The following is a 225008-nucleotide window of genomic DNA, read 5'->3' as shown; positions in this document are numbered from 1 at the left end:
CCTCGATGACGGGGCTGATGCCGGGGGTGTACAGGTACATCCAGATCAGGGCGGCGATGATGCCGGGCACCGCGTGCGGCAGGAACAGCGCGAGCTGGAAGAAGCGGCGGGCGCGGGCCAGCGTGGAGTCCAGCAGCAGCGCGAGGGCCAGGGAGAGGCCGACCATCAGCGGGATGTACAGCAGGCAGTACAGGGCCGTGGTCCGGAAGCCGTCGCGGAAGGCCGGGTCACCGAGCGCACGGGTGTAGTTGCCGAGGCCGGTGAAGACCGTCTCGACGCCGCCGAAGCCGAGGCCGGAGCGGTGCTCGGTGTAGAGGCTGAGGTAGACGGCGTACCCGATCGGGACGAGCGTGCAGGCGGTGAAGAGGATCAGGAACGGCGCGAGGAGCACGGCGGGCGCGCCGTACCGCCCGTGCCGGCGCCGCCTGCCGGTGGAGCGGGCGGGCGCGGTACGGACGGCGCGGCCGGTTGGAGCGGTGGTCACTGGGCGACCTTGATTCCGCGGTTCTTCAGCTCGGCGACGGTGGCCTGCTGGGCGGCGTCCACGGCGGACTGGATGGTGCCGCCCTGGGTGAGCTTGCCGAAGGCGTCCTTGAGGGAGGTGTTGGTGGCGCCCATGGCCGGGCCCCACTGCCAGCCGGGCTTGATGGACTTGGCGGCGTCGGCGTAGATCGCGTAGACGTCCTGGCCGCCGTAGAAGTCCGTCTTGAAGGCACCCTGGGCGACGGGCACCAGGGCCGGCGCGGCCGGGTAGGCCGAGGAGGTTCCGGAGGCGATGCGGGCGCTGAAGCCCTCGGGCGTGGTGGTGGCCCAGGTGGCGAACTCCACCGCGGCCTTGGCCTTCTTGCTGTTCTTGGAGACCGCGAAGGTGGTGCCGCCGACCATGCCGCTGGCGGGGTTGCCGTCCCAGGTGGGGACGGGGGCGACGGCCCACTTGCCGGAGGCGTCGGGGACGGTGCCCTTGAGCACGCCGCCGCCCCAGGAGGCGCCGAGGTAGCCGGCCGTCTCGCCCTTCTGCAAGGAGGCCGTCCACTGCTGGCTGAAGGACGGCATGACCCGGACGAGGTCGTCGTTGATCAGCTGCTGCCAGTAGTCGCCGGCCTTCTTGGTCTCCGGGCCGGTGGCGTCGACCTTCCAGGCGTCGCCCGAGCTCTTGAACCAGTGGGCGTCGGCCTGCCACGCCATGGCCTCGAAGGTGGTCGGGTCGTCGGGGAAGAAGGTGGCGATCCGGGCGTCCGGCTGGGCCTCCTTCAGCTTCTGGGCGGCGGTGCGGAACTCGTCCCAGGTCTTCGGCGCGGTGATGCCGGCCTTGTCGAAGAGGTCCTTGCGGTAGTAGAAGGCCTGCGGCGAGGCGTCCAGCGGCAGGGCCCAGGTGCTGCCGCCGAGGGTGGTCAGTTCCAGGGCCTGGTTCAGGTACTTGGACTTGACGTCGTCCGTGACGAGCTTGCCGATGTCCTGCACGGCGCCCTGGCTGACGAAGTCCGGCAGCTGCGAGTACTCGACGTTGAACACGTCGGGCGCGTTGCCCGCCTTGACGGCGTTGGAGATCTTCGCGTAGCCGCCGGCGACACCGGAGGGGATCTCCTCGTAGGTCACCTGGATGCCCGGGTGGGAGGCGTTGAAGGCGGCCACGACCTCCTTGGTGCCCTTGGCCCAGCCCCAGAAGGTGAGGGCGACGGGCTTGCCGTCGTCGGAGCCGCCGCTCGACGAAGCGCTGCCGCAGGCCGCGAGGGACGTCACGCCGAGGGCGGACGCGACGAGGGCGGCGGCCAGACGGGGGGCTCTGCGGACACGGGTGGGGGTGGTGGGCATGGCTCGTCTCCCGTTGGAGGGGGTGTGAGGGGTGTGGCCATCCTGGGACCGCACTTCGATCGAAGTCAAGGGTTGCAGATCAAATGATCCGTTTCGATCTGATACACCCCGCAGCGTTCGGGCTTCTTTACGGGAAAGCGCCCTTTCCGTGATGTTTGCCCCCGCCCGCTTAGATCATTTGATCAATATCATTGGCAATCGATCTGGGTTGTTCCCGGATCCGATCCGCCGTCCCGACCGAGGAGCCCCCGGTATGCCCCCGATCGAGCTACCGCCCGAAGACCGCTCGCTCAGCCCCGTCACCGGCTGGACCAGGGCCCACTGGGAGGCCGCCGCGGACGGCCTGCTGGCCGCCGTCCGCCGCCACGCGGGCCCCGAGCACGCGCTGATCGGGCTGCCGGGCGACCGCCCCAGCTGGTCGGGCCCCCGCTCGGACGGGTTGGAGGGGTACGCCCGGACCTTCCTGCTGGCCGCCTTCCGCATCGCGGGCGCCGGCGGCGACGACCCCCACGGCCTGCTCCCGGCCTACGCCGAGGGGCTCGCCGCCGGCACCCGCCGCCCGACCACCGAACGCGCCCTCACCGACGCCGACCCCGTCTCCTGGCCGGTGATCACCGACCGGGGCCAGGCCATGGTCGAGGCCGCCTCGATCGCCCTGGCCCTGCGGATCACCCGCCCCTGGCTCTGGGACCGCCTGGACGAAGACGTGCGCGAACGGGCCGGTGCCTGGCTGGCCCGCGCCCTCCACCAGGCACCGGTGGACAACAACTGGTGGCTCTTCCCGCTCACCGTCGGCGGCTTCCTCGCCGAGTCGGGCATCGACGGCGCGGCCGCGGAGCAGGCCGTGGAACGCGGCCTGGCGAAGATCGAGTCCTGGTACCGGGGCGACGGCTGGTACACCGACGGACGCCCACGCGCCTTCGACCACTACAACGGCTGGGCCTTCCACCTCTACCCCGTCCTCCACGCCCACCTGGGCGGCGACCGGCACCTGCTCGACGTGTACGGCGGCCGGCTCGCCGCCCACCTCGACGCCTGCACGCGCACCTTCGGTGCCGACGGCGCCCCCGTCCACCAGGGCCGCTCGCTCACCTACCGCTTCGCCGCCGCGGCCCCGCTGTGGGCCGGAGCGCTCTGCGGGAACACCCCGCTGTCCCCGGGCAGCACCCGCCGCCTCGCCTCCGGCGCCCTGCGGTACTTCCTCGACCGCGGCGCACTCGACGCCGAGGGCCTGCTCACCTCCGGCTGGCACGGGCCGTACCCGCCGATGGTCCAGCCGTACTCCGGCCCCGCCTCCCCGTACTGGGCGAGCAAGGGCTTCCTCGGGCTGCTGCTGCCACCGGACCACCCGGTGTGGACGGCCGTCGAGCAGCCCGGGCCCGCGGAACTCGGCGACGCCGTCCGGCCGCTCCCCCGGCCCGGCTGGCTGATCCAGTCCACCGCCTGCGACGGCCTCGTGCGGCTGCACAATCACGGCAGCGACGACCAGCCGGCGCACGAGGTGCTGCCCGACGACCCGCTCTACGCACGCCTCGCCCACTCCACCGCGACCGGACCGGTGCTGGACGGACCGCCGGACAACCACCTCGGCCTGATGGTCGGCGGCACACTCACCGAGCGCGGCCGGATCCGGCCGCTCGGCACCGGCGACGGCTGGGCCGCCTCCGCGCACCGGCCCAGGGCAGGCGGCGCGGAGCTCCCCGGGATCGTCGTGACCTCGCTCGTCCTCGCGGCCGGGGCCGAGGAGGTGCACGCCCACCTGGTCGCCGGGGCCGAACCGGGCACCGAGGTCCGGCACAGCGGCTGGGCCGTGGCGGGCGACTCCGTCGAGACCGCCGTGGACGGGCCGTGCGCCACCGCCACCGCCATCGGGCCGGACGGCCTGCGGCTCGTCTCGCTGCTGCGCTGCGCGGACGGCTTCACCACGGCCGGCACCGACCCGCTGCCCTCGGGCACCGCCTTCGGCGCCATCGGCGCGGTGCCCCGCGTCGCCGGGCGGATCGCCGACGCGGTCACGCTGTTCGTCAGCACCGCACGGCTCGGCCGGGGCCCGGTTCGGCCGCCCCGCGCGTCCGTCGAGGTCCGCACCGAGCGGGCCCCGGACGGCCACCTGCTCCACGTCCGCTGGCCGGACGGCGGGCGGCACACCGCCCTGCTCGCCACCGGCTCCGTCACCGTCCGCCGGGAGGACTGACCACCATGCGACCCGCCCTCTCCACCCTGGGCCTGCCCGGCCGCCCGCTCACCGAGGTCCTCCGCCTGGCGGCCGCGCACCACTGGCAGGGACTCGAACTGCGGTGCGCGCCCGGCGAACCGGTGCACCCTGCCATGACGGCCGAGGAACTGCGAAGCGCCCGGCGGGAGTTCACCGCCCACGGGATCACCCCGCTCGCCGTCGCCTCCTACCTCGGCGTCGCCGCACCGGGCGACGACGACCGGCTGGTCTCCGCCCTGACCGACCACCTGCGCCTGGCCGCCGAGCTCGGGGCGCGCCATCTGCGCGTCTTCCCGCACGGCGCGCAGTCCGCGACGGACGCGGCCGACCGGCGGGCCGTCCGGCGGCTGGCCGCCGCTGCCGACACCGCCCGCTCCCTCGGCGTCCGCATCCTGCTGGAGACCCACGACTCGCACCGCTCCGGGCACGACGTGGCGCGCGTGCTCGACCTCGTCGGGCATCCGGCCGTCGGCGCGCTGTGGGACCTGATGCACACCCATCTGGCCGGCGAGAGCCCGGCGGAGAGCCTGGCCGCGCTCGCGCCCCACCTCGGCTACGTCCAGGTCAAGGACATCGCGAGCGACGACGACCTCACGCCGATCGCGCTCGGGGCGGGCGTGCTGCCGATCGCCGAGTGCGTGCAGGCGCTGCCCGCGGACTGCTGGGTGTCCTGGGAGTACGAGGCGCCCTGGCACCCGGCCGCCGCCCCGCTGCCCGGACTGCTGGGCCCCGGAGCGGCCTACCTCGCCCGGCTCGCGGGACAGAGCGTCTAGGGGTGGGCCGGGCGGCGCGGCCGGAACGATCCCGGAGCCCGGCCCGGCCGCGCCTCAGCGGGCCTCGCCCGCGCCCCCGCAGGAGGTGCGGACCTCCAGCGAGGGCAGCAGTTCGAGGTGGTGGACGGGCAGCGAGCCGCCGAGCTCCAGGCGGCGCAGCAGCAGCTCCACGGCGGCCGCGCCGACGGCCCGCTTCGGCGGCGCGACGGCGGTCAGCGGCGGCGCGGCGAGGGCCGCGAACACGTCGTCGTACGCGATCAGCGCCACATCGTCCGGCACCTGGAGGCCCCGGGCCCGCAGCAGCGGCGGCAGTTGGATGGCGTCCTGGTCGTTGTGGACCAGGACGGCCCGCACGCCCCGGGCGGCGGCCTCGACGATCCGCTCGGCGACGGCCTCGGAGTCGACGCCGGGGCGGCGGATGTCGATCACCGGTTGCGGTTCCAGCCCCAGCAGTGCCGCCCCCTCGGCGTAGCCGGCCCGGACCTGGTGCGCCGTCCAGGTGTCCTCGCGGGCGACCAGCAGCACCGAGCCGTGCCCGAGCGAGACCAGGTGGCGCAGGGCGAGCAGGACGCCGTGCCGGTGGTCCGAGCCGACGGAGTCCAGCAGCGCGCCCTCGCCGTCGGCGGGGGCGCGGCGCTCGACGAGCACGGCGGGCACCGGGAGCCCGCCGGTCCACAGGCCGTCCTCGCCGCCGGCCGGACGCCAGTTGGGGGTCAGGAGCAGGCCGTCCACCCCGGAGTCGAGCAGCTGCCCGACCTGGGCGCGGTCGTCGGCCGACTCGTACGGAGCGATGGCGAGCACCAGTCGCGCGCCGGCGTCCGCGGCGGCCGCGCGGGCGCCGCCGACCACCTCGTCGAAGTACGAGCCGACGGTGGGGACGAGCATGCCCAGGACCCGGTCGGCGCCCTCGGCCGCGGCGGACTTGACGCGTGGCAGCGAGACGGCGCCGTGCGAGCGACTCAGCAGCCCGTCGTCGGCGAGCACCGCCACGTCGCGGCGGACGGTGACGGCCGAGAGGCCCATCCGGACGGCGAGGTCCACCACACGTACCGTCCCGAGGTCGCGTACGACCTCCAGGATCTGCGACCGGCGCTCCTCGGCCGTGATGGTCATGGCTTCCCTCCTGTGGGCCCCGGTGCCGCGCGGCAACTGATCAATCCGCATCATTCAATCGAAATCCGATCGAACGAACACAGATCTGCCGAGTCGATCAGAACCACCGTACCGGTCACCCGAGCGTCCGGTCAGGTCCTCCCGCGTTCCCGGCCTGCGAAAACCTCGCCCGGGCCGCCCGCTCGCCGGGCGGCCGGCACCCCGCCGCGCATCCGGCCGTTCCCCCGCTCACCGTTCCCCCGCTCACCGGGCCCGCGCGGGCGGCGCGCCGGTGCTCCCCCGCAACACGACCTGGGTCGGCAGGGCCAGCCGGACGGGCCGCCGCCCGCCTCCGGACTCGAGCGCCAGGGTGACGGCACCCGCACCGAGCCGTTCCAGCGGCATCCGCACCGTCGAGAGCGCCGGGGCCACGTCCGCGGCGAACGGGATGTCGTCGAAACCCGCCACGGACATCCGGCCGGGCACGTCGACTCCGCGCGCGCGGAGTTCGCCGAGCACGCCGATCGCGCAGACGTCGGACAGCGCCAGCACGGCGGTGGGCCACTCGGCCCGCGGGCGGTCGAGCAGCCGCCGCACCGCCTCGCGGCCCCCGGCGCGGGTGAACTCCACGTGCTGGACGGCCCCTTCGGCCGGCTCGACGCCCTCCTCGGCGAGGGCCTCGCGCACCCCGGCGAGCCGGTCCATCGAGACCTGTAGCCGCTCCGGCCCCGTGATCACCGCGAACTCCCGGTGCCCCAGGCCCAGGAGGGCCCGGGTCAGGTCGGCCGCACCCCCGCGGTTGTCCGGCAGGACGGCGTCGTAGCCGGGGCCGTGGTCGGTGACGGTCGCGATCCGCCCGCCGTCCGCCCGGTAGTCGGCGAGCGCCGCGTCGACGGCCCGGACGGCGGCCGGGTCGGTGTGGGCGGAGCCGGCCAGGACGATGGCCCGCACGCGCTGGCCGTGCAGCATGCGGATGCCCCGCACCTGCGTCTCCGGCTCCCCGTCCGTGTTGATCACCAGCGGGAGCAGCCCGGCCTGCCCGGCAGCGTCGGAGACCCCGCGGGCGATGGCCGCGAAGTACGGGTCGGCCACGTCGTGCAACAGCACCCCGACGTTGGCCGTGGCGGCACGGGCGAGCGCCTGGGCGGGAGCGTTCGGCAGGTATCCGAGGGCGTCGGCACTGGCCCGGACCTTCGCCGCCAGCTCCTCGCCGACCGTCCGGGCCGAGCCGTTGAGCGCGCGGGAGGCCGTCGCGAGTGAGACTCCGGCGTGACGGGCGACCTCACTGAGGGTGACACCCATCTGCCGTTCCCCCACTTCCGTCTGGCACCTGCGTTGACGCGCAAAGCATATCTCCATAACCTCTCGGAAAGCGCTTTCCCACTGACCGCACAGGACCGCACAGGACCGCGGAGGACCACGCATGACTCAGAGAGTGATCGGCGTCGTGATGAACGGCGTCACCGGCCGGATGGGCTACCGCCAGCACCTGGTGCGCTCGATCCTGGCCATCCGCGAGCAGGGCGGGCTCGCCCTGGAGGGCGGCGACACGCTGTGGCCCGAGCCGATCCTGGTCGGCCGCAGCGCGCAGAAGGTCAAGGAGCTGGCGGACCGCCACGGCCTGACGCACTGGACGACCTCGCTGGACGAGGCGCTGGCCCACCCGCTCGCCGAGATCTACTTCGACGCCCAGGTCACCCAGGCCCGCGAGCAGGCCCTGCGCACCGCCATCGCGGCCGGCAAGCACGTCTACACCGAGAAGCCGACTGCCGAGTCCCTCGACGCCGCCCTGGAGCTGGCACGACTGGCCCGGGAGGCCGGGGTGTGCAACGGTGCGGTGCAGGACAAGCTCTTCCTGCCCGGCCTGCTCAAGCTCAAGCGGCTGGTGGACGGCGGCTTCTTCGGCCGCATCCTGTCGGTGCGCGGCGAGTTCGGCTACTGGGTGTTCGAGGGCGACTGGCAGGACGCGCAGCGCCCCTCCTGGAACTACCGCGCCCAGGACGGCGGCGGCATGATCCTGGACATGTTCCCGCACTGGCGCTACGTGCTGGACCAGATCATCGCGCCCGTCCGCTCGGTGTACGCGCACACCGCCACCCACATCCCCGAGCGGGTCGACGAACAGGGCCGCGCCTACCCGGCGACGGCGGATGACGCCGCCTACGGCATCTTCGAGCTGGAGGGCGGGATCACCGCCCAGATCAACTCCTCCTGGGCCGTCCGGGTCGACCGCGACGAGCTGGTGGAGTTCCAGGTCGACGGCACCGAGGGCAGCGCGGTCGCCGGGCTGCGCAACTGCCGGATCCAGCACCGGGCCACCACCCCGAAGCCGGTGTGGAACCCGGACCTGCCCGCCACCGAGCGGTTCCGCGAGCAGTGGCAGCAGGTCCCGGACAACGGCGAGTTCGACAACGGCTTCAAGGCGCAGTGGGAACTCTTCCTGCGACACGTCGTCACCGGATCCCCGTACACCTGGGACCTGCTGGAGGGCGCCAAGGGCGTCCAGCTGGCCGAACTCGGCCTGCGCTCCGCCCGCGAGGGCCGCCGTCTGGACGTCCCCGGGCTGGAGGTCCGGTGACCGAGCTGAACCTTCCCGGCCTCGGCCGCTACCGGCTGAGCACCCCCGAGCCGCTGGAGATCCCGGCGCACCCGCCGAAGAACCGCACGGCCTTCGCCGCCGCGCACGTCGTCGCCGACCCGCTCGGCGGCAACGCCCCCGGTGCCCCGGCGGCCGTCGACTGGGACGCCACCCTCGCCTTCCGTCGCCACCTGTGGTCCCTCGGCCTCGGCATCGCCGACGCCATGGACACCGCCCAGCGCGGCATGGGCCTGGACTGGGCCGCCACGCGGGAGCTGATCGTCCGTTCCGGCGCGGAGGCCCGCGCCTTCAGGGAGGCAGCGCGAAGCGCTTCGGACAAGGGTGGTGGCGGGCGACAGGAAGGAGGCCGCCTCGCCTGCGGCGTCGGCACGGACCAGCTCACCGGCCCGGCCGCGGGCCTCGCCGGGATCACGGCCGCCTACGAGGAGCAGCTCGCGGTGGTCGAGGAGGCCGGCGCGCAGCCCGTCCTGATGGCCAGCCGCGCACTGGCCGCGCAGGCCCGCGGGCCGGAGGACTACCTCCGGGTCTACGGCCGGCTGATCGCCCAGGCCGGTCGGCCGGTGATCCTGCACTGGCTCGGCGAGATGTTCGACCCGGCGCTGGCCGGCTACTGGGGCTCCACCGACCTGGACGCGGCCACCGAGACGGTGCTCGCGCTGGTCCGGGAGCACCGCGCCGGCATCGACGGCATCAAGGTCTCCCTGCTCGACGCCGACCGGGAGATCGCCCTGCGCCGCGCCCTGCCCGAGGGCGTCCGGCTCTACACCGGCGACGACTTCAACTACCCGCAGCTCATCCGCGGCGACGGACTCGGCCACAGCCACGCACTGCTGGGCGTCTTCGACCCGATCGCCACCCGCGCCGCGGCCGCGCTGCACGCCCTGGACGCCGGGGACCTCGACCGGTACGACGCCCTGCTCGCCCCCACCCTCCCGCTGGCCCGCCACCTGTTCGCGGCGCCGACCTACCACTACAAGACGGGCGTCGTCTTCCTCGCCTGGCTGGCCGGCCACCAGAGCCACTTCACCATGGTCGGCGGGGCGCAGAGCGGCCGTTCCGTCGTCCACCTGGTGGAGCTGTTCCGGCTGGCGGACGCCGCCGGGGTCCTGCCCGACCCGGAGCTGGCGGCGCACCGGATGCGGCAGTTCCTCGCGGTGGCGGGGGTGGAGGCGTGAACCGGCTCTCGCTGAACCAGATCACGACCAAGGGCTGGAGCCTGCCGGAGGCGGTGCGCGGCTGCGTGGAGGCCGGAGTCCCGGCGATCGGGCTCTGGCGCGACAAGGTCGAGGAGATCGGTGTCGCGCGCGCGGCCGAGCTGGTCCGCGAGGCGGGACTGGCCGTCAGCAGCCTGTGCCGGGGCGGCTTCCTCACCGCCGAGGGGCCGGAGGCCCACCGGGCGGCGCTCGCCGACAACCTCCGTGCCCTGGAGGAGGCGGCCGAACTCGGCACCGACACCCTGGTGATGGTCGTCGGCGGGGTTCCCGAGGGCAGTCGCGACCTGGCCGGGGCGCGGGAGCGGGTCGCCGACCGGCTGGCCGAACTCGCTCCGTACGCCGGTGACCTGGGTGTGCGGCTGGCGATCGAGCCGCTGCACCCGATGTTCTGCGCCGACCGGGCCGTGGTCTCCACCCTCGGCCAGGCCCTCGACCTGGCCGAGCGCCACCCCGTCGGGCAGGTCGGCGTCGTCGTCGACAGCTACCACGTGTGGTGGGACCCGGACCTCGCCGCGCAGGTCGCCCGTGCGGGCGCCCGGATCGCCTCGTACCAGGTCTGCGACTGGACGCTGCCGCTGCCCGCCGACGTCCTGCTCGGCCGGGGCCACGTGGGCGACGGCCACATCGACTTCGGCGCGCTGACGGACATGGTCACGGCCGCCGGCTACACCGGCTGGATCGAGACCGAGATCTTCAACCAGGAGATCTGGGACACCCCCGGGGAACAGACCCTCGCGACGGTGGTCGAGCGCCACCGCGCCCACGTGGTGGGCGCATGAGAGTCGTCCTCGCGCCGGACTCCTTCAAGGGGACGGTCACGGCGACGGACGCCGCCCGGGCGCTGGCCGACGGCTGGCGCTCGGTGCGGCCGGACGACGAGCTGATCGCGCGTCCGATGGCCGACGGCGGCGAGGGCACCCTCGCCGCCGTCGCGGCCGCCCTGCCCGGCACCACCGAGCACGACGTCCCCGGCTGCACCGGCCCCGACGGGCGGCCGGTCACCGGGCGGTACGCCCTCCTCCCCGACGGCACCGCGCTGGTGGAACTCGCCGTCGCCAGCGGGCTGCCCCTGATGTCCCTCCCCGCACCGCTCACCGCGACCACGCGGGGCACCGGCGAGACCGTCGCGGCGGCCCTCGACGCGGGCGCACCCCGGCTGACGGTTGCCCTCGGCGGCTCCGCCTCCACGGACGGCGGCACCGGCCTGCTCGCGGCGCTCGGCCTGCGGCTGACCGACCCGGAGGGCCGGGAACTCGCCGACGGCGGCGGGGCGCTCCTGCGGGCCCACCGGGTCGACGCCACGGGCCTGCGCCCGGCGCCGCCCGACGGCGTGGTGCTCCTCACCGACGTCACCAATCCGCTGCTCGGCGCGGACGGCGCCGCCGCCGTCTACGGCCCGCAGAAGGGCGCGGACCCGAGCGAGATCGTCCTGCTCGACCAGGGCCTCTCCCGGCTCGCCGCGCTCCTCGGTGCGGACCCGGACCGGCCCGGCTCCGGCGCGGCGGGCGGCACCGCCTACGGCCTCACGGCCGCGTGGGGCGCCGTCATCCGCCCCGGCGCCGCCGCCGTCGCCGACCTCCTCCACCTCGACCAGGACATCGCCACGGCGGATCTGGTGATCACCGGTGAGGGCCGGTACGACGCGACCAGCCTGCGCGGCAAGGCCGTTGGCGAGGTCCTCGCCCGTGCTGCCCGCGCCGGCGTCCCCGCCCGGATCGTCGCGGGCGAGTCGGCCGACGACCGGGCCCTGACCCTCAGCGCACTCGCGGGCGACCCGGCCTCCGCCCGGGAGCACGCCCGGAAGTGGCTGGTCCGCGCCGGCGCCCTCCTCGCACACGAAGCGGCGGAGGGCTGAGCTCCCGTCGTCCTGCGCGGCCGGCCGCCGACCGCGCAGGACGACGACCGGCCTGTCGGACCGGGCGCCCTCACACGGCCGGGTCGAGCAGACCTTCGGGATCCTGAAACTGCACCGGTGCCTGGTCCGCGACTACGACCACCGCCCGTCCTGACGGTTCAGCCCGATTCACCGGCCCGGGCGGAGGCCGGCCCGGATCCTTCCGACCTCCCCGACCGGCGAGGCACGAGGCCCGGGACAATTTTGTGCGCGGTCCGGTGGGGCACGGCACAATCGGGCCGTGGGAACGACCGTTCAAGGATCTGTGGAGTGCCGCACCTGGGGCCCTGGCCTCGGTATCGGAGAGACGGCCTGGTACTCGGCCATCGAGCTGTCCATGCTCGGTATGACCAGGGACTACGGCGCCTTCGCCCTCTTCGGCGTCCGGGACCTCCGTGGCCACTGGCAACCGGTCGCTGCCGATCGCGGCTTGCCTGCCGACGTTTCGGAGGGCGCTCGGGTCGAGCATGCGTCGTGGGGTGAGACGGCGTTCGGCGCCACCTGGCTGGGCTGGAACGAGATCCTCGCCGTCGACTGGGACGAGCCGGCGATCCCTCGTGCGACCAGCATCGCCCGGTACCGGCGGCTGCCGGACGGCACACTCGAGCTGGTGCATCAGGAGGACTGGAGTCGGGGGTTCGCAAGGGCGAGCGGTGTCGACACCCTGAGCGTCGACCCCGGCCGCATCGGTGAGCTGTGGGCCGAGGGTACTGAATGGGACACCGGCTCCACGATCTTCCGTGCCGAACGCGCCAGGCGCCGAGACGCTGTCCCCGCCGACGGTCCATGGCAGCCGGTGTGGACCGTCATGCGTGCCCTCGCCGGAGTTCACGGCGACCGGAACGTCCGGCTGGTCGTCTGGTTCGAGGAGCAGTCCTTCCGCGTCGCTCGACCCGTGATCACCCGGGCTCCCTCAGCCACAGGACCAGAGAGGCCGGGACGAGTCCGGCGCGACAGCGGTCGACGAGTTCGGTTCGGGTCCCTCCGGCTGTCGGGCGGGCCATCGCGCACCCTGCCTCGCCCTGGGTCGCGGGCCGTCAGCGCCGGGCCAGCAGGCCTCGTACGTAGGCCGCCTGGCCGACGTGCTGGAGGTCGTCGGCGATCACACTGATCAGACGCACCCCCAGGGTGACCGGCGGCTGCCACGACTCGTCGACGATCCGGGCGAGGGACCGGTTGTCGAGGCCGCGCACGTAGTCGACGGTCCGTGCGTGGACGGCCTCGTGGTAGCCCACGAGAAGGTCGGCGGTGGCGGTGACCTTGGCGACGTGCGCGGGTCGGTGCCCGTAGCCGGTGGACGACGCGGCGAACGGCAGGGCGAACCGGCCCGCCCAGCCGTCGGCGGTCCACACCTGTTCACGGTCGGCCGCGTCGGCGAGGTGGTCGTCCTGCACCCGGGTGAGGTGCCAGACCAGCCATGCGATCGAGTTGGCCGAGTCCTGCACCCGGAATGCCAGCTGCTCGGCGGTCAGGCCGTCGACCACGTCGGCGACCGTGTCACGGATCCGGTCGAACGCGTCCACGAGAAGATCGGTGCTGGTCACACCGGCCACTGTCGCCTCCCGGTCGAGTACCCCGTCCCACCGGCGGCGTGGCGGGTCACGCGCCGCACCGACGATTGTGTCCCGCCCGTGGAGCCCCGGCCACCCGGGCCCGAGGCGCCGTCGCCCGGGTGGCCTCCGGGGCGGGGGCCTCTCCGTACGGTCGATGATCTCGTGACCGGGGCGGGAGGCCGGGATCAGACGGGGGCGGCGGTGGGACGGGAGACGATCCGGTTCGCCTTCGTCTCGGCACTGCGGACACTCCCGGCCCGTCGGCGTGCGGCGCCCCCTCTCCACCGCGTCCACAGCCCGGCGGTGTCGGCTGGCGCGACTGCCCCGGCGAGCCGATCATGGCCCTGGCGTGGTCGGGACCACCGCGGGTGGGGACGGCCGGCCAAAGCACCACCGGATGGCATGCGGTGGAACCTCCGCCTTCGCCCACTGCGGGCCGTCCCGCCGCTTCGCCCGTGTCGTCCGCACCAGAAGGGACCCTCCATGGCCGCCTCCCGGACACTCCCCGCCGACCGCCGTGGCTCGGCACTCCGTTGCGTGAGCGTGGCCCTCGCGCTCGGTGTCGCCGTCACACTGACCGGTGCAGGCCCCGCCCCGAGGGCATGGGCCGACGACGGCCCGTTCCCCGTACCGGTGACAGTCGGCCGGGCCGGCCAGGTGATCACGGTCAAGGCGGACGGCACCCGCGCCACGGTGACCCTGTGGGTTCGCCAGGACGGCGTCTGGCGGTCCCTCGACTCCACCACCGACGCGCGCATCGGGTCCGGCGGCGTGCACGACGGCCCCACCCGCGTCCAGGGGACCGGGACCACACCGACCGGCACGTACACCATCACCCAGGCCTTCGGCATCTCCCCGGCCCCGGGCACGAAGATGCCCTACCACCACGTCACCACGCACGACTGGTGGGTCCAGGACCCCTCCTCTGCGTACTACAACCGCATGCGCACCGACACCGAGGGCGGCTTCCACCTCACCGAACAGGGCCCCCTCGGCAGCGAACACCTCATCAACTACCCCGTCCAGTACGACAACGTCCTGGTCATCGACTTCAACACCTCCCCCGTGGTGAAGGGCCGCGGCGCCGGCATCTTCCTCCACGACCTCGGCCCCCAAGCCGGCGCCACCGCCGGCTGCGTCGCCGTCCCCGCGGCCTTCATGGCCCGGACGATGCAGTGGATCGACCCCGGCGCCCACCCCGTCATCGCGATCGACTAGAGCCGCCGAACCCGCCCCAGGACGGCACCTCCCGCCCAGCTCCCCGCCGAGCGCGACCCACGGCAGAAGTCTTCACGGGGGTCGGCTCTCAGCCGGTCAGCCCTGCCCATACCTCGCGCAGCTGCGTGAGCGGCTCCGGGCCGCAGATCCGGAGCACCACCGTCTGCGCGCCCGCATCCCCGAGCGCCCGGAGCGCTGCCGCGGCCTCAGCCGCCGTGCCCCCGGCCGCGAAGGTCTGCGGCTCCTCGCGTCCCAGCCACTGCGCGTGCCCGGCGACGGCCTCCCGCAAGGCCGGCGCCGCCGCGTCGCCCACGCCCAGGAAGGTGAACACGGTGATCGTGTAGTCCGCACCCGCGCCGCCCCGCTCCGCGGCCGCGCGAACCGCACGCAGGTCATCCGGGCCGTGACCCTCGGCCACCAGCGTGCCCTGCGCAGCGCGGCCGGCCAGCTCCAGCGACTTGGGCGAGACGACGCCCGCGACCACCGGCGGGATCGCGTCCTTCGCCGGCGGGTGAACCAACTCCACCCCGTCGATCCGCAGTTCGCGCCCCGCCACGGTGACACGCTCACCACCCAGCAAGTCGCGCACCGCGGTCAGGGTCTCCTCCAGCAGCGCCAGCGGAGACCGCGGGGCAACGCCGACCTGCCGCATCCACTCCCGCACGCCGTGGCCGATCCCGGCGACAAGGCGGCCGGGGAAGACCCTGGCCAGGGTCGCCACCTCCATCGCCAGCAGTGCGGGGCTGCGCAAGGGAGCGGGCGCGATCCCGATCCCGACCCGCAGCCGCTCGGTCGCGCCCAGGGCGACCGCAGCCGCCGAGATCCCGCCGTTCCACCCCAGGTCCTCGACGACCCACAGGTCGTCCACCCCGAGCGCCTCGACCTCCCGTGCGAACGCGGGCAGCCCGGCCGGGTCCCAGGAGCGGTCATACAGCACACCGATACGAAGGGTCGTCATAAGTGGTCAAGCTAGTCCCATGCATCAGCCCATGGCGAGTGCGGATGTGCCGACCGCCCGGCAGCAGGTGCGGGCGTACGGCGCGGCACTGCTCTCCTCCTGCGGCGAACCGACCCGGCTGTACCGCGTCGAGATCCGCCGCCGGGACCCCGCGGGAGATGATCTCGCCGCCCTTCGAGGCCGTGGACTGCCAGCCGATACTGTTCGCAACACGCTCACTCGGCGACCTCGCCGAACTCCTGCACGCGCTCCCGGACGACTTCGACAAGGAGACCCGAGCCTGCCCCGGCCCGCCACCGCCGCAACCGCAGCGCGGCTTCGTCGCCACTCCCGCGCCCGCCGCGCCGGAGCCTGCGGTGCCCCGTCACCGTCCGGCCGCGTAGCCCTGCATGCCCCGCGGGTCCGCGGCGGCCGACAGGAGTCCGGTACGCGGATCGCGGGCCACCGCGCAGACGCGGCCCTCGCTCCACGGCCCGGCGACCCGCACCCGGTGCCGGCGCCGGCGCAGTTCGGCGATGGCGGCCTCGCCGATCCGCGATTCGACGACGACCCGGCCCGGGTCCATGGCGTGCGGGTGGAACGAGGACGGGAAGCCCTCCTGGTGCCAGTTCGGAGCGTCGACGGCGCCCTGAAGGTCGAGGCCGCCGCGCACGGCCGGGCGCAGGGCGACCGCCAGGAAGAAGTGCAGGGTCCACTGGTCCTGGGCGTCGCCGCCCGGAGTGCCGAACGCCAGCACCGGCTCGCCGTCCCGCAGCGCCAGCGAGGGGGACAACGTCGTGCGCGGACGGCGGCCGGGGGCGAGGGAGTTGGGCAACCCCGGTTCGAGCTGGGCCATCTGGAGACGCGTCCCGAGCGGGAAGCCCAGTTCCGGGACGACGGGGCTGGACTGCAGCCAGCCGCCACTGGGCGTGGCGGAGACCATGTTGCCCCAGCGGTCGACCACGTCGACGTGGCAGGTGTCGCCGTTGGTGGCCCCGTCGGCGGCGACGGTCGGCCCGACCTGGCCACCCGGGGCACCCGGGTCGGTGGCGCTCGGGCCGGTGACGCTCGGCTCGCCACCGCCGAGCGCCATCGCCCAGTCGCCGGTCCGCGGTGCGGCGACCGCGCGCCGACCGAGCCGTGGCGGCCGGCCGCCGGGCCGGCCGGGGCGAAGCTCGGCCGAGGCGAACTCGCCGATCAGCGAGCGGCGTTCGGCACTGTAGGCGGGATCGAGCAGCTCGGCCACGGTGACCTCGGCTTGCTCGGTGTTGTCGCCGTACCAGGCCTCCCGGTCGGCCATCGCCAGCTTGCCTCCCTCGATCAGCGTGTGGAGGTACTCCGGTCCGCCGTACTCCGGGCCTTCCGGTCCGAACTCGTCCGGTAGCAGGGAGAGTTGCTGGAGGAAGACCGGGCCCTGGCTCCACAGCCCCGGTTTGCAGACCGTCCAGCCGCCCCACTCGTAGCTGACCGGCTCCTCATACGTCGCCTCGAAGGCCGCGAGATCGTCGCCCGTGAGCACCCCGGCGTGCGGCACGCCCGAGGTGTCCATCGCCGGCCGCGCGGCGAACTCGGCCAGCGCGGCCGCGACGAACCCCTGCCGCCAGACCCGTCGCGCCGCGTCGATCTGCTGCTCACGCCCTGCCCCGGCGGCCTCCGCCTCCGCCAGCAGCCGCCTCCACGTGGCGGCGAGACCTGCGTTGCGCAGCAGCGTCCCCGCAGCGGGCGGGCGGCCGTCCGGCAGGTAGAGCGCCGCCGAGCTCGGCCAGTGCCGCTCGAACTGCTCGCGCACCGCAGTGACCGCCGCCCCGATGGCCGGCAGCGCCGGATATCCGTGCGCCGCATAGCCGATGGCGTACCGGAGCACCTCGGACAGGCGTTTGGTGCCGTGGTCGCGGAGCAGCAGCAGCCAGGCGTCGAACGCGCCGGGGACGGCGGCGGCCAACGGCCCGGTGCCGGGCACTTCGTCCAGGCCGAGGGCGGTGTAGTGCCCGATGGTGGCTCCGGCGGGTGCTCCGCCCTGGCCGCAGAGCACCTGCGGACGTCCCCCCGCCGGGGCGAGGACGATCGGCACCTCGCCGGCCGGCCCGTTCATGTGCGGTTCGACCACCTGGAGCGTGAACCCCGCGGCCACGGCGGCGTCGAAGGCGTTCCCGCCGTCCTCCAGCACCGCCATCGCCGCCGCGGTGGCCAGCCAGTGGGACGAAGCCGCCATGCCGAAGGTGCCCTGCAGAGTCGGACGGGTGGTGAACATACGAGTCCTCCTTGAGTTCGGCCCGGCTGCCAGGGATCCCTACCCGGCGATCCCCCGGCTCGAAAGCCCCACCCGACGTACCCGTCCCCCGAAGGCTGTCCGGGAACTGCCTCGCGACCGCCCGACGCCTACGGCAGTCGGGCGTGCTCGGCGCGGCTCTCGGCGATGCGCTGCCCGGCGAGCGCGCGGGCCCGGTCGCGGTCGTGGCCGGTGAGCCTGGCGAGGATCGCCGCGAGTGGCCTGACCCTGCCGAAGCCGCCCCAGTGGCCCTCGGGGATCTCGGTGGGGAAGACCCAGATCCGGCCGGGGTCGCGCGGCCAGGCGCCGTCCTCGGCGTCCAGGATCGCCTCAGTGACGTCGGCGATGACGCCCGCGCGCTTCCGGGCGTCGAGCTGGCCCTCGGGCACGGACGGGACGACCTTGTAGCGCGGGGCGTCCGCGATCTCGCCGCCGACGTAGACGGCGGCGGGCCGGTGCAGGAAGAGCCAGGACACCGAGCGGGTGGCCGGGTCGGCGGGGTCGAAGCCCTCGTGGCGGATCAGGATCTCGGTGATGCGGTTGAGCAGGGCCGCTTCCGCCTCCGGCCGCAGGGCGCCGTCGGGGATGTGGACGTCGAGCATCGGCATGGCCGCCGCCTCCTGGATTTAATTTCTCAACTCAGATGGGTCGGAGCCTAGCCGGGGCTGAGTGGAGATTGTCAACCCAGGCGCTTCGGGCGGTCTAGGATCGAGCCATGGCGGAGCAACGGCACCAACGGCGGATCGACCCGGCGAACTGTTCGGTCGGGCGTGCACTCTCGGCGGTCGGCGAGCGGTGGTCGCTGCTGATCGTGCGGGAGGCCCTGGACGGTGTCAGCCGCTTCGGGGAGTTCCGGACCCGGCTGGGAATCGCCAGCAACCTGCTCTCCACGCGGCTCGACGGCCTCGTCGCCGCCGGGGTGCTGCACCGGGTGGCGTACCAGGAACCCGGCGACCGGCAGCGCTTCGAGTACCGCCTCACGGAGAAGGGCATCGACCTGAGGCCCACCGTGATCGCCTTGCTGGAGTGGGGCGACAAGTACCTCGCGGACGACGAGGGCCCGTCGGTCGTCGTCCGGCACGGCACCGCCGGCGGCCACGGCTGCGACGAACCGGTCACTCTCGTCCTGACCTGCGCCGCCGGACACACCGACGTACCGCCGGACTCCGTCTACCGCAGCCCGGGCCCGGGCGCCCGCTTCCTGCCGTCCTGAGCGGCCCCGCCACCGCCCGGGGCCGTGTCCCGGCGTGCCGTGGCCGTGTCCCGGCCGTCCGCACCCGCGGGCGGCCCCGAAGCCGCGCCCGGGACTTCAGCCCAGTTCCATGAGGAGGTCGGCGCGGGCGTAGTAGTCGGCCACCGGGAGCCGGTCGCGGGTGATCCTCACGAACCCTGCGTCCTCGTAGAGGTGGACGGCGGGGGCCAGCCTGCTGTTCGTGCCGAGGAACAGCCTCGCCGCGCCGAGCGCCCGGGCCCGGCCGATCGCCCGCCGAGGAGACGACCGCCCCCTCGTGCGGGCCTTCGTCGCGGTGTCCGAATCCGTGGCGGGCCGGGGCGGACGGTCGAACGACGGGGCCGCGTCGGCTTGCTGAGCGCTTCGGGCCTTCGGCCGAGGTCGGCCCCCGGTCCGTGTGCACCGGGCCCGGACGCCCCGACACGGGCGTCCGGGCCCACAGCCGGAACCGTTGCACGCGCAGGCCGTTCGCGGCTCGGCCGTCCGGTGTGCTTCCGCGTGCCGCCGCCACGGCGTGCAGCGACGGTGGTGCGGTCCAGGACGTCACGGGCGGCACGCCGTCACCGTGACGTCGCCCCGGGGTCGATCAGGACCCGGCTGCCACGGGAGGGGACGACCGGAGTCCGGAAACGTCCCCGCCCGCGGCCGAGCGGTGACCGGCATTCGACGCCGCGGCAAGGCACCGGCGGTGCGGTGCGGGGCGGTGCGGGTCCGGTCAGAAACCGATGATCTGCAGGGTGGAGTTGACGGTGAGGTAGAAGGTGCGGGCGTCGGGGCCGAGGGCCAGGCCGGTCACCCAGGTGAGGCCGGTGATGCCCTCGGCCGGCACGAGGGTGTTGGTCGCGGTGTCCAGGGCGAGGACCGAGGCCGTGCCGTCGGCGCTGGTGAGGTCCTGCTGGACCATGTACAGCCGGGTGCCGTCCGCGCCCACCGACGGGTTCTGCAGCCACTGGCCCGGGGCGATGTCGATGGTGGAGAGGGTGCCGGCGGCGAGGTCGACGGCGTAGCCGGTGCCGCCGTTCCCCACGCCGTAGAGCCGGTTGCCGTCCGGGGAGAGGGCCAGGCTCGGGACGGAACCGATCGGGGCGGCGATGGCGCCGGCAACGGTCGGGGTCGCGGTGCTGGTGTCCAGGTGGACGAGGTTCTCGTCGGTGGCGGCGTACGCGGTGTCACCGCCGGGCGACGTGACGATCGAGCCCAGGTAGCGGCCGGGCACCGGCACGGCGGCGGTGAAGCCCTGCTGCTGCGGGGAGAAGGACAGGACCCGGGCGCTCGGCTCGGCCGGGCGGTGATAGCGGGCCGGTCCGTCCTGCCCGACGTAGACCCTGGTGCCGTCCGGGCTGACCGCCAGCGAGGTGAGGGCGCCGGGGAAGGTCCCGTCGGGCCGGGGCTGGTCCGGTACCTCCGTGCTGGACACCACGGTGTCGGTGACCGTGTCGATGGCGGCGAGGTCGGCCAGGGGCGCCTTGCGGGCGGTCGAGAACAGTACGTAGACGCGCGAACCGTCGGGGCTGACGGCCAGCGGCCCCGAACCGGCCCCGAGCCCGGTGGACAGCGTCACCACCGCGGTGATCGCCCCGCTCTGGGTGTCGACCACCTTCACCTTCGCGCCCTTGATGCTGTCCTTCACCGCGACGTAGGCCTTGCGCCCGTCCGGGCTGACCGCCACCGAGGCGGGTGACGAGTCCAGTTCGACGGTCCGCGGGACACCCGGGACCGGCCCGCCGGACGTGCCGGTGACGGCGCCGGCGGAGCCGGACCCGGCGAGCAGCAGTGCCGCACCCGCCGCCAGGGCGCCTAACCAACGGGCCTTCGACAGAATCGAGTTCATGTGACCCTCCCCTTCGGACACCGCGGGTTCCCGCGGTGGAAGGCAAACGCTACGGGACGAGGACCGCCGGAGCCCAGGTCGAGGTGGGACGGCCCGGGGCCGGCCTCGCCGACCCAGCCGGCGCCGGCCTGCGGCGGGACGGTGCGGCCCAGGTGCTGGAGGCTGTGGAGGACGTTCATCGCGCAGCGCTTCGCACCGTCCTCGGTCCCCGTGATCAGGCCCGCCCGACGCGGTTGGGCGTCGGGCGGCCGGGCGGAACCGCGAGGTCAGAAAGTGAGGTTCCAGGCGTCGATCGTGCCGGTGTCACCGGAGGCGCCGTCCTTCACCCGGAGCTTCCAGGTGCCGTTCGCCGCACTCGCGGCGGCGTTGACGGTGTAGGTCTTGGCGACGTTGTCGGTGCTGTCGTTGTTCGGGAAGTCCTCCAGGAGGTAGACCGTGCCGTCGGGCGCGACCAGGGAGACGACGAGGTCGCCGCGGTAGGTGTGCTTGATGTCCACGCCGACCTTGAGCGCCGCCGGGGCATTACCACTGACGCCGGTGACGGTGATCGGGCTCTCCACCGTGGTGTTGTCGGGGATCGCCACGTCGGCGGTGTTCTCGAAGTACTTGCCGGTGGGCGGGGTGGCTCCACCGACTGCCTTCAGCGCGTCGACCTGGCCCTCGCCGAAGAAGCCGTTGTTGGCGGTGGTGCCGGTGCAGCGGCTGTCGGAGGCGGGGCAGGCCAGGTCGTTGGCCTGACCGGCCAGCCGGGCCCGGATGTCGGCGGGGGTGAGCGAGGGGTCGGTGCTCGCGATCAGCGCGGCTACCCCGGTGACGTGCGGGGAGGCCATCGAGGTGCCGCTCTTGGTGCCGTACTTGCCGCCGGGCAGGGTCGAGTAGACGCCGGTGGCGCCGTCGCCGCCGGGCGCCGCGACGTCGATGACGCCTCGGCCGAAGTTGGAGTAGGAGGCCTTGCCGCTGCCGCTGCCCGTGGCAGCGACGGTCACCACGCCGGGGAGTTCGGTGGGGATGTCGAGGCAGGCGTTGCTGATGGTCCGGGCGACCTTGGTGGAGTCGTTCGGGCTCTCGGTGTCGGTGGTCTTGTTGGCCAGGTCGTAGTTGGAGTTGCCGGCCGCCGCGACCTGCAGCGAGCCCTTGCCCTCGGCGTACTCCTGGGCGCGCTTGACGCCCTCGATGATGGCGGCCTGGTCGAGGTCGTTCGGGCAGTTGAACTGCCAGGGGTCGGTGTAGTAGCTGTTGTTGGTGACCTTGAAGCCGTGGTCGCCGGCCCAGACGAAGCCGCAGACGGTGTTCTCGGCGTAGAAGAGGGTGCTGGTCGGCTCGGCGATCCGGACCGAGGCGATCTTCACGCCCGGTGCGACGCCGATGACGCCCTTGCCGTTCTTCGCGGCCGCGATGGTGCCGGCGACGTGGGTGCCGTGGGTGTCCACGTCCCGCCAGGCGCCGCTGCGGGTGTCGGGCTTGCCGTAGGCGCAGGAGACCGAGTCGGCGGCGTCGAAGTTCGGCGCGAGGTCCTGGTGCTGGTCGTCCACGCCGGTGTCGAGCACACCGACCTTGACGGACGGCGAGCCGGTGGTGACGCTCCAGGCCTGGTCGGCCTTGATCTGGGTCATGTCCCAGCGGTTGGACTCGGTGAGCGTGGTGGCTGCCTGGGCGGGGTTGGCGGGCAGGGCCGGGCTGTAGGCGTCGGCCGGCACGTCGGAGGTGCGGGTCGCTCCGACCTGCTGGATGCCGGTGACGGTCCGCAGCGCGGCGGCGAAGCCGGCGCTGGTGGAGTGGGCGACGATGACGCCGATCGGGTCGTAACTCGCGAAGACCGTACCGCCCTTGGCGGCGACCGCGGTCTTGGCAGCGGCGATGTCGGCGGGGGCGCTGATCACCAGGTAGGCGCGGGTGCCGGCGGCCCAGCCCGCCGCGGTGCCCGCGACGGCGGGGGCGGCGGGGGCCTGGGCGGCGGGCGCGGAGACGGCGCCGGGGACGGTGGGGGTGGTGGTCGCGGTGGCGGCGGTCGCGAACGCGGTGGGGGTGGCGAGCGCCATGGCCGAGAGCACGGCGAGGGCTGCGGCCGGGCGGCCGAGCCGCCGGGATATCAGGGGTGACACGTGTCCTCCGATTCGGCCCGTGCGTGAGGGGGATCGCACGAGAATTGAAGGAAACATGCCAGATTGGGCAGGAGTTGGGGAAGACTTTACGCCTGACGACTTTTCACGGAAACGTTAAGTTTTGATGTCATGGGGTCCACGGCGCCCCGGGCGGGGTGCGTGTGGCGGCCGGCGAAGGGGCCGCGCGCCGGCCGCCGCACGACCGGAGGACTTCCTCCTTGGGCGCCACCACCGCCTGCGGCCCGGCCCAGGGCAGCGGCTACCGCGCTGTCCTGGGCTCGCCGCACGTCACCGGCCTGCTGGGAGACACCCTGATCGGCCGCCTTCCCACCGGCACGGCGCCGATCGCGATCCTGCTGTTGTTCAGCGGACGGTGACCTGGATGCTCTTGGAGATGTCGCACCTTTCCCACTCGTACTTCGGTACGCCGGCACGGCAGCCCCCCTCGCCGAACAACCACGTCAGTGTGGTGGTTCCGGGCGCCAGGGCAGTGAAGGTCAGGTCGAACTCGGAGGTGCAGCCCGGCTGCGGTGGGCAGGAGCTGATGACGAAGTCCTTGCCGGGCCGCAGCACGATGTCGTCGCCCGCCGAGTAGAGGTACCACTTCTTCTGCAGGGCGCCCCCGATCGTTCTGACGCCGAGCCGCTGTCCGACCGTCAGGGTCACCGTGCTGGTCGGATACGGGGAGGTGGCGTCCCACGCCTTGTCGGGGAGGGGCACCTCCACCTCCGGTCGGATGGCGGTGGCGACCGTGGTGCCGGCCGGGCCGGAGTCGGACCACCAGCCGTCGAGGTAGGAGACGAGCAGCAGGGCGCCGACCAGGAGCGCCGCCACGCTGGTGATGACGGTTCGGCGCATCAGCTGCCCTCTTCCCGGACTCGGCGCCGCATGGCGATCAGGAGCGCGACCTCGGCCAGCCAGCGGGCGAACAGGACCTCGCGGCCGAGGTCCGCCCCGCCGGCCGCGGCCGCGCGCAGCCAGCCGCGGACCAGCTCGCCCGGTTCGCGGCCGATCACCGGTTCGGGCAGGTCGAGCGCGCCGGCGAAGCCGGCGGCGCGGACGTACTGGGCCAGGACGCCCAGCGGGTCGGGGCCGATGCGCAGGGCCTCGGCCTGGTAGGAGGCGGCGATCGCCGCCTCGCCGAAGAGCACCCGGCGCGGGACTCCGTCGATCAGCAGGCCGCGGGTGAGGGCGGACTCGACGTCGTAGCCGGTCATCAGCTCGGCGTCCGGGAGGATGTCGGTCATTTCGGCAGCTCCGCTCCGTAGGGCCGGTTGATGTTCGTCGTGCCGGTGAGGCCACCGTCGTTCAGGTGGTTGTGGATGAACTGGTCCTCGGTCACCCACACCGACTGGCCCCACGGGTTGTAGACCTGCAACCGGTCGCCGTCCCGGGCCACGATCACCATCTGGTGGTAGTTGCCGTTCTCGCCCTTCGCGGCGCTGGCCTCGTCGAAGGCGCAGAACGGCACCGGCTTGCCTTCGTCCAGGGCCTTCTCGATCCGGGTGACGGCCGCGCGCCGGTCGTCGTCGGTGTCCAGGTTGACGTACTCGTAGGTCGAACCCGTGGCCTTCCCGAGGTTCTGGTCGGCGAGGAAGGTGTTGCCCTTCGGTCCGATCCCGCCGTTGTTCTCCGGGTAGACCTTCTGGCCGCCGTCGGCCAGCTGGCCCTGCTGGTACTGGCCGATGAAGAGCTGCTGGAGGCGCTGCTTGAAGTACTCGGGCGAGTCGGACCCCGGGACGTCGGTCATGTTGCCCGTGGTGAGCTGGAGCATCGTCACCGGGTCGATTTTGAGGCTCGCGACCACCGTCGAGGCGGCGACGCAGTCGTTGACGCTGCCCTGGCCGTAGATGTCGAAGCCGTCGAGGACCGCGGTGCCCTTGTAGGTCAGCCCGGTCGCCTGGGTGGTGGACTCCCCCCGCAAGGGATCCGAACCGAGCGCCGGAACCAGGTGCTCGGACAGCCAGAGCGGGTCGTCGCCGTGGGGGTGGATCAGCGCGGCGAACTTCTGGACGTCGGCCACCGAGTGGCCGGCCGCCAGGGCCTTCCAGAGGTAGGCGGCCTCCTCCGGTGACTTCGCGCCGGACAGGAGCTTCTGGAAGGCGAGCTGGTCGGCACCGTTCATCACGGACATGAACTGCTTGGCGCGGTCGAGCTGGCCGTCCGTCAGGATGTAGTCGCCGTCCGCGTTGCCCCCGGGGCCCTTCTCGTTCGCCAGCACCAGCGCCGCGAGGGGATCGATCGGCCCCTGTCCGGCGCGCTCGGTGCGGGCTCTGGCGGCGAGCTGGTTGAGCATGCTCGCGGCGCGGGTGCCGCTGCTGTCCGCCCGCTGGGCGGCCGAGATCCTGGTTCCCACGGCGGTGTTGGCCGGTTCGATGGCGGCGATGGCCTTGCTCATGTCGAAGACGTCGTGGGCAAGCGACTTCTGCACGTTCTCCAGGGCGGTCACGCCCTGCGCGTCGGTGCTCTGAGCCCCTTCCAGATTGTCCGCCCAGGCGTTCAGCTCGGTGGCGGCCTGCTCCAGGGACTTCTGGGAGACGGCCAGTTCGTTCGCCAGCGCCCGGATGGACTGGGCGGCGTTCTCGGCGACCGAGCCGGTCCAGGCGTTCGGCAGCCGGTTGTCGGCGGCGTCCCCGAGGTCGGTGGACGCCTTGGCATAGGCCTTCGCGGTTTCCGAGTACGCCTTGGCCCGCTCGCGTATCACGCCCGGGTTCCCGGCCGGCCCGGCCACGGCCAGGGCCTTGCCGATCGCGCCGAGCAGCGCGGGGCCGATGAAGAAGTCGGAACCGGGGTGCGCGATGGCCTGCTGCGCCTTCTGCAGGTCTGCGACCTTGCTCATCGGGTCTGCGCCGGGGTCAGCGATGCGGCGGCCGTTGTTTCCGCGGCGCGGTAGTTGGCACTGGTGGCCGACATCTTCTGGACCAGTTGCGCCACGGCGCGCTGGGTGACGTGCAGTTCCTGGCTCCAGTTGGTGTCGAAGCCCGCCCACGCCTGGTCCACACCGAACTCGCCGAAGTCGGCGGACTGGTAGGGCTTCTGCGCGGTGTAGGCCTGGTTGGCGGAGGCCAGGTCGGTTGCGACGTTGTTGAGTCCCGTGGTCACGTGGTCCAGCGCGTCGGGCTGGACGGTGTACCCCACCGAGTCGGACATCGGCTGCTCTCCCCCAAAAGCTCCATGGCTCGCCGTGATCGAACGAGCACGGTCGACGAGCATAGACGCTGCGGGAGGGGTGTCGGTTGCGGGGTCAGTCCGGGCAGCCGCACACCGTCGTAGCCGTGCACTTCACCGAACCGGGGAACCCTTCTCCCCATCGGCTCGTGCCTGCAAGATCTCCTCATCGGATCGGCCGATGCAGTTCCACCACACAGCGATCAGCCACACCCGGCCGGGCATCCAGTCCCATCACACCAATGACCGGCGGCTCAGCGGTGCTCGGGGTTCTCGAAGTCGAAGCGGCAGCCGGCGTCCCACTCGGAGCGCTGGTTGCCGTGGGCCGGGATGCCGCCGGCGTCCTTGAGCATGCGGGCGAGGTGGAGCTGGTTCCAGGTCATGAAGGTGGTGTTGCGGTTGGTGAAGTCGTTCTCCGGCCCGCCCGACCCGGGGTCGAGGTAGGAGGGGCCGGGGCCCGCCTCGCCGACCCAGCCGGCGTCGGCCTGCGGCGGGACGGTGTAGCCCAGGTGCTGGAGGCTGTAGAGGACGTTCATCGCGCAGTGCTTCGCGCCGTCCTCGTTCCCGGTGATCAGGCAGCCGCCGACCCGGCCGTAGTACGCGTACTGGCCCTCGGAGTTGAGGATCGACGAGCACGCGTAGAGCCGCTCGATCACCTTCTTCATCACGGAGGAGTTGTCTCCCAGCCACACAGGTCCGGCCAGCGTGAGGATGTCGGCGGCCATGACCTGCGAGTAGATCACCGGCCACTCGTCGGTCTCCCAGCCGTGTTCGGTCATGTCCGGCCAGACGCCCGTGGCGATGTCGAGGTCCACCGCGCGCAGGACGTCAACGGCGACGCCCTGGCGTTCGAGGATGCCGGTGCTGACGTCGATCAGGCCCTGGGTGTGGCTGCGCTCGGGGGATCGTTTCAGCGTGCAGTTGATCACCAGCGCGCGCAGGTCTGCGTACGACGTCGTCGTGTCCGGCACGGATTCCTCCCTCAGGCTGTCCGGGAGGCCGACCGGGTCGTGGGCTCCCGGCACAGCTCACCAGGCCCGCTTCGCGAGCGCGCGCGGAGCTGGGCCGGTTGCCTGACGGCACGCCGTCTGGTCTACCGGACGGGCCTGCCTGCTCGGACGCCTTCGCCCGGCCGCGTTCGGCGCTGTGCCACGCAGGGTCACCGCCCTGCTCGCCCCCGCGCCGCCACCTCCGGTCCGCCGCCACGCTCGCCGGCCTCGCCGCCTCGACCGCCCTCTGCGCGGCCGAGGCCGCCCACGACGACCTGGAGGCACTCCTGGAGCCGGCCAAGCATGCGGCCACGGGCAGTTGACGGACCCCGGTTCGGGGACGTTCGCACCAGGACGGCGTCGGCCGGCTACGGGCCCGGCCCGCAAGCACGCGCCTGCATCCATGTGTGCGGCCGATGCCCTGGAAATGACACATAGGGCAGATGTGGAAGTATGGAGTATATGGCACTTGGTGCTGAAGCGAGGCGAGAGGAGCGCATCATGATTGCCAAGCTGCTCAGCAAGCTGTCCTTCACCCGCCACTACGGTGCGTACGGCGAACACGACTGGAGCTGACCGCACTGCCGGCGAACGCCCTCGGGCGTCCGCCGGCCCCGGCCACGCCGCCGACGACATCGGCCTGGACGGGCAAGAGGGTCAGGGACGATCCCATGGGCCGCATGAACGAGCCGCCCCGGCTGCCCGAAGGCAGCTTCGCTGCCTGGAGCCGCGACCGGCTGACGGTAGCACGCCGCGGCGCTGACGAGTGCGGAGACGTCTGGCGGTTGGAGCCGGGCGTCTACGTCACCGCTACGGCCGGGCAGTGTGAAGCAGTCCTGCGCCGCGAGCAGGACTTCCCCAAGCCGCCCTCGCCCCTCTTCCCCCCGTTGAAGCGGGCGAGCGGAGCACCGACGCCCGAGGAGCGGGTGCACGCTCACGCCGCCCGCATGCGGGGGCTGCGCCCGCAAGCGGTCGCAGCCCGGATCGGTGAGATCGCGCCCGGGACAGCCCGATTCACCGACCAGTGGCCCACCGGCCAGGACGTCGAGATCCTGCCCCCGATCCGGCGCGCGCTGGCGGAGATCGGCGTGCGCTACCTCTTCTCCGAGGACGCTCCCGCCCTGCTGCCCTTCGCCTCACAGCTCTTCCAGGCCCGGGAGTTGCTCGTACGCCCCTCGCGCTGGGTGTGGCCGCGCTGGATCCCCACACCGGCACGACGGTTCCGCACCCGACAGCAAGTCGCCTTCACCGAGGCGCTGCGGCCCATCGTCCGCCGGCGCCGTTCATCGGGCCGCCTCGGTCACGACGTGCTGGGACAGATGCTCCGGCCCTCCCCCCGCTACGGCCTGTTGCCGGAAGAGGCCATCCTCGACAGTCTCCCCGGAATCACCGTCGCCACCTTCGAGACGCCTTCCCGGGCGGCCGGATGGATCCTGCTCCACCTGGCCCGGTACCCCCGGGCGGCAGGCCTCGTCGCGGAGGAAGCCGCCTTGCTGCCCGCGGACCCGGCCGCGACGACCAGCGCCCACCTCGACAGCCTGCGGTACACCCAGGCGCTGGTCCGCGAGGTGCTTCGACTGCACCCCCCGAGCTGGCTGCTGACCCGGCGTACCACGCGACGGACCCAGCTCGCCGGCTACACCATCGACGCCGGGTCCACCGTTCTCGTCTGCCCCTACACCGCCCACCGCGACGCACGGGAACACCCCGAACCGGACCGGTTCCAGCCCGAACGCTGGCTCGACGATGCGGGCTCGCCGGCGAGACCCGGGGCCTTCCTCTCCTTCGGCACCGGACCGCACGGCTGCGAGGGAGCCGCTCTGGCCATGGCCGTGCTGACGCTCCTGACCGCGCAGACCGCCCGCCGCTACCACGTGAGCGAGCCGCCCGGACCGGAACCCGGCTACCACGTCACCACCTTCGGAGGTCTCGCGACTGAAGGCCTGCGCCTGCGCGCCACCTCGCGCGGCTGAGGGCAGCCCTGCTTTCGGAGATGCCGTGCTCTGTGTGAGACCAGCCCTCGTCGTCCTCGGCCGGGGCCGGGACCGGGGCGCGGGCCCGGCCCATGGCCGAACTGCGCCACCGGGGCGTCAGACGGCTCCCGTCGCGATCAGTTGAGGACGGGAATCAGCCCGACCGCGAAGACGGCGTAGAACAGCGCCGTCACACCGAGCCGGGCCGGGGTGAGTTTGTGGGCGCGCATGGTCAGCAGGAGGTAGACGATCGCAGCCATGGTGACGACCCCGGACCACAGCAGCGCACCGTCGAAGTGCCAGCGGGTGAACAGCAGGCCGATACCGCTGGGGACGGTGGCCTGGATCATCATCGCGCCCGAGATGTTCGCGAGGGCGAGCTTGGTCTTGCCCTGACGGACCCAGATGACGGCGTTCATGATCTCCGGCAGTTCGGTGGCGATCGGGGACAGCAGAAGAGCCGTCACGGTGGCCGACAGGCCGAGCATCGGACCGATCGCGTCGAGCTGCTTCACGAAGAAGTGCGCGGCGAAGAAGATCACCACCAAGGTGGCGAGCGTCTGGGCCACCACCGCCCAGGTGTCGGGGGACGCCTTCTTCCGCTGGAACTTCAGCGGTTCCAGCTCCTCCTCGTCCTCCTCCTCGCCCGCGGCGCGGCTGCTGCGGATCTCCCGCCAGAAGTAGGCCGCGTACGCCGCGAAGAACAGGATGCCGAGGGCGGGCTTGAACGCGAAGGCGACCAGACCGAGCGCGACCTTGACGGCGAAGATCGGCAAGAACCAGCTCTGGTCCTTGGCCAGCCGTTTCATGTCGCTCTCGCCGCCGAGCGCCTGGCCGCCGCCGGGGACGCTGCCGATGGACGCGACCGCGTCGTCCCGTCCGCCGACCCCCACCGGAACGGGGGCCGCGGCCGCGCTGCGTGCCTTTCGGCGGTGGAGCAGGAGCATCACGCCGGTGACGCCGTAGGCGACCGTGGCGAGGGCGAGCGGACCGCCCATGGCAGCACCCACGCCGATGTTCCTGGCCTCCTGGGTGGCCCCCGTGGTGACCGCGACCAGGGTCACCACCGACTCGGGCAGCGCGGTGCCGAAGGCGGCCAGGATCGTGCCGACCGCCATCTTCCCGACGTTGAGACGCTCACCCAGCCATTCGACCGCGTTGACGAACCACTCGCACGAGAGGTAGATCGCCACCGCGCAGACGATGAGCAACACGAAATGGATCACGGGATCCGTCCTGCCTTCCCGCCTCGGCGCGGGTCCGAAGGACGGCCGGCGCGAGGGGCACGGGCAGGCTTCGGCCCCGCCGACGCGCTGTTTCCGTCGTCGACCATGGACCGAAGGTCTCGCCCGCCCGGATCCGTACCGAATCACGGGCCCGGCCACCGGGAGGCGGATGACTCCAGTGTGTCGACGACCGGTTCGCGGGGCTACTCCCCTTCGCAGGGGTAGACCATACCGGAGCTTTACCTCCTCTTGACACTCACTGCCGCTGTTCCCCGCGTCACATCCCCTCGGCGCGGGTCCGGTTCAGTCGTCGAGCGCCTGGCGGATCCGGCGGGAGGGCTGGAAGGCGTAGAGGTCGAGGACACCCGGCGGATCGGCGAGTCCGGGGCCGCCGGCCTCGAACCAGGCGGTGATGTCGCGGACGGCTTCCTCGTCGTTGACCAGGGCGAGCCACACGGGGCGCCCACCGGCCTTGCGGCCCTCGACGGAGGGCTGGACCACCATCACGTTGGCCTGCTCGCAGGCGTCCAGGCAGCGGGTCGGGCGCACGTCGGCGACTCCGGCGAGCGAGGTGCGGAGGTCTTCGAGCTGAGCGATGTGGTCCACGCCGGGCACCTTCGGGGTGCCGCAGCAGCAGCCCCGGCAGACGGTGACGGTGCAGCGGGCCGCCGACCCCTTCGCGGGGGCGGCGGCCTTCCTGCTTCGACGGCTCACCGGCCGCCCTCGGCACGGGCCTTGGTCCAGGCGGCCTCACGCAGCAGCCGCAGGCCGTTGAGGCCGACGATGACGGTCGAGCCCTCGTGGCCGAGCACGCCCAGCGGCAGCGGCAGGGTGGCGACCAGGTCCCAGACCACCAGCACCGAGATGAACACCGAGGCGATCACCAGGTTCTGCACCACGAAGCCGCGGGCCCGCCGGGAGAGTGCCACCACGGCGGGGACGGTGGCGAGTTCGTCGCGCACGATCACGGCGTCGGCGGTCTCCAGGGCGAGGTCGGAGCCGGCCCGGCCCATCGCGATGCCGGTGTGGGCGGCGGCAAGCGCGGGCGCGTCGTTGACGCCGTCGCCGATCACCAGCACCTTGCGCCCGGCCGTCTCCTGCTCGCGGACGGCGGCGACCTTGTCCTGCGGCAGCAGACCGGCCCGCACCTCCGTGATGCCGACCTCGGCCGCGAGGTGAGCGGCGGCCCGCGGGTTGTCACCGGTGAGCAGCATGGGCGTGCGGCCGGTGAGCCCGGTCAGGGCGGTCACGGTCCCGGCGGCGTCGGGGCGCAGCCGGTCGGCGATGCCGAGCACGCCGACCGGGACGCCGTCCGCCTCCACCAGGACGGCGGTGCGGCCGGCCTCCTCCAGCTCGGCGGCGATGACGGCGGCGCGGGCGGAGACCGCGTCCGTACGACCGTTGATCAGCCGCGTCGGTGCACCGACCGCGAGGGTGCGGCCGTCGATCGTGGCGGTGATGCCGACGCCCGGGGTGGAGGTGAAGTCCTCGGCGTCGGCCAGGGCGAGGCCCCGGGTGCGGGCGGCGTCGAGGACGGCGCGGGCCAGCGGGTGCTCGCTGGGGTGCTCGGCCGCGGCGGCGAGCGCCAGCAGCTCCTCCTCGGTGAGGCCGGAACCGCTGAGGGGACGGAGGTCGGTGACGCGCGGGGTGCCCTCCGTGAGCGTGCCGGTCTTGTCCAGTGCGACCGCGTCGACCTGGCCGAGGCGCTCCATCACGACGGCCGACTTCACCAGCACGCCGTGGCGTCCGGCATTGGCGATGGCGCAGAGCAGCGGCGGCATGGTGGCCAGCACCACCGCGCACGGGGAGGCGACGATCATGAAGGTCATCGCGCGCAGCAGCGAGCCGGTGAAGGCCGCGCCGAGGGCGAGCGGGACGGCGAAGACGGCGAGAGTCGCGATGACCATGCCGATCGAGTAGCGCTGTTCGACCTTCTCGATGAAGAGCTGGGTGGGCGCCTTGGTCTCGGAGGCCTCCTCGACCATGGCGACGATCCGGGCGATCACCGAGTCGGAGGCGTCCCGCTCGACCCGGATCCGCAGCGCGCCGTTGCCGTTGAGGGTCCCGGCGAAGACCTCGTCACCGGTCTCCTTGGCCACGGGCAGCGGCTCGCCGGTGATGGTGGCCTGGTCGACCTCGCTCGCACCGTCGAGGACCTTGCCATCGGCGCCGATCCGCTCACCGGGACGCACGAGGACGGTGTCACCGACCGCGAGCTCCTCGGTGGGCACGGTCTCCTCGCCGCCGTCGGGCAGCAGCCGGGTGGCGGTGGCCGGGGCGAGGTCGAGCAGTCCGCGCACCGAGTCGGCGGTACGGGCGGTGGCCAGCGCCTCCAGGGCGCCGGAGGTGGCGAAGATGACGATCAGCAGCGCGCCGTCCATCACCTGCCCGACCGCCGCGGCCCCGAGCGCGGCGACGATCATCAGCAGGTCGACGTCGAGGGTCTTCTCGCGCAGCGCCTGCAACCCCGCCCACGCGGGCTCCCACCCGCCGGTCGCGTAGGCGAGGGCGTACAACGGGCCCCAGGTCCAGGCGGGGGCGCCGGTCAGCTGGAGCGGCAGCGCGATCAGGAACAGCACCGTCGCGGCGGCGGCCCAGCGGGTCTCGGGCAGTGCGAAGACCCGCGTGCGGCGGCGCGGGACGACATCCGAACGAGGCGCGGCCGTGGGCGCGGGGCGCTCGATCAGGGTGGAGGACATGGCAGAGGAACCCTTCAGGGCAGGGCAGGACCAACGACCCATCCACCATACATGAACATATGAACGCCCCTTCATCTATGAGTTGTAGTATTGCCCCCATGGGTCATGGAGCCGCTCCCGCCACCGCCGTCCCGCGTACGCGCCTGGACGCGGCCAGTGCCGCCCGGGTGGCCACCACCCTGCAGGCCCTGGCCACCCCCTCCCGCCTGCTGATCCTCTCCCGCCTGCGCGAGGGCTCCTGCGCCGCCACCGAACTCGCCACCGAGGTCGGCATGGAGCAGTCCGCCTGCTCCCACCAACTGCGGCTGCTCCGCAACCTCGGCCTCGTCGTCGGCACCCGCCAGGGCCGCTCGGTCGTCTACGCGCTCTACGACAACCACGTCGCCGAACTCCTCGACCAGGCCGTCTACCACATCGAGCACCTGCGCCTCGGTCTCAGCGATGCCGCCGACGTGCAGGACGAGGACGAAGCGATCCAGGGCTCGACGCACTGACCGCCCGCAGCCGGCCGGGGCAACCGAAGGCCCGGAAGCCACCCCACCGGCAAGCCCTGCGACCCTCCAGCTCACGGCAGCAGGCCGGCGCGACGGACACGGTTGCCCCCGCAGGAACGAGCGGGACCTCAACGGCCAGACCCCCGAACCCCGCCGGCATCGCCGGGGTCCCGGGTGGGTGTCCGCGGCGGCCGTTCAGGCCTGGGCGGCGCGGCGGATGACGAGCATGTCCTGGGTGTGGCCGATGGCGTAGCCGTCGGCGGGGAGCGCGAAGTGGTCCCGGACGTAGGCGGTCAGGGCCGCGCGGGAGGGGCGCGGGTCGAGGGCGGCCAGGTCGGCGACGTTGACCATGAACTCGGCGACGTCCACCGCCTCGGCGAGGTGGGGCGTGCGGTAGTGCAGGTCGAGGGTTTCGAGGGCGTAGCCGTGCTCCGGGTGCCGTTCGCGCAGGCGGTCGGCGAGCGGGCCGAGGTCGTAGCGGACGCCGGTGAAGTGCGCGGCCATCCGCATGCAGGGGCTCTCCGGGTTCTGGAGCACGACCAGGAGGGTGCCGCCGGGGGCCGCCCACTCCAGGGCCCGGGTGACGGTGCCGAGCCAGTCCGCCTCGGGCACGTAGTAGAGCACGTGGGAGAGGTGGACGAGGTCGCCCTGCTCGGGCGGGTGGACCCGGTCGAGCGGCTCCGGGAGGACCAGGGCGTCGGGGCAGGCCGTGCCGAGCTTCTCGCGCATCGCGGCGCTGGGTTCCACCGCGATCGTCCGGTCGAAGGAGCGGCTCAGGTAGGCGGTGGTGCGGCCGTCTCCCGCGCCGAGGTCCAGCAGGACGCGGCGGTGCGGCAGGGCGTCCGCGATCTCGCTCAGCCGGGTGTGGGTGACCGGCTTCTCGTCCGTGCCGGCGAGGAACAGTTCGAACGCCCGGCGGTAGTCGGCGCTCGCCACGTCCAGCACCCGGACCGGGCCCGTGTCCTTCGTCCTCGTCTCCACCTGTCGGCCTCCCCTGTTGACGGCGTGTCGGGAGGCGCCATTGCACCGCGCGGGCGCGGCACGGGGGTGCAGGGACGTTCCTGCCCGCGTGTCACCCGGTCCCCTCGGCTGCCGAGGGGCACTCTCACCAGCCCCGTTTAATCGGTGGCCGGGGCTTCGCTCCGCTCCTACAGTGGCCGCCGGATCAAGAACGCCCAGGGAGCCGGACATGCGTGTGCACTACCCCCGGACGCCGCATCTGCCCTGGTCACCGGGCGCCGCGGCAGACGACGTACGGACCGGGGACCTGTCCGCGCTGGCCGGCGCCGAGGTCGTCGTCACCGAGAAGCTCGACGGCGAGAACACCACGCTCTACCGCGACGGCCTGCACGCCCGCTCGCTGGACTCCGGCCACCACCCCTCCCGCGCGTGGGTGAAGGGCCTCCAGGGCCGGATCGCCCCGCGCATCCCGGTCGGCTGGCGGATCTGCGGCGAGAACCTGTTCGCCCGGCACTCGATCCCGTACACCGGCCTGGAGAGCTGGTTCTACGGCTTCTCGGTCTGGACGACCGGTCCCGCCGGCCAGGACCACTGCCTGGACTGGGACGACACCGTCCGCTTCCTGCGCCGCCTCGGCATCCCCGCCCCTCGGGTGCTGTGGCGCGGCCGCTACGACGAACGGGCCCTGCGCGCCCTGCGGTTGGACCTCGACCGGCAGGAGGGGTACGTGGTCCGGACGGTCCGGGGCTTCCCCCGGGCCGAGTTCGGCGAGCGGGTCGCCAAGTGGGTCCGCCCGCGGCACGTGCGCACCGGCACCCACTGGATGCACGCCGCGGTGGTGGAGAACGGGCTCGGCCCGAGCTCCGCGCTCTGGGCCGTACGCTCCGGTGCGCTGCCCGAACCTCCCGCCCTCGCCGCCGCCCTGAACCTTCCCGAACTCGACTGCTCGCCAGAGGAGTTGTCCGAGGTGTCGGTCCGGCTGGACGAACTGGGCCGGGGCGGGGACAGCCGGCTGGCCGGAGTGCTCGCCACCGCGCTGCGCACCGCCCGCCGCCAGTCGCTGGCGCCGCGGCTGGCCGGCCCGCTCGGCGTGCCGCTCGCCCGACGGGTCGCCGACCTGGTCGGTCTGCACCCCGCCCTCCAGCAGCCGTACCCGGACGAGGAGCGCCGCGCCGGGCTGGTCCGGCTCTCGGCCGCCGCCGACCTCGGGGTGCTGCACGCCGTCGCCGCGACCGCCGCCCCGGGACGGGCGGAGCGCGAGCAGGTCGCCTGGTCGGCGCTGCACGCCGAGGACGCCGGGCTGCTCGGCGAGGCGCCGCTCGCCCGGTTGCGGACCGAGCTGCGCGAGGCGCTGGCCGGCCTGGACCACGACGCCGCCGACCGCTGCTGGGCCCAGGCCCGCGAGGCGTACGCGCTCGGCCGGATCGCCACCGCCGAGGAGGCCGTGGCGGCCACCTGGCGCTGGCGCGACCGCCGCTTCCCCCGGCTGGTCCACCTGTGCGGCCCCTCCGGCAGCGGCAAGAGCAGCTTCGCGGCCGGGCTCACCGGCGTGGCCGCCCGGATCAGCCTGGACGACCTGCGCGCCGCCCGGGGCTCGCGCAGCGACCAGCGCGACAACGCCGAGGTGCTGCGCGAAGGGCTGGCCCGGCTGGACGCCGCCCTGGCCGCCGGAGACACCACCGGCACCACCGTCGTCTGGGACGCCACCTCGCTCAACGGACGGCAGCGCTCCCAGGTCCACGCCGTCGCGCAGCGCCGCGACGCCCTGGTCACCCAGGTGGTGCTGGTGGTCGGCGAGGACGAACTCCTGCGCCGCAACGCCGTCCGGCCGCACCCGGTGCCCGCCGAGGTGCTCACCGCGCAGCTGCACCGCTTCGGCCCGCCCTACCCCGGCCAGGCGCACCGCACCTGGTACGTCGGCCCCGGTGGCACCGTGGAGGACACCGCGGGCACGCTGGACGAGCAGGAGGACTGATGCGCCCCATCGAACAGATCTGCCAGCGCATCCGCTGGGACACCCGCTTCGACCCGGCCCGGTTCACCCTGGGCGTGCGCCAGCGCGACGACCGCACCGAGCGCGTCCCACTGGAGGCCTTCGCGGCCTCCGGCGAGATCCCCTGGCACCGGGTGCACTGGGTCGAGGCGGACGGCGTACGGGTCTGGGACCGCGCCTCGGGCGTGGACCTGCTCGACAGCACCGAGGCCGGGCGCCGCACCCACCCGCCCCTCCTGCCCGCACCCTTCTTCACCGCGGCCACCCCGTACGCCTGGCACCGGGACGGCGGCTGGCGGCCCGCCGACGCCACCCGGGACGCCCCGACCACGGCCGCCCTGCGCGTGGTCACCTGGAACACCCTGTGGGACCGCTACGACGCCGACCGGATCGCCACCGCCCGGCGCCGGCCGCTGCTGCTCGCCGCGCTGGCGGCCGCCGACGCCGACGTCATCGCCCTCCAGGAGGTCGAGCCCGCCCTGGTCGCCCTGCTGCTGACGGCCCCCTGGGTCCGCGCCGGGTACACCCTGGGCGCCGACCCGCTCGGGCCGGAGGTCGACGATCACGGCCTGCTGCTGCTCAGCCGGCTGCCGGTGCTGGCGGCCGGGCAGCACGCGCTGGGCCCGCACAAGGCCGTCGCCGCCGTGTCGGTACGGACGGCGGGCGCGCCGCTGACCGTCGCCGCCGTGCACCTCAGCAGCGACCACTCACCCGACGGCGCCGACCGCCGCCAGGCCGAACTCGCCCGACTGTCCGAAGGGTTGGCGGCCGTCGAGGGTGATCTGCTGCTGCTCGGGGACTTCAACGACGGCCGTTCCGGGCCGGCCGGCCCGGCCGCTGCGCTCGGCCTGCGGGACGCCTGGACGCAGGTGCACGGGCCGGCCGACGACACCCCCACCTTCGACCCGACGGCCAACCCGCTCGCCGCGGTTTCCTCGCTGACCGGCCGCCCGGGCCGCCTGGACCGCGTCCTGCACCGCGCCGGCGGCACCCGCGCCACCGCGGCCGTCCTGCTCGGCGACCGCCCGGCCGAGGACGGGCTCCTGCCCTCCGACCACTACGGCGTGGCCGTCGACCTCGCCCTCGACGGCGACGGCGGCGGCGCACCCGAGGTCCTCGCCGCCGCACCCACCGCCCGAACCGCCGTCGCCTGGCTGCCGCCCGAGGAGCTGTGGCCGCCGATCCAGCGGCTGCGCGAGGCGTACGACCCTCAGCTGCGCCGCTGGCCCCCGCACGTCAACCTGCTGTTCGGCTTCGTGCCGGAGTCCGAGTTCGACCGCGCCCTGCCGCTGCTGGCCGCGGCCGCCGCCGAGGTCGCGCCGTTCACCGCGCAGCTGGAGGGCGTGCACACCTTCGGGCACCGCGAGGACGCCACCGTCTGGCTGGACCCGGCCGCCGCCTCCCCCACGCCCTGGGCGGCGCTGCGGCACGCGCTGGAGCGGCGTTTCCCCCGCTGCCGCGGCCGGGCGGAGGGCTTCACCCCGCATCTGACCCTCGGGCGCAGCGACGACCCGCAGCGCGTGGCCGCCGACTGCACGGCCCGGCTCTCCGGGCTACCGGCCCGGGTCGGCGAGCTGGTCGTGCTCTCCCGCCGGGGCGCCGAGCCGATGCGCCCGCGCGCGGTGGTCTCGCTCGGGACGGGCGAGGCGCGGGCGGTGCCCGAGCAGCCGATCGCCTCCCCGGCCCCGGAGCCGGCCCAGCGAACCGCCGCTGCCCGGGCGTTGGCCCGCCGCATCGCGGCTGCCCTGCCCGAGGGAGTGGTGCACACCGTCGGCTCCCGGCGACTCGGCTGCCAGCTGGACGGCGCCGACCTGGACCTGGTGGCGGCACTGCCCGGCTCCGCCGACCTGCCCGCCGTCCACGCCCGGGTGGCCGCCGCGCTGCCGGAGGCCCGACGGCTGCACGAGGTGCGCGGTGCCCGGGTGCCGGGACTGCGGTTGGCCGCCGACGGCCTGACGGTCGACCTCGTGGTGGTCTTCACCGGTCCGCTCGACCCGGCCCAAGCCGTCGACCGCCGTGCGGAGTTGGGCGAGGCGGAGGCCGTCGCGCTGAGCGCGGTCACGGACGCCGAGGCGATCCTGACGGCGCTCGGCGCCCGGCACGCCACCTTCGTCCGGCTGGCGCGCCAGGTCAAGGCCTGGGCGCGGGCGCGCGGCCTGGACTCCGCGCCCTTCGGCCAAGTTCCCTCGCTCGCCTGGTCGGTGCTGGCCGCCCGGACGGTCCTGGACACGACCGGCGATCCCGAGGACGACCTCTTCCAGCGCTTCACCGAGACCTGGGCCGGCTGGGACTGGCGCCGGCCCGTCGCCCTCACCACCGCCCCGACGCCTCCCCCGTCCGGCCCGCTCACCGTCCTCACCCCCTCCGCCCCGGTCCGCAGCTGCACCACCCAGGTCAGCGCCGGCACCCGCGACCTGCTCACCGAGGAGCTCTTCCGGGCCTGGGAACTGACCACCGAGAGCGCCGAAACCCGCGGGAGCACCGAGCCGGCCGGGAGCGCCGAAGGCCGCGAAGACCTTTGGCCCGCCCTGCTCGCCGCTCCCCCGCTGCACCGCCGGCACGCCGCCTGGGCCGTGGTCAGCACCGGCGAGGAGTCGCTCGGCCTCGTCCGGGGCCGCATCCGCGCCCTGCTGGCCGCCCTGGAGGACGCCGGGGCCACCGGGCTGCACGCCTGGCCCCACCCGTACCGGACGGCCGACGGCCGCGCCCACCTCCCGATCGGCCTCGGCCCCGATCCGCTCCCGGCCGCCCGACTCGCCCCGCTCGCCAAGGCCTGGTCCCGTTCCCTGCCCGGCGTCCGTGTCGAGCACGTCGACGGCGGCGGCGTCCCCACGCCGTCCCGCTGAACCACCCCGCCTCCCTGGACCGTCCCCACCCACCGAACCACGCCGATCTGCCGGACCACCCCTGCCCATCGGACTCTTCTGGACAACCACCCCGAAAATTTGCCACGGTGAGGACCAGCGGCCCAGCCATCGATCATGCGGCCGAAGCCCCATGGGAGTTCCCCCGTGCCTTCCGCTGACTTCCCCGCCTTCTACCTCGGGCAGAGCGTCTTCTCCGACCCCGGCGCCCACCTCCCCTGCTACACCGATCTGCCCGGCGATCCGGTCCAACTCGCCAGGATCGCCCGCAATCTGATCATCCATCGTCTCGAAGGAGGACTGTTCCACCACCCCATCCCCGCCGACCGGCTCCACCACGACGCCGAGACGCGCTACCTGGACGACATCCTGTACCTGATCACCGACCGCAACCCGGCCCCGCTGAACCATCCACGGGCGCCCGCCGACCGCTTCGTCGGCGTCTGCCGGGACCTGGCCCTGCTGCACTGCTCCTTCCTCCGCCACGTCGGCGTCCCGGCCCGGTTGCGCTGCGGCTTCGCCGACTACCTCGGCCCGGACGGCTTCCACTGCGACCACGTGGCCACCGAGTACTGGGACGACCGACGCGGCTGGCTGCTCGCCGATCCGCAGCTGGCCGATCCGAGGGTCGCCACCGCCTGGCGGGTGGACTTCGACCCGATGGACGTCCCGCGCGACCGCTTCCTGGTCGCCGGCCGGGCCTGGCGCACGATCCGCTCCGGCCGGGCCGCCGCCTCCTCCTTCGGCGTCCACCCGCCGGAGGAGGGCCCGCTCAACGGCGAGTGGTTCGTCGCCCACTACACCCGGCTCGACCTCGCCGCCCTGAACAAGGTCGAGACCCTCCTCTGGGACACCTGGGGCACCGGTTCCACCAACACGCCCCACACCCCGTACGACGAGGTCGCCCACCTGACGGTCGGCCCGATCGACCTGCCCGCGGTCCGCCGCCTCTTCACCGAACACGATGCCCTGCGCACCCCGAAGACCGTCCTGTCCCTGGCCCCCTTCAACGGCCCCCGCGAGGTCACCCTGCGCTGACCGTCGTCCGGCGCCTCGACGAGGCGCCTGTGACCGGACACGCTTGCTCAGCCGTGACACGCCCGTTGGAGCCAGGCCCCCGGGCCGGCAGGTGCTCGGTGAGCCGAGGCCCGATGGTGGTGCGGGGCCGGGGTCCGGCGGCCCCGTGTGACCGGTTATCGGGAGTTGTAGGTCTTGACCCTGACGGCCGGACAACCTGAGAACTTCTGCACGGCCAGGTTGGCGTCTCCTGTGGACCGCCGCCCTCCTCGCCGCCCTGGTCGGCCTCACCGCGGGCGTCTTTGGAAGCCTGGACAGCGCCCTCATCCAGACCACCGCCGACCCCGCCTACCTGGGCCGGGTCACCTCGGTCATCATGCTCACCATGGTCGGCCTCGCCCCGCTCGGCTACCCGCTGGTCGGCGTCCCCATCGATGCCTGGGGCACCGCCCCGGTCTTCGTCGGCTGCGGCGCCCTCTCCTGCCTCGGCGCCGCCCTGGCCCGTGCCTCCCCGCCGTCCGCCGCGCCGAACTCCCCCGCGCGGGCTCCCCCACCGGGCGTGCGCGGGGTGCCGGTCACCAGGCGACCGGGAGCGCCTCCACACCGTAGACCGTCGAGCCCTCACGGAAACGGAGGCCGGCTTCGGGGATGGCGAGCCGCAGGGCGGGGAAGCGCCGCAACAGGGCCGGCAGGGCGATCTTCAGTTCCAGCCGGGCCAGTTGCTGCCCGAGGCACTGGTGGGCGCCGAAGCCGAAGGACAGCTGGGCGACCGGGCGGCGGTGCAGGTCGAGGTCGTCGGGGCGCTCGGGGGCGAGTTCGGGGTCGCGGTTCGCGGTCAGCGGGGAGAGCAGAACGTGCTCGCCCTCGGCGATCCGGTGGCCGTTGATCTCGACGTCGGCCACGGCCGTGCGCAGGAGCGGCGCGGGGATGGCGAGATGGCGCAGCAGTTCCTCGACGGCGGTGCCGGTGACCGCCGGGTCGTCGCGCAGGGCGGCGAGCTGCTCCGGATGGCGGAGCAGGGCCAGCACGCTCAGGGCGAGCATCGTCGCGGTGGTCTCGTGTCCCCCGACCAGGAGGGTGGTGCCGAAGCCGACGAGCTCCTCGTCGGTGAGCTCCGCGCCGTGCTGCCGCACCACCGCACCCAGCACGCCGTCCCCGGGGACGGCCCGGTTGCGCGCGACGATGTCCGCCATGGCCGCATTCAACTCGGCCGAGGCGGCGACCAGTTGTTCGGCATCGACGGTACCGTCCATGATCACCTGGGAGCAGCGCTGGAACATTGCCCGGGTCCCGTACGGGACGTCGAGCAGTTCGCAGATCGCCAGCGACGGGATGGGCAGGGCGAACGCCTCGACCAGGTCGACGCCCGGCCCCTGCTCCGCCATCGCGTCGAGATGGTCGGAGACGATCGTCTCGATCGCGGGTCGCAGTTGCTCGACCTGACGGACGGTGAAGCTGCCGGTGAGCGTCCGGCGCAGGCGGATGTGCTCCGGGCCGCTGTAGGCGGGCAGGAAGCCCGGGTGGTTGAACAGGGTGTGCGGCAGCGACGGGTCGATGCCGTTGCCCGTGACCAGGCGCTCCTCCGCGAAGGCGGCCCGGACGTCGCCGTACCGGGTGATGACGACGGCCTCGATCTCGCCGCGAACCGGATGGGACACCCGCAACCGCGGCAGGCCGTCCTCCTCGCGCATCCGGCGCAGGTCCGGCGACGGGTCGAACGGGCAGGTCCGGTCCCGTTCGGAGGCGACGAAGGACGCCGAGCGGCGATCGGGCATGGTGCGGGCTCCTCAGCTGTGTCGGTCCCGGGAACGCGGGTCGTGGAACGGGGCGGGCAGGGCCTACCCGCGGTACCGGGTGGAGGCGTGGTGCCAGTCGTAAGCGCCGCGGATGGTGGTTTGCAGCGCCTCCGTGCAGTATCGGTGCAGCAGGTCGCGTTCGGCCGGGTCGAGGTGGCCGGTCGCCGCGGTGCCGAGCAGGGCCCGGTGGGCGCCGGTGAACAGTTCCAGGGCTTCGTTGCGGCGGTGCAGCGCCCGGTCGACGGCTTCCGGCCGGGAGAGCCCGTGCTCCCGTTCCAGGCAGAGCACCAGGTTGTTCTGCTCCCCCAGGGCCGCGTCCTTCTCCAGGGAGACGATGTCGTTGTCGCAGATGATGAAGGTCTTCGTCATCTCGCGCATGACCGACAGGTGCGGCAGTGCGTACAGGTGGTCCGGCAGGACGCACGAGGACAGCCGCTCGGCGAGGTCGACGACCGGTGCCACGCCGATGGTGTGGCGCCGGACCCGCAGGTAGGCGCCCAGCGACATGGGCGTGCCGGCCTGCCGGCTGAGCGCCTCGTGGACGTGGTGGTCGAGGTAGGAGGACCAGTGGGCCGCCGATCGCTGGATCCAGTCCGCAGGCATGTCGCGGCAGCTGCGCTGCCGCATGTCGGCGAAGGCCCCGGCCAGCGGCAGCGGGGACGCCTCGCCGGTGACGCCCTCCTTGACGAGTCCGACGAGGTGGCGGACCCGCTCGGGCGACCCGCCCCACTGCTCGTCGAGCGCGTCGTCGAACAGGAAGTACCAGCTCTGCTGGTCGACTCCGATGTCCAGTTCGCTCCCGGTCGCGTTCGGATAGAACATGGCCGCGATCAGCGGGAACTGGCCCTTGAGGTGGTGGGCCCGCTCCGCTTCCGTGGACAGGAAGCCGAAGGACTCCGGCCAGCCGAGGTGGCGGTCGTGGGCGGCCCGGAAGTCCGGGCTGATCCGGCGCGGAAACGGAACGGAGTCGAGGGCCGGGGCCTGGGCCGGTGCCCCCGGGTCCACGGACAAGGGCTCTGCCGTCGATGTCATGGTGTGGCGCACCTTCGGGAACGGGGCCGGTTCAGTCGGCCGGCCAGGGTGAGACGCGCATGGGCAGCGCGTTGGGCCGGATCAGCGCGTGGACCACGGGGCGGACCCGGTGCCCCTCGACCGGCCGCGGCCGCCACCGCGAGACGATCGAGCGGAGCACGACCAGCATCTCGGTCATCGCGAAGTGGTCCCCGATGCACTTCCGGTTGCCCAACGCGAACGGGACGTAGGCGCCCGGCGGAAGGTCCTTCTCGGTACGGTCGAGCCACCGGTCCGGGTCGAACCGCAGCGGGTCCGGGTAGTACGCCGGGTCCCGGTGCATCGTCAGCGCGCTGTAGATCAGCTCGGCCCCTTGCGGGAGGTCGACCCCGCAGACGCGCACCGGCTCCAGGGCGCGCCGCATGAGCAGCCAGCTGGGCTGGTGCAGCCGCAGCACCTCCCGGAGGAAGCGCTCGGTGAACGGGAGCGTCGCCGCGCCGGGCAGGGCGCCTACGGGCAGCGCTTCGCACTCGGTCCTGATCCGCTCGGTGAGCTCCGGACGCCGGCCGATCTCGTGGAGCGCCCAGGCCAGCGTGGTGGACGTGGTCTCGGCGCCGGCCATGAGCAGGGACAACAGCTCGTCGCGGGCCTCCACGTCGGTCATTCCCCGCGGGTTGCCCGGAGTGTCGGCGAACATGATCGACAGCAGGTCCCCGCGGCCGGTGCCGCCCTGCCTCCCCTGTCCGGCCTGCCGGGCCTGTCGGACGGCGGTGTCCGCGAGCTCGCGAAGCGCCGTGGCCGCGGCCAGGTACCGGCGGTGGCCCAGCGCGGGCGAGGACGCGATCGGAGCGGGCAGCACGGTGCCCACGAAGACCCCGCGCATCACCGTGGTCAGGTGCTCGGCGACGCGTTCGCCCAGCTCGGCGACGGCGTCGGCGCCGTCCGGGCGTTCGGTGCTGAACAGGGTCGCCACGAGCATGACCGTCATCATCCGGCGCAGCACCAGGTCCATGGCGATCACCTCGCCGGGACGCCAGGCCGACACCTGCTCCTCAGCGATGTCGGTCATCGTGCCGACGCACGCGGCGATGCCGTCCCGGCGGAAAGCCGGCTGGAGCGCCCGCCGTTGGCGAAGGTGGAAATCCCGATCAGATGTGATGATGCCGTTCCCGATGAAAGGCCGCGCGACGTCGAACAGCAGCCCTTTGCCGAACTTCCTGCTCTGCGTCAGGAGAACGTCGTGGACGGCCTGCGGCGAGTTCAGGACGAACACCGGCCGATTCCCGAGGAATATCCTGACGATGTCGCCCTGCGCCCTGACCGACTGCAGGAACTCCACCCGTTTGACGGCCAGCTGCGGCAGGTGGCCGAGCAGCGGAAAGCGCCCCGGCGCCACGGGAGCGGTGATGGAACGCACAGCCCTGCACCTCCCTGAAGTCTCGGATCGAAAATCCGCCCTACAATGGAACTTTTGCTCGCCCGCGGTGCACGGTGATCATCGTCCGCCCCCTCCGGAGAGGTCAAGGGACCGACGGGAAATTCCCATCCAGGGTTGTTTTGAGTCGAAGGATGTGAATTCCTTGGGATTCGCCCCAGAACCGTCGGCCTTGCTGCTAAGGCCTGTCTTCAAACCCCCGTCTGCGGGCGGACGACGGGAGTTTGAAGACAGGCCCTGGGCGGCGGACAGCACGGTAGGCCTCGGGAATTGGACCTACGAGTCCAAAGCACCGGCGGCACCGGCCGGTTGGCGAGACCCGGGAGCTCGGCCGCCGCGCCTTCCAGGCCACCCGTTCCGGATTGGACCGGGACGCCGGCAACCCCGGTGGTTAGCCTCGGCGCACAGTCGATCAACGGAGAAGCGCCATGCACCCCGAACTCGCCGCCGATCTGGGCCGGTTGCCCGAACTCCTGGAGGAGACCCGGCAGCGGGCGCTCGCCTTCCTGACGGGCCTCGACGAGCGGCCCGTGGTCGAACGGACCGAGTCGCCCGCCGTCGCGCCGCTCACCGAGGAGGGCGGCGGGGTGCGGGCGGCGCTGGCGGAGTTCACGGAGCGCTGGGAGCCGCGGCTGTCGGCGAGCGCCGGTCCGCGCTACTTCGGGTTCGTGACCGGCGGGGCGACACCGGCGGCGCTCGCGGGCGACTGGCTGACCTCGGCCGTGGACCAGAACTCCAACTCCTCGCTGGACCCGGCCGGTCAGCACCTTGAGCGGGAGACGGTCGGCTGGCTGCGCGAGCTGTTCGGGCTCTCGGCGGCGCACCACGGCACCTTCGTGAGCGGCGCCACGATGTCGAACACGGTGGGGCTGGCGATCGCCCGCGAGTGGCTGGGCGAGCGGCTCGGCGTGGACGTCGCCGAGGACGGGGCCGGCGCCCTGGGCCGGGTCCGGGTGCTGTCGGGCAGTGCGCACTCCAGCGTCGCCAAGGCGCTGTCGGTGCTGGGCCTGGGCCGGACGGCTCTGCACGCGGTGCCCGTCCTGCCGGGCCGGGAGTCGGTGGACGTGGCCGCGCTGGAGCGGGCGCTGGCCGAGGCTCAGGGGCCGTGCGTCGTGGTGGCCAACGCCGGGACGGTCAACACCGTCGACTTCGACGACCTGCGGGCGATCGCCGCGCTGCGCGAGCGGTACGGGTTCTGGCTGCACGTGGACGCCGCGTTCGGCGCCTTCGCCGCGCTGTCGCCGGAGCACGCGGAGCTGGTGGCGGGGCTGGACCTCGCCGACTCGGTCTGCGTCGACCTGCACAAGTGGCTCAACGTGCCGTACGACAGCGCCGTGCAGTTCACCCGCCGCCCGGACCTCCAGGCCCGGGTCTTCCGGAACGCCGCCGCCTACCTCGGCCCTTCCCCGGCCTCCGGCCGGGGGTACCCCCGTGGCGAGCACCCCGACCTGGTCCACCTCACGCCGGAGAACTCCCACCGGCTGCGCGCCCTCGCTGCCTGGTTCACCCTGCGGGCGTACGGCCGCTCCGGGCACCGGGAGATCGTGGAACGCTGCATCGCCGGTGCCCGGACGCTCGGCGAGCACGTCGCCCGGATCGACGGCCTGGAGCTGCTCGCCCCGGTGCGGCTGAACGTGGTCTGCTTCTCGCTGACGGCGGACCCGACCCCCGAGCGGCTGGCCGCGCTCGCCGCCGAGCTGGCCGACGAGGCCTTCCTCACTCCCACCCACCACGCGGGCCGGCCCGCCCTGCGCGCGGCGTTCAGCAACTGGCGCACCACGGAGGCGGACGTCCGGTGCACGGCGGAGGCGCTGGCCCGGGCCGTCCGGAAGCTGACGGCCTGAGCACCGGACCCGAGGGCGGGCCGAGCGGGAGCAACGTCCGGGGTCAGCTCCGGTTGTGGTCCCCCGTCCCGCCGTCGATCAGCTCGCGCAGGATGTCCATGTGCCCGGCGTGCCGCGCCGTCTCCGTGGTCATGTGGATCAGCACCCAGCGCAGCGAGACGGTGTTGCCCGACCAGGAGGTGCCGAGGTCGTCCAGCGCCAGCTCCCGGATCGCCTCGTCGGCGCCGGCCCGGGCCCGCGCGTAGAACGCCAGGACCTCCGCCGTCGACTCGTGGGGCTCCACCCGCATGTCGGAGGTCTCGTCGGCGTCGATGTCGAACGGCAGCGGACCGGTGTCCCGGCCGAACGTCTCCCGGAACCAGCCGAGTTCGGCGCCCCCGAGGTGCTTCACCAGCCCCAGCAGGTTGGTCCCGGAGGGTGTCATCGGACGGCGCAGTTGCTCGTCGTCCAGCCCCTCCACCTTCCACAGCACCGCATCGCGGTGCCGGTCCAGCGCCGCATGAAGACTTTCCTTCTCGCCGCCCGTGAACGGCACACGATTGCTCATGCGCGGGACCGTACCAGCCGGCACCGACAGACGGCGCCGCCGACGGTCACTGCCCCCGGCCGTCCGGGATCACGGGTGCGCCCCGTCCCCGTACACGCCGCCCGCCCGGTCGGTCAGGCCCGCCATGAGCTCCGCGTGCGCGAGGTTCATGTACGCCAGCGGGCGCCAGCGGGAGCGGTGGTCGGGATGGTCGCGGAACCGGTCCGCCGTCTCGCAGAGCCGCTCCCACCACAGCATGGCGTCCTGGCGCATCCGCTGCGTCCAGCCGGGCTCGTCGTTGCGGCCCTCCAGGACCACCTCCTCCCAGGCCACCAGGACGTCCGAGAGGAAGACGCAGTCGCCGGCGGTGACCTCCGCCAGCCTCTCGGCGGCGAACCGGGCGCTGCTGTCCTCGGATTGGGCCTCGACCACCTCGCGGAGACGGGCGGCCAGGAAGGCCTGCAGCGGGGTGACGTCGTCGGTGTGGAGGTCGTCGGAGAACTCCAGCAGTTCCACCGGCCTGCGCTCGCGTGCCATCGTGCGGTGTCCCCTCGGCTCGGACGGTACGCATCCGATGACGGACCGTCACAACTCTCGGGCCGACCCTAGCGGCTCGCGCCGGAGATCACGGCGAATTTCCGAACCTCCCGCACCGGCTCGCCGGCCGTGCCATCATGCGGAGCCTCCTGCGCCCAACACGCGTGGCAGACCTTGCCTTCACACCGGTGTGAAGGCCGATGATGCTCCCATGACCGCCACTCCTTTCGACCCGTACGCGCTGCTCGCGCAGAGCCGCCTCGGCGTCCTCGCCACCATCAAGGCGGACGGCCGGCCACAGCTCTCCCCCGTCCTGCCGTTCTACGACCGGGCGGCGAACGCCATCCTGATCTCCACCCGGGACGGGCTGGCCAAGACCGCCAACCTGCGCCGGGACCCGCGGGCCAGCCTGGAGGTGACCGGACCGGACGGCCGCTCCTGGGCCACCGCCGAGGGCGTGGCCACCCTGACCGGGCCGGGCACCGACCCCGACGGGCCGGAGGTCGAGGCGCTGGTGGCCTACTACCGCCGTGCCGCCGGGGAGCACCCGGACTGGGCGGAGTACCGCGAGGTGATGGTCTCCGACCGCCGGGTACTCCTCACCATCCCGGTCGACCACGTGTACGGCACCCGCATCTGACCGACCCGGCCCGGCCACCGTCACAGGGGAACGGTGGCCGGGCCCACGCCGCCGGGCCGCAGGCGAACCACCCTCGGCAGCAGAGCGGTTCAGCGCAGCGTCGCCGCGACCACCGTGGCGTCCAGCTCCTCCTGCCGGCTCGCCACCGCCGCCAGCCCGGCCGCCCGGGTCACCGCGAGGGCGGTCGGCACCTGCCGCTCGCTGGTCTCGAACAGCAGCGACCCGCCGGACGCCAGCCACTGCGGCGCCTCGGCGACCACCCGCCGCAGCACGTCCAGCCCGTCCGCCCCGCCGTCCAGCGCGGGCCGGGCCTCGTGCAGTCGCGCCTCGGGCGGCAGCAGGCCGAGGTCGCCGGTCGGGACGTACGGGACGTTGGCGATCAGCACGTTCACCCGGCCGCGCAGCTCCGCGGGCACGGCGCCGAACAGGTCGCCCTGGAAGACCCGCGCCGCGGTGCCGGCCAGGTTGCGGCGGGCGCAGCGGACCGCGCCCGGATCGATGTCCGCCGCGTACAGCTCGACCGGGTGGGCGGCCGCGGCTGCCAGCGCGGCGCCCAGCGCGCCGCTGCCGCAGCACAGGTCGAGCACCACCGCGCCCGGGGCGGTCAGCGCGGTGGCGGTGGCGGCCAGGAACTCGCTGCGGCGGCGCGGGACGAAGACACCCGGGTCGACGGCGATCCGCAGACCGGCGAACTCGGCCCAGCCGACGACGTGTTCGAGCGGCCGCCCGTCGGCGCGGGAACGGACCATGGCGGCCAGGTCGGCGGGCGAGGCGGCGGCGGAGAGCAGGATCCGCGCCTCGTCCTCGGCGAACACGCAACCGGCGGCGCGCAGCCGGGAGACGACCGAGGAACGGAGGGAGGCGGAGGAGAAGACCGACAAGAGAACCCCTTGGGGGAAGACGGGAGGGCTGACGACTCCGTCAGGGCTCCCGCGAGGGCCGACAGCGTGTCGGCGCGCCGTCCGCGCTATGCGCGCAGGGCGCCCGCACGGCCGCGCTCCGGGAGCACCCGCTCGGACATACCGGTAATGGGTCTCACCTCCCTGAGTCGCGGTCATACTCGGCGTCGGCCACCCTACCGCACCGCCGGCCGAGAGTGATCGGAACGGCTCCCCCCTCCATATGCCGGCCGGAAGCGGGGCCGCCGGGTCGACCCGGTTGACGCCGAGGCCCCAGCCCTTCCCGTCACAAGCCGGCGTCACACTCGTTCGTCCGAGCTATTTGATAGGTCCACTGACAGTACCGGGCGATAACCGACCGTAGTGGCCGCGCATATTGACGGCATGACGAGACAATCCCGCGGACCGTCCCGGCTTCGTGCCCGAACGGCCCGCACCATCAGCGCCGCGGCGACCCTGGGTCTGCTCGGTGCCGGCCTCACCGCTCCGCTCGCCCAGGCCGTCACTCCCGCCCATCGTCCCGCGGCGCCGTCGGCGGAGCGAGTCCGGGCCGTCGGCACGCCCCTGCTCCAGGAGACGTTCACCGGTGCCACTGCCGACTCGCGCTTCACCGCCGTCGGCTCGGCCTGCCTCACCGGCGCGGCCCCTGCCCAGCCCGGGCCCGGCGACCACCCGCTCGGCGGCTGCCCCGCCACCGAGACCGGCCCGGTGCCGCCGCTGAACAGCGCGCCGCTCGGCTACCTGCGGATCTCCGACGCCGCCACCGACCAGAGCGGCGCGGTCCTCTTCGACCAGGCCCTGCCGGCCGGCAACGGTCTGGACGTGACCTTCGACCAGTGGCAGTACGGCAGCACCACGCCGAACGCCCCGGCCGACGGCATCTCGTTCTTCCTGGTGAACGGCGACGTCTCGCTCACCCACCCCGGCGCCTTCGGCGGCAGCCTCGGCTACGCCCAGAAGCTGCCCGACGACGACCCGAACCTCACCTTCCTGCCCGGTGTCGACCGCGGCTACCTGGGCGTCGGACTCGACGTGCTCGGCAACTACTTCGGCGACTGGGAGCAGCGCGGCAACGGCTGTGCCCAGCGCTCCCCCGCCGGCACGTCCTTCCGGGTGCCCGCGCCCGGCGCCAACATGGTCACCGTCCGCGGCCCCGGCGACGGCACCACCGGCTACTGCTTCCTGACCGCGACGACCAGCAACTTCACCACCACCGGCCCGTGGCCCTCCACGCTGCCCGGCACGCTCCAGGGCCCGCTCACCACGCTGCCTCCCGGGGTCACCCCGGACCAGGCGCAGACCCTGCTGGAGCCCTCGCGCCGCCGGATGAACGTGCACCTGACGCCCGCGCCCTCACCGGTGCTGACGGTCTCCGTCGACTTCAACGACGGCACCGGCCCGCACCAGGTGCTCCAGACCCCCGCACCGGAGCCGGTGCCCTCGACCTACAAGTTCGGCTTCGCCGGGTCCACCGGCCTGTTCACCGACGTGCACCTGATCCGCAACGTCGTCGTCAACACCGACCAGCCGCTGCCCGCGCTGAACCTGGTCAAGCAGCCGCACGAGCCGCTGCCCGGACTGCTGACGGTGGGCACCCCGATCCCGTACGACTTCGTGGTCACCAACTCCGGGAACGTGCCGGTCAACGACCTGGCCGTGAACGACCCGAAGGTCGGGCCGGTCACCTGCCCGGTGATCACCCTGGACCCCGGAAAGACGGTGACCTGTACGGCGACGTACCGGGTCACCGCCGCGGACGCCGCCCAGGGCCACGTCTTCAACACCGCCCAGGCCACCGGGACCTCCGACGGCAACCCGGTCACCTCGCCGCCCGCCACGGCCGACGTGCCGGTGGTGGCGCCGCCGGGGATCTCCCTGGTCAAGCACGTGGACGCGGCCGAGCCGTTCCACGTCGGCGACACCGTGCCGTACACCTACGTGGTCACCAACACCGGAGGCACTCCGATCGACGCGCTGACGGTGACGGACGACAAGGTCACCGGAATCACCTGCGACGCCACCGTGCTGGCGCCGGCGGGCAGCGCCGGGGACAGTACGGTCTGCCGGGGCAGCTACGTCGTGACGGCGGCCGACGCGCAGGCCGGGCAGGTCACCAACCACGCCCACGCCGGCGGGACGTCCAACGGCCGGCCGGTCACCTCGCCGGAGGCCGAGGCCACCGTCACGGTGGTCGGCCCGTCGTCGCTCGGCCTGACCAAGCGGGCGGACACCGCCGGGCCGGTCCACACCGGGGACACCGTGCACTACACCTACACGGTCACCAACACCGGAACGACCACGCTGACCGGCCTCACCGTCGCCGACGACCACGCCGCGGACGTGACCTGCGACCAGGCCACTCTGACCGCCGGTCAGAGCACCACCTGCCACGGCACGTACACCGTGACCGCCGCCGACGAGCAGCTCGGCCACGTCACCAACACGGCCCGGGCGACCGCCACCGGCCCGCAGGGACAGACGGTGCAGAGCCCGATCGCCCAGGTGACGCTGAAGGTGGTGAGCGTCGCCAAGCTCGACCTGAAGAAGCGGGCCGGCAGCGCCGGGCCGTTCCACGTCGGCGACACCGTGCACTACACCTACACGGTCACCAACACCGGGACGGCGGCGGTCGACCACCTGACCGTGACCGACGACCACGTCCAGGGGGTTCCCTGCGACCAGACCACTCTGAGCGCCGGTCAGAGCGCCACCTGCCACGGGACGTACACCGTGACGGCGGCGGACGCCCAGGCCGGGCACGTCACCAACACCGCGCACGCCAACGGCACCGACCCCCAGGGTCAGGCCGTCCAGAGCCCGCCGGCCCAGGCCACCGTCGACGTCGTTCCCGCCGGCGAGTCCTCACTGTCCATCACCAAGCGGGCCGACGCCGAGGGGACCGTGCACCCGGGTGACACCGTCACCTACACGTACACGGTGACCAACCCCGGGACGACCACGCTCACCGATGTCGCCGTCAGCGACGACAGGGTGCGGCAGGTGACCTGCGAGCAGACCACCCTCGACCCGGGGCAGAGCACCACCTGCCGGGGCACCTACACCGTGACCGAGGAGGACGCCCGGGCGGGCAGCATCACCAACACCGCCCGGGCCTCCGCCGTCGACCCGCAGGGGCGGACCGTGGAGAGCCCGCCGGTCGAGCTCTGCATCGCCGTCTCGCCCTGCCCGCCGAAGGGGCACGACCACAAGGGCGGCGGGAGCCACGGCTGCCCGAGCCGTCCGGGTCACCACCCGGCTCCGCCGCAGGGCGGCAGCTCGGACGGGCCGCCGGAGAGCGGCGCGCCGACCGCCACCGCGAGCCTGGCCGGGGGCGGGGCCGGGCTGTTCATCCTCGGCGGTCTGCTGCTCGCCCGGATCCGGCGCCGCGCGGCTGCCAACCGGTACGTGGCGTAACGCCTTCGATCCCGCCGTCCGACGGCGGTCGGGCCGCCCCCGGTGTCTTCGGGTACCGGGGGCGGCCCGCTGTCCGCCGGGGGTCGGGTTCAGGCGGGCCCGGGATCAGGCAGGCGCGGATTCGGGCGGGCCCGAGTTCAGGCGAGCCCGGGTTCAGGCGGGCCCGGGATCAGGCAGGCGCGGGTTCAGGCGGGCCCGGGTTCAGGCGGGCTGCCGGGCCGGCGGCCTGGTGCGGTAGCCGCCGGCCGTGCCCGGTGGCACCAGGCAGGGCAGCAGCCAGTCCCAGAGCGCGCCCACCCGGCGGGCACGCTCATCGGCGGGGCAGCCGTCGGCGAAGACCACCTCCAGACCGCAGGCGGCAGTCACCACCAGGGTCTCCGGGCCGAGCCCGCCCGAGCGGTCGCGCAGCTCGCCCGCGCGGCGGGCGCCGGCCAGCAGGTCCCGCACGACCCCGGCCCAGACGCTGTGGAAGCCGCGCAGGTCGGCGAACGCCGACCCGGCCGTGGTGGGCCCCGCCGCGCTGGACGAGGCCGTGGTGGGCCCGGCCGTGGTGGGCGAGGCCTGCCAGCCGGCGTCCTCGCGGCCGAGGCGGAAGGCGGCCCGGATCACCGGGTCCGCCCCGAGGGCGTCGACCAGCCAGTACCCCGCGTCGATCAACCCCTGGAGCGGGGAGGAGGCGCGCAGTTCCACGCAGGCCGACCGCAGCGAGCGCTCGGCCCGCGCGGACACCGCTCTGGCCAGCTCCTCCTTGGAGGCGAAGTGGAAGTACAGCGCCCCCTTCGTCACTCCGGCGGTCGAGGCGATCTCGCCGAGGGTGGCCCCGGCGTAACCGCGCCGGTCGAACAGTGCCGCCCCCGCCTCCACCAGCCGCCCGCGCGTCCGTTCCGACCTCTCCTGGACCACCCGTCCCACAACCCCTCACAACGACAAGCAGGTTCCGACCGGACCGCGGCCGCCCACGACGGGCGGCGCGGCTTCCGACGGCCGTCCGCGGCCGACTCCGGCGATCCGGCGCCGCCCCGGACGGCCAGCCGGTTCAGCCGACCCGGCTGAACCGGGCCGCCGCCTCCGGTCCTGCGGCCACACCGGCGGGTTCGCGGTCCGCGCGCTCCGGCCCGGCGAGCAGGATGGAGCGCTGGAGCCGCCGCAGTCCGACCGAGGGCTCCATGCCCAACTCCCGGACCAGGGTGTTCCGCAGGCGCTGGTAGGCCTCCAGTGCCTCGCCCCGGCGGCCGGAACGGTGCAGCGCGATCATGTACTGGCCGTGCAGGCTCTCGTGGGTGCGGTAGCGATCCACGAGCACGGTGAGTTCGGCAAGCAGCACCCGGTGCCGGCCGAGCCGCAGGTCGGCCTCGATCCGCTGGTCCAGCGCACAGAGCCGGGTCTCCTCCAATCTCTTCGCCTCGACGGCGAGTTGGCCGCCGACCGGGACGTCCGCGAAGGCCGATCCGCGCCACAGCGCGAGCGCCTCGCCGAGCAGCCGGGCCGCCGCAGGGTAGTCCTCGCCGTCCATCGCCCGGTAGCCCGTTCCGGCGAGCCGCTCGAACTCCCGCAGGTCCGTCAGTCCGCCGCCGCTGTTGAGCATGTAGCCGCCCGGCGAGGTCACCAGGACGTCCTTGGCGCAGGACACCCCCGTCGCCGCACCGGCCGCGATGAGCGCCCGGTCGATGAGGTCCCGCAGCTGGAGCACGTACGTCTGCACGGTGGTGCGCGCACTGCGCGGCGGTCGGCCGGACCACAGCTCGTCGGCCAGCACCCCGGCCGGCACCACCTGGTCCGCCCGCAGCGCCAGCAGCCCCAGCACCTGCCGCGGCTTCGGCGCCGACGGCACCACCGACACCCCGCACACCCGGACGTCCAGCGCCCCGAGCACCCGAATTTCCACGATGACCACCCCAATCACACGGAACGCCGCAGCCTGCTCCGCCGCGGCCGGCACCCGGGTCGACACCCTGGGTCAAGTGCCACCAGTCAAAAACAGGACGCGCGGTTTGTCAATACAAAACCGAACGTGCTGTTTGTTTTGCTGAGGCGCCATCGCTCGCCACCGCAGGCGACGCTTCCGATACGCCGCGTCACCGAATCCGGGCAAACCAAAGGCGGCGCCGGACCACCCTGGTCCCGTCGCCGCCGGCTCGCCTGCGCCCACCCGGACTCCCGCGGGCAGGACGGCTGGTGAGCTGCCGTCAGCCCACGCCGACCTCCGCCTGCGCCTCGGCCCGCGCGGTGCCGTCCGCCTCGCCGTCCGGGGCGCCGCCCTCCTCCGCCGCACGGGCCGCCGCGGCCTCGGCGACCACCTCGGCCCCGCGGTTCGGCCCCATCTGCAGCGAACCGAGCACGCCCGGCACCGCGATGCTCGGCACCAGGTGCTGGAACAGCGCGGACACCCGCAGCTCCAGGTCCGCCCGGCCGCACAGCTTCTGGGACTGGATCTGCACCCCCGTCCACGCGGCGATGACCAGCCACGCGGTGTCCGCCGGCACGACGTGCGGGAGCAGCTCGCCGCGCTCGCCGGCCGCGACCAGCAACGCCTCGAACCGGCTGATCCAGCCGGGGATGGCGCCGCCGCCGAGATCGTCGAAGACGTCCTGCCCGAGCGAGAGCCGGGCACCCGCGCTGAGCAGCGGGTCACGCGGCATCAGGTACGCCACCACCATCCCGGTGTCCACGAACTCCTGGAGCTTGCAGCTCCGTTCGGGAACTCCGTCCTGGACGAACTGCTCCTCCACCACGCCCTGCGCCAGATCCCGCTTCGAGGCGAAATGGAAATACACCGCGCCACGCGTCACGCCGGCCCGGGAGACCACCTCCCCGATGGTCGCGCCCTCGTACCCGAACTCGTCGAAGACCGAGGCCGCCGCCTCCAGGATCAGCCGACGTGTCCGGAGCGCCCGCTCCTGCCGTACCACCGAAACCACCCCGCCCTGAGCTCCCCGGAAAACAAAACCAAACACCCCGTATCTTAGCTACGCCCCACCCACGACGGACAAGACGATGCCGATGAATCCCGCCAACCACTCCCCCTCCCCACAACCCGTCAAGTCCCAGTGCCCCGATGGAACCACACACCCCGGTCGTCCCGCCGGTTCGGCCTTCGATACGCCACCTCTTCATCCGAAAAACCGAACGAACGGTTTCTTCCAAGCACCCACCTCCGTACATAGGTGACCTCCGAGGCGGGCCGGTCCTTGCACCGGACCGGCGGGATTCCTCGACGGAACCGGATGCGGACGGGCCTCGGGCCGGGCGTGGCGGCACCGGCGCCGGGCGACCGATCCCGGGGGGCGAACATGCTGCCGAGGGAGGAGCCGGCACTCCAGCAGATCCCCCACACGGCCGTCCCCGCTCCGCACCCCTTCGCCCCCTGCGTCGAACCGACAGCACACAGCCGCTTCGTGTGCCGAACAACCGGCCGCAGAACCTACCGGACGGCGGGCAGGCGGGCCGGGCGCCCCGGGTCGGACTCGTCTGCGGGCGCCCGGCGGCACAAGCACGGCTGGGCCCGCCCCCAAGGGGCGGACCTGGTGGTGTCGTGCAGAGCCGGTGCTGTCACTTCCACCCGCTGCCGAACGGTCTCAAGGCCACGGACGCCGGCTGCGGGCCGATCCCGCAGCCGGCGCCGGGCCGTGGCACCCGGCGCGACCCGTACCGATGACGCCCGGTCAGGCGGAGATGCCGCAGTACTGCTGTTGCTTGCCGATCGCCCGGTAGACGCAGTCGGCCGTCTCCACCAGGCGCAGGACCGCTTCGCGGTTGCGGCTGGTCTCGCGGCCGATCACCTCGTCGGGCGGGTAGAAGCCGCTGCTGCCGTTCGGGCCCGGGTACATCTCGAAGGTGTAGGCGAAGATCCGCTGGGCACCCCACAGCCAGTCGTCGATCGCACCGTCGGTGATGTAGAGGTCGCTCGACTGCTCGGGCGTGTAGCCGTTGGTGCCGGCCATGTCGCGGCCGACGGCCGCGAAGGTGTTGTACTCGTCGGCGGTCATGCCGGTGGCGGTGTCGGCGGTGGTCCAGCCGAACGGCCAGAGCACCAGTTCGCTGTAGGTGTGGAAGTCGATGGCGGCGGTGATCTGCTGCTTGCCGCCGACGACCCGGCTGCGGACGAAGTCGGCGACCACCTTGGTCTCCTTGGCCGACTCCGGGGCGCTGCCCCGGTAGGTCTCGCTGGAGGTGGAGCCGGAGGAGCCGCCGCAGCAGCCCCACTTGTAGTTCCAGTTGCGGTTGAGGTCGGTGCCGACGCTGTTGCTGCCGGTGTTCGGCTGGCGGTCCTTGCGCCAGCTGCGGTAGCGACCGGTCGCGATGTCGTACTCGCCGCCGTCCGGGTTGAGGTCGGGGATCACCCAGATCTCGCGGCTGTTGACGGCGTTGGCAATGCGGCTGTCGGTGGCGTACTTGTCGCCGAACTCGTGCAGCAGGTAGAGCGCCATCTCGACGGTGAGGTGCTCGCGGGCGTGCTGGTGGGCGGTGAACAGCACCTCGGGCTCGTTCTCGTCGGTGCCGACGTTGTCGCTGATCTTCACCGCGACGATCGGCCGGCCCTCGTAGGAGGTGCCGATGACGCGCTTGCTCATGATGTCCGGGTGCGCGGCGACCACCGCGTCGATGTCGGCGGTGGCCTCGGCGTAGTTGTGGTAGCCGGAGTCCGCCTGCGGGAAGTCGTACACCGGCCCGGCCAGGCCTTCGTCACCGGGCCCGGCATCGTAGCGGGGGCCGGGCAGCGCGACAGGCGACCAGCCGAGCACGCGCAGCCGGGCGGCCTCGGCGGGGGTGGCGGTGACGACCACCGCGTCGGGCAGGACGGCGTCGACGGAGGCGCCGGTGGCGGCGACGGCGGTGCGGTCGGCGACGGTGCGGGGGCCGTCGAGCCGGTACTGCCGCGCGGTTTCGGCGGCGGTGTCCGCGGTGGCGGACGCGGGCGCCGACGGGCGGTCGGGGGAGGCTGCCTGGGCGGTGAGCGGAGTGGCGAGGGCGAGGGCCAGCAGGACGGCGGTGGCCGCGGCGGGCTTCCCTCGGCGGGGCAGTCGCATGACTGTCCTCCTGTGGGGGTCCGTGGGGGCGGAACGATGGAGGAGGTGAGGCGCGCGCCAGCATGATGGTCCGCCAGTGTCATGGGTTCGTCAAGACATGGGAGAGGTCACGGAAAGGGGCGCACCGGGGCACGGGCGGGGCAGGAAACCGGGCCGCGACTCAGGAGGCCTGGCGGGTCCCACAGGTCGCCAGGCTGCACCAGCGCCGCCGGCCGCTCGCATCCAGGAAGAGCCAGCCGCAGCCACTGCTGGGGCAGCGGCGGACGGTGAACCGGCGCGGGTCGGCGAGCAGTTCGGCAGCCGCCCGGGCGGCTGCGTACAACGGAAGCCGCAGGCCGGCCGCCGGTGGCAGTCGCCAGTGCGCCAGGCCGTCCTCGCTCCGGGTGAAGACCGCCGACTGGCCGGCCTCCTGCACCACCGCCGCCACCGCGCCGAAGGCGGCGCCGTCCTGCGGGTCGCTCAGGCACGCGTAGAGGGCCGACCGGAACGCACGGGCGTCGGCGAGCACGGCGGCCGCCTCCTCGGGCCGCTCCGCCGCCCGGCGGAGCAGTGCCTCGACGACCGCTTCGTCGGCGAGGTCGTGATGGCCCGCCCAGACCGCGAGCACGGGGTAGCCGCGCAGCCAGTCCGACCCGGGGACCGGCGCGACGGTCGGCGCGGCACCCCAGCCGGCATAGGTGTTGCAGAACTCCAGCGCCGGATGGCCGCCCGCGCTCCACGGCAGCCACTGCTCGCCGACCCGCACCGCGTACAACGGCGCCGGGGGGCGGTCCAGCCGGGGGTCGGCCCGCAGGATGCGGTCGTGCAGGGCGGCGAGTTCGGCGCCGGGCTCGACCCCGAGGCCGTCCACCAGCACGCGCCGGGTACGGCGGTAGAGGGCGAGCGCCTCGGCCTGCCGACCGGCCCGGTAGAGCGCGGTCATCAGGGCGAGGACGAGGCGCTCGCGGGACAGGAGGTCGTCGGCGGGAAAGCCGGCCCGGGCCCCGGCGGACGCGGAGTCCTCGGCGGAGGGCGACCCGTCGGTGCCGGGCGCCCCGGCCGGGGGTGCGGCCAGATCGGCGAGCACCTGCTCGTGCCGGCCCATGGCGAGCAGGATCTCGGCCCGCTGCTCCAGGGCGGACAGCCGCAGCTCGACCAGCCGGCGGCCGAGCCGCCCGCGCAGCGCCTCGTCGGCGACGTCCGCGAGCAGCGGTCCGCGCCAGAGCGCGAGTGCCCGGTCGTGGCAGCGCAGCCGTTCGCCGGGGTCGCCGGTGGCGGCCGCCCGGGCGGTCAGGTCGAGGAACTCCCGTACGTCGACGGCATGTTGGCCGGGCACGAGGGCGTACCCGTCGTGCCGGGTCTCGATCACCACCGCGTACGGGCGCAGCCGGGCCCGCAGCCGTCCGACGTACGTGTGGACGGTGCCGCGGGACGAGGCGGGCGGATTGCCGCTCCAGAGCAGGTCGATCAGCCGGTCGGTGGTGACGACCCGGCCGTCCTCCAGCAGGAGGACGGCCAGCACGCAACGCTCCTGGCGACGGGTGCCCGCCAGGACGGGCTCTCCCTCATGGCGGGCCTCGAACGACCCGAGCAGTCGGAACTCCATGACGGGCCACCCTAGGGCCGGCGGAGGCGCTCGGGCCCACGATCTCCTCACGGCCGCCGGTGCGCGAGGAGGTGTCCCGTACCGCGGCCCGAACGACGGACACGGCCCCGGTCGTCCACCGGAAGGTTCCTGACGACCGGCCACGGCTCGTGGTGAGAATCCGGTCAGGGACGCCTGCCAGTCTGGGCCCCTGAACGCCCGACACCTCGCCAGGAGAACCGATCATGCGACGAACCCTGCTCACCGCCGCGTCCACCGTGCTGGCCGCAGTCACCGCCGTCACCCTCACCGGTCTGGCGGCCGACCCGGCCGGCGCCGCATCCGGCCCGCCCGGTTCCTCCGACTCGTCCGGGGCCGTCACCGGTCGGGGCGGGTGGGAGCCGTGGCCCTCGCCGACGTTCGACCTCCCGGCCGGCTCCCGCTGCGACTTCCCCGTGCACATGGAGACCGTCGTCGACGAGGTGCAGCGACGGGTCCTGGAGTACGCCCCCGACGGCACCACCGTGCGGCGCGCCGCCTACCGGGGCGCCCTCGTCCTGCGGATCACCAACACGACGACCGGCGCCTCGTACGACGCGGACGCCGGCGGCCGGTCCGTCGTCGACTACCGCACCGACAACTCCCAGACCTGGCACGCCCACGGCCCGGTCCTGCTCGGCATCGGCCCCGACGCCGGCAACCTCCCCCGCGGCCTCTACCTCGTCGACGGCGACTACACCATCGACATCGGCGCCACCGGCTACCGGACCCTGACCATCGAGCACGGCTCCGCCGAACCGCTCTGCGCAAAGATCGCCTGACCGCGCCCTGCGGGCCTGCGGCACCCTTGGCTCGAACGACGGGAACGCCTTCCGAGGTCCGCCTCGGGACGCCCGCGGGTCGAGGGCGTCCGGTCCACGCCACGTCGGCCGGCTGCCCCGTCCGGCGCAGCGTGGCGCGCGGGACGGACGGGCTGCTGCGATCTTCGGAGGGACCCGGCCGCGCCCGACCACCGGGTCCCGTCGTCCCGAGACCGTGGAGGCCCGGATGTGGCAGGCTCCCCCCGCCCCCGTCAGCCGCGAGTGGCTCCCGGTGCTGGACATGCCGGCTTCCGGGCCGCAGAACCGCTGGACGGTGCTGCTGCGCGTGCTGCTGCTGATCCCCCAGTTCGTGGTGGTGTGGGTGCTGACGGTGGTGGCGTTCCTCGTCACCGTCATCGGCTGGTTCGGCGCGCTGGTGCTCGGCCGGCTGCCCGGCTTCGTGGCGGACTACCTCACCTCGTTCGTCCCGTACGACACCCGCGTCACCGCGTACCTGATGCTCACCGTGGACCGCTACCCGCCGTTCCGGTTCCACGCCCCCGACCACCCGGTGCAGGTCGGGCTGCGGCCCGGTGAACTGAACCGGCTCGCCGTCCTGTTCCGCATCGTCCTCGTCATCCCGGCCGCGATCGTGCAGGGCCTGGTGTACGCGGGGTGGTGGACGGTGTCGTTCCTCCTCTGGCTGGTGGTGCTGGTCCTCGGCCGGATGCCGCAGCCGCTCTACGAGGCGACGACCGCGATCCTGCGCTACCGGATGCGCTACATCGCGTACCTGGTGATGCTCTCCTCCGCCTACCCCAAGCGCCTGTTCGGCGACGAGCCGGGCAGCGAGCCGGAGGGCCCGGCGTCGGCCACCCGCCCGCTGGTCCTGAGCGGCGCCGGGCGCGGCCTGCTCGTCGCCTACCTCCTCCTCGGCCTGGTCTCCTGGGCGACGAGCTCGATCACCGCCTCGGTGAACTCGGGCAACGACAACGACGGCACCACCGGCCCGACCCAACACGTCATCGCGCCTCTCGCACCGGGCCCCGCCGACCAGGCCCGCGACTCCCACCGGCGCGGCGAGGACACCCGACAGTCGTAGGTCCGCCCGATCAGGGGGCGCGTACACACCAGCGCGCGTTGCCACGTGCGCGCCGCCTGATCGAGAATGCGAGGTCCCGCAGCCCTGACGGGGGGTGACGAGAGCCCCCGGCCATGCGGGGGAAGCACGGCCGGGGGCGGTCGGTGGGGCGCGGGGTGTTACGCGAGGGCGGTGTCGGGGATCCAGGAGCCGTGGATCATGGCGGGCACCCGGCGCGGGAGGTGGACGGTCGCGACCGGCGGGAGGGTGAGATCGGACGCGTCCAGGACGAGCAGCTTCGAGGCGTTCACGTTCAGGTCGCTGACGACGGTGAGCAGCCAGCCGGCGTCCTCGTCGGCGTCCGGGCGGTCGTCGGCGGGGACGAACACGGCCTCGCTGGGCAGTTGCCCGGTGCCGACCGGGAGCAGTTGACGCTCGCCGGTGCGGCGGTCGTACTTGACCAGGGTGTGGTTGCCGACGCCCCGGTCGTCGGGGAAGGAGAGCGCGTACTGGTAGCGGTGCTCGCGGCCGAGGAACGCGTCGTTGATGGTCGGGAACTCCACGGTGAGGTCGTCGGTCTGCTCCTCGTGGACCCGACCGGCCGCCAGGTCCACGACCCATCGGCGCCCGCGGGAGCCTGAGTTGGGCTCGGCGCCGCGGTCGGGGGCGCCGACCCACCAGTTCCACGAGCGCTGCCAGCCGTCCCGGCCGACCGACGGACCCTCGACGACGATCCGCCCGGCGGCGTCCTCGTAGGCGTTGGCGAGGTGCATCGCGTAGCCGGCCTCGATCGGGAACCAGCGCACCCCGGCCGCCCCGCCCTCGCCGCGCGGCATCACGCCGAGCCGCGCCGCCTGGCCGTCGCTCCAGCCGTACGGGATGCCCGAGTGGTCGGCCGGGTCGAAGGTGACCGAGCCCTCCAGGAAGACCACGTGGTGCTCGGTGATCGCGAAGTCGTGCTTGAGCGCGGCGCTCGCGCCCGGCACCTCCTGGCTGGTGAGCACGGTGCCGTCGGGCGAGGACACGTGATGGATCAGGTAGGGCGGGAACGGCGAGGAGGCGAAGAAGTGCAGTTCGCCGGTGAGCGGGTCCTCCTTGGGGTGGGCGGTCATCGCGGAGGTGAGCCGGCCGTTCCAGTCGTAGGCTCCGACGGTCTCCAGCTCGGCGGTCAGCTCGAAGGGGAGGGCGGACTCGCAGAGGGCGAGCAGGCGGCCGCCGTGTTCGATGACGTGGGTGCCTGCGGTGGAGGCGGTCAGGTCGGGGCCGCGCTCGGTGAGGTACGGGGCGCCGTCGAGGGCGGGGGTCTTCACCCAGCGGTTGCGGTACCACTCGGCGCGGCCGTCGCGGAGCCGGATGCCGTGCACCATGCCGCTGCCCTTGAACCAGTGGGTGGGGGTGATGCCGGGCTTGGGGTTGTGGCTGTTGCGGATCAGCCGGCCGGTCAGCTCGGGCGGCAGGTGGCCGTCGACGGTCAGTTCGGTGGCGGTGAGCTCGTCCGTGACGGGGGCGTAGTGGCCGGTCAGGTAGGGCTTGGGGGCGGAGGCGGCGGTCATGCGAGAGGTCCTCTCGTGAACGGTGCGGGCACGTCAGGGCGGGGTTCAGGGATTCAGGGACTCAGGCGTACGGGGCTCAGCCGGCCGTGGCGGCGCGGTGCGCGCTCTCGGCGGTGGTCCTGAGGTGGTCCAGCCAGCGCTCCAGGGACTCGCGCAGCGCCTGCTCCAGCGCCTCGGGCATGGCCTCGACGGCCGGTCCGCTCCAGGACTCCTCCGTGCGGACGGTCACCCGTCCGTCGCCGGCGGGTTCGAAGGACCAGACGTGGATGCCTTCGATGCCGTTGGCGGGGCCACCCCAGACGATCCGGCGGCCGGGGACGAGTTCACGGACGGTCGAGGTGATGTCCAGGCCGTGGGTGCGCCAGCTGAAGGAGGTGCCGGGGCCGGTGAGCGGGCCGCCGTCGAGGCGGGCCTGCTCGATGTCGGGGTTCCAGCGCGGCCAGGCCTCGACGTCGGTGTGCAGGGCCCAGACGAGGGCGGGCGGGGCGTCGACGGTGGTGGCGAGGCGGACGACGACGGGGGCGGTGGTGTCGATGGTGTGGGTGTGGGCGGGCATCGCGTGGTCTCCCTGATGGTGGGTGTGGACGTGGTGGGCGTGGCGGGTACGGACGTCGTGGGTCCGGGTCTGGGCGGTGGGGCGTGGGTGGCGAAGCAGGAGGAGGGCGAGGGCGGCGGCGAGGGCCAGGACGAGCGCGCCGCCGAGGAACGCGGCGCGGTAGCCGGCGGTGAGGGCGTCGAGGGGCGGTCGGGTGGGGGCGGCGCCGGCGGTGACGGCGGCCGCGAGGGTGCCGAGAACCGCGAGGCCGATCGCGCCGCCGACCTGCCGGGTGGTGTTCACCAGACCGCCGGCCAAGCCGGAGTCGGCCGGTGCGACACCGGTGACGGCGATGCCGGTGAGCTGGGCGAAGGCTGCGCCGAGACCGAGCCCGACCGCGATGCTCGGGCCGAGCAGGTCCACGGCGAAGCTGCCGTCGGCGGAGATCCGGGTGAGCCAGAGCAGTCCGGCCGCCTCGGTGAGCAGCGCGGCGGCCAGCACCGGGGCCGCACCGAACCGGCGGGCCACCCGGGGGGCGAGCCAGGAGCCTGCCATATTGGCGGCGGCGAGCGGGAGTTGGCCGAGTCCGGCGGCGAGCGGTCCGTCGCCGAGCACCCTCTGCTGGTAGAGCGGCAGCAGGTAGAACAGGGCGATCCAGACGGAGCCGAGCAGGGCCATCAGCAGGTTTCCGGCGGCGACCCGACCGGTGCGCAGCAGTCGCGGGGGCAGCAGCGGGTGCGGGTGGCGGCGTTCGAGGCGGACGAAGAGCGGCAGCAGGGCTGCGGCCGTGGCGAGCGCGACCAGCACCTGGGGGCCGGTCCACCCGGTGCGGCGGGCGGCGGTGAGCGCCCAGACCAGGGCGGTCAGGCCGAGGGCGGCGATGGCCGTACCGGGGAGGTCCAGCCCGCCGCCCGCCCGGCGCGCCGACGGGTCCGGCGGGACCACGACGGCGGTCGCGGCGAGGACGAGCGCGGCGCCGAGCGCGGAGGCGTGGAAGGTCCACGGCCAGCCGAGCGCCTGGGTCAGCGCGCCGCCGAGCAGGACTCCGGCGGCGCCGCCGGCTCCGGAGACGGCGCCCCACACGCCGAGGGCCCGGCCGCGCCCGGGGCCGGGCGGGTGGAGGTCCATGAGCAGGGCGAGCGCGGCGGGGGCGATCGCGGCGGCGGCCAGGCCCTGGACGGTGCGCGCCACGATCAACGCCGCCGCGGTGGGCGCCAGCCCGGCGGCCGCCGAGGCGGCGGCGAACAGGGCGAGTCCGGCGAGCAGGACGCGGCGCCGTCCGGCCAGGTCGGCGAGCCGGCCGCCGGCCAGCAGGAGCGCGCCGAAGGCGAGGCCGTAGGCGTTGACCACCCAGGCGGCACCGTCCTCGGTGAGACCGATGCCGGCGCGGACGCTCGGGAGTGCGACGTTGACGATCGAGGTGCTGAGGATGACGGTGAACTGCGCCCCGGCGAGGGCCGCCAGTGCGCCGCCGGCCGTGCGGTGGGCGAGGGGCGGGACGGCGTCCTGCGGACTCACGGCGGTGTCCTCCTTTCCGGAGCAGTTTTGATGAGTGATTAACCACTCACACATATGACCGAAGAAAAGGCGGCGGCGTTCGGCCCGTCGCATGCGCGCGGGCCTCCCGCCCCGCCACGGGTGGGTGGCGCTGGCCGGCCGTGGCCGATCAGTAGTGCGTGATGCCGGCCGCGAGGGTCCGCGTCCACGGCGCGTCGACCTGGTCCGCCGCCATCGAGACCAGCAGGTGGCAGAGCATGCCGGTGGCGAAGAAGCCCTGGATCTGGGGCTCCGCCGCGCCCGAGGCCCCGCGCACGTACTCGACCAGGCGGGCATACCCCTGCCGGACCGCCTCCCGGACGGCCGGCTCGGAGACCGCCGCCGCCTGGGCGTGCAGCTGGACCAGCATGAGGTCATTGTCGGTGATCAGCTTGGCGTAGGCGTCCCCCATGGACTGGAGAACCGCCTCCGCGGTACTCTCCTTCGCTTCCGCCGCACCGCGCTCCAGACTCCCCCGGACCCGTACGAAGCAGTGCTCCACCACTGCCACGAACAGGGCTTCCTTGCTCGGGAAGAGCCGGTACACGTACGCCTGCGAGATGCCGGCGGCCTTCGCCACCTCCGTGGTGGTGGTGCCGAAGTACCCCCGCGCGGCGAACGTCCCGATCGCGGTGCGCAGCACCGTCTCGCGACGCTCCTCGGCGGTGGACAGCTGCCGGGGTCGTTCCTTCTGCATGTGAGTACTCAACCACTCACACTTCGCCGCCGTCAACGCCCAACCCCGACCCGCGCCGGAATCCCGGATGACTTCCCGCGTCGAGGCGCCGCCGCCCCGCCTGCCCGACCGCCCGCCCGCCTGCCCACCTGCCCGACCGACGCACGACGCACCACGTCGAACCGGGTGTCACCCATACGAGCGCACTGTGCCGCCGTTCGGAGTCAAACCGCTTCGTCTGCGGCAGAAAACCCTCCACGAACGTTCCGCGCCCACACAAGGAGACCCACTATGCGACTGGCCTTGCCCCTCCGCGCAGTTCTCGCTGCCGCTGCACTGGTCGGCGGGACGGTGGTGGCCGCCGCGACGCCGGCCACCGCGGCGACGTGTCCGCACAGCGACTCGCCCAAGATCGACGGTGCGGAGGCCACGTGGACCCTGAAGTGCAAGAAGGTCGAGGGAGTCGAGTCGCTGTACGTCGACGGGTGGGTGGAGGACACCCGGGCCGACGGCATGTGCGCGACGGTCACGATCACGCCCGACGGCGGGCGCTACCCGGAGGAGGTGCAGGCCTGCGGCTCCGGGACGCGCGAGCAGATCCACAAGTTCTACACCGGCAGGACCGCCACGGTGAAGCTCAGCGTGCGCTGATGACCGGTTGACCGGCGGGGGCGGGCCTCCTCCGCCGGTCCCGGCCGAACGTTCGCGCCCATCGCCGGCCCCTCCGGAACGACCGTCAAACCCTCTACCGGCGAAATCCCTTCCGTTTCACGGCCCGTACGTCCGCGATTCACCGTTGCGGGTGATGGCGGACCGGGCCGCCGGGGCGGAATCCTGATGCCTGCGCCCGGACCACACCCCCCGAGCGCCCAACCACCTCCAGCACCGGAAGGCACCACCATGGAGCCCCAACCGTCCGGCCGCGACCAGGCCGCCGGAGTCCGTCGGCGCCGCATGCTCGGCCTCGCACTCGGGGCAGGCCTCGTCCCGGCGCTCGGCCCGGCCGCCCAGGCGGCGTCCGGCACCTCGCGCGGGACGGCCCCGTCGCTGCCGGCCGAGGCGCTGGGCCGCCGGGTCGCCGCCGTGGCCGCGAGCCAGCTCGGTGTGCCGTACGCCTGGGGCGGCGGCGACCGGCTGGGCGCGAGCCTCGGCTTCTGCGACGAGCAGAACGGCTGGCTGGACGGCGTGTGCCGGGGCGAGAAGACGGTCGGCTTCGACTGCAGCGGCCTGTCGCTCTACTGCTGGTACCGGGCCAGCGACGGCACCGTCGAGCTCGGGCACTACACCGTCGCGCAGTTCAACCTCAGCGCTCCGGTGGAGCGCGACGCGCTCGCCCCGGGCGACCTGCTGTTCTTCTCCCGCCCCGACGCCCCGCTGCACCACGTCGGGATCCATGTCGGCGAGGGCGCGATGATCCACGCCGAGCGGACGGGCACCCTGGTCGCCAGGGTCGAGAACGTGCTCGACGTCCCGCGCTGGGCAGACGAGTTCGCCGGTGCCCGCCGCCCGGGGCAATCCGCCGGCTGACCTGCCGGCCGGGTTTCCACCGGCCTCCCCACCGGGCCGGCCGGTCACAGGCCGCCGCGCCACTCCCCCATCCCGTGGTGCACCCGCAGCAGCAGCCCCTGCAACGCCTGCCGCTCCCCCGCGTCCAGCGGCGCGAGCACCTCGTCCTGCACCGCCCGCGCCTGCGCGTCCAGTTCGGCGAGCAGCGCAAGTCCGGCGTCGGTGACCGAGACGGAGACCCGCCGCCGGTCGGCCTGGTCCCTCGCGCGCTCGACGTACCCGGCGGCGGCGAGCTGGTCGGCGACCTTGGCGAGGTCGCTCGGATCGATGGCCAGCCGCCGCACCAGGTCCCGCTGAGCCTGTGGGCCGAAGTCGGCGAGCGCGGCCAGCACCGCCATGTCCCAGAGCCGCAGGCCGCGTTCGGCCAGCCGCTCGGCAAGTCGGCCGCGCGCCGCCTTGCCGACCCGGGAGAGCAGGTAGGTGCTGAGGTCCAACAGGGTCGGGGGGAGGTCGGCGGCGGGGTGCGGGTTCTCGGAGGCCATGGCGGCATTCTAGGGTCTCTCCCTATAGTGGGTGCAGACCCATCAATTGGAATCGCTCCCTCACCACCCCCTACCAGGAGTTCGCCCGTGGACGCCCTGTACCCCCGCCTGCTCGTCACCCGCTTCGCCGAGTGCTTCGGCTTCTACCGTGCAGTCCTCCCGCCGCTCACCGGCGCCACCCTGGTCAAGGGCGCACCCGAAGGCCCGTACGCCAACTGGGACCTCGCCGACCAGGCCCTCCTGGTGCTCTTCGACCGCTCCGCGATGGCCGCCGCCCTCGGCACCGCCGAGCTGCCCACCCACCCTGCCGCCCCCGCACAGGACGCCGCGATGCTGGTCCTCCGGGTGGACGACGTGGACGCCGCCCTCGACCTCTGCCTGCGCCACGGCGGCACCCCGGCCACGCCGGCGACCGACCGCCCGGAATGGGGCCCCACCCTGCGCACTGCCCATCTGCGCGACCCGGACGGCCACGTGATCGAGCTCCAGTCCTACTGAGCGGCCCGCGCCGCACCGGACACCGGGACCTCCGCCCCGTGCGGCGCGGGCCGTCGCCAGAACGCCCCGGCCGGATCCACTCCATCGGCGACGAGGTGCGGTCCGCCGGCCCGGACGCTCCGAAGTCGCCCCGCTCCCGGGTTCAGTGCCCGGCGCCGTCCGCCCACAGCTCCGCGTCGCACGCCGCCACCAGGGCACCGATCCGCGCCCACGCCTCCTCGGCCGGCAGCGGCTCCAGCCGGCGGCCGTCCCGCAGCCTCAGCGCGACCCGGTCGTCCACGGCCTCCTTGGCCCCGATCACCCCTTGGTACGGCACCAGCCGGGCCTCACGGATCCGGGCACCGAGGCTGCCGTGCTCGGGACCGGCGACCTCGGCGCGCAGTCCGAGGTCCAGGCAGCGCTGCCGGAACCGTTCGGCCTGCGGCAGTTCGGCCTCGGAGACGGGCAGCAGCACCATCTGGACGGGCGCGAGCCAGGCCGGGAACGCACCCCCGTACAGCTCGATCAGGTGCGCGACCACGCGCTCGACGCTGCCGATCACGCTGCGATGCACCATCACCGGGCGGTGCTTGGCGCCGTCCGCGCCGACGTAGTGCAGGTTGAACCGCTCGGGCTGGTGGAAGTCGATCTGCACGGTGGAGAGGGTGAACTCGCGCCCGGCGCCGTCGGCGATCTGCACGTCGATCTTCGGCCCGTAGAACGCGGCCTCGCCCTCCGCCGCCTCGAACGGCACCGCGGAGCGCTCCATCACTTCGGTGAGCAGTGCGACGGCGCGCTCCCAGAGCGCCGGGTCCGCCACGTACTTGCCGCCCGCGCCGGGCAGCGAGAGGCGGTAGCGGACGGGCACGACGCCCAGCGCCCGGTGCGCCTCGCGGATCAACTCCAGTGCTGCGACCGCCTCGTCGGCCGCCTGCTCCGGGGTGCAGAAGACATGGGCATCGTTCAGCTGGATCGCCCTGACCCTGGTCAGCCCGCCCAGTACCCCGGACAGCTCGGAGCGGTACATGCCGCCCAACTCGGCCATGCGCAGAGGAAGTTCCCGGAAGCTGTGGGCCCGGGAGCGGTAGATCAGCGCGTGGTGCGGACAGAGACTGGGGCGCAGCACCATCTCCTCGGAACCCAGTTCCATGGGCGGGAACATGTCCTCGCGGTAGTGCGCCCAGTGGCCGGAGATCTCGTACAGCTCGCGCTTGCCGAGCACCGGGGAGTAGACGTGGCGGTAGCCGGCCCGGCGCTCACGACCGCGGATGAACTCCTCCAGGGAGTGCCGGATCGCGGCGCCGTCGGGGAGCCAGTACGGCAGGCCGGAACCCATCAGCGGGTCGGTGTCGAACAGGTCGAGTTCGCGGCCGAGCTTGCGGTGGTCGCGCGCCGCGTGGCCATGGGCGAGGTGAGCGTGCGAGGGCTGGTTGTCGTGCACGGGGATGGTCTCCACTCGGTCTGCGGGCGAGTGGGTCCGGGAACGGCGAAGCCCCGGGGCACTCGCCCCGGGGCTTCGGACTAGGTCAGCAGTCAGCGCGCCGGGACTCTCTCCGGCGTCGTCGTGGCGAGTGCAGCGCGCTTCATGCGTTCCACGGTAGCAGCTCCGCGCTGCCGGTGTTGGTCTTTCCCGGATCGGAGTCCGGCGGCTCAGAAGAGCGTCACGCACCCGCGCGCGGCCAGCGCCGTCAGCAGCCGGGCCGACGGCCGCACCGCGTTCCACCGCAGGTCCAGCTTCTCCAGCGCGGGAAGCACCGCCGGATCGGCCAGCCAGTCGGGCAGTTCGGTGATCCGGTTGCCGCGCAGGTCGAGGCGGCGCAGCTGCGGAAGCCCGGCGAGCACGGCGGGCAGTTCGGTGAGGGCGTTCTCCCGGAGTTCCAGCTCGCGCAGCTCGGCGAGCCGGCCGACGGAGCCCGGAAGGCCGGTCAACTCGTTTCCACGCAGCCACAGTTCGCGCAGAGCGCCGAGTTCGCCGATCGAATCCGGCAGGGCGGTGAGCCGGTTGTGCTGCGCGCGCAGCTCGATCAGCGAGGCCAATCCACCGATGGTGGAGGGGAGTTCGGTGAGACGGTTCTCGCCGACGTTGAGGTAGCGCAGCACGGTGAGCCGCCCGAGCGCCTCGGGCAGGACGGTCAGCGCGTTGTCGTGCAGGTAGAGGAAGTCCCCGAGCCCGGTGAGGTCGCAGAGCTCGACGGGCAGTGCGGTGAGCCGGTTGTGCCCGAGGTCGAGGGTCCGCAGTCTGGTCAACCGCCCGATATCTGGCTGGAGTTCACGGATATCGGTCTCGGCGAGGATGAGCACGGTCAGCTCGGTACGGTCCCACACCTCCGGCGGCACCTCGCCGAGCGGCCGGCGCCACAGGTTGAGCGTCACATCCGTCGCGCCCGTCACGTCCGTCACATCCGTCACGTCCGTCATGCCTGCCACATCCGTCATGCCCGTCACGTCCGTCACATCCGTCATGCCGGCGCCCCCTGGGCCCGACCGATGCGGAACTCCGCCAGCTGCCGACCGTACCAGCGGTCGGTCAGCCCGGCACTGGTCATCCCGAGGCGCCGGCAGACCGCCGCCGACCGGATGTTGTCCGGGGCCAGCACGGCGCGGATCTCGGTCAGACCGTCGGCGAAGCCCTTGGCCAGAGCGGCTCGGGCGGCCTCGGTGGCGATGCCGTGGCCCCAGCTGTCGGGGTGGAGGTGCCAGCCGACCTCGATCTCGCCGTTCCCGTCCGGCAGCGGCACCAGCAGGACGGAGCCGGCAACCGTACCGGTGTCGCGCCGCTCGACCGCCCAGACACCGTAGCGCGGGTCGGCGGAGCGCTGCCGGCAGCGCTCGATGAAGGCCACGGCCTCCTCGGGCCCGGCCATGACGCGCGGGGTCCGGCCGAGCCATCGGACGACCTCCCAGCGGGAGTAGATGTCGAAGGCGCGCTCCCGGTCCGCCGTGGTCCACTGACGCACCACCAGCCGTTCGGTGGTCAGCACCGTCTCCGAGCCCTGTTCCGTTCCCGCCATGGCGCGTACCCCTCTCCGATGATGTGTGGATCACCGTACGCACCCGGGCCACCGGGCGGAACTCCGCAGCCGGGCGGACCGCCGGAACCCGGGTGCGAGGTCCCGGCGGTGGAGCGGCCGAACAGCGGCTGGGTCAGCCGAGCTTCGGCACCACGCCGGCCGGGGCCTGCGCGCCGCCCGCCCCCTGCCCGCTGCCGCAGAAGGCCTGCTCCAGGAAACCGGCCTCCGCCCGCATCTGCGCGGTGAACTGCGCCTCGTCGCCGCGCGGGGTGACGGACAGCGACACCTGCCGGTCGCCCGAGCTCCACAGCTGGGTGCTGTACCCGGGCACCGAGCCGTTGTGCCCGTAGACCGGACCGCAGGAGAGCTGCCAGCTGGCCAGCCCGAGCCCGTAGCCCATCGCGGTCGGCACTCCCCCGACCTCGATCGGGGTGGTCGCAGCCATCTCCTTCAGCAGCGCCGGCGGCAGCAGCCGCCCGCCCAGCAGAGCCTTGTCGAAGCGGTTCAGGTCGTCCAGGGTGGAGATCAGCTCGCCGGCGGAGTTCGCCCAGGTGAGGCTCGCCACCGTCACGTCCCGGTCACTGCGGTCCTCCGGGCCGGGGCCCTCGGGCAGCGTCCAGTAGCCGTGCGCGTGCGGGCCCCGGATGCCGGTGGCCGTACCCGGGAAGTACGTGCCGGTGAGGCCGAGCGGGCGCAGGATGCGCGCGGTGACCTCCTGGGCGTAGCCGTGCCCGGTCACCTTCTCGATGATCATGCCGAGCAGGGTGTAGTTGACGTTGGAGTAGCCGAACCCGGTGCCCGGCGGGAAGTTGGGCGCGTGCGCCACCGAGGAGGCCACCACCTGGGCCGGGGTGATGTGCCGGGTCAGGCCGCCCTGGTCCAGCCAGTTCCGGATGACCGCCGGGTCCGTCCAGTCGGGGAAGACCCCGCCCTTCTCGTTGGTGGAGTCCCAGAGTCCGGAGCTGTGGTTGAGCAGCTGACGGACGGTGATGCGGTCGCCGTTCGGGACCAGCCCGGGCAGGTGCCGCGCGATCGGGTCGTCCAGGCCGATCCGCCCCTCCCCGGCCAGTTGGAGCACCGCGGTGGCGATGAACACCTTGGTGACGCTGCCGACCCGGAAGCGCCCGTCCGTGCGGAGCGGTGCGCCGGTGGCCAGGTCGGAGACGCCGGACGCGCCGCGCCAGACCCCCTTCCCGTCCCTGACCTCCGCGATCGCCCCGGCCGCACCGGCATCGGTCAGAGCCCGCAGGACCGCCGCCCGCGGATCGCCGGTGCCCGGCCGCCCGTCGGCGGCCTCGGCCGCACCCGCCGAGACCACCGGCCCGGCCAGCGCCAGACAGACCGCCCCCACCAGCGCGGAAACAAACGTACGACGTGCCATGCGACCCCACCTTCGCCGTCGGCGAGCAGCTCCCCGCCCTCGCTTCCCAGCCTCACCGCATCACTGACGGTCGGTCATCCTCCGCCGGGAGGAACCGGTCGTACACCTGCCAACGGACGGCATCCGCCGGAAGGCGGAGGCCCTCTCGCAGCCGCAACCACCGTGCCGGGGACGGGCGGAGACGCTCCGACAGGCCCGACTACCGGGCCGGCGCCGGGCGGACCGGGTGCTTGCTCAGGATGGACACCCGGTTGAAGGAGTTGATGGTGATCGCCACCCACACCGCCGCGGAGATCTCCTCGTCGCTCAGCACCTCGCACGCCACGGCGTACGCGGCCTCCTGGAGCGCCGCGTCCGCCGGGGCCGTGGTCGCCTCGGCCAGCCCGAGCGCGGCACGCTCCCGGTCGCTGAAGACCTCGGTGTCGCGCCAGGCCGGGAGCACGCCCAGCCGCTGGGTGGTCTCACCCTCGCGGATCGCGGCCCTGGTGTGCACGTGCAGGCAGTAGGCGCAGCCGTTGATCTGCGACACCCGGAGGTTGACCAGCTCGATCAGCCGGCGGTCCAGCCCGGCCCCGGCCGCGGCCTCGCGCGCCGCCTCGGCGGCGGCCAGCAGCGCCCTGTAGGCCTGGGGGCTCTGCTTGTCGATGAACACCCGCCGGTCCGTCGAGACCACCGTCACATCACTCACCTGGACTCCTTAGGCTGATCATGCTGTCGCCCGCCACTCTGCCATGGCATGATAGTTGAATATAGAACTAAACGCACTCCGGGAGGGACCCCACCGTGAGCACCGCCGAGACCGACCTCGTCGAAACGCCCGCCGCCGACCCACGGGTGGAGGTCCTGCCCGCCCGTGATGTGCCGCTCGGCGGCCCGCGCGCGATGACCGTACGCCGCACCCTGCCACAGCGCTCCCGCACCATGATCGGTGCCTGGTGCTTCGTCGACCACTACGGGCCCGACGACGTCGCGAGCACCGGCGGCATGGACGTCGCCCCGCACCCGCACATCGGGCTGCAGACGGTGAGCTGGCTGTTCACCGGCGAGATCGAGCACCGTGACAGCCTCGGCGTGCACGCGTACGTCCGGCCGGGCGAGGTCAACCTGATGACCTCCGGCCGCGGCATCGCCCACTCCGAGGTCTCCACCGCAGCCACCACCGTCCTCCACGGCGTGCAGCTGTGGGTCGCCCTGCCCGAGGAGCACCGGCACACCGGGCGCGACTTCCGCCACCACGTGCCCGGCCCCGTCGCCCTGGACGGCGGCGAGGCGCGGGTCTTCCTCGGCACCCTCGCCGGCGACACCTCCCCCGTCCCCACCTTCACCCCGCTGCTCGGCGCCGAGCTGATCCTGCGCCCGCAGGCCACCGTCACCCTCGACGTCGACCCCGCCTTCGAACACGGTCTGCTGGTCGACAGCGGCGAGGTCCGCCTCCTCGACACCCTGCTGCGCCCCGCCGAACTCGGCTACGTCACCCCCGGCCACAGCACGCTCACCCTCACCAACACCGGCGGGACCGACGCCCGGCTGGTCCTGCTCGGCGGCACGCCCTTCGAGGAGCAGATCGTCATGTGGTGGAACTTCATCGGGCGGTCCCACGAGGACATCGCCCAGGCCCGCGAGGACTGGATGGACTCCGTGAACTCCGACCGCTTCGGCGAGGTCCAGGGCTACCCGGGCGACCGCCTGCCCGCCCCCGAGCTCCCGGGCATCCCGCTGAAGCCGCGCGGACGCACTCGCTGACCTGCGCTTTCGACGGGCGGGGAGCCGGCAGTCCGACTGCCGCGCTCCCCGCCCGCAGCACTCTCGGCACCCTCACGCGAGCTCTCGGCCAAGCCTCGTCGGCACGCACTCCCGTAGCTGACGCATCACGGGGTTCGACCATCCGTAACAGCGTCTGACCGGACCGGTGCTGACCCGATGCTGACTTTTCCGACGCCCCGTCAGCCAACATCGGGTGCCTGGCGCACGCATCGCCGCCGGCACGTTCGAGGACGGCCGGACCGGCACCGCAGGCGCTGGCGGTGCCGGAGCCGGGATGGGTCCCCGCCGGCAGCGTGGCCGCGTTCGCAGGTCGGGACGTCAGGATTTGGACCTGCCCCCCTCGCCCCGGACGGGTGGGCGCCCGGTTCGGCGCCCACCCGCGACGGTCTCAGGACCGTCAGCCGTTACGGCGGCGCAGGCCCAGGACGCCGAGGGCGGTTCCGGCGACGCCGACGAGGATGCCGACGATGCCGAGAGTGCGGGCGGTGGTGTCGGACGAGGACGGCTTGGCGACGGCCGCCGGTGCCGCCTGCGATGCGGCCGCCGGGTGGTCGCCGTCGCCTCCTGCGGCGGCCTTGGTGAGCGTCAAGGTCGGGGCCGGGTGCTGGGGTTCGGGCTGGCCGGCCGTGCTCTCGTCGATCCAGCGGACCACGTTGCCGTCGTCGTAGGTCTGCAGGGCCTTGAAGACCAGCTTGTCGGTGTCGGTGGGCAGCGGGCCGAGGGAGATCCGGAAGTCCTGGAACTGGCCGGGGGCGATCTTCGCCCCACCGCCCGCGGTCCAGGTGATCCTGGAGACGGCCTCGGTGATCTCGTCGCCGTCGTCGGTCTTGAGCGGGGTGGCCAGCTTGGTCTTCTCCACCGTGGCGGTCCAGCCGGGCACCGGCTCGGTGGACACCGAGGCGACGGGGTGGTCGGTCGGCAGGGCGACCTCCAGCTTGGTGGTGGAGGCGGTGTCGCTCTCGTCGGGGACGCGGAGGGCGACGGCGGTGAACCCGCCCTGGGACGCCGTACCGGGCTGGACGGTCACGTGTGCGAACGCGGGGGCGGCCGCGGCCAGCACGGAGGCGGTGGCCAGCAGGGCCGCGGCGGCAGCACGTCGGGAAGTGGTGGAACGCATCAGTGGGGCTCTCCGTCCGGGAGATGGCACGACGCGGACCGGCAGGGCGGAACACCGCCGACCGGGGGCCGTGCGTGGATGGGATGGTGGGCGGTCGGCGCAGGCCAGGTTGGCGGCACGGACCCGAGCGGGCCGTCCGTCGACCGTGCGGCTATGCGCCCACCATCGGTGGCGGCCCCCGCAGGACGAGGCTGTGCCGCAGCACCTCCGACCCGGGGTGCACCTCGTCGGTCCGACGCTCCGGGCCGGTACGGGGTGAGGTCCGTGGGCGGGCGAGCGCGGCCTCGTCGATCAGACTGGCCAAGGCGTCGGAGAACCGTCGGCGCCAGGTGGCGGCGGACTCCGCAAGGGCCCGCGCCAGGTCCATCAGACGCCACAGGAGGACCTCGACGCGGTGCAGCAGCCACCCCGTGGCGAGCGCGGCAGAGGCGTGGGCCACCAGCATCGCCGGTGAGTGCCCTGCCACCCCGGCATGGGCCGCCGTGTGCGCGGCGCCGGTGCCGGTCATGGAAGCCGGGCGGTGGGCGTGTACGTGGCCGGTTGGCATGGCGAGCTGCCTCGTCCGGTCGGGGGACCGCCCGCCGATGTCGGCCTGGAGCAGCAGGTGCAGACCCGCCTGGCCGGCGGAGAAGGCACCGGCGATCCCGGGCAACGACCGCTGCCGCCCTGCCCCGGCGACCCCGGCGAGCGCCATGAGAGACCAACCCAGGAGCAACGGCCACGCCTCCAGCCGGCCGCCCGCCGCCGTGTGGGCGGCCGCAGCCAGAGCGACGCTCACCGAGGCCAGCGCGACCGCCCGCGACACCCGCACATCGGCGGCGGCACGGGAACACTGGACGGGGGGAAGCGCGGCCATGGCTGCCTCATCATGGCAGCCCCGCCTCCGCCGAGGTGCCCCGACCACGAAACCCGCATGTGTCACCACTCATGCGTCGGCCCTTGCCGGAACGTTCCGGCAAAGCAGCACTATTCGCCACGCCGGCGAAGCTGACCCGCCGCCCGCACTTCTGCAACACCGACGACCCGATGGCGGACGGCGCCGCCCGATACCTGAAGGACGCCGAAACGGGGCCCACCACCCGCCTCGCCGCCGAACTCGTCGCCAGGACGCGGAAGAACCGCACATCCCGGCCTTCCCCGGCTACCGCGAGAACCTGTGCTTCCGCCCCGGCGACAGCGGCTTCCCCGTCGTGCCCCACCAGGGCGCGGCCCTCGGGTTCCCCCCTGCCGGGCCGCCCGCGTCGAGAAGGCCGGCTGACCGACCGCAACGCGAAGCCCTCCGCACCACCGGGCCATCGGTGGCGCGGAGGGCGGTTTCGTGTCCGGCGCCTCACCCGGAGCCCTGACGCATTCCCGTTGCCCTGATTTCGCTCAGTTCCCGGACCACCACGGTCGAGGCGCCGATCTCGATCAGGGAGTCATGCCGAGTCCGCCCAGTGCCGCAGCGCGGGCGGAGATCGCGGCCGCCGCGAGCACCACGATGCCGACCACGATCCACACCAGCGTGGTGGATTCCAGCGCGAACCTGCGGCGGAGCAGAGCCCCGCATGGACGGCATCGTTCGAGGCCGTCCATGCGCCGAGTGTCGCAGAGGCCGTTATCAGCCGCCCGTCCGGACGTCCGACCGAAACCACCGACGGCGACGAGCCTGTCGACGAACAGGACGACGACACCAGCCTGTCGTTCCCCGAATGCGGGCTGGACGTACCGGCGGCTGGCGGCGGTGACCACGGCCTTCGGGATGCGATTCGGCTCAGCCTGCGACGGCCGCTTCGGGCGAGGCGACGGCCTTGGCGGACAGAGCGCGGCCGTAGCGGCGCAGCAGGAGGACGGCGGTGGTGGCGAGGCCGATGAGCAGGCCGAGCCACAGGCCGCGGGTCCCGCCGCCGAGGGGGTAGGCGAAGAGCCACGCGGCGGGCAGGCCGACGAGCCAGTAGCCGATGAGGGTGATGCGGAAGCCGCTCTTGGTGTCGTCGAGGCCGCGCAGCAGGCCAACGCCGATGTTCTGGGCGCAGTCGAAGAACTGGAGCACGGCGACGACGACCAGGAGTCCGGTGGCGATCTGCAGCCCCTGCTGGTCGGCGGCCGCACCGGGGTCGAAGTAGGGCCGCAGGACGAGCTCGGGCACCGCGAGGTAGGCGATGCCGACGAAGGTGGTGACGGCGGCTCCGCAGGCGAGTGCGGTGTTCTTGATCCGGCGGGCTGCGGCGTACTCGCCGAGGGCGAGTTCGCGGCTGACGTTGATGGAGGCCGCGTGGGAGAGGCCGACGGCGACCTGGAAGACAATGTAGATCAGCTGGTTGACGGCGGTGTGGGCGGCGAGCGCGGCGGCGCCGAAGCTGCCGGCAAGCAGGGCGGTGACGGAGAAGAAGCCGGCCTCGGAGCCGTAGGTGGCGGCGATCGGGGTGCCGAGGCCGAGCAGGCGGCGCACGGTGGGTGCGTCGGCGCGCCAGAAGTCCAGGCTCAGCAGCGGTGCGAGCTGGGGGTCACGGCGGGCTGAGGTGTAGAGGGCGAGGAAGGAGAGCAGGTAGACGCTGCTGGTGGCGACGCCGATGCCGGTGAGGCCAAGCTTGGGCAGGCCCCAAGTGCCGTGGATGAATATCCAGTTGAGTCCAGCGTTGACGGCAACGGAGGCGACGGTGATCTGGAGCAGGGCCTGGGGGCGGCGCATGCCGACGGTGAACTGACGGATCGCCTGGAACCAGAGGCAGGGCAGCAGACCCGGCGCCAGCGCAGCGAGCATGCCCTGGGCACGGCGGGCGACCACCGCGTCCTGACCGAGCCAGGTGGCGGTCTGGCCGATGAGCACCATCAGGACGGCACCCGCGATGCCGGCCAGGGTGGCGACGGCCATCGCCGCCCGGACCAGGCCGCGCACCTCGTCACCGTCGTCGGCCGCACCCTCGTCCCGCTCCGTGCGCGCGGCGGCGGCCGCGACCTGGTTGCCGACGGAGGTGACGAGGCCGACACCCATGGTGCGCAGCTGGTTGAAGATGACCAGGGCGAGGCCGCCGGCCGCCAGGGTCTCGGTGCCGAGCACGCCCATCATGATGGTGTCGGTGGTGGTGAGGGCGACCTGGGCGAGCTGGGTGAGAGCGAGCGGGACGGCGAGGGCGGCGAGGGCGCGGCTGTCGCGGGCGAGGGTGGCTAGCTGCTGCATCGTGGGTGTCACGTTTCTCGGAAGTCAGGGCCTGCGGAGCTTGGTGAGCGTTTCGTCGATGTCGGCCTCCACGGCCTCGTCGAGCAGTGCGCGGGCGTTCATCCAGTCGTCGTTGAAGACGGTGTCCATGTACTTCTCGCCCCCGTCGTTGATGAAGGCGACCATAACGGCATCCGGTGCCAGGGTCTGCAGACGGTTCAGGGCCTCGTGGACAACGCCTCCGGCGGAGCCGCCGATGAGCAGGCCGGTGCGGCGGGCGACGACGCGGGCGGTGGCGAAGGCCTCGATGTCGCCGACCTTCACTCCCTCGTCGATGAGGTCGTAGTCCACCAGCAGGCCGATGGTGGCGCCCTCGGGGGTACCGGTGCCGGACTGGTAGTAGTCGTGGGCGGGCGGCCCGAAAGCGATCGAGCCCTTCGGCTCGACGCCCACGACGGCGACGTCGGGTACGGAGTGCTTGAGCTCGCGGGCGGTCCCGCACAGGCCGCCGCCGGTGCCGACGGCGCCGATCAGCACGTCGACCCGGTTGCCCAGTGCCTGGGCGATCTCGCGGCCGACGGCGTAGTAGCCGACCGCGTTGCTGGGGTTGTTGTGCTGCTCGGTGAAGAAGGTGTTGTCCTTGCCGCGGGCCATCTCCTCGGCGAGTTCCTCGCGGGCCGCGGTGTGGAGTTCCTCGCCGTCGGTGTCGGCGTCGACGTAGACGAGTTCGGTGCCCATGGCCTTCATGCCGTACAGCTTGTCGGCGGCGGCGTGGTTGTCGACGACGGCGGTGAAGCGGTAGCCGCGTTCGGCGGCGACGACGGCCAGGCCCAGGCCGGTGTTGCCGGAGGTGGACTCGATGATGTGGCCGCCTTCGCGCAGGTCGCCGCGTTCCTCGGCGTCGAGGACCATCTGGCGGGCCATACGGATCTTGGCACTGCCGGTGGGGTTGAACATCTCCAGCTTCAGGAGCAGCCGGGCGCCGTTGTCGGCGCGGGCGAGTTCGAACAGCGGGGTGTAGCCGATGAGGTCGGATATCCGGCTGACCACCGGGGGGCGGTTCAGGACGTCGGTCATGGCAGGGCTCCGTGGGGACGGTGGGGCGGGGGTCAGCGGTCGAGGTGCCAGCGCGGGCGGTCGCCGTGGTGGTCGATGACGACCTTCGGCGGCAGCGGGAGCTCGTGGAAGGGGGACTCGTTGGAGTCCATCTGGTAGCCCGCGGTGTTGGGGTAGACGAGCAGGTCGCCCACGCGGGGCCGGGCGGGGAAGGCGATCTTGCGCCAGGTCAGCAGGTCGGAGTCCAGGCAGCTGGCCCCGCCCACGCACGCCTGGTACGGCTGCCCCCCGCGCCCGGTGTGGTCGCTGAGCAGGACGGGGTCGGGCAGGTACTCGCTGTTGAACCACTGCTCGGACAGGCTGAGGCTGGTGCCGTCGACGGTGACGATGCCGTACCCGGCGCGGTCCTTGACGCCCTGGACGGGGAACACCGACGACCCGGCGCGGTCCAGCAGGGCGCGGCCGGGCTCCAGCAGGAGCATCACGCCGGCCTGCCGCAGCCGCTCGGCGAGGCTCGGACCGGTACCGCCGGGGCGGGCGGTGAGGATCGCGCGCAGTGCGTCCGCGCCGGCGACGGTTGAGTGGTACGGGTAGAAGTCGCCTAAAGTGAAGACCTTCTCGCCGTGGTAGTGCCCGGGGCCCTGTTCGGTGAGGAAGGTGTCCCAGGCATCGGCGGCGACGTAGTCGACGGGGAAGCCACCGCCGATGCTGATCCGGTCCGCCCACAGGCCCAACGACCTGGCCTTGAGGCAGAGTTCGACGAGCTCTCCGGCGAGGTCGGCGCGCGGCTGGATCGCGTAGCCGGAGAGGTGGAAGCTGAAGCCCTCCATCCGTACGGCGTCCCCGGCCTCGGCGCAACGCTGCAGGGCCTGGTCCAGCTGCGCGTCGTCCAGGCCGAACCGGCTGCGCGGCTGAGCCGACGGGTATCGGCGCAACAGGACGCGGACGGGACGGTCGGCGTCGAGGCCGAGCAGGCGCTCCAGTTCGTCGAGGGCGTCGACGGCGATCAGCGCGCCCTGCCGGGTGGCGACGCGCAGCAGCTGCTCGTTCTTGGCGGGGCCGGTGACGACCAGGTCCTCGCCGCGCACGCCGCGACCGAGGGCGTCGCGCAGTTCCCCGAGGGAGGCGACGTCGACGCCCGCGCGCGCGGCGGCGCACCGGTCCGCGAACACCGAGGCCTTGTTGGCCTTCTTGGCGTAGTAGACACGGCCTTCGACTCCGGCGTCGGTGAGGGCTGCGCGGAACGCGGTCAGGTTGGCGTCGAAGCGTTCGGGCAGGAGGTAGTGGAAGGGGCCGCCGAGGCCGTGGGCGAGCTCGTGGAGCAGCCCGCTTGCGTGGACCTGTTCGGCGAGCGCGTCGGGGTGGGCGGGCAGGGTCAGCGCCACAGGGCCACCTCGGTGCCGAGGCCCTGGTCGGTGGCGAGTTGGGCGAAGCGGTGTCCGAGCGCGATGTCGGTGACGACGAGTCCGCTGTTGTAGGCGAAGATCCGCTGCTCGGGGGTGGTGCGGGCCTTGGAGACACCGGAGATGATGACGGGCAGCTCCAGGTCGACGGCCGGGAGGTTGCCGTCGGCGTCGGCCATGTCGGTGCCGGTGACGCGCATCTGGGCCTCGCTGGTGGCGATCACCCGGTCCGCCTGGTGGAGCGTGGAGGGGGCGAGGCCGTGGCCGACCAGGATCGAGACCGCACCGGGCTTCAGCCAGTCGGCCTCGACGGCGGCGGGGGTGTGTCCGCCGGCGGTCGCGACGATGACGTCGGCGTCGCGGGCGGCGGCCTTGAGGTCGGTGACGAGTTCCAGCTCGCGGTCGGGGAAGTGCCGGGCGAGTTCGGCGCGGACGGCGGCGATGCCGTCGGGGTGGGTGCCGGACAGGAGGAGGCGTTCCAGTTTCGGCAGGGCGGTGAGCAGGAACGGCAGGGCCAGGCGGCCCTGGGTGCCGGTGCCGATCACCAGCGCGGTGGACGCATCGGGGGCGGCGCACTCGCGGGCCAACAGGGCGGAGACGGCGGGGGTGCGCAGGGAGCCGATGCGAGAGCAGTCCATCATGGCGACGGGCAGGCCGGTGACGTCGTCGTAGATGGTCAGCGTCGTGTAGTAGTGCTGGTTCTCGCGGCTCTCGTCGAGGCCGTGCTTGTAGGAGGTCTTGATGGCGACGACGTTGCGCACGCCGTCCCGGCCGAGCATGGCGTAGGAGACGGAGTGGCCGTCGGCGGGCTTGACGGTGAGTTTGCGCGGGTTGTCGGACTGGCCGGCGGCCAGGGTGCGGTAGGCCTGTTCGACGGTGTCGACGACGTCGGCGAGGGTGATGTCCAGGCCTGCGAGGTCGCTGGTGGACAGTACGCGCAGGGTGGTGTCGTCCCGGTCCATGGGGGTGTGCCCTTTCGAGATGGTGAGGTGGCGTCGGGTCGGAGGCTCAGGCGGCCCAGGCGGTGAGGGCGGCCTGTCCGTAGCCGTGTTCGTCGTGCTCGGCGAGCGGGCGGGTGGGACGGCCCTCGACTCGGGCGGAGGCTCGCTTGAGCCAGCGGTCGGTGCCGTCGTAGCGGGCCTGGAACGGGACGCGGCCGTGGACGACGATGTCGTTGTCGACGACCAGGATGTCGCCGGGCTCCAGGCTGACCGCGACGGAGACGCGGGCCAGCTCCTCGCCGAGGCGTCCGTACGCCTCGCGCCAGTCCTGGTCGGTGTCGTCCAGTGGGGTGTAGGCGGGGTCGTAGCGCATGGTCAGGCCCTCGGGCGTCTCGAAGAGGGCCGGCACCAACGCGGGCCGTCCGGCGAACTTCCGGGCCTGCTCGTAGGCGTCGTCGGGCAGGATCGGTGCGACCGGCCGCTTCAGCTGTTCGACATCGGCGTCGGACAGGTCGGCCAGACGCACGCTGGCCGCGGTGGTGGCGATGGCGTCGTGGTTGCGCATGCAGCACAGCAGCAGCAGGTGCGCGCGGCCGGGGTGGAAGGCGTCCTCGGTGTGCGGGGTGAGCAGGACGGAACTGGAGGCCCCGGTCTGCTCGCTCTCGTGGCCCGGCGACGGAACGATGTTGTGCACGAACCGGCCGTCCTGCTGGCCGTCCCAGGCAATCGGAGTGCCCATCAACGTGGAGACGAGCAGCAGCACCACGTCCCAGAGCGCGCCGGAGTCACCGACGGTCGACCAGTGACCGGGCGTGGGGCCGAGGTCGGCGTCGTCGAGCTCCAGTCCGCGCAGCACGAACAGGCCGTCGGCGGTGTCGACCGGGCGCAGCTGGTGACGCAGCGGTTCGCTGAGCCGGGCGCACGTCACGGGCAGGTCGGCCAGCAGGGCGGGGCTGGTCGCGGAGCCGTGGAAGGCCAGCAACTTGGCCGCGGTGGAGGTGAGTTCCGCGACGGCGTCGGCGTCGAGATGGCGTACCGGGGCAGGGCAGGTGGGCACGGCGGGACCTTCCGGGGACAGGAGAGGAGAAGAAGCACTGGGTGCGGGCACGTGGCATCACCGCGCCGGTGTGGGACGGCGACGGGAGCTGCGCGTGGGGCATCGGTCCGGGGCGACTCGAACGACCGGACGACAGGAAACGTAACAACGAGTTCCAGGTAAGGCAAGCCTTACCTGGATTGATGTCCACATTTGCGCAGTCTCGGCTCCGGGGGGCGGCGCACGCATCACACAGGGACAACTTCCCTGCTCACGAGCCAGATTGGGGAACGGGGGCGCATGGCCGGAAGTGGGGCGCACCCCACTGGACGACTTGCGACGTGTCTTGAATTTAGGGTAGGTAACCCTAAGCAAATCGAGCACGGACCCGAGACGAGGATCGAACGTGGGCGTCACCAGACGACAGCTGCTGTGGGCCGGAGCCGGAGCCGGGGCGATCGGCATGCTCGCCGCCTGCGGTGGCGGCAAGGGTGACGCCAAGGAAGCCGCAGCCTCCGGCGGAACCGGGCAGCAGCCCCGCCCCGGAGGGACGTTGAAGGTCGGTGCGCTCGGCAAGGCTTCGGCGGTCACCCGGGACCCGCACGGCACCCAGGCCAACGAGAGCGACTACCTCGTCATCAGCCTGATCTACGACACGCTCGCGATACCCGGGGACAAGACCAACACCGCTCCCCGCCTGGCCGCCTCCTGGAAGCCGTCGGACGACCTGAAGACCTGGCGCTTCACCCTGGCCGACGGCGCCACCTTCCACGACGGGACTCCGGTCACCGCCGACGACGTCGTCTGGTCACTGAAGCGGCTGCGCAACACCCCGGCCGGCAAGAGCCGGCTGCCCGGCATCCAGCCCGAGGGCATCATGGCCGAGGACGCCAGGACCGTCGTCCTGGTCTCCGACTACGCCAACGCCGACCTGCCGCTGCTGACCCGCCTGACCACCTTCGTCCTCAAGAAGGACACCAGGGACGACGCGGTCGCCGGCGCCCCGGGCACCGGCCCCTTCAAGCTCGACTGGTACCGCGACGGCAACGCCCGCCTGGTCCGCAACGACAACTGGTACGGCGGCAAGGTCCTCCTCGACGCCATCGAGGTCCGTCTGTTCGAGAGCCCCCAGGCCATGGCCAACGCCCTGCTCGCCGGGCAGATCGACGTCGCCTCCAACGTCGGTGCCGTCGCCGCCCGCACCGCCGAGGCCCGCAAGGACGTCCAGATCGTCCGTCGGCCCAACGACATGGCGATGCCCATCGTCATGCGCACCGCCGACGGCCCGTTCGCCGACGTACGGGTGCGCGAGGCCCTCAAGCTCGCCGTCGACCGCGACGCCATGGTCAAGCAGGTGCTCTCCGGCTACGGCAGCATCGCCAACGACATCCTCGGCACCGGCGACCCCGCCTTCGCCAAGGACGTCCCGCAGCGCACCCGCAACCTGGCCAAGGCCGAGCAGCTGCTCGCCGACGCAGGCTTCGACACCTCCAAGACCTACGACCTGATCACCACCGAGGACATCGCCGGACTCGCCGAGTCCGCGACCCTCTTCGCCACCCAGGTCCGCGAGGCCGGCGTGAAGATCAACGTGGTGAAGCAGGACTCCAAGGTGTTCTGGGACGCCACCTGGCTCAAGGGCACGCTCTACACCAGCTACTGGGGCACCAACGACTCGGTCGTCTTCTTCGCCTCCAAGACGATGCTCTCGGACGCGGGCCAGAACGAGTCCGGCTGGAACGAGCCGGGCTTCGACGAGACCTACCGCAAGGCCATGGGCACCGTCGACGCCGCCGAGCGCGACAAGCTGCTCCACCAGCTCCAGGAGATCGAGTTCGCGAAGTCCGGCTACCTGCTGTGGGGCATGGCCGACGGCATCGACCTCGCCGGCGCGGCCGTGCGCGACCTGCCCAAGCTCCCCGGCTACGGCCGCGTGCAGCTTGAGAAGACCTGGCTGGCGCGTTGACCACCCTTCACCCGGTGAACGCGAGAGCGTCCCGAAGCCTCCCGGCCCGCATCCTCCCCGGTGCGGGCCGGGTCGCCTGGCAGGCCGCCCGACGCCTGGTCATGCTCGTCGTCCTGCTCGCCGCCGTCTTCGCGGCCATCGAGCTCCTCCCGGGCGACGCCGCCGGCGCGACCTCCGACCGGGGCGTCACCGCCGCCGACCTCGCCGCCCGCCGCACCGCCATGGGCCTCGACCGCCCCGTCGCCGAGCGCTTCTGGGACTGGATGACCGGCCTGCCCACCGGCGACCTCGGCACCACCGCGCGCGGCCAGCACGTCACCGATGTCCTGGCCGGCCCCTTCCCCAACACCCTCTTGCTCGGCGGCCTCGCACTGGTCCTGAGCACCGTCGGCGCCCTCGCCCTCGGCGGCTGGGCCGCGCTGCGCCCGGGCGGGCGCACCGACCGGGCCATTGACGCCCTGTCCACCTCCGCGTTCGCCCTCCCGGAGTTCGTCGTCTCCGTCGGCCTGCTCCTGCTGCTCTCCCAATGGACCGGCTGGCTGCCCGCCGTCACCCTCACCGGCCCGGACGGCAGACCCGAATCCTGGACGATGATCGTCCTGCCCTTGCTCTCCCTGGCGGTCCCCCAGATCGGCTGGAACACCCGCATCGTGCGCGGCGCGCTCGCCGACCAGGCCGCCCTGCCGCACGTCCAGGCCGCGATCCTCGACGGCCTGCCGCGCCGACGCGTCCTCAGCCACCACATGCTTCCCGGCGCCCTGCCCGCCATCGCCGTCGGCATCGCCACCTCCGCCGGCATGCTCCTCGGCGGCACGGTCGTCGTCGAGACCCTCTTCAACTACCCCGGCATCGGCGCCGTCCTGGCCGGCGCCATCACCGACCGCGACACCCCGCTCGTCGCCGGAGTCGTGGCCGCGGCCGGCGCCGCCATCAGCCTGCTCCTGCTGCTCGCCGACCTCGTCCGCACCACCACCCTCGGAGAAGAGCGACGATGACCGCAGACGCCCCGACGGCGACCCCCGCGCCCTTCACCCGACGGACGCGACGGGTGCTCATCCGCGCGGTTCCCGCACTCGTCCTCGTCGCCCTTGCACTCACCGGGCCGCTCCTCGCCCCGCACCCGATCGACGCCCCGGTCACCTTCCCCTACGCCGAAGCGGGTGGCGACGCTCCGCTCGGCGGCGACCAGCTCGGCCGCGACGTCCTCAGCCGCCTGCTGGCCGGGGGCGCTCCCCTGATCGCCACCGCCCTGGCCATCGCCCTCGTCGTCACCGCGGCGGCCACCGCCATCGGCATCCTCGCCGTGCTGCGTCCGGCCCTCGGGCGGTGGATCGAACGCGCCGCGGACCTGACGATCCTGCTTCCGTCCGTCCTCGCCATCATGCTGATCGCCCTGGCCTGGCCCGGCGGCGGACGCCTCGCCGTCGCAGCCGCAGCCACCCTCCTCGGCATCCCCTACGCGGTCCGGATCGTCGCCGCGGCGGCGGCCCCCGTCGCCACCACCGGCTTCGTCGAAGCCGCGGCCGCGGGCGGCGAGAACCTCTGGCACCTCACCGTCCACGAGGTCCTCCCCAACCTGCGCTCCACCGTCCTCGCCCTGTTCGGCCTGCGCTTCGTCGAGGGCATCTACATCGTCTCCGTCGCCGCCTTCCTCCAACTCGGCCCCCAGCCCCCGGAAGCCGACTGGGCGCTGATGATCCGCGAGAACGCCGCCGGCCTCACCCTCAACCCGTGGGCCGTCGGAGCACCCTGCCTCGCCATCGGTCTGCTCGCCATCAGCGTCAACCTCGCCGCCGAAGCCCTCGCCCCCACCCGGCCCACCCCGGAGACCCCGCTGTGAGCACCACCGACCCCGCTGCCCGTGCCGCCGCTCTGTCCGTCACCCTCGGGGACACCCCGCTGCTCACCGACGCCACACTCACCCTCACCCCGGGCCGCGTCACTGCCGTCACCGGGCCCTCCGGCGCCGGCAAGACCACCCTGCTGCGCGCCCTCGTCGGTGCCCTCCCGCCGGGCGCACGCGTCACCGCCGGTAGCCTCACCGTCCTCGGCCACGACATCCTCGCCCTCCCGCCCGAGGAGCTGCGCCGGCTGCGCCGCCACAAGCTCGCCTTCGTCGGTCAGGACCCCGGCTCCGGACTCAACCCCCGCATGCGCGTCAACCGCCTCATCAGCGAGACCGCCGCCGACCGCCGCGGTACCTCCGTCACGGACCTGCTGCGCGCCGTTCGCCTGCCGGTCGACGAAAGCCTCGAACACCGCCGGACCGAGAACCTCTCCGGCGGGCAGCAGCGGCGCGTCGCCCTCGCCCGTGCCCTCGCCCGCCGACCCGCGATCCTCCTCCTCGACGAACCCACCGCCGGCCTGGACGCCGCCCTGCGCGACGACATCGCCGACCTGCTGCGCGGCATCGCCGACTGCGACGACATCGCCATCGCGCTCACCAGCCACGACTCCGACTTCGTCGCCCGCTGCGCCGACGACGTCCTCGCCCTGTGGCCCCATCGTCCGGTCACGACCCCGAGCACGTCCGCAACGCCCCCGGTGCCCGCACCGGCTCGCGTCTCCATCAGTACGGTGCCCGTCGTCGAGGTGAAGGCACTCGACGCCCGGGTCGGCACCGGCCGAAGCCGCCACCAGGTCTTCGCCGGCCTCGACCTCGCACTGCAGCCCGGCACGCTGACCGGGATCACCGGCCCCTCCGGATGCGGCAAGACCACCCTGCTGCGCACCCTCGCGGGCCTCCACCGCCCCGAGGCCGGCCGGATCACCCTCGGCGGCGAACTCCTGGCTTCCTCTTACCGGCGGCGCACCCGCGGCCAACGCCGCCGCATCCAACTCGTCCCGCAGAACCCGCTCGGCGCCCTCAACCCCGCCCACACCGTCGGCGCCACCCTCACGCGCCCGCTGAAGCTCCACTTCATACGACCCGCCGACCGGTGCGACGCTCGCGTCGCCGAACTGCTCACCGCAGTCGGCCTCACCCCCGACCACGCCGACCGCCACCCCCACGAACTCTCCGGCGGGCAGCGCCAACGCGTCTCCATCGCCCGCGCCCTGGCCGCCGAACCCGACGTCCTGCTCTGCGACGAGGTCACCTCCGCCCTCGACGCCGACACCGCCGACGGCATCATGGAACTCCTGCGCAGCCTACGAACCGACCAGGGCCTCGCCGTCGTCCTCGTCAGCCACGATCTGCCCCTGCTCTCGGCCCACGCAGACCTCCTCCTCACCCTCGACGGCGCCGACGGGGCGCCGCTCACGAAGCACCGAGCGACCCCGCGCCCGGTGCCGAACTGAGCTCGATGCGCTGCCCCTTCGTCAAGGACGCCAGCAGGCCATCCTGCGCCGCCGACGCATCGGTGTGGAGCACGTCCAGGGCGGACTCGCCCGACGGGGTGATGGTCAGAACTTCCTGCCGACCGCCGACGTGGACGACCGTCGCCTGCAGCAGGCGCGCCGACAGGAGATCGTCGAAGGCCCGATCCACCTCGGCCGCGGGCACCATGACACGGGCGGTCAGATCGTGCCGACCATGAGGTCCCAGCTGCGCCAGCACTGACAAGGGAGGAACCGGTTGCCGCGCACCCCCGCCCCGGCCGAGCCGGCCAGTGCGGCGCAGGCGATGGCGGTCGCGGCGGCCCTCCGGTCTCCCACCACCGCCGCACCTCAGTCCACTCGCCGCCAACCTGCTGACCAGCGACGTGGACGAGCGCGACGCCCGGTTCTGCACCGGCGAGCGCACAGCCGAGGCTCGGTTGCTGCGCCCCAGGTCGGGACGCCGATACCGGTCGTCACCAGAGCGACGGCACCGCCGTCCTCGCCCCAAGTGCAGTCGTCGACCTCCGCAGCGGTCATCAGCCCGACAGCCGGCCCGCGCAGACCCTCGGCCTCCGCCAGCTCCGCCAGGTGCCGCTCCGGGTCCATGCGGCTGTAGCCCGGCCGGACCTGGGCGTTCACCACCCAGCCGCACTCGCCGATCCCGCCGCCCAGCACCGCGCTGCTGACCATCCGCCGGCCCGGACCGGCCTTCCACACCAGCAGGTGGCGACACGAGCCGTCCTCCGACCACGCTGACCGGAGGACGGCGGGTCGCCGAATCTCGGACACCAGGCTGTTCGCTGTGATCACCTCACAGGCAGGGGGGTCGGGCCGGCTCGGTCCAGCGGCGACGTGCGGTGATCACCGGCTGATGAGGCCTCGTGGATCCCAGCCTTCCGAGACCGATCCGCGGGATCCGCGGATTCGCAGCGCGGAGGTGTCCGGATTCCGCAGATTGGCCTGCTGGATCCCCGCCCGCCGGCGCGGCAGCCTGGAGCGCACGAGCCCGTCAGGGCAGTCCCGACGCTCACGAGGAGTCCCGTGATCGAGCATCACGTCCGTGTCCACCCCAGCGCCGACCGCCTGCCGCGCGAGGAGCAGCTCGCCTGCTGCCGGCGGTCCGCGTCGACCACCCGCACGCCGTGCCGTTCGCCGAGTTCGGCCACCAGCGCGGCAGCGAGGCGGCCCGCCGTAGTCACCGCGAGCGTGGCCGCGGTGCGCTCGGCCTCCTCGTCCAGGGCGGCGATGTGATTGTGGTGCGCGTAGAAGAAGTCCCGTACCTCGTCGTGGGGTTCGGCGGGACTCAGCGCGGCGGTTCCAACGGGGTCGCCGATCTCGGCGACCCTGGTGGCCGCTTCCCGCTAGCGGTGGTACAGCGTGACGAGCGCCCGCGCGACGTCGGGATGGTCCCGGCTCACCTCCGCGATGTCCTCCGTCGCGACGGGAGCGCCGCACGCCTCGTCCGCGAGGGCGGCGCGCAGGTCGGTGGCGAGCCGTTCCTCGTCAGCCTCGGAGAAGAACTCCGGGTCCACGCCGAACACCTCGGAGATCCGCAGCAACACGGCAGCCGTGAGCGGGCGCTGGCTGTGCTCGATCTGGTTGAGGTAGCTGGTCGAGATGCCGAGCTCGTGGGCCAGTTCGACCTGGTTCATGCCGTGCTCTCGGCGCAGCCGGCGCAGCTAGACGTGGGCGAAGATCTTGCGCCCGGCGGGACGTGCCATGGTGCGACGCGCTCCTCTGCTCTGCACCGGGGCGGGCACGGCGCATGCCGCCGTGCCCGCCCCTTGTGATCCCACACTGGCGCGTCAGCCGGCCGGTTCCTCACGCAGCAGGCGGGCGGCGCCCACCAGGCTCTCCAGCGAGGCCATCGTCCGGTGCTTCGCGGGCTTGGGCACCATGGTTGGCCTTTCGGTTCAGGAGTGCGCCTGCCCAGCGGGCTGCGCGGCGGTTTGCGGCCCTACCGTGCCGTCCGGACCGTGCGGGGCCTCGAAGCGCACGGTGGGCTCGAAGTTGGCACGCCGGGCCGCGCAGCGGAAGACGGTCAGGACGGCCGGCCCGACGACGAGCAGGGCGGCGGTGAAGGTGGTGACGGCCCGGCCGGTGTCCCAGCCGAGCGAGGTGGCCAGGTCGAAGAGCAGGTAGCGGTGCCACTGTTCGGTGAAGGGCAGGCCGGGGAGGTAGGCGATGGAACTGTTCGAATCGGTGGAGAACGGCCAGAAGGACAGGTTGAGCAGGAAGCCGAACAGGTAACCGGAGAACGCGCCGTAGGCGGCCAGCATGGACACCTCCCAGCGCCGCCGGTGAGCAGGGCAGAGGCGAACAGTGAGGTGCAGCCGAGGGTGAATCCGAAGCCGGGGCCGAAGACGCGGCCGGCCAGGACGAGGGTGAAGAAAACCGTCTCCACTCCGGCGGTCCCGGCACCGAGGGGTCGGAGCCCGGCGTTGACGGCGGACAGGACGCCGAGCATGGCGAGGGCCTTGGCGTCGATGCCGCCGGCCGAGATCTCCGCGATGACGACGGCGAGCACCAGGACGAGCAGGGCACCGAAGATCAGCGGCGGGGCGTAGTTGGAACCGAGCTTTCCGGGGGCGACGACGAACGGCCAGGTGAAGGCGACCAGGCCGATGAAGGCGACCAGGGCGACGACGATGCGGGCCCGGCCGGGGATCCGGACGGCGGTCATCGGTCGGCCTCCGCCGGTTCGAGGGCCTCGGCGACCTGCCGTGTCGTCAGATAGGCGAGTGGGGCGATGATCTTGGCGGTCTGCGGGGCGAAGGTGGGCGAGGCGACGATGACCTCGGCGGTCGGTCCGTCGGCGACGATCTCACCTTCGGCCATGACCACGACGCGGTCGGCGGCGGAGGCGACGAACTCGACGTCGTGACCCGGCCGGGCCGGAACCGATGATGATCATGTTCCGGACGTCGCTCACTCGGTCAGCCCTCCATCTGCTTGGCGTCGATCTCGGCGATCAGGTTCTCGATGAGGGTCTTGATCTCGTCGCGGATCGGACGGACGGCTTCGACACCCTGGCCCGCCGGATCCTCCAGCTTCCAGTCGAGGTACTTCTTGCCGGGGAAGTACGGGCAGGCGTCACCGCAGCCCATGGTGATCACATAGTCGGATGCCTGGACGGCCTCGGCGGTGAGGATCTTCGGCTTCTGGGCCGAGATGTCGATGCCGACCTCGGCCATGGCGGCGACGGCGGACGGGTTGACCTGGTCGCCGGGCATGGAACCGGCGGAGCGGACCTCGACGCGGTCGCCCGCGAGGTGGGTGAGGAAGCCGGCGGCCATCTGGGAGCGGCCGGCGTTGTGGACGCAGACGAACAGCACGGAGGCTGCGGGGGAGGTGGTCATCTCGCTCTTCCTCGGAGACGGGTGTCGCACGACACGACCGGGCGGAGGCGGTCATGCCTGCGGCACGGCCTTGCGGCAGTTGCGGTGTCCGCAGACCGTTTGCGCTGCTGGACCCGGCGGTCGGCTCGGAGCAGCCGCCGACATCGACAAACGTATCACCACATGATGATGTCAGTCGATAGTGATGTGAACGACGGCGATGAGCTTGCCCGGATCGCCCCGGGTCGTGCTCACCCAGCAGGCGGGGCGACGGGCACGACGGTGCCGTCGATGTCGCACGCGGCGGCCGGGGTGTTGTAGACGGTGCCGAACCGGAGCAGGTTCTGGTGGAGCAGGTCGATCCGGCGCTGGGGCTCGTCGGCGACCAGCCGCAGCTCGTAGGTGAGGGCGGTGAAGCGGGGCGGGGCATCCTGGCGGCGGACCTGCACGTCGGCCTCGGCGCCGGTGGTAGCGAAAGGGCAGCAGCCGGCCGGAGCGTTCGACGTTCTTGAGCAGGCAGGCGGCGAGCAGGTCGGCGGGGCCCGGTGCGCCGCTCCAGGGTCTCCTCCACCACGGGCACTCCGTTCGGCAGGTCGGGAGCGGTGCGCCACCGGCCGCCCGGCGAGCGACCGGGACCGCACGCGCCAGGGCCCGTGGCAGGCGCCTCAGTGGCCATGACCCGCACCAGCGGTGTCACCTTAGGATTCGGGACATGGACAGGATCACGCTGCCAAACGGAGAGCCCCTACCGATGACGACGCGGCGAACCCGCTGGCAGGAGGCGGGGCAGAGCGGGAACTTCGGCCGGCGGTTCGCCGAACTCATCTCCGCCGGCGAGGACGTCGACGGCGAGGCCCGGCTCGCCGACACGCTCCTGCCGCGCGGCGCCCGGGTGCTCGACGCCGGCGCCGGCATGGGCCGGGTGGCCGCCGCGCTCCGGCAGCGGGGGCACGACGTGGTCGCGATCGAACCCGACGAGGCCCTGGTCCGGCAGGCCCGGGAGACCTACCCCGAGCTGCCGATCGAGGAGCGCGACATCCTCGACCTCGGCCCCGAGGACGGCCCGTTCGACCTGGTCGTCTGCGTGGGCAACGTCATCGTCTACCTGGCCGAGGGCACGGAACGCAGGGCGCTGGGCGCGATGCGCGACGTGCTCGGCGAGAACGGCCGCATCCTGGTCGGCTTCCACCTCCAGGACCCGCCGCCGCACGCCCGGAACTACACGGCGGCGGAGTTCGAGGCGGACCTGACCGCCGCCGGACTGCGCGTCGACCTGCGGGCGGGCACCTACCAGCTGCACCCCGCGAACGACGCCTACGGCGTCTGGATCCTGAGCCGCGCCCGGGACTGACCACGTCTCCCAGGGCCGGCACTCGATAGACGGACACCCTTCTGCGGAAGCAGCGCGGTGCACGGAGTCTTCGAGTGCCGGCCCTGAAGCCGATCCCGCCACGACTGGCGCCCGCCCTTGAGAGGGCGCACGCAGCCGGCCTTCCGACGGCAGGGGCGCCGTTGGCGCAGAATTCAGGACCGTAGCGAGCGAGCAAGAGCGGGCTCGCCCTGCCGCTCACATGACGGCGCCATCGTCGACACCCACCCGCACCGGCCCGTTCATCAAGGCGCCCCGGCCTGTGTCCAGTTCCGGGCGACCACGGCAGCCCGGCCCCGCGCCAAGCATGAACGTCCGTACCGAATGCACGAGATGCCCGCACCCGACCCCCAGCGGCGCGACGGCCCTTGCAGCGGCGGCGCCCGGGGGCCGTTCGACTCACGAACTCGGCGGTGGGCTTGGAACTGCCGACGCCATCGACTAACGTATCACTACATGGTGATGTCAGTAGAGAGTGATGCGAATAGCCCGGTGGACGTGCTGAAGGCCGTGGCTGACCCGCTGAGGATGCGGATCCTCACCCTGCTCGCCCGCGAGGCCCTGTGCACCAGCCACCTGGTCGAGGAGACCGGCGCCCGGCAGACCAACCTGTCCAACCACCTCAAGATCCTTCGCGAGGCCGGACTGGTCGACACCGAGCCCTGCGGCCGCTTCACCTACTACAAGCTCCGCCCCGACGCCCTGGACAGCCTCGCCGACCTCCTCGGCGACCTCGCCTCCACCGCCCGCGCCAACACCGACTCGAAAAGATCCTGCCCGTGACCCCCACCAGGACCACCGCTCCCCCGGACCACCCCGAGGCCGGACTGGTCGGCAAGCTCTCCTTCCTGGACCGCTTCCTCGCGGTGTGGATCCTGCTCGCCATGGGCCTCGGACTCGGCCTCGGCCGCCTGATCCCTGGCCTGAACGACGCCCTCGCCGAGGTCGAGGTCGGCGGCGTCTCCCTGCCCATCGGCCTCGGCCTGCTGGTCATGATGTACCCGGTGCTCGCCAAGGTCCGCTACGACCGCCTGCACACCGTCACCGGCGACAAGAAGCTGATGGCCTCCTCCCTGGTGATCAACTGGGTGCTGGGCCCCGCCGTCATGTTCGCCCTGGCCTGGCTCTTCCTGCCCGACCTCCCCGAGTACCGCACCGGCCTGATCATCGTCGGACTCGCCCGCTGCATCGCCATGGTCATCATCTGGAACGACCTCGCCTGCGGCGACCGCGAGGCCGCCGCCGTCCTCGTCGCCCTCAACTCCGTCTTCCAGGTCGTCATGTTCGGCGTGCTCGGCTGGTTCTACCTCGACGTCCTGCCCGGCTGGCTCGGCCTCCACCAGGACGGCCTGCACTTCTCCGTCGCCAAGATCGTCGCCAATGTGCTGATCTTCCTCGGCATCCCGCTGCTGGCCGGCTTCCTCACCCGCCGCCTCGGCGAGCAGAAGCTCGGCCGCGAGACCTACGAGCAGAAGTTCCTGCCGAAGATCGGCCCCTGGGCCCTGTACGGCCTGCTGTTCACGATCGTGATCCTCTTCGCCCTCCAGGGAAAGACGATCACCTCTCAGCCGCTGGACGTGGCCCGCATCGCCCTGCCGCTGCTGGCCTACTTCGCGATCATGTGGTTCGGCACCTTCGCGCTCGGCAAGGCCCTCGGCCTCGCCTACGACCGCACCGCCACCCTCGCCTTCACCGCCGCCGGGAACAACTTCGAACTCGCCATCGCCGTGGCCATCGCCACCTTCGGCGTCACCTCCGGCCAGGCCCTGTCCGGCGTCGTCGGCCCCCTCATCGAGGTGCCCGTCCTCATCGCCCTCGTCTACGTCTCCCTGGCCTGGCGCAAGCGATTCACCCCCGCCGCCGTCACCACGGCAGCAAAGGAATCCTGACCCCCATGCACTGCCTGGGGTGCCGTTCGGCACACACGACCAGCACCGCCGTCGGAGTCTGTCGCAGCTGCGGCGCCGGCGTCTGCGCCGACCACGCCCGCACCGAGGCCGCGGCACTGCGGCGCGGGCCGGTACTCGGCCCGGCCGACAAGACGGTGGTCCGTCAGATCCTGCGCCCGCCCTGCGCGGCACCCGTGGAATCCGGCGCGGGGATCCCTTCGTGACGGCAACGACCGACGTGGTGGTGATCGGCGGCGGCCAGGCCGGGCTCGCCGCCGGCTACTACCTGCGGCGCGCCGGACTCGACTTCGCGGTCCTGGACGCTGCCGAGGCACCGGGCGGCGCCTGGCAGCACTACTGGGAGAGCCTGCGCCTGTTCTCCCCCGCCGCCTACTCTCCGCTCCCCGGCCGCCCCATGCCGGGCCAAGCGGGACAGTTGTGGCCGGGCGCCGAGCACGTCACCGAGTACCTGGCCGAGTACGAGAAGCGCTACGAACTCCCCGTCCACCGCCCGGTCTCCGTCACCTCGGTGACCGACGCCGGGGACAGGGGCCTGCTCGTTCACACCGACGACGGCACCCGGCACACCCGCGTCGCCCCACTGACCCTGCGCGCCGGCGAACGCGGCCGAATCGCCACCACCGGCACCCGCGCGGTCTCCGACCCGCGCGTCCACCTCCTCGGCTACGGCGACTGGACCGGCCCCGCCTCCGCCACCCTCATCGGCGTCGGCCGCACCGCCCGCCAGGCCGTCACCGAGACCACCGACCTACTGCGCTGACCGATCGCAGGAGATTCGGCCGCCGGAGCTCTGTCCGGCTCCACTCGCCGCCCAGGCCTGTCAAGCGCAGAGCGACGGGTGTTCCGACGCGCGTTGCCGCGTTCGGAGCAATGGACGGACTGCGGTGCCTGGCCGTGTCTCCCCGTGGGAACGCGCGGCCCCGGCCATCGGTGACCGTCGTCGCCTCTTGTTGCTGCTCTGGTCAGCAGCCGCACTCCTCACCACGCCATGCCCCGATGCCCTCGCGGACCGCGAGCCCGGCCACCAGCAGGCCGATGACCGGGTCGAGCCACCACAGACCGAACAGCGTGTTGGCGAGCAGGCCGACCAGGACGGCGGCGGCCAAGTAGGCGCACAGCAGGTTCTGGGTGCCCTCGCCGGTGGTGGCCCCGGAGTCGAGCACCTTCCCCAGGCGGCGCTTGGCCCGGCCCAGCAACGGCATCACTATCAGCGAGGAGACGGACAGCACGATGCCGAGCCAGCTGGTCGACGGGTGCTCAGCAGCCGCGAGCGTGGAGATGGCGTCGTAGGCAACGTACGGGGCGAGCAGGAAGAACGTGACCGCGACCGCCTTCTGGGCCTTGGCCTCGGAGTCCTCGGACAGGGTCCGGGTGCCGCTGAACCGCCAGACGATGATCACGGAGGCGAGGCCCTCGATCACCGAGTCCAGGCCGAAGCCGAGCAGGGCGACCGAGCCTGCCAGCACGGCCGCGATGATGGCGACCGCGCCCTCGGCGGCCATGTAGCCCAAGCTCAGCCAGGACAGCAGCCTGGCCTTGCGCGCGGCAGCGTGCCAGGCGGCGTCCCGCTCGACAGGCGGCCGGCAGCAAGCATCGGTGCAGCCGGGCTCGCAGTGGCAGCTGCCGGGCTTCTCGACCATGGCCGGTTCCTCACGGCCGGTGACGGGGGCGCTCATCCGTTGTCTCCACCCGGGTTGCCATAGGTGGGGCAGAGGGTGACCGCGTCACCGGTGGCCTCCAGCACTGGCTCGGCCGCCTGCAGCAGGGCGACCAGCGAGGGCTGGGCGAGGGTGAAGACCGAGGCCCGGCCCACCGGGCGCGAATCGACCAGCCCGCACTCGCGCAGACACGCCAGATGCTTGGACACCGTCGACTGGGCCAGCCCGAGCTGCTCGACCAGATCGACCACCCGGGCCTCGCCCGTCGCCAGGCGCCGCACGATCGCCAGGCGGGCCGGATCACCGAGCGAGCGGAACAGCGCCGCGGCCGGAGCAAGCTCCAGTCGATCGGCATCGAACACAGTAGTTTTCATCGCCATTCGGCGATGTTATCGAAAGGCGTCGCAAGTCGCTAGACAGCCCGCCCGCCGGCCACGAACCTCCAGAAACCGGGCGAACTCGGCGCACGCCCACTCGATGTCGATGGCCATCGATGCACGATCCTCCGCGCGAACCCGAACTCGCCACCCCTTTTGCTCAGGAATGTTCCGGCGACCCGCCGTCGTCCGGCGTTCCGTCAGGCGACCGCCGGGCCGCAGCGCTCGATCAGCACGGTGTCCCGCCAGGTGCCGTGGTGGCGGGCGATGCGCTCGCGGGTGCCGATGCCCCGAAAGCCCGCCTTGGCGTGGACGGCGAGGCCGGCCGCGTTCCCGGGGAGGACGCCGGACTGGATCGTCCGGATCCCGACCGCGTCCGCCCTCGTCGACCTGCGCGCCAACAATCTGTTCGGCCTGCGGCGGCTCCACCCGGCTGTCGGCCTGCTCGTCGCAGTTCTCGCCGCGCGCGAGGGCATTGAGGCGTGCTGTGGGGAGGAGTGCGGGTGCTGACCGTTGCCAGCGCCGCGACGGCCCGCTCCTCGGTCTTCGCCGTCAGCAACAGCCTGCGCCTACGCCACTACCAGCCCGCCAACGGGAGCTGGACCAGAACAGGACACCCCGCCGGACCGAGCCGATCGCGAGAGGGGCTGTCCGCCCCGGTCACCGCGACTGACCAGCGTCCCGCAAACCGAGCGTCCAACCGACGGGATACGGGTCAGCCATCGCCCGTACAGGCCGACGAGCAACCACCCGCGGCGCACACTGGGAAGCGGCCGCCCGGCCTTCGATGCCAGGGCACGCCTCCGCCACCGCCAGGAGGTGCGATGCCATCCCGGACACGGCACCCGCTGTTCGCCCGCTTCTACCCGCGCGTCAACGCCTACGCTGACGCACACGGCGGCCTCGAACACCGCCGAGAACTGCTCATGGACACCTCCGGACGCTTCCTGGAGATCGGTGTCGGCCCCGGTGCCAACTTCCGCCACTACCCGAAGGCCGTCCAGCACGTCCTCGCTGTCGAACCCGAGCCCCGCCTGCGCCGACTCGCCGAGCAAGCCGCGACGACCGCCACTGTCCCCGTCGAGGTCCACGACGGCCGCACCGAACAGCTCTCCGCCGACGACGAGTCGGATTGGCCACTCCGTACGATCGTGCGAGGGACATGGATGACCGACCTGAAGGTGTTCCGGTGAGGTGCCGACGGGCGCGATGTCGAGGTGCGGGGTTCGGATCATTGGTGCCCTCGTCCGGCTCTACGCCCTGCCGACCACCCGGATCCTCGAGCTCACCACCAACCGCTTCCACCGGGACGAGACCGGCGCCGCCTACCTCACCCTCGACCGCAATCCCGTCCTGCCGCCTCCCAAGCTGGCCCGGCTCATCGAAGAGCAGATCAGCCGGCCGGCCGGCGACTCAATGTTCCGCCAGCCCGCACCCGGCACACCCCGCTTCCTGTTTCCTGGCCGACCGGCGAGCAGGCCCCTGAGCTCGGCCAGGCTCCAAAACCTGATGAACCAGCACGACCTGCCCAGCCTCTCAGCCCGCAACACAGCCATGATCGAAGCGGTCAGCGTGTTGCCACCCATCGTCGTCAGCGATCTCTTCGGCATCACGTCCAGCAGCGCCAACCGCTGGGCTCAGTACGCACGGAACAGCTGGTCCGACTACCTCGCGGCTCGTCAGCCCGGCGATAGCTGAACGGTGCCACTCGCCCGCTTCTCCAAGGACCGGGCGGCCGACGTAGGGAGCCGGACCGGATGGTGGCGACCCGCCGGTCCGGCTGTCGCGGTCCTTGTTGTGATCACGCTCCGTGTGCGGTGACTGTTCCGTCGGCCGTCACCTCGTAGACGGCGATGCCCAGCCTCGCGCGGACGTGCTCCGGCACGCGGAGGGCGTGCGAAAGGCCTGACGTTGGGACGACGAGCGCGTACCGCACGCTCACTCTGGGTGCGGTCATCCGGCGCAGTAGCTGTCCGTAGGCGATGTCGGCGTCGATGCCGGGCTGGCTCGTGTGCCCTTTCGCTTCGGCGATGATGCGTTCGCCGTCCCGTTCTGCTTCGAGGTCGGTGTACGAGTCGGTCGGCGGCACGACGGTCCAGCCGGCATCGGTGAGCCAGGTGCGGAACGCATCGACGACCCGGTCCTCGTCGCTGGGCCACGCCTCAAGCACGGGCGTAAGGAGCGCGTCGATCGCCACCAGGTCCGCCTGCCGGTCCCGGCGGTGCAGGCGACCCCGCGCATCGGCATCGAGGTCATCCGGGCGGATGATCGCGAGGCGAAGCTTGTGCGCGGGAATCTCGGTGTCGCGGCGGGCGTCGTAGAGGGCGCGCTGCTCACCACGATGAACGCCGCTGACGGTCAACCGGTCCAGTTTATCGAAGAACGGGACCGCTTCATCATGCTGGCGCTCTCGGTACTCCACCACGAGCTTGCGCTGGGGCCAGTAGCCGTCGACAGGCAGCTTGACGCGGCGCCCGTCAGCGCCGGGGTCGCCGCGTAGCCAGTCGAAGCGGTGCTGCCGCTGCGCGACCTCACCGAGATACTCGTCGCAGAGGTCGAGGACGTATGCCTCGTCACTTTCGGATCCCCCACCCATGACACAGCATCCTGCCAGGAACCCCTGACAAGCCGCCTCCTTCAGGTGCTCGGCCTGGTCACCCGGGGTGCCGCTGTAGTTACTGGGTAGGAGGTCGAGGTTCCCGTGCCCCGTTCAACGCGAGCGCGATCCCGGTATGGCGGCGATCCTCGCTATGCTCGGGGGCCGTTTGAACCAACCACCACAGCCTGTCGAAGGACGTGACTTGGCTTGATATCAATGCCCGTTGAGCTGGTCGCCGTCATCGCCATCGCAGTGCTTGTCACCGCGTGGCTGCTCTGGAGATTCTCGCGAGGCACCACCGCCGCCTCGGGCGGGCACACCGCACCAAGCGCCGCGGCAGAGGTCGGAGTTCGGACCGAGTTCCCGCCCGAAGGGCTTCTGGTCCCCGAGGACGTTCTCCGATCCGTCGGCTCGACGTCCGGCGCGATCTGGGATGCGCTCGAAGCCGCAGCGGCGCCAGTTGCTGTCGAGTACTACCCGGTCAGCGAGGCGGAGGTCGCGAAGTTCCGGACTGGGCCCGTGAACGCGACGGCTCAGCAGGCAATGGTCGGGATCGTGGAGGCCATCAAGCCGAAAAGCCCGACGTTGTTCCGGGTGGTGCTGCCAAAGGGTACAGAGCTCGTCAAGGCCGCCGGAACTTCCGGGTTCAGAGGGTTCTCTCGCAGCGGCGGCAAGACAGCACATGCCGTTCTGAAGCCCGTCGCTGCTGGAGGAGCACTCGTGGCAGGTTGGCCGGTGCTGGCCGTCGCCGGAACCGTCCTAGCGGTAGACATGGTGGCTCAGCGTGAACAGAGGGCGCACCAACGCCGAGTTGAAGCCATCCTGAGCCGCCAGGAGGAACGGGCCTACAACAAACGGATCACGGATCAACGATCGGCCGATGCTCAGCTGTCCCGCGCGATCAGCCTGATGCTTGACGGCGGCAAGCCGAATCTTGAACTCGCCCTGAAGAGTGCGGACGACGAGTTCTATACCTCTCAGCAATTCTTGGAGAAGCACCGCGGCGTCATCGACGAGCTGGTGGACGACGACGGCAAGGTCGACTACCGCCGCCTGGAGGAGACCCTTGGCGGCAAGGAGAAGGAGGTCGACCAGTTCATCCGGGAGCTTCACTTGGCGCGAGCCGCGATAGCGATGCGACGCAAGGCACTGGTTACCTACGCGGCGTCGCTAGCGCTCGCGGATCCCGCCAATCCTTACGCCGCACTGCGGAGGCTCGTGGGGTCGCAGGTTCATCAGTTGGAGGACGCCGATGCGGTGGCGACCGAACTGACCGAACGCCTCGCCCAGGTTGAGCTCAAGGGCCGTTGGCGCGACTCCGACAAGTCAGTGGCGACGCGACAAGAGCGGTTCCGTGCCCGAGTCTCCCCGCCCAAAATCGATGGCGACACCGAGGTTCGCTACCTCATGACGTCTTCCGGCGAGATCCTCCAAGTCCTTCCGCCAGCCGAAAACGAGCCCTTGCAGCTCACGCAGGACGAATAGAGAGATCACCGTCTTGGCCGATGCTCGCCCCACTCGACCAGACCGACATCAGAGATCCCCTGAACGACGCCGCCCTGCCTGGTCACCAACCATCGATCGCACCGGAATGCTCGCCACCCCGGAGGCCCACTGGGGAATAGCGCACGCATGGAACACTGTCTCTTCGCTGCCATGTTGCACGGCGAAACCCGACCTGTGACTGGAACGGCGAACCTATCGGGACACTTCCTTTGTGCAGAGGACCGCCAAGGTCTCGGCGCCGCTAGGGCCGGGAGGGATTGTCGAACTTCATCAGTGCCCCGGCCCACGTCCTCCAGGACCACTGGGTTGATGGGGAGAGCTTTCTGTAAAGGGCCTCGCGCACGGCTTCGTCGCAGCCGCTGAGGAGGAACCATGTCAGCGTGAGGTTGCTCCATGACATGGCCTTCCGGGCCTGCTCGGTGGAAAGCTGTGCAACAATCTCACTGCTCCTTGGGCTGGGGACTTTCAGCAGCAGCGCTCGCAGTCGATCGGCCGGCAGCTCCTCAAGGATCCGAGCGGCTCGCTTGACGGAAATTCCCCCAAGGTATTCCACGACCTTCTCGTCCGTAATTGTGTGCAGCGCTTTTTTGAACTCGTAGTCCCGCTGCTCCGAAACTTTTCTGCGAATGGCAGCGGCGCGCTGCGGTTGCAGCTGCGTGAGGAAATCCTGGGCCGACTGTTTCGGGTGGCTTTCCACGATCATTGCTGCCCGGCGTGCCGAAACGCGCCCCAGGAGCTCATTCCTCTTGGGTTTCGCCATGCCGGTCAGCAATTCCGCAGCCCTGGAGGGGGCGAGATGGTGAAGGAGGGAAGCGGCGTGGTTCACGGGCATATCGGAGAGAATTCCTCGCGCCCCGTTGACCGACATCTCTCCGAGCCAGACCGACGCCGACATCAGTCCGGCGGAAATCATCACCCGAACAGCTGTGTCTCTCTGCGCAGTCTCCAGAATGCGCCCAGGGCTGGGGAGGTGCGAAACAATGCGAGCTGCATCCGCCGGGCGAATCTTGGGCAGCGCAGCGGCAAGCTTCTCCGGTCTCACGTCCGTGGCGAGTGAGGGCAGGCTAGTCAAGGGAAGCACCGCCAACTGCGCCGCGACGGCCTCGTCGCTCATCAGGGCGAATACCTTGGCCCCCTGGCGCATACTCGGAAGACGCTTCGAGGCCGCGACGGGACTCATGGCCGAGAGTGCCACCGCGGCGTCATGCGGGTCCATGTTCTCCAGCGCGTCCACGGACTGAGAGAGCGGAATCATCTCCAGGTGCTGGGCCGGATTCGGCGAGTTGTGAATGTGCATCTGGCCCTGGGCGACCTGATAGACACGACCGTTTCCGGATGCGCTCGCCGTCATGCGCGCATTCCCGTCGAAGCGGTTGTCCGGGCTCATGACTCGGAGATGTTCAACGTGCCCTGGCCGATCTGGAAGTTCTTGCCGCGGCCGGAGACTGTGCTGCTCATGGTGACGGAACCGGTCCACGTCTGGCTGGCGGCGGGAGGCGCCGGGACCAGTTCCTCCTGCAGCAGGCGGCGGAGTTCGGCCGCGAGGCCGGGATCGGCTGCCAGCAGGCGTCGAAGCCTGCGTTGCCAGTCTGCGACGAGCTCCCCTTCCACGGTGTCGTCCCCGGCGGCCCGGGCAGCCAGCAACTCCTCGCGGGTTTCGACGAGATCGGCCTCGATCATCTCGACCGCTTCCGGGCGGGCTCGCCGCCACAGCGACCCGACGGACGACTTTGCCCGAGTCCACGCATCCGTGGCCAGCAGGGTCACCAGGGTCGTCCCTGCCGTGTTGGCCAGGGTGAGCAGTTCCGCGTCCATCGGTTCCCTTCGGGAAAAGAGCAGCGACATGGGGAAGTTAGCCTACCGCTGACGGACCGACAGATGTCCTTCTCTGAACCGCAGAGCTTCCGATTGAAGACGCACCGAGTACGGCATGGACGTCCGGGCCGGCAGTCGACCCCGGGCCGGACGCGGCCAGGGCGTGCGCTCGGCCCTACGCTCGGCGTTCACCACCGCCCTCGCCCGGTACTGCCTCAGGGAGGGCCTGCCCCATCCCGGGTTCGTCGTCCTCGACTCCCCCGTGGTCACCTACCGGAAACCGGTCGGCGAAGACGTCGACATCACCTCGAACGTCGTCGACCACTTCAACCAGGACATGCTGACCTTCCCGGGCCAGGCCATCGTCATCGAGAACGGCGATCCACCGAGCAGCGTGCTCTCCTCCGCCACGACGTACCGATTCACGGGCCCGGGCGGAGGCCGGCCCGGCTTCTTCCCGCCCTCCCCGACCGGCGAGGCATGAGTTTGACGTCCCACGTCGCTGTTCACTCGATCAGCCGAGGCCTCAGGGATCCATCAGGGGCGGCCTTCGACCTGAGGTGGAGTTCTACGGGCGGGAAGATGGGACCCGGGGCGGACATGCTCCGGACCCGGGGTGGACTCCTCGCATCTCGGCAATCTGACATCATATCAACTCTCTTTACAACAAAGGACGTTGAAATTCGTCGGTCGGTTTCGGGAGGACAGCATGGTAGGCGGGACAGCAGATCCGAGGCCTGGGAGGATCGGGTCGAAGGGTCGGCGGTGGCGGGGCCCGGCCAGGCGGTCGGCGGTCGTCGTGCTCGCCGGCGCGGGCCTGCTGGCCACCTTGGCTCCGGCAGCCGGCGCGACGGACGCCCCTGCGACGCCCTACCGGGTGGCGGCGGGCGAGGCGCGGAAGGCGGACGGGGCGGCCCTGGACGCGGCGGTCCGGGCCATGGTGCGGAAGGGTGGCGCATCGGCAACGCTGGCCCGTGTCCGGGAAAACGGCTCCACGGTCTGGAAGGGTGCGGCCGGCGTGGCCGACCTGGCCACCGGCGCCCCCGCCGATCCGGACGGCCGGTTCCGGATCGGCAGTGTCACCAAGACCTTCGTCGCGACGGTGGTCCTCCAGCTGGTCGTGGAACACCGGCTCGGCCTCGACGACTCCGTCGAGAGCCGCCTGCCGGGCGCGGTTCCGAACGGCGCCGGCATCACCGTGCGCCAACTGCTCAACCACACCAGCGGCATCCATGACTTCACCGAGGACCCGGCGTTCGACGCCGGCAACGAAGCGACGCTGCGGCAGTGGCTGGCGGGTGGGCGCTGGACGTCCTACCGACCGCAGCAGCTCGTGGACATCGCCAACAAGTACCCGCCGTACTTCGCCCCCGGACAGGGCTGGCACTACTCCAACACCAACTACGTGCTCGTCAGCATGATCATCGAGCGCCTCACCGGCCGCAGTTGGGCACAGGAGGTGGACCGCCGCATCATCCGACCGCTGGGCCTGACGGGCACCTCGATGCCCATCGACTCGCTCTTCATCCCCGGCCCGCACGCGCACGGCTACTACAAGCTCCCCACCGGCCCCGCCGACGTGACGCTGCTCAACCCGTCGATGGCATCCGCCGCCGGGGCGGGCATCTCCACCACCGCGGACCTCACCCGCTTCATCTCCGCCCTGCTCGGCGGGCAACTGCTCGGCCCGGCCGAACTCGCCGAGATGAAGAACACCAGCGGCCCGGGCGAGACCGTCGGGTACGGCCTCGGACTCCAGCGGATGACCACGCCCTGCGGCGAGTTCTGGGGACACGACGGCGGCATCCCCGGCTACAACACCCTGATGGTCGGCGAGGTCACCGGCAAGCGACAGTTCGCCACCTCGATCAACCGGTACGACCTGTCCGACCACGCCGCGATGCAGCGGACCTCCAACGACCTGTACTCCACGGGCACCTGCGGCGGCCGCCCGTCAGCTCCCCCGCCGTCGATCCTCCCGTCCGCCGCCGCGACACCGCGCTCCGCCGGACCGCTCACCTGATCCGAGCCCCGGACTCGGGGCGATGCCCACCGAGCTTTGGGAATCAGCGGCGGGAAGACGGACGGCGTTGGCCGGTCGTGGGCTGGGCCGATCCAGGTGGGGCGGTGCGTGGTGTGGTTCGTCGCGGCTTCGGGCTGGTCCAGGCGATGGTGGTCGGAGTCGTGTGCGACAGTGCAGGGTTGACGGGTAGGTCGGCGATGCGGCGGATGCGCCAGACCAGGACGTCGTCGCGGTTGCGGGCGGTGCCGAGTTCGCGCCAGAAGGTGGCCTCTTCCAGGAGGGCCCTCGGGTCGTGGCCGGCCTGCTCGGCTTCGGCGAGGACCGCGGCCAGGACATCGTGGTCGCGGTCCGGTCCTGACGGCTGCCGGTCGTCGCCGAGGATGGTACGGATGGTGGTGTCGTGGCGTCGGCGTTCGGCTACGGGAAGTGCGCGGCCTGCCCCGCGCATCGTGGCATCGGAGTGGCGGCGGCCTGCTGGGCATGGCCGCGGGCGGAGTGCCGGCGGGCGGCGGCCAGGGTGGCCAGGGTGGCCAGGATGAGGGTGGACAGGACCATGGCGGTGGCGCCGCCGTCCTCGCCCCGGCCGAGCGCGCTGCCAGCGCGGACAATGCGGCGGGCGGCGGAGCGCAAGGCGCGGATGGCGGCGGTCTCGGCGCGGCCTGGCCGTACGCCCGCATGATCGACCGGGACCGGATCGGCATGACCGGGCACTCCATCGGCGGCAACTCCGCAGCCAGTGCGATGGCCGCCGACCAGCGGATCCGCGCCGGGGTCAACATGGACGGCAAGTTCTTCGACCCGTTCCCCGTCGGCGGGCTGGGCGGACGGCCCTTCCTGATACTCGGCACCCAGTCCGTTCACAACCCCTCTGGCTCGGACACCAGTTGGAACGAGGCCTGGGCGCGAATGGACGGCTGGAAGCGCTGGCTGTCCGTGACCGGCTCCGACCACGGGAGCTTCACCGACGGTCCGCTCATCGGGGCTCGCGCGGGCCTGCCCGACCCCGAAACGACTCTCGCCCCACTGCGCGCCGAGAAGATCACCCGGGCCTACGTCGGCGCCTTCTTCGACCTGCAACTGAAGGGCATCCAGCAGCAGTTGCTCGACCGCCCGTCGGCGGCGTACCCGGAGGTCGTCTTCCAGCGGCCCTGACGGGGCCTTCGATCCTTTCCAGAGGATGTGTTCCTGCTGTTCCCGCCGCGCCCGAGACACCCGGACGGCCCCTCATGACAGCGCGGCTTCAGGAATCGACTGCCTCCCCGCCGACCGGGCACCGCGCCTGCGGCACATCGAAAAGACCCAGGCTCGCCGGGAACCGCCCGGCTTGATCGACCCATTCGAACAGAGGCAGGATCCTCCCCCATGGAAGAAACCTGGAATATCGTCAACTCCCTTGCGACAAGGCTCGATTCACACTTCGATCGCAACGACGAGCAGCGCTGGGCCGTACAGGCCCTCAAACTCCAGGAGGAGGCCGGAGAGGTCGCCGAGGCCGTCATCGGGGCGCTCGGCGCCAACCCCCGCAAAGGCCACTCGCACGACTGGGACGACGTGCGCAAGGAGACCTGCGACGTAGCCGTGTCCGCCCTGGTGATGCTCGCCCGGATGGGCGGCGACCCCCGCCGGTTCTTCGAAGAGCACCTCCGCTCGGTCGCCGCCCGAGACGCGCAGAACGGCACCCGGACCTGACATACCAGCCCACCGAAGGAAGAAGCCGGTCGAGCCCCGGCCGGCGCGCTGCCGCTGCCGATGTTCCCGGCCTCCCACGCTGCTCTCATCCTCTACCTGTCCGGGGGACGACCACGGCTACCGTGGACCCACCCACCCCACCGGACGGTGCGGCCGCATCCACACGGTGGCCACCGTCCCAGCTCGGCGGCCTCGCCCACCACCACGGCCTGACGCCAGACCAGCGCCATGTCCGCTGACCTGACGTGATAAAGGCGCTGTCGACCGGGGAATAGGCAAGAACCAGCCCCAACCAAGGGAGACGAGATGCCCTCACCATCCTGGAAGACAGACCCCGAGAACCATGACTTCCCGGCGGCCCTGGACTATCTGGAACTGGTGCTGGAGCCCGAAGCCGCCCAGCAAGCCGTGGAGAGGCTCAAGAGCACGCCCACCACGGTGAAGAAGGCGAAGGACATCCTTCGGGCGTCGGGCCTGCCGCTGCTGCCGAAGGAGAACGTGCACGTCGCCGAGAACATCGACAAGGTGCGGCAAGGCAAGAAGCTCTCCCCAGTCCTGCTGGTGCGCGGCCAGCCGCTCATCATCGCCGACGGCTACCACCGCGTGTGCGCCATCTACTACCTCAGTGAGGACCTCGAGGTCCCCAGCCGGCTCGCGTAGCCACCCACCGTCCCGGCCCCCGCGCCATCGGCCGGGGGCTTCTCGATGACAAGCGGTGGTCACGGAATGGTGTCCAGTAGACGGAGCGTCGGGCGTCGGGCCGGTGCCTTCCACACCCTCCGATGCAGTGAGCACCGGTGGATCCACACCCAGGCAAGCCGTCGTCGGCCGGCCGCCCCCACTCGGCGCTGCCCGCACAGCCTCAACGTCCTCGATCAACGTCCAGGACGACGACACAAGGCCAAAGCAGCCGATCTCCAAGGCCTCGGGCAGGCGGAACCGGACGGTGATTTCCGGCTTCGGCCCCTGTCCGGCCCTGGGGGCCGCACGGCGCTGTTCCCAGAAGAGCTGTGCGGAACCGGGTGGCTTTGATTGACCGGTCGGCACAGTGGAGGCGGCGACCTGCTATCAGGTTCCGCGTCGACACTCCCTCCCGCGCAGGGGGGCAACTCGCTCCGAGTACGGTCTTCCTTCCCGGTCCGGGACAGTCCCGCGCCGGCGCCGCAGGCGGCTCGGCGCGCTCCCGGGAAGTGGCGGGCCCGGGGCGCACCAGCGGTCGGCCACGCTCCCGGTGGCGCTCAGGTCGGCCGGCGGCGGAGCCTGACCAGTAGGATGTGGCCGCTGACGGCCAGGATCCAGGCCGGGAACACCAACTCGGACCACGGGATGCTGCGGGCGGCGAACAGCAGGAAGAGCCCGCTGAGGAAGCCCAGCCAGCACAGCCAGCGGGGAAAGATGCCGAGGCGCTGCCCGATCGTCGTGGTGGAGAGGGTGAAGACGGCGGCCATGCGGGTGATGTAGACGCTGACCAGGGCGAGGGCCAGGTGCTGCCCGAAGTACCAGAACTGGGGCTCGGTGGCGGCATGGGCAGAATCGGCCGTAGCCGCCAGACCGCTGGCCACCGAGGCGAGCACGAAGAGCATCGCGACGAACAGCAGCCCGCTGCCCAGGAAGATCGCGGCGAAGAACCTGTCCTCCGCCACCCCGACATAGTCCCGCATGGTGCCCATGAACCACAGGAAGAAGACGCCGGCGAACGGCACCAGCTCCAGCGCTGCGGTCAGGGCGGCCCGATGGGAGGGGCTCGCGAGCCAGGCGGCGCCCTTGACCGCGTCGGCGGGTAGCTGGCGGACCAGGACGATGACGGTAGCCAGGATCAACGCGCAGAGAATCCCCGCCACCGCCGCCGTGCGCGGCGTCTTCAACACCCGTTCCGCCGCCGCCTCGGTGGTTCGCATGGGGTTTCTCCTCCCGGGCATCGCCGATCCCCATCGTTCAGCGAGACACCGTGGCCCGCCATCCGGGTCGCCCGCCCAGGTGGCATCGCGCGGGTGGCGGCGACCGCGCCGCAGGCGTCATGGCCGAAGCACCACGCCCACTGCCGCGCCTCGCCGCGCGGTCCGGTCCGGCACGGCACGGCACGGCAATCTTCGGTGTCGCGCCAGTCCTCGGTGTGGTGTGGGACGAGCATGCCCGGCCCGGGCGTAACAGGCAGACGGTGAGCTCGCCGCGCCACACCTTGGGTGATCCGAGCGCTGCTCATGGCGCCGTTTCGGTGTGGCAGAGACTGCGTGTCAGTGCGGCGAGCATGGCCAGGAACACCACGGCCCACAATGCTGCTGCCAGCCATGTCTCGCCCGTCCCGAGCGTGGTGAGCCAGGAGACCTCGATTGCGTTTCCCAACTGCCGGGTCGCGACTCCGTACATGCCGACGGGGAAAACCATGCTCCACAGACTCGACGCGAAGCGCAGCGGAACATGCCGGGCCAGGTATCGCCAGACACCGAGTGCGATCAGCAACGGGATGAACCAGGTGGCGAAGGACCAGAGCACGAGGCAGAGCGCGGAGGTGACCTCAGCCGGCAGCAGGCGCTCGGCCGCCGGCAGTTGCAACAGAGCAGCACCCGCCAGCACGCTGATGGCGCCGGCGCCCATGAACACCCAGTAGGCGGGAATCAGCTCCTCCGGTGCCATCGGCCGCACGAGCATCCGGGACAGGACCAGCGGGGCCAGCAGAAGGTACTGAATCAGCCCGATAGCCCAGCACACCGAGGCGAGCTCGGGCAGGAAGCCATGGGCTGCGGGCGTCAGCCCATCGAGCGCGACCGCTGCGACGGCGACCGACTGGGTAGCGACCACCCAGAGGAACCAGGTGCCGTTCACCTGGTCCAGCGAGGGATGGCGTCGGACGGCTGCGACCAGCGCGAGCGGGATTCCGTAACCCAGCAGCAGCCAGCCCAGTACTCCGACCGTCAGCAGCACGGCAGCCGCCACCCGATGCCCGTCGGCCGCCAAGCGGTCGGCCAGGATGTCGGAGGCCGCGGCCGCGCTGAGGAACGCGAACCCGCGCGGCCCGACCGCATCCGCGAGCAGCCGTCGTCGCCAGCGCAGCAGGCGCCAGCCGTTGCCGAGCAGCAGGACCCCGTATCCGCTCAGGCCGATCACCAGCAGTGCTGCCGAGGCGCCGCTGGTGCCGTCGCGGTCGAGCGCACTGGACACGATGACGGTTGCCATCACGAACGCAAACGCCCCGGGATCCAGGTTTCGCACAGCTGTGCGCACGGCTCGCCGGAGGCGGCGCTGCGGGCGGAGGGCGGGCGTAACCAAGGCCGTTCAAACTCCGCCCGTGGACCTGACCCGGGCGCCGACCGTCCATTCGGCGAGGACGGCGAGCCGGCTGTGATCAGCACCCCGGGTCGCGCTGAGCGGTGTCGGACAGTCATGGGCGGCGAATTCGCGCTGCGAGCGCACTGCCCCAGGGCGACCGGACCGCCCCCCTTCGCACCGACAATGACGGCGGAACTCGTTGAGGCGGCGCGGCTCGCGGGCGTGCCGGCAGCACGGTCGCACAGCGGGGGCGACGTCGTGCAGCCCTTCGGCGCGGTTCGCCTCCGCCAGCGTTCGGCGAGGCCGGAATCGGGTCGCCAGGCTCCGGCTGTCGTCCCCGGACGTCCTTTCCTCATGGGTTCTGCGACAGGTCACGTTCGCCGGCATGGCACTGCTCCCGACGCGATGCCGTCCTCGCCGGAGCGCGCCGCAGGGGCGGCGGGCAATCCTGGCGATGGGCTGTCAGATAGGCATTCGGTAGCCGTAGAACTCATGGTCCTCGTTGTAGCCGCCCTGCCCCGCGCCGAGGTGGGAGAAGCTCTCGACGAACTCGATGGCCCGGATCCACTTGACCTGCTTGAAACCCAGCTCAAGCTCGTTACGCAGCCGGAGCGGAGCACCGTGTAGCTCATTGAGCGGTTCACCGTTCATCTCGTAGGCGAGGATGGTCAGGTGGTGCTGCATGTGCTCGATCTTGTGAGCGTCGTAGTAGACCCCGCCCTCGGCACCGGAGGCGAGGGAGTAGAACACCGCAAAACGCGCCTTCGGCGATGGTTGTACCAGCTTGAGGATCTCCCGCATCGGCACGCCGCCCCACTTGGCGACGCCTGACCAGCCCTGGATGCAGTAGTGCTGGGTGGTCTGCTCTTGTTTGGGCATCGCCTTCAGCTGCTCGTAGGACAGGGTGACGGGGTTGTCCACGAGTCCGTCGACGCGCAGACTGTAGTCGCGGAAGCCGTTGTCCCGCACGTCTGCGTATTCCTGACTGTCCGGCAGCGTGCCGTTGGGCCAGAAGAACGGCGAGATCGCCTTTTCGGGATAGGTTGCGCGCGGATCCGCATTCTCCAGCAGCGCCTTCGCCCAGCCGATGAGGAACCTGCCGGTCTTCTGCACCACCCGCGGATAGCGCAGCGTGAGCGGTGATGCGCCCCACCAGACGGCCACCACGATGGCCATCCAGATGACGTACAGCCACCATCCGGTCCAGGAGGCGGTGTTCATGCCGATGGTGATGTGGTTGAGGTTCTTGAGCAGCCCGGTGATCCAGACCATGACGGTGTGGATGAAGATGAACCCGACAAAAGTCACGAGCACCATGAAATGGACGATGCGGGCCGTCTGACGGTTGATCCGGCCCCAGCCCAGCCCGAACCTGGCGGCGATGGCCGGCGCCTGCAGCAGGCCGGTGATGAGCGCCAGTGGCCCGGCGATGAAGACCACGACGAAGTAGGCGATGATCTGCATGCCGTTGTACTGCGTCCAGCCCTTGTTCGCGGGGAAGTCCAGCGACCCGTACTGGATGGCAGTCGAGATGGCATTGGGGAAGACGCTCCAGCTCACCGGTACCAGCCGCGCCCACTGCCCCGTGGTGAACAGCAGCACGTAGAACGTCACGCCGGTAAGGATCCACAGGAAATCGCAGCTGAAGTGCCACCAGCGGGCGAGGCCGATCGAGTGCCGGATCCCCGGTAGGCCGAGCCAGCGAGGGAGGGTGACCGCGTCGTCCTTGGCCGTCCACGCACGCTCTGGCGGTTCCTGCGCCATCCGGTCGGGCGGCACCGGGCCGCGCAGCCGCAGTCGCTCCCGGCCGGGCATGCACCCGGCGTCTGTTTGCAGTCGTGGATGGTCGGCCAGGATCTGGATCCCGGCCCGGATGATGAACAGCATGAACAGCAGGTTCAGGAAGTGCAGGATGCGCAGCCACAACGGGAACCCGCTGGTGACCGGCGGCTGGAAGTCACCCGTCCCGGGATGACTGGCGAGCCAGCTCTGCACCGCCGAATAGGTACGCAACTGCTGACACACCGCGATCCAGACGATCAGCCCCGCGACACTGATCGGGATCAGCCAGGCGGTGCTGTACCAGCGCTTGCCGATGCGCACTTCCGGGATCCGCGCTCTGATCGGGGGGATACGCCGCGACCACTCCGCGACGACGACGCGGTCCTCGGCAGGGCTGAGCTCGTTCTCGAGGGGATCGGGGGCGCCGAGAGGGTCGGAACCCGATGCCGCACCACTTTCCGCGCGCGCCTCCTCCGCCCTGCCCCTTCTGTCTGGTTGACCCTCAGGTCGGCTCATGAGGACCTCGTCACTCCGAATAGCTGCGTGCAGATGTGTGCTCAGGCAGTGCCACCGCGAGCGGCATCAGGGTGATGTGGGCGGCGAGGGTGGGAGCCATCAGCCAGTTCCCGCCCGGGCAGGTACCGGGCCGGGGTCTGCGCCGGCAGGTTCTCCACATGCGCCGTGGTCAGCCGCCGGTGGCGAAGCCGGGGAAGAGTGTCATGCCGCCGTCCACGTACAGGGTGCTGCCCACCACGTAGTCCATGAAGTCCGAGGCCAGGACCGCGACGGCGTTGGCGATGTCCTCCGGGTCGCCCACCCGCCGGTAGGGGATCAGCCGCAGCAGGGCTTCCTCGGCTTCGGGGGTTTCCCAGGCGCTGCGGTTGATGGGGGTGCGGATCGCGCCGGGCGCCACCGCGTTGACCCTGATCCGGTGGGGTGCGAGCTCCTGGGCCAGGGTCTGCATCATCATCAGCACGCCGCCCTTGGAAGCCGCGTAGTTCACATGCCCGGCCCAGGGGATGATCTGGTGGACCGAGCTCATGCAGATGATCTTCCCTGCCGCGCAGGACACCTCGGGGACGACGCCACGGCGCATGAACTCCTTGGCCGCTTCGCGGGCGCACAGGAACTGCCCCGTCAGATTGACGTCCAGCACCTTGTGCCACTGCGCCAGGGTCATGCCGGTGACCGGCGCGTCCCGCTGCAACCCGGCGTTGGCCACCATGATGTCGACGGTGCCGAACTCTTCGACCACGCGCGCGATCATCGCGACGACCTGGTCCTCCTGGGAGACGTCTGCTTCGTGGGCGTAAGCGCGCACCCCGAAGCTCTGGATCTCCCGAACGACCTCCTCGGCGGCCTCCTTGCCGGCGACGTAGTTGACCACGACATCGGCGCCGAACCGGCCCAGAGCAATGGCGGTGGCCTTGCCGATGCCGGAGTTCGCGCCGGTCACCAGCGCTTTCTGCCCCTTCAGCAGCGGCACGGCAGCGAGTGGCCGGGTTTCGCCGGCGGTGGTTGCCACGAGTGGGTCTCCGTCTCTGTCCGCCGCCCGGGACCGCCCCGGGAGGCAAGCGGCTCCCGGGAGCACCCAGTAACCCGACCTGGCGCACGCCGGTGGCCGCAGAGGACTGGAACAGCACCGCGTGCGCGGTGGTCCAGGCTCATGAACCCCACCCTGGGGTGCGGCGGCAGACCTCGCACGCGGAGCGCGCCCGTACGGTGGTTGCGCCGGGGCTCGCGGCGAGCCGCGCCCCCGCCAGAAATACGGACCACGCCCAAGAGGTGACTCCGAGTACTCGTCTCGGCACCGTTCTCGGTGTGCGATTAGCCCAAAAGGGTCACATATTGGAGATATGGAACGCTACCCTCCCATTGCCGACCATGGACTGGTCGGGGACCTGCAGACGGCCGCTCTGGTCTCGGACCACGGCGTCGTCGACTGGTTCGCGGCCCCGCGGTTCGACTCGCCGAGCGTCTTCGCCGCGTTGCTCGACCATGATCGCGGTGGCCGGTTCCGGCTTGCGCCCGAAGACAGCGGTGAGGGTACGTGGCGCCAGCTCTACTACCCGGGCAGCGCGCTGCTGGTGACCCGATTCATGTCACCCGACGGGGTCGGGGAGATCATCGACGGGATGGTCCCCGACCCCTCAAGCCGGGCCACCGACCGGCACACCCTCGTCCGGGTCGCCCGGGCAGTACGCGGCACCGTGCGCTTCACCCTCGAATGCCGGCCGCGCTTCGACTACGCCCGCGCCGAGCACACCCTCGACCTGGGAGCCGACGGGGCAGCCTTCCACAGCCCCCAGCTCACCGCCCACCTGCGCAGCACCTTCCCGTTGCAGCGCGACGGCCGGGACGTCCGCGGCGAGGTGACGCTGCGCGAGGGGCAGGTCGCCGGAACACTGTTCACCGTCTGCCACGCAGGCGGCCCCGCTCCGCCGCAGCCGACCGCGGACGAGCTCGCCCGCGAGCTCTGGGGGATGGTCGGCTTCTGGCACCGCTGGCTGGTCAGCTCCCGGTACCGCGGCCGGTGGCCGGGCATGGTGCACCGCTCCGCCATCACCCTGAAACTGCTCACCTACGCCCCCACCGGCGCCCCCGTCGCGGCGGCGACCATGGGCCTGCCCGAGCAGGTCGGCGGCGAGCGCAACTGGGACTACCGCTACACCTGGATCCGGGACGGCGCGCTGTCCGTGCGAGCCCTCGTCGACCTCGGCTTCGTCGAGGAGGCGGTCGCGTTCGTTCGCTGGCTCAGCCACCGGCTGCACGAGCAGGACGGCCCCGGCAGTGAGCCCCTGCAGACCATGTACCGGGTCGACGGCGACCCCCGGCTGACCGAGGAGATCCTCGACCACTTCGAGGGCTACCGCGGTTCCTCCCCCGTGCGAGCCGGCAACGCCGCCGCCGACCAGCTGCAGCTGGACATCTACGGGGAGGCCCTCTACGCCCTGGCAGAGAGCCGTCAGTTGGGCATGCACGTGGGCTACGAAGGATGGACGGCACTCGCCCGGACCCTCGACTGGCTCGCCGACTCCTGGGACCGCCCGGACGAAGGCATCTGGGAGACCCGTGGCGGACGCCAGGACTTCACCTACAGCCGGGTGATGTGCTGGGCCGCCTTTGACAGCGGGCTGCGCCTGGCCGACGAATGGCGTCGCCCGGCCGACGTCCAACGCTGGACCGCGGCCCGCGACGCCATCCTCGCCCAGGTCATGGAGCGCGGCTGGAGCAAGGCCGAGCAGGCCCTGGTGCAGCACTACGACGGCGACGTGCTCGACGCCTCCCTGCTGCTCATCCCCCGGGTGGGCTTCCTGCCGGCGCTCGGCCCGGGCTGGCTGTCCACCCTGGACGCCATCGACCGCAAGCTGGTCTCCGACAGCCTCGTCTACCGCTACGACCCGGCCGCCTCACCAGACGGCCTGCGCGGCTCGGAAGGCACCTTCAGTCTGTGCACCTTCCTGTACGTCGACGCGCTCGCCCGGACCGGTCGGCTCGACCAGGCCCGGTACACCTTCGAGAAGATGCACACCTACGCCAACCACGTCGGCCTGTTCGCGGAGGAGATCGGCCCGGACGGTTCCCAACTGGGCAACTTCCCCCAGGCCTTCACCCACCTCTCACTCATCATGGCCGCCTCCACCCTCGACGACGCCCTCGACCGCCGCCGGCAGCACGGCGGCGGGCCGGAGCACGAGGTACCGGTCTCATGGCTCACCGGACAGGATCCGGCGACCCGCCCACTCTGAGCGCCGCGGACTTCCGCCTCCTGTACGGCCACCTGGAGGCCGCACGTGCCGGTGGACCGGAGCGCGGCGCCCTGGACACGATCACCCCGCAGCAGGTGCTCACCGCCGCTGCGGAAGTCCGCTCCGGACACGCCGTCTCCTTGGCCGCTCCGGTGCAGACGGCTCCGGCGCCCGGTGATCCGGACCCGGCTCGGCACCGGCTCACCGCCCCGGTCGACAGCGAGCCGCCCGGTGACGGGCTCCGCTTGCTACTCAGCCCGGACTGGCGTCCAGCAGGCCGAGGTCGAGGCCCATGGCAGCGAACATGAAGTACGCGGAGTTCGGCTGCGGAGGCTCCGGACTGCCGCTGAGCGGCTCGTACAGGCCGCGGTGGTCGACCAGCCGCACCACCTGGCCCAGCAGGCCGTTGGCCTTGGGTTCGGTGCTGGGCTGCGGGAGCTGCTCCAGCACGATCGGGCGGATGCCGGCCAGACTCAGTTCGCAGGCCAGCATCAGCCCGTTGGGGCCGCCTCCCACGATGATCACGTCGGCTGTCACGGTCACGTCTCCTTGGCGCGAACGGGAAAGGGTGGCACCGGAAGCGGGTTGGTCGCCGCTCTGCGCTACGGGACGGGCAGGCCGGCCGCGAGCTGCTCGAAGACCTGGGCCAGCACCGCGCCGAGCTGCACGGGATCGTCGGCGCGCAGGCTGCGCTCGACGGCCACTGCGCTGCCGGCCGCGACCACGGCCGCGACCAGCTCCGGGTAGACGTCGCGTTCGATGTCGGTCCCGGTACGCTGCGCAATGGCCTTGGCCAACTCCTGCTGGGCGGCGGCGTTGGCCTTGACGATCTCACCGGACAGCGCGGGTTCGGTCAGCATCAGCCGCACCCCCTCACGCCAACGCTCGTTCTGCGAAGCGGAGTTGTCCGGCGGTACGAACTGTCCCAGGACGGCGTGGAGCAGCGAGTCCCACAGTCCTTCGCCGGCCGGGCGGGCGAGCAGGTCGTCGGCGACTCGGAGCATCCGCTCCAGGTGACTGGCGGCGATCGCCTCGGCCTTGCCGGCGAAGTAGTTGCGGAAGGTACGAACCGAGACGTTGGCCTCGGCGGCGATCTGATCGACCGTCACGTTGTCCCAGCCACGCAGGACGCAGAGCCGGATCGCCGCCTGACTCAGCGCGACCCGCGTCTCCCGCTTCTTGCGCTCGCGGAGTCCGGGCTGTCCGGTCGTACGGGCCTCGCCTTCAGGTGCCATGCAAGCAGCATAGGGCCAACGTTGCCGCCACGGCAAGATTTCCAGAATGGCAATTTCTTCGGGGCTGCCCGCCCGCCGGGCCGTGATGACGCCGTGCTCGCTCCCGGCAACTCGCCAGGGGTGAGCCGTCAGGAGCCTGCGTTGCCGGCGTGGTTCAGGTCCGCGCGGGTCCGCAGGAACTTGAGATACTTGGGGTCGTCCTCTTCGAAGATTTCGGGTCCGCCGCCCATGTAGGCCCTGATCAGCTCATCCGCGGCCTGATCGTGGTCGCCCAGCTCGAAGGTGGTCTGGCCCAATCGAAGGTGGATGTACGGATTGCCGAGCCCTTCGGGGCACTGAAGGGCGTTGTGGAAACACTTGTACGCCCTGTCGTGAACACCGCGCCGGAAGTGCACGTCCCCGATCGCGACGTAGATCCAGGTCGAGGCCGCCCATCCACGGGGGTCGCCCGGCAGCAACCGCAGGGCTTCGACATAGCGCTGCCCGGCCTCGACGAACTCTCCCATCCCGGCGAGGGCATCACCCTCCTGACACAGGTCCCTGATCTCGGCATGGACCTCATCCGGCAGTTGCATGGTCGTCCCTGTCGTTGATCGGCTTCGCGCAAATGGGCTCCTGCGAAGCCTAGGTGACGCCGGCTGGCCGGTTTCGTCGGGGGCGTTGATCAGATGGACGGCGCGCCGTCCCGGGCGAGGGACGACGCACGGTGTGGACGGTCAGCGGTCCCGGAACTCCGGCGGGCGCGCCGGGCCGAGCACCTCGTCAGCACTTCGGGGCTCCGTGCGCGGCTGCTGGTTGAGTCTGTGGCGCACGATGGAGGAGTGCCGGTAGACCTCTTTGCGGGCCCGCATGATGTTGCCCAGGGGTGCGTGCTCGGCGGTGACCCGCCAGGGCGTGAAGGACAGTGAGTCCATTTTCTCCAGGTTCTCCGGGCCTGAGATGTCCTGCTGCGGCAGGCGCAGCCTGGCGACGGTGACGGACGGCGAGAGCTTCTCGGGCCACTCCACGGTGGTGTCCTCCACCGGCATGCGCTCAAGGTCGGTGCAGAGCTGGACCTGGATGTCGAAGGCGTAGGGCCGCTCCTGCAGTTCGGCCTGTAGGGCCGGTCGGAAGACCTCCGCCGCCGAGGTCGGGTCGATGTCGCGCCGGACCACCGCGGCGGCGGAGGACGGGTCGGGGGTGATCCGTACCTTGGCGACGTAGTCCCCGTGCCGGACCGCGCCCATCGTCCAGTAGCTCGACAGCAGTACGTTCGCCCGAGGGATCCTGGACAGACGCAGGAAGGCCAGGAACTCGTCCCACGCCCAGTTGTCCTGGTCCAGTGTCCCCTTTCCGGTCACGAACTCGGTGAAGAAACGATGTGCTCCGGGTCGGCCCTGGGAGAAGTAGGCCGGTGCGTCCAGGAACAGTTCCTGGATGAACAGGTAGTGCTCGACCGTGTTGCAGAAGAAGACCGGTCCGTTGATGTTGGCGTAGTCGAAGGTGCCCGTGTCCGGTTCGTCCTCCAACAGGGTCGGGCCCGGGATGTCGAACATCTTCAGTGCCAGTCCGGTGGCGGCGCCCAGTCGTGCGTCGGCTCCGGCGTGGGGCGAGCCGTTGGAGAAACGGATGAGCGCGTCGTGGGTTCCCGGGGTCGCGTAGATGCCCTGCGCGTACTCGGGGGGCAGCCCGTCCAGGATCTCCACTTCCCCTCGGACCAGCCCGTAGCCCTTGGCATGGGCGTCGCGAAGGGCCCGTCCGGTGCCGCCGGCCTCGGCCGACCCGGCGATGTAGTGCTCGGTCCTTTCGATCACCGTCCGCAGGTTCTCGTCGAAGTGCGGATCGTCGTCTTCGATGTCCGGTGTGTAGCGGACGAACTGCGCTGCCATGACTTTCGCCCTCTCCTCTCGGAGACCGTGATTGCACCTCGGGAGCCTGGAATCGCCGAATCGCCCTCAGCCCTCCAGTTCCGCGAGCCAGCGCAAAGCGCGCAGTCCCGGCACGAAGCAGTACTCACCACCGCGGGTGACCACGAAGCTGGGAAGGTTCTGCAGACGACGCCGGACCGGCTTCTCCGGGATGGTGACGCTGCCCGTTCCGCCGTGGTGCCCGGCCACCGGGTCCTTCTCGCCGGGGTAGCCGATGAAGTTTCCGTCGTTGACCCATTCGGCCTTGATGAACTCGAACTGCCGCTCCAGATGGGCCCCGAGGAAGACTCCGACCAGGCCGCGGTCGGCGCCGTCGTCCTCCAGCACGCCCTCCGGGAGCGGCGGGCCGTAGGTGGTGCCGCGGCGGATGAGGCGGTGCATCCGGGCGTCACCGATGATGGTGGCATCGCGGGGGTTGGTACGCCGGATGTGCGCACCGGCGGGGCACCGGTACCCCCGGTCGTCGTTCTCCCGGTACAGGAAGTTGTTGACGCGGTGCGGATCGGCCGCCAGCTCCGGATCGTCGTGCTCCGGCGTCAGCGTCAGCGGCGCCCCGCTCGGCCAGCGCCCGACCATCTTCGCCGCCAGGAGGGCCTCTTCCTCGGCGCTGGAGCTGTTCGCGCGGAGGTACCGGCGCCAGGCCGCCACGTTGGTGTGGACCTTGCGCACGGCCGCGTAGGTGCCGTTGCGCCCCAGCACATCGGGGCTGGGCATGGGCGGCAGACTGCCGGTTTCGTCCGGGTAGCCGAGGATGAACTCGCCGGCCTTGATCGGGACTTCCTGCGGGTTGGAGCCGGGCAGTCCGACACCCTCGATGTTCGGATGGCTGATGCCGTCACGGAACCCGAAGGTGGTGCGGCCGGTCGGAAGCTGGCGGACCTCCTGCTGCCAGATCACCTGGACACCGGGCGTGTCCTCGTAGGCGACACGGGCCCGCTCCAGCTCCTTGTCCAGCTGCGCCGCCTCGGAGGAGAGGGCACTCAACGCGATGTGGACATCGCCCGTTCCGAACGGTGCCTCCCAGTGGGCCGGCGCGCTGTCGCCCACGTCGCCGATCAGCTCCGCCCGAGCGGCCATGCCCTCACGGAACGCCTGCGGAAAGCTGTCCAGCGACTCCTGTGGCACCCCCAGGGCCCTCAGCCCCTGGTAGGTGAAGGCCACGGCGACCCAGGCATCCCGGCGCTGTTCCGCGCTGGGCAGGCCACCCGAGGTCACCGGGAGCAGCCGTCGCAGCAGGGCGCGTCCGGCGTGCCGGTCATCGACGCGCAGGAAGACGTACTTTCCCTGATACGGCACGGGGCGTGGACGCAGGGCCCCGCTCTGGACGTCATCGATATCGATCTCGACGCTCGTACCGGCCGCGCTGCTGCTGTCCGCCGAATTCATGATCGCTTGTGCCTCCGCATCGGTCTCTGTCCGGACATCCCCGCAATGGCGACCCTCACCAGCCGACGCGCTCCACCGACGGTGGGCCGGCTCTGAGGGTTGGTTGCGCCCGGGCTCTAGGCCGAGGCTTCCTCCAACAGCTTCTGGAAGGCAGGCGTGGCCATCAACTCCGCGTTGGCCGGGTTCTCCAGCGCCGCCCGGAACTCGGGGGTGTCCAGTACTTCCTGGAACGCGTCGTCCACGCGCTGGTCCTTGTAGATCTGCTGAACGGTCAGGTCGGGATAGGCGCTGACGAACACCCCGGCGGGCTCCTGGTGGGCGACGAACCAGTCCTTCACCCCGGGATCCTTGACACCGGGGAACCCTTCGCTGTGCGAGAAGACCTTGTCGAAGCGGTCCCCGACCACCGTCTTGGCGAAATCGTCGATGTAGGTGTCCCAGGAGCCGTCGAAGACGCTGGCGAACATGAACCGGGTGTCGTTGTCGAAGATCACATGTCGTGCGTCATGCAGGGTGCCGATCTGGCGCACCGCCGCGTGAGTCCTCTCGGCAGCCGCCGTGTCGGCCATCGCGGCGAGATCCTCGCGCAACGCATCCGCATGGCCCGGCTTGATCTCGGTGAAGACGGTGAACTCGCTGCAGACCCCGTCCGACCTGCCTGGCCGCTCGGGGCGCGCGGACTGGGCTGCATCTCTCGTCGCAGTCATCGTGAAACTCTCCTGCCACGGATCGGAGCGAGGGTCGCCGAGCACCCGGACATGGGGCGCCATCGCCCTCACGTGTCAATCCTCATCGCGGATGCGCTGCCTCGCACCTTCAAACCCTGATCGACGCTTTCACCGGATTCCCGGGAGACCCCGGCCCTGGCGAGTGTCCGTCCGATCACCTCCACCAGGGGCCCTCACGTCCCGAGAAGCCATGAGGACAGATCCGGCGAGGCGCAGGAAGATGGAAGCGGTGGGACGTGCCGAGCATGCCGCCGTCGCCATTTCGGGCAGCCACCTCCGCACAGCCGTGAAGACAATGGCGCAGCCGATCACAGAACAACCCGTTGCATCGCACGGACGATCGGATCACCCGCTTCCCGTGAGCCCGTTCCACCGGATCGCCATCCGGAGGCAACCATGGGCGCAGTTCTCGGTGACGTGCTGGGTTTCGCGGCGGCCGTCGCGGTCAGTCCGCTCCCGATCATCGCCGTCATCCTCATACTCGCCACGCCCCGAGGACGTCTGAACGGCGTCCTCTTCACCGTCGGCTGGATCCTGGGGCTCACGGCACTGGGCGCGGTGATGCTGGCGATCGCTTCCCCGGCAGGCGCCTCCGCCCACGAGCACCCGGCTGCCTGGGTGGGAGCGCTCAAGCTCGCTCTGGGCGTGTTCCTCGTCCTCTTCGGTACTCGGCAGTGGCGCCGACGCCCGAGGGATCCCTCGCAGGCCCGGCTGCCGAAGTGGATGGGCGCGATCGACCGCCTCGCGCCGGTCAAGGTTTTCGCACTCGGACTGGCCTTCTCCGCGCTCAACGCCAAGAACGCACCGCTGACCATCGCCGCGGGCGCCACGATCGGCTCGGCAGGACTGCCGGTCGGGCAGCAGATCGCGTCGCTGGCGATCTTCGTCGTGATCGCCACCCTCGGCCTGCTGGCCCCGCTGGCAGTCTTCCTCCTCGGCGGAGAGCGAGCCAAGACCGTGCTCGGTGAATGGAAGGAGTGGGCAGCCCGGCACAACGTCGCCGTGATGGCCGTCCTGTTCTTCGTTCTCGGGCTGAAGCTGCTCGGAGACGGCATCTCCGTCCTCGTCTCCTGACAGGCTCACGCGTGTGCCGGTGCGGTCCGATCACAGCACGCGCCTTCGGGGGCCGACCGGGAGCCGAGGGGCCCGATCCGCCGGCCCGTCGGCAAAAGTCCCATCGCTGGCACGGAGTGGGCCCATCGGACCATGACGGACGGTCCCCCTGAGCGCACGATGGAAGCAGCGACCGGCACCTCGAAGGCGGCGAGGATCGCGCAGTCCCCGTCGCCGCACCCGGGACGAGGCGGCTGCGGCCCGGCCGCGCGGGCGGAGCACGGGACCGGCCGGCAGTGATCCGGAGGAGGTGTCGGGATGCGCGGGTCCGCATCGCTGGGGAGGATCCTCGGCATACCGCTGCGGATCCACTGGAGCGCACCCGTCCTGGTCCTCTTCTTCGGCATCAGTCTCGCCGGGCAGACGCTCCCCTCGTTGGTTCCCGGCCGCTCCGGCACCAGCTACGGCCTCGCCGGCCTGGTCGGGGCGCTGCTGCTCACCGTGAGCCTGCTCCTGCACGAGACGGCCCACGCCGTCACCGCACGGCGGGCCGGGATCCGGGTGGACGACATGACGGTCTTCGCGTTGGGCGGCGTCACCCGGATGGGCCGGGCTCCGAGCCCCGGCCGCCAGTTCGCCGTCGCCGGGATCGGGCCGCTCACCAGCCTGGTCCTCGGCGGCTTCTTCCTGGGCGCCGGACTCGGCGTCGAGCACACCCTCCACTGGGATCTGCCGGCCGCGGTGCTGCTGTGGACCGCCTGGGCCAACCTGCTGCTCGGGGTGTTCAACCTGCTGCCCGCCGCTCCCCTGGACGGCGGACGGCTCCTGCAATCGGTGGTCTGGTGGCGCCGGGGCGACCAGGAACAGGCCGAACGCGTCGCCGGACGGGCCGGCCAGGCGGGCGGCCTGCTGCTCTGTGCCGTCGGCTGGTTCGAGTTCCTCCGGGGCGGCGGGGCCGGGCTCTGGCTCCTGCTCGTCGGGTTCTTCATCTGGTCGTCCGCCCAGGCAGAGGTCCGCCGCGCCGTGCTGGTGGCCGCCCTGCGCGGTACCCGGATCGGCCAGGTCATGACGTCGCCGGTCATCACCGGGCCCGACTGGTTCACCCTGGACCGCTTCCTCGCCGAACCCGCCGCCCACACCGGACTCCCGGTGGTCCCTCTGGTCGACGTCGCCGGTCGTCCGAGCGGCCTGCTCGACCTGCGCCGGCTCGCGGCCGTCCCGCCCGCGCGCCGGGCCGAGCTGCGGGCCCGCGACCTGGCCACCCCGCTGCCGGCGTGCCTGGTCGCCGCGCCCGGGGACGACCTCATCGAGGTTCTGGACCGCGCGAGCGCCCCGCCGCCGATCCTCGTCCTGGACGACGGCCGGGTCGTCGGCCTGGTCACCACGGAGGATCTCGACCGGATCACCCGCGCCCGGCAGCCGAGGGCCACGCGCGGAGGCTGAGCCCGACCACACCGCGCGGCCGGGCCGACCGAACGGGCCTGACCGCCACCGCCGCCCTCAGCTCCAGTCGACCGTCAGCCGCCCGTCCCGTTCGCCCACCTCGGTGCCGAACTCGGCGCAAGCGGTGGCGAACCGTTCGCGGATCCACTCCCACTCCTCGCCGCGGGCGACGCGGGTGCGGCAGAACTCCAGGGCCAGCGGCAGTGCCTCCAGTCGGACCGGCGCCAGGTCCGCACCGTCCGGCCCGTCCAGCCTGTCCAGCGTCACCAGGAAGAGCAGCCCGAGGTCGTTGCGCAGCACCGGGTCGACCGCGTAGTCGTCGATGAAGTCGCCCAGGTCGTACAGGACGCGGCCGGCGACGCCGTGGAAGACGTGGGCGGAGTGTCCGGCGACCAGCGTCGCCCCGGCGGCCAGCAGCCGCGGGGCCGCCGCGCGCACGTGCGACGGCGGCCCGGGCGTCATGTTGGGGCCCCAGTGCGGGGTGACCAGCACCGCGTCGGCCTCCCGCGCGGCCCGGGCCACCAGGACGGTCAACCAGTCGGGCACGCCCGTCCACAGGTCGGCCCAGGCCACCCCGGGACGCCCCGCCCCGGCCGCGTATTCCCTCGGATGGTCGGTGACCCCGACCACCGCCAGCCGCACCCCGCAGGCCTCCAGCACGGCGAAGTCCCGCGCCGCCGACACGTCCCGCCCCGCGCCGACCGCGCGGACGCCGGCTTGCTCCAGCAGGTCACAGGAATCGACGAGTGCCTCGAAGCCGTAGTCCAGGGCGTGGTTGTTGGCCAGTGTCACGCAGTCCACCCCCAGTTCCGCGAGGACGGCGGCGGCCGACGGCGGGGCGCGGAAGAAGAACGGCTTGTCCGGATCCGGCCACCGCTCCCCGCGGCCGGAGACGCAGCACTCCAGGTTGAGCACGACGAGGTCGGCCGACGCCAGTGCCTGCCGCACCTCCGGGGAGAACAGCGTCCCCGGTGTCGGCGAGCGCCGCAGTTCCTCGGCGACTCCACGCCCGAGCATCGTGTCGCCGGCCAGCGCCACCGTGAGCGTCATCGTCCGCGGCCTCCTCGATTCGTGCGTCCCCGGAGCGCGGAACGCGCCTCGTCCCTCCAGACTCGGCCCGTACTCCGTCGCGGGCAACCTCCTTCCCGGGACGCAACCGTGTGCGGCAGTTCACGGGGCGGGGACGGACATGCCGCCGCGCCGTTGCCGGAGGATCATGAAAGCGGCGGACACACCGGTACCCGCGCCTCCCCGGAGCCGCGGAATCCGCCGGATCCGCTGAGCCGGGCAGCCCGCTGCCAGGCCTCACCTCCTGGAGGTCCCCGTGAACCACTCTCCCGCGTCAGGTCCCACCGGTCCGATCGTCGTCGGTACGGACGGCTCGGAGCCCGCCCGCAGGGCCGTGCTCTTCGCTCTTCGCGAGGCACAGCTACGAGGGGTCGGCGTGCGGGCCGTCTGTGCCTTCGGCGGCCGGCACCCCGATCCGCCGGACAGGGCCATGACGGGCTGGAACCGCCCGAGCGGTGGGCCGGCGCCGCATCTGCACGACGCCGTCGCCCGCGAGGTGACGGACCTGGTCGAGGAACTGCGACAGCAGGTCGGCGAACCGTACGTGGAGGTCGAGGTGCGCTGTGAGCACGGCCGGCCCGCTCAGGTCCTACTGGAGGAGAGCGAGGACGCCTGCCTGCTCGTGGTGGGCACCCGCGGCGCCAGCCGCTGGGGCCGGCTCGCACTCGGCTCGACCAGCACCGAGATCGTCCACCACGCCCACCTCCCCGTCGTCGTCGTACCGCCCGAGCCGAGGGCCGCAACCGGGTGAACCCCTGCACTCGCCGTGCCTGCCATCGACCCGGTGACCCGCCCCGGAGCCGCCCGGCATCCCGTTGAGGACTCGCGGGCGAGTGCGCTGACCTGCGGAGGCACACACCCGGGAGGTACCCGGTGCGTGCTTTCGGCCAGGGCGCGGGGCACTCCGGCCCGGTCATGGCCGCCCCGGCCCTCGCACGCCGTGGGGTGCGAGGACCAGGGCGTCGGTGGACGCCGTGCCGGTCAGTACCGGGTCGTGACGGTGACGCCGCTGAAGGCGGTCTTGCCGTAGAGGCTGATGTAGCGGTAGCCGGCCGTGGTGTTGGTGACGGTGAGGGTCTGGGCCGTGCCGTTGGTGGTGGAGGAGGCGGTGTACGAGGTGTTGGAGGCCCAGCCGTCGGAGTTGTAGTAGAGATAGGCGGTGCCGGTGCCGCCGGTGGTGGAGACCGTCAGGGTGGTGGTCCCGGCCGGCAGGAGGATGTACATCATGTCCACACCGCCGGCGGCAGCCGCGCGGTCGGTGCGGTAGCAGTTGTAGTCCAGGGCCCGGGTGTCACTGCCGGCGCACGGGGCGGGTGCGGCCGGGGCGGTGACGGTGACGGGCTTGGTCGCGGTGGAGGTCTTGCCGTTGCTGTCGGTGACGGTCAGCGTGACGGTGTAGGTGCCGGGAGCGCTGTACGACTTCGACGGGGAGGCCGCGGTTCCGGTGGTGCCGTCGCCGAAGTTCCAGGCCCAGGCGGTGATGCTGCCCTTGCCGTCGGTCTCGGTGGAGCGGTCGGTCAGCTGGACGTTCAGGTCCCGGACGGAGGCGTCGAAGGCCGCCTTGGGAGTGCCCGCGCTCAGGCAGGTGTCGGCGGCGCAGGTGTCCAGCCAGGAGGTGAAGCCGGCGTCGTAGCGCGTGCCGATGGAGTTGTAGTAGGCGTAGCCGCGGGCGTAGTCGCCCGTGCGGAAGTAGTAGAGCATCGTCTGGATGACGCTGGGGTAGCGCTCGAACATGTGCCGGACGGCGAGGTAGCCCCACGGGTAGGTGCGGTTGAGGTCGCTGTTGAGGTAGGTGCTCTGGAACAGGGTGCTCAGCGCGTAGGTGTGCTTGGGCGCCTGGGCCACGGCCATGGTGTCGGTGACGCCGCGGTAGGTGTAGGAGACGTACTCGGCGACGCCCTCGATCCACCACAGGTCGGGGACGCTGGTCTGCTGGTTGAAGTCGCCCTTCATGTCGTAGCGGGCGTCCAGGGCGTGGGCGTACTCGTGGTTGAGGTTCCAGATCCGGGCGGTGAAGCCGTTCTCTTTCGGGTGCCGGTACATGATCGAGACGGGCTGGTTGGCCGGGTCGGTCGGGATCCCGGTCAGGGTGATCCCGCCGTTGTTGGTGTTGGCGCCGTAGATCGCCCCGGCGTAGGTCTGGTAGTCGGCCTGACTGGCGAACACCACGATCTGCACGGAGGACTCGTACTGGCCGGGGATGGGGCCGTTGTCACGGACCAGGTTGTGGAAGAACGCGTCCTCGCCCTTGAGGTTGGCGCAGACCGCGTCGAGGTCGGCCGCGGTCAGGTCCTGCGCCAGGATGGTGCGGGAGGCGTCGCAGGTCCGGCTGATCGGCAGCGCGGCCTTGGTCAGCCGCTGGGTCAGGTCGCAGACGCCGTAGTAGGAGCACTGGCCCTGGTCGAAGTAGCCGGCCACGTTGGCGGCGCCGACCCACAGCCGGGCGGTCGGGCCGGTCATCGACGAGGCGTCGAGCAGCCCCTTGATCAGCGGGCGGACCTTGCCCTGGAGGGCCGGGTACTTGACGTAGCGGGACAGCTCGACGCCGGCGTTGCCCTCCAGGTACCCGCGGTCGGTGCCCATCAGGTCGAGGTGGTTGCGGGTGAACGCGTCGAGGGTGTCGAGGATGCTCGGGTCCGCGACGACGGCCGCGCCGTATTCGGGGTTCTGGTGGCCCCGGTCCAGCGGGGTGAAGACGCTGTTGACCAGGTTGAGCAGGTTCTTGGAGGCGTCGTACGAGCTGTTGTAGCCGTTCAGCACCTGCTGGTACGTCTTCAGGTACCGGCCCTGCACGTTGGCGCTGTCGGTGAGGATGATGACGTCGGCCGCGACCGGGGCATTGGCGTCCGTGGCGTCCGCGAAGTGCGGGCCGGCCACGAACGCGTCGATGCCGCGCGTGACGGCGGCGGTCAGCGTGGCGTCGAAGGGAGGCACGTGCGTGGGGTCGTTGGACTGCACGTAGTAGCCGGCACGCAGGAACAGGACCAACTGCCAAACACCCGTGGAGTTGTCGCCGGGGTACGTGACGGCGGCGTTCCGGAAGGCGTCGGCCACGGTGGCCATCTGGCTCTGCCGGAACACCGCGGTGGCGTCCGTGCTGCCGCCGGCATAGAAGAGCTTGGCGACGCACTCGGGCGTCGAGGCCGTGATGAAGGAGACCAGCGCCGTCCCGGTCCGACCGCTGAAGTCGCCCGGAGTGCAGGACGCGGCGGCGGCCGGTGCCGCGGTCAGGGTACGAGGCGTGGCCACGGGCGATGCCCCGCCGGTGGAATCCGGCCGGCTCGGCGGACTGGACGGCGGCAGCTGGGCGGCCGTGAGCCGACGGGCCTGGGGCGCGGCGGGGCTCGCGGGGTCCGTGGTGGTAATGCCGCTCACCGCCGGCGGACCGCCGGACGTCTGGTGCGGGCTCGAAGCGGCCGGCGCGGGGACGGCCTGAGCGAGGGCGGGGGCAGGGGCTGCCTGGCTCGGTCCCGCGGATATGCCAAGCAGGACGGTGCCTGCCGCGGCGACTGCGGCCAGCAGCCTGGGCATGCGTGAGAGCGGACGCATCGTCATTCCTTTGTGGGGGAAGCGCACATGAACGCACCACGGACGTGGGGAAGACGTGGAGGCGTCCGGAGTGCGTGACGCACCGTCTCATACGACCGCCGGAGCCATCAATAGGGTGTGACATGTCACGCGTCTCAAATTCGTTCCCCGAGATCCGGCAGCCCGCCCCGCACCACCGTCACCGCTACAGCGGCTCGCCCGGCCCCGCGAACAGCAGGCGGCCCGGGAACGAAGCCGTTCCCGGGCCACCCACTGTTCACTTCCCTTCACTTACCGAACCCGTCAGAGCGGGCTCACTCGCTCATCCGGTGGATCCTGCGCCGGCGCACCCTGACGAACAGGGTCAGCAGAGCACCGAGCGCCACCAGGGCACCACCGACCAGGGAGTACGGCAGCACGGTCGATCCGGTCTCCGGCAGCCCGCCACCACTGTGACCGGGGTGCTGGCCGGGCTGCTGATGCCCGTCATCGCCGTTGTTGCCGGTGCCAGGCCCGTGGCTGTCACCGCTGTCGGCGCTATGCCCGTGGCCATTTCCGTTGCCGTTGCCGTTACCAGGCCCGTTGCCATTACCAGGCCCGTGGCCACTACCGCTATCGGCGCTGTGCCCGTGCCCGTGACCGTTGCCATTGCCGTTGCCGTTGCCAGACCCGTGGCCATTGCCATTGGCGTTGCCAGGCCCGTTACCGCTGCCATGCCCGTGGCCGTTACCGCCACCGTTACCGGCGCCGTGCCCGTGGCCGTTGCCGTTCTCGTGGCCACCGTCGTGGCCGGGCTTGTGCTCGTGGCACTTGTCCTTCTCGCACGGCGGCGTGCACCGGGCGACCGCGGACGACGGCGGTGTGGTGATCGGCTTTCCGTCCGGGCCGGGGAAGGACGCGGTCACCGTGTTGGTGGTGTCCTTACTGATCAGGCTGGAGCAGGAGAACGTCTTGGTCTGCCCCGCCGCCAGCTTGAAGGTCCCGGCTGCCGCCACGCAGGCGGCCTCCTGCGGATCGTCCAGCGTGATCCCGCTGATGTCCGTCGTGCCGGTGTTGGTCACCGTGATCCGCCAGAACGCCTGGCACTTGTCCGGGGCGCAGGGCTCCTCGGAGGCGCCGCCCTTGTGCAGCGTCACCTCCTTGCCCCATGGGCCGGAGCCGCCCTCACGGCAGTTGCCGGATTTGTCGGACTGGCAGACCTCCTTGTTGATGTCCACCGAGGGACCACCGGGTCGCTTGACCTGGACGGTGGCCTCGGACGGGGGCGTGGTGATCGGCTGCCCACCCGGCCCCGGGAAGGACGCCGTCACCGAGTTCACCGTGCGCTGGGTGACGTTCGCCAGGTTGCAGAACACCTGACGCGACGCCCCAACGGCGAGGTCGAACGTCCCCGCAGCGGTCACACACGACGGCGACACACTGTCCGCCAACGTGATCCCCGTGACCGGAACCGTGCCGGTGTTCGTCACCGTGATCCGCCAGTACGCCGTGCTACCCGACGTCACTGTGGTGTTCTTCGCCCACGGACCCGGACCACCGTCAGCGCAGTCGGCAGCGTTGGCAGAGGTGCAGACCTCCTTGTTGATGCTCAGCGACGGAACGACCGGCGGAGTCACATCCACCGTCGCCTCCGACGGAGGCGTCGTGACCGGCTGCCCGTCCGGACCGGGGAAGGACGCCGTCACCGAGTTCACCGTGCGCTGCGTGACGTTCGCCAGGTTGCAGAACACCTGACGCGAAGCACCCCCCGCGAGGTCGAGCGTCCCCGCAGCAGTCACACACGACGGCGACACACCGTCCGCCAACGTGATCCCCGTCGCCGGAACCGCGCTGGTGTTCGTCACCGTGATCCGCCAGTACGCCGTAGCACCGGGCGCAAGCGTCGCATTCTTCGCCCACGGACCCGGACCACCGTCAGCGCAGTCGGCAGCGTTGCCAGAGGTGCAGACCTCCTTGTTGACCGTCAGCACCGGCGTGCAGTCCGGCCCCGGGGTCACCTGGAAGGTGACGGTGTTGGAGGTGACGGGAGCGCCGCCGTTGGTGACGGCAGAGGCCTGGTTGGAGACGGAGGTCACGGAGCATTCCGTGCCCACCGTGGTGTCGAAGCAGATCTGCGGGGCGTCACCGACGAAGGTCACCTGCATCTGTGGCTGGTTCTCCGGGGTGAACGACGAGCCGTTGACGAGGTCGATGTTGCCGATCACCTGGACGGGTGCGTCACCGACCGGGACCGAGGAGATGTCCGCCGTCCCGGTGACCGGGTCGAACGGGAAGGTGCCGATGGTGGTGCCGTCGGATGCCAGCACGGTCACCGTGGACTGGCCGAAGTTGACGGTCGTCGGGTCGATGCCGAAGAGGCTGACCGTTCCGTAGGACCTCACGTGTCCGGTCGCCCCGTCGCAGTAGTACGCCGCCGGGTTGACGGTGCTCTGGGCCCTGGTCTTGAGGCAGGGCGAGGCGCCGGTGATCGGGTCGAGGGAGAACAGGAAGCCGACGTCGCCGAGGCTGTACTTGCACTGGCCGTCGTAGGCGAAGCCGTACGGGCTGGTGTTGCCGCCGTTGACGTTGGGCGGGCCGTTGACGACGCCGTTGGTGCCGTACTGGGCGCACGGGCCCTGGGTCGTCCAGTCGTAGCAGAACGAGGAGCTGTTCAGGGTCGGCGTGTTGCCCTGGTAGAGCCAGAACGGGAACTCGGTCTCCAGGTGCCCGTTGGGGGCGGTGATGGTCAGCGGGACCTGGTAATTGGCCTCGCCGGGGCCGACGTTGGTGCTGACCAGGGCCTGGAGGCCGGGGGGCGCCGCGATCGGGTTGCCGCCGAAGTCGAAGCAGACGGGGGTGCCGATCGCGGGGTTGACCTGCTGGTAGTCACCGCCGGCCACGGTGCAGACTCCGGTGGCCGCACCCGAGGAGTCGTGCATCGCGAAGACGTTGTCGACCCGGGCGGGCCCGCTGCTGGTGGGGGTGACCACGACCTTGGGGGTGGACCAGCCGGCACAGACGGCGTTGGTCGACGGGTCGAAGCAGGACATCACGGACGGCAGCGGGTTCCGCTGGTTGTCGGTGACGTAGACCTTGCCGTTGACGACCGTCATCGTGCCGGCGTAGTCACCGGGGAAGCCGCCGGCCTCGTTGGGGGGCAGCCCGATGTTGAAGGTGCCGCAGGACGTGTTGGCCGCGCTGTCGTAGCAGAGGATCTCTCCGGTGCTGGAGACCGCGTAGATCAGCCCGTTGGGCGCCTGGACAACGCCGCCGATGACCGTACCGCTGCCCTCCTGGAGCGGGGTGAAACCGCAGCTGGCCTGGGCCTGGAGGTCGATGCAGCCGACGCCGATGCGCTGGAAGGTGACCCTGCTGACCGCGGCGTAGTACAGCTTGGAGCCGGACTGCACGTAGGTCGGGGTGCGGGTGCTGCCGAGGTCGCCGGTGGTCGCGCCGGCCACCGAGGAGTTCAGTGGCTGCGGCCAGGTGGCGGGCGCACCGCTCGGGGTCGGGCAGGGACCGTTGGTCAGCAGGTCCGTGCAGACCACGGTGGCCGTGTTCGAGGACCCGTGGTGGTAGATGTTCCAGGCCTCGGGCGTGGAGACACCGTTGATCGTGGCGGTGTAGAGGATGGGGGTGAAGCCGTCACCGCCGGTGGCCGTGTTGACCGGCTTGAACGGCGGCGGGATCGTGACCAACTGGCCGGTCGCGGGCGAGGCGAGCTTCGGGTTGCTCGCCTGGAGGGCGTTGGTGGCCGTGCCCGAGTCGGTGGTGGAGAAGGTGGCGCCCCCGTCGGTGGACCACTGCTTGGTGAAGCCCGGCGGCGCCTGGAGCGAGCCGGGCACGTAGGTCTGGGTCTGCGGGGAGCTGCCCGGGCCGCCCTTGATCACGTCGGTGATCGTGGTGGAGACCGGCGCGCCCTCGGGGTTGGTGGCGGAGACCACCCAGCGGATGGGGTCGCCCGGCGCGGCGGTGGTCGTGCTGCCGGTGGCGAGGTCGATGCCGGTCTTCTGCAGGGTCACCGGCTGCTGCCGGGCCTGCCGTCCACCCTTCCCCGCGCTCTGCCCAGCGCCCTTCCCTGCGCCCTTCCCTGCTCCCTGACGGTCCGCCGGCCGTGCCGCGGCGGGCAGGTCGGCGAGCGTGGTGGTGCGACCGGCGGCGTGGGCGGCGGCCTGGGCCGGAAAGGTGAGCGACGCGACGGCCGCGGCGAAGGCCACCACCAGGCTGACGGCCCGGCCCGGTGGTCGTCGGGCGGAGCATCCGTCATGACTCGGACCCCGCGAGGGAGGTGTGGGCGGACAGAGCTTCATCAAACGTCCTTTCGGTCCTGCGCCCACGTGTCGAGGGGATGGCGGGGAAGGGGAATGCCGAGCGAGCGCAGTGCAGTCTGATGATGTTCTGACTATCCGTCCGATTTGTCCTGTGTAGCTCAGATTCACTCCCCGGCGTCTCAGGAGCACTCCGGCGGACCCGGCGATCGACGCGCCCGCCCGAGATCTGCTGCGGACATCGCCAACGGCCTTCCCTCGAGGGTGCCGCTGGGCAGCGCCGGCGATCCCGAGGACGTCGCCGAGATGAGCGCGTTCCGGTGGGGAACTGCCGGGATACGAACAGGACCGGGCGGGCCCGGCGCCCGGCGGGCGAGCAGCGGCCCGGAACGCCGGGGCTGTCAGTGGGCCGCGCGCCGGTGGTGGGCGAGGTCGGCGTGCGGGTCGTCGGCTCCCGGGGCGGCGCTGTGGTCGGTGTGCACGGTGGCGGCGGTGAGCCTGGGGACGGCGTGGATCAGGCTGTGCTCGGCTGCGACGGCGATGGCGTGGGCCTGGACGACGGTGAGCCGCGGGTCGACGACGATGTCGGCCTCGGCCCGCAGGCTGTGGCCGATCCAGCGCATCCGGACGTCGCCGACTCCGCGCACGCCCTCGACGTGGCGCAGCGCGTGTTCGGCGGCGTCGATCTGGGCGGGGTCGACGGCGTCCATGAGCCGCCGGTAGACCTCGCGGGCGGCGTCCTTGAGCACGAGCAGGATCGCGGCGGTGATGAACAGGCCGACGACCGGGTCGGCGGCCTGCCAGCCGAGGGCGACGCCGCCGGCGCCGAGCAGGACGGCGAGCGAGGTGAAGCCGTCGGTGCGGGCGTGCAGGCCGTCCGCGACGAGTGCCGCCGAGCCGATCCGGCGGCCGGTGACGATCCGCAGGCGGGCCACCCACTCGTTGCCGGCGAAGCCCGCGAGGGCTGCCAGGGCGACGGCCCACAGGTGGCCGATTCCGCGGGGGTTCACCAGGCGGTCGACGGCCTCGTAGGCGGTGAGCGCGCAGGAGGCGGCGATGGTGAGGACGATGGCGATGCCGGCGAGGTCCTCGGCCCGCCCGTAGCCGTAGGTGTAGCGGCGGTTGGCAGGGCGTCGGCCGAGCAGGAGGGCGAGGCCGAGCGGGACGGCGGTGAGCGCGTCGGCGGCGTTGTGGATGGTGTCGCCGAGCAGGGCGACCGATCCGGACAGGACCACGATCACGGCCTGGACGGCGGTGGTGACGCCGAGGACGGCGAGGGACTGCCCCAGGGTGCGCATGCCCGCGCGGGAGGCCTCCATCGCGCTGTCGACCTTGTCCATGGCCCCGTGGCCGTGCGGGGTGACGAGGTGGGCGAGGCCGTGCCGCAACCGGGGCCGGCGGGAGCCGTGTCCCTCGTGCGCGTGGTGGTGCCCGTCCACGGTGCGTTCGCCCTTCTCGGGGTCGGCGGTGTTCCGTCTTCCAGTGTGTGCGCGGGCCCGCACCCGCGCACCGGTGCCCGCCCGGTCAGCCGGGAACGGCGGCGCCCCGCCCCCCGCTCGCCACCGGCGCCACGGCCGCCTTCCCGGGCGCCCCGCCCCGGACGCGGGCGGCCAGCACGCCGGAGGCCAGCGCGACGACGCCGAGCGCGGCGCAGGCCTCGGTGAGGCCCAGGGTTGCGCCGAGCCAGCCGGCCAGGGGGTAGGTGAGCAGCCAGCAGCCGTGGGAGAGGGAGAACTGGGCGGCGAAGACGGCGGGGAGGTCCTCCTCGGCCACCGAGTCGCGCAGCACGCGGCCGGTGGGGGTGAGGATCAGCGAGCCGACCGCGCCGAAGGCGGCCCAGACGGTGAGCAGTACGGGCCAGCGCCATGCGCCCGCCCCGGCGGCCGTGACCGCGGCGAGCAGGGCGAAGAGTCCGACGACGCCAAAGGCCGCCGGGAGCATGACGCTCCGGTCCGGCGTCCGGTCCAGCACCCGGGGCAGCAGCAGCGCCACGGCCATCGACCCGGCTCCGTAGGCGCCGAGTGCGATCGGCACGTCGGCGGCGGGGCGGCCGAGCTGGTCGCGGACGTAGACGACGGTGTTGACGATCACCATGGCACCGGCGGCGGCCGCCGCGAGGTCCAGGGCGAGCATCGCGCGCAGCCGGGGCACGGCGAGGAACAGCCGGGTGCCGCGGACGGACCTGGCGAGGACGCCGCCGTCAGCCTCCGCCCGCTCCGGCCGGATCGGTTTGGGCAGGACGGCGGAGACCACCAGGGCGGCGGAGGCGAGGAACCCGGCGGCGGTGCCCCAGAACAGCCAGTGGTAGCCGACCAGAGCCAGCAGCGCCGCCGCGAGCACCGGGCTGAGCAGGCTCTCGGTGTCGTAGGCGAGCCGGGACAGCGACAGGGCGCGGATGTAGGCGCGCTCCTCGGGCAGCACCTCGGGGATCACCGACTGGAAGGCCGGGGTGAAGGCCGCCGAGGCGGACTGCAGGACGAAGATCAGGGCGTGGACCTGCCACACCTCGGTGACGAAGGGCAGGGTGAGGGCAACGGCTGCCCGGGTGAGGTCGGAGGCGGCCATCAGGCGCCGCCGCGGGATGCGGTGGGCCAGCGCGGTGACCACCGGGGCGATGCCGACGTACGCGAGCATCTTGATCGCCAGAGCGGTGCCGAGCACCGATCCGGCGTCCGCTCCGGCGAGGTCGTACGCGAGGAGGCCGAGCGCCACCGTGGCGAGGCCGGTGCCCACCAGGGCGACGATCTGGGCGGCGAACAGGTGCAGACAGGTGCGGTTGCGCAGCACGGACAGCATGGAGGACCCCGCTCGACTGGGCGCGGCAGGACGGCACGACCAGGATAGGTCAACATGTGCACATGCGTGCACATGTTGACGAGAAAGCGGCCCGCACCCCGGAGGGCACGGGCCGCAGGAGTCCGGTCAGTCGTGCGGCGGGAGCCCGCCGATCTGGTGGTCGGCGACGCTCAGCGCCTCGTCGACCAGCCGGCGCAGGTGCCCGTGGCGCAGCGCGTACACGACGCGCCGGCCGTCCTTGCGGGTCGTGACCAGGCCGGCCAGCCGGAGCTTGCCGAGGTGCTGACTGACCGACGTCCGGGGCGCTCCGGCCGCCTCGGTGAGCGTGGTCACGTCGGCCTCACCGGCGCTCAGGCGCTGGAGCAGGGCGAGCCGGGTACGGTCCGCGAGCAGCGCCAGGATGCCGGCCGCGGCCTCCAGCCGCTCGTCGTCCCGGTGCTCCTGCGCATGGTGCGCACCTGATACCTGAAGGCTCCCGCTCATGGCGACATCGTAGGGCCCCGGCGGTCCGGAGCGCTGTCCGGGCGGGGCCGTGGCCGATGGCGCACGGGCCGCGGCCGCGGCGCCGGGCACGACGGGCGCGGGCCGGCTGGGTCTCCCGGCCCCGGATTGGGGCCCTCCGGCCCTGATGCACCGTCAGCGGCGGTCCCATCCTGGACTCGTCGAGGCCCGTTCCGCCGCCTCACCCGAACGACACCACGAGTCCCCGGAGGACCCGCATGTTCTGCTTCCAGTGCGAACAGACCGACCGCACCGGCGCCACCCCCGGCTGCGCCGGTCCGATCGGCAACTGCGGCAAGGATTCCCCCACTTCGGACCTCCAGGACCTGCTGATCCACGCGGTCAAGGGCATCTCCCAGTACGCCGCGAAGGCGCGCGCGCTCGGCGACCCGGACGACGAGGCGGCGGCCTTCGTCCTGTACGCGGTCTTCACCACGCTCACCAACGTCAACTTCAACCCCACCCGCTTCGCCGCGCTGATCCAGCTGGCCGTGGGCGTCCGCAACCGGGCCCGGGACCGGTACGAGCGGGCCGCGCGCGCCGCCGGGCAGGAGCCGGAGACGCTCTCCGGGCCGGCCGTCTGGGCCCCCGCGGCGGACCCCGCCACGCTGGTGGGCCAGGCGTCCGGCGTCCGGGTGGACGCCGGGCTCCCCCTGGTGGGGCCGGACGTGGTCGGGCTCCGCTCGCTCCACCTCTACGCGCTCAAGGGCATCTGCGCCTACGCCCACCACGCCGACGTGCTCGGCCGCCGCAGCGCCGAGGTCCTCGGCGGCGTCGAGGAGGCCCTCGCCTACCTGGCCGGCGAGCCGACCGACGCGGCCGAGCTGCTGGAGCGCGCCGTCGGCCTCGGCCGGCTGAACCTCGCGGCGATCGAACTGCTCGACGCCGCCAACACCGGTACCTACGGACCCCAGCAGCCCACCTCCGTACGCACCACCCCGGTCGCCGGAAAGGCGATCCTGGTCAGCGGCCACGACCTGCGGGACCTGGAAGCCGTACTGGTGCAGACCAGGGGCCTGGGCATCAACGTCTACACCCACGGCGAGATGCTCCCCGCCCACGCCTACCCGCTGCTCAAGGCCCACCCGCACCTGGCCGGCAACTACGGCGGTGCCTGGCAGGACCAGCAGCAGGAGTTCGCGGCCTTCCCCGGCCCGATCCTGATGACCTCCAACTGCATCATCGAGCCGCACGTCAGCTACCGCCGCCGGATCTTCACGGCCGGACCGGTCGGCTGGCCCGGCGTCCGGCACCTCGCCGACCACGACTTCCGCCCGCTGATCCAGGCCGCCCAGGCCCTGCCGGGGTTCCCGGAGACCGCGGCCGAGGAGGAGGCCGTCACCGTCGGCTTCGGCCGGGACGCCGTGCTCGCGGTCGCCGACGAGGTGGTCCACGCGGTGCGACAGGGCGCCATCCGGCACTTCTTCCTGATCGGCGGCTGCGACGGCCCCACCCCCGGACGCGACTACTACACCGACTTCGCCCTCGGCGCGCCCCGGGACAGCGTGGTGCTCACCCTCGGCTGCGCCAAGTACCGCTTCAACCGGCACGACTTCGGCGAGATCGCCGGCCTCCCCCGGCTGCTGGACCTCGGCCAGTGCAACGACACCTACTCCGCCATCCGGATCGCCACCGCGCTGGCCGACGCCTTCGAGTGCGAGGTCAACGACCTGCCGCTCACCCTGGCGCTGTCCTGGACCGAGCAGAAGGCCGTCGCAGTGCTGCTCACCCTGCTCGCACTGGGCATCCGCAACATCCACCTCGGCCCCTCGCTGCCCGGCTTCCTGACCCCCGCCCTGGTCGACGAGCTCGTGAAGCGGTTCGACCTGCGGGTGACCGGCGACCCGGCTGCCGACCTGGCCGCCGCGCTCGAACGGACGGCGTCGTGAGCACGGACGGCGTCGTGAGCACGGACGACGTGGTGGGCGCGGCCGGATCGCACCCGGTCGCCCTCACCACCAGCGACGGCGGCCGGCTGGAGTTCGCCTGCGCTCCCGGCCGCAGCGTCCTGGAGGCAGCGGCGGAGGCCGGCGCCGCCCTGCCCGCCTCCTGCCGCCAGGGCACCTGCGGCTCCTGCCACGCCTCGGTCACCGACGGACCGTACGAACTCGGCCCGCACAGCGAGCAGGCGCTCCCGCCGGGCGAGCGCGAGCGCGGCGAGGTGCTGCTCTGCCGCACCTTCCCTTGCGGGCCGCTGACGGCCGAGCTGCCGTACGAGCAGTCCCGCATCCTGTACGGCGGCATCCCGGTGCGCGAGGGCACCGTCACCGCGGTGGACCCGGTGACACCGGACACCGTGCGGCTGGAGCTGCGCCTCGACGACCCGGACTGCCAGTTCGACCCGGGCCAGTTCATGGAACTCCAGGCTCCCGGCGGCGAGCCGAAGCGCGCGTACTCCCTCGCCAACACCGGCAACTGGGAGGGCCGGCTGGAGTTCTACGTCCGGCTGCGGGAGGGCGGGCACTTCTCCTCCTACCTCGCCGACCGGGCCCGCCCGGGCGACCGGCTCACCGTGCACGGCCCGCAGGGCGCCTTCGGCCTGCACGAGACCGGCCTGCGCCCGCGCTGGTTCGTGGCCGGCGGCACCGGCCTGGCCCCGCTGCTGGCGATGGTCCGCCGGATGGCCGAGTGGCAGGATCCGCAGCCCGCCCGGCTGTTCCTCGGCGTCAACGAGCCGAAGGACGTCTTCGGGCTGGACGAACTCGCCGCCGTGGCCGCCGAGTTGCCGGGCTTCCGGTACGAGGTCTGCGCCTGGAAGCCCGGCCCCGGCTGGTCCGGACCGACCGGTACCCCGGCGGACCTGCTGGCCGCCGCGCTGCCCGAACTCGGCGGCGCCGCACCGGACCTGTACGTCTGCGGACCGCCGCCCATGGTCGACGCCGTCCTGCACACCGCCGCGCTGGGCGGGGTGCCTCCCGAGCAGGTGCACCGGGAACGCTTCCTGGCGACCTGACCGGCCCGGGCCGCCGCCACGCACGTCGTCGGCGGCGGCCCGCGGCTACCCCGGGCTCCCGGCCGAGGCGGCGGGGGCGTTGTACTCGGCGAGGGTCTCGCGGGTGAAGCCGAAGAAGTAGGTGGCCAGGAAGCCCGCGAGGTAGCCGGTCAGCAGCCCGCCACCGTAGACGGCGGCGCTCGCGAGGAGTCCCTGCGGGCCGGCCAGGAGCGGGAAGAGGGCCCAGCCGGAGGGGCCGATGGCGGTGGAGCCCACGGCGCTGCCGAGCTGGCCGGCCACCCCGACGAAGGCACCCCCGGCGGCGCCGCCGACGCAGGCGGTGACGAAGGGGCGCCCCAGCGGCAGGGTGACGCCGTAGACCAGCGGCTCGCCGACACCGAGCAGACCGGCCGGGAGCGCGGACCTGATGGTGGCCCGGATGGAGGCGTTGTGGCGCAGCCTCAGGTAGACGGCCACGGCGCAGCCGACCTGCCCGGCGCCGGCCATGGCGAGGATCGGCAGCAGCACGGTGGAACCCTGCTGCTGGATCAGGGTGGTGTGGATCGGGATGAGCGCCTGGTGCAGGCCGAGCATCACCAGCGGCAGGAAGAGCCCGCCGAGCACCAGTCCGGCGAGCAGGCCGCCGTGGGCGAGCAGCCAGGTGGCGGCGTGGCCGATGGCGGTGGAGATCTCCCCGGCGACGAACATCAGGCCGAACAGCGCGGCCAGCCCGCCGAGCAGGACCGTGATCGTGGGGGTGACCAGGACGTCCAGGGCGGCCGGCACCAGCCGACGGGTCCAGCGCTCCAGGTGGACCGCCAGCAGTGCGGCGAGGAGCGCTCCGACCACGCCGCCCTGCCCCGGGGTGAGGTGGTGGCCGAACACCTCCACCTTGGCGACCCCCGCGTAGACGATCACACTGGCCACGGCCCCGCCGAGCACGGGTGTGCCGCCGAACTCCTTCGCCGTGTTGTAGCCGACGAAGACGGCGATCAGGGACATGAACCCGGAGGAGACCGGGCCCAGGGCGGTGACCAGGGCCGGTGCCCAGCCGAGGTTGGCGAGGGCCCCGGAGAGGCCGGCGACGATGCCGCACCCGATCAGCGCGGGGATCAGCGGGACGAAGATGTCGGCGATCCGGCGCAGCGCCAGTTTCACCGGGGTCGCGTTGCGCGCCCGGGCCTGCGCCCGGATGCGATCGCCGCGCCCGGCGAGGTCCCCGGCGGCGGGCGCGGCCTGCGGTTCGGCCCGACCGCCCGCCCCTTCCCGTCCGTCTGCGCCGTCCTCCCCCGGCGCTCCGGCCGGTGCGCCGGGGGATTCCAGGAGGCGGCGCAGCTGCGCGGTGACCCCGGCGACGGCGGCGGGCCCGAGCACGATCTGGTAGGTGTCGTCCTCCACCGTGCCCAGGACCGCCGGCAGCGCCCGCAGCGCCTCGGTGTCGACCAGGGAGCGGTCCGCCAGACCCAGCCGCAGCCGGGTCATGCAGTGGGCGACCGAGCGGATGTTGGCGGCGCCACCGACCAGCGGGAGGATCGCCTCGGCCACGGCGTGGTTCTTCTCGTCCGACATGCCGGGGGACGTACCCGGGTGCTCCCCGGGCTCAACCGCCGTCGTGTGCGGCAGTGCTGAGCCGGGCCTTCGCCCTCGCGGCACCGGCAGCACCGTCCGCCCGGTTCGGGAGCGGTTCGTCCTCGGACAGCATGGTGGTGCGCACCCGGTGCACGTACCGGTCGATCAGGTGGCGCAGGACGCCGACGGTGGCGGTGACGTCCGGCTCGGGGACGCCGTCCAGCGCACTCGCGAGTCCGGCGATGTTGGCCTGTTTCAGGCGGTCGAGCAGTTCCCGTCCGTCGGCGGTGATGGCCACCTGGCGGGCCCGCCGGTCCAGCGCGTCCTGGCTGCGTTCCACCAGCTGCTGGCCCTGGAGGCGGTCGATCTGCCGGGTGACGTGGGAGGGCTTGACCATCAGCCGGTCGGCCAGGTCGCTCACCCGGCTGGCCCCCGAGCCCTCGGCGAGCGCGCGCAGGAGGTAGACGTCCGAGCGGGCGGCGGTGATGCCGGCCCGGGCGGTGCGGCGTTCGTGCTCCTGCGAGCGCGTCAGCAGGTAGGCCAGCGTGGCCAGTACGGCCTCCAGGCCGTCCAGCTCGCAGGCGGTGGTCCGACCGTCTTCTGCGTCTTCGTCGTCCGACATGGGGGAACTGTAGCGATCCGGTACGGACGGCGGCCGGGGTGGGGAGCCGTGACCGGATTTCGGACAGATTCGACTGTCACCCGATCCGCCCCTTCTGTCGCCACGGAACGCGAGCTAGCGTGACAGTCAGTTAGTTGCTTTGGGCACGTAAATAGGCCTGGTCCAACTCCCGGAAGGGGATTCACTGATGGCCATCGCCGAGAAGACCCCGCGCTTCACCCACCCCGCCGCCCGCGGCACCTGCCCGTTCGCCCCGCCGCCCGCCTACGAGCAGGCCCGACAGGAGGAGCCGGTCAGCCGCGTCTCCCTGTGGGACGGCTCCACCAGCTGGCTGGTCACCCGGCACGAGGACATCAAGGCGGTCCTCTCCGACGGCCGCTTCAGCTCCGACTCCACCCGGCCCGGCTTCCCGTTCATCAGCGCGGGCGCGCGGCAGCTGAACGCCGGTCAGCCCACCTTCATCCGGATGGACGACCCCCAGCACGCCCACTTCCGCCGGATGCTCACCGGCGAGTTCATGATCAGGAAGGTCGAGGCGCTGCGCCCCGAGGTCCAGCGGATCGCCGACGACCTGCTGGACCGGATGACCGACGGACGCTCCAGCGCCGACCTGGTCCGCGAGTTCGCCCTGCCGCTGCCGTCCCTGGTCATCTGCCTGCTGCTCGGCGTCCCCTACCAGGACCACGACTTCTTCCAGGAGTGCAGCCGCGTCCTGCTGCGCCGCGCCTCCACCGCCGAGGAGGTCACCGCCGCCCAGGCCAAGCTGGTCGACTACCTGGTCGAGCTCACCGAGGCCAAGCGCACCCGCCCCGACGACGGCATCCTCAGCCGCCTGGTGGAGCGCGGCGAGCTGAGCACCGAGGAGATCGGGGCGATGGGCCGGCTGCTGCTGGTGGCCGGACACGAGACCACGGCGAACATGACCGCGCTCTCCGTGCTCGCGCTGCTGCGCAACCCCGACCAGCTCGACCACCTGCGCAAGCACCCCGAGTCCGTGCCCGGCGCGGTCGAGGAGCTGCTGCGCTACCTGACCATCGTGCACTCCGGCCTCACCCGGGTGGCCACCGAGGACGTCGACCTGGGTGGCGTCCGCATCCGGGCGGGCGAGGGCGTCATCTGCATGGTCAACACCGCCAACCGGGACGAGCAGGAGTTCCCGGACGGCGACGAGCTCGACCTGACCCGCGACGCGCGCCGGCACCTGGCCTTCGGCTTCGGCAGCCACCAGTGCCTGGGACAGCCGCTGGCCCGGCTGGAGCTGCAGATCGCGCTGGCCGGCATCCTGCGGCGGCTGCCCGAACTGCGCCTGGCCGTACCGTTCGAGGAGATCCGCTTCCGCGGCGAGATGCTCATCTACGGCGTCCACGAGCTGCCGATCGCCTGGTGACCGGGCTCCCCCGCGAGCCGCCACGACCGTACCCGCCCGTCTGCCCTGCGCCGGAGTTCACAGCCGCCGGGGCACGTGTTCCGAAAGGAAGACCATGCTCGTCCGGATCGACCAGGAGAAGTGCTGCGGCGCCGGGCACTGCGTGCTCGCCGCCCCCGACGTCTTCGACCAGCGCGACGAGGACGGCATCGTCGTCCTGCTCGACGCCGAACCGTCCACCGAGCTCCACCAGGCCGTCCGGGACGCCGCCGCGGTCTGCCCGGCCGCGGCGATCCACCTGGACCAGGTGTGACCGCACTGCGGGACGTGGCCGTGGTCGGCGCCGGCGCGGCCGGGCTGCACGCCGCCGAGGCGCTGCGCCGGTCCGGCTACGACGGCCGCCTCACCCTGATCGGGGCCGAGTCGGAGCCGCCGTACGACCGGCCGCCGCTGTCCAAGCACCTGCTCGGCGGCGAGTGGCAGCCCGACCGCCTGGCCCTGCGCGGCCCCGAGGCACTGGACGAGCTCCGGCTCGACCTGCGCCTGGGAGTCCGGGCCGGGCGGCTGGACCGCCGGGAGCGGACCGTCCGCCTCTCCGACGGCCGGCGGGTACGCTGCGAGGCCGTCATCGTGGCCACCGGAGTCCGCCCGCGCCGGCTCCCCGGCGCCGACGCGCCGCGGCCCGGGGCGCACGTGCTGCGCACCCTCGCCGACGCCCTGTCCCTGCGCGATGAACTACGGTCTGGTGCAAGGCTGTTGGTGGTCGGCGGCGGATTGCTCGGCGCCGAGGCGGCGGCCACCGCCGTCGGGCTCGGCGCCGAGGTGACCTGGCTGACCTCCACCGCCACACCGCTGGCCGCCGTCCTGGGCACCGAGACGGCCGCGTTGCTGGCCGGTCTGCACCGCGAGCACGGGGTGCGGCTCCACCGGGGCCTGGCCACGGGGCTGCTCGAACGGCGCGGCCGGGCCGCCGGCGTCCGGCTGGCCGACGGCTCCGAACTGGCGGCCGACGCCGTGCTGATGGCCGTCGGGTCCGAGCCCGCCACCGAGTGGCTGGCCGGCAGCGGCGTCCCGCTGGACGACGGCGTGGTCTGCGACGCCTACTGCGCCGCCGGCCCCGGTGTCTGGGCGGCCGGGGACGCCGCCGCCTGGCCCGACCCGCACACCGGCCGCCACCGGCGCCTCGAACAGCGCACCAACGCCACCGAGCAGGCCGTGCACGCCGCCCGGAACCTGCTGGCCGGGCCGGACGGCGCCCGGCAGGCCTACCGGCCGGTCCCGTACCTGTGGACCGACCAGTACGGGCTGCGGGTGCAGGTGTTCGGCCGGCCCGGCGGCGCGGAGCGGTTCGACGTGGTCGACGGCAGCCTGGAGGAGCACCGCTTCGCCGCCGTCTGCGTCCGGGACGGCCTGGTCGCCGGTGCGGTGGGGATCGCCTCCGCCCGGGCGCTGCGCGGGCTGCGCGCCCAGGTGGCGGCGCACGGCCCGTGGCCGCCCGAGCCGGCCTGAGATCCCCTCGTACGGTTCGCCCGCCGCCTCGCCCGCCCGCCGACCGGGCGAGGCGGCGGGCGGACCGGCACGGTGCGCGGACCTGCCGGCCGCGCCCGTCGTCCGGCTGCCGGACCGGACACGCCCGCTGACGGGGTGACGCGGTCCCCGGGCGCTCGGGCTACCGCTGCCCGGGCCAGGGCACCGAGGTCTCGACCCCCGTGGTGTAGTCGACGCCGGGGACGTCCCAGCCGTACAGCTGCCGGAACTGGTTGTAGAACCAGGCGGAGCCGGCCGGGTCGGCGGCCAGCGCGGCCGCCGGGTCGGCCCACAGCTCCCGCACCCGGTCCTGCACGCCGGGGTCGAGCTCCCAGCCGTCCAGGCGGATGCGGCCCTGCCCGTCCAGGGTGAGCTCCTTCGCGCCGGTCAGCTGCTCCCACAGGTCCACGGCCTGGTCGTCGGTCGTGCGCCAGCCGTCCTCGCCGAGGACGTTGCGCAGCAGCGAGGTGTAGAGGGCGATGGAGGGGATGGCGGTGGACGCCTGGGTGACGGCCGCGCCGGCGACGACGGTGAACGCCCGGCCGCGGCCGGCGAGCAGCCCGGTCTGCAGCTGCCGGGCGGTGGCCTCCAGGTGCTCCTTGGCGGCGCCGATCGTGCCCTGCCGGTAGACCGGCGCGGTGATCTCGGAGCCGACGTAGGACAGGGCCACGGTGGTGAAGCCGGGGCCGAGCAGGTCCTCGTCGGCCAGCGCCCGCACCCACAGCCGCCAGTCCTCGCCGCCCATCACCTTGACGGTCGCCGCCCGCTCGGCCTCGTCGGCCGGAGTGAGGTCGACGGAGCCGATCTGCGCGGCGCCGTCGTCGAAGAGCAGGGACGGCGAGGTGTACGGGGAGCCGAGCGGCTTGATCACCGAATGGTGGACCTCGCCGGTGACCGGGTCGGTGCGCCGCGGTGAGGCGAGCGAGTAGACGAGGTGGTCGACCGGGCCGTAGCGCTCGGCGAGGAGCTTGAGCACCTCGGCACGGGTGGCGTCCGCGTAGGCGTCGGCGTTGACGAAGGTGAAGTCGCCTCCGCCCTGCTCGACCAGGGCGGAGGTCGCGGCGGTGCGGTACCAGCCGGCGGTGGCGGTGCGCCGCTCCGTGGCGGCGCTCTCATAGGCGACGCCGATGCCGCGGATGCCCTGACGGCGCAGCCCGGCGAGCAGGAGCGCCTGACCGTATCCGGCGCTGGCGCCGAGGACCAGCACGACCGGGGCCCGACCGGCCGGCGCAACGGGCTCGATGCGCCGCCACTGGAGGTCGACGGTGGCCTCGCTGCCGGCCGGGTGGGAGTTGACGATCAGGTAGCCCCGCTGCTTGGGGGTGATCTGCTGGATGCTCACGCGGTGGCGCCCTCTCCGATCCGGGGATCGTGATCAAGGTGTCGGTCGTCCGGAGCCTATCCGCGCCGTCGGGCGCCGCCTCTGCCATGCCGTCACGGAAGATGCGGCCCGTACTTGTCGGAGGTCGTCATTGCGGCGGGTGTCCTGCTTCGGCTAACCGGAAGGCCGGTCAGTGGCCGCCGCGGGGCTCCTCGCAGCCGCCGTCCGCGTAGCCGGCGAAGGCCTCCGCCTGGGTGGAGTCGGGGATCATCGTCCCGGCCAGGCACATCCCGGTGGCGTCGACGGTGAAGCCGACCGTGGTCCGTCCGATCGCCTGCACCCGCACCCTGTCCGCCGGGTAGCCAAGGCCGGTGAGCCGGGCACGGGTGCTGTCCGGGGTGTAGTCGTTGCCCATCCGCAGCGGTTCGAGCGCCGCCTTGACGCGCTGCACCGCCGCCAGTCCGTCGCAGCGGCTCTGGCCGTGCAGCGGGAGTTGGAGCTTGAAGCCGTGGTTCTCGGCGTAGTGGTCGGGCGGCAGCGCGGGCGGGGCGGCGGGGCTCGCCGTACGGGTGACGGTGGGCGTCGGGGTCGGGGTCTCGCCTGGGCAGGGGAAGTCGACCGGCTTGCCCTGGGCCGTGGTCGCGGCCGGCGGCGTGCCGGTGCCCGCGCCCTGGGCGGTGTCCGCGTGCTTCGTCCCGCACCCCGCCGCCAGCACGGCGAGCGCCGCCAGTGCCGGAATGCCGAGGCGCCCCCGCCGGGTCCTGATCGTCGTCATCCCGCGATCATGCCCCGGCCGACCGGGCCGCGTCACCTCCCCACCGCGGCCCGGCAGGCCCACCGGTACCCGATGGGCGCAGGCCGTCCTCAGCGCGCCGGAGGAGGAGGTCGCCGCGTTCCTCTCGGACTCCTTCCGGCTGGTGCCCGCCGGCGCGGAGTCCGAGCACCTCGACGTGGACGCCGCGCTCGCCCGGCCGCTCGCGGAGGACTGAGCGCCCGGGCGAGCGGCGAGCGGCGCACGGATGACCGTGCCCGTTCCGCCGTTGGAGTGCTCTGGCACCGCCCGCGGCGGCAACCGCAGCCCTCGGCCGCCCCGCGCGCCAGGAGGCCCACTAGGTTCCTGCCGTGGACGAAACCAGGGCTTCGAACGGGCGCGAGCCGTCCGCCGGCGAGCGCGTCGCGACCCACCTGGACGGGCGGCTGCCGGTCATGGAGGCAGGCCGGGAACTGCTCCGCAAGGTCTTCCCGGACCACTGGTCCTTCCTGCTCGGCGAACTCGCGCTGTACAGCTTCGTGGTGCTGCTGCTGACCGGCGTCTACCTGACGCTCTTCTTCGAGCCGAGCATGAACGAGGTCGTCTACCAGGGCGCCTACCTGCCGCTCAGCGGCGTGCGGGTGTCCGAGGCGTACGCGTCGACGCTGCGGATCAGCTTCGAGGTGCGGGGCGGACTGATGATCCGCCAGATCCACCACTGGTCGGCGCTGCTGTTCGCCTCCGCGATCGGCGTGCACCTGCTGCGGGTGTTCTTCACCGGGGCGTTCCGCCGCCCGCGCGAGCTCAACTGGATGATCGGGGTGACGCTGTTCAACCTCGCGCTGCTGGAGGGGTTCTCCGGCTACTCGCTGCCCGACGACACCCTTTCCGGCACCGGCCTGCGGATCGCCGAGGGCGTGCTGCTCTCGGTGCCGCTGGTCGGCTCCTACCTCACCCTGTTCGCCTTCGGCGGCGAGTTCCCCGGGCACGACATCATCCCCCGGCTGTTCACCCTGCACGTCCTCCTGGTCCCCGGCCTGCTGCTGGCCCTGGTCGGGGCGCACCTGACGCTGGTGGTGGTGCTGAAGCACACCCACTGGGCCACCCCCGGCCGCACCAATCGCAACGTCGTGGGGCTGCCCTTCTTCCCCCAGTTCCTGACCCGTACGGTGGGCCTGCTGTTCACGGTGGGCGGCGTGATGGCGCTGTCGGCCTTTCTCGCCGAGATCAACCCGATCTGGCGGTACGGCTCCTACCGCCCCGACGTCGTCGGGACGGGCGCGCAGCCGGACTGGTACATCGGCTTCATCGAGGGGGCGCTGCGGCTGATGCCGGCCGCGGAGACCAGGGTGCTCGGGCACACCGTGTCGTGGAACGTGCTCCTGCCCGCCCTGGTGGTGCCCGGCCTGCTGTTCGCGGCGCTGTACGCCTACCCCTTCGTCGAACGGTGGCTCGACCCCGGCACCGGCGAACACCACCTGTGCGACCGCCCGCGCAACAAGCCCACCCGCACCGCACTGGGCACCGCCGGGATCACCGTCTACGCCGTGCTGCTGATCGCCGGCGGCAACGACGTGATCGCGTACACCTTCGAGCTCTCCGTCAACGCGCTCACCGTGGCGCTGCGGACGGCGCTGGTCGTGCTGCCGCCGGTGGTCTTCATGCTCACCCGGCGCCTCTGCCTGGCCCTGCAGGCCCGGGACCGCGCCCGGCTGCTGGACGGCGACGAGACCGGCCGGATCGACCAGTCCCGCGACGGCGGCTTCTCCGGCCACCACCGCCCGGTGCCCGCGGCCGAGCGGTACGTGCTGCTGGCGCGCGCCGCGGCGGAGCCGGTGGCCGCCCCGGAGGGGGCACCGCGGCACGAGCGGGTGCGCGCCGCGGCGAGCTCCTGGTACCACCGCGAACGGGTCGAACTCCCGGCCACCGAGGGGGAGTCGGAGCGCGTCGCGGCGGTCCTCACGGCCCCGGCCCACCCCGCTCCCCCGGCCGTCCGGGCGCCCGGGCCGTCTCGGGGCGGCCCGCTCCGGCGGCTGCTGCGCCGCCTCAGCCCGCGTCGTGGTCGCGGTACTGGAAGATGAAGCCGGCAACGGCGAGCGCGAGCACCAGCGCGCCGAGGACGATCAGCCACCGTGCGAAGACCAGGCCCAGGGCGAAGACCGTCACGCCGACCGCGGCGAGGACCGGGTAGCCGCTGCGGGCCGGGAAGAACCCCACCGGCCCGGCGGCCTCCGCGATCTCGGCCTCCTTGCGGTCCTGCGCCCGGCCGCCGCCCAGCCGCTGGTGCTGGACGAACCAGAACAGCGCGACCAGGCCGGACATCAGGAACGCCACCGTCAGGATCGCCTTGCCGGCCGGCTCCCGGGCCCAGAAGCCGTAGATCAGCCCGGTCACCGCGAAGAACAGCGTCATGACGGCGAACAGCCACCCCTCCGCCTTCACCGCCCGCTCCCCCGCTCGCCGGTACGGCCGGACGGCTGCCCCGGGGTGCCGTTCGCCGCCTCCTCCCTGGGCACCTCGGGATGGTGCAGGTCGAAGGCCGGGGACTCGGAGCGGATCCTGGGCAGCGCGTGGAAGTTGTGCTGCGGCGGGGGGCTGGAGGTGGCCCACTCCAGTGACCGGCCCCAGCCCCACGGGTCGTCCTCGGTGACCCGGGCGCCGTGCCGGGTGGTGGTCCAGACGTTGTAGAAGAACGGCAGGTTGGAGACCCCGAGCAGGAACGAGCCGATCGAGGCGCACACGTTCAGCGCCGTGAAGTCGTCCACGGCCAGGTAGCTCGCGTAGCGGCGCGGCATCCCCTGGGCGCCCAGCCAGTGCATCACCAGGAAGGTGGTCTGGAACCCCACGAACAGGATCCAGAAGTGCACCTTCCCCAGCTTCTCGTCGAGCATCTTCCCGGTGAGCTTCGGCCACCAGAAGTAGAAGCCCCCGAAGGTGGCGAAGACGACCGTCCCGAACAGCACGTAGTGCAGGTGGGCCACCACGAAGTAGCTGTCGGTGACGTGGAAGTCGATCGGCGGCGCGGCCAGCAGAACCCCGCTCAGCCCGCCGAACAGGAAGGTCACGAGGAAGCCGATCGACCACAGCATCGGGGTCTCGAAGGACAGCGAGCCGTTCCACATGGTCCCGACCCAGTTGAAGAACTTCACCCCGGTGGGCACGGCGATCAGGAAGGACATCATCGAGAAGAACGGCAGCAGCACCTGGCCGGTGGCGAACATGTGGTGCGCCCACACCGACATGGACAGCGCGGTGATGGCGATGGTCGCACCGATCATCCCGTAGTAGCCGAACAGCGGCTTGCGGCTGAACACCGGGATGATCTCGCTGACGATGCCGAAGAACGGAACCGCGACGATGTAGACCTCGGGGTGGCCGAAGAACCAGAACAGGTGCTGCCACAGCAGCGCCCCGCCGTTGGCCGCGTCGAAGGCGTGCGCGCCGAACTTGCGGTCCGCCTCCAGGCAGAGCAGCGCGGCGGTCAGCACCGGGAAGGCCAGCAGCACCATGACCGAGGTGAACAGCACGTTCCAGGTGAAGACCGGCATCCGGAACAGCGTCATGCCCGGTGCCCGCAGGCAGGTGATGGTGGTGATGAAGTTGACCGAGCCCAGGATGGTGCCCAGGCCGGCCACCACCAGGCCGAGCGCCCAGAGGTCCCCGCCCGCCCCGGGCGAGAACAGCGGACCGTTCAGCGGCGCGTACGCGAACCAGCCGAACGAGGGCGCGCCCTGGGTGGTGAGGAAGCCGCTCAGCACCATCAGCCCGCCCAGCAGGAAGGCCCAGTAGGTGAAGGCGTTCAGCCGGGGGAAGGCCACGTCCGGCGAGCCGATCTGCAGGGGCATGATCGCGTTGGCGAACCCGGCGAAGGTCGGGGTGGCGAACAGCAGCAGCATGATCGTGCCGTGCATGGTGAACAGCTGGTTGTACCGCTCGTTCGACAGCAGCCCGGTGTCCGGCCCCACCAGCTGGGCCCGCATCAGCAGCGCGAGCACGCCCCCGACCAGGAAGAAGCCGAAGGCCGTCGCCAGGTAGAGGTTCCCGATGACCTTGTGGTCCGTGGTGAACAGCCAGCGCAGCAGCGTGCTGCCCTGCCGGACCCGCGCCCGGGTGCGGTCCTGCGCCCGGGGCGGCGCGGTGGACGAAGCGCTCATGGAACCTCCGCAGCGGAGCCGGTGACGCCCCCGGTCGCGGCGCCGACTCCCTCCCCGGCCCGGCGGAGGGCCCGCCCTCGCACGCCTTCGCCGACCCTAGCGGCGGCGGCCCGGGCCGCCCGGGCGCCACGCGGTACGGCCCGTCGACCGGGTGTGGCGCCGCGCTGCGGCCGGCTCAGCGCTCCCGCAGGCCGGGGACCACCTCGCGCAGGCGCTCGGCGCCGATCGCACCCGCCCGCAGCAGGACCGGCACCTCGCCGGTGATGTCCACGATCGAGGAGGGCACGGCGGCCGCGGTCGGGCCCCCGTCGAGGTAGACGGCCACCGAGTCGCCGAGCATGCCCTGGGCGGCGTCGCAGTCCTGCGGCGACTCGTGCCCGGTCAGGTTCGCACTGGAGACGGCCAACGGCCCGGTGGCGTTGAGCAGTTCGATGGCGACCGGGTGCGCGGGCATCCGCACCGCGACCGTCCCGCCGGTCTCGCCGAGGTCCAGCTCGACCGACTCCAGGTGCCGGGCCACCACGGTCAGCCCGCCCGGCCAGAACTCCTTGACCAGGTCCCGCGCGCGCTCCGTCACCTCGACCAGCCCGTCCAGCGCCTCCGGGGAGCCGACCAGCACCGGCGAGGGCATGTTCCGCCCCCGACCCTTGGCCCGCAGCAGGCGGTCGACCGCCTGCGCCGCGAAGGCGTCCGCGCCCACGCCGTACACGGTGTCCGTGGGCAGCACCACGAGCTCACCGCGGCGCACCGCGGCCACGGCCTCGCGCAGCCCGGCTGCGCGCTCCGACGGGTCCGAGCAGTCAAAACGACGAGTCATCAGGGGTCTCCACCGGCGGGCCGCCGGCCCGCACCGTTCCTCCGGCCCGGCCACCTCTCCGGCCGGACACGACCTGGCCAGCCTACCCGTCCCGCTCCGGCTGCCCGGCCGCGCCCTGGCCGGGCAGCGGGAGCGGCGGAACCGTCGACGGCCTCGGCCGCTCGGGTGGCACGGCACGGCTGCGCCGTACCGGGCCGCCCTCCCCGGGGGCGGGCGGTGCCGGGCGGACGTAGGTTGCGGACATGACCAGTGACGAGACGGTCCCGGCTGTGGGAGTGCGCCCGCTGGACGAGGTGTTCGCCGCGATCGACCGGGTCAACCGGCGCCCCCCGCCCTGGACCGGCTTCGAGCACGGCGTGCTCGGCGCCTACCGATGGGCCGCCGGCGCGCAGGTCGCGGCCCCGGTCACCGCGGCCGCCACGGCTGCCGCCACGTCCGGCGCCACCGGCCCGGGCCACGCACAGCTGTTGGCGGAGTGCCAGGCCGCCGCCGTCCACCTCCACCGGGTCCGCGCCCAGGGGGCGGACCACAGCTATGTGCTCGGCGTCCACCGGGCGCTGGCCTGGCTCTGCGGACTGCACGAGGACCGCCCCTGAGCCGGGCGGGCCGGATGTGTCAGGTGCATCGGGGTGTGTCAGGTGTGTCGGGCGTTCGGCGCACGGTGCTGAGCAGGGGTCAGGTCCTGTCAGTAGTAGTGGCGGCGGCCGCCGACGGCGTGCCCGAGCGCTCCGGCGACCCACAGGGCCAGGCCGACGAGGGCCAGCACGATGCCGATGGTCCAGAGGATCGAGATGCCGGTGACGAAGCCGATGATGAGCAGGATGACGCCGAGGAGTATCACGAGAATCTCCGGGGTTGAGGGATGGCTGTCGACCGGGGCTGCCTCGTCGGCTCGAACCGGCCGGGGCCGTCCCCGGGAAGCCGGGCCGGTGCTGTCCGACCCGTCTCCACACCCCACGCGTGTACCGCGGTACCGCCCGGGCAAACCGGTCCGCCGCTGCCCCGTCAGCGCCGGTGGCGTCCTCCCCGGCGGCGGGGCGGTGCGGCCACCCGGGGCGGGGGCAGGAAGAGCCGGGCCAGCTCGCGGCCCAGATTGACGCCGATGGCCAGCGCCATCGCCATCGCGCCGGCCCGCCCGATGCCGCTCAGCCCGACCTCGGGCTCGCCCCGGACGAAGGCCAGCATCCCGAAGTACAGCACCGAGCCGGGCAGCAGCGGCCCCAGCGCGGCGGTGATGTGCGGCAGCGCCGAACTGCCCCGGCAGCGCGCCATGAGCTGGCCGGACAGCCCCACCAGCCCGGCCGCCAGGCCGGTGGCCAGGATCGGCTCGCCACCCGCGTTCACCAGCACCCCGTACGTGGTCCAGCCGGCCGCGCTGTTCACCAGGACCGCCGGCAGCGTGGCCGGCTCGGTGTTCAGCAGCACCGCGAACGCCAGGGTGAGCAGCACCGCGGCGGCGAGCTGCAGCGGCGGGTTCACCGCCCCGGGCGGGACGTCCTGGGCGGCGAGGTCGGCGCCGTTGTTGACGCCGACGTAGAGCACCGTCATCACCCCGATCACCACGCCGGCCATCAGGTACAGCGCTTCGAGCAGCCGGGCGGCGGCGGTGAGGTAGAAGCCTGCCAGGCCGTCCTGGGCCGCCGCCACCATGGGCCACCCCGGCAGCACCGCGTACAGCCCTCCGGTGATCACCACCGATCCGCGCAGGTGCAGCCCGTTGAACGACAGCAGGATGCCGATCACGGCGGCGGGCACCGCCGCCACCACGAACTGGTAGAACGCCGGGAGGTCGTGGCGCGCCACCAGGGCCGAGAACCGCTCGCCCAGCAGCGCGGCGACGAGGGCGCTGGCGAACACCAGCCAGGCCCTGGCGTCGCCCCGGCCGCCGATCAGCAGCGTGGCGGCCCCGGCCATCCCCCCGCAGGAGAGCACGAACAGCCGGCCGGAGTAGGGGCGGCTGCTCCGGCGGGCCGCCACCAGGCGGCCGTGCGCCTCGGGGACGGCCATCCCGCCCACGGTGATCTCGGTGACCAGCCGGAACACGGCGGCCAGCCGCGCGTAGTCGACGGCCGGGCGGCGGACCGAGCACTCGGCCGTCAGAGAGGGCTCCGACGGGCCCGGCTGGTACGAGATCGCCACCCGGGTGAAGGTGACCTGCGGGTCGCAGGGATGGACCCGGTAGGCGCGAGCGACGGCGAGCATGGCGGCCTCGACGTCCTCGGCCGCCTCGCCGCTGGCCAGCAGCAGCTCGCCGACCAGCAGCGCGAGGTCCAGCACCTGCGCCGGCTCGGCACCCGCCGACGGCTCTGCGCCTGCCCCCTCCGGCGCGGGCTTCCGGTCGGCTGTCGGGGTGCGCAGCAGCGACAGCATCGCGTCGGGCCAGGGGGCCGCGGTGCCGTCGCCGTCCGTTCCGGGCCGGGCGCCCGTCCGTCGCCTTCCGGGCGCGGGGGCCTGGGGCGGCACCCGTTCGGGCCTGGTGGGGCGTTCTTCCGGGCCGGCCTGCGCGCCGAGCTGCTCGTGTTCCGTCATCGCGACTCCCTGACCCCACCCCCTTGGTCACCATCGTGCAGCCGGTCAATTACCCGGAGTGATGCTGCGGCGAACGCGTCACACCGGGCACACCCGTCCGAACCGGAGCACGACCGGCAGTACACGCCCCATCGCCCCGCGCGTGCCGACCTCGGGGGCGAAGGGACGTGCCGGCTGCCGGATCCCCGGGCAGTCCGCACGAGGGCCCGGCCGCCGGATTCGCGGTGGCGCCTGCGGGTAGACGCGCCCACGCAACGACCCCGCGCGGAAGGGAGGCGTCGGTCATGCCCCGCGGATCGAGCCCCAAGCGGGAGCGCCAGTACGAGCACATCAAGGAGAGCGCGCTCGACCGTGGCGAGAGCGAGAAGCGGGCCGAGGAGATCGCAGCCCGAACGGTGAACAAGGAGCGCGCCCGGCACGGCGAGTCGAGGACCGCCAGTCGGAGCTCGACCGACGACATGTCCTCCGGTCGGCGCGGCGGGCAGCGCTCGCACCAGGGCTCCCAGGGCCCGACCTACGACCAGTTGTACAACGAGGCCAAGCAGCGCGGCATCAAGGGCCGTTCGAAGATGGACAAGCGCCGGCTGGCCGGCGCGCTCGGCCACTGAGCGGCGCGCTCCGCCCGAGGAGGTGCCTCGATGACCGTCCCGATGCCCCCGGACCCGGACACCCGACCGACCCCCTACCCCGACCCCGGGCCACCGCCGGGCGAGCCCGGCCCTGCGCCGCCGCCGACCCCGCCGTTCCCGCCGCCGGAGCCGTTCCCGGACCCCGGTCCGGCGCCGCTCCCGCAGCCGCACCCCGGGCAGGGCTGAGGCCGCCACCCGGTGCCGGTGAGGGCCCGGCCGGCACCGCGGCGCCGGTCAGAACCGCGGCGCCAGCAGGCTGTCCAGCTCGGCTTCGAAGAGCAGCTCGGGCCGGAAGCCCATGCCGGTGAAGTGTCCGGCGAGCTCCAGTGACAGCACGCCGTGCAGGCGGGTCCAGAAGACCAGGAAGCGGTGGAGCACCTCGGGCGGCGCCGGCTGCTCGCCGGCCCAGTCCCGGTGGCCCACCAGGTGGGTGGCGAACGGCGCCTCCTCGGCGTCCGGCCCGCCCGGAGCGAGCGCCGCGCAGGCGTCGACCAGCGTCCGCATGACCTCGTCGGCGATGGCCGTGGTGCCCTCGGGCGCGTGGTAGCCGGGCACGGGGGTGCCGTAGATCAGGAAGTACCGCTGGGGGTCGGCCAGGGCCCAGCCGCGCAGGGCGTGGGCGAGCCCGGGCAGGTCGGCGCCCCCGGCGGCGGCCGCGCCGAGGGTGTCGGCGAGGCTGGCTGCGGTACGCGTCCCCGACGAGCGCGGTGATCAGCTCGTCGCGGCCGGCGAAGTAACGGTAGAGCGCGGGGCCGCTCATGCCCTTCCGCTTGGCGATCGCGTTGACGGAGAGCGCCGAGGCGCCGGCCGTGGCGATCTGCTCCCAGGCGTGCGCCTTGATCTCCTCGCGCACCTGGGACCGGTAGCGCTCGCGCGGGGTGCCCGCATCCGGCCGCGACCGCCATCCTCCGCCAGGGCCTCGAAGGCTGGCTGCACAACCTGAAGACCAGCGCCGAGGCCCGCGCACAGTAGGGCCGCCGCGCCGGACCGGCCGGCCGCCCCGGTGGCCGGTCACGGGGCGGACGCCGGCCGGACACCGGTCAGCGGACGAGCAGCCCCTGCCGGCCCACATAGGCCGCGAGGCCGTCGGCCGTCGCACCGGCCCAGCCGAGGTAGCCGTCCGGACGGACCATGAACACCCCGGTGCCGTACGCCTCGTAGGCCGGGATGCGGACCACCGGGGCGGTGACGGCTGGCAGTGGGGTGTCCGTGCCGACGGTGAGCAACGTCCAGTGCGGGCCGCGGAAGGCGTCGAACAGCCGGGTGCCGCCCCGGCGGCCGTCCGGGGCGCGGTCACCGGCCCGCAGGGCGTCCGCCGGGAGGTCCGAGCGGGTCTCCACCGAGAGCATGGACTCCCGGTAGCCGAGGCCGAGTTGCTGGGTCGCCCGGCCCCGGCGCTCCTCGCCGCGGTGGACGCGGGTGGACAGCTCCAGCATCGCCGCCGCGTTGGCCCGGCGCTCCTCCTCGTAGCTGTCGAGCAGCGCCTCGTCCGCCCGCCCGGCCAGCACCGCGGCCAGCTTCCAGCCCAGGTTGTAGGCGTCCTGGACGCTGGTGTTCAGACCCTGCCCGCCGGCCGGCGAGTGGACGTGCGCGGCGTCGCCCGCGAGGAACACCCGGCCGGCGCGGAAGCGGTCCGCGAGCGCCGCGCGCGGGCGGAACTCGGAGATCCAGCGCAGTTCGGTGACCTGCTCGGCGGCCAGGTGGGAGCGGGCCGCGACCACTCTGCGCAGACCCTCGACGGTGAGGTCGACCGCCGTCCCCTGCGGGAACTGGGCGACCAGCTGGAAGTCCTCGGTGCCGCCGAGCGGGCAGATCGCCAGCAGCCCCTCCTCGGACCGGAACACGTGCCAGTGCTCGCGGTCCAGCCCGTCGACCCGGACGTCCGCGACCAGCATCGGGTCCGGGTCGACGGTCTCCCCGGTCATCCCGATGCCGAGCAGGCGCCGCACCGTCGAGCGTCCGCCGTCCGCCGCGACGACGTAGCGCGCCCGGACCGGGCCGCCGGTGGCGAACTCGGCGGTCACGCCCTCCTCGTCCTGCGCCAGGCCGACCAGTTCCCTCCCGAACGCGACCTCGCCGCCCAGCTCGCGCAGCCGCCCGTACAGCACCTGCTGGGTGCGCCACTGGGGCAGCATCAGCACCTCGGTGTACGGCTCGGCCTCGGAGGGTTCGGTCGGGTCGTACATCCGGTGCTCGTCCTGCGGTTCGCCGTCCCGCCAGATCAGGTTGGGCGGATAGTGCTCCGCCACCGCGCGGACCCGGTCGAGCACGCCGAAGTCGTGGAGCACCTCCAGCGTGCGCGGCTGGAGGCCCTTGCCGCGCGAGCCGGGGAAGAGTTCCGTACCGCGCTCGACGACCAGCGCGGCGGCGCCGTGCCGGGCGAGGTCCAGCGCCAGGGCGAGTCCGGTGGGCCCGGCGCCGATGATCAGGACGTCCGTGTGCATGCCGCGAGGAGCCACGGCAACCTCCTTAACGTTGTTAAGTAGCTGGTGCGGACAGCGTGCACTTAACGGCGTTAAACTGTCAACCGTGACCCCGCAGAAGACCCCCAAGCTCGACCGCGGCCAGGTCGTCGACGCCGCGCTGGACCTGCTGAACGAGGCCGGCCTCGACGGCCTGACGCTGCGCGCCATCGCCGCCCGGCTCGACGTCAAGGCACCCGCGCTGTACTGGCACTTCAAGGACAAGCAGGCGCTGCTGGACGAGATGGCGACCGAGATGATGCGCCGCATGACGGCCCGGGCGGCGGACGCGGCCTCCGAGGCCGACGGCGCCCCGGGCCCGGGCGACTGGCGGGAGGCCTACCTGATGACCATGCGCACCCTGCGCGCCGAGCTGCTGCGCTACCGCGACGGCGCGAAGGTCTACAGCGGCACCCGGTTCACCGACACCGGCTACGCGGCCGGTCTGGACGCCTCGCTGCGCCTGCTGGTCGAGTCCGGTTTTACCCCGGCGGCCGCCGCCCGGGCCTGGCTGACCGCGTACAGCTACACCATCGGCTACGTCATCGAGGAGCAGGCCATGGGTTCCAGCCCCTTCGACGGCACCGGGGGCTACGACGTGGAGGCCCGCGCCGAGCGCCTGGCCGCCCACCCGCTGGCCGCCGAGTCGGGCCGGGTGATGTTCCAGGACTTCGACGAGGGCTTCGAGCAGGGCCTGGCGGCGGTGCTCGCCGGGGTCGAGGCCACCCTGCTCGGCTGACGGCTCCGGCGCGGCCGTCGCGCCCGGCGCCCGCTCGCCGTTCCGGACGACGGCACCGCCGGGCCCGCACCGGGGCCCGACGGTGTCCGTGCTTCGGAGGGGGTGCGGTCAGGCGGTCATGAACTCACCCACCCGCAGCGCCCGCTTCACGATCCGGACGTCCCCGATGTACCCGTGGAAGACCTTGTCCAGCACCCCCGCGTACGAATAGCCGCCCAGCATCCACGGCCGCCCCAGCGTGGTCAGCCCGACCGCGGGCGTCGCCGGGTTGCGCACCACCTCGCAGCCCTCGACGTACATCCGGCTGAGCTTCCCGTCGTTGACCACCGCGACGTGCCACCACCGGTCCAGCGGCAGCTGGTGGCCCCAACACGTGGACGCCCCGGTCTGGTTGAGCGGGTAGACGCACCACTGGAGGGCCGGCCCGTCGGAAACGCTGAGCGTCACGATCGGCTCCTCCGCGTCCGTCCCGGGCCCGCTCCTGCCCGCCTCGGCGCTCATCCCCCACCGGCTGAGCAGGGCGGACCAGCGGCTCTGTGCGGAGTCCCAGTCGGCGGGCAGCTTGAAGAAGGCCTCGACGGTGAACCCGCGCTCGAAGGTCTCCCGGTTCACCGGCGCGGTGGGCACGGTCTGGAGGTAGCCGCCGCGGACCGGCGAGCGGGTGCCCTTGAACAGCAGGCTGCCGTGGCCCGGCTGGTCCGGGTGGTGCTCGGTGGACCAGCTGAGCGCGCCGTCGGGCGTGCCGGGGGCGCTCTGCCAGAGCAGGTCGTTGCCCTGCCCGGTCAGGTCCTTGACGACCTGCTGCGGGGAGACCGACGTACCGTCCCCGCCGCCGTTGTCGAACCGCCAGTAGGCCACCGTGTCGCGCACCAGCAGCTCGCTCGCCCGGCGCGCCGGGCGCTGCGGGACGGGGGCGAAGCCGGCGAAGCGGCGGTCGAAGTCGATCGCGAGCGAGAAGCGGTCGACGTCCGAGGTCAGTTCGGCCTCCTCGGCCGCCAGCGCGTTGCGCTCCTCGGCCGCGATCTGCTGGATCCACGGCGAGAAGGTCGACACGTCGACGGTGTTGCGGTCGAGGTCGAAGCGGTACGCCCGGATCATCGCCGCGCCGCCGTAGTAGCGGTCCTGGTAGTTGGTGATGTGGACGTGCACGTCGTGGCCGGCCGTGTTCTTCAGCGCGGTGCGCCCGGGCGGCCAGTAGTGCCCGTTGACGGTCAGGAAGATCTGGTCGTTGCCGCCGATCAGCCGCTCCCAGAGCCGCTTCCCGTAGTCGGACAGCTCGGCACGGCCGCTGTCGTCGGCGTGTGCCAGGTCGTGGGTGGTCAGGATCACCGGGAGCCCGGGGTTGGCGGCGATCACCGCGTTCGCCCAGGCGAAGCCGGCATCGGAGAGCCGCCAGTCCAGCGAGAGCACCATCCAGTCACGGCCCGCCGCCCGGAACACGTGGCAGGTGTTGTAGCCGTCCGGGCTGGAGCTGCGGTACCCGGCGGTGCGGGCGGCCCTGGCCTTGCCGAAGGTCTCCAGGTACGGGGTGCTGCCGCGCTGGTCGTCGGTCGAGGAGCGGACGTCGTGGTTGCCGGCGAGCACCCCGTAGGCCGCGCCCGCGTCGTCCAGCAGGCCGAACACCTTGCTGACGGCGGCGTACTCGACGGCCAGTCCGTTCTCGGTGACGTCGCCGAGGTGGGCCAGGAAGACGATGTTGTCGTCCGTCCCGTCCTCCCGGTTGACCCCGCCGTCCAGCACGTAGCGGACCGAGGCCTCCAGCGGCGCCGGGTGGATCCGGTCCTGGTCGAACAGGTACTGGGTGTCCGGCATGACCACGACGGTGAACTGCCGGGCGTCCGGGTCGGGCTGCCAACGCCCGTTCCCCTTGCCCTTCTTCGGCTTCTTCGCGGCCGGGCCGGCCCCGCCCGCCGGCTCGGGCCCGGCCGCCTGCGCGGGCACCGCACCGAGCAGACCGAGCCCGGCGGTGCCGACCCCGGCGCCCAGCAGACCGGCCCCGCGCAGGAACCGGCGCCGGCTGGCCGCGGCCGGCCCCTCCCCGTCGAGGTCGGCGGTCCGCGGGCAGCCGCACTCGTGCTCGGTCGCCTGGATGTCGTGCATGTTCGCTCCCGGAAGTGGTGTGGGCCCTGACGGTAGGCACCGGGATTGGTCGGAGATCATCGGCCGGGCCACGCCCCGCTGAACAGCGGCCGAATCCGACGGGCGCCGGCACCCGGGCAGGGCGGGACCCGGCCGGCCGGTGCGCCCGGGGTGCGTCCCCGCGCGGACCGGCCGTAGAACGGAAGGGGAGGACGCCGGTCAGCGGGTGCGTCGCCGAGGCGGAGGAGGTGGCCGCGATGGGTCTGCCCCTGGCGGCCGGGCACGTGCTGGTGCGGCTCGGCGCGGGCCCGCAGGAGTCGGCGGAAGCGGTGCTCGACGCGCTGGAGGCCGCCTTCCCGACCCATACCGGGCGCGGCCGGACCCGGATCGGCAACGTCTGGGAGGATCCCGCCACCGTGACCTCGGAGGGCGTCCGGGTGGTGGCCGTGCCCGAGCCCGAGAGCGCCTCCGCCGGCCCCGCACCGAGCCTGTCGGTGAGCCTCTCCCAGTCCTTCGACGCCCACGCGGCGGGCTCACCGGGGCCGCCGGCGGCCCTGGCCGGCGGACTCGCCGCGGACCTGCTCGGCGGCCCCGAGGACGTCGAGCGGGTGCTGAGCGCCCTCGCCGGGTTCTGCCGGACGCACGAGGAGGGCCGCGAGATGCAGGGGCCCCTGCTGGCGGTACGGCTGCGGCTCGAACAGCACGGCTGAGCGCCCCGCGGGCGTGTGCCGGCGCCGGACCCGGGTAGGCGTGCCGGCGGAACACCGCCGACTCACTCCGTTCGGGGGCCGTCATGGCCGTACCACGCAAACCGGGAACGCAGCACGGGGGCAGGGCCCGTCGCCAGGGCGGCGAGCGCCACGACTTCCCGGGCACCCCACAGGGCCCCGGCCGGACGACACCACAGCTCCGGCCCCAGGAGACGGTGCGCCGGGGCACCGAGCCGGTGACCGCCCGTTCGGACCTGGAGCTGAGACGGCTGCTGTCCCGGGTCTTCCTGGTCCTGTTCGTCGTCGGGACGGCGGCCTTCGCCGCACTGGCCGCGATGGTCGGCCCGGGCCCCGCGCCCAACCAGGGGACCTACGCCTTCTTCGCTGCCCTGTGCGCAGGGTTCGCCGGCGTCGCCGGGCTCGACCTGATGGCGATCCGACGCCGCATGGCCGCCGGCCAGGGCCGCGACCGGGCCGACGCCCCGGGGACCACCGCCTCGGGAACCAGGGCGCCGGGGCGGCCGGGCACCGACCGGCAGGACTGAGCGGGCGCCCGCACCGGGCGACGCCGCCGTCGGTGACGCTCCCGGTCGCCCCGGACGTCCCGCCCCGGGGCCGCCCCGGGGCCGCCTCGTGCCCGGCCGGTCACCGAGCGACAACCATCCCACCGGGTCTGGCCCGGTGGCTGTTCGGCAGACCCCGGGTTTGCATGGAGGCACCGAGCCCCCAACGATCCGGAGGTAACGCCGTGTACGAAATGTGGGCCGAGCACGACCCGGCGGTGTCCCCGCCCGCCGTGGTGTGGCACGTGGTGGCGAAGGACGACGCGACGTCCTCACTGTGCGGGCGGTTCCTGGAACCCTCCCAGCGCGTCGTCCCAGCGACGGACGGTACCGGTGCGGCCGGACCGGACCGGTACTGCGACCCCTGCCTGGTCACCGTGCGCGAGGCCTTGGCCGCCAGCGCGCGGTGACCGTCCGTCGCGACGTCCGCCCTCGTCGCCCTCTCTCCTTCACCGCCTTCGTTCCGGCATGCGCCATGCCCGCGTGGTCATGGCAGCGGCACCGCCGTCAGGCACGGGTGCCGACTGCAGGTTCCGGGAGCCGACAGGACGGTGGCCACCCCGCCGGTGATCTCCACCCGCAGGCCACCGTCCGAACTCTCCCAGACCAGGCCGCCATCGGGCCCCACGGTCTGCGTCTCGTGCACGACGACCACGGACGGTGGAGCGTGCCCGCCGATCTGGCCGGGGAGCGTCACCGCGTAACGGCGGGTGAGGCTTCTCATCTCGGCCTCCTTCTCTCCCCACCCTGCGCCATCGATTCTCCTCCCCCGGCCGACCGCTTGTACACGGAGGACCGACGTCCTCACGGGAGGAAGACCGGTGCCACTGCGCGTGTGCCCCGGCCCGGCGCCCTTACACACCGAGGCGCCGAAAATCTCGGAGCCCGGACGACCGGATCCGGCGGCGCCGCAGGGCGACCCGTCGCGGCACGGGTCGTCGAGACGTGAGGACACCCCGCCGAGCCCGAGGAGGCCGCCCGTGGGAGTGAACGGCGCCGGACCGGACCGGCGCCCCGTTCCGCTGGGCAGCCGCCGTCCCCGGGTGTCGGCACGCCGGACCCCGGCGGGGGCACCGGGCCCGGGCCGGGCTCCGTCCGGGGAACACGTCTCCTCCGGGCTGCGGACGGCGGCCGGGTACACCTGGCGGCTGGTGCTGCTCGGGCTCGCCGCCTATCTGGTCGTCGACGTCCTCTCCCACCTCGTACTGCCGGTCATCGCGCTGTTCGTGGCCCTGGTCATCACCTCCGTACTGCGCCCGCCGGTCGACCTGCTGGCCCGGACGACGCCGCGCTCGCTCGCCGTCCTGCTCGCCTTCCTCTGCACCCTCGTGCTCGCCGGCGGGGTGCTGGCGCTGGCCGGTTCGACCGTCGCCGACGAGTGGAGCCGGCTGGGCAGCGAGCTGCGCGGCGGCCTCTCCCGGATCGACCGCTGGCTCACCGGCGCCCCCTTCCACCTACGGCCCGGCACCCTGACCGATCTTCGGGCCAAGATCGGCGAGTTCGTCTCGGCCCACCGCTCCGCCCTGCTCAGCACCGCACTCAGCGGTGCCGGCCGGGTCGTCGAGCTGGTCACCGGGCTGGCGCTCGCGCTGTTCTGCTCGGTGTTCTTCCTGCACTCCGGCGACCGGATGTGGTCCTGGGCGCAGCAGCAGCTGCCGGTCCGCAGCCGCTCGGCCTGTGATCGCGCCGGTCGCGCCGCCTGGCAGACCTTCGCGGGCTACACCCGCGGCGTGCTGATCGTGGCGGCGTCCAACGCCGTGCTGGTGGGCATCGCGCTGGCGATCCTGCGAGTGCCACTGGTCATGCCCCTGATAGTGCTGGAGTTCGTGGCGACCCTCGTCCCGCTGGTCGGTTCCCCGATCGCCCTGGCGATCGCCGCCATGGTCGCGCTCGCCGCCCGCGGCCCGGTGATCGCGCTGCTGGTGCTCGCGCTGATCGTGGTCATCGGCCAGATCGAGGGCCACCTGCTGCATCCGCTGGTGCTCAGCTGGTCCGTCCGGATCCACCCGGTGGTCATCGCCCTGTCCGTGGCCGGCGGCGCGGTGCTGGCGGGGGCCCTGGGCGCAGTGGTGGCGGTGCCGGTGGTGTCGGTGGCCTGGGCGGTGCTCAGCGAGCTGCGCACCGGTGGCACACCCGGCCGCTCGGGGACGGAACCCCCTGCGGTGGGCGATCGGTCCGGTCGCCGGAAGGACGAAGGCCGGCGCCCGGCCCAGCGCGGAGGCGGCCGGCACGGCGGGTGAGCGCGCAGTGGCGCTGACCAGCAGCGGACCGAAGGTGCGCGCGGACGGACGGGGGTGCCGCAGCCCCGCACCGGCCCCCTCCCCTGCCGGGACCGCCGCTGGTCCGCCCGACCCCCGAGGTGGGGCCGTTGGGCCCTGGCCGCGCGGCCGGGGGGCCGGGATCCTGGTCGCCGGTATGCGCCGGCTGGGAGTGGAAGGGCCTGGGGATGGGCGAGTTGGTCACGGTGAGGGCGTTCGAGGGACTGACCGGCGAGGTCCTGACCGAGGCGCGGGCCCGGGTGGCCGCCGCGGCGGCGGCTCCGGGGGTGGGGACCCTGGTGGAGGGGCTGCGGATCCGGCTCGCGGCCGTGGCCGGAGGCGTGCTGGCGCAGGTGAACGCCGAGGTGGACGGCCGACGGATCCGCGTCCAGGAGGCCACGGCCGGGCTGGGCGACTCGCTCGACCGGGTGAGCGACGCGCTGCGCACCAGGATCAGGGCCGTCTCCGAGGCCTGGGCGCCGCTCCCCTGGCCGGGCCACCGCACGGCTGCCCCCACCGGGCCGGGCGGCGAACCCGTCCGCGAGCCGTGGGTGGTCCGGCGCAAGGAGCCCTCGCTGGTGTGGTGTTCGCCGGAGGCCGCCGCCCGGACCATGGACGCGATGGACTACGACATCCACCTGTTCACCGATCCGGCGACCGAGACCGACGCCGTGGTCTACCGGGTCGGGCCGACCGGCTACCGCCTCGCCCGTACCGTCCCCGCGGGCCCGGCCGGCCGACGGACCTCGCCGATCACCCTCAGCCCGTACGGCGCACCCCGGCTGACGGAGGCACAGGCCGTCGACCGGCTGGCGGGCGCGGAGCTGCCGTTCCTGTTCTTCGCGCACCCGGCCAGCGGACGCGGCCGGGTGCTCTACCGGCGCTTCGACGGCCGGCTCGGCCTGATCGCCGGGCACACCTGACGGCCCGCCGCGTCCCCGCCGAGCGGTCGCTCGACGGGGGCGCGGTGCGCTCGGGGCCGGTGCGTCACATGTTGATCATGTGCCCGGCGAGGCCGTGGATGGCCTCCTTGACCGCCTCGCCCAGGGTCGGGTGGGCGTGCACGTTGCGGGCGACCTCGTGGACGGTCAGGTCCCACTGCTGGGCCAGGGTCAGCTCCGGCAGCAGCTCGGTGACCTCGGGGCCGATCAGGTGGGCGCCGAGCAGCTCACCGTGCGTGTTGTCGCTGATGACCTTGACGAAACCGATCGGGTGGCCGAGGCCGTGTGCCTTGCCGTTGGCGGTGAACGGGAACTTGGCGACCTTGACGTCGTAGCCCAGCTCGCGGGCCTGCGCCTCGGTGTAGCCGAAGGAGGCGATCTGCGGCTGGCAGTAGGTGGCGCGCGGGATCATGACGAAGTCGACCTCCATGGTCTCCGCCCCGCCGATGGTCTCGGCGGCGATCACGGCCATCGTCTCGGCGGCGTGCGCGAGCATCAGCTTGGCGGTGACGTCGCCGATCGCGAAGATGTGGTCGACGCTGGTGCGGCCGCGGCCGTCCACCGCGATGGCGTTGCGGTCGGTGAGCTTGACCCCGGTGTTCTCCAGGCCGTAGCCGTTGACCCGCGGCGCGAAACCGATCGCCTGGAGCACCTTGTCGGCCTCCAGCACCTGCTGCTGGCCGTCCTTGGTGACGGCGACCCGGACCTTGGCGTTCGGGTCGCTGTCGTCGATCGACTCGACCCGGGTGGAGGTGAGCACCTCGATGCCCAGCTTGCGGTACTGCTTGGCGAGTTCGGTGGAGACCTCGACGTCCTCCAGCGGCACCACGCGGTCCAGGAACTCGACGATGGTGACCTTCACGCCGTAGTTGTGCAGCACGTAGGCGAACTCGACGCCGATCGCACCGGCGCCCGCGATGATGATGCTCTCCGGCAGCTGCTCGGTGAGGATCTGCTCCTCATAGGTGACCACGCGGTCGCTCAGGCTGGTACCGGGCAGCAGTCGGGTGGTGGCGCCGGCCGCGATGATGCAGTGGCCGAAGGTGACGACCTCGAAGCCGCCGCCGCTCAGCGCGACCTGGAGGGTGTGGTCGTCGACGAAGGTGCCCCAGCCGTCGTACTCGGTGATGCCGTTCTTCTTCATCAGGTAGTGGACGCCCTTGACCCGGCCGTCGGCCACCGAGCGGCTGCGGCGGAACGCCTCGCCGAAGTCGAAGGTCACCTGGCCCTCGACCTTGATGCCGAAGGTCTTGGCCTCCTTGGTGAAGATGTGGGCGAGCTCGGCGTTGCGCAGCAGGGCCTTGGAGGGGATGCAGCCGACGTTGAGGCAGACGCCGCCCCAGTACTTGGCCTCGATGACCGCGACCTTCAGACCCAGCTGGGCCGAGCGGACGGCGGCGGTGTAGCCGCCGGGGCCCGCGCCGAGGACGACGACGTCGTAGTGCGTGCTCATGTTGCTGACTCCTCCGAGGGTGTCACGGTGTCGTGATCTCGGTCCCATGGTGTCAGGACCGGGCTCGGCGCACCCACCGGGTCTCGGCGGATGCGCTCCGCGCGGCACCGTACCGGCCCGGGGCCGGATTTGTCAGTGCTCTTCCGCCACGGTGACCGCACCCGCAGCCACCAGGGGCGATGACGGAGGGGGCCCGGGTGGAGCAGTCGCGCACGGTGGTCGGGTGGGCCCGCCGACCGGGAGCGGCGGCGGGCCCACCCGGGCGTCAGGCCGTCACCCCGTGGGAGCGGCCGCCGCCCGTTCCGCCGGTACCGGCCACACCGGCCGCGGGCGCCGTCTTCGCGGCCGGGCGCTGGGCCGGGACGGGCTTGTGCAGCGAGGACAGGTCCCAGGCGTAGGTGCCGACGGCGTTCGCGATCACGTCGATGTTGACGTCGAAGGCGCCCATGTCGATGTTGCCCAGGTCGTCGCAGGCCTTGTGGTAGCACGCGTCGTACGCGACGCCGGCCGTGCCGCCGTAACGGGCCGCCTGCTCCGGTGACTTGACCTTCTCGGCGCCGGTGTCGGTGCCACCCGCCGGGATGCCCGCGTCGATGAACGGACCGTAGTCGGAGCGGCCGTTGAAGGCGGTCGGGTCGTGCGGCAGGCCCCGGCCTTCCAGGTAGCCGTTGATGTCCCGCTCCAGCTGCGCCGAGCCCTCGGGGCCCGCGCCGCCGCCGGCGCTGCCGGAGCCGTTGTAGACGAACTGTGCGTAGTTGGGGGATGCGATCATGTCGAAGTTGAGGTACAGGCTGATCTTCTTCCGCTCCGCGTCGGAGAGGGAGTTCACGTACGTCTCGGCGCCCTTGAGGCCGAATTCCTCGGCCGACCACCAGGCGAACCTGACCTTGTTCTTCACCGGGTGCACACTGAGGTTCTTCGCGACCTCCAGGATGCCGGCCGAGCCCGAGCCGTTGTCGTTGATGCCCGGCCCCTCGGGGACGGAGTCGAGGTGCGCGCCGACCATCACGGTGTGGGCCGGGTCGCCGTCGCGGGTCTCGGCGATGACGTTCCAGGTCTTGCGCGGCTCCATGAAGGTGCGGATGTCCAGGGTCACCCGGACGGGCCCGGCAGCGGCCTCGGCGGCCAGGGCCTCGCCGGCGGCCTTGGTGATCCCGCCGGTCGGGATCCTCCCGGCCGTCGGCTCGCTGAGCGTCCCGTTGAGGTTGCCCTCGGTGTTGTTGTAGACGATCGCCCCGGCGGCGCCCGCACCGGCCGCGGCGGCCTGCTTCTCGGCGAAGCTGCACCCGCCGCGCCGAATCAGGGCGATCTTGCCCGTGAAGGCGCCCGCCGGGTAGTCGGCGGGCGTGCAGCCGGTGGTGGCGCTGACCGGAGCGATCGCCAGGTCCGCGGTCAGGCCCGCCTCCGGGCCGCTCACCGAGTACGTCATGGCGATCACCGGCACCGACTCGGCCTTCGGGGAGACCACGTCGAGGCGCTCCGAGCGGGCCTCGAAGAAGGTGTACACGAATTCCTGCTGGGACACCTCGAGTCCGGCCCGCCGCGCCTGCTCGTAGACGTACTGCGCGGACTGGTCGTGCCCCGTCGAACCGGCCACCCGGGTACCGCCGTTGCGGTCCGCGATCAGCTGGAGCGCGGCCAGGGTGGCCCGGGCGTCCCGGGCTCTGCTCGCCTCGACCAGCCGGGAGGCCAGCTTGGCGCCCTTGCGCGCCGGGTCCGGGTCGGCCGAGGCGGTGCCCGCGCCGGCCAGCAGCAGCGGGGTGACCAGGGCGGCGACGGTCAGGGCGGCGCCCGCGCCACGCCGGGTGGCGGCGGTTCGCGGGCGCCCTGGAGTGGTGGCGCGGTCGTACGGGGTGGGACGGTCGAGCGGGGAGGTGGAGCGACGGGTACGCAGCATCAAGGCAACTCCTTCCGACGGGCCGTGAGGTCATGATTTGACATGATCGGAATCCCGTTGCCAAGCCTTTACGCACACCGCGCGGATGCGCCCCGCAGCACGTGCGGCGATATTGGAGGGGTGGGGGCGTCTCATCCAGGAGTGTGACCAGATGTCCATGATGGATAAGCTCAAGAGCCTGCTGAAGGGCCACGAGGAGCACGCCGAGAAGGCCGTCGACAAAACGGGCGACGCCGTCGACGAACGCACCCAGGGCAAGTACAGCGGTCAGGTGGACACCGCCGAGGAGCAGCTCAAGAACCAGTTCCGCGACCAGCCGCCGCCCCCGCAGTAGCGGGTTCCGCGGGGCACCGTACCCGGCCCGTCCGACCGGTCCCACCGCCCTGGTCCGGCCGGGCGGCCGGACCAGGGTTCGGTCTTCCCGGCGTCCGGGGTCAGTCGTCCGGGGGTCCGCCGTCCGGGGGTCCCGTCCGGGGAAGGTCCGGGGGTTCCGTCCCGGGAAGGCCTTCGTCGCCTTCCCGGCCGTCGCCGCCCGCGCCGCAGTTCTCGCAGGGCGCCGGTCCGGGCCGTTCGCGCGGCCGTCCGCACTCCGGGCACACCCGGTCCAGCCAGCAGGCGGACTCGCCGCCATCGTCCATGCGGTCGATTCTGCCCGGAGCATCCTCCCGAGCGCGAGTGGACACCGCCCACGGCCGGGCGCACGGGCCGCGTGCAGCGGACCGTGCTGAACACCGACCGTGAGCAATGCCCGGACCGTCACACGCCGGTGACACCGTCGACGCACTCCCGGAGCAGGCCGGGCTGCTACACCGCCGCACCGAACCCGGCAGCGGCGCCGCACCGCGGCAGACCCTGGAGCTGACGGCGCAGGGACAGGCCGAGCTGCTGCGCCGGCTGACCGACCCGGAGCAGGCCGAGATCACCGACCAGATCCGCTTCTTCACCCTCACCGCCTTCCTGCACCACCTCGCCGACCCGACCCGGCAGGCCGCCGTCCTCCGCCGCCGGCTGGCCTTCCTGGACGCGCCGAGCAGCTTCTTCTACGACGGAGCGGGGCAACCGGTGACCGCCGAGCGGGAGCCGAACCCCTTCCGGCGCGGGATGCTGCTCGTCGCCCGGGCCTCCACGGCGGCCGAGCGGGCCTGGCTGACGGCGACCATCGCGGACTTGGAGCGACCGGGACGGGCGAGGTCCTCGGAAACCCCCGTCACACCGGCGGATTCACAGGCCTCGGAACACTACGGCCCGTCCAACAAATGATCATCTGATTGGTTCGCGCAGCCCGAGGATCAGAGCGGCAAGGACGACTCCGGCGCGGAAGCGGTCGGCGAGTCCGTCGAAGCCCGTGGCGATCGCACCGAACCGCTTGAGGCGCCTCCCGCAAGCTGCCCGAACCTTCCGGCGCGCCCCCTGGGCTCCCTCTTGCGGGCGCCCGCGGTGTGCCGGTGGGCCCGGTTGACCAGGCGTCCGGCGACCGTCGACCCGGCCCACTGCGCCGTCGCGGACCTGGACGCACTCCGGCAGCTTCGCCCAGTGCCGTCCACCTCCCAGCGGGCGAACCGCTCGCAGACGGTCTGCCACGGCCTGCGTCCCTCCAGGAGGTCGCGTCATGGAGCCCCCGTCCGCAGCCGCCACAGCACCCCGTTGGCCACGCACCGGTGATCACGCCACGGACGCCGACGCCCGTCCGCCTACGGCGACAGGGACTCCATCCGCCCCCATGCCGCGTCCGTCAACCCGTCCCGACCTGCCACACGATCAATTACCAGACACGCCTTGAGGCGTACAGGCCCATCGGAAGCGGAGACGAAGGCGCATGCCCCTGCCGAACGTCGATCGAAAAACCGGATTCAGGCGGTTCCGCATCTGGCTCCACCCGGCCCCGGCATCGCTATGATGATCCGCCTCACGTCCTCGGCGTCCCCTCCGCGGCGTGATCCGCCACCGCGCCCCGCCGTCCCCCTGGAGGCCGCCGTGCCCACTTCCGAGACCGCGGTCGAGCCCGCAGTCCACTCCGCGCCGCTGAAGCGGGACGACATTCCCGGCTGGTTCTTCAGCCTCGACCGGGCCGCCTTCAGCCACCTGCTGTCCGCCCAGAGCGCGGCCGGCGCCACCGGCGACATCCTGGAGCTCGGCAGCTACCTCGGCCGCAGCGCCGTCCTGCTCGGCGACCACCTGCAGCCGGGCGAGCGGCTGACGGTCTGCGACCTGTTCGACTCCGAGGCGGGCGACGCCGAGAACGCCGCCGAGATGAACATGTCCTACCGCAAGACCCTCACCCGCAGCGCCTTCGAGGCCAACTACCTCGCCTTCCACGGCGCGCTGCCCGAGATAGTGCAGGCCCCGACCTCGGTGCTGGCCGACGGCCGCATCCGGACGGGCAGCTGCCGCTTCGTCCACGTCGACGCCTCCCACCTCTACGAGCACGTCGCCGGGGACATCGCCGTGGCCCGCGCCGCGCTCACCGAGAACGGCCTGGTCGCCCTGGACGACTACCGCTCCGAGCACACCCCGGGCGTCTCCGCCGCGGTCTGGGAGGCCGTCTTCACCGGCGGGCTGCGGCCGGTCCTGCTCACCCCGATGAAGTTCTACGGCACCTGGGGCGACGCGGCGGCCGCCCAGGCGGTCCTGCGGGAGCGCGACTGGCGGGCCGAGGGGTACACCGTCGACGAGGACACCATCGCCGGCGCCCGGGTACTGCGCCTCAACTACCAGGTCAAGGCCCCGGTCCAGCGCTCCACCTCCCGCCGGATCGCCCTGGAGCTGCTGCCCCCGGTGGCGACCAAGGCCACCCGCCGGATGCTCCGGACGCTGCGCGAACGCCGCGCCGCTCCCCCGGTCGCGAACGCCTGACCCCTCGCCGGGGCCCGCCCCTCACCGGCCGGGCCCCGGCACCGCCTTCGCCCCGCACACCCACGCGCGCACCCCGCGCCGAGCACCCCGCCACCGCGGCGGCGATCGGCACCCCGGCCGACACTCCCGGCCGCCGGGCCAGACCGCGAACACCGCCGGCCCGGCCCCTCCAGCCCCCGCACCGACGCCGGTGACCACCAGCCCGGCCGTCAACTCCCGACTCGTGCCGACCGCCCCGGCCGTCGCAGCGCCAGCCCATGGCGGATGACCATATTGTCGGGCTTTCGGATTTTCTCCGCACCCTCACTCTAATGAGTGAACCTCATTTAAAGATTTGCCCACGGAACATTAAAGGGCACATAGTGATGACACCTCAGTTCGGTCTGGTGAACACCAAGTTCAGGCAAAGTCATCCCCAGTGAGGAGAAGACCTTGTTCCACGGAAACACGGCATCGGACAACCCCGGGCAGCGGCTGCGCACGGAGATCGCGGGCCCGGGGACGACGCCGCTGATCGGCGTCTACGACATGTACTCGGCCTCCATCGCGGCCGAGCACTACGACGGCATGTTCGTCTCCGGCTTCGGCTTCGCAGCCTCCTACTACGGGCTGCCCGACATCGGTTTCATCGCCTGGCCCGACATGGTGGGCTTCGTCGAGCGGCTGCGCGGCGCCTTCCCCCGGCACCACCTGCTGGTCGACATCGACGACGGCTACGTCGATCCGGAGGTGGCCTGCCACGTCGTGCGCAGGCTCGAACGGATCGGCGCGTCGGGCGTGATCCTGGAGGACCAGAAGCGGCCGCGCCGCTGCGGGCACGCGGACGGCAAGCTGGTGCTGCCGCTGGAGGAGTACCTGGAGAAGCTGGAGCTGGTCCTCGCCAACCGGACGGACCTGGTGGTGGTCGCGCGCACCGACGCCACCGAGGAGGACGACATCCTGCGCCGGGCCCGGGCGCTCGCCGCCACCGACGCCGACGTGGTGCTGGTGGACGGCGTGCGCAGCGAGGAGTGGATCCGCCGGATCCGCCGGGTGGTCGGCGACAAGCCGCTGCTGTTCAACCAGATCGCGGGCGGCAAGTCGCCCCGGCTGTCGCTCTCGGAGCTGTCGGGCCTGGGGGTGGACGTGGCCATCTACAGCACGCCGTGCCTGTTCGCCGCGCACCGGGCGATGGACGAGGCGCTGGCCGGGCTGAAGAAGGACGACGGCCGGCTGCCCACGCCGGCCGGGGGGCGGGAGCAGGTCGGCGTGCGGGAGTCCACCGAACTGCTGGAGCGGAACGTCTCGCGCTCCCGCGGGCTGATGGCGGTGACGGCATGAGTGCCGGGCTGCGCGGGCCCGCCCCGTCCTCGCCGGCCGCCGCCCTGCGGGCCACCGCGCTGGGTCTGGCCGGGGCCTGTGCCCTGCTCGCGGGCGCCGCGTCGCCGGCGGCGGCCGGCGGTGGGCTGATCACGGTCGTGGACAACTCGAACGCCGACTCCTGGCTGGAGGTCGACCGGACGGCCAACCTCCAGAACGGCAGCGGTTCGGCGGGCAGCGACCACGACGGTGCCGGTTCGCTGGTGGGCGGCCTGCTCGGGCCGGGGTCCTCGTCCGGGCCCTCGCTCCACCCGGTGACGGGAGGCGGCCCGTGACCGACCGCCTGGCGCGCCCGGAGCAGCCACCAGGGCTCCGGGCGCGCGGGGACCGAACGCAGTCGCGACGCGGCCCCCGGCCCCGCTCCCGCGGGCTGCTGCTCCGCCGGCCGGACCCGTACATGGCGGCGCTGGCCGGGACGGTCGGGCTGGCCGCGTTGTTCCCGGCCTCGGGCGCCTTGGCCCGGGTCGCCGGGGCCGCCTGCGACCTCGCGGTGGCGCTGCTGTTCTTCCTCTACGGCGCCCGGCTCTCCACCCGCGAGACGCTGGCAGGGCTGCGCCACCTGCGGCTGCACGGGCTGGTGCTGGTCGCCACCTTCGTCCTCTTCCCGCTGCTCGGGCTGGCCACCGCGCTGCTCACGCCCGTCCCGCTGACCGGGGCGTTGCAGACCGGGGTGCTGTTCCTCTGTCTGGTGCCCTCCACGGTGCAGTCCTCGGTAGCGCTCACCGGCGCCGCCGGGGGCAACGTTCCGGCGGCGATCTGCGCGGGCACCTACTCCAGTCTGGCGGGGCTGGTGCTGACGCCGCTGCTGGCGGCCTGGCTGCTGGGTTCGCACACCGCGCTGTCCGCGGACGGGCTGCTGCGGATCGGGCTGCAGCTGCTCGCGCCGTTCCTGCTCGGGCAGTTGTCGCGGCCGTGGCTCGGCGGGCTGCTGTCCCGGCACAAGCGGGTGCTCACCCCGGTGGATCGCGGCTCGATCCTGCTGGTCGTCTACACGGCGTTCAGCGCGGCGGTGTCCCAGGGCATCTGGGGCCTGGCCACCCCCCTCGCGCTGCTCGGACTGCTCGCGGTGCTGCTCGCCCTGCTGGCCGCCGCCCTGGCGGCCACCGGGCTCGGCGCCCGGCTGCTGGGGCTCGACCGCCCGGCCACCGTGGCGGCGGTGCTGTGCGGTTCACAGAAGAGCCTGGCCAACGGCCTGCCGATGGCCGCCGTCCTGTTCGGAGCGCAAGCCGGGCTGATGGTGCTGCCGTTGATGCTCTACCACCAGCTCCAGCTGATCGTCGGCACCGTCCTCGCCGGCCGCTGGTCGCGGGCGCCGGCGGCCACCACGGCCGGCCCGGTCCCGGCCGCGCTCAGCGGCCCGGGCGCTCCGCCAGCGCCCGGGTGATCCCCCGGCGCAGCCTGGCCGAGGCCCCGGGCTGCCGACCGAGCCGGTGCAGCCGTTCGGCCGGCAGCTCAGGTCGGCGGGCCAGCGCCAGCACCGCCGCGAACGGGCGGTCGCCCTCCGCCAGCCGGTCGCCCACGAGATCGGCCAGACCACCCAACGCCGCACCCGTGAGGGCCGGGTGGGCGGCGATCAACCGAAGGAGGCAGTTGTCGTTCCACGTGCTGTTGCGCCGGGTTGACAGCGAGGCCAGCAGGTCGGTGGGTGCGGCGGCATTCGAGGCGATCGCGCGCCAGACGAACGAGTACTCCCCCTGCGCAAGCCGGCGCAGGACGTCCGGATTCGAGGTCCGCTCGGCCAGCCGCAGGTAGTCCCCGCCGTCGTGGAGGTGCTTGAGCGCCTCGGCGTCGTCCATCGTGTCCGTCGAATCCATCGCGTCCCGCCGCGTCCGTGTCGTTCACGTCGAGGCGCGACCCTAGCAGGCGGCCGACCCACCCTCAGTCCCCTTCGGCAGGGGTGCTGAGGGCAGTGGCCGGGAGGGTGGGCAGCGGTCCCTCGGGCCGCAGCGTCCAGCCGGCCGGGGCCAGGGTCTCCGTGCCCGGGCGGGCGGTGAGGGTCAGGGTGACCCCGTCGTCCGCGAGGACGGTGTACGGCATGGCCGACCGGACCCGGCCGCAGGCGACGTCCCGCCCCACGGCGGTGCTGCCCGGGGCGAACACCGGGCCCGTCATCGGACGTAGTAGGCCCGGTTGTGGGCGGCGACCGGCGGGGACTGGTAGGTCCAGACCCCGGCGGCCGGGGCGTCGGCGATCAGGTGGCCGAGGTCGCGGGCGGACGCCTCGGCGGGGTTGCCGAGGTCGAGCCGGACGCGTTCTGCGGTGCGGTCGTCCAGGGCGTAGTAGCGGTAGGGCTGGTAGACGTTGAGCGGCCCGGCCAGCAGCTTGCCCTCGTCGTCGGTGCCGTAGCCGGTGATCGGGGTGTTGTTGACCGACTCGGGGGTGAGGCCGACCAGGTTCACGTCCAGGGCCAGGAGTTCCTCCTCGTGGCGCCTCAGTCCGTCGGCTCCCAGGGTGGCCCGACGGCAGGAGACCGACCAGCGTTCGCGCACGGCCGGCGCGTTGAGGGAGGGCAGGGTGGTCTCGAACCAGCCCGGGTGCTTGGGCTCGGCGTACAGCCGGCGCCCGGCGTCGATGGCCGAGGGGTTGTCGCAGAGCACGTGCAGCCGGGCGATGCCGAGCAGCTTGGTCTGGTCGTAACCCCTGGCGTACTGGCCGTAGTTGACCACCGGCATCCGTTCCTCGGCGAAGAGCGGGTGGGCGATCAGGTTGATCTCCAGCTCCTGGGTGATGCCGCCGCCGTTCGGATACTGGGCGAAGTAGAGCTGGTAGTTGAGCGAGACGCAGGCCCCGCCGTCGAAGGCGGCGACGTTCAGCCCCGGGTGACGCTTGGCGAGCAGTTCGCGCGCCCGCGCGCGGTCGACCAGGTAGTCGACGCCGATGTTGTGCAGCGCGCCGTAGTGGAAGGGCAGGTGGTACGGCTCCGGTACGGGCGGCAGCGGCAGGCCGGTCATGAGGGCTCCGAGGACGAGGACGAGGACGAGAGCGAGGGCAGGGGCGAGGGGGACGGCGAGGGCGGTACAGGGGTACGGGAGGCGGCCGGGCTCGGCACGACTGCCGGGCGGTGCAGCTCCAGCAGGTCGCGGTGCATCCGCTCGGCGCTGCGCAGCGCGAGGGCGGCCATGGTGAGCGAGGGGTTGGAGGTGCCGAGGGAGGGCATCGAGCCGCAGCCGACGGCGTACAGGTTGGGGTGGTCCCAGCAGCGCTGCCAGTGGTCCACGACCGAGTTCGCGGGCGAGTCGCCCATGATGTGGGTGCCGCCCCCGTGGCCGGAGCCCCGGTAGCCGTGGACGGCTCCCCGGTGTTCGAGCCGCCCCGGCCATCCGGGCGCCGGGTAGGCGGTGTGGTCCTCGGCGCCGAGCAGCGCGAACAGCTGGTCGGAGACGGCCCGGGCGGAGGCCATCCCGTCGCGGACGTACTCCGAGAGGTCGTAGCGGACGACCGGAGCGGGCAGACCGAGCGGGTCGCGCCGGTCCCGGTCGAGGGTGACCCGGTTGGCCGGGTCGGCGGGCTGCTCCAGCTCGAACTGGAGCGAGAACTGGCGGCCCAGCCGGTCACCGAGCCGCTCGCGCAGCTCCTTGCCGCGCAGACCCTCCGCGAGCAGCGCCGCCGCCTCGGCCTCCGGCGCGCCGCCCGCCCAGGACCAGCCCCAGTTGCCGATCACGATCCGGAACGGCGCCCGGCGGTCGCGCCCGGGACCGAAGCGGAACGCCTCCAGGCCGCTGGTGGACCCGGGGCCGCGATAGGGGCCGACCGGGCGGGGCATCAGCCCCCAGGTGAGCAGGGCCGGGTGGTCCATCAGGTTCCGGCCGACCTGGTCGCTGCGGTTGGCCAGACCGGAGAGGAGCAGCAGCCGGGCGTTCTCGATCGCGTGCGCGGCGAGGACGACCAGGTCCGCCTCCACCCGGTGGGCCTTGCCGCCCGCGAGGTACTCGACCGCCCCGGCCCGCCCGGTCTCCGGGTCGGCCAGCACCCGGCTGACGACGGCCTCCGTGCGCAGTTCGATCCCGGCCGCCCAGCGGCCCTGGGTGCGCAGCGGGGTGTACTTGGCGCCGCTCGGGCAGGCCGGGACGCAGCCGGCGCTGCCCGCGCAGAGCGGTCCGTCGGCGGAACCTGGCCGGGTGGGCACGCCGTTGCGGGCGTGCGGGGTGGCGGTGACGGCGAGCCGGGCGGGGCCGGGCACGGCAGGGTCGCGGACGGTACGGCCGTCGAGGGCGCGGGCCAGCTGCCGGTCGAGATAGCTGGCCGGGATGGCTTGCATCGGGTAGTGGTAGCCGTCCGGAACGGGCAGTCCGACGGCGCGGCGCTGCTCGTCGGCATCGGCGGCGACCCCGAGTTCCCGTTCGGCCTCGCGGTAGTGGGGTTCCAGGTCGTGGTAGCCGATCGGCCAGTTGCGGCCGTGGCCGAGGTCGCCGGTGCGGAAGTCCTCGGGGTGCATGCGCGGGGTGAGCCCGGTCCAGAGCAGTCCGGTGCCGCCGTTGACGCGCAGGTAGCCGCTGGCGTAGGGCAGCGGCCCGGACTGGCGGAGGTGGCCGGTGGCGGTGAAGCCCCCGTCCGGGCGGCCGGTGAGGTCGGTGACGTCGGGTGACGGCGCCTCGGAGCTGTGCGGGTAGGGCGAGGTGGGTGGTCCGCCGCCGGCCGCGCGGTGGGCGGTGGCGGCCTCGGCGCCGGTGGGAGCGGCCCGCCCGGCCTCCAGGACGAGGACCCGCCAGCCCTGTGCGCCGAGGCGGTGGGCGACCAGTGTCCCGGCGAAGCCCGCTCCGACCACGACGGCGTCCCAGCGCGCGTTCATCGGCCCTCACCACCGTTGTTCGGTGCCGTCGCACGTCGGGGGGCCTCGGGTGCCCGCAACGGCTCGGCTCCGCCCGATGGCTCAGCCCCTTCGCGGGCCTCGGTGTCTCCCCGGGCCTCGGTGTCTCCGCTGGCCCCGGTGCCTGCCGGGACTTCAGTGTCGTCGGGGACCTCGGCGCCTCGGGGTGCCTCGGCCCAGCTGCCGTGTCCGGGGGCGGCGGCGCCGGGCGGGGTGGCGTGGAAGGTGCGCCAGACCAGTCCCTGGTCGTGGGCACGGGCGGAGGAGGGCGCCTCGCCGGGCCAGGCACCGACGTACCAGAGGTGGACCAGGGCATGCTCGTCGCGGACCCGGTGGGCCAGCGTGGTGCGGTGGTGCTCGTCCGCCATGCCGGTGGCGCGCAGCTCGGGTACGTCGAAGCCGGTGAGCTCGGCGCAGACGCGCAGGAACTCGTCCAGGTCGGCCAGGGCGTCGACGTACGCGTTCGCGACGGGGTCCCAGCACTCCGCCAGGTCGTAGTCGGCCGGGCGGTCGTCGGACACGGACACGCGGGCACCCCCACGATCGACAACGGGTGGCCGAGGCATGACAGGCCGTACGGCGCAACGGGCCGTACGGCGCGACAGGCCCCACAATGTGGCAGGCCCGGGCGCCGAGCCTCGCCGAACCGCCCGGCCTGCCACCGCGATCCTGCCGCCCGCCCTCACCCCCGGAAACGCGTTGCACGAATCTGCCCGGACTTCGTCACTCCCTGCCCGATCAGCCGCCCACCACGATCACCCGGCGTCCGCTTCCGGTCGGCCCAGCGCCCGGACCGCCGACAGGACGTCCAGGCCCAGCTCCGGATCGGCGTCCTCGGGCAGACTGACGGACAGCCGGGTGACCAGACCCGCGTACCGGCGGTGGATCTCCCGGGCGACCTCCTCGACCGAACCGCAGACCGCGAAGGTGTCGAACACCTCGTCGTCGATCAGCGCGGACATCTCCGCCCAACGCCCGCGCACCGAGTGGGTGTGCAGCTCCTCCTGGAGCCCCTCCCAGCCGTGCTGCGCCAGCACCGGGCGGTAGGCGGGCGTGGAGGCGTAGAACGCGAGCCGCTCGCGGGTGGCCGCCCGGCTGGCCGCCAGTTCCTCCTCGGTGCGGCCGGTGGCGGTGAGAACGCTGCCGACGACCTCGAACGGCCGCTCCGTCCATGCGGCCCCGTCCGCCTCGGCCCGGGCCCGCTCCTCCGTCAGGCCGGGCAGCACCTGCTCGGCCAGGTAGGCGGTGGAGGAGAACGGGTGGCTGAGGAAGCCGTCTGCCACCGCCCCGGCGGTCCGGGTCATCAGCGGCCCGACGCCCGCCAGCAGGATGCGCGGCACCCCGGACGGGACCGGGTCCGGGGAGAACACCGGCGTCATCACCGTGTGGGTGTAGAACTCGCCCCGGAAACGCAGCCGTTCACCGGTCTGCCAGCTGTGCCAGATCGCCCGCACGGCGTGCACGTACTCGCGCATCCGGGCGGCCGGACGGTCCCAGGGCATCCCGAAGCGCTTCTCGATGTGCGGCTTGACCTGCGAGCCGAGCCCGATGACGGCCCGTCCGCCGGAGGCCGCGTGCAGCCCCCAGGCCTGGTAGGCGAGCGTCATCGGGGTGCGGGCGAAGGCCACCGCGATGCCGGTGGCCAGCTCGATCGACTCGGTCCGGTCGGCCGCGCGGGCGAGCTGGAGGAACGGGTCGTACGCGGTCTCGGCGACCACCAGCCGGTCCATGCCCCGGCGTTCGGCCTGCTCGGCGGCGTCCAGGATGCCCGCCGGGTGTCCGGAGGCGGCGGCGTCGAGGCGGAGGGCGGCGGGTCGGTCCATGGCGGTGTGCTCCTGGTCGCGGGCGGCGGTGCTACCCGGGTAGCCTGCCACGCCTCGGTCCGCACCCCCGGACGGACCGCCGTCACCTCCACCCGCCGCCTCACCCACGACCGCCGGCCCCACCCGCACCCCCCGGCAGCGCGAACAGCCGCTCCAGGTACCGGTCGACGGCCGTGAGCGCGGCGGCGGGCTCGACCACGTCCAGCTCCAGCAGCGTGGTGAACCCGGTGAGCGCGAGCAGCAGGTCGTCGACCGATAACGTGGAAGGCCTTCCGAGGGAGGAGCGTCCACATGCCGGAGCAACCCGTCGTCCGCACCACCGAGGGACTCGTCCGCGGCCGCTGGGAGCCGCAGCACGGGCAGGACCACCGACAGGAACAGCAAGCGGGCCGGGAGCTCGCGGTCTTCCGCGGCATCCGCTACGCCCAGCCGCCCGTCGGAGTCCTGCGCTTCGCCGCCCCCGTCGAGCCCGAGCCCTGGAACGGCGTCCGCGAGGCCACCGCCTTCGGCCCCGTCGTCCCCCAGTCCGGGCCGATGCCCACCGATTCCCCCGGGACGTCCGAAGACACCGACTGGCTGACGCTCAACGTCTGCACACCCGATCCGGGCGCGGCCGGGCTGCCGGTCCTGGTCTGGATCCACGGCGGCGGGTTCATCTCCGGGGCCTCCGCCGACCCGCTGTACGACCCGACCGCCCTGGCCTCTGCCGGGCTGGTCGTGGTGAGCATCAACTACCGCGTGGGCGCCGAGGGTTTCGCGCTGCTGGAGGGAGCCCCGGCCAACCGGGCCTTCCTCGACCAGATCGCCGCCCTGCACTGGGTCCGGCGCAACATCGCCGGGTTCGGCGGAGACCCGGCGCAGGTGACCGTCGCCGGGCAGTCCGCCGGAGCCGGGTCGGTCGCCGCCCTGCTGACGACGGCCCAGGCCCGCGGCCTGTTCCGGCGAGCCGTCGCCCACACCGTGCCGGGCACCCACTGCACGCCCGCCCTGGCCGCGGAGGTCACCGCCGAGCTCGCGAAGGTGCTCGGTACGGCCCCCACCGCCGCCGCGCTGGCCGAGGTGCACCCGTGGCGCCTGGCCTCGGCGGTCACCGAACTCGGCACCGCGCTGCCGAAGCACCTCCCGCGCTGGGGCCGGCTGGCGCAGAGCGGCATCGCCACCGTCCCGGTGGTCGACGGCGAGGTCCTGCCCGGCTCTCCGTGGTCGGCGCTCGCCGACGGCGTCGAGCTGCTGGTCGGCCACACCCGGGACGAGTTCCGGCTGTTCAGCGTCCTCAGCGGCCGGCACGGCACCTTCACCGAAGAGGAGGCCCGGCTCGCGCTGGAGCTGTTCGCTCCGCCACCGGACGGCCCGGACGCCTACCGGGCCGCCCTCCCGGGCGCGACGCCCTCCGAACTCCTCGAAGCCGTCAGCTCCGACGCCCTGTTCCGGGTGCCGTCCCTCCGGCTGGCCGAGGCCAACGCGGCCGCCGGCGGCACCTCGTACCTCTTCGAGCTCGCCCTGCCCGCCCCCGCCCTCGGCGGCGTCTTCGGCGCCTGCCACGGTCTGGACGTGCCGCTCGCCTTCGGCAGCCTGGACAGCCCGACGGCGCGGCACGCCCTCGGCGACCCGCCTCCGCCGGAGGCGGTCCGGGTCTCGGCGGAACTGCGGCAGGCCTGGGTCCGGTTCGCCACCACCGGCGACCCGGGGTGGCCCTCCTTCGATCCGGACGGGCAGCTCACCCGGGTGCTGGACGCCCGCTCGGAGACCGTCCGCTACCCGGAGCAGGCCGCCCGCCGGATCTGGTCGGGGAACCCCCTCACCGCCTTCGACCTCCGCTGACGCAGGCCCGGCACGAGGGGACGCCCGTGGGCGGGTCCGGCGGATCCGCGACAGGTCCCGGGCACCCCACCCGGGCGGGTGAGCGACGGGTGCGACGCATGCGCACGCTCCGCAGCTCACCCGCCCGCACGGGGCCCGCTGTGCGGCCGCTACTTCGCCGCTTCCTCCAGCAGCTTCAGCAGCCCGGCGGCCACCGGGGCCGAGGAGGCCGGGTTCTGACCGGTCACCAGGTTGCGGTCGACCACCGCGTGCGGCGCCCAGGGCTCGCCCTCCTCGAAGTCCACGCCGAGCTCGACCAGCCGGTCCTGGAGCAGCCACGGCGCCCGGTCGGCCAGGCCGGCCTGGGTCTCCTCGGCGTTGGTGAAGCCGGTCACCCGGTATCCGGCGAAGGGCGAGCCGCCGCCCTCGGTCCGCGCGGCGAGCAGTGCGGCCGGGCCGTGGCAGACCACCCCGAGCGGGCGCCCGGAGGCGAGCGCCCGGGTCAGCAGCCGGCCGGAGTCGGCGTCGACCGCCAGGTCCTCCATCGGGCCGTGGCCGCCCGGGTAGAACACGACCTCGTAGTCGGCCGGGTCGACCTCGGCCAGCACCAGCGGCTGCCGGAACTCGGCGATCTTCGCCAGCTCCCCGGCCATCGCCGGATCGGTCAGGCTGGCCCGGTCCGCGACCGGGACGACACCGCCCGGGGTGGCGACGGTGACCCGGTGGCCGGCCTCGGTGAAGGCGCGGTACGGGACGACCGCCTCCTCCGCCCAGAAGCCGGTCGGGTGCGCGGTGCCGTCGTTCAGGGTCCAGACCTTCGAACCGGTCAGGACGAACAGGATGTCGGCCATGGGGCGTGCCTCCAGGGGTGCGGCGGTCTCCGCCGCGACGGCCTGCCGCGGCGCTCACGCCGTCGACGCTAGACGCGCCCGGCCTGCGGGAACCAATGGGCCACGCGATGCGAGGTATCGGGATTCCGATGCCTGACCCGGATCGTCGAGCCGACCGTCGAGCCATCGGGATCCCGTAGGCTGGCCGGTATGAGCGATCGGCCGACCACCGGCTCCGGCCCGCTGGACCTCAACCAGCTGCGGACCTTCCTCGCCGTGCACCGGGTGGGCTCCTTCACCGCGGCCGCGCACCTGCTGGGCCTGTCGCAGTCCACGGTGACCGCCCAGATCCGGGCGCTGGAGCAGCGGCTCGGCCGGGAGCTGTTCGAGCGCGGGGCCCGCGGGGTCAGCCCGCTGCCGTACTCCGACGACCTCGCCGCCCGCCTCGCCGTGCCGCTGGACCAGCTCGCGGGCCTCGGCGACGGTCGAGGCGGCGGCGTGCCGGAGCCGGTCCACCTCGCCGGGCCGGCCGAGTTCCTCGGCACCACCCTGCTGGCCGAGCTGGCCCCGCTGGTCGCGGAGGGCGTCCAGCTGCGGGTGACCACCGGGCTGACCGACCCGCTGCTGGCGGAACTGCGGGCCGGGCAGCACGACCTGGTGATCGCCACCCGGCGTCCGCGCGGCCGGACGCTGCTCGCCGAACCGCTGGCCGACGAGGAGTTCGTCCTGGTCGCGGCCCCGGTCTGGGCCGAACGGCTGGCCGGCCGGGAGCTGCCCGGCGCGCTGACCGAGGTCCCACTGCTCAGCTACGCCGAGGACCTGCCGATCGCCCGCCGCTACTGGCGGCACGTCTTCGACCGGCGGCTGCACGCCCGGGCCGCGGTCACCGTGCCCGACCTGCGGGCGGTGCTCTCGGCGGTCACCGCGGGCGCGGGCTGGAGCGTGCTGCCCGGCTACCTCTGCCGGGCCGAACTCGCCTCCGGGGCCCTGCGGTTGCTGCACGAGCCGGCCGATCCGCCGATCAACACCGCCTACCTGGTCCGCCGCCCGGCCGGCCCGGCCAACCCCCACGTGGCCCTGGTCCGCGAACGCCTGCTGGCCGCGGCCCGCAGCTGGGGCTGACGTTCGGCTCAGACCGCCAGGTCCCGCCGTTCCAGCAGCCGGAAGGCCGCCGCCAGCCCGAGCAGCCCCACCCCGATCAGCACCCCGAAGGCCGCCCACGGCACCCCGCCGTGGGCGAGCACGTCGCCCGGCGCGTAGTAGTGGAACGGGCTGAGGTAGCGCAACGGCCTGGCCGGGGACCAGGCCAGCGCGACGAAGTTGAGCGCGAAGCCGACCGCGCCGAACGCGACGGCCGCGCCGATCACATGGGCCCGCCGCCGACTGAGCGCCGAGACCGCCAGCACCGGTCCGGTCAGGCAGAACGCGAGGGCGCAGCCGAGCAGTCCGGCGGCGAACACCGCGCCCTCCGGGACGGCCGCGCGCAGCGGGGCGGAGATCGCCACTCCGAGCGCGAGGGTCAGCGTGGCGGCGGCGTTGAGCAGCACCGTGGCGGCGATCAGGGCGCCGGCCCGCTCGGCGAGCAGCCGGCGGCGGGAGACCGGGCGGGTCATCAGCAGCTCGATGGTGCCGGACTCGACGTCGGCCGCGACGGCCGCGGCACCGAGCGAGCCGATCGCGGTCAGCTGGAGGGCGATCCAGAACGGGTGGGTGAGTCCGGCGCCGAGCAGGCCGGGGTAGCTGGCGATGGAGACGTCGCCGTTGGAGCCGCTGAAGGCCTTGAACGCGCCGGGCGGGGTGCGGCGGGCACCGAACAGCTCGTCGGTCGGAACGGTACTGGCGATCACCACGATCAGGGTCTCGAAGACGACCATGCCGAACAGCAGGGAGAACAGCATCCGGCGGCGCCGGTGCAGGGCGAGCCAGACCAGCGGGAGGCGGCGGTTGACGGTACCCGGCTTCACGGCCGCTCCTCCGGCTCCGGCAGGCGACCGGCGATCGGGGGCCCCTCGGCCCCGACGGAGCCCTCGGCTCCGGCGGGCTCCCCGGCTCCGGCGGACTCCTCGGCCCCGACGGACCGGTAGAGGTCGAGGAAGGCCTCGTCCAGGCCCGCCTCCTCCACCGTCAGGTCGGCCACCGCCTGTTCGGCGAGCACGGTGCGCACGGCCGCGACCACCTCGTCGGGCGGCACCAGCAGCTCGACCCGTGAACCGTCCCAGCGCGGGGACCACCGCTCGGCGGCACCGAGCGGCCTGGCACCCCGCCCGTCTCCGAGGACGAGCCGGACCCGGCGGGCCCGGGCCTGGCGCAGTTCGGCCACCGAGCGGACGGTGACCAGCCGTCCGTGGCGGACGATGGCGACCCGGCCGCAGGTCCGCTGCACCTCGGGCAGCACATGGCTGGAGAGCAGGACGGTCCGCCCGGCCGCGGTCTCCTCGGCGAGCAGTTCGTAGAAGGTCTCCTGGACCAGCGGGTCGAGCCCCTCGCTCGGTTCGTCCAGCACCACGACCGGCGGCCGGTGCTGGAGCGACTGGACGAGCCCGAGCTTCTGCTTCATGCCGCGCGAGTACTCCCCCACCGGTCGGGCCAGGTCGGCCCGGGAGAGCTTCAGCCGCTCGCACAGCTCGCCCTGCCGCGGCACCGGGGCGCCCTGGAGGGCGGCGAGCAGGTCGAGGGTCTGCTGCCCGGTGAGTTCGGGGTAGAGCCGCAGTTCGCCGGGCAGGTAGCCGATCGAGGGGGCGAGCCGGCCGTGGTCGGCCACCGGGTCCAGGCCGAGCACCCGCACCTGCCCGTCGCTGGGGCTGAGCAGGCCGACCAGGCAGCGCAGCGTGGTGGTCTTGCCGGCGCCGTTGGGGCCGAGCAGGCCGAACACCTCGCCGGCCTCGACCGACACGTCCAGCCGTTCGATGCCGACCGTGGCGCCGTAGCGCTTGGTGAGCGAGCGCAGTTCGATCACCGGACCGTCTCCGGTGCCGCGGCGGTCCACGGCCGGCTCCGGGTTCCCCGGCATGACCACCTCCTGTGACGGATGCGCTGCTGCGACGGATGCGTCCGACATCCAAGCGCGCCCGGCCGGGCGAGTCGAGGGACACGCCCGGACCGGTACGGCGGCTCACCCCTTGCACACGCCCAACGGCACCAGCCGGGCGACCTGGCGGGCGAGCCCGACGGCCTCGGTGACGGCGGCCACCGCGTCGACGTCCTTGTACGCCTCGGGCGTCTCCTCGGCCAGCGCCCGCCAGGACGTCGGCCGCACCGCGACCCCTTGTGCCTCCAGCTCGCTCTTCAGCCGCTCGCCGCGCACGGTGCGCAGCGCCTGGTGGCGGCTCAGCACCCGCCCGGCGCCGTGACAGGCGGAGCGGAAGGCCTCGTTGCCGGGCAGGCCGACCATCACGTACGAGGCGGTGCCCATGGTGCCCGGCACCAGCACGGGCTGCCCGGCCTCCGCCAGGTCGGCGGGCAGGTCGGGGTCGCCGGGCGGCAGCGCCCGGGTGGCGCCCTTGCGGTGCACGCACAGCGTCCGCGGTTCGCCGTCCACCTCGTGGGTCTCCAGCTTGGCGAGGTTGTGCGAGACGTCGTACACCAGTTCCAGCCCGACGCCGAGCGCGGTGGCGAAGGCGCGGCGGGCCGCCTCGGAGAGCAGCTGCCGGTTGGCCCGGCCGTAGTTGGCGGCGGCGGTCATGGCGCCCAGGTAGGCGTGACCGCGCGGGGAGTCGACCGGGGTGCAGGCGAGCTGGCGGTCCGGGAGCTCGATCCGGTAGCGCTGCAGTTCGCGGTCCATGGCGCGGACGTGGTCGGTGCAGATCTGGTGGCCGAGGCCGCGCGAACCGCAGTGGATCATGACGCAGACCTGGCCGGGCCGCAGTCCGAAGGCCTCGGCGGTCCGGGCGTCGTGCACCCGGTCGACGGCCTGCACCTCCAGGAAGTGGTTGGCGGAGCCGAGGCTGCCGACCTGCTGCAGCCCGCGCTCGACGGCCCGGGTGCTCACCTCGCCGGGGGCCGCGCCGGCCAGCACGCCGCGGTCCTCGCAGCGTTCCAGGTCGCGGGGTACGCCGTGGCCGTGCTCGACGGCGTAGCGGGCGCCGCCGAGCAGGAGTTCGTCCAGTTCCTCCGGTCCGGACAGCCGCCACAGGCCGCCCCGGCCCAGGCCGCGCGGAACGGTGCGGTCCAGCAGGTCCATCAGGCGGCCGATCCGCTCCCGGTCGAGTTCGTCCCGGCTGACGCCGGCTGCCAGCAGCCGGACCCCGCAGGAGATGTCGAAGCCCACCCCGCCGGGCGAGACCACTCCGCCCCGCTCGACGTCGGTGGCGGCGACCCCGCCGATCGGGAACCCGTAACCCCAGTGCACGTCGGGCATCGCGTAGGAGGCCCGGACGATCCCGGGCAGCGTCGCCACGTTCGCCACCTGCTCCAGTGCCTTGTCCCCGGCGGCCTGCGGCAGCAGCGCGCTGGTCGCGAACACCACGCCGGGCACCCGCATCGGCGGGCGCGGCTCGATCCGCCAGCGGTGCCGGCCCGCCTCGGCCAGTGCGATCTCCACCTCGCTCACCCCGCTCCGCTCACCCGCTCCCGACGAGCCGTCCCGGCGGATTGTCCGGACGGCCCGCCCGGGCGGCTCAGACGTCGACGGTGGCCCGGCAGGTCCAGCCGTCCGGCCCGGCGCTCAGGTCCAGCTCGTGCAGGGAGACGGCCTTCGGCACCGCGCCGACCAGGGCGGCCGTGGCGGCGTCCGCCATCCGGAAGCGGACCGTCACCCGGCGGGCCCCGTCCAGGCCCTCGATCGGGCCGACCGCCACCGCGACCGGCAGTTCGCCGTCGGCGTCCATCCGGTAGATGACCTCCTCCAGGACGCCCGCGAGCAGGTCCGGGTCGCTCACCGCGAGGACGGTGCAGCCGCGCTCGCCGACGATCCGCGCGCCGGCGAGGTCGGCGAAGCTGCCGACGACGGCGTGCACCAGCTCGCCGATGCAGCCCTCGGCCGTCGGCGCCCAGGCCTCTACCCGCAGGTCGGCCGTGTGCGGCACGCTCCGGTGGCCGCTGGCGGACCGGCCGGCGGGCTCGCGTCCGTCCACGAGCGACGCCTCCCGCACCCGTTGCCCTCTTCCCTCCAGCGTCGTCCCGCGGGCCGCCCGGAGGCAAGTGCGGGCGGGTTCGTCAGGCTCCGACCGAGGCCAGGTAGGCGGCGGCCAGCTCGGGGGTGGCCAGCCAGGCGGCGTGGTCGCTCGGCTCGGCGTAGGTGTTGGCGAGCCGGCGGCCGACCTCCGGGTGTTCGGCGGCGGCCGCGAACACGCCCTGGAGGTGGTCCGGCACGGTCAGCATCGCAGCCGTGAACTCCACGCTGTGGCGGGCTTGCTGCTGCCAGAACCGCTCGGCGGTGCGGCACATCCAGTCGGCCGTGTACGGGGCGTCGCCGTGCTCGACGACGGCCCGGCGGTAGGCCTCGGCCGCCCGGGCGGCGTTGTTGGCGCCCTGCCCCGTGATCGGGTCGGTCACCACGACCGCGTCGCCGAGGCCCAGCACGTGGACGGCGTCCACGCCCGAGCCGAGCTCCGCCACCGGGTGTCGGACCACCGGGGTGACGGCGCCGAACAGGCCCGCCCCGGCGTCGGTCGGCTCGGCCTCCGTCCAGAGCTCCGCTTCCCAGGGCAGGTACTCGCCCAACAGTTCACGGATCCGGTCCAGTTGGACGTCCGGCGGCGGCGCGTCGCCGAACGCGTCCAGCGGGCTGCCGGGCAGCGCCTCCCAGAGCAGGACGTCGCAGGGGCCGGAGAGGGTGAGCGCCGGCTGCAGGTACAGCTCGCCGAGACCGGGCAGGGCGTTCATCCGGGCCCTCGGCCCGGCGGCCGGGTCCGGTGAGCCGACGCCGTGCGCGTACAGGCAGGACAGCGCCCGCTGCGGCCGGTCGAAGGGCGAGCGGACGGCGTCGCGCTCGAAGATCCCGGACAGGGCGCCGCGCCCGGCCGCGACCACGGTCAGCTCGTGCCGGCGGGCCAGCTCGTGCAGCCCGCCACGGTCCAGCGTCCGGTACTCGACCTCGCCGCCGCGCTCGGCCAGCAGCTCCAGCCAGCCGGCCAGCTTGAGCCGCTGGTCCACCGACTGGGCGGGCTCGTCCAGCGTCATGGTGTACTCCAGGGCCCGCACGCCCGGGGGCGCCGCCAGCACCGCCTCCACCGAGGAGACGGCCGGCGCCCGCTCCGCCCAGAGGTCCAGCCCGGCCGCCGCCTCGATCCGCAGCGCGGGGCCGAACATCGCCTGGGTGGACAGCACCCGGCCCCCGCGCAGCTGCTCAGGGGTGCGCTCGGCGACCAGCGTCACCCGGTACCCGTCCGCCACCAGCCCGAGCGCGAGCTGGAGGCCGGCCTGGCCCGCTCCGACAACGGCGATCCGGCGCACGGCTTCCTCCCGGTGATCTGCTGATGGCCCGTCAAGCAGGCACAGTAGTCGAGCGGGAGCGCTCCGGTCACCGATCCGGGCACATCGGTTCGACGGCCGGCGCGGTGTCCGGTTGGCGCTCCCGGTGGGCTGCCGCCCCGGGCGCCCACCCCGACCGGCTCAGCCGCGCAGGTGCGCGGTGAGCAGCTCCACCACGGCCCCGGTCCGGTCGGCCAGGTAGAAGTGCCCGCCCGGGAAGACCCGCAGGTCGAAGGCGCCGGTGGTGTGCCGCTCCCACTGGCCGACCTGGTCGACGGTGGCGTGCGTGTCGGCCTCCCCCGCCATGGCGGTGATCGGCAGCGACACGGTCGCGTCCGGGGAGCTGCAGTAGGTCTCGACGGCCGTGTAGTCGGCCCGCAGGCTCGGCAGGATCAGCTCGCGCAGGCCGGGCATGTCGAGGATCCGGTCGTCCGTGCCGCCGAGCGCGGAGATCTCGGCGAGCAGTTCGTCGTCCGGCAGCTGGTGGACCGTGGTCGTCCGGGGCAGCGAGGGCGCGCGGCCGGCCGAGACGAACAGCCGATCGGGCCCCTTCACGCCGTCGCGCTCGAAGCGCCGGACCGTTTCGAAGGCGACGGCCGCGCCCATGCTGTGCCCGAAGAAGGTGAGTGGCCGGTCCGCCCACCCCCGCAGTTCACGGGCGAGCTGCTCGGCGAGCCCGGTCACCGAGTCGATCGTCGGCTCACCGATGCGGTTCTGCCGGCCGGGGTACTGGACGGCGAGCACGTCGGCGTACGGTGCCAGCGCATTGGCGAACTCCAGGTAGTAGCTGGCCGAGCCGCCGGCGTGCGGGAAGATCACGATCCGGGCGGGCGCGGAGTCGGACGGGTTGAACCTGCGGAACCACGGGTTCTCGACGACGGCGCTGCTGGGCATGCGGGGTGTGACCTCTCTCCGTGACGGACTCTGCCGGCCCCAGTCTGGCAGTGCCGGGAGCGTTCTGGCGATCATGGCCCCCGGTCGGCCGGTTCTCGCCCGTGCTCCCCGGGCCGGTGCCCACTCGCCGCCCGGGGGGACCGGCGGCCCGGCGGCCTTCCGGGCCGGTCAGGCCCGCCGCCGCCGGCGCCGTGCGCTGGGACCTGCTCTGCGGGATCGGCCCGGACGGCCGTTGGCACGGCTGGTTCGACGTCCGGGTCCGCGCCGATGCCCTGCGGCCGCTCGGGCTGCATCCCGAGCAGCCGTCCGCGACCGTCACCGGCACCTCGCCGCCCGGCTGGTGGCATGCGGCGGCCGAACGCCGAGCCTGGGACCGAGGTTCAGCCCGCGGCGCCGAAGCGCACCGTCCGGGCGCGGGAGCGGGAGACCGAGTCCAGCAGCAGCACGGACGAGGCCTCCGGCGTCGGCATCGGCCCGCCGGAGCGCACGTGCCGGGTGAAGGCGGCCAGCAGCCGCTCCAGGCCTCGGCGGTGGCGGGCGAAGGCCCGGGTGGAGGCGCGCCGGCCACGGGCCCGCTGACCGTCCAGCGCGGTGACGGCGCCGACGTCGAGCAGCACCAGGTGCAGTTCGCGGCCCTGGCGGACCGCCTCCCGGGCGAGCCAGCGCCGCATCCAGGCGCGGCTGCCGCAGTCGTGCACCAGCAGCGGACCGCCGGCGCGCACCGAGGAGCGCAGCAGCCGGAAGTGCTCCAGCCGGGCCCAGGGCCGGTACACCGCGTACGGCAGGGCGGCGGGCATCACCGCCTCGCAGGCCTCGTGCACCGTCCGCGGGTCCACGGACCGGACTGCGGCCCCGGACCAGCGCCGCAGCAGCGTGCTCTTCCCGGCCCCCGGAAGCCCGGACACCACCACGACGGCGTCGGCCGGGTAGGCGGTGACGAACCCCGCCCCGGCCTCGCCCCGCAGATCGACCACGCCGCACGGCGCCACGACCGCGTCCACCCCGCTGCCCACCAGCCCGAGCCCCCGTTCACGTCCGACCGGGAACCCTAACAACAACGCCGGACGGCTGCTCGCCCCGGCCGGGCGCCCGCCGGTGCCGGTGGGGCCCCGGTCGGCCGCAGTGCATCCGTGGGACCGGCCGTCCACTAGGCTGACGCACCGTCAGACAGGAGGGCTGGCCATGGCTGAGGCGGCTCCGACGTACACCGGGTCGGTGCTGGACGGGCTGGCACGCGACCCCGCCCGGGTGGCGATCCGGTACGGGGACGAGGCGTGGAGCGGGCAGCGGTGCCTGGACCTGGTGCACCGCACCGCCCGTGCGCTGGAGCGGGCCGGGCTCGGGCGCGGGGACGGGGTGACGGTGCTGGCCGGGAACCGGCCGGAGGCACTGCTGGTGCGCCTGGCCGCGAACCTGCTGGGCTGCCGGGTGGCGATGCCGTTCCCGGACGGGCCGGTCGCGGAACAGGTGGCGCTGGCGGAGTTCGCCAGGACCTCCGCGCTGGTCTTCGACCCCGCCCGGTGCGCGGCGGCGGCCGAGCGGTTCGGGCGGGCCGTGCCCTCGGCCGTCCTCCTCTCCCTGGGCCCGCCGCCGCGCGGGTTCGGCACGGACCTGCTGGACCTCGCCGCGTCCTGCTCGCCCGCCCCGCTCGAACCCCGCTACCGGCCCGAGGACGTGATGGCGGTGCGGTTCACCGGCGGCACCACCGGACGCCCGAAGGGGGTGCTGCGCCGCTTCGCCCGGCCGCCGCGCCCACCACTGCTGTCCGGCTCGGTCTTCCTCCTGTGCACTCCGCTCTGCCACGGCGGCGGCACCTCGGCGGACCTCGCGCTGGCCTCGGGCGGCACGGTGGTGATGCAGGACGGATTCGACGCCGGCGCCGTACTGGCGGCGGTCGAGCGGCACCGGGTGTCCCGGACGTACCTGCCGCCGCACCTGCTCTACCGGCTGCTGGACCACCCGCTGCTGCCCACGACCGACACCGGCAGCCTGCGCCGGGTCGGCTACACCGGCTGCGCGCCCTCGCCGCGGCGCCTCGCCGAGGCGACCCGGCGGCTGGGCCGGGTGCTGCACCAGACCTACAGCCTGACGGAGTGCGGGCCGGTCGCCCGGCTGGGCCCGGACGAGCACCTGGCGCCGCGGCTGCTGACCACCGCCGGCCGCCCGTACCCGGACACCGAGCTGCGCATCCTGGACGAGGACGGCGCCGAGCTGCCGCCGGACCGGACCGGGGAGATCTGCGTCCGCACGCCGACCGCGATGGCCGGCTACTGGCGCGACCCGGAACTGACCGAGCGGGTGCTCCGGGACGGCTGGCTGCACACCGGCGACCTGGGCAGCCTGGACACGGCCGGCTACCTGACGGTGGCCGGGCGGCGGGACCCAATGGCGATCATCGAGGGGCACAATGTGTTCCCTCGCGAGATCGAGGAGCCGCTGCGCACGCATCCTGAGGTGCGCGAAGCGGTGATGTTCACGACCACCGGCCCGGACCGCCTGGAGCGGGTGCACGCCGCCGTCGCACTCACCCCCGGCTCGCGGCTGACGGCCGAACAACTGCACCACTGGGCCCGGACGCACGGCCTCGGTCGGCGCGCCCCGGACGCACTCCTCCTGCTGCCCGCGATCCCGCTGAACGGCCTCGGGAAGCCGGACCTCACCGCCCTGCGGGCCCAGGTGGTCGGCGGGACCGGACGGCCGGCCGCCACCGCAGGGGCGCGCGACGGGGCATGACGCGCCCCACGAGTGCTTCGAGCGCCCACGCGGGCGACCTCTCGTGCGCCGCCCGGCGGGAAGAACGGTCCGTGGGCACTCGACCGTGCGGCCCGACCTGCCGATACATCCCCGGCAGCGTCGTACATCCCGGTGTGGGCCGCACCGTCCCCCAGGAGGCACTCCCTTGACCTGGCTACGCGTCCTGACCGCGCTGGGCATCCTCGCCGTGGCGGCCAGTGCCCTGATCGTCTTCGCCCTCTGCACCGCCACCTCCCGCGGCGAGCGCGCCGCGCAGGAGGCGCCGCCCGGCCTCCGTGCGGACGCCGAGGGCAGCGGCCTCTTCCAGCGGACGGGCGGCGACGGCTGACCGCTCCGGGAGGCGACGGCCGCCGCCTCCCGGAGCGGGCGTTCCGGCTCAGTGCCCCGCGAGGTCGTCCGGCCGGACCTCGATGTGGTCGGCCGCGAGGTCGACCGCCACCCGGTGCTCCATCCCGAGCGACTCCAGGAACTTGACCGGCAGCTGCACCCGGCCGCTGCGGTCCAGCATCACGTACTCGCGCTCGTTCACCGACTCCTCGCCGTGCTCGTCCGTCACGGTGCGGCGCAGCACCTCGCTGGCGGTCCGCCCGTCCCGGATCGCGACCGTGCGGCGGACCTCGCCCGCGACCATCGGGTCGTGGGTGACGATCACGACGGTGGCACCCAGTTCGCGGTTGACGGTGCGGAAGGACTCGAAGATGACCCCGGCGGTCTCCGAGTCCAGCTCCCCGGTGGGCTCGTCGGCGAGCAGCACCGGCGGGTTGTTGGCCATCGCCACGGCGATCGCCACCCGCTGCTGCTGGCCGCCGGAGAGCTCGTCGGGCTTGCGGTGGGCGAGCCCGCCGATCTCCAGCGCCTCCGTCAGCTCGGCCACCCGGGCCGCCTGCTGCTTGGCCCCGCCGCCGCCCGAACGACGACCGCGCAACTGCATCGGCAGGGCGATGTTCTCGGCGACGGTGAGGAAGGGCAGCAGGTTGCGGGCGGTCTGCTGCCAGATGAAACCGACCACCTCGCGCCGGTAGCGCAGCCGCTCCTTGACGGACATCTCCAGCAGGTCGCAGCCGGCCACGGTGGCGGTGCCGGCGGTCGGCACGTCCAGCCCCGCGAGGATGGTGAGCAGGGTGGACTTTCCGCTGCCGGAGGCGCCGACCAGGGCGACCAGGTCGCCCTGCCGGATGGTCAGTTCCAGTCCTTGGAGGGCCTGGACCTCGACCCCCTCCGCGCTGAAGATCCGGACCAGCCGGTCGCAGACGATGGCCGCCCCCGCGTCGTGCGCCTTGGGCGAGGCGGCGGCGAGGGCCCGCTGCTGGAGCTCCTGGAGGCTGGGGGCCTCGGCGACCGTCCGCTCCTGGGGAGTACTCATCACCGCTCGTCTCCTGTCTCGACTGCCTGCTTCATCGCACCGCTCTCCACTGTCCCGGCGGACCGGGCCGCTGTCACGGCCCGGCCACCGCTCCCGGACGCCGCTCCCGGCGTGTCCGCCGCTGTCGTTCCCTGCCTCATTGCCGCTCCCCCGCGCGCAGTTCGGTGGCGATCTGGCGCCGGCCGGCGACCAGCGTCTCCACCACCACACCGAGGCAGACCACCAGGGTCAGACCTGCGGTGGGCAGCAGCACCGGCATCACCGCGGGGGCCAGGGTGTCACCGACCGGGGCGCCGACCATCGCCGAGAGGTCGAAGGCTCCCCCGAGCAGGGCGACCGCGGCCAGGGCGACCAGACCGCCGCCGACGGCCGCCGCCAGGGTCTGCGGCAGCGCCTCGGCGACGATCAGCGCCAGGCCCTGCCGGGGCCGCAGGCCCATGGTGCGCAGCCGGGCGAGCACCGCCGTACGGTCCGGCGCGGCCCGCAGCAGCGTCAGCAGCACGGCCAGCAGGGCGAACCCGGCGGCGGCGAAGCCCGCGTACCGGAACAAACGTCCGGCGGCGTGCTGCACCGGATCGCCGGCCAGCTCGGCGATCATCTCGCGGCTGCTGTGGACCACGTAGCCGGGGGGCAGGCCGCCGGCGGTCTGCCCCGCCTCCTCGGCGTCCTTGCTGATCAGCTTGGCCAGACCCGTCAGCTGCTTGCCGCTGTTGATGCCGCGTTCCAGCATCAGGGCCCGGACCCGGCCCGGGTCGACGTCGCCGACCGCGAACCACTTGTTCGTCCTGGTCCCCCGCTTGAGCTCCGGCAGGTGCTCCGCCGCGGCGCCGGCCGGCACCACGATGAAGGGCCTTCCGGAGTCCGGCAGGGCGGGCGTGGCGTCGACGATCCCGGCCACCACGGTGGACATCTGGCTGCCACTGGGCGTGCTCACCTGCGGCGCGCCTGCGGCCAGGCGCTGGGCCAGGCTCCGGCTGAACAGCGCGGGCACCGGGCTGTCCTTGCCACCCGGGGCGGCCAGCTCGGCCGGGTCGAACCCGCCGACCCCGACAGTGCGGGAGATCTCCGCATAGGCGTCGGGCTCCACCACCACCAGGACGGCGCCCGTGTTGGCCCGGTCGGCACCGGTGAAGACGACCCGCTCCTCGACCCAGGCCCCGGTCGCCGCCCGGACGCCGGGCAGTTCGCCGGCCGCCTTGGTGAAGTCGTCCGGCAGGGTGGCGTAGGCCGGGACCGTGATGGACACGTCGCCGCCGGTGGCGATGCGCGCGGCACGCGTCCGGGAGTGGTCCACCGTGTCGAGCACGGTGGCGCCGAAGCCGGTGGCCGTGACGGCGATCAGCAGGGCGAGCACCGGCAGCGCGGAGGGCCGGCGGCGGCCCGAGTTGTCGCGGGCGGCCCGGACCAGGCCGAGGAAGCCGACCAGTCCGCGGCCGCGGCCGGCGAGTGCGGCCAGCCACCCGACCACGACCGGCTCGATCCGGGCCAGCAGCAGGCCGCCGGAGACGGCGAGCAGCAGCGGGGCGGCCACCATCAGCGGGTCCACTCCATCGCCCGGGTGGCCGACGCCACGGCGGCGGACCTCGGCCACCGCCGCGGCCGTGACGGCCAGCACGGCGAGCTCGCCGATCACCCGGCGCCAGCCGCCGGCGGTCCGCGGGCGCGCCCAGAGCAGGGCGGCCCGGGCCGGGAAGGCCAGGATCGCGAACAGGGTCACGGCGAGCGCCAGCAGCACCGGGCCGCCCCACCGGGGGGTGGGCAGCAGCACCAGCGCGAGGGCCGTCCCGAGCACGGCGGCGGGCAGCACGGTCACCGCCCCCTCACCGAGCAGCCGCAACAGCACTCCGCTGCGCGAGCCGCCACGGGCCTGGAGCAGCCTGATCTCGGCCGTGCGCCGGTCCGTGCTGAGCGCTGCGGCCAGGCACAGCACCACGACCGCGACGCCGGCGACGCCGGCCGGCCCGATGGCGCCCAGCGGGGCCGCGGCCTGGTAGCGGGCCGTGGCCCGGGCGAGGACGTCCGGCATCGGCGAGCTGACGCGCAGGTCGGCCCGGTGGGTCGAGCCGACCAGGGCGGTCATGCCGGGGCCGGAGGAGTACGAGCCGAGGAGCGCGCGGGTCCGGTCGAGCCGGTCGGCGCGCAGGGAACCGGCGTCGACGGGCAGCCGCCAGAAGTTCTGGCCGCCCGAACCCCAGTCGGCCAGCGCGGTCAGGCTGCCGCCGTCGACGAAGCCGCTGGTCCGGTACCACGCCTGGTCGCCCTCGACACGCAGGCAGGCCCTGGTCGGACAGCCGATTCCCTGCCAGAACGGGTCCTGGGGGTCGTTGGCCCGGTAGAGGCCGACCACGGTGCTGCGCAGCGGGACGGGTCCGTCGCTGCCACTCTCGATGACGTCACCGAGCTTGATGTTGACGGCCTCGGCGGCCTTCTGGCTCAGCACGATCGGCAGCGGGCCGTCGGCCGGGGCGGGGCCCGGCCAGGTGCCCGCGGTCAGCGTCGCCCGGTCGGCGAGGCCGTGCAGGTAGAACAGGCCGATCGCCGGGTCGGCCCCTTCGGAGAGCCTCGTGTACCCCGGGTTGGTCATGCCGCGCTCGGTCATGACCCGGGTGCCGTAGGCCTGACCCGACGAGTTCAGCGGGAGGTCCCGTCCGATCCGCTCGCTCAGCTTCTGCTGGGTGGCCTCCAGGCTTGCCGCGGCGTCGTCGCGAGTCGTCCCGGAGGTGTACTCCAGATTGGTCACGTTGGCGCCCAGGCTGCGCGTGAACTCCTGGAGCGCGGTGTCCGCGCCCCGGTCCTCGATGCGGGGGAAGGCCGCCGCCAGGAAGACGGTGACGAGGGCGAGGGCCGCCGTGAGCAACGCGGCCAGCGGCATCGCGCGCAGCCGGGTGCGGACCCACGGCGCGGGGCGGTGGGCACGGGTGGGCCCGGGCGTGGGGGTGGGCACGGTGGTGCCGGCCTTGGTGGTCACATCTCCTCCACGTGGCGCAGCCGGGCGGCCACGTCTCGACGCCGGCGCCCGATCAGGAAGGCCGACAGCAGCGGAACGACGGCGATCGCGGCCGCGAACAGCAGCGCCTGACCGAGTGGCAGCTCGACCAGCGCCTCCGGCACCGGGCGGCGGGCTGCCGGGGTCAGCACCACGAAGGGCACGATCAGCCGGACGAGCAGGGCGCCCAGGGCGAGGCCGACGATCCCGCCGAGGCCGACCAGCAGCGCGTTCTCGGCGGCGGCGGTGCGGGCGACCTGCTTGCGCGGGGCGCCCAGGGCGAGCAGCAGCGCGGAGTCCCGGGAGCGTTCGCGGGCGGAACCGGCCACGGCGGCGGCGAAGCCGATCGCGGCGAGCACCGCGGTGACGATCGCGATGGCCATCAGCGCGCTCTGCGGGGCGGCGCCGATCGGGTCACCGAGGAGGCCTTCGGAGACCTCGTCGTAGAGCACGAGGTCCTGGCTGCCGGGGGCGCCGCGCAGGGCGGCGGCGGCCTCGGCCGGGGCGCGGTCGCCCGGCCCGGCGGTGGGCAGCCACCACTCCGTGCGGGTGGGCAGGTCTCGGTCCTGGACCGCCAGCACCCGGGCGACGGTGCCGAGGTCCATCACCAGGGCCTGTCGGCCGACCACCGGTACGGCCTCGACCACGCCGGTCACCTTGACCGGGACGACGACCCCGCCGAACGGCACCCGGACGGTGTCCCCGACCGACGCTCCGACGGCCTTCAGGTAGTCGCGGGTGGCGACGCCGTCGACGGTGGCCGGAACGGGCGTCCCGGTCGGGCTCAGCACGGCGCGCACCGGGTCGCCGATGCCGCCGGCGGGGCGGTAGCGGACCGTGAACAGCGCGTCGGCGCCGGCCGTTTCGGAGGCGAGCGCGGCCACCGGTGAGCTGTCCGTGCCGCCGCGGACCGTCGGGGGCTTGAGGCTCCAGCCGGCACCGGTCGGCACCGGAACGGTGGTGGCCGGTCCCCCCGCGGTGTCGGAGACGGCCAGGTTCCGTACGGTGACCTCGCCCTCGCTGCGATCGCCGAAGTCGACGGTCGCGCCGACCACGGTCAGCGGAGCGGCGACCGAGCCCACCGGGGCGTCGACCAGCGCGCCGAGCGGGATCGAGGAGCGGACCTGGCCGTTCAGCGGGAGGTCGCCGAACAGGACCTTGTGGACCAGGCCGAACCGGTCGCGCAGCAGCAGCCGGACTTGGGGGTGGACCTGGCTGCTCCTGGACCACCAGAGCGCCTGGTCCTGCTGACGCACCGCGATGTCGGCGTCGATCCGCAGCGGGCTGCCGGGCAGCGGGATGCCGGCCGGGGCGGGCGCGGCGAGCGTGCCGAAGACCTCCGCACCGGTTCTGCCGTCGAGCAGGTCGGAGCGGACGGGGACGCGGTCGGCGAAGGCGGCGGCGTCCACGGCCAGCAGCTGGCTCCTGCCGCTCGGCAACGACTGTTCGTCGCGTACCACCGGGACCAGCCGGTCGCCGCCGGGCAGAGCGCCGTAGCGGCCGCCCTGACCCATCAGGGCGTTGTGCGAGCCGGAGATGCGCAGACCGCCGGCCGTGGCGAAGGCGGCCTGGTCGCGCTGGGAGGCGGTCCAGGTGGCCTGCTGGCCGAGCGCCAGGACGCCGGTGGCCACGGCCATGACGAGCAGCAGCACGGGTCCGGTGGCGCGGCCGGGGCGGCGGGCCAGCTGCCAGCCGACCATGGCGGGGCCGAGGCCGCGGCCCCGGGCCGCCGCGCGGGCACCGAGCCGGGCGACGAGCGGGAGCAGCCGCAGCACCACCAGGGTGCCGGCGCACAGGGCGAGCGTCGGGGTGGCGACCAGCAGCAGGTCCACGTCGAGGCGGCCGGTGGAGTCGGCGGACAGCCCGCCGCCGTACTGGTCGAGCTGCTGGTAGGCGAGCGCGGCCAGGGCGAGCACGGCGAGGTCGCCGCCGTTGCGGGCGACGCCGGAGACCAGGGCCTGCCGGCGACCGGCCCGGCGACGCAGGGCGGCACCGACGCCGCGCACCACGCTCGGCACGGTGGCCAGCACGATGCAGGCGAACGCGCAGACCACGGCCACCGGCCAGAGCGTCCAGCTGATGCCGGTCTCCAGGGCGACCCGGTGGGAACTGCCGAGGCCGGCCAGCGCGCGGACCAGGAAGGGGGTCAGCAGCGGGGCGAACACCGCGGCGGGCAGGGCCAGCAGCAGCGTCTCCAGGGCGGTGAAGGATCCGAGTCTGACAGCCGAGGCACCGCGCGCGGCGAGCATCTCGTTCTCGGACTCCTGCCGTGCGGCGATCAGGTGGACGACCAGCAGCAGGGCCGCTGCGGCGAGCACCGCCAGCTGGAGGGCGCCGATCAGCAGGGTGGACCGGGCGACCACCATGCTGTCGGACAACTCGCGCATGATGTCCGGCAGTTCGGTCTTCGCGCTGAGCGAGGCGGTGGTCTTCAGCTCACTGGAGAGCCGCTCGGCACGGTCGCCGGCGGCCTGCACGGCTGCCCGGTCGGCGCCGGAGAAGTCGGCGTCCAGCGACCAGCCGCGACCGCCCAGGACCAGGCCGGCCGCGGTGAAGGCGCTCTGGTCGACCATCATCGGGCCGAAGGTGGTGAAGCCGCCGACCTCGATCTCGCGGCCGCCGACCGGGTCGATCCGCCAGTACGGGGCGGTCGGGTCGGTGGCCCGGTAGACGCCCGTGATCCGGACGGTCAACGGCGTGCTGTCGACCCGGTCGACGAGCCGGACCTCGGCGGGCAGGGCCTGCTCGGTCAGGCCGAGCCGGCGCAGCAGGCTCTGCGGAACGGCGACCTCCGGGGCGGCGGACCGGACCGGCCCGGCGGCGCCCGGCCAGGCGCCGGCCAGCAGTTGGACCCGGCCGCGGTCGAGGTCGGCGAGGACCGTCAGGTCCGACTGGGCGCCGGGGCCCTGGCCCGCGGGAGCGGGGGCGCTGCCCGCAGGGGCGGAGCCGCTTGCGCTCACTGCGTCGCCGTTCGCTGCGGCGCCGGAGCCCGGCAGGCCGTAGGAGCGGCTGCGCATCACGCTGTCGGTGTGCACGGGCAGGTCACCGAAGAGCTTCTGCCGGTACGCGGCGAGTGCCCCCTCGTCCTTCGTCCGCTGGTCGAGCCCGTGCTCGCCGGTCACCACCACGGCGGTCCGGGCGTGACCGGGCCCTTGGAGCGCCTGCCGCAGGCCGGCCTCGCCGACACTGCTGTTGAAGGCCACCAAGGCGGTCAGCACGGACGTGGTGATCAGCACCGCGAACAGGACGGCGGCAGCCAGCGGCACTCGCCCGCGCAGTCGGCGCACGACGAAGCCGAGCATCAAGTTCCTCCCCCGGATTCATGTCCCCGGCTGCATCCCCGAGCCCCGCTCATCGATCCGATCCGAGTACAAATCGGCCATAGGTGGACACATCGCAAGCACGCCGGCGCATTGATCACCGGCAATCGGTCGCCGGATAGCGGACGATGCTGTCAGATTCGATCCAGAAACGGAAGGGACTTGCGCGAATCAAGTAAGCAGTGAGCAAATTCCTTTCATTGGTAGCATCCCGGCCAGGGATGCCCCCGCTTGAATGCCATGCACATTTCACAACTCCGGCCTCAGCGCGTCCAGTTGGCCCGGGACACCGTCACCTCGGATTCCCGCCCGGGAGCGCGAACCACCGGAGCAGCCATATCCGCAGAACCCGACAGAACCCGGACGGAACCGGGTTGCCACGCCCACAGGGGGGACGTCGCATGACGCAGCACCAGGCCGCCATCGCCGCCGACACCACCACCCGGCCGATGGTGGCCGTGACCGACCTCCGCCGGAGCTTCGGCACCGGCGAGCGGGCCGTGCACGCCCTACGAGGCGTCTCGTTCACCGTCGGCCGCGGCGAACTCACCGCGCTCAAGGGCCGGTCCGGCTCCGGCAAGACCACCCTGCTCAACCTGGTCGGCGGCCTGGACACGCCGACCGGCGGCAGCATCGCGCTGGACGGCATCGACCTCGCCGGGCTGGACGAGGACGGCCGGCTCGCCCTGCGGCGGGAGCGGATCGGCTTCGTCTTCCAGTCCTTCGGGCTGATCCCGATGCTCACCGCCGCCGAGAACGTCGGCGTGCCCATGCGGCTGCGCAAGGCCCCGGCAGCCGAACGCGAGGAGCGCGCGCACACCCTGCTCGCCCTGGTCGGCCTGGCCGACCACGCCAACCAGCGCCCCGGCGAGCTCTCCGGCGGGCAGCAGCAGCGCGTCGCCATCGCCCGCGCGCTGGCCAACGAGCCCAGCCTGATCATCGCCGACGAGCCGACCGGTCAGCTGGACTCGGAGACCGGACGCTCGATCATGGAGCTGCTGCGCGCGGTGGTGCGCAGCGAGGGCGTCACGGTGCTGGTCGCCACGCACGACCCGACGCTGATGGAGCTCGCCGACCGCGTGATCGAGGTCCGGGACGGGCGGATCATCGAGGAGGAGGCGGAGCGGGCGGCGTAGCGAGGCAGGTACCGGGCGGGGTTCCGGGCGGGTCGCGGCCACGGGGCTGGGCCACAGGCGTGGGGATGCGGGGTGCGTCCCCACGCCTTCGCCATGCCCGCGCTCAGCCCTTCGCCGGGATGATCGGTCGGGCGTGGAGGCGTGGACAGGCCGGGTCGGACCGGTCGGCGGCGCCCGGGTCGGCGTCCGGGTGGTCGGCGCAGGCGCCGTCCGTCGTCTCCTCGGGGCGGCGGGTGTTGATCCGGCAGCCGCAGGAGTCGATCCGGAGCACCGTGTCCGAGCGGTCCGCCCCCTCGGCATCCCAGGCCTGGGAATCGATGAATGAATGCGCGGCAGTACGTCATTTTCGGTGATTCATCACCGCCGTGACCTTCATCGCCTCACCGGAACTCCATTGTCAGTGGCATGAGCTACGGTCGCCGACAACTCGCAGGAATCCGCTCCGCCGGAGGTTCGATGACGATCCGCTGCCGCATTCTCCGGGACTTCCCGGTCTTGCGGGAACTCGCCCGGAAAGCACGGTCGTGGTGGCCGGCAGCACCGCCGACCACCACGACCGTCACCTTCTCCCCCGGGTCACCGGGGGCCGTTCCGTCAGACCGCCGGGAAGATCTCCGCGTCCGGCTTCAGCAGCTGGCCGGGCTGCGGCGCGGTGCCGTCCACCAGGTAGCGGGTGACCATCTGGTTCAGCGCCTTGCTGCGGCCCACGGCGCAGTGCTCGATCGAGTCGACGCTGACCAGCACGGCGTTGCCCAGCTCCTGCTGCATCCGCTGGGCGAACTTGTACTGGGTGGCCGGGTCGTAGAGGTTGCCGATCACCATCACGGTGTTGGAGGTCTTCTTGTTCCACGGGCCGGAGAAGCGCTCGGCGTCCCGGGCCGGGGCCGGCCAGCTCGCGCACGCCGGCGCGTCGAAGGCCTGGTAGCGGCCGAAGGTCGGCGCCTCCTTCTCCCAGACCTTGGCCGCGGTCGCGAACACCCGGTCGTTGGAGGGGTACGGCTTGTCCTGGCAGTTGACGGCCAGGTAGGAGTCGTCCGCGGTGTACTCGGAGTCGACCGGGGCCTCCCGCAGCGCCGCCCGCGGGACGTTCACCGAGAGCAGGGTGGCGTCCTCGTCCGCGACGTTCGCCTGCGGGGCCAGCAGGGCGGTCGCGTTCGGCTTCTGGAACACCTGGTAGGTCGCCTGGAGCGACTTGGCCAGCGGGGCCAGCTTGGCCTGCGAGTACAGGGCGCTGGCCACCTCGCCGGTGAAGCTGCTCAGGGTCACCTGGGAGCCGTTCGGCAGCGTGATCGGGCTGGTCCGCAGGTGGTCGCGGAGCTGGTCGAACTTGGCCCGGGTGTCGCCCTCGCCGAAGGCGCAGCGCGGGGCGCCGGCGGCCTGGCAGCGCTTCAGGAACTCGTCCAGGGCCAGCTCGAAGCCGTTCGCCCGCTGGCGGTCGTACTCCATGCCGTTGTGCAGGCGCAGGTTCGGGTCGACGTTGCCGTCGACGATGATCGCGCGGACCTTGTTCGGGTACATGTTGGCGTACGTCGAACCGATCAGGGTGCCGTAGGAGAAGCCGGCGAAGGTGAGCTGGGAGTCACCGACGGCACGGCGCATCCGGTCGAGGTCGCGCACCACGTTGATGGTCGACATGTGCTCGATCAGCGGGCCGGCGTTCTTGCTGCACGCGTCGCTGTAGTCCTGGTCCGCGTCCAGCGTCTCGTTGATCTCGGCCTTGGTGACCGGCACGCCGACCATGCGGTTGTTGACCGCGTCGGCGTCCTCCTGGGTCTTGAAGCACTTGAGCGGGTTGCTCCGGGCCACGCCGCGCGGGTCGAAGCCGACCAGGTCGAACCTGGACTGCACCTCGGTACCGAAGCGGGAGGTGGTCGCCCACATGTAGCCGCTGCCGCCCGGGCCGCCGGGGTTGAGGAACAGTGAGCCGATCCGCTTCGACGGGTCGCTCGCCCGCCGCCGCATCATGGCGATGCCGATCTTCTCGCCCGACGGGTTGTCGTAGTCCAGCGGCACGGGGTAGACGGCACAGTCATAGATACCGGGGTCCGGCTTGCTCGGGTCGGGGTTGCACGGCGTCCAGGCGACGGGGTCGACCTTCGCCTCGGTCAGGCCCGGGGCCTGGTCGAAGGGCGCCGCCGACGCGGCGACGGCGGTGCCGGTGACAAGCGCGAGGGCGCAGGTGACTGCTCCGGCCAACGTGGATATGCGGGACAAGGAACCTCCTCCGTACTGAAAGGGCGGCCCCAGCCTGTCAGCCGGAGATCTCTCTGTGAAGACCTGGGAGCAGCGGAAATCATCCGCTCGACGTACCGCGGATCGCAGAACATTCTGTGAATGAACCAACTTGACGGTTGATTGACCTGATGCCTCATCAATCGAAAGCACCAACCCGCCGTAGGCCGTCCGGGTCGGCGGAGCCCGGCGCGGACGGGGTCCGGCTCGCGCAGGCCGGGTCGGACACGCCTCAGTCGGCGGCCGCCCCGCGCAGGGCGGCCGCCACCAGCCCCTGGATCGCGTCGGCCGCGGGCTCCCCGCCGCCCACCAGGTGCTCGAAGACCAGACCGTCGATGCAGGCCAGCAGCGTGGCCGTCCGTCCGTCGGGGTCGGGTACCCCCTGGGCCGCGAGGAACGCGCGGACGGCGGCGCGCCCGGCGTTCTCCCGCGGGACGAGGATCTCGCGCAGCTCGGGATCGCGCACGCTCTCCACCGCGCAGGCATACCGGGCGAGCGAGCGCCGCCGCCCGTCGCCGGTCAGCCGCCGCCGCATCAACGCGCCGATTCCGTCGGCCAGTTCCACGGCCGAACGGACCGGCACCTGCTCCCCCATGGCGTGCAGCTCGCCCTGGTCCAGCTCCACCAGCCGCCGCACCAGCGCGGTGAGCAGAGCCTGCCTGGTCCTCAGGTAGGCCGAGGTGGTCCCGACCGGCAGCCCCGCCGCCGCGTCGACCGCACGGTGGGTCAGTCCTCGCACGCCGAGGTCCGCGAGCACCCCGATCGCGGCGTCCGCCAGCACCGTCCGCCGGTCCGGCCGCCCCGCATCGTCCCGCTTCCGATCCTCGTTTCGCCGCATCCCCCCTTTCTACCGGGCCCGCGCCACCCCACCACGCACCCGCTCCGTCCGGGCCGGCCACCGGTCGCCGCCATCCCACCGTCCAGGCGGACCCGCGCCACCCCCGTCCGTCGGTCGAAAGCCTCGTAGTACGCTCCTTCTACAGCTGTAGAAAACAGCGTGGCGACACGGGAAGGACCGGGCATGAGCGGCAACAGCGCGGTGGTGGTCGGAGGTGGGATCGGCGGGCTGGCGGCCGCGATCGGGCTCCGGCTGGCGGGGTGGGACGTGACCGTGGTCGAGCGGGCGGCCGTCCTGGACGATGCGGGCGCCGGCATCTCACTGGCCGCCAACGGGATGCGCGCGCTCGCCGCCCTCGGCGTCGGCGAGGCGGTCGAGGCGGCCGCGCGCCGCCAGTACACCGGCGGGACCCGGACGCCGGACGGGCGCCGGCTCGCCACGATGGACGGGGCCGCACTGGAACGCGAACTGGGCGCCCCGATCGTCGGCATACCCCGCGCGACCCTGCACCGCATCCTGCGCGAGGCGCTGCCCACCGAGTCCCTCGTCATCGGCGCCGAGGTCACCGAGCTGGACACCACCCAGCCGTTCCGGGTCCGGGCCGGCTTCGACGGCACCACCCTGGAAGCCGACCTGCTGGTGGCGGCCGACGGCATCAACAGCCGCCTCCGGCGCCGCCTCTTCCCGGCGCACCCCGGGCCGGCCTACAGCGGCTCGACGGTGCTGCGGGCGATCACCGAGCACCCGGTCGACGGGCTTGAGGCCGACTTCGAGCTGACCTGGGGCCACGGCGCCGAGTTCGGCCACATCGTCTTCCCGGACGGCACCGCCGAGTGGCACGCCGTCCTGAACGCCCCGGCCGGAATCCGCTACCGGGACCCCCTGACCGAGGTCCGCCGCCGCTTCGCCCGCTGGCACGAGCCGATCCCCTCACTGCTGGCCGCGACCCGGCCGGAGGCGGTACTGCACCACGATGTCAACGCGCTGGCCACCCCGCTGCCGTCGTACGTCTCGGGCCGGATCGCGCTGCTCGGCGACGCGGCGCACGCCATGACGCCCCACCTCGGCCAGGGCGCCTGCCAGGCGCTGGAGGACGCGGTGACCCTCGCGGCGGCGCTCGCCGAGGCCCGGACGGTCGAGGGCGCGCTCGCCCACTACGACGCGGCCCGCCGCCCGCGCAGCCAGACCGTGGCCCGCGACGCCCGCCGGGCCGGCCGGATGGGCCAGCAGCTCGCGCACCCGCTGGCGGTCGGCCTGCGCAATGCCGCGGTCCGGCTCACCCCGCCCGGCGCGATGGTCCGGACCGTCCTGCGGCACGCCGACTGGACGCCGCCCCGGATCGCTCCCCGTGCCGCCTGGGCAACAACCCGAGGCCCCGCTTGACCGGGAATCAGGTTAGGCGCCATATTACTTCTCGTGACCCAGCAGCCCGTGATCGGCCCCACCGCCCCCAGCCTCGACCAGGCCCGCCGCCAGATCGCCCGCTACGGCCTCACGGCCGACCCGCAGGCGATCCTGGTCGCGGCCCGGCTGATGGCGGCGGGCGCCCGGCTCGGCCAGGCCGGCGAGGTGCACTTCGGCCGTTTCGGCCTCTCCACCGGCCGCTACCGACTGCTGGCGGACCTGGAGGACCACGGCGGCGAGAAGTCCCCCTCCCAGCTCGCGACGAGTCTCGGCGTCTCCCGGGCGACCGTGACCGGCCTGGTCGACGGCCTGGAGCGGGAGGGCCTGGTGGCCCGTCGGCCGTCCACCGAGGACGGCCGCGGCAACGTGGTCATCCTCACCGCACGGGGCGCCGACAGGCTGCGGGAACTGGCACCCGAGCACTTCACCCGGATGCAGGCCCTGGTCGGGGGCCTCTCCCCCGAGGAGCGCACCACCTTCCTGGACCTGCTGGCCCGGGTGGTCGCGGGCATGGACGCGCTCACCGAGGACTGATCCGCACCCAGGCGGGCCGCCGTCCGGCGGCCCGCCTCCCCTCAGCCCCAATAGTTAGGTACCTAAGCACAAATACTTAGGTACCTAAGCACAACGGAAGGAAGTCCGACCCATGAGCAAGAAGGTCTCCGGCGCTCCCCCGCCCTTCGTCCTGTGGCGCGAGGTCCTGGTCGCCTACGTCATGCCCGCAGCCACGGCCGGGGCCGGCGGGGCCGCCACCGGCCAGCCGCAGCTGGTGGCCGCCGCGCTCACCACCATCGGCGGCACCTCCGCCCTGGTGGCCGCCGCACTCGGCGCCGTGCTGCGCCGCCGCCCCGTCCGCACGCGCCCCGCCCGCACCCCGCGCCCGCTCGCGGCTGCCGCACTCGGTCTGGCCGCCGCCGCACTCGGCCTGGCCGTCGGCCTGGCCGCCGCCCGCTGGCTGCCGCAGGTCCCGGCCCTCGCCGACAGCCCGTGGCCGCACCGACTGCCGGTCGACCTACCGGTCTCCTCGGCGATCGCCGCCACCATCACCACCTGGCGCTGGCGCGGCAGCCGCCCGACCCGCACCCCGCAGCACCGACTCCCCACCGCATCCCGACCCGAAAGGCAGACGTCATGATCGTCATCATGGGCGCCGGAGGCGCCACCGGCGGCGCGACCCTTCGCAGCCTCGCCGCCCTCGGCGCACCGAGCCGCGCCCTCAGCCGCGACCCCGCCCGACTGACCGCCGCGCTCGACGAGCGCACGCTCGCCCGCACCGCCGTCCTCCCGGCCGACGCCGCCGATCCGGCCTCCCTGCGCGCGGCCTTCCGCGGCGCACACCAGCTCTTCCTCACCATGGCCAACAGCCCGCAGCAGGTCCGGTACGAGCTGAACGCGATCGAGGCGGCGGTCGACTGCGGCATGGAGCACATCGTCAAGGTCTCCGCGCCCGCCGCCGAGCCGGACTCCCCCGTCGCCGTCTCCCGCGGCCACCACCTGATCGAGGAGCGGCTGCGCTCCTCCGGCATCACCACCACCGTCCTGCGGCCCTACGCGTTCATGCAGAAACTGCTGCTCCTGGCGCCCGGCATCGCCGCCGCCGGAGTGGTGCACGGCGCACTGGGGCAGGCCCGGTGCAACTACGTGGACGTCCGGGACATCGGGGACGCCGCGGCCGAGGTGCTCACCCGCCCCGAGCTCGCCGGCGGCACCTACCCGCTCACCGGCGGACGGGCCTACAGCTACCCGGAGCTCACCGCGCTGCTGGGCGAGCTGCTCGGCCGGCCGATCCGCTACCTCGACCTGAGCCCGTCCGAGCTGCACGCCCACCTGGTCGGCCGGGCCGGGATGCCGGACTGGCTGGCCACCCACGTGGTGGAGATCCAGCAGCTCGCGGTGGTCCGCAAGGAGACGCCCGACGACACCTTCCTCCGCCTCGCCGGACGCGCTCCGCGCACCCTGGAGGCCTTCCTCGGCGAGAACCTGCACCGGTTCCGCTGACCGGCGGGCAGCACGGCGGGCCGGGCCCGGACCGGCAGGACCGGCCCGGAGAACCCGGCCCGCCACCCGAAGGGAGCAGCATTCACTGTGTCATGGATCACGATCAAGAAATCGACCTGACGATCCGTCAATTCGACTGACATCTCGTCACTTCAGTGAAAAGAGGCCTCAGTTCTTGGATGATGTTTCGTCAGATTCAGCCATTCCGGCGCCAGTTGGGCCGAGTGTCCGCTCCTGCCGGGTCGCAGCCACGGGGCTAGCATCGGTCGGGTTGTCCGCTCCGGCCCCGGAGTGGGATCACCCGGTCAGGCGGTGCTCCCACCGCCCCAGGGGCCGGGCATCGGTCGGAACGGGGCGAGGACGAGGAGCGCACGGCTGCCATGACAGCTGAACCGAGCCACCCGGAGCAGTACGCCACGCCGCCACAGGAGCCGACGCCGCAGGCCGGGCCCGCGCAGGGAGCGCCGGCGAAAGTGGGGCCGGCGCCACCGGCCGACCCGGCGCGCGCCCTGTTCCCCGGCCGCCCGGCCGCCGCCCCGCGCACCCTGGTCGACGTGCTGGACGCCACCGTGCGCGCCCACCCCCACGAGCCCGCCCTGGACGACGGGCAGACCGTGCTCAGCTACCGCGCGCTGGCCGCCGAGGTCGAGCAGCTGCGCCGCCGGCTGGCCGCCGCCGGGATCGGCCCGGGCGACCGGGTCGGCGTGCGCGTGCCCTCGGGCACCAACGACCTGTACGTCTCGATCCTCGCGGTGCTCGCCGCCGGGGCCGCCTACGTCCCGGTGGACGCCGAGGACCCGGACGAGCGCGCCGAGCTGGTCTTCGGCGAGGCCGCCGTCGCCGCCGTGCTCGGCGCCGGGCGCGACCTGGCGACCGCCACCGAGCGGGCGCCCGCCCTGGACCGCCGCCCCACCCCGGCCGACGACGCCTGGATCATCTTCACCTCCGGGTCGACCGGCAAGCCCAAGGGCGTGGCCGTCAGCCACCACAACGCCGCCGCCTTCGTGGACGCCGAGGCCGCGCTCTTCCTCCAGGAGGAGCCGATCGGCCCCGGCGACCGGGTGATGGCCGGCCTCTCGGTGGCCTTCGACGCCTCCTGCGAGGAGATGTGGCTGGCCTGGCGGCACGGCGCCTGCCTGGTGCCGGTCCCCCGCTCCCAGGTACGCAGCGGCGCCGACCTCGGCCCCTGGCTGGCCGAGCAGGAAATCACCGTGGTCTCCACCGTCCCGACCCTGGCCGCGCTGTGGCCGGCCGAGGCGCTCAACGAGGTACGGCTGCTGATCTTCGGCGGCGAGGCCTGCCCGCCCGAGCTGGTGCAGCGCCTGGTCACCGAGGGCCGCGAGGTGTGGAACACCTACGGCCCCACCGAGGCCACCGTGGTCGCCTGCGCCGCCCTGCTGACCGGCGAGGGCCCGGTGCGGATCGGGCTGCCGCTGGACGGCTGGGACCTCGCCGTGGTGGACGAGGCCGGCGTGCCGGTCGCCCCCGGCGGCACCGGGCAGCTGGTGATCGGCGGGGTGGGCCTGGCCCGCTACCTCGACCCGGAGAAGGACGCCGAGAAGTACGCCCCGCTGCCCTCGCTGGGCTGGGAGCGCGCCTACCGCAGCGGCGACCTGGTCCAGGCCGACCCGGCCGGCCTGCTGTTCCTGGGCCGCACCGACGAGCAGATCAAGCTGGGCGGCCGTCGGATCGAGCTCGGCGAGGTCGACGCGGCCCTCCAGGCCCTGCCGGGCGTGGCGGGCGCGGCGGCCGCCGTGCGGACGGCGCGCGGCGGCAACCAGCTGCTGGTCGGCTACCTGGTGGTCCAGGACGGCTTCGACCGCGAGCAGGCCGTCGAACGGCTGCGCGCGGAGCTGCCGGCCGCCCTCGTCCCGCTGCTGGCGACCGTCGAGACCCTGCCCACCCGGACCTCCGGCAAGGTCGACCGCAACGCCCTGCCCTGGCCGCTGCCCGAGCTGGAGGCCGCCGGCCCGAGCGAGGAGCTGTACGGCACCGAGGCGTGGCTCGCCGAGCAGTGGTCGGAGATCCTCGGCGTCCGGGTCGGCGGCCCGCGCGACGACTTCTTCGCGATCGGCGGCGGCAGCCTGGCCGCCGCGCGGCTGACCACCCTGCTGCGCACCCGCTACCCGAGCGCGGCCGTGCTGGACATCTACCAGCACCCGACGCTGCGCAAGCTCGCCCGGCATCTGGAGCGCACCGCCGGCGAGAGCGCCGAGGCCCGGACCGTCACCCTGGTGCCGACCAGGGCCAAGCTGCTCCAGCTGCTCCTGCTGGTCCCGCTGTTCACCGTGGTCGGCCTGCGCTGGACGGTCGCCCTGCTGGCCGCCGGGAACCTGCTCACCCACCTCGGCGACTACCCGTGGGCGCCCACCGCCTCGTGGTGGTGGGTCGGCGCGGGCGCACTCGTGCTGTACAGCGCCCCGGGCCGGCTCGCGATCGGGGCCGGTGGCGCCCGGCTGCTGCTGCGCGGCCTGCGCCCCGGCAGCTACCCGCGCGGCGGTGCCGTGCACCTGCGGCTGTGGGCGGCCGAGCGGCTCGCCGAGCTGAGCGGCGCGACCGGGCTGTCCGGTGCCTGGCTGGTCCCCTACGCCCGCGTGCTGGGCGCCAAGGTCTCCCGCGAGGTGGACCTGCACTCGCTGCCGCCGGTCACCGGGATGCTCAAGCTGGGCCGGGGCTGCGCCGTCGAGGCCGAGGTCGACCTGTGCGGCTACTGGCTGGACGGCGACCGGCTGGAGGTCGGCCAGGTCAAGGTCGGCGCCGATGCGGTGGTCGGCACCCGTTCGACGTTGCTGCCCGGTGCCCGGGTCGGCAAGCGCGCCCAGGTGCTGCCCGGCTCCAGCGTCACCGGCCACGTACCGACCGGACAGCGCTGGGGCGGTGCGCCCGCCGTCAAGCTGGGCCGGGCCGAGTGGTCCTGGCCCGAGGAGCCTCCGGTCCGTCGGCCCGCCTGGGCCGCGCTGTACGGGGCCAGCGACGCCGTGATCGGTCTGCTCCCGGTGGCGCCCGCCGTGGCCGCGCTGGCCGTGCTCTCCCGCTTCGTCGACCAGGGCGCGGGCCTCGGCCCGGCACTCGGCGGCGCGCTGCTCGGCCTGCTGCCCGCCACCCTGGCGTACGGCGCGGTGTACGCGGCGCAGCTGGTGGCGCTGGTCCGGCTGCTGAGCCTCGGCCTGGTGCCCGGAGTGCACCCGCTGCAGGGCCGGGTCAGCTGGCAGGCGTGGACCGTCACCCAGCTGATGGACCGGGCCCGGGAGGTGCTGTTCCCGCTGTACGCCGGGCTGGTCACCCCGCTGTGGCTGCGGGCGCTGGGGATGCGGGTCGGCCGGGGCGCCGAGGTGTCCACGGTGCTGGCGCTGCCCAGCCTGACCACCGTCGGGGACGGCGCGTTCCTGGCCGACGACACCCTGATCGCGCCCTACGAGCTGGGCGGCGGCTGGATGCGCCTCGGCGAGGCGAAGGTCGGTGAGCGGGCCTTCCTCGGGAACTCGGGGATGACCGCGCCGGGCCGCGCGGTGCCCAAGCGGGGCCTGGTGGGCGTGCTGTCGGCGACGCCGGCGAAGGCCAAGAAGGGCGGCTCGTACCTGGGCATGCCGCCGATGCGGCTGCCGCGTTCGGCGGACCAGGCCGACCAGAGCCTGACCTACGAGCCGCCGGCCCGGCTGCTGTGGGCGCGCGGCCTGGTCGAACTCGGCCGGCTGCTGCCGGTGCTGGCCTCGGGGGCGCTGGGCCTGCTGACCGTGGCGGCACTGTCCTGGCTGGCGGCCGGCTCGCCGCTGACCGCCGCGCTGCTGTCGGGCCTGGTGCTGCTGGGGTCCGGCGTGGTGGCCTGCCTGGTCGCGGTGGCGGCCAAGTGGCTGCTGGTCGGCCGGTTCCGGGCGGTGGAGCACCCGCTGTGGAGCGGCTTCGTGTGGCGCAACGAGCTGGCGGACACCTTCGTGGAGATGCTGGCGGTGCCGTGGCTGGTCGGCGCGGTGCCGGGCACCCCGGTGCTCAACCTGTGGCTGCGCTCGCTCGGCGCGCACGTCGGGCACGGGGTCTGGTGCGAGAGCTACTGGCTGCCGGAGGCGGACCTGGTCACCCTCGGCGACGGGGTCACCGTCAACCGGGGCTGCGTGGTGCAGACGCACCTCTTCCACGACCGGATCATGCGGATGGATACTGTGGTCCTCCGCGAGGGCGCCACCCTGGGCCCGGGCGGCATCGTGCTGCCCGGCAGCACGGTGGGCGCGCGCAGCACGCTGGGCCCGGCCTCGCTGGTGATGCGCGCCGAGTCCGTCCCCGCCGACACGCGGTGGCTGGGCAACCCGATCGAGGCGTGGCAGACCACGTCGTGACCACCTCCCCGTCCCCCCGTCCCGGCCCGCAGGAAGCGCACGTCCCCGTGAAGCCCAAGCACGTCCCCGCGGCCGCCGGTGCCCCGGACCCGTACTTCCCGAACAGCGGCGACCATCGCTTCCGGGTGCACCGCTACGAGCTGGCGCTGGACTACCGGCCCGGGCCCAACCGGCTGGCCGGCTCGGCCCGGCTGAGCGCGGTGGCGGACGCGGCGCTGGCCGAGTTCGCGCTCGACCTGGCCGAGTTCCGGATCGGACGGGTGCTGGTCGACGGCCGGGCCGCCCGGTACACCCACCGCGGCGGCAAGCTGCGGATCCGCCCGGCCAAGGCGCTCGCGCCGGGCGCGGCGTTCACCGTCGAGGTGCACTACACCGGCAACCCCCGTCCGGTGCGCAGCCCGTGGGGCGGCCTGGGCTGGGAGGAGCTGACCGAGGGCGCGCTGGTGGCGAGCCAGCCGGTCGGCGCGCCGTCCTGGTTCCCGTGCAACGACCGGCCCTCCGACAAGGCGACCTACCAGCTGGCCGTCACCACGCCGTCCCCGTTCACGGTGGTGGCGAGCGGCCGGCTGCTGACCCGCACCACCAGGGCGTCCAGCACCACCTGGGTGTACGAACAGAGCGCGCCGACCCCGACGTACCTGGTCACGGTGTCGATCGGGCACTACCGCGCGGTGCCGCTGGCGGTGCGCCCGGCGATACCGCAGACCGGCTACGTGCCGGAGCGGCTGGCCGCCGCGTTCGCCCGGGACTTCGCCCGGCAGCCCGAGATGGCGGCGTACTTCGGCGAGGTCTTCGGCCCGTACCCGTTCGGCGAGTACGCGGTGGTCGTCGCGGACGAGGAGCTGGACGTCCCGGTGGAGGCGCAGGGCGTCGCCACCTTCGGCACCAACCACCTCGGCGGCGGCTGGGAGCGCGAGCGGCTGATCGCGCACGAGCTGGCCCACCAGTGGTTCGGCAACAGCGTCACGATCGCCGACTGGCGGCACATCTGGCTCAACGAGGGCTTCGCCAAGTACGCGGAGTGGCTCTGGTCCGAGCACGCCGGCGGCCCGGGCGCGGCCGTGCACGCCGCCGCAGCGCACCGGCTGCTGGCCGGACTGCCGCAGGACCTGCGGCTCGGCGACCCGAGCCGGAAGCTGATGTTCGACGACCGGCTGTACCAGCGGGGCGGACTGGTGGTGCACGCGCTGCGGCGCGCGCTCGGCGAGGACGCGTTCTTCGCGATGCTGCGGGACTGGACCGGAGCCAACCGGCACGGCGTGGTCGCCACCGCCGACCTGCGCGCGCACGCCGCCCGGTACACCTCCGCGCCGCTCGGCCCGCTCTTCGAGGCCTGGCTGGAGCGGCCGGAGCTGCCGCCGCTGCCGGACTGAGCCTGTCACCGGGCTCGGGACCGGATGCCCGGGACCGGATTATTCGATCGGTTCCGGGGCCGGGCTGGGCTACTCTCCGTACACATGACGATGAGTCCAGAAGCCCACATGACCGACCTGCCCGGCGAGCTGCTGCCCGCCACCCGCCGCGCCCTGCTGCACCGGCTCGCCGTCGCCCAGGCCGAGGGGCGCACGCCCTCGATGGTCGCCGGAGTGCTGCGCGACGGGCAGCCGGTGTGGAGCGGCGCCCGCAGCATGATCGACGGTCACGCACCGACCCCGGACGTCCAGTACCGGATCGGCTCGCTCACCAAGACCTTCGTCGCCGTGCTGGTGCTGCGACTGCGCGACGAGGGCCTGCTCGACCTCGCCGACCCGCTCGCCCGCCACCTGCCGGGCACCCCCGCCGACGACGCGACCATCGCCCAACTGCTCTCGCACTCCGCCGGTCTGGCCGCCGAGACCCCCGGCCCCTGGTGGGAACGGACCGAGGGCTCGCTGCGGCCCGGCCTCGGCGACATCCTGGAGGCCGAGCAGCCGCTGAAGCACCCGGCCGGGCGGGTGAACCACTACTCCAACCCCGGCTACGCGCTGCTCGGCGCGCTCGTGGCGAAGCTGCGCGGCGAGCCCTGGGGCGAGGCGCTGCGCCGCGAGGTGCTGGCCCCGCTCGGCATGGACCGCACCACGCTGCTGCCCGAGCACCCGCACGCCGGGGGCTTCGCCGTCCACCCGTGGGCCGACGTCCTGCTGCCCGAGCCGCTCACCGACACCGGTCTGATGGGCCCGGCCGGCCAACTCTGGTCCACCGTCGCCGACCTGGCCCGCTGGGCGGCGTTCCTGACGGCAGGCGACGACAAGGTGCTGTCCGCCGACACCCTCGCCGAGATGCGTACCCCGGCCGTCGCCCCGGACGACGCGGAGTGGACCAGCGGCTACGGCCTCGGCCTGCAACTGCGCCGCCACGAGGGCCGGTTGCTGTACGGGCACACCGGCTCGATGCCCGGCTTCACGGCGGCCCTGTGGATCAGCGAGGCCGACGGCCTGGCCGCGTACGCCCTCTCCAACGCCACCAGCGGCGCCAACACCGTACTGCTGGCCGCCCGGTTGATCGCGCTCACCGCCGAACTGGAGCCCCGGCTGCCCGAACCGTGGCGCCCGCTGTCCGAGGTCGACCAGGACCTGCTGGAGCTCACCGGCCCCTGGTACTGGGGCGCCGCACCGGCCGCCCTGCGGCTGCGGCCCGGGCGGATGCTGGAGCTCGCCCCGCTCACCGGCGCCGGCCGGGGCTCGCGCTTCCGGCCCGAGCCGGACGGCACCTGGACCGGGCTGGAGAACTACTACGCGGGCGAGACCCTGCGGGTGGTCCGCCACCCCGACGGCACGGTCAGCCACCTCGACATCGGCTCCTTCGTCTACACCCGCGAGCCGTACGGCCCGGCCGGCGCCGTCCCGGGCGGGGTCGCCCCGGAGGGCTGGCGGGCCGTCTGAGCCGCGCGTCGCGATCGCGGCACCGGGGGCGTGACGACGGGGGTGTGCGGTGCGGCCGTACGCCCCCGTGGCGCGTGTTGTCCACCCCCGGCAGACGAGCGCCCGGTGCCGGGCCGGTGACCGCCGGGCCACGGGTGGTCCCATTCAACAGGTGCACATCTGCGCTCCCCCGGGCCGCAACATAAATGCCAACCGGCTCGGAGAGAAACACGGGGACCGGTTCGCGTCCATGCCCAACCACCTGCGGACCGGGACGGTGCCCTGGTGATCCACGGCACCGCCGATCGTGCTGCCCTGGAGGGTCCGCCATGACCACCGTCCCCACGTACACTCCGTCCGCAGTCACCACCACCCACGACACCCCGGCGGTCCCCGCGCCCCGCCCCCGGCCCGCCGCCCCGGCCGCGTACACCGTCTCCCTCGCCCGCGACGAGGACGATGTGCGCGCTGCCCAGCGGCTGCGCCACCAGGTCTTCGGCACCGAGCTGGGCGCCGTGCTGCACAGCCCGGTCGCGGGCCTGGACGTCGACCCGTTCGACGAGTACTGCGACCACCTGCTGGTCCGCGAGGGCGAGCAGGGCACCGTCGTCGGCACCTACCGGCTGCTGCGCCCCGAGGCCGCCCGCCGGGCCGGACGGCTCTACTCCGACGGCGAGTTCGACCTCTCCGCACTCGCGCCGGTCCGCCCCGGCCTGGTCGAGCTCGGGCGCTCCTGCATCCACCCGGACCACCGGGGCAACGGCGCCGTCATCAACCTGATGTGGGGCGGCATCGCGCGCTACCTGGCCGACACCGGCAACACCTGGGTCGGCGGCTGCTGCTCGATCGAGCTGGCCGACGGCGGCGCCACCGCGGCCCGGGTCTGGGACACCGTCAGCACCAAGTACCTGGCGCCCGAGGAGTACCGGGTCACCCCGCACCGGCGCTGGGACGCCACCGGGGTGGCGCGCGCCGAGCGGGGTGCGCTGCCGGCGCTGCTCCGCGGCTACCTGCGGCTCGGCGCCTGGGTCTGCGGCGAGCCCGCGCACGACCCGGACTTCGACTGCGCCGACCTGTACGTGCTGCTGTCGTTGGAGCGCACCGACCCGCGCTACCTGCGACACTTCCTGTCCGGCGTACCCACCGCGGGCGCCTCGTCATGAGCGCCTGGCTGCCCACGGCGACCTGCCGGCCCGAGTCCTGCCTGGCCGACGCCTCGCCGGAGGTCTCGCACCCCCGGCGGGCACTGCGGCTGGCGGCCTGCCTGGCGGCGGTGCTGGCCGGGGTCGCGCTCAGCCTGCCGGTCCGGCTGTTCCCGCACCGTGCCCGGACCCTGCTGATCCGGCTGTGGGCACGGGTGGTGCTGCGCGCCCTCGGGGTGACCGTCCACCTCGCCGGGCCCCCCGGCGAAGGTGCGGACGGCGGCGTGCTCGTGGTGGCCAACCACGTGTCCTGGCTGGACATCCCGCTGCTCGCCGCCGGGCGGCCTGGCCGGTCGCTGGCCAAGACCGAGGTCCGGCAGTGGCCGGTGCTCGGCCCGCTGGTCGCCTGGGGCGGCACCGTCTTCCTGGACCGCGACCGGCTGCGGACGCTGCCGGACACCGTGGCGGCGGTGACCGGGGTGCTGCGCTCCGGGCGCCCGGTGATCGTCTTCCCGGAGGGGTCGACCTGGTGCGGACGGGAGAGCGGCCGGTTCCGGCCCGCGCTGTTCCAGGCCGCGGTGGAGGCGGGTGCCGATGTCCAGCCGGTGACGATCCGCTACCGGCTGGCGGACGGACGACCGACCAGCGTGCCCGCCTTCATCGGGGACGACGGGCTGCTCACCTCGCTCGCCCGGGTGGTCGCGGCCCGCGGGCTGGTCGCCGACGTGACCTTCCTGCCGCCGATACCGCCGCCCGGCCCGCAGCCCAGCCGGGCGGGTGCCCGACGCGAGCTGGCCCGCACGGCGCAGGCGGCGGTAGAGGGGATCCGCTGATCTCCTGACGGTCCGCCACCGGGGTCGGCCGCTCAGGCGACGCCCGCCCCGGCCAGGTCCTCCGACTGCGACTCACCGGGGGCTGCCGGGGCGAGCGGGCGTGCCCGTCCGAGCAGGACGGCGACCAGGACGGCGGTGACGGCGAGCGCGGCCGCCCCGCAGCGCAGCGCGAGGTGAATGCCGTCGACGAAGGCGCCGTCCATCGCCTGCCGCACCGGCTCCAGCAGCACTCCGGCCGCACCGCCGGCACCATGGGCCGCACCGGTGGGCGCGTCCGTGATCGGGCCGACGGCCTCCGGCGGGACGCCGAGCCGGTGCAGGGCCGAGGTCAGCTCTTCGGTCATCCGGTTGCTCAGGACGGCGCCCAGCACGGCGATCCCGAGCACCCCGCCGAGTTCGCGCAGGGTGTTGATGGTCGCCGAGGCCATCCCGGTCTGTGCCGGGGCGACCCGCTGCATCACCCCGATCGACACCGGAGTGAAGGTGAGCCCCATCCCGAGGCCCATGGCGAACAGCGTCCACAGGTACTCGAGGTAACGGGCGTGGTCGCCGTACAGCGACAGGCCGCCGAGGCCGGCCGCGCAGAGGAGGAGGCCGAGCACCAGCGGGGGCCGCGGGCCGTAGCGGGCGGTCAGCCGGCCGGAGAGCGGCGCGGCGACCACCAGCATCGCGGTCATCGGCAGCCCCGCGTAGCCCGCGGCGGCCGGGGACCAGCCGAGGGTGCCCTGCATCATCAGCGGCAGGAAGAACAACGCGCCGAACATCCCGAAGCTGACCATGAACCCGCTGAGCAGCGCGCCGCCCAGCATCCCGTCGCGGAACAGCCGCAGCTCCAGCATCGGTTCGGCGAGGAGCAGTTCGAGCAGCACGAAGGCGAGCAGCAGCACGGCGGCCGCGGCACCGCAGCCGAGCACCCGGATGTCGGTCCAGCCCCGGGACGGGCCCTCGATCAGCGCGTAGACCAGCAGACCCAGCCCGGTGGCGGACAGGGCGAGGCCGCCGAGGTCGATCCGACGGGCGCGTGGCGGGATGTCCGGGAGCACCCGGGCGGCGAGCAGCAGGCCGGCGACGCCGATCGGCACGTTGATCCAGAACACGCTCGCCCAGCCGAGGTGTTCGACCATCGGGCCGCCGACCACCGGGCCGACCGAGAGGCCGAGCGCGGAGACCCCGGACCAGGTGGCGATGGCCTTGGCCCGCTCCTGCTCGTCGGTGAAGACGTGCCGCAGCAGGGCGAGGCTGCCGGGGGTGAGCAGCGCGGCACCGACGCCCTGGAGCATCCGGGCGCCGACCAGCACGCCGATCGTGCCGGCGAGCGCGGCCAGGGCGGATCCGAGTGTGAAGAGGGCGAGGCCGAGCCGGAACACCCGGGTGCGGCCGTACCGGTCGCCGAGCGCGCCGCCGGTCAGCACGAAGGCCGCGTAGACCAGGCTGTAGCCCTCGGCGACCCATTGCAGGCCGCTGATCCCGGCATCCAGTTCCCGGCCGATGCGGGGCAGGGCGTTGTTGACGATGACGTTGTCCAGCATGGACATGAACATGGTGACGCAGAGCGTGAGCAGCGCGAGCCGTCGGCGGCGGGCGCTCGACTCCTCCATGGGTTCCCTCCCCATCATGAGCCCCTAACACTGTTAGGGATTGGCGTGACAGCCACAGATTGCACCTAACGGTGTTAGATTGCAAGCGGGAATCCACCACACCGCCGGAGGCGTCCGCACAGCCATGCAGCAGAACCACACCGGCACGCCCGGAACCGACGACGCAACCCCCGCCCTGACCAGGGAGGCTCTCGCCCAGGCCGCACTGCAGGTACTGGAGCGGGACGGCCTGGCCGGGCTGTCCATGCGCAAGGTCGCCGCCGAGGTCGGCGTCAAGGCGGCCTCGCTGTACTGGCACGTCCGCAACAAGCAGGAGCTGCTCGACCTGCTCACCGACGCGGTGATGGGCTCCGCCGAGCCCCCGCCGCGCGAGGGCGGCTGGCGCGAACAGTTCCACGCGTACTGCTGGCGCTACCGCCACCTGCTGCTCGACACCCGGGACGCGGCCAAGGTCGTCGCCGGACGGCTCGCCCCCGGTCCGAACCTGCTCGGACTGATGGAGGACCAACTGGACCGGCTCCGCGCAGCCGGCTTCTCCGACGCCGACGCCGCCATGGCCAGTTACCTGCTGGGCGCCTTCGTCCAGGGCTTCGTGCTCCAGGAGCAGTCGCCGATCTCGGCCTCCGAGGTCCTCGGCACCAGCCGCCGGGACATCGCCGACGCCGCCGGAGACCTCTTCCGCGCCCTGCCCGCCGAGAACTTCCCCAACCTGGTCGACCTGGCCGACGACCTCACCGAGCCGAACATGGACGCCCGCTTCGAGTTCGGCGTCCAGCGGATCCTCGACGGCCTGGCCGCCCTGCTGCCGCCGGAGCGGCGCTGAGCCCACCTCCCGACCTTCCGACCTTCCGACCTGCGGCAACGCTCCGGCTACCCGGTACGATCGGCGCCGAGTCAAGAGCGGGTGAACCGAGACGGAGGGAACATGGCCGAGGACCGGGCGCCGGAGGAGCCGACCGGGCATCAGCCCGGGGACCCGGCACCGGTTCCGGGCGGCCAGGTCGGCCCGGCCGCTTACGCCGCCGAGGAGTCGATGGGCTGCCTCGGCGAGCTGGTCCTCGAATTCGTCGGCGGGATCGCGCTCCTGGCCCTGACCACGGCCTCGCTGGCGGGGGCCTTCATCCTCGCCCGGGTGCTGCACGAGGCCAGCCCGGCCGGCGCCTACGGCCTGGCCGCACTCGGTCTGCTCGGGCTCGTCCACGGCATCCGACACCGGCGCAGGCCCAAGGAGCAGCGCACCAGGATCGGGCGGATCACGGCCGCCGTGACCGGCGTGCTCGGCTTCTGGCTGGTCCTGTGCGTCGGGTACGCGTCCTTCGACGCCGCCTTCGGACTGAACCTCGGGATCTGAACCTCGATCTGACACCCGGATAGGCTCGTCGGGCCCGCCCACACGACCACGGAGGAGTCACCGATGCCCGAGCCGTACCCCCTCTACGAGTCCTACGCGCAAGGCCTGTTGGACGTCGGCGACGGTCAGCAGATCCACTGGAACGCCTCCGGCAACCCGGCGGGCAAGCCGGCCGTGGTGGTGCACGGCGGGCCCGGCTCCGGCCACAACCCGGGCTCCCGGCGGTACTTCGACCCGGAGCGCTACCACCTCGTCCAGTTCGACCAACGCGGCTGCGGGCTCAGCCGCCCGCCCGCCGCCGACCCGTCGACCAGCCTGGAGCACAACACCACCGCTCACCTGATCGCCGACATGGAGCGGCTGCGCGAGCACCTCGGCATCGACAAGTGGCTGCTGTACGGCGGCTCGTGGGGTTCCACCCTGATCCTCGCGTACGCGCAGGCCCACCCGGAACGGGTCTCCGCGATCGTGATCTGCGGAGTCACCATGACCCGCCCCGAGGAGACCGACTGGCTCTACCGGGGCGTGGGCCGCTTCCTGCCCGGGCCCTGGGAGGAGTTCCGGGACTTCCTGCCGCCCGCCGACCGGGACGGGGACACCTTCGAGCTGCTCGCCGCCTACAGCCGGCTGCTCAACAGCACCGACAAGTCTGTCCGGCGGGCCGCCGCCAACGCCTGGGCCGCCTGGGAGGACGCGGTCATCTCGCACGAGACGCTGGGCAAGCCGAACGCGTACACCGACCGCCCGTCCGACGCGCTGATGACCTTCACCCGGATCACCGCGCACTACTTCTCGCACCAGGCCTTCCTGCCGGACGGCCAACTGCTGCGCGACGCCGGACGGCTGGCCGGGATCCCCGGCGAGCTGATCCACGGCCGACTGGACCTCGGCGGGCCGGTCGACACCGCCTGGCAGCTGGCCAAGGTCTGGCCGGACGCCCGGCTGACGGTCATCGACGAGGCCGGGCACACCGGGAGCCCGCTGATGAGTGAAGCGATCCTGGCCGCGATCGAGCGCTTCGCCTGAGCTGCGACGGACCGGCCCGGCCGCCGCCGGGCTCTTCCCCGGGGCCCTCGACGCCTCCGGGCGCCCGGGCGGCTCGTCCAGGTGGACTACCCCTACGATAGTGACGCATGATCGCCTATGCCCCAGCCGCCCTGTTCTTCCTGTTGTTCGGAATCGGGGTACTACGCGACCGTCGCCAGTTCAGCAACGCCGTCCTGCTCGGCATCGCCGTCTCCCTCCTCTCCCTCGCCATGCTCGCCGAACTCCGCAAGGCGCCCAGCGTGGTGGTCACGGTCGTGGCGGCGGTCATCGTCCTCCTCCCGGCCTTCGGCACGGCGGCCCTGGTCTGGTTCCTGCTCGCCAACGGCCTGACCATGATCCGCAAGGAGGGCAGGCGGCCGGCGAACCTGCTGTCGCTGCTCGCCGGGCTGGGCATCCTCGGGGTCATCGGGCTGCTGGTCGCGGCCCTCGTCATCCACTCCCGGCAGCTGGCCGCCCTGGCCGGCACCGCGGTCCTGGTGGTCGGCTACGTCTCCTTCCTGTTCACCTGCTTCGTCGGCTACGCCTTCCTCTACGGCCGCCACCGGCCGCGCCGGGACGTGGACTTCGTGGTCGTGCTCGGCTCCGGGCTGATCGGCGGCGAGCGCGTCCCGCCGCTGCTGGCCAGCCGGCTGAACCGGGGCCGCGAGGTGTACGAGGAGCAGGCCGCCCGCGGCAACCCACCGGTACTGATCACCTCGGGCGGCCAGGGGCCGGACGAGAAGCTGCCGGAGTCCCACGCGATGGCCGACTACCTGGTCGAACGCGGCTTCCCCGAGGAGCACATCGAGCGGGAGGACCGCTCGCGCACCACCGAGGAGAACCTGCTCTTCAGCAAGGCCATCATGGAGCAGACCAAGCCCGGCTACCACTGCGTCGTGGTCACCAACAACTTCCATGCCTTCCGAGCCGCGCTGCTCGCCCGCGAGACCGGCGTCAACGGCCACGTCTTCGGGTCGCCCACCGCCCGCTACTACTGGCCGAGCGCGACCATCCGCGAGTTCGCCGCGATCTTCCTCTCGCACAAGCTGGTCAACTTCGGGATCTGCGGCTTCATCGCCCTCTGCGGGGTACTCGCGGCCCTCTGAACCACCACCGGACTCCGGGCTCCGCTCGCCTCGGGTCTCCCCTGCCCCGGGCGGGCCCCGGTCGCTGCTGCTGCGGCCGGGGCCCGCCCGTTCCCTGGCGCGGGTGTGTCGCGGGCGTGCAGGGCGCCGGACCAGGGCACCCGGTCCGGACGCCGGATCAGGACGCCGGGCGGGGAGTCAGGATCGCGCAGGTGGTGGTGGCGTGTGCGTAGAGCTTGCCGTTCTCCGCGCCGACCACCCTGGCCTCGGCCGTCGCCATCGTCCGGCCCAGGTGCAGCACCACGCCCTCGCAGCGCAGCGTCCCGGAGTCGGCGAACACCGGGCGCAGCATGTGGACGTTGAGCTGGGTGGTGGTGTAGCCCACCCCGGCCGGCAGCCTGCTCAGCACGGCGCAGCCGAGCGCCGAGTCGAGCAGGGTGGCCAGGTAGCCGCCGTGCACGGTGTTCATCGGATTGTGGAGGTGGTCTCCGGGTTCACCTTGGAACACCGCCGTCCCCGGCTTCACCTCGGTCAGGTGGAAGCCCATGGTGCTGCAGATCGAGGGCTCCGGGATCCGCCCGGCGATCCACTCCAGCAGGATCTCCTCTCCGGTCAGGTGGGCGTGGTCGGCGATCGGCGGGCCGGGCGTCCAGGTGTGGGTCCGGGTGCGCTGCTCCGGACCGCTCGTGGGCTGCGGGCCTTCGGAGGCGATCTCATCGGTCGTCATGAGATCAACCTGCCCGCTCCGGCCGTTCGTCTCAAGTGCCTTCGGCCGCAGGGCGGCTACGGCCCCCGGCGGTTGCCAGGACGTGCGGCAGAGCCGCAGGGCCATGGCGGCCCGCGCCATGGCCGGGCGGCGGACCCCGGATGACCGCCACATGGCACCGGGGCGCCGGGCGCGCCACGCTGCACGGGTCCGACCCCCACTCCTCCCCCACCCAGGAGCCCCCATGCCACTGCGCCCCACCGCAGCGGTGCTGCTCACCGCCGCCGCTCTCGTGCTCGGTGCCGCCGCACCCGGCGCGGCCATCGCCTCCCCCACCACGGCCCCCGCCGCGTCCCCCGCCGCTGCGGCCACGAGCGGCAGCTTCCAGCAGGTCACCGGGTTCGGCACCAACCCGGGCAACCTCGCGATGTACACCTACACCCCGGCGGGGCTGCCCAGCGGCGCTCCTCTGGTGGTCGCGCTGCACGGCTGCGTCCAGAGTGCCACCGACTACTACCGCAACTCCGGCTGGACCAAGTTCGCCGACCAGTACGGTTTCGCGGTGGTGTTCCCGCAGACCAGCAGCGTCAACAACAGCCTCTCCTGCTTCAGTTGGTTCGACGCGAGCAAGGCCGCCCGAGGCGTCGGCGAGGCCAGGTCGGTGGTCGAGATGGTCACCAAGGCCGAGTCCCTGTACGGCTCGGACGCCCACCGGGTGTTCGTCACCGGGCTGTCGGCCGGCGGCGGGATGGCCGCCGACCTGTTGGCCGACTACCCCGACGTGTTCGCCGGCGGGGCGATCGACTCCGGGCTGCCCGCCCACTGTGCCACCACCCAGGCCGCCGCGTCCGGCTGCCAGAACTCCGACCAGGGGCTCACCCCGGCACAGTGGGGCGACAAGGTCCGGGCCGCGTACCCGGGTTACACCGGGCCGTGGCCCAGGGTGGCGATCTGGCAGGGCACCGCCGACACCGTGGTCAGGCCGGTGAACGCGACCGAGCTGCGGGACCAGTGGACGAACGTCCAGGGCGTCGGCCGTCAGCCGACCAGCACCCGGAGCCTCCCCGGCGGCACCACCCAGGAGCTCTACGCCGACGCGAGCGGAAAGCCCGCCGTGGCCCTGTTCACGATCAGCGGGATGGGGCACGGCCTGGCCGTCCACCCGGGCTCCGCGGCCGACCAGTGCGGAGCGACCGGCGCCTACTTCCTCGACACGGTCTGCTCCGGCTACTACACCGCGCAGTTCTGGGGGCTCGACAGCGGCTCCGGCCCCACCGATCCCGGGCTGCCGGCCCCGACCGGGCTGACCGCAACCGCCGCCGCAGGGTCGGTCGCCCTCGGCTGGCGGGCCGTCAGCGGTGCGGCCTCGTACCAGGTCTTCCGCAACGGAACCCAGGTCGGCAGCGCGACCGGGACGGCCTTCACCGACACCGGGCTCACCGCCGGCACCACGTACGGCTACGCCGTGGCGGCGGTCGACGGGTCGGGCACGGTCGGCACCCGGTCGGCGGTGGTGACGGCGACCACCCCGGGCGGGGGTACGCTCCAGTGCTTCACCGCCAGCAACTACGACCAGGTCCTGGCCGGCCGCGCCACCCGGAGCGGTGGCCTGACCTACGCGCTCGGCTCGGGCCAGAGCATGGGGCTCTGGAACACCTTCGTCAGCCACACCCTGAAGCAGACCGGCCCGGGCTACTACGTGCTCGCCGACGGCCAGTGCTGAACGGGCGACAGCCGATGCCGCAGTGAACAACACGGCACCGGACAGCATCGCAACCGCCCGCACGACGACGGCCCCCGCCGCCATCGCACCCTCCGTGAGGCTCATCCCGCCCCCGCCCCCGCCTCCGCCCGGAGCCCGGCGAACAGGTCGGTCTCGATCTCGCCCGCCACGGCCGTCTCGCCGGGCCCCGGCACCAGGCTCCGGGCGAGGTGGTAGTCCTCGGTCGGCCAGACCTCGCGCTCGATGTCCCGCGGATGGGACATGAAGGCCACGCCCGGCTGGACCTGGGTGGCGTGCGCCAGCATCGCCGCGTCCCGTACGGCGAACTGCTCGGCGCACGCTATCCGGGTGGTGGTGGCCAGGGCGGGCGGGGTATCGGGCCAGCCCGTGAGCAGCTCGCCCATCTCCGAGGGGACGCCCCGTTCCGTCATGGCCTCGTGCAGGGACTGGAACCAGGCCCGGGAGAGCGCCAGGTGGTAGTAGAGCTTGGGCACCTGCCAGGGCTCGCCCAGCCCGGGATGGAGCTCCGGGTCGCCGGCGGCTTCGACGGCGGCCACGGTGACCAGGTGGGTCATCACGTGGTCCGGGTGCGGGTAGCCCCCGGTCTCGTCGTAGGTGATCACCACCTGCGGGCGGAACTCCCGGATCAGCGCGACCAGCGGTGCCGCCGCGAGCTCCACCGGCCGGGCGGCGAAGCAGCCCTCCGGAAGCGGTTCGTCCGGACCGGGCATCCCGGAGTCGACGAAGCCCAGGAACTGCTGGCGCACACCGAGGATCTCCCGGGCGGCCGCCATCTCCTCGCGCCGGACGCGGGCGATGTCGGCCCGGACCTCGGGCCGGTCCACGGCCGGGTTGAGCACCGAGCCGCGCTCGCCGCCGGTGCAGGTGGCGACCAGGACGTCCACGCCCTCGGCCGCGTACCGGGCGAGGGTCGCCGCGCCCTTGCTGGACTCGTCGTCGGGGTGCGCGTGCACGCTGAGCAGCCGAAGGCCGTTCGGGTGACGGGTGAACACGGGTGCCTCCATGTGCGGGCGGTCGGGAACCGAGCGGCGGTCAGCCGGATTCGCGGGCGTTCGGGTGGAGCAGTGTCGGAGCGACGGCGAGCGCGGACAGGGCCGGCACCCACCGGAAGGCCTCGCCGGCCGCGCCGCTGCCGGCCGGCCCCTCGCCGCGACGGATGTGGTCATGCGCCCTCCCCGAATCGTTCCCCGGCGGCCGCTCCGACCGCCCGAGGAGAACTTAGGACGGACACGGAGATTGGGTCAAGCATAATTTCTGTGCCCGACCCAGCGAACTGCGCTACGCTCCTGCCATGACCGATACCGGGGCCACCCCGAACCTGCGCGAACTCAACAAGCGCCGCACCCGCGAGGCGATCTCGCACGCCGCGACCAGGCTCTTCATCGAGCAGGGCTTCGACCGCACGACCATCGCCGAGGTCGCGGCCGTCGCGGGCGTCGCCAAGATGACCGTCACCAACCACTTCCCGCGCAAGGAGGACCTCTTCTTCGACCTGCACGAGGAGCTCGTCGGCCGGCTCGCCGGAACCGTAGCCGGGCGCGCGCCGGGCGAGTCCGCACTCGCCGCGCTGCGCCGCGACTGCCTGGCCGGGCTCAACCGGCACGACGCCCGGCTCGGCTTCGCCGACCCGGCCTTCGCCCGCACCGTCTTCGACAGCCCCGCGCTGGTCGCGCGGCTGCGCGAGCTGCAGGAGCAGGGCGAGACGGCACTCGCCGAGGCACTGGCCGAAGCGGTGCACGAGATACCCGTCGGTTTCGAGTGCCGGGTCGCCGCCGCGCTGCTCGCCGCCGTCGACCGCGCGGTGTTCGCCGAGGTGTTCCGCCGCACCCTGGCCGGCGAGGAGCACGTGGCGATCGCCACCGCGGTCCGCCCCTCGGCGGCCCGGGCCTACGACCGCCTGGAGGGCACCCTCGGGGGCTTCGCCGTGCGGGAGGCGTAGGGAACCCAAACACTGCGCCGCACCGGAGGCCCGGGAATGTGCCCAGGCCGGAACACCCTTGACGAAAGGTTGACCTGCTCACGGCAGAAGGTTGACGATCACCGCCTCTATCGTCGGCCCATGCCCTCACAGCCCATCAGGCCCACCGCCCTGCCGGTCCTGCCCTACCGCAAGCCCACCCGGGGCCGGGACTACTGGGTCCTGGACAGTGTGCTGCCCGACCCGGACGCCGTCCGGGAGCGCTGTCTGGCCCGTGGGGACTGGACCGAGGGCTACCCACACCGCCCCGAGACCTGGCCCGGACTGCGCACCATGCCGGGCCTGGCCCCGGAGGAACTGGCCCGGGTCGAGTCGCTGGTCCGCAAGGCCACCGGCGCCTCCCGGCTCTGGGTGCAGAGCACCCCGGGCAGCGGCACGCTCAACCACAACTGCGTCCAGGTCGTCGGCGCCGGGGAGTCGGAGTCCCGCCCGCACACCGACTCCCGCGCACTCTGCCGATACGCCGCCGTCCTCTACCTCAGCCCCGGCGCCCCCAAGGACACCGGCACCAGCTTCTACCGCCAGCAGTTCCCCGGCGGCCGGCTCGGCGGCAACCTGGTCAACGCCCCGCACAACAACCTGGTCGAGGCGCTCGGCACCCGCCACGTGCCGGCCGATCACTTCACCGAGGACGTGCGCGTCCCCAACCGCTACAACCAACTGCTCCTCTACCACGCCAACCTGATCCACAGCGCCACCGGCTACTACGGCACCGACCTGGCCGAGCGGCGGATGACCGCGGTCTTCTTCTGGATGGCCTGACCCCGCACGCGCCCTTCGGACCACCGGGCCCCACCGAGTTCCGGGACGGCTGCCCCCACCCCGGGACGACCCGATCTCACCCGGCGCCGACGTGCGCCAGACTCGCCCTGGTCAGTGCCGCCGCCAACCTGGCCAGGTCCCCCGGGACGACCAGCGCCGCCAGTCCGTCCGGTTCGCCCGGCAGCCCGAGCGTCCGGGCCTCCACGAGCACCCGCTCGTCGAAGTACGGCCGCAGCGAGGGCCAGACCGCCTGTGCCTCGCGCCGGAAGATCCCGGCGCCGACCGGCCCGATCCGGGGGAACTCCCGGAGCAGCTCGCCGATCCGCTCCGGCTCTCCCCCCGCCTCCTCCCGCAGCCGCCGCAGGTCACCGTGCCAGCGGTCGAGCAGCAGCTCGGCCCCCTGCCCGAGCGCGGTGGCGGTGCTCTCGTCGTAGCGCACGTAGTGGGCCCGGCCCAGCGCCGCGATGAGCGTCGCGCGCCGGACGTCGGCCATCGCGCGCGGGGTCCGCAGCCCGGCGGCGGACAGTTCCCGGGCCGCCGCGGTGGCGGTGGCGGCGCTGATCCGCACCGAGCACAGCACGGTCAGGACGAGCAGCCGGTAGAGCGGCGAGGGCTTGTCGCGCAGCGTGATCCCGGCCTCCTCCGCGTAGGTGCGGCCGAACCGGTCCAGCAGTTCGGCAACGGTCGGCTCCACGGCCATCACCTCCCTCCCCTCCACGCTTGCCCGGATTCGGAGGCCCCGCACCCGGGGAGGCTCGCCGCATGAGTTTCCTGAGTCAACCCCTATGCCGCCAGCGCCGTCTCGGGAGTCGTTTTGATCTTGTTGTTGGCTTGGTGGGTGGCGGGGTCGTAGG

Annotated in this window: 199 protein-coding genes and 11 pseudogenes (1 of these 210 running past the window's edge); 89 read left to right on the top strand and 121 right to left on the bottom strand. The window is 73.1% G+C overall.

Annotated elements, in window-relative coordinates:
• A protein-coding gene (locus tag AB0O11_RS10340; protein ID WP_363384008.1) for a sugar ABC transporter permease crosses the window boundary here: on the bottom strand, positions 1-391 show its beginning. 476 nt of this gene lie to the left of the window's left edge; 391 of the gene's 867 nt are visible here — the first part of the coding sequence; its start codon is at positions 389-391; the stop codon falls past the left edge of the window.
• A gap of 89 nt (positions 392-480) precedes the next feature.
• Positions 481-1812 carry a sugar ABC transporter substrate-binding protein gene (locus AB0O11_RS10335; RefSeq protein WP_363383882.1) on the bottom strand — a complete coding sequence of 444 codons (1332 nt, stop codon included), beginning with the start codon at positions 1810-1812 and terminating at the stop codon, positions 481-483.
• 253 nt (positions 1813-2065) lie between these two features.
• On the opposite strand from AB0O11_RS10335, the gene AB0O11_RS10330 reads away from it, so the two are divergent.
• Both AB0O11_RS10330 and AB0O11_RS10325 read left to right on the top strand, forming a co-directional pair.
• Positions 2066-4006, top strand: a complete 1941-nt coding sequence (locus AB0O11_RS10330) for a DUF2264 domain-containing protein (RefSeq protein WP_363383881.1) — start codon at positions 2066-2068, stop codon at positions 4004-4006.
• Positions 4007-4011: 5 nt separating this feature from the next.
• Positions 4012-4800: a sugar phosphate isomerase/epimerase family protein gene (locus tag AB0O11_RS10325; RefSeq protein ID WP_363383879.1), complete on the top strand. Its 789-nt coding sequence runs from the start codon at positions 4012-4014 to the stop codon at positions 4798-4800.
• 54 nt (positions 4801-4854) lie between these two features.
• On the opposite strand, the gene AB0O11_RS10320 is transcribed toward AB0O11_RS10325, so the two are convergent.
• Positions 4855-5913 carry a substrate-binding domain-containing protein gene (locus AB0O11_RS10320; RefSeq protein WP_363383877.1) on the bottom strand — a complete coding sequence of 353 codons (1059 nt, stop codon included), beginning with the start codon at positions 5911-5913 and terminating at the stop codon, positions 4855-4857.
• A 243-nt stretch (positions 5914-6156) separates the two neighbouring features.
• Positions 6157-7194 carry a LacI family DNA-binding transcriptional regulator gene (locus AB0O11_RS10315; protein WP_363383875.1) on the bottom strand — a complete coding sequence of 346 codons (1038 nt, stop codon included), beginning with the start codon at positions 7192-7194 and terminating at the stop codon, positions 6157-6159.
• A gap of 121 nt (positions 7195-7315) precedes the next feature.
• Here AB0O11_RS10315 and AB0O11_RS10310 point away from each other — a divergent pair, with 121 nt between their 5' ends.
• Genes AB0O11_RS10310 through AB0O11_RS10295 form a run of 4 tightly spaced genes read left to right on the top strand, consistent with a single transcriptional unit; the run spans position 7316 to position 11560 of the window.
• Positions 7316-8470, top strand: a complete 1155-nt coding sequence (locus AB0O11_RS10310) for a Gfo/Idh/MocA family oxidoreductase (RefSeq protein ID WP_363383874.1) — start codon at positions 7316-7318, stop codon at positions 8468-8470.
• A gap of 35 nt (positions 8471-8505) precedes the next feature.
• Complete coding sequence (locus AB0O11_RS10305) at positions 8506-9666, top strand: dihydrodipicolinate synthase family protein (RefSeq protein ID WP_363384006.1); 1161 nt, start codon at positions 8506-8508, stop codon at positions 9664-9666.
• Entirely contained in the window at positions 9663-10484 is an 822-nt protein-coding gene (locus AB0O11_RS10300) for a sugar phosphate isomerase/epimerase (protein ID WP_363383872.1), read from the top strand. Before AB0O11_RS10305 ends, AB0O11_RS10300 begins: the two co-directional genes overlap by 4 nt.
• Positions 10481-11560 carry a glycerate kinase gene (locus AB0O11_RS10295; protein ID WP_363383870.1) on the top strand — a complete coding sequence of 360 codons (1080 nt, stop codon included), beginning with the start codon at positions 10481-10483 and terminating at the stop codon, positions 11558-11560. Before AB0O11_RS10300 ends, AB0O11_RS10295 begins: the two co-directional genes overlap by 4 nt.
• Before the next feature lie 1076 nt (positions 11561-12636).
• Here the strand turns inward: AB0O11_RS10295 and AB0O11_RS10290 are convergent.
• A complete protein-coding gene (locus tag AB0O11_RS10290) occupies positions 12637-13143 on the bottom strand; it encodes a DUF664 domain-containing protein (protein WP_363383868.1) in 507 nt (168 codons plus the stop codon).
• A gap of 546 nt (positions 13144-13689) precedes the next feature.
• On the opposite strand from AB0O11_RS10290, the gene AB0O11_RS10285 reads away from it, so the two are divergent.
• Positions 13690-14370 (top strand): L,D-transpeptidase family protein, encoded by a 681-nt coding sequence (locus AB0O11_RS10285; RefSeq protein ID WP_363383866.1) that lies wholly within the window; start codon positions 13690-13692, stop codon positions 14368-14370.
• Between the two features lie 88 nt (positions 14371-14458).
• On the opposite strand, the gene AB0O11_RS10280 is transcribed toward AB0O11_RS10285, so the two are convergent.
• Positions 14459-15328 (bottom strand): LLM class flavin-dependent oxidoreductase, encoded by an 870-nt coding sequence (locus AB0O11_RS10280; RefSeq protein WP_363383865.1) that lies wholly within the window; start codon positions 15326-15328, stop codon positions 14459-14461.
• A gap of 158 nt (positions 15329-15486) precedes the next feature.
• Here AB0O11_RS10280 and AB0O11_RS10275 point away from each other — a divergent pair, with 158 nt between their 5' ends.
• Entirely contained in the window at positions 15487-15711 is a 225-nt protein-coding gene (locus tag AB0O11_RS10275; protein WP_363383864.1) for a hypothetical protein, read from the top strand.
• Here AB0O11_RS10275 and AB0O11_RS10270 read toward each other — a convergent pair.
• Both AB0O11_RS10270 and AB0O11_RS10265 read right to left on the bottom strand, forming a co-directional pair.
• On the bottom strand, positions 15693-17558 hold the full coding sequence (locus AB0O11_RS10270; protein ID WP_363383862.1) for a gamma-glutamyltransferase: 1866 nt from the start codon (positions 17556-17558) through the stop codon (positions 15693-15695). The two genes, AB0O11_RS10275 and AB0O11_RS10270, sit on opposite strands and share 19 nt — an antisense overlap.
• Before the next feature lie 128 nt (positions 17559-17686).
• A complete protein-coding gene (locus AB0O11_RS10265; protein ID WP_363383861.1) occupies positions 17687-18184 on the bottom strand; it encodes a hypothetical protein in 498 nt (165 codons plus the stop codon).
• Positions 18185-18291: 107 nt separating this feature from the next.
• Between AB0O11_RS10265 and AB0O11_RS10260 the strand changes: the two genes are divergently transcribed.
• Positions 18292-18789, top strand: a complete 498-nt coding sequence (locus AB0O11_RS10260) for a helix-turn-helix domain-containing protein (protein WP_363383860.1) — start codon at positions 18292-18294, stop codon at positions 18787-18789.
• A gap of 733 nt (positions 18790-19522) precedes the next feature.
• Here the strand turns inward: AB0O11_RS10260 and AB0O11_RS10255 are convergent.
• The 3 genes and pseudogenes from AB0O11_RS10255 to AB0O11_RS10245 all read right to left on the bottom strand — a co-directional run bounded on the left by AB0O11_RS10255 (position 19523) and on the right by AB0O11_RS10245 (position 22740).
• On the bottom strand, positions 19523-20638 hold the full coding sequence (locus AB0O11_RS10255) for a YncE family protein (protein WP_363383859.1): 1116 nt from the start codon (positions 20636-20638) through the stop codon (positions 19523-19525).
• Positions 20639-20697: 59 nt separating this feature from the next.
• Positions 20698-20856: pseudogene (locus AB0O11_RS10250) on the bottom strand (flavodoxin family protein); the annotation flags it as partial.
• Positions 20857-20904: 48 nt separating this feature from the next.
• The gene (locus AB0O11_RS10245; RefSeq protein WP_363383857.1) at positions 20905-22740 is read right to left on the bottom strand and encodes a S8 family serine peptidase; all 1836 of its coding nucleotides are present in this window, start codon (positions 22738-22740) and stop codon (positions 20905-20907) included.
• 218 nt (positions 22741-22958) lie between these two features.
• On the opposite strand from AB0O11_RS10245, the gene AB0O11_RS10240 reads away from it, so the two are divergent.
• A complete protein-coding gene (locus tag AB0O11_RS10240; protein ID WP_363383855.1) occupies positions 22959-23117 on the top strand; it encodes a hypothetical protein in 159 nt (52 codons plus the stop codon).
• Here AB0O11_RS10240 and AB0O11_RS10235 read toward each other — a convergent pair.
• From AB0O11_RS10235 to AB0O11_RS10210, 6 genes and pseudogenes are all read right to left on the bottom strand, one after another.
• Positions 23104-23598, bottom strand: coding sequence for a hypothetical protein (locus tag AB0O11_RS10235; protein ID WP_363383854.1), 495 nt, complete (start codon positions 23596-23598; stop codon positions 23104-23106). The two genes, AB0O11_RS10240 and AB0O11_RS10235, sit on opposite strands and share 14 nt — an antisense overlap.
• Complete coding sequence (locus tag AB0O11_RS10230; RefSeq protein WP_363383852.1) at positions 23598-23987, bottom strand: hypothetical protein; 390 nt, start codon at positions 23985-23987, stop codon at positions 23598-23600. The genes AB0O11_RS10235 and AB0O11_RS10230 overlap by 1 nt, the downstream gene beginning before the upstream one ends.
• Entirely contained in the window at positions 23984-25579 is a 1596-nt protein-coding gene (locus tag AB0O11_RS10225) for a hypothetical protein (RefSeq protein WP_363383850.1), read from the bottom strand. The genes AB0O11_RS10230 and AB0O11_RS10225 overlap by 4 nt, the downstream gene beginning before the upstream one ends.
• Positions 25576-25890 (bottom strand): type VII secretion target, encoded by a 315-nt coding sequence (locus tag AB0O11_RS10220; protein ID WP_363383848.1) that lies wholly within the window; start codon positions 25888-25890, stop codon positions 25576-25578. Before AB0O11_RS10220 ends, AB0O11_RS10225 begins: the two co-directional genes overlap by 4 nt.
• 101 nt (positions 25891-25991) lie before the next feature.
• Positions 25992-26115, bottom strand: a pseudogene (locus AB0O11_RS10215) (pirin family protein); the annotation flags it as partial.
• 47 nt (positions 26116-26162) lie between these two features.
• The gene (locus AB0O11_RS10210) at positions 26163-26879 is read right to left on the bottom strand and encodes a flavodoxin family protein (RefSeq protein ID WP_363383846.1); all 717 of its coding nucleotides are present in this window, start codon (positions 26877-26879) and stop codon (positions 26163-26165) included.
• Positions 26880-27577: 698 nt separating this feature from the next.
• On the opposite strand from AB0O11_RS10210, the gene AB0O11_RS10205 reads away from it, so the two are divergent.
• A complete protein-coding gene (locus tag AB0O11_RS10205; protein ID WP_363383845.1) occupies positions 27578-28870 on the top strand; it encodes a cytochrome P450 in 1293 nt (430 codons plus the stop codon).
• A 137-nt stretch (positions 28871-29007) separates the two neighbouring features.
• Here the strand turns inward: AB0O11_RS10205 and AB0O11_RS10200 are convergent, their stop codons facing one another.
• The 3 genes from AB0O11_RS10200 to AB0O11_RS10190 form a co-directional block, all read right to left on the bottom strand.
• A complete protein-coding gene (locus AB0O11_RS10200) occupies positions 29008-30096 on the bottom strand; it encodes a sodium:calcium antiporter (protein ID WP_363383843.1) in 1089 nt (362 codons plus the stop codon).
• Between the two features lie 303 nt (positions 30097-30399).
• A complete protein-coding gene (locus AB0O11_RS10195) occupies positions 30400-30810 on the bottom strand; it encodes a (2Fe-2S) ferredoxin domain-containing protein (protein ID WP_363383842.1) in 411 nt (136 codons plus the stop codon).
• Positions 30807-32795 carry a heavy metal translocating P-type ATPase gene (locus tag AB0O11_RS10190; protein ID WP_363383840.1) on the bottom strand — a complete coding sequence of 663 codons (1989 nt, stop codon included), beginning with the start codon at positions 32793-32795 and terminating at the stop codon, positions 30807-30809. Before AB0O11_RS10190 ends, AB0O11_RS10195 begins: the two co-directional genes overlap by 4 nt.
• A gap of 98 nt (positions 32796-32893) precedes the next feature.
• On the opposite strand from AB0O11_RS10190, the gene AB0O11_RS10185 reads away from it, so the two are divergent.
• Complete coding sequence (locus tag AB0O11_RS10185; RefSeq protein ID WP_363383839.1) at positions 32894-33289, top strand: metalloregulator ArsR/SmtB family transcription factor; 396 nt, start codon at positions 32894-32896, stop codon at positions 33287-33289.
• A 195-nt stretch (positions 33290-33484) separates the two neighbouring features.
• On the opposite strand, the gene AB0O11_RS10180 is transcribed toward AB0O11_RS10185, so the two are convergent.
• The gene (locus tag AB0O11_RS10180) at positions 33485-34270 is read right to left on the bottom strand and encodes a methyltransferase domain-containing protein (RefSeq protein WP_363383837.1); all 786 of its coding nucleotides are present in this window, start codon (positions 34268-34270) and stop codon (positions 33485-33487) included.
• A 208-nt stretch (positions 34271-34478) separates the two neighbouring features.
• Between AB0O11_RS10180 and AB0O11_RS10175 the strand changes: the two genes are divergently transcribed.
• The 4 genes and pseudogenes from AB0O11_RS10175 to AB0O11_RS10160 form a co-directional block, all read left to right on the top strand.
• The gene (locus AB0O11_RS10175) at positions 34479-36224 is read left to right on the top strand and encodes an RNA ligase family protein (RefSeq protein ID WP_363383835.1); all 1746 of its coding nucleotides are present in this window, start codon (positions 34479-34481) and stop codon (positions 36222-36224) included.
• Complete coding sequence (locus tag AB0O11_RS10170) at positions 36224-39088, top strand: RNA repair domain-containing protein (protein ID WP_363383834.1); 2865 nt, start codon at positions 36224-36226, stop codon at positions 39086-39088. The genes AB0O11_RS10175 and AB0O11_RS10170 overlap by 1 nt, the downstream gene beginning before the upstream one ends.
• A gap of 165 nt (positions 39089-39253) precedes the next feature.
• Positions 39254-40144 (top strand): transglutaminase domain-containing protein, encoded by an 891-nt coding sequence (locus tag AB0O11_RS10165; RefSeq protein ID WP_363383832.1) that lies wholly within the window; start codon positions 39254-39256, stop codon positions 40142-40144.
• Positions 40145-40373: 229 nt separating this feature from the next.
• Positions 40374-40732, top strand: a pseudogene (locus AB0O11_RS10160) (MFS transporter); the annotation flags it as partial.
• Here AB0O11_RS10160 and AB0O11_RS10155 read toward each other — a convergent pair.
• The 3 genes from AB0O11_RS10155 to AB0O11_RS10145 form a co-directional block, all read right to left on the bottom strand.
• Entirely contained in the window at positions 40699-41898 is a 1200-nt protein-coding gene (locus AB0O11_RS10155) for a cytochrome P450 (protein ID WP_363383831.1), read from the bottom strand. The pseudogene AB0O11_RS10160 and the gene AB0O11_RS10155 overlap by 34 nt on opposite strands.
• 63 nt (positions 41899-41961) lie before the next feature.
• On the bottom strand, positions 41962-42951 hold the full coding sequence (locus tag AB0O11_RS10150; protein WP_363383829.1) for a pentalenene synthase: 990 nt from the start codon (positions 42949-42951) through the stop codon (positions 41962-41964).
• A gap of 31 nt (positions 42952-42982) precedes the next feature.
• On the bottom strand, positions 42983-44269 hold the full coding sequence (locus AB0O11_RS10145; RefSeq protein ID WP_363384004.1) for a cytochrome P450: 1287 nt from the start codon (positions 44267-44269) through the stop codon (positions 42983-42985).
• A gap of 524 nt (positions 44270-44793) precedes the next feature.
• Here AB0O11_RS10145 and AB0O11_RS10140 point away from each other — a divergent pair.
• Positions 44794-46209, top strand: a complete 1416-nt coding sequence (locus AB0O11_RS10140; protein WP_363383827.1) for a pyridoxal-dependent decarboxylase — start codon at positions 44794-44796, stop codon at positions 46207-46209.
• A 43-nt stretch (positions 46210-46252) separates the two neighbouring features.
• Here AB0O11_RS10140 and AB0O11_RS10135 read toward each other — a convergent pair whose 3' ends face one another.
• Together AB0O11_RS10135 and AB0O11_RS10130 are read right to left on the bottom strand one after the other, a co-directional pair.
• Complete coding sequence (locus tag AB0O11_RS10135) at positions 46253-46756, bottom strand: DinB family protein (protein WP_363383825.1); 504 nt, start codon at positions 46754-46756, stop codon at positions 46253-46255.
• Positions 46757-46825: 69 nt separating this feature from the next.
• A complete protein-coding gene (locus AB0O11_RS10130; protein ID WP_363383824.1) occupies positions 46826-47272 on the bottom strand; it encodes a hypothetical protein in 447 nt (148 codons plus the stop codon).
• A 211-nt stretch (positions 47273-47483) separates the two neighbouring features.
• On the opposite strand from AB0O11_RS10130, the gene AB0O11_RS10125 reads away from it, so the two are divergent.
• Entirely contained in the window at positions 47484-47912 is a 429-nt protein-coding gene (locus AB0O11_RS10125) for a PPOX class F420-dependent oxidoreductase (protein WP_363383822.1), read from the top strand.
• 89 nt (positions 47913-48001) lie between these two features.
• On the opposite strand, the gene AB0O11_RS10120 is transcribed toward AB0O11_RS10125, so the two are convergent.
• Positions 48002-48793, bottom strand: coding sequence for a putative protein N(5)-glutamine methyltransferase (locus AB0O11_RS10120; protein ID WP_363383820.1), 792 nt, complete (start codon positions 48791-48793; stop codon positions 48002-48004).
• 402 nt (positions 48794-49195) lie between these two features.
• Between AB0O11_RS10120 and AB0O11_RS10115 the strand changes: the two genes are divergently transcribed.
• On the top strand, positions 49196-52225 hold the full coding sequence (locus tag AB0O11_RS10115; RefSeq protein ID WP_363383818.1) for a hypothetical protein: 3030 nt from the start codon (positions 49196-49198) through the stop codon (positions 52223-52225).
• A gap of 201 nt (positions 52226-52426) precedes the next feature.
• On the opposite strand, the gene AB0O11_RS10110 is transcribed toward AB0O11_RS10115, so the two are convergent.
• The 5 genes from AB0O11_RS10110 to AB0O11_RS10090 all read right to left on the bottom strand — a co-directional run bounded on the left by AB0O11_RS10110 (position 52427) and on the right by AB0O11_RS10090 (position 58837).
• On the bottom strand, positions 52427-53128 hold the full coding sequence (locus AB0O11_RS10110; protein ID WP_363383817.1) for a ScbR family autoregulator-binding transcription factor: 702 nt from the start codon (positions 53126-53128) through the stop codon (positions 52427-52429).
• Between the two features lie 133 nt (positions 53129-53261).
• Positions 53262-54110 (bottom strand): AfsR/SARP family transcriptional regulator, encoded by an 849-nt coding sequence (locus AB0O11_RS10105; protein WP_363383815.1) that lies wholly within the window; start codon positions 54108-54110, stop codon positions 53262-53264.
• A 301-nt stretch (positions 54111-54411) separates the two neighbouring features.
• Entirely contained in the window at positions 54412-55143 is a 732-nt protein-coding gene (locus AB0O11_RS10100) for a ScbR family autoregulator-binding transcription factor (RefSeq protein ID WP_363383814.1), read from the bottom strand.
• A gap of 744 nt (positions 55144-55887) precedes the next feature.
• On the bottom strand, positions 55888-57252 hold the full coding sequence (locus AB0O11_RS10095; RefSeq protein ID WP_363383812.1) for a M14 family metallopeptidase: 1365 nt from the start codon (positions 57250-57252) through the stop codon (positions 55888-55890).
• A 160-nt stretch (positions 57253-57412) separates the two neighbouring features.
• Positions 57413-58837 (bottom strand): BTAD domain-containing putative transcriptional regulator, encoded by a 1425-nt coding sequence (locus AB0O11_RS10090; RefSeq protein ID WP_363383810.1) that lies wholly within the window; start codon positions 58835-58837, stop codon positions 57413-57415.
• Positions 58838-59061: 224 nt separating this feature from the next.
• Here AB0O11_RS10090 and AB0O11_RS10085 point away from each other — a divergent pair, with 224 nt between their 5' ends.
• Complete coding sequence (locus AB0O11_RS10085) at positions 59062-59637, top strand: hypothetical protein (protein ID WP_363383809.1); 576 nt, start codon at positions 59062-59064, stop codon at positions 59635-59637.
• A gap of 226 nt (positions 59638-59863) precedes the next feature.
• Positions 59864-60718, top strand: a complete 855-nt coding sequence (locus tag AB0O11_RS10080; RefSeq protein WP_363383807.1) for a DUF4389 domain-containing protein — start codon at positions 59864-59866, stop codon at positions 60716-60718.
• Positions 60719-60876: 158 nt separating this feature from the next.
• Here the strand turns inward: AB0O11_RS10080 and AB0O11_RS10075 are convergent, their stop codons facing one another.
• The 3 genes from AB0O11_RS10075 to AB0O11_RS10065 all read right to left on the bottom strand — a co-directional run bounded on the left by AB0O11_RS10075 (position 60877) and on the right by AB0O11_RS10065 (position 65018).
• Positions 60877-62250 carry a carotenoid oxygenase family protein gene (locus AB0O11_RS10075; RefSeq protein WP_363383805.1) on the bottom strand — a complete coding sequence of 458 codons (1374 nt, stop codon included), beginning with the start codon at positions 62248-62250 and terminating at the stop codon, positions 60877-60879.
• A 76-nt stretch (positions 62251-62326) separates the two neighbouring features.
• Entirely contained in the window at positions 62327-64303 is a 1977-nt protein-coding gene (locus AB0O11_RS10070) for an MFS transporter (protein WP_363383803.1), read from the bottom strand.
• Between the two features lie 148 nt (positions 64304-64451).
• On the bottom strand, positions 64452-65018 hold the full coding sequence (locus AB0O11_RS10065) for a TetR/AcrR family transcriptional regulator (protein ID WP_363383801.1): 567 nt from the start codon (positions 65016-65018) through the stop codon (positions 64452-64454).
• A gap of 270 nt (positions 65019-65288) precedes the next feature.
• On the opposite strand from AB0O11_RS10065, the gene AB0O11_RS10060 reads away from it, so the two are divergent.
• Together AB0O11_RS10060 and AB0O11_RS10055 are read left to right on the top strand one after the other, a co-directional pair.
• The gene (locus tag AB0O11_RS10060; RefSeq protein ID WP_363383800.1) at positions 65289-65648 is read left to right on the top strand and encodes a hypothetical protein; all 360 of its coding nucleotides are present in this window, start codon (positions 65289-65291) and stop codon (positions 65646-65648) included.
• A 249-nt stretch (positions 65649-65897) separates the two neighbouring features.
• On the top strand, positions 65898-66524 hold the full coding sequence (locus AB0O11_RS10055; protein ID WP_363383798.1) for an NlpC/P60 family protein: 627 nt from the start codon (positions 65898-65900) through the stop codon (positions 66522-66524).
• Between the two features lie 44 nt (positions 66525-66568).
• On the opposite strand, the gene AB0O11_RS10050 is transcribed toward AB0O11_RS10055, so the two are convergent.
• Positions 66569-67045 (bottom strand): MarR family winged helix-turn-helix transcriptional regulator, encoded by a 477-nt coding sequence (locus tag AB0O11_RS10050; RefSeq protein WP_363383796.1) that lies wholly within the window; start codon positions 67043-67045, stop codon positions 66569-66571.
• Positions 67046-67132: 87 nt separating this feature from the next.
• Here AB0O11_RS10050 and AB0O11_RS10045 point away from each other — a divergent pair, with 87 nt between their 5' ends.
• A complete protein-coding gene (locus AB0O11_RS10045; protein WP_363383794.1) occupies positions 67133-67543 on the top strand; it encodes a VOC family protein in 411 nt (136 codons plus the stop codon).
• A 142-nt stretch (positions 67544-67685) separates the two neighbouring features.
• On the opposite strand, the gene thrS is transcribed toward AB0O11_RS10045, so the two are convergent.
• The 5 genes from thrS to AB0O11_RS10020 all read right to left on the bottom strand — a co-directional run bounded on the left by thrS (position 67686) and on the right by AB0O11_RS10020 (position 72602).
• On the bottom strand, positions 67686-68963 hold the full coding sequence (gene thrS / locus AB0O11_RS10040) for a threonine--tRNA ligase (protein WP_363383792.1): 1278 nt from the start codon (positions 68961-68963) through the stop codon (positions 67686-67688).
• 209 nt (positions 68964-69172) lie between these two features.
• Positions 69173-69940: a leucine-rich repeat domain-containing protein gene (locus tag AB0O11_RS10035; protein ID WP_363384002.1), complete on the bottom strand. Its 768-nt coding sequence runs from the start codon at positions 69938-69940 to the stop codon at positions 69173-69175.
• 41 nt (positions 69941-69981) lie between these two features.
• Complete coding sequence (locus tag AB0O11_RS10030; protein ID WP_363383790.1) at positions 69982-70533, bottom strand: GNAT family N-acetyltransferase; 552 nt, start codon at positions 70531-70533, stop codon at positions 69982-69984.
• A 133-nt stretch (positions 70534-70666) separates the two neighbouring features.
• Entirely contained in the window at positions 70667-71914 is a 1248-nt protein-coding gene (locus AB0O11_RS10025) for a serine hydrolase domain-containing protein (protein ID WP_363383789.1), read from the bottom strand.
• Positions 71915-72113: 199 nt separating this feature from the next.
• A complete protein-coding gene (locus tag AB0O11_RS10020; protein WP_363383787.1) occupies positions 72114-72602 on the bottom strand; it encodes a carboxymuconolactone decarboxylase family protein in 489 nt (162 codons plus the stop codon).
• A 95-nt stretch (positions 72603-72697) separates the two neighbouring features.
• Between AB0O11_RS10020 and AB0O11_RS10015 the strand changes: the two genes are divergently transcribed.
• Positions 72698-73657 (top strand): pirin family protein, encoded by a 960-nt coding sequence (locus AB0O11_RS10015; RefSeq protein WP_363383785.1) that lies wholly within the window; start codon positions 72698-72700, stop codon positions 73655-73657.
• A 418-nt stretch (positions 73658-74075) separates the two neighbouring features.
• Here AB0O11_RS10015 and AB0O11_RS10010 read toward each other — a convergent pair whose 3' ends face one another.
• The 8 genes from AB0O11_RS10010 to AB0O11_RS09975 all read right to left on the bottom strand — a co-directional run bounded on the left by AB0O11_RS10010 (position 74076) and on the right by AB0O11_RS09975 (position 82391).
• On the bottom strand, positions 74076-74795 hold the full coding sequence (locus AB0O11_RS10010) for a YcnI family protein (RefSeq protein WP_363383783.1): 720 nt from the start codon (positions 74793-74795) through the stop codon (positions 74076-74078).
• A 151-nt stretch (positions 74796-74946) separates the two neighbouring features.
• Complete coding sequence (locus AB0O11_RS10005) at positions 74947-75651, bottom strand: hypothetical protein (protein WP_363383781.1); 705 nt, start codon at positions 75649-75651, stop codon at positions 74947-74949.
• A 554-nt stretch (positions 75652-76205) separates the two neighbouring features.
• Positions 76206-76370 carry a hypothetical protein gene (locus AB0O11_RS10000; RefSeq protein WP_363383779.1) on the bottom strand — a complete coding sequence of 55 codons (165 nt, stop codon included), beginning with the start codon at positions 76368-76370 and terminating at the stop codon, positions 76206-76208.
• 178 nt (positions 76371-76548) lie between these two features.
• Positions 76549-77955 carry an MATE family efflux transporter gene (locus AB0O11_RS09995; protein ID WP_363383778.1) on the bottom strand — a complete coding sequence of 469 codons (1407 nt, stop codon included), beginning with the start codon at positions 77953-77955 and terminating at the stop codon, positions 76549-76551.
• 24 nt (positions 77956-77979) lie between these two features.
• A complete protein-coding gene (locus AB0O11_RS09990) occupies positions 77980-79011 on the bottom strand; it encodes a cysteine synthase family protein (protein WP_363383776.1) in 1032 nt (343 codons plus the stop codon).
• Between the two features lie 32 nt (positions 79012-79043).
• A complete protein-coding gene (locus AB0O11_RS09985; RefSeq protein ID WP_363383774.1) occupies positions 79044-80375 on the bottom strand; it encodes a Y4yA family PLP-dependent enzyme in 1332 nt (443 codons plus the stop codon).
• Positions 80366-81355, bottom strand: coding sequence for an ornithine cyclodeaminase family protein (locus tag AB0O11_RS09980; RefSeq protein WP_363383772.1), 990 nt, complete (start codon positions 81353-81355; stop codon positions 80366-80368). The genes AB0O11_RS09985 and AB0O11_RS09980 overlap by 10 nt, the downstream gene beginning before the upstream one ends.
• Before the next feature lie 46 nt (positions 81356-81401).
• A complete protein-coding gene (locus AB0O11_RS09975) occupies positions 81402-82391 on the bottom strand; it encodes a TauD/TfdA family dioxygenase (RefSeq protein ID WP_363383770.1) in 990 nt (329 codons plus the stop codon).
• 385 nt (positions 82392-82776) lie between these two features.
• Here AB0O11_RS09975 and AB0O11_RS09970 point away from each other — a divergent pair, with 385 nt between their 5' ends.
• The 4 genes from AB0O11_RS09970 (at position 82777) to AB0O11_RS09955 (ending at position 87636) form a co-directional block, all read left to right on the top strand.
• Entirely contained in the window at positions 82777-84336 is a 1560-nt protein-coding gene (locus AB0O11_RS09970; RefSeq protein ID WP_363383769.1) for an ABC transporter substrate-binding protein, read from the top strand.
• Positions 84337-84437: 101 nt separating this feature from the next.
• Entirely contained in the window at positions 84438-85331 is an 894-nt protein-coding gene (locus AB0O11_RS09965; protein WP_363384000.1) for an ABC transporter permease, read from the top strand.
• On the top strand, positions 85328-86176 hold the full coding sequence (locus AB0O11_RS09960; RefSeq protein ID WP_363383768.1) for an ABC transporter permease subunit: 849 nt from the start codon (positions 85328-85330) through the stop codon (positions 86174-86176). Before AB0O11_RS09965 ends, AB0O11_RS09960 begins: the two co-directional genes overlap by 4 nt.
• Positions 86173-87636: an ATP-binding cassette domain-containing protein gene (locus AB0O11_RS09955; protein WP_363383766.1), complete on the top strand. Its 1464-nt coding sequence runs from the start codon at positions 86173-86175 to the stop codon at positions 87634-87636. Before AB0O11_RS09960 ends, AB0O11_RS09955 begins: the two co-directional genes overlap by 4 nt.
• On the opposite strand, the gene AB0O11_RS09950 is transcribed toward AB0O11_RS09955, so the two are convergent.
• The 8 genes and pseudogenes from AB0O11_RS09950 to AB0O11_RS09915 form a co-directional block, all read right to left on the bottom strand.
• On the bottom strand, positions 87596-87844 hold the full coding sequence (locus AB0O11_RS09950; RefSeq protein ID WP_363383764.1) for a hypothetical protein: 249 nt from the start codon (positions 87842-87844) through the stop codon (positions 87596-87598). The two genes, AB0O11_RS09955 and AB0O11_RS09950, sit on opposite strands and share 41 nt — an antisense overlap.
• Positions 87845-87855: 11 nt before the next feature.
• The gene (locus AB0O11_RS09945; RefSeq protein WP_363383763.1) at positions 87856-87993 is read right to left on the bottom strand and encodes a hypothetical protein; all 138 of its coding nucleotides are present in this window, start codon (positions 87991-87993) and stop codon (positions 87856-87858) included.
• A 162-nt stretch (positions 87994-88155) separates the two neighbouring features.
• Positions 88156-88347 (bottom strand): annotated as a pseudogene (locus tag AB0O11_RS09940) (adenosylcobinamide amidohydrolase); the annotation flags it as partial.
• Positions 88348-88778: 431 nt separating this feature from the next.
• Positions 88779-89336 (bottom strand): annotated as a pseudogene (locus tag AB0O11_RS09935) (helix-turn-helix domain-containing protein); the annotation flags it as partial.
• 234 nt (positions 89337-89570) lie between these two features.
• Positions 89571-90340, bottom strand: a pseudogene (locus tag AB0O11_RS09930) (ECF transporter S component).
• A pseudogene (locus tag AB0O11_RS09925) lies at positions 90337-90540 on the bottom strand (cobalt ABC transporter ATP-binding protein); the annotation flags it as partial. The pseudogenes AB0O11_RS09930 and AB0O11_RS09925, both read right to left, overlap by 4 nt.
• A 53-nt stretch (positions 90541-90593) precedes the next feature.
• A complete protein-coding gene (locus AB0O11_RS09920) occupies positions 90594-91016 on the bottom strand; it encodes an arsenate reductase ArsC (RefSeq protein ID WP_363383761.1) in 423 nt (140 codons plus the stop codon).
• A gap of 230 nt (positions 91017-91246) precedes the next feature.
• Positions 91247-91444, bottom strand: coding sequence for a hypothetical protein (locus AB0O11_RS09915; protein WP_363383759.1), 198 nt, complete (start codon positions 91442-91444; stop codon positions 91247-91249).
• A gap of 302 nt (positions 91445-91746) precedes the next feature.
• Here AB0O11_RS09915 and AB0O11_RS09910 point away from each other — a divergent pair, with 302 nt between their 5' ends.
• The 5 genes from AB0O11_RS09910 (at position 91747) to AB0O11_RS09890 (ending at position 95034) form a co-directional block, all read left to right on the top strand.
• Positions 91747-92346, top strand: coding sequence for a class I SAM-dependent methyltransferase (locus tag AB0O11_RS09910; RefSeq protein WP_363383757.1), 600 nt, complete (start codon positions 91747-91749; stop codon positions 92344-92346).
• 474 nt (positions 92347-92820) lie between these two features.
• Entirely contained in the window at positions 92821-93147 is a 327-nt protein-coding gene (locus AB0O11_RS09905) for a metalloregulator ArsR/SmtB family transcription factor (RefSeq protein ID WP_363383755.1), read from the top strand.
• Complete coding sequence (gene arsB, locus AB0O11_RS09900; RefSeq protein WP_363383753.1) at positions 93144-94253, top strand: ACR3 family arsenite efflux transporter; 1110 nt, start codon at positions 93144-93146, stop codon at positions 94251-94253. The genes AB0O11_RS09905 and arsB overlap by 4 nt, the downstream gene beginning before the upstream one ends.
• 5 nt (positions 94254-94258) lie before the next feature.
• The gene (locus AB0O11_RS09895; RefSeq protein WP_363383752.1) at positions 94259-94477 is read left to right on the top strand and encodes a DUF2180 family protein; all 219 of its coding nucleotides are present in this window, start codon (positions 94259-94261) and stop codon (positions 94475-94477) included.
• Positions 94474-95034, top strand: coding sequence for an FAD-dependent oxidoreductase (locus tag AB0O11_RS09890; RefSeq protein ID WP_363383750.1), 561 nt, complete (start codon positions 94474-94476; stop codon positions 95032-95034). Before AB0O11_RS09895 ends, AB0O11_RS09890 begins: the two co-directional genes overlap by 4 nt.
• A gap of 202 nt (positions 95035-95236) precedes the next feature.
• On the opposite strand, the gene AB0O11_RS09885 is transcribed toward AB0O11_RS09890, so the two are convergent.
• From AB0O11_RS09885 to AB0O11_RS09875, 3 genes and pseudogenes are all read right to left on the bottom strand, one after another.
• Entirely contained in the window at positions 95237-95950 is a 714-nt protein-coding gene (locus tag AB0O11_RS09885; protein ID WP_363383748.1) for a cation transporter, read from the bottom strand.
• Positions 95947-96312, bottom strand: a complete 366-nt coding sequence (locus AB0O11_RS09880) for a metalloregulator ArsR/SmtB family transcription factor (protein WP_363383747.1) — start codon at positions 96310-96312, stop codon at positions 95947-95949. The genes AB0O11_RS09885 and AB0O11_RS09880 overlap by 4 nt, the downstream gene beginning before the upstream one ends.
• 197 nt (positions 96313-96509) lie before the next feature.
• Positions 96510-96677 (bottom strand): annotated as a pseudogene (locus AB0O11_RS09875) (N-acetyltransferase); the annotation flags it as partial.
• Between the two features lie 456 nt (positions 96678-97133).
• Between AB0O11_RS09875 and AB0O11_RS09870 the strand changes: the two are divergent.
• Together AB0O11_RS09870 and AB0O11_RS09865 are read left to right on the top strand one after the other, a co-directional pair.
• On the top strand, positions 97134-97502 hold the full coding sequence (locus AB0O11_RS09870) for a methyltransferase domain-containing protein (RefSeq protein ID WP_363383746.1): 369 nt from the start codon (positions 97134-97136) through the stop codon (positions 97500-97502).
• 1 nt (position 97503) lies between these two features.
• On the top strand, positions 97504-98007 hold the full coding sequence (locus AB0O11_RS09865) for a hypothetical protein (protein ID WP_363383744.1): 504 nt from the start codon (positions 97504-97506) through the stop codon (positions 98005-98007).
• A 103-nt stretch (positions 98008-98110) separates the two neighbouring features.
• On the opposite strand, the gene AB0O11_RS09860 is transcribed toward AB0O11_RS09865, so the two are convergent.
• A complete protein-coding gene (locus tag AB0O11_RS09860) occupies positions 98111-98905 on the bottom strand; it encodes a hypothetical protein (RefSeq protein ID WP_363383742.1) in 795 nt (264 codons plus the stop codon).
• A 219-nt stretch (positions 98906-99124) separates the two neighbouring features.
• Between AB0O11_RS09860 and AB0O11_RS09855 the strand changes: the two genes are divergently transcribed.
• Positions 99125-100393, top strand: a complete 1269-nt coding sequence (locus AB0O11_RS09855; protein WP_363383740.1) for a hypothetical protein — start codon at positions 99125-99127, stop codon at positions 100391-100393.
• A gap of 262 nt (positions 100394-100655) precedes the next feature.
• Here AB0O11_RS09855 and AB0O11_RS09850 read toward each other — a convergent pair whose 3' ends face one another.
• Positions 100656-101801: a hypothetical protein gene (locus AB0O11_RS09850; RefSeq protein WP_363383738.1), complete on the bottom strand. Its 1146-nt coding sequence runs from the start codon at positions 101799-101801 to the stop codon at positions 100656-100658.
• Positions 101798-102229 (bottom strand): hypothetical protein, encoded by a 432-nt coding sequence (locus AB0O11_RS09845; protein ID WP_363383737.1) that lies wholly within the window; start codon positions 102227-102229, stop codon positions 101798-101800. Before AB0O11_RS09845 ends, AB0O11_RS09850 begins: the two co-directional genes overlap by 4 nt.
• 115 nt (positions 102230-102344) lie before the next feature.
• Here AB0O11_RS09845 and AB0O11_RS09840 point away from each other — a divergent pair, with 115 nt between their 5' ends.
• Both AB0O11_RS09840 and AB0O11_RS09835 read left to right on the top strand, forming a co-directional pair.
• Positions 102345-102713 carry a hypothetical protein gene (locus AB0O11_RS09840; RefSeq protein WP_363383736.1) on the top strand — a complete coding sequence of 123 codons (369 nt, stop codon included), beginning with the start codon at positions 102345-102347 and terminating at the stop codon, positions 102711-102713.
• Positions 102714-103058: 345 nt separating this feature from the next.
• Positions 103059-104252, top strand: a complete 1194-nt coding sequence (locus tag AB0O11_RS09835; protein ID WP_363383734.1) for a serine hydrolase domain-containing protein — start codon at positions 103059-103061, stop codon at positions 104250-104252.
• A 43-nt stretch (positions 104253-104295) separates the two neighbouring features.
• On the opposite strand, the gene AB0O11_RS09830 is transcribed toward AB0O11_RS09835, so the two are convergent.
• Both AB0O11_RS09830 and AB0O11_RS09825 read right to left on the bottom strand, forming a co-directional pair.
• Positions 104296-104700, bottom strand: a complete 405-nt coding sequence (locus AB0O11_RS09830) for a hypothetical protein (protein WP_363383733.1) — start codon at positions 104698-104700, stop codon at positions 104296-104298.
• Positions 104670-104882 (bottom strand): hypothetical protein, encoded by a 213-nt coding sequence (locus AB0O11_RS09825; RefSeq protein WP_363383732.1) that lies wholly within the window; start codon positions 104880-104882, stop codon positions 104670-104672. Before AB0O11_RS09825 ends, AB0O11_RS09830 begins: the two co-directional genes overlap by 31 nt.
• A gap of 45 nt (positions 104883-104927) precedes the next feature.
• On the opposite strand from AB0O11_RS09825, the gene AB0O11_RS09820 reads away from it, so the two are divergent.
• The 3 genes from AB0O11_RS09820 to AB0O11_RS09810 all read left to right on the top strand — a co-directional run bounded on the left by AB0O11_RS09820 (position 104928) and on the right by AB0O11_RS09810 (position 106601).
• Complete coding sequence (locus tag AB0O11_RS09820) at positions 104928-105404, top strand: hypothetical protein (protein WP_363383731.1); 477 nt, start codon at positions 104928-104930, stop codon at positions 105402-105404.
• A 210-nt stretch (positions 105405-105614) separates the two neighbouring features.
• Complete coding sequence (locus AB0O11_RS09815) at positions 105615-105941, top strand: MazG-like family protein (RefSeq protein WP_363383729.1); 327 nt, start codon at positions 105615-105617, stop codon at positions 105939-105941.
• Positions 105942-106247: 306 nt separating this feature from the next.
• Entirely contained in the window at positions 106248-106601 is a 354-nt protein-coding gene (locus AB0O11_RS09810; protein WP_363383728.1) for a hypothetical protein, read from the top strand.
• Between the two features lie 578 nt (positions 106602-107179).
• Here AB0O11_RS09810 and AB0O11_RS09805 read toward each other — a convergent pair.
• The 4 genes from AB0O11_RS09805 to AB0O11_RS09790 form a co-directional block, all read right to left on the bottom strand.
• A complete protein-coding gene (locus tag AB0O11_RS09805) occupies positions 107180-107839 on the bottom strand; it encodes a hypothetical protein (RefSeq protein WP_363383727.1) in 660 nt (219 codons plus the stop codon).
• Positions 107840-108140: 301 nt separating this feature from the next.
• On the bottom strand, positions 108141-109151 hold the full coding sequence (locus AB0O11_RS09800) for a tellurite resistance/C4-dicarboxylate transporter family protein (protein WP_363383725.1): 1011 nt from the start codon (positions 109149-109151) through the stop codon (positions 108141-108143).
• Between the two features lie 519 nt (positions 109152-109670).
• The gene (locus tag AB0O11_RS09795; protein WP_363383724.1) at positions 109671-111311 is read right to left on the bottom strand and encodes a molybdopterin-dependent oxidoreductase; all 1641 of its coding nucleotides are present in this window, start codon (positions 111309-111311) and stop codon (positions 109671-109673) included.
• A gap of 364 nt (positions 111312-111675) precedes the next feature.
• On the bottom strand, positions 111676-112515 hold the full coding sequence (locus tag AB0O11_RS09790; protein ID WP_363383723.1) for an SDR family oxidoreductase: 840 nt from the start codon (positions 112513-112515) through the stop codon (positions 111676-111678).
• Positions 112516-112846: 331 nt separating this feature from the next.
• Here AB0O11_RS09790 and AB0O11_RS09785 point away from each other — a divergent pair, with 331 nt between their 5' ends.
• Positions 112847-114739: a glycoside hydrolase family 15 protein gene (locus tag AB0O11_RS09785; protein WP_363383721.1), complete on the top strand. Its 1893-nt coding sequence runs from the start codon at positions 112847-112849 to the stop codon at positions 114737-114739.
• A 264-nt stretch (positions 114740-115003) separates the two neighbouring features.
• On the opposite strand, the pseudogene AB0O11_RS09780 reads toward AB0O11_RS09785, so the two are convergent.
• The 6 genes and pseudogenes from AB0O11_RS09780 to AB0O11_RS09755 all read right to left on the bottom strand — a co-directional run.
• Positions 115004-115276, bottom strand: a pseudogene (locus tag AB0O11_RS09780) (FAD-dependent monooxygenase); the annotation flags it as partial.
• A 65-nt stretch (positions 115277-115341) separates the two neighbouring features.
• Positions 115342-115974, bottom strand: coding sequence for a TetR family transcriptional regulator (locus AB0O11_RS09775; protein WP_363383719.1), 633 nt, complete (start codon positions 115972-115974; stop codon positions 115342-115344).
• Between the two features lie 128 nt (positions 115975-116102).
• Entirely contained in the window at positions 116103-116549 is a 447-nt protein-coding gene (locus AB0O11_RS09770) for a hypothetical protein (RefSeq protein WP_363383718.1), read from the bottom strand.
• Between the two features lie 141 nt (positions 116550-116690).
• Complete coding sequence (locus AB0O11_RS09765; RefSeq protein WP_363383717.1) at positions 116691-117842, bottom strand: catalase family protein; 1152 nt, start codon at positions 117840-117842, stop codon at positions 116691-116693.
• A gap of 66 nt (positions 117843-117908) precedes the next feature.
• Positions 117909-119177 carry a Dyp-type peroxidase gene (locus AB0O11_RS09760; protein ID WP_363383716.1) on the bottom strand — a complete coding sequence of 423 codons (1269 nt, stop codon included), beginning with the start codon at positions 119175-119177 and terminating at the stop codon, positions 117909-117911.
• A 206-nt stretch (positions 119178-119383) separates the two neighbouring features.
• Entirely contained in the window at positions 119384-120037 is a 654-nt protein-coding gene (locus AB0O11_RS09755) for a hypothetical protein (RefSeq protein ID WP_363383998.1), read from the bottom strand.
• 354 nt (positions 120038-120391) lie between these two features.
• Between AB0O11_RS09755 and AB0O11_RS09750 the strand changes: the two genes are divergently transcribed.
• Positions 120392-121069: a GAP family protein gene (locus AB0O11_RS09750; protein WP_363383715.1), complete on the top strand. Its 678-nt coding sequence runs from the start codon at positions 120392-120394 to the stop codon at positions 121067-121069.
• A gap of 297 nt (positions 121070-121366) precedes the next feature.
• Positions 121367-122491, top strand: coding sequence for a site-2 protease family protein (locus AB0O11_RS09745; RefSeq protein WP_363383713.1), 1125 nt, complete (start codon positions 121367-121369; stop codon positions 122489-122491).
• A gap of 57 nt (positions 122492-122548) precedes the next feature.
• On the opposite strand, the gene AB0O11_RS09740 is transcribed toward AB0O11_RS09745, so the two are convergent.
• Positions 122549-123541: a CapA family protein gene (locus AB0O11_RS09740; protein WP_363383711.1), complete on the bottom strand. Its 993-nt coding sequence runs from the start codon at positions 123539-123541 to the stop codon at positions 122549-122551.
• A 274-nt stretch (positions 123542-123815) separates the two neighbouring features.
• Between AB0O11_RS09740 and AB0O11_RS09735 the strand changes: the two genes are divergently transcribed.
• Positions 123816-124310 carry a universal stress protein gene (locus AB0O11_RS09735; RefSeq protein ID WP_363383710.1) on the top strand — a complete coding sequence of 165 codons (495 nt, stop codon included), beginning with the start codon at positions 123816-123818 and terminating at the stop codon, positions 124308-124310.
• A 230-nt stretch (positions 124311-124540) separates the two neighbouring features.
• Here the strand turns inward: AB0O11_RS09735 and AB0O11_RS09730 are convergent, their stop codons facing one another.
• Positions 124541-126808 carry a collagenase gene (locus tag AB0O11_RS09730; RefSeq protein WP_363383709.1) on the bottom strand — a complete coding sequence of 756 codons (2268 nt, stop codon included), beginning with the start codon at positions 126806-126808 and terminating at the stop codon, positions 124541-124543.
• On the opposite strand from AB0O11_RS09730, the gene AB0O11_RS09725 reads away from it, so the two are divergent.
• Positions 126801-126995, top strand: coding sequence for a hypothetical protein (locus tag AB0O11_RS09725; protein ID WP_363383707.1), 195 nt, complete (start codon positions 126801-126803; stop codon positions 126993-126995). The two genes, AB0O11_RS09730 and AB0O11_RS09725, sit on opposite strands and share 8 nt — an antisense overlap.
• Positions 126996-127401: 406 nt before the next feature.
• Here AB0O11_RS09725 and AB0O11_RS09720 read toward each other — a convergent pair whose 3' ends face one another.
• From AB0O11_RS09720 to AB0O11_RS09705, 4 genes are all read right to left on the bottom strand, one after another.
• Positions 127402-131286, bottom strand: coding sequence for a hypothetical protein (locus AB0O11_RS09720; RefSeq protein ID WP_363383705.1), 3885 nt, complete (start codon positions 131284-131286; stop codon positions 127402-127404).
• A gap of 449 nt (positions 131287-131735) precedes the next feature.
• Positions 131736-132773, bottom strand: a complete 1038-nt coding sequence (locus AB0O11_RS09715; RefSeq protein WP_363383704.1) for a cation diffusion facilitator family transporter — start codon at positions 132771-132773, stop codon at positions 131736-131738.
• A gap of 85 nt (positions 132774-132858) precedes the next feature.
• Complete coding sequence (locus tag AB0O11_RS09710; protein WP_363383702.1) at positions 132859-134130, bottom strand: MFS transporter; 1272 nt, start codon at positions 134128-134130, stop codon at positions 132859-132861.
• 126 nt (positions 134131-134256) lie between these two features.
• On the bottom strand, positions 134257-134613 hold the full coding sequence (locus AB0O11_RS09705; protein ID WP_363383701.1) for a metalloregulator ArsR/SmtB family transcription factor: 357 nt from the start codon (positions 134611-134613) through the stop codon (positions 134257-134259).
• Between the two features lie 236 nt (positions 134614-134849).
• On the opposite strand from AB0O11_RS09705, the gene hcp reads away from it, so the two are divergent.
• Both hcp and AB0O11_RS09695 read left to right on the top strand, forming a co-directional pair.
• Positions 134850-136520, top strand: coding sequence for a hydroxylamine reductase (hcp, locus tag AB0O11_RS09700; RefSeq protein WP_363383700.1), 1671 nt, complete (start codon positions 134850-134852; stop codon positions 136518-136520).
• 14 nt (positions 136521-136534) lie between these two features.
• Positions 136535-137584: a 2Fe-2S iron-sulfur cluster binding domain-containing protein gene (locus AB0O11_RS09695; RefSeq protein WP_363383698.1), complete on the top strand. Its 1050-nt coding sequence runs from the start codon at positions 136535-136537 to the stop codon at positions 137582-137584.
• Positions 137585-137629: 45 nt separating this feature from the next.
• Here AB0O11_RS09695 and AB0O11_RS09690 read toward each other — a convergent pair whose 3' ends face one another.
• Both AB0O11_RS09690 and AB0O11_RS09685 read right to left on the bottom strand, forming a co-directional pair.
• Positions 137630-139132, bottom strand: a complete 1503-nt coding sequence (locus AB0O11_RS09690) for a PTS transporter subunit EIIC (protein WP_363383696.1) — start codon at positions 139130-139132, stop codon at positions 137630-137632.
• A 31-nt stretch (positions 139133-139163) separates the two neighbouring features.
• Entirely contained in the window at positions 139164-139754 is a 591-nt protein-coding gene (locus tag AB0O11_RS09685; protein WP_363383694.1) for a MarR family transcriptional regulator, read from the bottom strand.
• A gap of 187 nt (positions 139755-139941) precedes the next feature.
• Between AB0O11_RS09685 and AB0O11_RS09680 the strand changes: the two genes are divergently transcribed.
• The 3 genes from AB0O11_RS09680 (at position 139942) to AB0O11_RS09670 (ending at position 142629) form a co-directional block, all read left to right on the top strand.
• Positions 139942-141141: a cytochrome P450 gene (locus tag AB0O11_RS09680; RefSeq protein ID WP_363383693.1), complete on the top strand. Its 1200-nt coding sequence runs from the start codon at positions 139942-139944 to the stop codon at positions 141139-141141.
• A gap of 94 nt (positions 141142-141235) precedes the next feature.
• The gene (locus tag AB0O11_RS09675) at positions 141236-141433 is read left to right on the top strand and encodes a ferredoxin (RefSeq protein ID WP_363383691.1); all 198 of its coding nucleotides are present in this window, start codon (positions 141236-141238) and stop codon (positions 141431-141433) included.
• On the top strand, positions 141430-142629 hold the full coding sequence (locus AB0O11_RS09670; protein WP_363383689.1) for an FAD-dependent oxidoreductase: 1200 nt from the start codon (positions 141430-141432) through the stop codon (positions 142627-142629). The genes AB0O11_RS09675 and AB0O11_RS09670 overlap by 4 nt, the downstream gene beginning before the upstream one ends.
• A 160-nt stretch (positions 142630-142789) precedes the next feature.
• Here AB0O11_RS09670 and AB0O11_RS09665 read toward each other — a convergent pair whose 3' ends face one another.
• Together AB0O11_RS09665 and AB0O11_RS09660 are read right to left on the bottom strand one after the other, a co-directional pair.
• A complete protein-coding gene (locus AB0O11_RS09665; RefSeq protein WP_363383687.1) occupies positions 142790-143989 on the bottom strand; it encodes an enoyl-[acyl-carrier-protein] reductase FabV in 1200 nt (399 codons plus the stop codon).
• Positions 143990-144158: 169 nt separating this feature from the next.
• A complete protein-coding gene (locus AB0O11_RS09660; protein ID WP_363383686.1) occupies positions 144159-144743 on the bottom strand; it encodes a hypothetical protein in 585 nt (194 codons plus the stop codon).
• Here AB0O11_RS09660 and AB0O11_RS09655 point away from each other — a divergent pair.
• On the top strand, positions 144706-144957 hold the full coding sequence (locus AB0O11_RS09655) for a hypothetical protein (RefSeq protein WP_363383684.1): 252 nt from the start codon (positions 144706-144708) through the stop codon (positions 144955-144957). The two genes, AB0O11_RS09660 and AB0O11_RS09655, sit on opposite strands and share 38 nt — an antisense overlap.
• A gap of 217 nt (positions 144958-145174) precedes the next feature.
• Positions 145175-146800, top strand: coding sequence for a cytochrome b N-terminal domain-containing protein (locus tag AB0O11_RS09650; RefSeq protein ID WP_363383996.1), 1626 nt, complete (start codon positions 145175-145177; stop codon positions 146798-146800).
• On the opposite strand, the gene AB0O11_RS09645 is transcribed toward AB0O11_RS09650, so the two are convergent.
• The 3 genes from AB0O11_RS09645 to AB0O11_RS09635 form a co-directional block, all read right to left on the bottom strand.
• Positions 146766-147161, bottom strand: coding sequence for a cytochrome c oxidase subunit 4 (locus AB0O11_RS09645; protein ID WP_363383683.1), 396 nt, complete (start codon positions 147159-147161; stop codon positions 146766-146768). The genes AB0O11_RS09650 and AB0O11_RS09645 overlap by 35 nt on opposite strands.
• On the bottom strand, positions 147158-148873 hold the full coding sequence (gene ctaD / locus AB0O11_RS09640) for a cytochrome c oxidase subunit I (protein WP_363383681.1): 1716 nt from the start codon (positions 148871-148873) through the stop codon (positions 147158-147160). The genes AB0O11_RS09645 and ctaD overlap by 4 nt, the downstream gene beginning before the upstream one ends.
• Positions 148874-149048: 175 nt before the next feature.
• On the bottom strand, positions 149049-149690 hold the full coding sequence (locus AB0O11_RS09635; RefSeq protein ID WP_363383679.1) for an L-threonylcarbamoyladenylate synthase: 642 nt from the start codon (positions 149688-149690) through the stop codon (positions 149049-149051).
• 242 nt (positions 149691-149932) lie between these two features.
• On the opposite strand from AB0O11_RS09635, the gene AB0O11_RS09630 reads away from it, so the two are divergent.
• On the top strand, positions 149933-150286 hold the full coding sequence (locus AB0O11_RS09630) for a hypothetical protein (protein WP_363383677.1): 354 nt from the start codon (positions 149933-149935) through the stop codon (positions 150284-150286).
• A gap of 89 nt (positions 150287-150375) precedes the next feature.
• Here the strand turns inward: AB0O11_RS09630 and AB0O11_RS09625 are convergent, their stop codons facing one another.
• Positions 150376-150531 carry a DUF6131 family protein gene (locus AB0O11_RS09625; protein ID WP_363383676.1) on the bottom strand — a complete coding sequence of 52 codons (156 nt, stop codon included), beginning with the start codon at positions 150529-150531 and terminating at the stop codon, positions 150376-150378.
• A 164-nt stretch (positions 150532-150695) separates the two neighbouring features.
• On the bottom strand, positions 150696-152219 hold the full coding sequence (locus tag AB0O11_RS09620; RefSeq protein WP_363383674.1) for a threonine/serine exporter family protein: 1524 nt from the start codon (positions 152217-152219) through the stop codon (positions 150696-150698).
• A 284-nt stretch (positions 152220-152503) separates the two neighbouring features.
• On the opposite strand from AB0O11_RS09620, the gene AB0O11_RS09615 reads away from it, so the two are divergent.
• A complete protein-coding gene (locus AB0O11_RS09615) occupies positions 152504-152827 on the top strand; it encodes a plasmid stabilization protein (protein ID WP_363383672.1) in 324 nt (107 codons plus the stop codon).
• Positions 152828-153082: 255 nt separating this feature from the next.
• Here the strand turns inward: AB0O11_RS09615 and AB0O11_RS09610 are convergent.
• Positions 153083-153701 (bottom strand): annotated as a pseudogene (locus AB0O11_RS09610) (TetR/AcrR family transcriptional regulator).
• 187 nt (positions 153702-153888) lie between these two features.
• Positions 153889-155292 (bottom strand): FAD-dependent monooxygenase, encoded by a 1404-nt coding sequence (locus AB0O11_RS09605; RefSeq protein WP_363383994.1) that lies wholly within the window; start codon positions 155290-155292, stop codon positions 153889-153891.
• Between the two features lie 85 nt (positions 155293-155377).
• Between AB0O11_RS09605 and AB0O11_RS09600 the strand changes: the two genes are divergently transcribed.
• Positions 155378-156049 carry a TetR/AcrR family transcriptional regulator C-terminal domain-containing protein gene (locus tag AB0O11_RS09600; protein WP_363383671.1) on the top strand — a complete coding sequence of 224 codons (672 nt, stop codon included), beginning with the start codon at positions 155378-155380 and terminating at the stop codon, positions 156047-156049.
• A 108-nt stretch (positions 156050-156157) separates the two neighbouring features.
• Here AB0O11_RS09600 and AB0O11_RS09595 read toward each other — a convergent pair whose 3' ends face one another.
• A complete protein-coding gene (locus tag AB0O11_RS09595) occupies positions 156158-158149 on the bottom strand; it encodes a LamG-like jellyroll fold domain-containing protein (protein ID WP_363383670.1) in 1992 nt (663 codons plus the stop codon).
• A gap of 236 nt (positions 158150-158385) precedes the next feature.
• Between AB0O11_RS09595 and AB0O11_RS09590 the strand changes: the two genes are divergently transcribed.
• The 3 genes from AB0O11_RS09590 to AB0O11_RS09580 all read left to right on the top strand — a co-directional run bounded on the left by AB0O11_RS09590 (position 158386) and on the right by AB0O11_RS09580 (position 159811).
• The gene (locus AB0O11_RS09590) at positions 158386-158838 is read left to right on the top strand and encodes a hypothetical protein (RefSeq protein ID WP_363383668.1); all 453 of its coding nucleotides are present in this window, start codon (positions 158386-158388) and stop codon (positions 158836-158838) included.
• An 83-nt stretch (positions 158839-158921) separates the two neighbouring features.
• Positions 158922-159383: a hypothetical protein gene (locus AB0O11_RS09585; RefSeq protein ID WP_363383666.1), complete on the top strand. Its 462-nt coding sequence runs from the start codon at positions 158922-158924 to the stop codon at positions 159381-159383.
• A gap of 203 nt (positions 159384-159586) precedes the next feature.
• On the top strand, positions 159587-159811 hold the full coding sequence (locus AB0O11_RS09580) for a hypothetical protein (protein ID WP_363383665.1): 225 nt from the start codon (positions 159587-159589) through the stop codon (positions 159809-159811).
• Positions 159812-159888: 77 nt separating this feature from the next.
• On the opposite strand, the gene AB0O11_RS09575 is transcribed toward AB0O11_RS09580, so the two are convergent.
• Positions 159889-160125 carry a DUF6296 family protein gene (locus AB0O11_RS09575; protein WP_363383664.1) on the bottom strand — a complete coding sequence of 79 codons (237 nt, stop codon included), beginning with the start codon at positions 160123-160125 and terminating at the stop codon, positions 159889-159891.
• Positions 160126-160381: 256 nt separating this feature from the next.
• Between AB0O11_RS09575 and AB0O11_RS09570 the strand changes: the two genes are divergently transcribed.
• Together AB0O11_RS09570 and AB0O11_RS09565 are read left to right on the top strand one after the other, a co-directional pair.
• Entirely contained in the window at positions 160382-161641 is a 1260-nt protein-coding gene (locus AB0O11_RS09570) for an AI-2E family transporter (protein ID WP_363383663.1), read from the top strand.
• A 206-nt stretch (positions 161642-161847) separates the two neighbouring features.
• Positions 161848-162582 (top strand): sigma 54 modulation/S30EA ribosomal C-terminal domain-containing protein, encoded by a 735-nt coding sequence (locus AB0O11_RS09565; protein WP_363383661.1) that lies wholly within the window; start codon positions 161848-161850, stop codon positions 162580-162582.
• Positions 162583-162646: 64 nt separating this feature from the next.
• Here AB0O11_RS09565 and lpdA read toward each other — a convergent pair whose 3' ends face one another.
• Both lpdA and AB0O11_RS09555 read right to left on the bottom strand, forming a co-directional pair.
• The gene (gene lpdA / locus AB0O11_RS09560) at positions 162647-164053 is read right to left on the bottom strand and encodes a dihydrolipoyl dehydrogenase (RefSeq protein ID WP_363383659.1); all 1407 of its coding nucleotides are present in this window, start codon (positions 164051-164053) and stop codon (positions 162647-162649) included.
• A gap of 265 nt (positions 164054-164318) precedes the next feature.
• Positions 164319-165950: a M28 family metallopeptidase gene (locus tag AB0O11_RS09555; RefSeq protein WP_363383657.1), complete on the bottom strand. Its 1632-nt coding sequence runs from the start codon at positions 165948-165950 to the stop codon at positions 164319-164321.
• Positions 165951-166101: 151 nt separating this feature from the next.
• Between AB0O11_RS09555 and AB0O11_RS09550 the strand changes: the two genes are divergently transcribed.
• Together AB0O11_RS09550 and AB0O11_RS09545 are read left to right on the top strand one after the other, a co-directional pair.
• The gene (locus AB0O11_RS09550) at positions 166102-166284 is read left to right on the top strand and encodes an antitoxin (RefSeq protein ID WP_363383655.1); all 183 of its coding nucleotides are present in this window, start codon (positions 166102-166104) and stop codon (positions 166282-166284) included.
• A gap of 410 nt (positions 166285-166694) precedes the next feature.
• The gene (locus AB0O11_RS09545; RefSeq protein ID WP_363383653.1) at positions 166695-167210 is read left to right on the top strand and encodes a PadR family transcriptional regulator; all 516 of its coding nucleotides are present in this window, start codon (positions 166695-166697) and stop codon (positions 167208-167210) included.
• 158 nt (positions 167211-167368) lie between these two features.
• Here the strand turns inward: AB0O11_RS09545 and AB0O11_RS09540 are convergent.
• Positions 167369-167704 (bottom strand): annotated as a pseudogene (locus tag AB0O11_RS09540) (transposase); the annotation flags it as partial.
• A 220-nt stretch (positions 167705-167924) separates the two neighbouring features.
• Here AB0O11_RS09540 and AB0O11_RS09535 point away from each other — a divergent pair.
• The 4 genes from AB0O11_RS09535 to AB0O11_RS09520 all read left to right on the top strand — a co-directional run bounded on the left by AB0O11_RS09535 (position 167925) and on the right by AB0O11_RS09520 (position 171546).
• A complete protein-coding gene (locus tag AB0O11_RS09535; protein WP_363383651.1) occupies positions 167925-168803 on the top strand; it encodes a class I SAM-dependent methyltransferase in 879 nt (292 codons plus the stop codon).
• A gap of 432 nt (positions 168804-169235) precedes the next feature.
• Entirely contained in the window at positions 169236-170123 is an 888-nt protein-coding gene (locus tag AB0O11_RS09530) for an isocitrate lyase/PEP mutase family protein (RefSeq protein ID WP_363383649.1), read from the top strand.
• Positions 170120-170437, top strand: a complete 318-nt coding sequence (locus AB0O11_RS09525; RefSeq protein WP_363383647.1) for a hypothetical protein — start codon at positions 170120-170122, stop codon at positions 170435-170437. Before AB0O11_RS09530 ends, AB0O11_RS09525 begins: the two co-directional genes overlap by 4 nt.
• Before the next feature lie 122 nt (positions 170438-170559).
• Entirely contained in the window at positions 170560-171546 is a 987-nt protein-coding gene (locus AB0O11_RS09520) for a bile acid:sodium symporter family protein (RefSeq protein WP_363383992.1), read from the top strand.
• Here AB0O11_RS09520 and AB0O11_RS09515 read toward each other — a convergent pair.
• From AB0O11_RS09515 to AB0O11_RS09490, 6 genes are all read right to left on the bottom strand, one after another.
• Positions 171512-171976 (bottom strand): hypothetical protein, encoded by a 465-nt coding sequence (locus AB0O11_RS09515; protein WP_363383645.1) that lies wholly within the window; start codon positions 171974-171976, stop codon positions 171512-171514. The two genes, AB0O11_RS09520 and AB0O11_RS09515, sit on opposite strands and share 35 nt — an antisense overlap.
• 64 nt (positions 171977-172040) lie before the next feature.
• Positions 172041-172274 carry a hypothetical protein gene (locus AB0O11_RS09510; RefSeq protein WP_363383643.1) on the bottom strand — a complete coding sequence of 78 codons (234 nt, stop codon included), beginning with the start codon at positions 172272-172274 and terminating at the stop codon, positions 172041-172043.
• Positions 172271-173113 carry a hypothetical protein gene (locus AB0O11_RS09505; RefSeq protein ID WP_363383641.1) on the bottom strand — a complete coding sequence of 281 codons (843 nt, stop codon included), beginning with the start codon at positions 173111-173113 and terminating at the stop codon, positions 172271-172273. The genes AB0O11_RS09510 and AB0O11_RS09505 overlap by 4 nt, the downstream gene beginning before the upstream one ends.
• Positions 173110-174951, bottom strand: a complete 1842-nt coding sequence (locus AB0O11_RS09500; protein WP_363383639.1) for a GMC family oxidoreductase — start codon at positions 174949-174951, stop codon at positions 173110-173112. Before AB0O11_RS09500 ends, AB0O11_RS09505 begins: the two co-directional genes overlap by 4 nt.
• The gene (locus AB0O11_RS09495) at positions 174948-175496 is read right to left on the bottom strand and encodes a hypothetical protein (RefSeq protein ID WP_363383638.1); all 549 of its coding nucleotides are present in this window, start codon (positions 175494-175496) and stop codon (positions 174948-174950) included. The genes AB0O11_RS09500 and AB0O11_RS09495 overlap by 4 nt, the downstream gene beginning before the upstream one ends.
• 228 nt (positions 175497-175724) lie before the next feature.
• Positions 175725-176792 carry a TIGR03617 family F420-dependent LLM class oxidoreductase gene (locus AB0O11_RS09490; RefSeq protein ID WP_363383636.1) on the bottom strand — a complete coding sequence of 356 codons (1068 nt, stop codon included), beginning with the start codon at positions 176790-176792 and terminating at the stop codon, positions 175725-175727.
• 291 nt (positions 176793-177083) lie between these two features.
• Between AB0O11_RS09490 and AB0O11_RS09485 the strand changes: the two genes are divergently transcribed.
• Entirely contained in the window at positions 177084-178613 is a 1530-nt protein-coding gene (locus AB0O11_RS09485; protein WP_363383635.1) for a carboxylesterase family protein, read from the top strand.
• Positions 178614-178762: 149 nt separating this feature from the next.
• On the opposite strand, the gene AB0O11_RS09480 is transcribed toward AB0O11_RS09485, so the two are convergent.
• Complete coding sequence (locus AB0O11_RS09480) at positions 178763-179443, bottom strand: type 1 glutamine amidotransferase domain-containing protein (RefSeq protein ID WP_363383633.1); 681 nt, start codon at positions 179441-179443, stop codon at positions 178763-178765.
• A gap of 189 nt (positions 179444-179632) precedes the next feature.
• Between AB0O11_RS09480 and AB0O11_RS09475 the strand changes: the two genes are divergently transcribed.
• On the top strand, positions 179633-180544 hold the full coding sequence (locus AB0O11_RS09475) for a LysR family transcriptional regulator (RefSeq protein WP_363383631.1): 912 nt from the start codon (positions 179633-179635) through the stop codon (positions 180542-180544).
• Positions 180545-180552: 8 nt separating this feature from the next.
• Here AB0O11_RS09475 and AB0O11_RS09470 read toward each other — a convergent pair whose 3' ends face one another.
• The 7 genes from AB0O11_RS09470 to AB0O11_RS09440 form a co-directional block, all read right to left on the bottom strand.
• On the bottom strand, positions 180553-181386 hold the full coding sequence (locus AB0O11_RS09470) for an ABC transporter permease subunit (protein ID WP_363383629.1): 834 nt from the start codon (positions 181384-181386) through the stop codon (positions 180553-180555).
• Positions 181383-182432 (bottom strand): ABC transporter ATP-binding protein, encoded by a 1050-nt coding sequence (locus tag AB0O11_RS09465; protein ID WP_363383628.1) that lies wholly within the window; start codon positions 182430-182432, stop codon positions 181383-181385. Before AB0O11_RS09465 ends, AB0O11_RS09470 begins: the two co-directional genes overlap by 4 nt.
• A gap of 102 nt (positions 182433-182534) precedes the next feature.
• Entirely contained in the window at positions 182535-183971 is a 1437-nt protein-coding gene (locus AB0O11_RS09460) for an RtcB family protein (protein WP_363383626.1), read from the bottom strand.
• Between the two features lie 67 nt (positions 183972-184038).
• Positions 184039-184494 (bottom strand): archease, encoded by a 456-nt coding sequence (locus tag AB0O11_RS09455; protein WP_363383624.1) that lies wholly within the window; start codon positions 184492-184494, stop codon positions 184039-184041.
• A gap of 82 nt (positions 184495-184576) precedes the next feature.
• On the bottom strand, positions 184577-185815 hold the full coding sequence (locus AB0O11_RS09450) for a styrene monooxygenase/indole monooxygenase family protein (protein WP_363383623.1): 1239 nt from the start codon (positions 185813-185815) through the stop codon (positions 184577-184579).
• A gap of 159 nt (positions 185816-185974) precedes the next feature.
• Positions 185975-186727, bottom strand: coding sequence for an alpha/beta fold hydrolase (locus AB0O11_RS09445; RefSeq protein WP_363383621.1), 753 nt, complete (start codon positions 186725-186727; stop codon positions 185975-185977).
• Between the two features lie 380 nt (positions 186728-187107).
• The gene (locus tag AB0O11_RS09440; RefSeq protein ID WP_363383619.1) at positions 187108-187728 is read right to left on the bottom strand and encodes an AAA family ATPase; all 621 of its coding nucleotides are present in this window, start codon (positions 187726-187728) and stop codon (positions 187108-187110) included.
• 181 nt (positions 187729-187909) lie between these two features.
• Here AB0O11_RS09440 and AB0O11_RS09435 point away from each other — a divergent pair, with 181 nt between their 5' ends.
• Together AB0O11_RS09435 and AB0O11_RS09430 are read left to right on the top strand one after the other, a co-directional pair.
• On the top strand, positions 187910-189460 hold the full coding sequence (locus AB0O11_RS09435; protein ID WP_363383617.1) for an AMP-binding protein: 1551 nt from the start codon (positions 187910-187912) through the stop codon (positions 189458-189460).
• A 166-nt stretch (positions 189461-189626) separates the two neighbouring features.
• Entirely contained in the window at positions 189627-189809 is a 183-nt protein-coding gene (locus AB0O11_RS09430) for a hypothetical protein (protein WP_363383615.1), read from the top strand.
• Between the two features lie 48 nt (positions 189810-189857).
• Here AB0O11_RS09430 and AB0O11_RS09425 read toward each other — a convergent pair whose 3' ends face one another.
• From AB0O11_RS09425 to AB0O11_RS09415, 3 genes are all read right to left on the bottom strand, one after another.
• Positions 189858-190844 (bottom strand): ABC transporter ATP-binding protein, encoded by a 987-nt coding sequence (locus AB0O11_RS09425; RefSeq protein WP_363383613.1) that lies wholly within the window; start codon positions 190842-190844, stop codon positions 189858-189860.
• A gap of 136 nt (positions 190845-190980) precedes the next feature.
• Positions 190981-193812, bottom strand: coding sequence for a hypothetical protein (locus AB0O11_RS09420; protein ID WP_363383612.1), 2832 nt, complete (start codon positions 193810-193812; stop codon positions 190981-190983).
• The gene (locus AB0O11_RS09415; protein ID WP_363383610.1) at positions 193809-197132 is read right to left on the bottom strand and encodes an FtsX-like permease family protein; all 3324 of its coding nucleotides are present in this window, start codon (positions 197130-197132) and stop codon (positions 193809-193811) included. Before AB0O11_RS09415 ends, AB0O11_RS09420 begins: the two co-directional genes overlap by 4 nt.
• A gap of 419 nt (positions 197133-197551) precedes the next feature.
• On the opposite strand from AB0O11_RS09415, the gene AB0O11_RS09410 reads away from it, so the two are divergent.
• On the top strand, positions 197552-198286 hold the full coding sequence (locus AB0O11_RS09410; protein WP_363383608.1) for an ABC transporter ATP-binding protein: 735 nt from the start codon (positions 197552-197554) through the stop codon (positions 198284-198286).
• Positions 198287-198389: 103 nt separating this feature from the next.
• On the opposite strand, the gene AB0O11_RS09405 is transcribed toward AB0O11_RS09410, so the two are convergent.
• The 3 genes from AB0O11_RS09405 to AB0O11_RS09395 form a co-directional block, all read right to left on the bottom strand.
• On the bottom strand, positions 198390-198557 hold the full coding sequence (locus AB0O11_RS09405) for a hypothetical protein (protein WP_363383606.1): 168 nt from the start codon (positions 198555-198557) through the stop codon (positions 198390-198392).
• A gap of 323 nt (positions 198558-198880) precedes the next feature.
• A complete protein-coding gene (locus AB0O11_RS09400; RefSeq protein WP_363383605.1) occupies positions 198881-200500 on the bottom strand; it encodes an alpha/beta hydrolase in 1620 nt (539 codons plus the stop codon).
• A 250-nt stretch (positions 200501-200750) separates the two neighbouring features.
• Positions 200751-201356: a TetR family transcriptional regulator C-terminal domain-containing protein gene (locus AB0O11_RS09395; protein ID WP_363383604.1), complete on the bottom strand. Its 606-nt coding sequence runs from the start codon at positions 201354-201356 to the stop codon at positions 200751-200753.
• Positions 201357-201539: 183 nt separating this feature from the next.
• On the opposite strand from AB0O11_RS09395, the gene AB0O11_RS09390 reads away from it, so the two are divergent.
• From AB0O11_RS09390 to AB0O11_RS09350, 9 genes are all read left to right on the top strand, one after another.
• Entirely contained in the window at positions 201540-202739 is a 1200-nt protein-coding gene (locus AB0O11_RS09390; protein WP_363383603.1) for an FAD-dependent monooxygenase, read from the top strand.
• A 33-nt stretch (positions 202740-202772) separates the two neighbouring features.
• The gene (locus tag AB0O11_RS09385) at positions 202773-203294 is read left to right on the top strand and encodes a MarR family transcriptional regulator (RefSeq protein ID WP_363383601.1); all 522 of its coding nucleotides are present in this window, start codon (positions 202773-202775) and stop codon (positions 203292-203294) included.
• Between the two features lie 112 nt (positions 203295-203406).
• Complete coding sequence (locus AB0O11_RS09380) at positions 203407-203895, top strand: hypothetical protein (RefSeq protein ID WP_363383600.1); 489 nt, start codon at positions 203407-203409, stop codon at positions 203893-203895.
• Entirely contained in the window at positions 203892-204758 is an 867-nt protein-coding gene (locus tag AB0O11_RS09375; RefSeq protein ID WP_363383599.1) for an NmrA family NAD(P)-binding protein, read from the top strand. Before AB0O11_RS09380 ends, AB0O11_RS09375 begins: the two co-directional genes overlap by 4 nt.
• A gap of 380 nt (positions 204759-205138) precedes the next feature.
• A complete protein-coding gene (locus AB0O11_RS09370) occupies positions 205139-209089 on the top strand; it encodes a Pls/PosA family non-ribosomal peptide synthetase (RefSeq protein WP_363383598.1) in 3951 nt (1316 codons plus the stop codon).
• A gap of 47 nt (positions 209090-209136) precedes the next feature.
• A complete protein-coding gene (locus AB0O11_RS09365) occupies positions 209137-210462 on the top strand; it encodes a M1 family metallopeptidase (RefSeq protein WP_363383597.1) in 1326 nt (441 codons plus the stop codon).
• Positions 210463-210546: 84 nt separating this feature from the next.
• Complete coding sequence (locus AB0O11_RS09360) at positions 210547-211950, top strand: serine hydrolase domain-containing protein (RefSeq protein ID WP_363383595.1); 1404 nt, start codon at positions 210547-210549, stop codon at positions 211948-211950.
• 308 nt (positions 211951-212258) lie between these two features.
• The gene (locus tag AB0O11_RS09355; RefSeq protein WP_363383593.1) at positions 212259-213092 is read left to right on the top strand and encodes a GNAT family N-acyltransferase; all 834 of its coding nucleotides are present in this window, start codon (positions 212259-212261) and stop codon (positions 213090-213092) included.
• On the top strand, positions 213089-213904 hold the full coding sequence (locus AB0O11_RS09350) for a lysophospholipid acyltransferase family protein (protein WP_363383592.1): 816 nt from the start codon (positions 213089-213091) through the stop codon (positions 213902-213904). Before AB0O11_RS09355 ends, AB0O11_RS09350 begins: the two co-directional genes overlap by 4 nt.
• 32 nt (positions 213905-213936) lie before the next feature.
• On the opposite strand, the gene AB0O11_RS09345 is transcribed toward AB0O11_RS09350, so the two are convergent.
• A complete protein-coding gene (locus tag AB0O11_RS09345; protein ID WP_363383590.1) occupies positions 213937-215502 on the bottom strand; it encodes an MFS transporter in 1566 nt (521 codons plus the stop codon).
• Positions 215503-215626: 124 nt separating this feature from the next.
• On the opposite strand from AB0O11_RS09345, the gene AB0O11_RS09340 reads away from it, so the two are divergent.
• The 4 genes from AB0O11_RS09340 (at position 215627) to AB0O11_RS09325 (ending at position 218985) form a co-directional block, all read left to right on the top strand.
• Complete coding sequence (locus AB0O11_RS09340; protein ID WP_363383589.1) at positions 215627-216325, top strand: TetR/AcrR family transcriptional regulator; 699 nt, start codon at positions 215627-215629, stop codon at positions 216323-216325.
• A 102-nt stretch (positions 216326-216427) separates the two neighbouring features.
• Complete coding sequence (locus tag AB0O11_RS09335) at positions 216428-216853, top strand: hypothetical protein (RefSeq protein WP_363383588.1); 426 nt, start codon at positions 216428-216430, stop codon at positions 216851-216853.
• A gap of 63 nt (positions 216854-216916) precedes the next feature.
• On the top strand, positions 216917-217879 hold the full coding sequence (gene pip / locus AB0O11_RS09330) for a prolyl aminopeptidase (RefSeq protein WP_363383586.1): 963 nt from the start codon (positions 216917-216919) through the stop codon (positions 217877-217879).
• A gap of 107 nt (positions 217880-217986) precedes the next feature.
• A complete protein-coding gene (locus tag AB0O11_RS09325) occupies positions 217987-218985 on the top strand; it encodes a YdcF family protein (protein WP_363383584.1) in 999 nt (332 codons plus the stop codon).
• 157 nt (positions 218986-219142) lie between these two features.
• Here AB0O11_RS09325 and AB0O11_RS09320 read toward each other — a convergent pair whose 3' ends face one another.
• Positions 219143-219691: a PaaI family thioesterase gene (locus AB0O11_RS09320; RefSeq protein ID WP_363383582.1), complete on the bottom strand. Its 549-nt coding sequence runs from the start codon at positions 219689-219691 to the stop codon at positions 219143-219145.
• A gap of 223 nt (positions 219692-219914) precedes the next feature.
• Between AB0O11_RS09320 and AB0O11_RS09315 the strand changes: the two genes are divergently transcribed.
• Positions 219915-221393: a PHB depolymerase family esterase gene (locus tag AB0O11_RS09315; protein ID WP_363383580.1), complete on the top strand. Its 1479-nt coding sequence runs from the start codon at positions 219915-219917 to the stop codon at positions 221391-221393.
• 101 nt (positions 221394-221494) lie between these two features.
• Here AB0O11_RS09315 and mca read toward each other — a convergent pair whose 3' ends face one another.
• Positions 221495-222406, bottom strand: coding sequence for a mycothiol conjugate amidase Mca (mca, locus tag AB0O11_RS09310; RefSeq protein WP_363383579.1), 912 nt, complete (start codon positions 222404-222406; stop codon positions 221495-221497).
• Between the two features lie 299 nt (positions 222407-222705).
• Here mca and AB0O11_RS09305 point away from each other — a divergent pair, with 299 nt between their 5' ends.
• On the top strand, positions 222706-223353 hold the full coding sequence (locus AB0O11_RS09305) for a TetR/AcrR family transcriptional regulator (protein ID WP_363383578.1): 648 nt from the start codon (positions 222706-222708) through the stop codon (positions 223351-223353).
• Between the two features lie 120 nt (positions 223354-223473).
• Positions 223474-224154, top strand: a complete 681-nt coding sequence (locus AB0O11_RS09300; RefSeq protein ID WP_363383576.1) for a DUF6445 family protein — start codon at positions 223474-223476, stop codon at positions 224152-224154.
• 76 nt (positions 224155-224230) lie between these two features.
• On the opposite strand, the gene AB0O11_RS09295 is transcribed toward AB0O11_RS09300, so the two are convergent.
• On the bottom strand, positions 224231-224854 hold the full coding sequence (locus AB0O11_RS09295) for an endonuclease (protein ID WP_363383574.1): 624 nt from the start codon (positions 224852-224854) through the stop codon (positions 224231-224233).
• Positions 224855-225008: the final 154 nt, after the last annotated feature.

This window comes from Kitasatospora sp. NPDC093102 (genome assembly GCF_040683915.1).
GTDB lineage: Bacteria > Actinomycetota > Actinomycetes > Streptomycetales > Streptomycetaceae > Kitasatospora.
This window is presented reverse-complemented; position numbering and strand designations above follow the sequence as displayed.

Excerpts from the sequence above, each read along its gene's own strand:
- AB0O11_RS09660 (WP_363383686.1), bottom strand. The coding sequence starts at position 144,743 with ATGACGACGATCAGGACCCGGCGGGGGCGCCTCGGCATTCCGGCACTG.
- AB0O11_RS09295 (WP_363383574.1), bottom strand. The coding sequence starts at position 224,854 with ATGGCCGTGGAGCCGACCGTTGCCGAACTGCTGGACCGGTTCGGCCGC.
- AB0O11_RS10135 (WP_363383825.1), bottom strand. The coding sequence starts at position 46,756 with ATGAGCAATCGTGTGCCGTTCACGGGCGGCGAGAAGGAAAGTCTTCAT.
- AB0O11_RS10000 (WP_363383779.1), bottom strand. The coding sequence starts at position 76,370 with ATGGACGGCCTCGAACGATGCCGTCCATGCGGGGCTCTGCTCCGCCGC.
- AB0O11_RS10235 (WP_363383854.1), bottom strand. The coding sequence starts at position 23,598 with ATGCGCCGAACCGTCATCACCAGCGTGGCGGCGCTCCTGGTCGGCGCC.
- AB0O11_RS09525 (WP_363383647.1), top strand. The coding sequence starts at position 170,120 with ATGAGTGCCGGGCTGCGCGGGCCCGCCCCGTCCTCGCCGGCCGCCGCC.
- AB0O11_RS09510 (WP_363383643.1), bottom strand. The coding sequence starts at position 172,274 with ATGACGGGCCCGGTGTTCGCCCCGGGCAGCACCGCCGTGGGGCGGGAC.
- AB0O11_RS10320 (WP_363383877.1), bottom strand. The coding sequence starts at position 5,913 with ATGACCATCACGGCCGAGGAGCGCCGGTCGCAGATCCTGGAGGTCGTA.
- AB0O11_RS09375 (WP_363383599.1), top strand. The coding sequence starts at position 203,892 with ATGATCGTCATCATGGGCGCCGGAGGCGCCACCGGCGGCGCGACCCTT.
- AB0O11_RS10035 (WP_363384002.1), bottom strand. The coding sequence starts at position 69,940 with ATGACGGACGTGACGGATGTGACGGACGTGACGGGCGCGACGGATGTG.
- AB0O11_RS10075 (WP_363383805.1), bottom strand. The coding sequence starts at position 62,250 with ATGACCGCCGCCTCCGCCCCCAAGCCCTACCTGACCGGCCACTACGCC.
- AB0O11_RS09300 (WP_363383576.1), top strand. The coding sequence starts at position 223,474 with ATGCCCTCACAGCCCATCAGGCCCACCGCCCTGCCGGTCCTGCCCTAC.
- AB0O11_RS09815 (WP_363383729.1), top strand. The coding sequence starts at position 105,615 with ATGGAAGAAACCTGGAATATCGTCAACTCCCTTGCGACAAGGCTCGAT.
- AB0O11_RS10090 (WP_363383810.1), bottom strand. The coding sequence starts at position 58,837 with ATGGAGTTCCGACTGCTCGGGTCGTTCGAGGCCCGCCATGAGGGAGAG.
- AB0O11_RS09380 (WP_363383600.1), top strand. The coding sequence starts at position 203,407 with ATGAGCAAGAAGGTCTCCGGCGCTCCCCCGCCCTTCGTCCTGTGGCGC.
- AB0O11_RS09415 (WP_363383610.1), bottom strand. The coding sequence starts at position 197,132 with ATGCTCGGCTTCGTCGTGCGCCGACTGCGCGGGCGAGTGCCGCTGGCT.
- AB0O11_RS09505 (WP_363383641.1), bottom strand. The coding sequence starts at position 173,113 with ATGACCGGCCTGCCGCTGCCGCCCGTACCGGAGCCGTACCACCTGCCC.
- AB0O11_RS10030 (WP_363383790.1), bottom strand. The coding sequence starts at position 70,533 with ATGGCGGGAACGGAACAGGGCTCGGAGACGGTGCTGACCACCGAACGG.
- AB0O11_RS10220 (WP_363383848.1), bottom strand. The coding sequence starts at position 25,890 with ATGTCCGACTCGGTGGGGTACACCGTCCAGCCCGACGCGCTGGACCAC.
- AB0O11_RS10295 (WP_363383870.1), top strand. The coding sequence starts at position 10,481 with ATGAGAGTCGTCCTCGCGCCGGACTCCTTCAAGGGGACGGTCACGGCG.
- AB0O11_RS09465 (WP_363383628.1), bottom strand. The coding sequence starts at position 182,432 with ATGCCGGGGAACCCGGAGCCGGCCGTGGACCGCCGCGGCACCGGAGAC.
- AB0O11_RS09840 (WP_363383736.1), top strand. The coding sequence starts at position 102,345 with ATGGACGTCCGGGCCGGCAGTCGACCCCGGGCCGGACGCGGCCAGGGC.
- AB0O11_RS10315 (WP_363383875.1), bottom strand. The coding sequence starts at position 7,194 with ATGGGTGTCACCCTCAGTGAGGTCGCCCGTCACGCCGGAGTCTCACTC.
- AB0O11_RS09740 (WP_363383711.1), bottom strand. The coding sequence starts at position 123,541 with ATGACGCTCACGGTGGCGCTGGCCGGCGACACGATGCTCGGGCGTGGA.
- AB0O11_RS09895 (WP_363383752.1), top strand. The coding sequence starts at position 94,259 with ATGCACTGCCTGGGGTGCCGTTCGGCACACACGACCAGCACCGCCGTC.
- AB0O11_RS09630 (WP_363383677.1), top strand. The coding sequence starts at position 149,933 with ATGACCAGTGACGAGACGGTCCCGGCTGTGGGAGTGCGCCCGCTGGAC.
- AB0O11_RS09305 (WP_363383578.1), top strand. The coding sequence starts at position 222,706 with ATGACCGATACCGGGGCCACCCCGAACCTGCGCGAACTCAACAAGCGC.
- AB0O11_RS09755 (WP_363383998.1), bottom strand. The coding sequence starts at position 120,037 with ATGGCGCCCCATGTCCGGGTGCTCGGCGACCCTCGCTCCGATCCGTGG.
- AB0O11_RS10010 (WP_363383783.1), bottom strand. The coding sequence starts at position 74,795 with ATGCGTTCCACCACTTCCCGACGTGCTGCCGCCGCGGCCCTGCTGGCC.
- AB0O11_RS10175 (WP_363383835.1), top strand. The coding sequence starts at position 34,479 with ATGCGTGTGCACTACCCCCGGACGCCGCATCTGCCCTGGTCACCGGGC.
- AB0O11_RS09605 (WP_363383994.1), bottom strand. The coding sequence starts at position 155,292 with ATGCACACGGACGTCCTGATCATCGGCGCCGGGCCCACCGGACTCGCC.
- AB0O11_RS09395 (WP_363383604.1), bottom strand. The coding sequence starts at position 201,356 with ATGCGGCGAAACGAGGATCGGAAGCGGGACGATGCGGGGCGGCCGGAC.
- AB0O11_RS09615 (WP_363383672.1), top strand. The coding sequence starts at position 152,504 with ATGCCCCGCGGATCGAGCCCCAAGCGGGAGCGCCAGTACGAGCACATC.
- AB0O11_RS09830 (WP_363383733.1), bottom strand. The coding sequence starts at position 104,700 with ATGCGCGGGGCAGGCCGCGCACTTCCCGTAGCCGAACGCCGACGCCAC.
- AB0O11_RS09850 (WP_363383738.1), bottom strand. The coding sequence starts at position 101,801 with ATGAGCCCGGACAACCGCTTCGACGGGAATGCGCGCATGACGGCGAGC.
- AB0O11_RS09515 (WP_363383645.1), bottom strand. The coding sequence starts at position 171,976 with ATGGATTCGACGGACACGATGGACGACGCCGAGGCGCTCAAGCACCTC.
- AB0O11_RS09335 (WP_363383588.1), top strand. The coding sequence starts at position 216,428 with ATGGCCGAGGACCGGGCGCCGGAGGAGCCGACCGGGCATCAGCCCGGG.
- AB0O11_RS09910 (WP_363383757.1), top strand. The coding sequence starts at position 91,747 with ATGACGACGCGGCGAACCCGCTGGCAGGAGGCGGGGCAGAGCGGGAAC.
- AB0O11_RS09340 (WP_363383589.1), top strand. The coding sequence starts at position 215,627 with ATGCAGCAGAACCACACCGGCACGCCCGGAACCGACGACGCAACCCCC.
- AB0O11_RS09490 (WP_363383636.1), bottom strand. The coding sequence starts at position 176,792 with ATGGACCGACCCGCCGCCCTCCGCCTCGACGCCGCCGCCTCCGGACAC.
- AB0O11_RS09370 (WP_363383598.1), top strand. The coding sequence starts at position 205,139 with ATGACAGCTGAACCGAGCCACCCGGAGCAGTACGCCACGCCGCCACAG.
- AB0O11_RS09980 (WP_363383772.1), bottom strand. The coding sequence starts at position 81,355 with ATGGACCGGGACGACACCACCCTGCGCGTACTGTCCACCAGCGACCTC.
- AB0O11_RS10170 (WP_363383834.1), top strand. The coding sequence starts at position 36,224 with ATGCGCCCCATCGAACAGATCTGCCAGCGCATCCGCTGGGACACCCGC.
- AB0O11_RS10255 (WP_363383859.1), bottom strand. The coding sequence starts at position 20,638 with ATGAACTCGATTCTGTCGAAGGCCCGTTGGTTAGGCGCCCTGGCGGCG.
- AB0O11_RS09990 (WP_363383776.1), bottom strand. The coding sequence starts at position 79,011 with ATGACCGACGTCCTGAACCGCCCCCCGGTGGTCAGCCGGATATCCGAC.
- AB0O11_RS09565 (WP_363383661.1), top strand. The coding sequence starts at position 161,848 with ATGGGCGAGTTGGTCACGGTGAGGGCGTTCGAGGGACTGACCGGCGAG.
- AB0O11_RS09995 (WP_363383778.1), bottom strand. The coding sequence starts at position 77,955 with ATGCAGCAGCTAGCCACCCTCGCCCGCGACAGCCGCGCCCTCGCCGCC.
- AB0O11_RS09545 (WP_363383653.1), top strand. The coding sequence starts at position 166,695 with ATGCCCGGACCGTCACACGCCGGTGACACCGTCGACGCACTCCCGGAG.
- AB0O11_RS09920 (WP_363383761.1), bottom strand. The coding sequence starts at position 91,016 with ATGACCACCTCCCCCGCAGCCTCCGTGCTGTTCGTCTGCGTCCACAAC.
- AB0O11_RS09680 (WP_363383693.1), top strand. The coding sequence starts at position 139,942 with ATGGCCATCGCCGAGAAGACCCCGCGCTTCACCCACCCCGCCGCCCGC.
- AB0O11_RS09880 (WP_363383747.1), bottom strand. The coding sequence starts at position 96,312 with ATGGCGATGAAAACTACTGTGTTCGATGCCGATCGACTGGAGCTTGCT.
- AB0O11_RS09685 (WP_363383694.1), bottom strand. The coding sequence starts at position 139,754 with ATGTCGGACGACGAAGACGCAGAAGACGGTCGGACCACCGCCTGCGAG.
- AB0O11_RS09655 (WP_363383684.1), top strand. The coding sequence starts at position 144,706 with ATGCCGAGGCGCCCCCGCCGGGTCCTGATCGTCGTCATCCCGCGATCA.
- AB0O11_RS10155 (WP_363383831.1), bottom strand. The coding sequence starts at position 41,898 with ATGCCCGATCGCCGCTCGGCGTCCTTCGTCGCCTCCGAACGGGACCGG.
- AB0O11_RS09425 (WP_363383613.1), bottom strand. The coding sequence starts at position 190,844 with ATGAGTACTCCCCAGGAGCGGACGGTCGCCGAGGCCCCCAGCCTCCAG.
- AB0O11_RS10190 (WP_363383840.1), bottom strand. The coding sequence starts at position 32,795 with ATGTCCTCCACCCTGATCGAGCGCCCCGCGCCCACGGCCGCGCCTCGT.
- AB0O11_RS10060 (WP_363383800.1), top strand. The coding sequence starts at position 65,289 with ATGCGACTGGCCTTGCCCCTCCGCGCAGTTCTCGCTGCCGCTGCACTG.
- AB0O11_RS09710 (WP_363383702.1), bottom strand. The coding sequence starts at position 134,130 with ATGCTGTCCGTGCTGCGCAACCGCACCTGTCTGCACCTGTTCGCCGCC.
- AB0O11_RS09555 (WP_363383657.1), bottom strand. The coding sequence starts at position 165,950 with ATGCTGCGTACCCGTCGCTCCACCTCCCCGCTCGACCGTCCCACCCCG.
- AB0O11_RS09855 (WP_363383740.1), top strand. The coding sequence starts at position 99,125 with ATGCCCGTTGAGCTGGTCGCCGTCATCGCCATCGCAGTGCTTGTCACC.
- AB0O11_RS09350 (WP_363383592.1), top strand. The coding sequence starts at position 213,089 with ATGAGCGCCTGGCTGCCCACGGCGACCTGCCGGCCCGAGTCCTGCCTG.
- AB0O11_RS10140 (WP_363383827.1), top strand. The coding sequence starts at position 44,794 with ATGCACCCCGAACTCGCCGCCGATCTGGGCCGGTTGCCCGAACTCCTG.
- AB0O11_RS09705 (WP_363383701.1), bottom strand. The coding sequence starts at position 134,613 with ATGAGCGGGAGCCTTCAGGTATCAGGTGCGCACCATGCGCAGGAGCAC.
- AB0O11_RS09885 (WP_363383748.1), bottom strand. The coding sequence starts at position 95,950 with ATGAGCGCCCCCGTCACCGGCCGTGAGGAACCGGCCATGGTCGAGAAG.
- AB0O11_RS09550 (WP_363383655.1), top strand. The coding sequence starts at position 166,102 with ATGTCCATGATGGATAAGCTCAAGAGCCTGCTGAAGGGCCACGAGGAG.
- AB0O11_RS09445 (WP_363383621.1), bottom strand. The coding sequence starts at position 186,727 with ATGCCCAGCAGCGCCGTCGTCGAGAACCCGTGGTTCCGCAGGTTCAAC.
- AB0O11_RS10055 (WP_363383798.1), top strand. The coding sequence starts at position 65,898 with ATGGAGCCCCAACCGTCCGGCCGCGACCAGGCCGCCGGAGTCCGTCGG.
- AB0O11_RS10025 (WP_363383789.1), bottom strand. The coding sequence starts at position 71,914 with ATGGCACGTCGTACGTTTGTTTCCGCGCTGGTGGGGGCGGTCTGTCTG.
- AB0O11_RS09950 (WP_363383764.1), bottom strand. The coding sequence starts at position 87,844 with ATGGTGCCCGCGGCCGAGGTGGATCGGGCCTTCGACGATCTCCTGTCG.
- AB0O11_RS09860 (WP_363383742.1), bottom strand. The coding sequence starts at position 98,905 with ATGGGTGGGGGATCCGAAAGTGACGAGGCATACGTCCTCGACCTCTGC.
- AB0O11_RS09765 (WP_363383717.1), bottom strand. The coding sequence starts at position 117,842 with ATGGCAGCGCAGTTCGTCCGCTACACACCGGACATCGAAGACGACGAT.
- AB0O11_RS10130 (WP_363383824.1), bottom strand. The coding sequence starts at position 47,272 with ATGGCACGCGAGCGCAGGCCGGTGGAACTGCTGGAGTTCTCCGACGAC.
- AB0O11_RS09360 (WP_363383595.1), top strand. The coding sequence starts at position 210,547 with ATGACGATGAGTCCAGAAGCCCACATGACCGACCTGCCCGGCGAGCTG.
- AB0O11_RS09390 (WP_363383603.1), top strand. The coding sequence starts at position 201,540 with ATGAGCGGCAACAGCGCGGTGGTGGTCGGAGGTGGGATCGGCGGGCTG.
- AB0O11_RS09345 (WP_363383590.1), bottom strand. The coding sequence starts at position 215,502 with ATGGAGGAGTCGAGCGCCCGCCGCCGACGGCTCGCGCTGCTCACGCTC.
- AB0O11_RS10085 (WP_363383809.1), top strand. The coding sequence starts at position 59,062 with ATGCGACGAACCCTGCTCACCGCCGCGTCCACCGTGCTGGCCGCAGTC.
- AB0O11_RS10325 (WP_363383879.1), top strand. The coding sequence starts at position 4,012 with ATGCGACCCGCCCTCTCCACCCTGGGCCTGCCCGGCCGCCCGCTCACC.
- AB0O11_RS10150 (WP_363383829.1), bottom strand. The coding sequence starts at position 42,951 with ATGACATCGACGGCAGAGCCCTTGTCCGTGGACCCGGGGGCACCGGCC.
- AB0O11_RS09355 (WP_363383593.1), top strand. The coding sequence starts at position 212,259 with ATGACCACCGTCCCCACGTACACTCCGTCCGCAGTCACCACCACCCAC.
- AB0O11_RS09745 (WP_363383713.1), top strand. The coding sequence starts at position 121,367 with ATGCGCGGGTCCGCATCGCTGGGGAGGATCCTCGGCATACCGCTGCGG.
- AB0O11_RS09480 (WP_363383633.1), bottom strand. The coding sequence starts at position 179,443 with ATGGCCGACATCCTGTTCGTCCTGACCGGTTCGAAGGTCTGGACCCTG.
- hcp (WP_363383700.1), top strand. The coding sequence starts at position 134,850 with ATGTTCTGCTTCCAGTGCGAACAGACCGACCGCACCGGCGCCACCCCC.
- ctaD (WP_363383681.1), bottom strand. The coding sequence starts at position 148,873 with ATGAGCGCTTCGTCCACCGCGCCGCCCCGGGCGCAGGACCGCACCCGG.
- AB0O11_RS10225 (WP_363383850.1), bottom strand. The coding sequence starts at position 25,579 with ATGAGCAAGGTCGCAGACCTGCAGAAGGCGCAGCAGGCCATCGCGCAC.
- AB0O11_RS10050 (WP_363383796.1), bottom strand. The coding sequence starts at position 67,045 with ATGGCCTCCGAGAACCCGCACCCCGCCGCCGACCTCCCCCCGACCCTG.
- AB0O11_RS10330 (WP_363383881.1), top strand. The coding sequence starts at position 2,066 with ATGCCCCCGATCGAGCTACCGCCCGAAGACCGCTCGCTCAGCCCCGTC.
- AB0O11_RS09315 (WP_363383580.1), top strand. The coding sequence starts at position 219,915 with ATGCCACTGCGCCCCACCGCAGCGGTGCTGCTCACCGCCGCCGCTCTC.
- AB0O11_RS09325 (WP_363383584.1), top strand. The coding sequence starts at position 217,987 with ATGATCGCCTATGCCCCAGCCGCCCTGTTCTTCCTGTTGTTCGGAATC.
- AB0O11_RS09575 (WP_363383664.1), bottom strand. The coding sequence starts at position 160,125 with ATGAGAAGCCTCACCCGCCGTTACGCGGTGACGCTCCCCGGCCAGATC.
- AB0O11_RS09675 (WP_363383691.1), top strand. The coding sequence starts at position 141,236 with ATGCTCGTCCGGATCGACCAGGAGAAGTGCTGCGGCGCCGGGCACTGC.
- AB0O11_RS10185 (WP_363383839.1), top strand. The coding sequence starts at position 32,894 with ATGGGTCATGGAGCCGCTCCCGCCACCGCCGTCCCGCGTACGCGCCTG.
- AB0O11_RS10005 (WP_363383781.1), bottom strand. The coding sequence starts at position 75,651 with ATGGCCGCGCTTCCCCCCGTCCAGTGTTCCCGTGCCGCCGCCGATGTG.
- AB0O11_RS10335 (WP_363383882.1), bottom strand. The coding sequence starts at position 1,812 with ATGCCCACCACCCCCACCCGTGTCCGCAGAGCCCCCCGTCTGGCCGCC.
- AB0O11_RS09475 (WP_363383631.1), top strand. The coding sequence starts at position 179,633 with ATGAGCGATCGGCCGACCACCGGCTCCGGCCCGCTGGACCTCAACCAG.
- AB0O11_RS09595 (WP_363383670.1), bottom strand. The coding sequence starts at position 158,149 with ATGCACGACATCCAGGCGACCGAGCACGAGTGCGGCTGCCCGCGGACC.
- AB0O11_RS10065 (WP_363383801.1), bottom strand. The coding sequence starts at position 65,018 with ATGCAGAAGGAACGACCCCGGCAGCTGTCCACCGCCGAGGAGCGTCGC.
- AB0O11_RS09775 (WP_363383719.1), bottom strand. The coding sequence starts at position 115,974 with ATGGCACCTGAAGGCGAGGCCCGTACGACCGGACAGCCCGGACTCCGC.
- AB0O11_RS09770 (WP_363383718.1), bottom strand. The coding sequence starts at position 116,549 with ATGCAACTGCCGGATGAGGTCCATGCCGAGATCAGGGACCTGTGTCAG.
- AB0O11_RS09820 (WP_363383731.1), top strand. The coding sequence starts at position 104,928 with ATGATCGACCGGGACCGGATCGGCATGACCGGGCACTCCATCGGCGGC.
- AB0O11_RS10275 (WP_363383864.1), top strand. The coding sequence starts at position 15,487 with ATGATCTCGCCGCCCTTCGAGGCCGTGGACTGCCAGCCGATACTGTTC.
- AB0O11_RS09590 (WP_363383668.1), top strand. The coding sequence starts at position 158,386 with ATGGGTCTGCCCCTGGCGGCCGGGCACGTGCTGGTGCGGCTCGGCGCG.
- AB0O11_RS10115 (WP_363383818.1), top strand. The coding sequence starts at position 49,196 with ATGACGAGACAATCCCGCGGACCGTCCCGGCTTCGTGCCCGAACGGCC.
- AB0O11_RS09520 (WP_363383992.1), top strand. The coding sequence starts at position 170,560 with ATGGCGGCGCTGGCCGGGACGGTCGGGCTGGCCGCGTTGTTCCCGGCC.
- AB0O11_RS10310 (WP_363383874.1), top strand. The coding sequence starts at position 7,316 with ATGACTCAGAGAGTGATCGGCGTCGTGATGAACGGCGTCACCGGCCGG.
- AB0O11_RS09500 (WP_363383639.1), bottom strand. The coding sequence starts at position 174,951 with ATGAACGCGCGCTGGGACGCCGTCGTGGTCGGAGCGGGCTTCGCCGGG.
- AB0O11_RS10265 (WP_363383861.1), bottom strand. The coding sequence starts at position 18,184 with ATGCCGATGCTCGACGTCCACATCCCCGACGGCGCCCTGCGGCCGGAG.
- AB0O11_RS09810 (WP_363383728.1), top strand. The coding sequence starts at position 106,248 with ATGCCCTCACCATCCTGGAAGACAGACCCCGAGAACCATGACTTCCCG.
- AB0O11_RS09690 (WP_363383696.1), bottom strand. The coding sequence starts at position 139,132 with ATGTCGGACGAGAAGAACCACGCCGTGGCCGAGGCGATCCTCCCGCTG.
- AB0O11_RS09620 (WP_363383674.1), bottom strand. The coding sequence starts at position 152,219 with ATGACGGAACACGAGCAGCTCGGCGCGCAGGCCGGCCCGGAAGAACGC.
- AB0O11_RS09435 (WP_363383617.1), top strand. The coding sequence starts at position 187,910 with ATGGCTGAGGCGGCTCCGACGTACACCGGGTCGGTGCTGGACGGGCTG.
- AB0O11_RS10230 (WP_363383852.1), bottom strand. The coding sequence starts at position 23,987 with ATGACCGACATCCTCCCGGACGCCGAGCTGATGACCGGCTACGACGTC.
- AB0O11_RS09905 (WP_363383755.1), top strand. The coding sequence starts at position 92,821 with ATGGTGATGTCAGTAGAGAGTGATGCGAATAGCCCGGTGGACGTGCTG.
- AB0O11_RS09870 (WP_363383746.1), top strand. The coding sequence starts at position 97,134 with ATGCCATCCCGGACACGGCACCCGCTGTTCGCCCGCTTCTACCCGCGC.
- lpdA (WP_363383659.1), bottom strand. The coding sequence starts at position 164,053 with ATGAGCACGCACTACGACGTCGTCGTCCTCGGCGCGGGCCCCGGCGGC.
- AB0O11_RS09320 (WP_363383582.1), bottom strand. The coding sequence starts at position 219,691 with ATGACGACCGATGAGATCGCCTCCGAAGGCCCGCAGCCCACGAGCGGT.
- AB0O11_RS09845 (WP_363383737.1), bottom strand. The coding sequence starts at position 102,229 with ATGGACGCGGAACTGCTCACCCTGGCCAACACGGCAGGGACGACCCTG.
- AB0O11_RS10080 (WP_363383807.1), top strand. The coding sequence starts at position 59,864 with ATGTGGCAGGCTCCCCCCGCCCCCGTCAGCCGCGAGTGGCTCCCGGTG.
- AB0O11_RS10205 (WP_363383845.1), top strand. The coding sequence starts at position 27,578 with ATGAACGAGCCGCCCCGGCTGCCCGAAGGCAGCTTCGCTGCCTGGAGC.
- AB0O11_RS09485 (WP_363383635.1), top strand. The coding sequence starts at position 177,084 with ATGCCGGAGCAACCCGTCGTCCGCACCACCGAGGGACTCGTCCGCGGC.
- AB0O11_RS09750 (WP_363383715.1), top strand. The coding sequence starts at position 120,392 with ATGGGCGCAGTTCTCGGTGACGTGCTGGGTTTCGCGGCGGCCGTCGCG.
- pip (WP_363383586.1), top strand. The coding sequence starts at position 216,917 with ATGCCCGAGCCGTACCCCCTCTACGAGTCCTACGCGCAAGGCCTGTTG.
- AB0O11_RS09805 (WP_363383727.1), bottom strand. The coding sequence starts at position 107,839 with ATGCGAACCACCGAGGCGGCGGCGGAACGGGTGTTGAAGACGCCGCGC.
- AB0O11_RS10125 (WP_363383822.1), top strand. The coding sequence starts at position 47,484 with ATGACCGCCACTCCTTTCGACCCGTACGCGCTGCTCGCGCAGAGCCGC.
- AB0O11_RS09965 (WP_363384000.1), top strand. The coding sequence starts at position 84,438 with ATGCTCGTCGTCCTGCTCGCCGCCGTCTTCGCGGCCATCGAGCTCCTC.
- AB0O11_RS09585 (WP_363383666.1), top strand. The coding sequence starts at position 158,922 with ATGGCCGTACCACGCAAACCGGGAACGCAGCACGGGGGCAGGGCCCGT.
- AB0O11_RS10270 (WP_363383862.1), bottom strand. The coding sequence starts at position 17,558 with ATGTTCACCACCCGTCCGACTCTGCAGGGCACCTTCGGCATGGCGGCT.
- AB0O11_RS10280 (WP_363383865.1), bottom strand. The coding sequence starts at position 15,328 with ATGACGACCCTTCGTATCGGTGTGCTGTATGACCGCTCCTGGGACCCG.
- AB0O11_RS10260 (WP_363383860.1), top strand. The coding sequence starts at position 18,292 with ATGGCGGAGCAACGGCACCAACGGCGGATCGACCCGGCGAACTGTTCG.
- AB0O11_RS09960 (WP_363383768.1), top strand. The coding sequence starts at position 85,328 with ATGACCGCAGACGCCCCGACGGCGACCCCCGCGCCCTTCACCCGACGG.
- AB0O11_RS09635 (WP_363383679.1), bottom strand. The coding sequence starts at position 149,690 with ATGACTCGTCGTTTTGACTGCTCGGACCCGTCGGAGCGCGCAGCCGGG.
- AB0O11_RS10095 (WP_363383812.1), bottom strand. The coding sequence starts at position 57,252 with ATGCGACTGCCCCGCCGAGGGAAGCCCGCCGCGGCCACCGCCGTCCTG.
- AB0O11_RS09410 (WP_363383608.1), top strand. The coding sequence starts at position 197,552 with ATGACGCAGCACCAGGCCGCCATCGCCGCCGACACCACCACCCGGCCG.
- AB0O11_RS09785 (WP_363383721.1), top strand. The coding sequence starts at position 112,847 with ATGGAACGCTACCCTCCCATTGCCGACCATGGACTGGTCGGGGACCTG.
- AB0O11_RS09650 (WP_363383996.1), top strand. The coding sequence starts at position 145,175 with ATGGAGGCAGGCCGGGAACTGCTCCGCAAGGTCTTCCCGGACCACTGG.